The sequence below is a fragment of the Shewanella subflava genome, from assembly GCF_025971955.1.
In the GTDB taxonomy this organism is placed as follows: domain Bacteria; phylum Pseudomonadota; class Gammaproteobacteria; order Enterobacterales; family Shewanellaceae; genus Shewanella; species Shewanella subflava.
Map to the genome: position 1 here is coordinate 57,672 of NZ_JAPDMX010000033.1, position 230,686 is coordinate 288,357.

Genomic DNA, 230,686 nt, shown 5'->3' on the forward strand with positions numbered 1-230,686 from the left:
ATCCTTTGACTTAGCCTTTTTACAGGGACAAGTTGAAAGTTTGTTGACGCCCGTTGTGCTTGCCAATATGGAAGACATTAAAGGGTTAGACAAATCACCTCAAGGTCATGTTACAGCTGGAAAAGATATTATTTTTACCGTGCAGTTATCATAAAAAGATACCCCTTAATAACGTCATTGAGTCAATGCCTTAAAGCGGGAAAGCAGATTTTGAGTATCTGCTTTTTTCATTTTTGCAATAATCCCCCAACTCACAGTCAATAAGTTTTTAGAAATAGCCAAGCAAAAATGTATGGGAACAAGGCAAATTTTTATGCTAAGCCTTTAACCTGCAATCTAACAATTTAATAGTGTTATCGCGTATTTTCATAAGCTAGCAAGAGCCGTTATTTATGACGATCGCTATAATGGGTGAAATATCTTCAAATACACGCCTTTATCTTGTTCAAGTTTATTCACAATGCCACAATGTTGCATCACACCCCAACGGCTGTAAATCATAAAGGGAGTATACAGATTGAAGTTATATGGTATTAAAAATTGCGATACAGTTCGTAAGGCACGAAAATGGTTAGAAGCACATCACATTGACCACGAATTTCATGATTTTCGTGAACAACCTCTGACCCAGGAAAGTGTTACTAAATGGTGCCAAACCTTGGGTTGGGAAAGCGTATTTAACAAGCGTAGCACTAGCTTTAGAGGCTTAGATGAAGCCCAAAAAACAGATCTAACCGAACAAAAAGCCATCGCTTTAATGCTGGAACACCCGACCCTCATCAAACGTCCCGTACTCGAAAATCAATCGAAGGTTATGGTTGGTTTCAAAGAATCTGACTATCAAGCGTGGTTTAAATAATGAGTAGTGTTATTGATTTAGCGAAAGATTTACTTTCTCGTGCCTCGGTGACCCCACTGGATGAAGGATGCCAACCTTTGATGGCTGAGCACCTGAGTAAAATCGGATTTAATATCGAATCTATGGTGTTTCACGACACAACTAACATGTGGGCTCGGCGCGGCACACAAGCACCCGTTTTTTGTTTTGCTGGCCATACCGACGTAGTCCCGACCGGCGATTTAAGTCGTTGGCATACTCCGCCTTTTGATCCAACGATTATTGATGGCTATTTGCATGGCCGCGGTGCTGCCGATATGAAGGGGTCTTTAGCCGCCATGATCGTTGCTACAGAACGCTTTGTCGCCAAGCATCCCGACCACAAAGGCTCAATCGCCTATTTGATCACCAGTGATGAAGAAGGCCCATTCATTAATGGCACGCCCAAAGTGATTGAAACCCTTGAGGCACGAAACGAGAAAATTACTTGGGCATTAGTAGGCGAACCCTCCTCAACCCACAAACTGGGAGATGTAGTTAAAAATGGTCGTCGGGGCAGCTTAACAGGCAACCTCACAGTGAAAGGAATTCAAGGCCACGTTGCCTACCCTCACTTAGCCGATAATCCGATTCATAAGGCTTCACCAGCATTAGCCGAATTGGCACAAATGCATTGGGATAATGGCAATGAGTTTTTCCCACCAACCAGTTTTCAAATCGCTAACATCAACGGTGGCACAGGCGCTTCTAATGTGATCCCTGGCGATCTCAAAGTGATGTTTAATTTCAGATACTCCACTGAAGTGACCGCTGAAGAACTGATCCAACGCGTACTGAGTATATTAGATGCACACGGATTAGATTACGATATTGACTGGGTATTTAATGGCCTGCCATTTTTGACTGGCGATGGGCCATTACTTGAAGCAACTAAACAAAGTATTCGTGAAGTCACCGGATATGATACCGACCCTCAAACTTCAGGCGGCACATCAGATGGACGCTTTATCGCCCCAACAGGTGCACAGGTTATTGAATTAGGCCCTGTTAATGCGACAATTCACAAAATAAATGAGTGTGTCAGTACCGCAGATCTTGAGCAACTGGCACTGTGTTATGAGCGTATTTTGGAAAAACTATTGTGCGACTAAGTACAATTAACGAGGCGACAAACTCGACCGTATTACAGCCAAATTTATATGGATTGGATGCTTCTGCATTAGTTGAGTTTGAATCTTTATTGCTACAACGCGATACTGCGAGCGCATTTGCGGCCATGCGAATGGCCGCAAAAAAAGATGGCATTGAGCTTGCCATCTGCTCTGCTTATCGCAGCTTTGAAAAACAATTATCAATTTGGAATGCTAAAGCAACAGGCAAACGTCAATTGCTCGATTTACAACATCAACCCATTGATTTTATATCTTTATCATCTGAAGAAATTATCAACGCAATTTTGCTTTGGTCAGCACTTCCTGGTGCTTCTCGACATCATTGGGGCACTGATATCGATGTGTATGATGCCTGTCATATCAACCGCGACAATTTACAATTAGTGGCCAAAGAATACCAAGCAGGTGGCCCCTGTCACAGCTTATATCTGTGGTTACAACAAAATGCAGCGCGATTTGGTTTTTACTTTCCTTTTCAACACGGCAAAAGTGGCGTCAGCACTGAAGAATGGCATTTAAGTTACTTTCCCATTTCGAAAGAGTACACTAATCAATTTTCAGGACAAGACCTAGCAAAAGTACTCCATCATGCCGAATTTGAGCTAAAGCAACCGGTATTGTCTCAATTGGATAAGCTGGTGAGTCATTACGTTAAATTTGTTGCAGCCCCACCCGTTTAAAAAGTGGCTGTACAGGGTTAATCGGTTTTAAAGCATGGGCTTTTAAGTAACACATGGCAAATTTGCTCGTCGATGACCAGATTGACAAACACCGTCAACGGACAGCTATTGCCCAATTTTTTGAGTATCTTTTTACTGGCAGCGAACAATTATCACCGCCATATTGAAAATTATTGAGTCTCATTATGTTATCTAATTCAAAACAAGGTTTAATCGAACAACAACCATTGCATTTCTTTGATGTCGGTCAAGGTGATGTGATTGTGTTGTTGCATGGTTTATTTGCTAACAAACACATTTGGCAGGCACAAGTACAGCATTTAAGTGGGCAGTATCGCTGTATTGCAATTGACTTGTGGGGCCACGGTGACAGTAAAACCATTCCAGAAAACACAACAAATTTAATTGATGTCGCAGGGCATATAACGCAGCTTTTAACTGATTTACAAATTGCTCAATATCACATCATTGGACACGGTTGTGGCGCTGCTATCGCGGCTGAAATGGTGTTACAGCAACCATCTAACGTAAAATCACTGGTCATGCTTAATGCGTTTATTGGTTTTGAACCAGAGGTGAATTGCCTCAAGTATCAACAATGGTTAGACGTAATGAACCAAACACAAAGCATCACTGAAAATCTTGCTGATACAATTAGTAGGTTAATGTTTGCTAAAGGAATGCAAGAAAACCAACTAATCAATCAATTCAGCCAAGAATTACGCAATATCGACAGTAAACAAGTCCCTGTGTTGAGCCGTTTTGCCCACATGGCTATTTACAAGCGTGACACTATGGAGTTAGTTGAACAATTGACTGTACCGACTCTGGTTATAGTCGGGGTAGAAAATCAACTTAGAACCGTATTAGAAAGTTATTTAATGAGTGATGATATTGATGGCGCAAGCTTATATCATCTTGCAGAAGCTGGCCATTTAGCCATGGTTGAACAACCTGCACAATTGAATAGCCTATTGCAACAATTTTATCAGCAGCAATAAGCCACTTTATCTGCCACCTTATTTGCAGTATGCATGCGGATAAGGTGGGTCCATTTTTACCTCATCACTGCATCTTACTGGTAAAACTGTGCAATACATTAAAGCGCAATCGGCCTATCCATAAAACCAGTAACACACGGCAATCGCCGCGATAATGCCACCTAAATCGGCCGCTAAGCCACAACCCAACGCATGTCGCCCATTTCGAATACCCACAGAGCCAAAATACACCGCTAATACATAGAAGGTTGTTTCTGTACTACCTTGAAATATTGCCGCTAATCGACCCGCAAATGAATCAACACCGTGATGTTCCATGGTTTCTAACATCATAGCTCGGGCGCCAGAACCACTGAAAGGCTTCATGATAGCCGTTGGCATGGCATCAATAAAGCGTGTGTCATAGCCCATCCAAGACACTAAACCCGCCAAACCTTGAAGTATATAATCGAGCGCGCCAGAGGCTCTGAGTAAACCAATGGCTAACAACATGGCCAATAAATAAGGTATGAGTTTAATTGCCTGCTCAAAACCGCCTTTAGCGCCTTCAATAAACTCATCATAGATTGCCACTTTTTTTATCCCCGCGACAATCACAAAACTGAGCACGAGCACTAATAAAACGCCATTGCCTAATACACTCGACACCTGACCTATCGCCTCGGCGCTTAAACTGAGTAAATAAAACATCGAGGCCATTAATAAAGACAGTAATAACGCGCCGTAACCTAAAATTACGATGTTGATTAGGGAAATACGTTGCACAATCGCAACAACCATTAAACCAACAAATGTTGATGCGCAGGTGGCCAGTAAAATAGGCAGAAAAATATCAGCAGGTGATGCCGCGCCCTGCTGAGCGCGATATAAGAACACCGTCACGGGCACCAGTGTCACAGAAGAAGTATTAAGTACCAAAAACAAAATTTGCGCATTAGTCGCAACTGTTTTTACAGGGTTCAAGCTTTGTAAGTCTTGCATCGCTTTTAACCCAAGCGGGGTGGCAGCATTATCTAACCCAAGCATGTTGGCGGTTAAATTCATACTCATACTGCCATAAGCAGCATGGCCGCGTGGCACTTCTGGCATCAATTTAGATAATAACGGTTCAAAAAGCTTGGCAAACAATCCCACAACACCCGCTTTCTCGCCAACTTGCATCAATCCCATCCATAACGCTAACACGCCAATCAAACCCAGGGATATTTCAGCCGCCAGTTTTGCACTATTAAATAATGCATTAACCGCATCGTTTAATACTGTGAGATTACCTGAAATCAGCTGCAATATGATGGCAATCGCCGCAGTGATAAAAAAGCCTAACCAAACTCGATTCAGCACACACTTTCCTTTTTATTATGATTTGGGTTTGTCATTCCAATACCCCCCTGCGGTCACATTCCGTGATATGATCCTGTTAATTATGCCACGAGAGTGAACAATGTCTGCATTATGGTTCAATTAAATCCAAATTTTATCAAACACATCGCTAACGAATTACCCGAACACCTTTGTCTAGATGAGTTTATCGCTATTTGCGATAAACCACTTCGAAAATCTATTAGGGTCAATACCTTAAAAATCAGCAGTGCTGAATTTATACAGCTAATGGAACCTAAAGGCTGGCACTTTGAATCAATTCCTTGGTGCAAAGATGGATTTTGGGTCAGTCATGATGAAGCGCTTCAACCTGGTAATCTTATCGAACATATTCAGGGGCTGTTTTATATTCAAGAAGCCAGCTCAATGTTACCGCCTACGGCATTATTTGATGACGTATCAAATACTGCCATGATTTTAGACGTGGCTTCAGCTCCTGGTTCAAAAACCACCCAAATAGCGGCTTTAATGCAAAACCAAGGTTTATTAGTTGCCAATGAGTATTCAGCAAGCAGAGTGAAAGTATTGCATGCCAATGTGCTTCGCATGGGCGCCAGTAATGTTGCCCTGACCCACTTCGACGGCCGCGTTTTTGGCGAATATTTATATGAAACCTTTGATGCCATTTTATTAGACGCCCCCTGCGGCGGCGAAGGCACAGTCAGAAAAGATCCTAATGCGCTAAAGCATTGGGATATAAGTGATGTGACGGCGATTGCTGATACCCAAAAGGATTTAATTGAATCTGCTTTTTTAGCATTAAAAACTGGTGGAACTTTAGTATATTCAACCTGCACATTAAGCCAATTAGAAAATCAGCAAATTTGTTATCACCTGCAGAAAACCTATCCAGATGCGCTAGTGTTTATGCCGTTAAACGATTTATTTCCAAATTCGCAAGCGGCTTGCACCCCTGAAGGTTTTTTACACGTTTGGCCACAAATTTATGATAGTGAAGGTTTCTTTGTTGCTAAAATCAAAAAAACAGCATCGGTTGAGCGACTCAAAAAGCCGCCTAAATTGCAAAAAAACTTCCCTTTTACACCCGCAACAGAGAAACAAATACTGGCGCTCACACAATATTTAAGAGAGTGTTTTGCGATAACATTACCAACAGACAGTCATGTCATGCAACGTGATGATGAGTTTTGGTTGTTTCCGAATAGTTTCAATCCACTTATCGGTAAAATGCGTTTTCAACGTATTGGTCTAAAACTGGCAGATGCGATGAAAAAGGGTTTTAAAGTCAAACATGAAGCGGTACAGGCGTTAATTGGAACAACTGAATCTAACCCACATTGTATAGAACTGTCTAGCCAGCAAGCACAGCAATTTCTGATGGGGCGCGACATTGAAACAACCACGTTTAGCATTGAAGATCAGCAATGGTTATCACAACATAATCAGGGCGAAATGTTAGTCAGTCATCATCATAGTGTATTAGGTGTGGTAAAGCATTTAGGCCATCGACTAAAAAACAATCTTCCACGTGAATTAGTCAAAGATAACGTCACCTTCATTGAATAAAACACATTGAATCGATTTTTAATTGACTGATTTGTCACCGCCCGCTATTCAATGCAATAGATACCAATGAATACACTCAAAAAGCCTGATCACTTTCAGGCTTTATTTTTAGCAAGTAATACCAGTCAACAAAAAAATGTGATCAATCCTACTGGTTAAAATCGCTTATAACTTCGTTAGAAATTTTGAGGGTAGAACAACTTGCCAGCTGCAATTTGTGCCTTGTTCTGAGCGATTTTTTCTGCGCAATCTCTGTTCACTCTTTTATCCCAATGGGTATAAATCAAATTGCGATGCTGATTATTATTCAGAATTGCAGTTAATAACCTGATATACAATGATTTTGTGACAGCAAGGTTTAATGAATAAAAATATGCAAAAAAATAACACTAATTTATTAGGCAAAGCTAAAGGATGCTGACTATAATTTAAACAGTTATCCCTCCACTCTAGCGCACGGCTCTGCAAAGAGCCATTTCCCTAGGCTCAAAACAACTGGATCGTTTTGAGTCTTTTTTTGCCTTAAATTTAGCAACATAACATTGAGGTTAATCAATCTATTGTTTTGTGCATATTGATAACAACAGATTGATTTATATTTTGAAAGTGAATCATCGCCCAACTAATTTTGCAGCATCTTTAAACAAAGTGAAAAAGTTTTCTGATGTGTAATCGGCTAAATCTTGATATTTTTCTCCGCGTAGTTCAGCCACGAACTCAGCAACGTCTTTAACATAAGCCGGTTGGTTTTCTTGTCCTCGATGGGGGACGGGTGCAAGATAGGGGGAATCAGTTTCTACTAACAGCCTGTCTTTAGGCACTTTACGAATAACGCTACGTAAATCGCCAGCATTTTTAAAGGTCACTATCCCAGACACTGAAATATAAAAACCGAGATCGATAGCTGCTTTTGCCATCTCCCATGTTTCAGTAAAACAATGTAGCACCCCCGCCACTTTTTCGGCTTGGCCATTTTTTAACATGGCAATGGTGTCTTCTCTAGCATCACGGGTATGGACAATTAACGGTTTGTTCACTTCGACAGCTAACGCGATCTGTTGCTCAAAACATTGCTGCTGCAATAACTTAGTTTCATCGGCATAGAAATAATCTAAACCCGTTTCACCAATGGCAACCACTTTAGGATCCGTTGCAAAGCGTTTTATTTGTGCAACATCCAAACCTTCTTTAACATCTAAGGGATGAACACCTGATGATAAAAAGACATTATCAAACTGTGCTACTTTAGCACGCATTTGCTCAAAACCCTGCTGTCGAACATTTACACATAATAAATAATCAACGCCTTGAGCCTTAGCATTATTCATTATCGTTTGCATAGTAGCATGATCAGGAGCCGCTTTTAAGCGGTCAAGGTGACAGTGTGAGTCAATTAGCATAGTAAAAGATGATTTAAGCAAATGGGATGCAGAGGATACCTAGCTACATAGTGCAGGTCAAATCTCCGGATGATAATTCTTGTGCTAATAGCTTTTCGATATGATGTTTATGGCTTTCTGGATCGGTTTTAATTTTAATCCCGATACCTGCTGGGCGCCCACCTGAAGCCCCTATAGGATTTATCCACACAACAGAGCCTTTAAATTCATTTACTTGGCTTGTATTAGGTAAACGGTAGGCAATGGTGAGTTCTTGGCCTAAAAAGTGACTTTCTGTGGTTGCCACAAATAACCCCGCCGGCTTTATAAACGGCATATAGGCACGATATAGCTGATGCAATGTATCGTAATTAACCACCAAGTCGACCATAATATCTTGTACTTCTCTTGTGTTAAGTGATTTTGAAACGAAATAAACTCAATAAGTATAATCGTTAAGTGAGTGCGAGCACATGCTTGAATTGTAAAACATAATTTTGGCACAAAGCCTGAGTATTTACATTAGCCATTGTAGTTAATTTATGGCACATCTGCATCACATCACCTGCCAATCCAATCACTCTAGCTTGAATGAGTGGATTTAACTTATTACTTTTTAACACATATTGTCTCAAGTACAAATATAAAACCTTCAAGGCATCAATAATTTGTTGTTCTGACAATTTTAATAGACTGTTTTGTAGATGTCCTGACTGTAAACTGGACATCCAATCCTGACGATAATCAAGTAACTGTTGGTAATGTTTCGATGCCAAACTCTCTGCCAATTTAATTGGGCCCCCTACAACACCTAAACACCAGGTAACGTCATGACGTTTACCCTGCGCATCAGCTTTTGGCAGTAAATTTTGCTGTGCGAGCCAGTCAATAATGTCATTTCGAGTTGGCGATAAAAACGCTATTTTTTGGCATCTGCTAGTGATTGTGGGTAGCAGGTTTGCCGGTGTATCGGTTTGCAATAGCAATAATGTATTATTACCTGGCTCTTCTAATGTCTTAAGCAACGCGTTTGCTGCGGCAATGTTCATCCGCTCACTGTGTTCAATAACCGCAACTCTCGCACCAGACTGCTGTGCGGTATGGATTAAAGATTGGCAAAGCTCTCGGATTTGGTCGACCTTAATTTGGCTGCCATCACTGCGGATCCAATGTAAATCGGGATGGTTACCCGCTTTAAACAATAAACAAGCCTTACACTGACCACAGGCACCAATGGGGGTTCTATCTATACACAATGCCATTTGCGCCATATCATGCGCCAATTGAATCCCACCTAATGCCATATCGACGGGAATTAACTGAGCATGGCTGTGTTGGTTGCGATAACACAACTGAGCAAAACGTTCAAATGGGGCTAAAAGCCATGGTAATTGTGTCAGTGTGTAATCGGTCATTATGTTCCCTGTGGATAGCAAGATGCATGACACTTATTTAGAGACTAATGAGAGTCTTTTAGTTAATTCGGTACGAATATCTTGATGCACCTTTTCCATAGTTTGACTGGCATCAATCACAATGATTGAACTATCTTGTGCTGCAAATTGAAGAAATGTTTCACGAGCACGTTCAAAAAACGCGATATGCTGCTTCTCAATTCTGTCCAGTGCACCGCGCTGTGAGGCACGCTGTAAACCTAAGCTGGGTTCTATATCAAGATACAAGGTAAGATCGGGTTTAAAACCATGCAAGCTGGCATCACTAATGGCTTTGACTAAAGGCATGAGTCCTCTGCCACCGCCTTGATAGGCAAGCGACGATAAATTATGGCGATCACCCAATACCCATTGCCCTTTCGCCAACGCAGGTTTAATCACGTTCGCAATTAACTGAGTACGCGCCGCATAAAAGAGTAAACATTCGGCTTCATCACATAAGGGATCATTAGGTTCTGCGATTTTAACCAAGTCTCTTATTTTTTCTGCTAAGGGGGTGCCACCGGGTTCTCGAGTGCAAACCGGCTCATGGCCTACTTCGGAGGTAATGATGCTATGGACTAACTCGATAGCGCTGGACTTACCTGCACCCTCTAATCCTTCAATGACAATAAACTGTCCAATTTGACTCATTTTCTGTTTCTCTGGTATTCATTAACAGCACGGTTATGCTCTTTATAAGTCGATGAAAAAATATGACTACCATCATTTTTTGACACAAAGTATAAATAGTTCACTTTAGCTGGGTTAGCTGCCGCATACAAAGACGCTTTGCTGGGGGCTGCTATAGGTGTCGGTGGTAAGCCATCGATTCGATAGGTATTAAAGGCGGTTTTTTCCAAAATATCGTTTTTAGTGATATTGCCTTTATATCTGTCACCCATGCCATAGATAATGGTTGGATCAGTTTGTAAACGCATGCCTTTTTTTAATCGATTATTAAACACCGCACTTACCCAGTTTCGTTCAGATTCCTGTGCGGTCTCTTTTTCAATAATTGAAGCAATAATCAATAATTCATATGGCGAGTTTAATTTAAGGTCAGGATCGCGTTGCGCCCATGCTTGTGCAAGATGAGTTTGCATCATCTGATAACTGCGTTGCAACATCGAAAATAAATCATCATCGACACGATAATGGTAGGTTTCAGGAAAAAACTTACCTTCAGGCAAACCAGAAGTGTCACCATTTGCAGCCAAAACACGATTAAATACGTCGTCTTCAAATGGCATATGCTCAAGGTTTTGCAATACTGGTAACCATTCTTTGATGGTTTTACCTTCAATTAAGGTCACAGAAAACGCCATTTCTTGACCTAGTCTGACTCTGTTCAAAAAATCAACTAGTTTGTCGCCAGGGGTCATTTGATACAAACCCGTTTTAATTTGGCCAAATTGAGGTTCAAGTTTAACTAGAAATCGCGTTTTCCAACTCTCAGCGACAATCCCCTGCTGCTCTAATTCTTGGGTCAACTTCAGTAATGAGGTGCCTGGCGTAACAGTAATTTGCGTTGCCTCAGTAATGGCCAACGGTTGATTTTTATATGCTAAAATATCTTTTGCAAACCAATATCCCACCAAACAAATGACGGTAAAAAGTGGGATCAAACTGGCTAATAATCGTGTTTTTATTGTATTCATAGACATCTAATTAGGTGGATGATGATGGTTGATTGTCTCAAAGCGTTTTAGCTTAATGTCGTTTGTAACTTTTGTGCAACAGCAATTGTATGCACCCAAGGTTGATAGCTGGTTTTATCGACTTTTATAACATCAATAATCCCAAATAAACTATTACTCATCATGATTGAATCTGCATCGACAATATCACGTTGGCTTAAACGCTGAATGCGAACATCTATGCCAATGCTTAATAGTACCTCAATTACCGCCTCACGCATTACCCCGCTGATCCCCGCCTGATTGATGGCTGGAGTGAATACTTGTCGTGATTTCACGACAAAGATATTGGCCATTGAGGCTTCAATAACATTGGCTTGAGTATCGTAAACTAGCCAGTCGTTATAACCATCTGGAAGCGGTTGGGATTTTATCAGAACCTGCTCAAGCCGATTTAAATGCTTAATCCCCGCCAATAAAGGTTGTTGAGCTAATGTAATACTTGAGGTTGCTAATGCGACCCCTTGATTTTGCCAGGTTTGATAGTGAATAGGGATTTCATGTACTGAAGTGATTTCTGTGACATGGGCATTCTCTGGTGCCTGATAGCCCCGCCCACCAACACCTCGGGTGAGTAATAATTTAATACAGCTGTTTGGGTACTGCTCTGCAAGTTCAGATAAATGAGCCAGTAATGTTACTGAGGCAGCCCATTTGATATCTAATCTCTCACAGCCCTGTGCTAATCTAGCTAAGTGTAAATCCAAAAACATAATGCCAGATTGCTGTGCTGATTTAGGATAAGTGCGCATGGTCGCAAATAAGCCATCACCATAAGCTAAACCACGATCAAACGGGCTGACGGTTTGGCTGGGTTGCTGGTTAATCCATACCTGTGTCATTTTTCATCCTGACTAATACGGCTAGCCACTGCATCTTGCTGATCTTTGTATTTAGCAGTTTTTCTTTGATTATATGGCCGTGCAACCGGGCCACTTAGGCGTTCAAAATTTAACGCACCGATGGTCATTCCAGGTCGTAATGCAAGTGGCAGTTTACCGCTGTTAAAAAACTCTAACACAATTTTACCCTGCCAGCCGGGATCAATTCGATGCGCAGTCACATGCACCATTAAACCTAAACGCGCTAATGATGATCGCCCATCCAACCAGCCCACAATATTGGCTGGCAATGTCACGGTTTCAAGGGTAACAGCAAGTGCCAATTCCCCAGGGTGAAGAAAAAATGCCTCACCTTCGGCAATATGAATTTTATCACTCATTACGCGATCTAATGCCGCCTGCATTTCTACACTTGGCCCACTTAAATCAATATATGGCGCGGTATGATCCTGAAACACTCGAAACTGATTGCCAAGGCGAACATCAACACTGACACCCGAAATAGCATCTGCAGGTGGTCTAGGATAAATAACGATTAGCCCTTCATCTAAACTTTGTTCGATTTCGATATCAGTTAGACGCATTGATGCAGCCTCTTTGTGTTTCGTTTAACATCAACGATTATCTTGCTAACAAATGTTGAATTCGCGCTTTTAGAATATCGGTCGCAATTCGGTTTTTACCACCACGTGGCACTATGATATCGGCATACTGTTTAGACGGCTCAATAAACTGTAAAAACATCGGTCTAACCGTCTTTTTATACTGAGAAATCACCGACTCCATTGTACGACCTCGTTCCGCTACATCACGGGTTAAACGGCGTAAAAAACAGATGTCCAACGGTGTATCCATAAACACACTGGCATCCATTAAATCACGCAGCTTAGGATCAGTTAACAATAAAATGCCTTCTAGAATAATCACTTTTTTAGGCAGCATCTCAACGGTTTCAGACATACGAGTATGTTCCGTGTAACTGTAACGGGGAATATCCACCGCTTGCCCTTGTTTAAGCTGCTCAAGATGACTAGCAAGTAGTTTATGATCCAGCGCTTTTGGATGGTCATAATTGGTTTGAACTCGCTCTTCCATGGTCAAATGAGATTGATCACGGTAATAGGCATCTTCGTTGATCACGCCGATTTGATTAGTGCCCAAGTCACGGCAAAGTTCTTGAAAAATGGTATTGGCTATTAAACTTTTACCCGACGCAGATGCGCCGGCGATACCAATAATGACACACTGTTGAGAATTCATATAAGCTTACTCGTCGTCCGATATACTGATTGAAACCGTTGATTTAATTTGTTGTAACGCCAGTTGTGCACCTAATTGACGGGCAATTTCACGATAGATACCCGAAACTTCCGACTCTGGCTCTTTAACAACGCTTGGCGCACCATTGTCCATGGACTCACGAATATTAATGTTAAGCGGTAATGCCCCTAATAAAGGCACATTATAACGCTCAGCAATTTTACTGCCCCCATGAGTACCAAATGGGTGTTCTTTATGGCCACATTCAGGACATAAATGAAAACTCATGTTCTCAACAATTCCTAACACAGGAATTTGCACTTTATTGAACATGGTGATGCCTTTTTGGGCATCGGCTAACGCGATATCTTGCGGCGTGGTCACAATCACAGCGCCGCTCACGGGAAACTTTTGTGACAACGTAAGCTGAATATCACCGGTTCCTGGAGGCATATCAATGATCAAATAGTCTAATTCAGGCCATTGTGTCTCATTAAGTAATTGAACCAGTGCACCTGCCGCCATAGGACCACGCCACACTGCGGCTTCGCCATCACCCAGCATAAAACCGATTGATTGTGCCGATATGCCATGAGCTGAGGCGGCAGTCATCATCTTACCATCGGGAGATTGCGGTCTAAAATGGGGGATCCCTAGCATCAAGGGAATTGAAGGGCCATAAATGTCAGCATCTAAGATCCCCACTTCAGCGCCTTCAGCTTTAAGCGCTAACGCTAAATTTACCGCCGTCGTTGATTTACCCACACCACCTTTACCAGAAGCAATAGCGATAACTTGCTTAACATTGGCAATAGGCGCAACTGAGGTAATAGCAGAGTATACTCGGGGTTGAAAATCGATTTCACATTCGACCTCATCAATAGCATCTAACACTGCAAGCTTGTTGGTAATCGCCATAACAGTATCGCGGTATTGAGTCATACAGGGATAGGGATAAACCAAACCGAGTAAAAGTCTTTTGCCTTCAATGGCTAATTTAACCACACAACCGGCAGCAACTAAGCCTTGCTTTAAATAGGGATCTTGATGGGCATCTAAAATAGCTAACACTGGGGTTAATAATTGAGCATCAAGTTGATAATCAGGATAGGAAATAGACAAAAGCATGACTCCCGTTGACAAATTTCTGCAAGTGTATCAGAACTTCGCAAAAATTTAGTGACTAATTGGGATATTTTCATGCATGTTTGGGTGAAAATATTGCTTTTTTCAGTTAGTATCTGGGCAATATTTTTAGCGAAATTCGATGTTGAGAGAAAATGACCCAATCACAGCGTAAAATACTGGTAACCAGTGCCCTTCCTTATGCCAATGGTCCTATCCATTTAGGCCACATGCTTGAATACATTCAAACTGATATCTGGTCTCGCTATCAAAAGTTGCGCGGTCACGAATGTTACTATATTTGTGCCGATGACGCCCACGGCACGCCAATCATGTTAAAAGCACAGCAGTTGGGTATTGCCCCTGAAGAAATGATTGCTCAAGTTCAAAAAGAACATGAACAAGATTTTGCTGACTTTAATATTCAATTTGATAATTTTCACAGCACACACAGCCCAGAAAACCGGGAGCTAGCAAGCGACATTTACCTAAAATTGCGCGAAGGTGGCTATATTAAGTCGAAAACGATTTCGCAGTTATTTGACCCTGAAAAGTCCATGTTCTTACCAGACAGATTTGTCAAAGGCACTTGCCCTAAATGTAAGTCTGAAGAGCAGTATGGCGACAACTGTGATAGCTGCGGCGCCACCTACAGCCCAACGGATTTAATTAATCCTAAGTCAGCGGTATCAGGTGCCACACCAATTATGAAAGACAGTGAGCACTTTTTCTTCGACTTACCGGCATTTGAGAGCATGCTACATGAGTGGATTAACTCTGGGTCGCTCCAACAAGAAATGGCAAACAAGCTCAGTGAATGGTTTGAACAAGGCTTGCAACAGTGGGATATTTCACGCGATGCACCATATTTTGGTTTCGAAATTCCCGATGCACCCGGCAAATATTTTTACGTTTGGTTAGATGCACCTATTGGTTATATGGGGTCATTCAAAAACTTCTGCGATAAAAATCCTAATGTCAGTTTTGATGAGTTTTGGGCAAAAGATTCTACTGCTGAGGTTTATCACTTCATTGGTAAAGACATTGTTTATTTCCACAGCTTATTCTGGCCAGCAATGTTACACGGCGCCAATTACCGTAAACCAACCAGTGTATATGCACATGGCTATGTCACCGTTAACGGCGCAAAAATGTCTAAATCAAAAGGCACTTTTATCAAGGCGCGCACTTATTTAGATAACCTAGACCCTGAATTTTTACGTTACTACTACGCAGCAAAACTCAGTAGCCGTATTGACGATTTAGATTTAAATCTTGAAGATTTTGCCCAACGTGTCAACTCTGATCTCGTCGGCAAGTTAGTTAATTTGGCCTCTCGTACGGCGGGCTTTATTAGCAAACGTTTTGATGGCAAGTTAGCAAAAATTGCCGACAACAGTCTGACAGATGCATTTTTAGCAAAACAGGAACAGATTGCAGAGTTTTACGAGACCCGTGAATACGGTAAAGCTATGCGTGAAATTATGGCGCTTGCTGATATCGCTAACGGTTTTGTTGCGGATCAAGCCCCTTGGCAACTAATCAAGCAAGAAGATCAACAAGAACAAGCACATCAAGTGTGTTCTATTGCGTTAAACCTATTCCGTATACTGGTCACTTATTTGAAGCCAGTTCTCCCGCGTTTAAGTCAGGATGTTGAAGCATTCTTGCAAATAGAGCTGACCTGGAACACCCTAAACATGGATATGACTGGTCATGAGATTGTGCCATTTAAAGCCATGATGCAGCGCGTAGATTTAGATAAAGTGACGTCTATGGTTGATGCCTCTAAAAACAACTTGCAAGTCACTCAAACGCCAGTTGACACCAACAGCAAGAAAGCAGATAAAGCGGAAGTTAAAACCGCTAGTGGCAATCCGTTACAAGATGATCCGATCAGTGACACGATTGAGTTTGACGACTTTGCAAAGTTAGATCTTCGTATTGCGCGTATCGCGAAGGCTGAGCATGTGCCTGAAGCTAACAAACTATTAAAATTAGAGTTAGACCTTGGCGGTGAAACTAAACAAGTCTTTGCAGGTATCAAATCAGCCTACTCGCCCGAAGATTTAGTGGGTAAGTTAACGGTAATGGTTGCCAATCTTGCACCTCGTAAAATGCGCTTTGGTATGTCGGAAGGCATGGTATTAGCCGCAGGTCCTGGTGGTAAAGATCTTTGGATCCTTGAGCCACATGAAGGTGCTCAACCGGGTATGCGAGTGAAATAACCCACACCGAAAATAGCTAAAAACAAAAAGGCTGTAATCGAATGATTACAGCCTTTTTATCTTCATCTTCAACCGATACAAAGTGATCAAATAGACCATTTAAACAGTCGCCGCAAAACGGTTTTACTCAAAATTATTCTACAGTTGATAATGGGATTGCACGATTCTCAAGTAACACTGGAATGCCATCATTGATGGGATAAGCAATTTTATCAAACTTACAAATCAACTGCTGGCCTTCCTTGTCAAACTCCAGTTTACCTTTACAGACTGGGCACGCGACAATATCAAGTAACTTTTTATCAAAAGCCATTTAAATTTCCTTCTTAAGTTGGATAAGTTGAGTCATTCGACTCATAAACTGGGTATCAAATTCTGTACTTAGCTTCGCATTTACTGGTAAATACCACCAGTTCGGTGATGCAAAATCGCGACATTTAACCGCATCTTTTTCTGTCATTAGCAAAGGGGTTTGCTCGGATAGAGCAATTAATTGCTGCTGGTCGTATGCCTGATGATCGGCAAAAGCGACTACGTGTTCAAGTTGATAGCCCTGCTCTGTTAAACTATCAAAAAATCGTTGTGGATTACCAATGCCCGCCATTGCCGTTATCGGTGCTTGTTTCAAAGTGAATTGCGGATCGATTTCTGTTGACTGTAAAGGATTATTTAAGGACTGCACCTGACAAACACTCGCAGGCATCAGCTGCATGAGGTGTTCTTTTACGTTGTTTGTATGGGTGGCAACCACTGGGCCGCCATTATTGATGATCCAGTCTATCGATTTTAATCGCCATAGTCCTTCTCTTAAAGGCCCTGCAGGTAATAAACACGCATTTCCGTAACGGCGTCCACCATCCACTAACGCAATTTCTATGTCTCGAGCCAGCGCATAATGCTGTAAGCCGTCATCACATATGATCACATCGACATCAAAATCGGCTAACAGTTTTTTGGCCGCTAACACCCGTTGACTGCCAACCACCATAGGTACGTGGGTGCGACTGACAATCATTAACGGCTCGTCGCCAACATCGACAGCTAAACTTAACGGCGTGACACTGACTACACCATCAATCTTGCCACCATAACCACGACTAACAACCCCAGGTTTCAAACCATTAGCCCGTAATAGGTTAATCAAATAAATTACCGTTGGGGTTTTACCACTGCCACCTGCGGTTATATTACCCACAACCACCACAGGCACTGGCAACACATGAGTAGACTTGATCCCGAGCCTAAATAAAATGCGCCGAATACTACTTATTAGCCAAAAAAGTCCTGACAAAGGTAATAAAATCCATTTTGCCCAGTGCCCTTGATACCAAACTTGGTTAATCCAGTTTTGCATTAGCTACCAAACTGCATCTGATACAAGTTAGCGTATACGCCATCTTGAGTAATTAAGTCTTTATGCACACCACGCTCAATCACCTTACCTTGATCTATGACTAAGATTTCATCGGCAGATTCAATCGTTGATAGACGATGAGCTATCACAACAGAAGTCCGATTGTGACGTAAATTATCTAAGCCTTTTTGAATCGCTTTTTCTGATTCGGTATCTAATGCTGAAGTGGCTTCATCTAAAATGAGTACGGGCGCATCACGTAACATCGCACGCGCAATAGCAATACGCTGACGTTGTCCACCTGATAGTAACACGCCATTTTCGCCCACTTGTGTGTCAAGCCCGTCAGGCAGCGTGTTGATAAACTCCATTGCATAGGCGAGTTCGGCAGCATTGATAATTTGGTCTCGAGTCACCTCACCTGGGTAGGCGTAGGCAATATTATTAGCAATAGTATCGTTAAATAACGTCACCTGCTGAGACACTAATGCCACCTGATTACGGAGATTTTTTAACTGATAATCATAAATACTAGTACCATCAAGTAAAATATCACCGTTTGATAACCCTCCGTAAAAACGCGTAATTAAATTAGCAATAGTCGATTTACCAGAACCTGAGCGTCCAACTAATGCAACGGTTTTACCGGGCTTAACATCAAACTCAATTAAGTTTAAGGCTTGCTTTTCCTGTTCAGGATAACTAAAACTCACGCCGTTAAATTGTAAATGACCTTGCACACGATCGACGGCATGGGTACCTGTATCAGATTCAGTTGGCGTGTCGAGCAACTCAAACACTGTTGTACAAGCCGCAATGCCGCGTTGGAATTCAGCATTCACACGGGTTAAATTTTTAATCGGTTGTAACATCGCCATCATGGCACCCAAAATAGCGGTAAAGGTACCTGCTGTTAGATCAGTTTGCATGCTCTCCCAACTCGCGGCGTACAATACAAAAGCAAGGGCGAATGAACCAATAATCATAATCACCGGCTGGCTAACCGATTGCGCTACGGCGAGTTTCATATTTTGATGACGGTTTTTATCATTCACCTCAAAAAAACGTGCCATTTCCGTTTTTTGGCCGCCAAAAGACAATACATTTTTATGGCCTTTAATCATTTGTTCAGTGGTCGCCGTCACCCCACCCATCGCTGATTGAATTTGCTTTGATACTTTACGAAAGCGTTTGCTGACAATACTGATGACGATGCCCATCAAAGGGCCAATCACTAAAATACACAGTGATAATTTCCATGAGTAGAAAAACATGATCGCCAACATGCCTACCACCGTCATAGAATCACGCACGATTGAAATTAATGCACTGCCTGACGCTCTGGCAATTTGCTCGGTATCAAAGGTCACACGAGAAATTAAATTCCCGCTGTTTTCGCGATCAATATAGCTAACGGGTAAACGTAAATAATGTTCAAACACCTGCTGACGCATATCCATAATAAGCTGTGCGCTCATATAAGAAACACAGTAAGTAGACACAAAGTTGGCAATACCTCTAAGGGTGAACATGCCTACCACGACAAAAGGCGCCATCATCATAATGTCTGTATTGGCATTAAAGCCGCCATGTGTCGGCAATTCAACACCCGCTACACTTGGGGCGGCACCAAAACCTTGATCGATAAAAGGCTTAATAAACGCGATAAACGCGGCGTCGACTGCGCCATAGGTAAGTAAACCCAATACGGCCATAATAAACATAGCTTTCATGGGTAAAACATAAATCATTAAGCGTTTAAAAACGCTCCACATTTCATTATCTGAGTGCGACGACATCAATATCATTCTTTGCTGATAAACATGGACAACATTCTACTCTGCTTTAACTATCTGGCCAAATCTAAACAATCGGTTATACCAAAAAGGGGCTAAATCGTGTCGATAACTGCTTACTTGGTAACCAGTTGATGTAAAATTAATGCTTATTTGACCTTGTTCACCGCTGACTAAAGTGGCAATCTCGCGATCTAAATAGCGGGAGATAACATCTTGCTTGGGGAAACCATATTGATTATTAAAGCCTGCATTAAAGATGGCTAACTTAGGCGACACGGCATCGATAAATGCCGGGGAAGAAGAAGTACGACTGCCATGGTGGGGAACAAATAAAATGTCGGCTGCAAGCTGTTGCTGGGAATCCAATAAACTTTGCTCTCTTAACGCTTCAATATCACCAGTGAGTAACACCTTTAATATCTCAGTATGACTATTTTGCTGATTTAAATGAGCTGCCGGATCAATGGCTAACATCATCACACACGAGCGATTATTGTCTTTATTGGATTGCAAATGATCTGCCAATGTCGTGATACTGATACTTCCCCATTGCCTAACACCAGCCTGACAATCACTAACCTTTACCCTTTGATTGTCGAAATTTCCCTTAAGTAATAAGTGTGCGCTATCGGCAATGACTTCAGCATCTGGATAGGCGGTGATTAATGTATTTAAACCGCCACTATGATCGTTATCGTGATGACTGATAACGATATAATCAACTTGGCTGATCCCCCTTGTTTTTAAAAAAGGTAATATAGCACGCTCAGCATAACTAAAATCACCATATGCAGCCCCGCTATCGTAAATCAACGCCCTACTGCCTTGCTGCAACACAATTGCTGTCCCCTGTGCCACATCTAAAGTGTGTAAACTGATGTCATCATTTGCGCCAACAGTGAATGATCCACCAGTGACGAGCTTTGTATTTTGAGTCAAATCATCCCTATCCGTTGTGATGAATGAATTAATCACCAGTTGCAGAAGCGGAATATTCATCACTAAGGTTAATAGGCAAATAATAAAGCCATTTTGACTCAGTCCGTCCTGACGCTTTCTGATACTTTGACTCACACGGTAGCCATAATTAAAAATTGACCAGCGAAATGTCAGTAATAAACCAAAACCCATTAAGCTACATAAACTTGCTGCAATCCAAGCCTCATTAACATCAAGCAGACTACTGGGAAAATAATCAGATTGTTCAAGTAATGCTGTAAATGGTGCTAATAACTGATCAACCAATGCAAAAATCCAACTATTAACAGGCAATTCAGTCCCGAAGGTTGTACCAAATAAATCACTTAACACTTGCCACACTGACCAAACAACAAAGCATAGCATGGCTACAGGTATCACTAACAAACTGAACCAAGGCACCACCAGCAAGTTTATCCAAACACTGTGAATGGAGACGGTGCCAAATAGTAATGCTTGCAATACACCGAGCCCTATCGCTAATCGCCATTGAATTGACCACAGCGCCTGGCAATAACTCAGCACTTTTTGTATTTTATTAGCCCCTGATGTCGTAACTGATTGCGACATTGGCTGCTGATCAAGAAAGCGTAAAATAATCCCTAAAGCAACAAATGACAGCCAAAAACCTGCACTCAACATTGAAAATGGATCAAACAGTAAGACACCTGCCAATGCATACATTAATCGCTGCCACAACGAATGGTGCTGTTTCAGTAAACTCAGTAATACCAATAAAACCAGCATAATTAATGCTCGTTGCGTTGATACAGAATAACCCGCCAAATAGGCATAAACCCATGCCATTGTTGTGGCAAGGGTGAGTGAGGCATACAAAGGAAATAACCCGTACTGGCAATGTATTTTCGCTAATAAAAGCTGCCCAAATCGAAAACGTGTTAGTAAACCAAAACAACAAATAAAAACTAAGCCAAACACCACGGATAAATGCAAACCTGATATCGCGATTAAATGGCCAGTTCCGGTTTGCCGTAAATGCTGCCAGCGCACCTCAGATATTTGACTTTTGTCGCCAAACAATAGTGCCAATAATAAGTCACCATTTTTCAATTTAGGGGTCACTTTCGCAAATGACGATAACCACTGTTGCCGTATTGATGGGGTAAAAGACACTAATGTCGCTTGTTTTACCTGCCCCTTGCCCACAATATGACGATGTATATAATATCGCTGCTGATTAAAGCCACCTTGGTTGGCAATACTGGTGATTGGCTTCAACCGCGTATTTTCAAATTGCCAAACTTGGCCTACAGTAATCAAAGGAGGTTTCTGCCAAGTGAGTCGATAAAATCTGTCTATAGGGATGCCTTTTACCCCCTCTGATAGATTAATATTGGTTAATTTGGACTCAATTACACGTACATCTAAACTTATCCAGTCGCGGTCACCATTAACTAGTGATACTATCTCACCGGTAAATGTAACTTTGTTTTGAAGTGTGAAACTTGGTTGAAAGTCTAACGAATAGAAATAGATGCTTATCCAAAACACGGCAAAAGCAGCACCACTAAACAGCGGTGCTTTAATCAGGCAAACGAAAGCCAAAAGCAGAATGAGGGCTAAACTCCACACAGGAGGCATAACGGGCCACAGTAATGCGCTAAGGCTACTGATGCAAAAGCCGAAAACAAATCGATTCATAAGATATTAGTAAAGACAGTAATCAACTAAGATGCCAAAAAAATTCATACAAAAATTTATGCCTGATCCTAAAACACTGCAAAAGCATAAATATTTGCGTGTATTTGGAAAACTTTTGGATAAACCTAATCTTTGGGTATTGAACCGAAAATCAGCACCTGGGGCGTTTGCTGTCGGCCTATTTGTGGCTTGGTTACCGATCCCCTTTCAAATGGTCGTTGCGGCAGGTTTAGCTATCATTTTCAATGTTAATATTCCGGTTGCCGTTGCCTTAGTGTGGATCACCAACCCTTTTACCATGCCTTTTTTGTTTTACATTGCCTATATGTGTGGGGCTAAAATCCTTGGGGTTGAAAGTCAGCATTTTGAGTTTGAAGCTAGCTGGCAATGGCTAGAATCGTCTTTATCGACGATAGGTCCCCCCTTCTTATTAGGCTGTGTTGTATTAGGCCTGGTGTCTGCCGCAATAGGTTATTTGGTTATAAATAGCTTTTGGAAATATTCAATATTATTTAAATGGAAAAAAAGAAAATAACTAGGGCATGTTTATCTTTGGTTATTTTTTATGTAGCGAGATTAAATGACTTTAGGCAAGGCGAATAATTGTGGGCATAGTTGCCCGACGGCAAGATTATTCAACGCAGTATAGCCGCAACTCGAAAACAGTGGCTTTTTTAGAGGCATTTTGCCCGCAAATTTACTTATTAAGCGGGCTAAACGGCATTGATTGGTGACAGCCTGGTAGAAAAATAACCAACCGCATAATTTATCAATAAAGATAAACACGCCCTAACCACTGTTCAAAAATCATCTCAACTTTCATTTTCAACATTAACCCGTAAGTTTTTGATGTAGCCGAATGCTTATTTATGCCGATGGTTTACTGTTTTTTATTCGGTAATACCACCAGAACAGCAAATGCACAAACAACAAGCCGCTAAAAGCCACACAGAAAAAAAGTACCCCAATTGATTCAACGGTTTTAGGTTGTTCAGCGAAAAACCACCACCATAGTGGCCAGCCTATCAAGGATAAAAGGCTAAGTTGCGCCATGCAGCGATAGCAACGACCAAGCTTTTGAATAAAAATAGACTCATCACATTGATGGCAGGACATGAAGTGCTCTAGTTAGGTTTTCTGGACAGCTTAAAATCACTGGCTAGCATTGCGTATTGGTATTCATCACACCACTGTCCCTTAAACATTGTGTGTTGAATAAAGTGTCCTTCACGGCGAAATCCGATTTTTTCTAGCACACCAATACTGGCAATATTTAAACAATCGGTAATGGCAATCACTCTATGCCGCTCGAGCACATCAAATAAGTAATGAAGCACACAGATTAGGGCTTCAGATGCAACCGCTTTACCTTGCTGCAAGGGAGCTACGGTATACCCCACCTCGACTTGATTATCATCAACAAAATGTAATGCTATATCGCCAATAATGGCATCTGTGTTTTTATCGCAAATGGCCATTTGATACCATTTACCCACAAGGGCAAATTGTCGGTAATCCGTTTGCTGAAACAGCTGCTGCGCATCAACAAGGGGGTAGTCAGTCCAACTTTGGTATTTGGCCACATTAGGATCATTTCGATAAGTTGCAAAAGCCATTAAATCGTCTTCTTTAAAAGCTCGAATGATAAAGCGATTGGAATACAACACAGGTGACGATAATTGCGCACGAGTAGACATCAAAGTAAATCCTAAGCTATGTATTACTATTTATCGACCGGCTAGGGCTGTAGCAGGTGCAATTTTAGTTGCCTTCCAAGCAGGATAAATGGTTGCGATTAAACTCATCACCAAGCCTAGTATAATTACAAAAGCCACATCGTGCATTTGTAATTGTGATGGAAGAAAATCAATAAAATAAATATCAGAATCTAGTAACTGAATCCCCAAAAGCGATTCAATAGCTTTAGCAATACTGCTTAATTCAAGGGCAACGACAACCCCAATTGCGCCACCTAAACTGCAACCTAACAAACCATTTAATCCGCCCTGCATAACAAATATAGTCATGATGGCTGAGCGCTTTAATCCCATTGTCATTAAAATCGCAATTTCAGAAGCTTTATCGCGTACCGCCATCACCAAGGTAGAGACAATATTAAAACATGCAACAGCGATCACTAACGCCAATACTAAATACATCACCATTCTAACAAGTTGAATATCCTGATATAAATGTCCTTGGGATCGTGTCCAATCATTTAGGTAAAGGTATTGCTCTTGGGCATAGCCTAAATCACGGGTAACACGGGGCGCATTAAACACATTATCCACTTGCAGACGAACCCCACTCACCCCCGTGCCGAGCTGGAGTAAATCGCTTAAATATTTAAGTGGAACATAGGCTTGAGACGCTTCGATTTCACCGCCTAAATCATACACACCACTGACGGTAAATCGATGGCTTTTAGCGGCACTTAAACGGTTGTTGTTAGCATCGGGTGTGTACATTGCCAGAGTATCGCCCACCTTCAATTGCAGTTTATTTAATAAACTTCGCCCCAAAACGATATGGTTGTCATTACCTTGCAAAGACTGCCAAGCACTGTCATCCATATACTGCGCAATATGCGACACTTGCTGTTCATAATCGGTGTCGATACCGTTAACCACAATACCTTGAAAACCACCGGGTTTCTGCACCAAGCCTTGCAAGCGAACAAAGGGAGCAACACCGGTAATTTGAGGGATGTGTTTGGCGGTTTCAGCAATCGCCATCCAATCATCAATGGGCTCATTTACGCCGACTAATTCACCATGAGAAATCACCCCAAGTAAACGATTTTGCAGTTCTTTTTCAAAGCCATTCATTGCCGATAACACGATAATGAGCACAGCAACACCCAACGCGATCCCCGCTGTCGATGCGAATGAAATAAAGCCAATAAAGCCGTTATTTTGTCTCGCGCGGTAAAAACGCCAACCGATTAAAAATGGTAACCATTTACTCATTAACGTTACCTACTGCTACCTGTAACACACCGTCTTTCATGGTTAATTGTCGGTCCATTTTGGCTGCTAGTTTGTGATCATGGGTTACCACAACAAAAGCGGTTCCAAACTGCAGGGCTAATTCACGGATCAATTGATAAACCGTTTCACCGCTTGTGGCATCTAAGTTACCCGTAGGTTCATCCGCCAACACCAATTTTGGTTGATTGATTAAGGCTCTGGCGATGGCAACGCGTTGTCTTTCACCGCCCGATAATTGCGCAGGAATATGTTGCAGTCTGTGCCCGAGACCTACGCGCTCTAACAACACTTTTGCGTTAGCTAATGATTGCTGCTTGTCTTTTCCTTGAATAAAAGCCGGCATCGCCACATTTTCAATTGCACTGAACTCAGGCAAAAGATGGTGGAATTGATAAATAAAACCTAAGTCTTCATTTCGCAATTTAGCTTGTTTAGCCGCAGATAATTGGTAAATGTCAGCACCATCGAGTAACACTTGTCCGTCACTTGGGGTATCTAAGGTGCCCATTAAATGCAGCAAAGTACTTTTACCTGAACCCGAGCTGCCCACAATGGCTAACTGCTCCCCTTTAAATACCTCAAGATTGACGTCTTTAAGTACCTGCGTGGTCACTTCGCCGTCATGATAATGTTTACTGACATGATTAACTTGCAGTAATACTTGTTTGGTCTGTGTCATTATTCGTATCTCAATGCAGTAGCGGGTTGAACCTTAGCGGCGCGCAACGCTGGATAAATAGTGGCGATCAGGGTAATGAATAAGGTGCCCATCACAATCACTGTCAATTGTGCCAGTGATAATTGCACAGGCAGGTTTTGACCTGCGCCAAGAATAGATATACCTAATGTAGATAAAATTTCATTTAAATTAAGCGTCAGCACAATGCCGGTTAAAGTCCCTATCACTAGGCCTAGAACGGCATTCAGTGACCCTTGAACAATAAAAATGTTCATCACGGCTGCAGTCGAAAGGCCTTGGGTTTTTAATACCGCAACATCAGTGGTTTTATCGACAACCATCATCACAAGAGCTGACACAATATTAAATGCCGCAACCGCAACAATTAAACTCAGCATCAGGGACATCATATTTTTTTCCATTTTGACGGCAGCAAATAGATGGCCAAAGTCGGCGCGCCAATCACGGCTAGTCACTTCCACACCTCGCTGGTTTAAGGTATCTGTGATTAACGGCGTAATGCTGGCTACATTAAAAGGATCGTTTAGATAAACCCGTAATTCAGAAATCACCTCTGGGTTTTGGCGCATCAAGCGACGCGCATCTTGATAATGCACATAAGCCACCGAGGCATCGACCTGTGCGCCCATTTCAAACACGCCAGCCACCTTAAATTTGCGTTGACTCGGCACAGGTCCCAGTGGGGAATAAACCACGCCATCACCACTTAAAATACGAATTTCATCATCAGGTTTAACGCCTAGCTTTCTCGCCAGCTCGCTGCCTAATACAATGGCATAGCTTCCTGGCGTCAGGGCATCGAACGCACTTGAGTAAGTGTGAGAAATAATACTGGATAACCCCTGCTCCAGTTCAGGGTATACCCCTAATACTTGAGCCGCAGCAATGTTTGAACTGGATTGCAACATCCCCTGAGTGGTTGCGCTAGGGACAATTCCCAAAATGTCATGTTGTAACCGCGTGTCTTGTTTGACGGATAAAACACTGGCTTGCCAGTCGTCAAAACCAGCGTCATTAATAAGAGTAAGTTGTGGCACAGCCCCTAATATACGGTTTTTAAGTTGGCCTTCAAGACCATTCATGACTGAACTGACAACAATCAACGCCGCCACACCTAAAAAAATGCCCGACACGGCAAACAAAGTAATAAATGAAGCAAAGGCATTGGCTTTACGTGCGCGCCAATAGCGATACCCCACAAAAAAAGAAAATCCAAAATTCATATACAATTTGTCATCCACTGCCGTATTTCGGGCGTATATTGGTTATATCTGAGTCAAAAACTATGCTAAAACTGGCCTTAAAAGCTTATGACTTGCTAAACCATCAAGTTGGGCACGATAATAGGGGTATTAGTTTGATAAATAAAGAGGCAAACCTTGATAAACGATAGCAATTCTTATTTTAGCGTGCCTCACCAATTCAATGTTTATCTTAATGCTTGGGATAAACAACGCCCGATCCCTGACGATAACCAATTACGGCAAATGCAATCGACGGGGTTAAAGCTTTTATCCGAGGTGAAAGCACTAGAGGCTAACTGCTTAATGCAATTACGCCAACTAGACAGCGAAACCAAATCCATTGTCGAATTTTTGAAACTGCAATCGCGTAAAGTGGATTTAGTGTTACAGCACGTGTTAGAAAAAGAGACCCAAACGGGTCAACAATATCAAGGGCTTCAATTTGGTGGCAGTGGTTTAAGTATTCAGTCGACTACCCCAATAGAAGTGGGATCTATTTTTAGCTGTCATATGTATCTTCACGCAGAGGTTGTTGCGGTATTGTGCATCTGTGAAGTCACTGGCGCTAAGCAAGTCGAAGCACAAGCGCTTGACCTGACACCAGCCTCACCTTTATGGCATATCGAACTCACATATATTCAAATTTTAGACGAAGATATCGAGCAATTAGTGAAAGCCAGCTTAAATGTGCAACAAAAAATGCTTAAACTGCGTAAGCAGCAACGTAATGACAATCTGTAAGTTTTCTTAATACAAGTTAATCAATTTCATGAAGCAATTTAGTGTAACTGCCCCGCCAAGTGTCAAAAAAGGCCAACATCAGCAAATTCTATCTACGCTAGGCGGTGTTTCGCAAGCGCTGACAGTGGCAAACTTAATTAACCAACATTCAGGCACTAGTCTGGTCGTTACCCACGACACGCCAAGTGCGCTGGCATTAGAAGCCGAATTAAGTTATTTACTGGCTAATTCAACGGTCAATGTCTGTTTATTTCCCGATCGTGAAACTTTGCCGTATGACAGTTTTTCCCCGCATCAGGATCTGATTTCGCAGCGTCTTGAATCGTTAGCACAAATCAGCCAAAGCAGCCATAACGTGGTCATTGTGCCGGTTAACACCTTGATGGTGCGCTTGCCACCCAAGTCTTTTTTAACCGCCAACGTTATGATTTTGAAAAAAGGCGATATTTATAGTCTTGATCAAGTACGTCAACACCTTACCGACACTGGCTACCATATTGTTGATCAAGTGTACGAGCATGGCGAGTTCGCCATCCGTGGTTCAATTATTGATATTTTCCCAACAGGATCAAAAGAACCGTTACGAATTGAGTTATTCGATGACGAGGTTGAATCAATTCGCTTTTTCGATGTAGATACCCAGCGCTCAGGCATGGCGCTTGAACATATTCGCATGTTGCCAGCCAAAGAATTTCCAACAGACAGCGCCGCAATTGAAGGGTTTAGATTACGCTATCGTCGCCGTTTTGAAGTGATATCAAAAGAAGCTGAGTCAGTCTATCAACTGGTTAGCCGTAATCTAATGCCTGCCGGTATTGAAAATTATTTGCCGTTATTTTTTGATGACAGTGCATCACTATTTGATTATTTACCACAGCAAAGCCAGCTCATTACACTCGGTGATATTGATAAGGCCTGCGAACAACACTTAAACGAAGTGCATAGTCGCTATGAAGATCGCCGTGTTGACCCCCTCAGGCCGTTACTTGAGCCAAAAGAGCTGTATTTATTAACTGAGCAATTATTTGCCGCATTTAAGCCTATGCCGCGCAGTCAATTTATTCAGGCAACCGTCACGGCTGATGGACAACTAGATGCAGAATTGCTCCCTAAAACGGCACAAATGGTGAAAGCTAAACCAATTGGTGATATCAATGCCAACCATAAGCTTAAACAACCCATGCAGGCATTACAGGACTACAGCCAAAAGCAGCCGCAAATGCTCTTTGTCGCAGAGTCTGAAGGTCGGCGCGAAGCACTGGTAGAATTACTGGCCAAAATAGGCATTAAACCCAAATTATTCAAGCATATTGATGATTATATTAGTGCCAAAGACTTTGTGGGGTTAATTGTATCGCCATTATCACGAGGTTGTGAGCTTGAACTTGGCGCTAAAGGTAAAGTCAGTATTATTTGTGAAACTGAACTCTTCGGTCACCGTATTTCACAGCAACGCCGCCGTGAAAAACAAAAACAGGTTAGTTCAGATGTTTTAGTCAAAAACTTAGCCGAATTAAAAGTAGGTCAACCTATAGTTCACTTAGAGCACGGCATTGCACTTTATCAGGGTTTAGAAACCCTTGATACCGGTGGTTTAGTGGCTGAGTATTTAAAGTTAGAGTATGCCGGCGGCGATAAATTATATGTCCCAGTATCGTCATTACACCTTATCAGCCGCTACAGTGTTGGTAATGATGACAATACCCAACTGAATAAATTGGGCAATGAAACGTGGGCCAAAGCGAAGAAAAAAGCTATCGAGCGTATTCGTGATGTCGCCGCTGAGTTATTAGATGTTTATGCCCGTCGCCAATCCAGACCCGGTGAAGCATTGTCGTTAGATGAAGATGAATACGCCGTTTTTGCCCAAGGTTTTCCGTTTGAAGAAACTGTCGATCAAGAAAGTGCCATTCATGCTGTATTAGCGGATTTACAAGCGCCGATGGCAATGGATAGATTAGTGTGTGGTGATGTTGGCTTTGGTAAAACCGAAGTTGCCATGCGCGCTGCGTTTGTGGCCGTCAATGCAGGAAAACAGGTGGTGGTACTTGTGCCAACCACCCTGCTGGCGCAACAACATTATGAAAACTTTAAAGACCGCTTTGCGGATTGGCCGATTGTGATAGAAGTGATGTCACGCTTCAAAAGCGCCAAGGAACAAAGCCAAGTTGTCGAAGACTTGGGCAAAGGTAAAGTGGATATTGTGATTGGTACCCACAAACTCCTCACCGCAGAGGCCAACTTCGATAATCTTGGCTTATTGATTATTGATGAAGAACATCGATTTGGTGTGCGCCAAAAAGAAAAAATCAAAGCCCTGCGTGCCAATGTTGATATTTTAACCTTAACTGCAACACCTATTCCTCGTACTTTGAATATGGCCATGTCTGGCATGCGTGACTTATCCATTATTGCCACGCCACCCGCCAAACGTTTAGCGGTTAAAACCTTCGTGCGTGAGTACGACATTGCCACAGTAAGAGAAGCAATATTGCGCGAAATTTTACGTGGTGGTCAGGTGTATTACTTGCACAATAACGTTGAAACCATTGAAAAAGCCGCTCAGGAAATTCGTGACATTATTCCTGAAGCGCGTGTTGTCACTGCACATGGACAAATGCGCGAACGTGACTTAGAAAAGGTCATGTCTGATTTTTACCATCAAAGGTTTAACGTGCTGGTGTGTACAACCATCATTGAAACAGGCATTGATGTGCCCAGCGCCAACACCATTTTAATCCACCGCGCCGATATGTTTGGTCTGGCCCAGTTACATCAATTACGCGGTCGTGTGGGACGTTCCCATCATCAGGCATATGCGTACATGATGACGCCGCATCCTAAACGCATGACAGCCGATGCGCGTAAGCGGCTAGAAGCCATTGATGCACTAGAAGATTTGGGCGCAGGCTTTTTACTGGCCACTCAAGATCTTGAAATACGCGGTGCTGGCGAATTACTCGGTGATGAGCAAAGCGGCCATATCAGCAAAATCGGTTTTAGCCTCTATATGGAAATGCTAGAGTCCGCCGTTAAAGCGTTAAAAGAAGGTAAAGAGCCCTCATTGGCTTATATGATGAACGCCATATGCGATATCGATTTACGCATCGCCGCCCTGCTACCTGAAGATTATGTCAGTGATGTGAATATGCGATTATCATTGTACAAGCGAATTGCTAATTGTGACTCCGAACGCATGATTGATGAACTTAAAGTCGAGTTTATCGACCGTTTCGGTATGTTGCCCGATCCTACTCGCAATTTAATGGATATTACCTTATACAAGCATCAAGCGACAGAGCTCGGATTACAGCGAATTGAGATGCATGCCAAAGGAGGTAGCATCGAATTTGGGCCACAACATAAAATCGATCCCATGTTTATCATCGATTTGTTGCAAAAGCAGCCACAAATCTATCGAATGGATGGGCCAAATAAGTTAAAGTTCACCATTCCAGCTGAAACAAGTAAAGAGCGCCTGGGATTGTTAAAAACCTTACTTGAACAGCTTGCTAAACATCAAACTGGAGAGCAATAGTGCTTCGTAAAATAGTGATAGCAATGGCAACGCTCGGTGCGTTGTCTATATCAGCTCAAACCAAGGCGGATACTTGGTTTGAAGTGGAAGTGTTTATATTTGAGCGAGACAGCCAATCATTAGAGCAATGGATCAACACTCCAGCGCTGCAAATTAATGAACAAGCAGTCGACTTTATCACGCCATTAATTAGCACCGACATCACTGGTGTGGCAGCAAGCTTAAGCGGCTGTACCTCCAATGATTGGTCCACTGACATAACCTCAGACTGTAATACGCCGTTAACCAGTAGCACAGTCCGCAGCCATCCTAGTCAGGTTCCCGTTGAAATTGCAGCGTCTAGTCCGCAACAGGCCTACTTGAACCAAGGTCCGCTGCTATTAGCACAAAGCCAAAGTCGATTTAAAGATATTATCAGAACGGTTAGTCGCGAACGCAACGTAAAACCGATAGTGCATTTAACTTGGCAGCAAAATATGCAGTCAAAACGTTACGCCAAAGCGGTACGTATTTTGGGTGGTAAAGATTATTCTAAGCAATTTGACTACCACGGCCAGCAAGTCAGTAACCAAAGCAATAGTGCCCCAACTTATCAATTATCAATGAGTGATTATTCAACGCTAGGTAATATGATGCAAACCGAACAAGTTAAACCCGTATGGGAGCTTGATGGCACAATCAACATTTATTTAAGTCATTATTTATATATTGAAAATAACTTGGCATTGCGTAAGCCAACACAAAAACTTGTCGAGTCAAATCGCAGTGAGTTTAATCAATTTGATGCGGTGAATATGCAAGTCGAAAAGACCATGCAGCCGTTTTTGCAGACTATTCCTTTGACTCAAAATCGTCGTGTCCGTAGCGGTGAAATCCATTATTTTGATCACCCGCAAATGGGTATTGTGATGCAAATCAGAAAAATGGCTCAACCCACCATGGTCAAACCGATTGATTTAGGTGAGCCAACACAGCAAATTCAGCCACAACCAGAGCAATCTCAAACCTTTCAATCAGGTGTGATCCAACCCTATTCTCAATAAATGAAGTGAGTTAATACGCATTAAACCGAAGTCTTCTTCGGTTTTTTTATTTTCAGCCCTAAACCACCGATTTCAGTGGGGATTATCATCAATTTGGTTCTGCCTGAAGTAGGTTCAATGGTATTGAGGTATAACTCAAGTGATACGTGAACTTTGCTAATGTTGGTACAAGTTTCTAAATCAAGAACGATTTAGTAGGGCCTCGGCGTCTTGTGAACGCACGGTAGGAAAGCTCCCTTTTAGGGAGTGATATCAAAGCCACCTTCTTCAGAAGGTAGTTCTTTTACAAGCAAAATACAATTAGTGTGACGGAACAATCATGTGCAAAACCACATTCTTATTTGGCATTTTATTGAGGTAATAAAAAAGCGGCTACCAAAGATAGCCGCCTGCAAAAATTGCATAAAACAGTAAAATATGACATTGAAGATAACATAAGAATCGCATTTCAAACGCTATCTGTATCAATTTGTATCATAGGTGTGTGTTTTTTGCCATATATTGTCTTTATTCGCTTATCAAGTGCTGCAAAAACAAACTAAATTCGCCACTTTTATGCTGATTTCTCTTTCAAAGTATTTTTACCTGCATATAAAGAACAGATAAAAACTAAGCGCTACTTTAAGCTATTCTGGACAATTAAGATTCTTCGCAAACACCTAACGACCAGCAATAAACCGAGTAAAAGTTAAACGGACTGATGAATAAACTTGGCCGTTTCAATCGCCTTTAGCCAACGAGCTTCTTGCTCTAGGGCATTGACAACGTTTAATGGCTGAGGCTTTAAACTGATGGCATTGGCCACTGGCGGCGAGGTTGGCCATACAAATTTTGTCAATAATGCCGCTACACCAACGGGATCATTGCAGACTAATATCATATCGCAGCCAGCATCTAATGCCGCTTGGGCGCGACCTAAATAGTCGCCAGCAAAACTTGCACCTTTCATCCCTAAATCATCTGAAAAAATAACCCCTTTAAATCCTAACCGCTGACGCAAAACATCTTGCAACCAGTATGGAGAAAATCCTGCAGGATTAGGATCGACTTTGTCGTAGATTACATGGGCAGGCATAACACCATGTAAATGCCCTTTTGCTATCAAATTAACAAACGGCTGCATATCAAAGGCTTCAATTTCAGTTTGAGTGCGGCAGTCAATTGGCATAGCAATATGTGAATCAGCCGCCACACTGCCATGTCCTGGAAAATGCTTCCCTACTGCCGCCATTCCAGCGTCTTCCATACCACGAATAAATGCCGCTGCTAAAGTGGTAACCTCGTCAGGATTAGGGCTAAAACTACGTTTGCCAATCACTTCGCTAATCCCGTTAACATCTAAAACTGGTGCGAAGCTTAAATCAATATCACAAGCCAGCAACTCAAGGGCCATCAAAAATCCACATTCTTTAGCCCACTGCTCTGCTAATGCTATATCACCATTTGCCACAGGTAAAATATCGCCCATAGCCGGAATATGTGTGAAGCCATCTTTAAACCTTTGTACTCGCCCACCTTCGTGATCCACAGCAATCAGAAGCTCTGGCCTGATGGCTCGCACCTGTTTAACGAGATCAACCAATTGTCCTTTATTAGAAAAATTACGGCTAAAAAGGATTATCCCTCCAACTTGAGGATGCTTAAGTTGTAAAGCTTCATCTGCAGATACTGTTAATCCCGCTAGATCCATCATTAAATAGCTCAATCGACTACCCCTCATTATTTAGCCTGAATCCATTGATGTATAAGTCAGACTAATCTGAAAAAAATGCATAAAAAAAACTAATGAACAGTACAATTAAAAACTGTGGGATACTCTTTATATAATGGAGTATTTCATCACAAAGCAGCTCATTGTTTTACGTTTGTGAGATGTAAAACAAATCAGTTCACGATCGTCTATAGTGAAGAAACTCTGCGACCGTGAATCGATACATTTAAGTGTGCGATGATAATACTCTCAAATAACTAAAACAATAAACGACCTAACAAAGGCTACATATAATGATCAGTGTTTTTGACATGTTCAAAATTGGCATAGGCCCATCAAGTTCCCACACCGTCGGCCCGATGAAGGCAGGCAAAATCTTCATGGATAAATTAGCAGAGCAAAATCTGCTAAACATTACTGATGAGCTTCAATCCGAATTATTTGGTTCTTTAGGGCAAACAGGTAAAGGCCATGGTACGGGTAAAGCCGTTATTTTAGGTCTAATGGGTGAAGACCCTGAAACCGTAGATACCGATACCATTGATGCCATTTTAGAATCAGCCTCTAAGGATCAACGCTTAAAATTAGCCGATGGCCGCTATGTAAAATTTACCCGTGAAGACGGTGTTACCTATCATCGCCGTAAAACGTTACCAGCTCATGCCAATGCCATGACACTGTATGCATTGGCCAAAGGCGAAATCATTTATCAACGCACCTATTACTCCGTCGGTGGTGGATTTATTCTTGATGAAGATGAAATCACTCAGCGTAATGCCTCCCCTGCAACACCAATTAAACAAGCGCCTTTTGACTTTCATAGCGCTGCACAACTGCTAGAACTTTGTTGCGAAAATGGCTTAAGCATTTCTTCGCTCATGATGGCAAATGAACTGAGCATAGCCACTGAAGATGACGTTAAACAAGGTCTATGGAAAATTTGGCAAACCATGAAAACCTGTGTTGAACGTGGTTATCAAAAAGAAGGTATTCTTCCTGGCGGACTAAAACTTCGCCGCCGCGCGCCCTCTTTATATCGCCGTTTAAAAGCAGAGGGGCGCAATAACACCGATCCACTGACAGCGATGGACTGGGTTGATTTATTTGCCCTATCGGTAAATGAACAAAACGCCGCAGGCGATCGCGTTGTTACCGCCCCAACCAATGGTGCTGCGGGTATTATTCCTGCCGTTTTATGCTATTACGATATGTTCGTTCAAGAAGTGGATATTGATGTATGTAGCCGCTATTTACTGACTGCTGCCGCTATTGGCATTTTATATAAGAAAAATGCTTCAATTTCAGGTGCTGAGGTGGGTTGTCAGGGTGAAGTTGGCGTAGCCTGTTCTATGGCTGCAGGCGCTCTTACTGAAATTATGGGCGGCACCGTGGAGCATGTTGAAAATGCCGCTGAAATTGGTATGGAGCATAATTTAGGTTTAACCTGCGATCCTGTAGGTGGTTTAGTGCAAGTGCCTTGTATTGAGCGTAACGCCATGGGTGCGGTCAAAGCCATTAATGCTTCGCGTATGGCATTGCGCGGAGACGGCAATCATAAGGTGTCGCTGGATAAAGTGATCAAAACCATGATGGATACAGGTAAAGATATGCGCAGTAAGTACAAAGAAACCGCCAAAGGGGGACTTGCTGTTAATATTGTCGAGTGTTAACACTTGTTGCATGATTTAAAATAAATACCGCCAACCATCACAGGTTGGCTTTTTTGTTTTAAGTTCGTGATATTCTCTGGGTAACTTTTTCAACATACCATTGAATTTTGTTTATAAACCACTCTTCTGGCACACTTCATCCATAGCAATGATATAAACTAAGCCAAGCTAATGACTAAAGGACAATACAGCAGCATGAAAAATATTATCTGTGATATCGATGGCGTTTTACTGCACGATAATAAACTGATCCCAGGCAGTGATAAGTTTATTCATCGTATCCTTGAACAAGGCAACCCACTGGTTATCTTAACCAATTACCCAGTACAAACGGGTAAAGATTTACAAAATCGTCTTGGTGCGGCAGGGATCAATGTCCCTGAAACCTGTTTTTACACTTCTGCTATGGCAACAGCAGATTTTTTAAAGCATCAAAAAGGAACAAAAGCTTTTGTTATTGGAGAAGGTGCCCTCACTCACGAGCTTTATAATGCTGGTTTTACTATCACAGACATCAATCCTGACTTTGTGATTGTTGGTGAAACCCGTTCGTACAATTGGGACATGATCCATAAAGCCGCCCGATTTGTGGCAGGCGGAGCACGTTTTATTGCCACCAACCCTGATACTAATGGTCCAGGATTCAGTCCAGCCTGCGGTGCATTATGTGCACCAATTGAACGTATCACCGGAAAAATGCCGTTTTATGTGGGTAAGCCGTCAAGTTGGATCATTCGGTCTGCGTTAAATCACATTCAAGGACATTCAGAAAACACCGTTATCATTGGCGATAATATGCGTACCGATATATTGGCAGGATTCCAAGCTGGTTTAGAGACCATTTTAGTCACAAGTGGTGTAAGTCAGATGGCCGACATAGATAAAGAACCCTTTAGACCAAATCATGTTTTTGCCTGTGCTGGTGATATTGATGTCGTTTAACCTATTCAATTCATTGCTCCGGTAACAACACCCAAAACCATGTATTTAACCCGAGTAGAGGTTATTTAATGTTAACGACTTCATTTAACAGATTAGCGGCAAATATTATATTTGCACTGACACTCATGCAAATCATGCGGTTATTGTAAAATTTGTTGTTTCAACAATAACGTCATTCGCGAAACAAAGACCGTTTAATATGCTTTGAGTCTTATGAACTGGGATTATTTACATTAGGTAACACATTTTCAAGCCAGCACACTTGTTATGAGGTGCTGGCTTGCTTCATTATGCTCAGCCAACAGTAACATACAACAAACAATAACAATTGGAATACTGATGAAGCATTTATTTCCATTTTGCGCAATTGCTCTTATGGTGAGTGCCTGTAACGGCCAAAACACGGTGCAAGCTCCCCAGATTGAAAAAAAACAACAAACAACCGAGGTAAACCAAGCTGCTATTAATGTTAATTTTGATGAAGCACGTTTTAGGGCAGATATAAAAACATTGTCATCGGACGAATTTGAAGGCCGCGCCCCTACCACCCATGGTGAGAAACTCACATTAGATTATTTAACTAAACAGTTCACCGATATGGGTTTAATTGGTGCAAACCAAGGCAGTTTTTTACAAGCCGTGCCTATGGTGACCTACACACCAAGTGAGCAACAAAACATTACTTTAGCGGGTTTACCGCTGCAATATCGTCACGATATAGTGTTGAGCAGTCGTCACGCCAATGAGCAAATTAACATTGAAAATGCACCACTTGTCTTCGTCGGTTACGGGATTAACGCCCCTGAATATCAATGGAATGATTACTCTGATTTAGATATGCAAGGTAAAATTGCCGTCATCTTGATCAATGATCCCGGTTTCGCACATCCAGAAGGCTCGCAGTTTAATGGTTTAGCAATGACCTATTACGGCCGCTGGAGTTACAAGTTTGAAGAAGCCAGTCGTCAAGGTGCATTAGGCGCAATCATCATTCATGATACTAAACCCGCTTCTTACCCTTGGTCTGTAGTTGAAAACAGTTGGACCGGCCCACAACAGGATTTAGTGTTAAACACTGATGAAGCAAAAAATCGAATTCAAGTTGAAGGCTGGATGACATTAACTGCAGCAACCCAGTTGTTCACTAAAGCGGGATTCTCATTACCAACCTTAATGGAACGTGCGGCAGATCAAGCTGTTAATGTTGATTTAGCTCAAACGGCCAGCATTCAATTCACCAATAAAGCACAATATGCGGATAGTTATAATGTGGTCGCCACATTGAAAGGCTCGACCCAAGCCGATGAGCAGTTATTATTTACCGCCCATTGGGACCACATAGGTAAAGATGACACCAAAGAAGGGGATCAAATTTATAACGGCGCCTTAGACAATGCTTCAGGTACGGCGGGCATTATGGAAATTGCCCGTCAATTTGCAGCACAAGCACAACAAGGTAATGGCTTAAAACGCTCAGTCACCTTTATCGCAACAACGGGTGAAGAGCAAGGTCTACTCGGTTCACGTTATTATGCCGCCAATCCGATCTATCCTTTAGACAAAACGGTCGCGGTGTTTAACTTAGATAGCACCAATATTTACGGTAAAACTAAAGATTATACTATCGTTGGAAAAGGTCAGTCTGAATTAGAAAACTACCTAGCTGATGCAGCAAAACAGCAAAACCGTGAAGTTAAATCAGAACGTAATCCAGCTTCGGGCGGATTTTTCCGCTCAGATCATTTCAGTTTTGCTAAGTACGGCGTACCCGCAGTATTTGCAGGTGGCGGCAGTGAGCCACTAGATGATGCTACAGCGGCTTATAAAACTGAAATGGAAAAAACCATGAAAGGCTGCTATCACAATGTCTGCGATCATTACCATGAATCATGGGATTTATCCGGCGCACTACAGGACTTGGGAGTTTATTACCAAGCAGCTAAGACACTTGGCAATAACCAAGATTGGCCTGGATACCTTGTCGGCTCAGAGTTTCATCACTTGCGTCCAGCCAAGTAACCTATTTATCTTCCCCCCAAATAAGATATAAAGCCAAAGACCAGAAGCCATGCTTCTGGTCTTTTTATTTTCTACAAAACTTACCTCATTACTGACAAGTAATACCAATCACGATAAGTAAGTGATCAAAAATAGCGTAGGAAAAACGCTTGAGAACAAGGCAGACTTTTCGATAAGTAGTTATTCTACAATCAAAAAATCTAACACTGTTATCGAGTGTTTTAACAAGCTACGGTGATCAGTTATTTATTACGATTGGTATAACCGTAAAGCAACATATTTTTGTGTAAAAAACCAGCAAACAAACCTACAGGCTGCTTTATGTATCTTCAACGGAACTATTAACAATTCTTCAATAATAGTCCATCCTCAGCAAGATAAATGCAGATAATTCAACTTTTAACGGCTTTGGATAAACTATCCTCATAAATAACAATGTCAAATAATATTATTATCGCTAAAAACGCACTTTAAATGAGGTTTAATCAAAAATAATACTTGGCGAGTAAAGAAAATGCTGGCAAAGTACAAAACAGATAAAGATTAAATAATGTTGTTGGAGCGGTATTATGTGTTCAATATTTTCAATTTTAGATATCAAATCAGATGCAAGTGAACTTCGCCAAGTGGCACTTGAAATGTCAAAACTGTTACGTCACCGCGGTCCAGATTGGTCTGGTATTTATGCTGACGATAAGGCCATTCTTGCCCATGAGCGTTTAGCGATTGTTGACGTTGACCACGGTGCACAGCCGCTTATTAGCCAAGATGGCAACCTTGTGTTAGCCGTAAACGGTGAAATTTATAACCATAAACAACTTAAAGCTGATTTAGGTGATAAATACCAATACCAAACCAACTCTGACTGTGAAGTGATTTTATCTTTATACCAAGAATATGGTTGTGGCTTTTTAGATAAACTGAACGGGATTTTTGCTTTTGTACTGTATGACAAAGCTAAAAACACCTATTTAGTGGGTCGTGATCATATGGGGATTATTCCTCTGTATTCAGGTCATGATAGTGCGGGTAACTTCTATATTGCCTCTGAAATGAAAGCGCTTATGCCAGTTTGTAAAACCGTCGCAGAATTTTTACCTGGGCAATATTTATATTCGGCAGATGGCAAACCAACCCAATACTATGTCCGTGATTGGATGGAGTTTGATACAGTAAAAGACAACCCAGCGAGTGTTGAAGAATTACGCGATGCATTAGAAGCGGCAGTTAAACGCCAGTTAATGTCAGATGTACCTTATGGCGTCTTGTTATCAGGTGGCCTAGACTCATCTATTGTGTCAGCAATAACCCAAACCTATGCAAAACATCGTATTGAAAACGATGGTGAGACTGGTGCATGGTGGCCACAATTACACTCTTTTGCTGTAGGTTTAGCTGAATCACCGGATTTAGTTGCGGCGCAAAAAGTCGCTGACGCCATTGGCACCATTCATCACCCAATTATCTATACTTTCCAAGAAGGGTTAGATGCCATTAAAGAAGTGATTTACCATTTAGAAACCTATGATGTCACAACCATTCGTGCTGCAACCCCTATGTATTTAATGGCCCGAAAAATTAAAGCCATGGGTATCAAAATGGTGTTATCAGGCGAAGGCGCCGATGAACTGTTTGGCGGTTACTTATACTTTCATAAAGCCCCAAATGCACAGGCATTTCATGAAGAATTAGTCCGTAAATTAGACAAGTTACATTTATTCGATTGTCTACGAGCCAATAAAGCCATGGCCGCATGGGGATTAGAAGCACGCGTGCCCTTCTTAGATAAAGAGTTTATGGATGTGGCAATGCGCATTAACCCAGAAGCGAAAATGTCCAAAGATGGCAGAATTGAGAAACACATACTTCGTCAGGCATTTGAGCATAAATTGCCTAAAGAAGTGACATGGCGTCAAAAAGAGCAGTTCAGTGATGGTGTAGGCTATTCATGGATTGATGGATTAAAAGAGCATGCTGCTAAGCACGTCGATGATATGCAATTAGCGAATGCCAAATTCCGTTTCCCTTACAACACACCAGAAACGAAAGAAGCTTACTTCTATCGCTGTTTCTTTGAAGAGTTTTTCCCTTTAGCAAGTGCTGCAGAAACGGTACCTGGTGGCAAGTCAGTAGCCTGCTCTACTCCTGAAGCACTGGCTTGGGACGAAAGCTTGCAAGGCATTATCGATCCATCTGGACGCGCGGTACGCAACGTACACACTAGCAGCTACCAGTAATTTTTAACCTAAATTCTAGATTAATTAATCTAGAATTTAATGGTGAACGCCTCAACGCCCGCGACATTTGTTGTGGGCGTTTTTTTATACTGAGCACCCAACATTAAGCTGAAGTTATCTTCGGTAAAACAGTTATACCCCTAATTAAGTAGTCATAATCACTATCCCGCTATGCTACAAAAAATGTCGATGAGTTAAGCTGTTAGGCAAAGCGCTTTATATGATCAATTATCCGCATCAATGCGTATTTGTTATTAAATCAATTGAATCATATAAGGTTAGTTATGGTTATCCCACTGTTTCCTTTATCGATGTGCCTGTTGCCCCATGGCTTCAGTCAATTGCGCATATTCGAACCTAGATACAAACGTTTAGTGACTGAATCGCTTAAAACAAACAGCGGCTTTGGTTTGTGCATGTTAAGCGACGATAAAAAACAAATGTTGCCAATTGGTACGCTATGTAAAATTATCGACTTTCAAACTCTAGATGATGGACTTCTTGGCATCACTATCAAGGGGGAGAGAAAATTCCATTTAAAAGATTTTATCGTCGAACCTGACGGATTAAAGCGTGGCACAATTGAATTAATAGATGATTGGCCAAAATCGCTGATCAACTTAACTGAATCTCAAAAAATGAGTCAAATCCAAGCAACTGCAAAAATGTTAAGTGATACCTTGCGGGATATTTTACATCAATACCCCGAGCATTTGGCCCAATACCAAAATGAACATTTTGCCGATATCTCATGGGTATGCCAGCGATGGTTAGAGATCATTCCATTAAGTGCAGCTGAAAAATACCATTGCATAAATAATCATGACCATAAAATGGCGCAGAGTTATTTAAGTAATATCATTAAGTAACTGCATTTCCAAGTGATGTAAAAATATAGATGATGTACAAAAAATAACTCACAAAAGATGATCTAATTATAATTTATCGACGTATAGACAATTACAATCGGCAAATAACACGACGCGAGTGAAGATAATGGAAAATTTTCAATCACAAACTGCGGAAAATCGTTATGATAAAGCAAGTCTTGCTAAAAATAACGGTGCTACACAATTGTCTAACACAAACGAACTCGATGCAGAACAATTAGCAGAGTTAATGCTCAAGGTAGCCAACTTACGCTGTAAAGTCTCATTCGCCAAACTATTCAAGCATTTCGGCCCTAAGATAAGCGCATTCGGTAATCAAAGATTGCATCAACAGGGTCTTGCGATGGATTTAGTCCAAGAAACCATGACGCGTGTTTGGACCAAAGCACATTTGTACAGTGAAGATAAAGCTGCTGTAAGCACTTGGGTATTCACGGTGATGCGAAATCAGTGCTTTGATATGCTGCGTAAAGTACAGCACAACAAAGAAGACTCTTTTGGTGACGACATTTGGCCTCTTTTCGAATCAGACGATGCCGAAAGTAATGAAGATGATTTTAAATTGTCCGGCACGCTTCTTCGTCATGTGGATGAATTACCTCCACTACAAAGACAAATTGTGCAGGGTATTTACATGCAGGAAATGACCCAACAAGAATTAGCGGACAAACTCGGTATCCCCATAGGCACAGTCAAATCTAGATTAAGATTAGGCTTAGAAAAGTTAAAGGGATTTATGGAGAAACATTATGATTAAGTACCATCCACAACATGAACTATTGTCTCTCCACATTAAAGGTGAGCTTCCGTTATCTATGTCTTTGGCAATCTCCGCTCACGCAGAGCTTTGTGACATATGTCAGCAAAAACTGAACCGTCTAACAGAATGTGAAACTGCTGCGACATTCGATAATAATACCGAGTCAAACATCAGTGTTGATTTAGATTCTGAAATGTCTTCTTTGTTGGCTCACATGATGCAGGACACTTTAGATGAGCTAGATGCTAATCCAGCTCAACCCTATAATGAAGGGGTGACTGAAGTCACCGTTAAAGACCAATCATACCCTTTACCCCGCGCATTTAGACATCAAATAAATGCACAATGGCAAGGTATCGGAAAAGTCAGTCGATTACGTCTCAATACGGGTGAGGAACAATCAAGAGCAAGCTTGTTACACATAGCACCTCAAGGCGAGATCCCTGAACACACTCACAAAGGTTCAGAACTGACCCTTCTGTTGGCGGGTGAATTTAGTGATGAATATAATACATATCGACCCGGTGATTTTATGCTGCTAGATGAGAATCATCAGCATTCACCAAAAACAATGACTGGATGTCTATGTTACACAATAGTTGATGCACCATTATATTTTACTAAAGGATTCAGTAAGTTATTAAACCCTATCGGTGAATTGCTTTACTGACGAATGCTGTTGAACGGGGTTGTGTGAGTATTAGCTTTAAACAACAAAGCGTTGGCAATAAATAATTTAAAATATTTGTTGCCAACCTTCCTAACTATGTATATGCTTGCGGAAGTTTAATTACCTTGTTTATTTTGTTTACCTATCGTGAGTCTGCTCAACTTCCTTTCGTAAACCATCACAAGCTACAAAATTACCTGTCGATATAAATATTAATCATAAAAATATATGGTATCGATTGATGTTATTTTTGTCATTCGCTTGTCATAAACCTATGGTCAACTAGTGCAATCAAGCAGTTAACCTTTTTAATAAATGTTAACTATTTGAGCAAATGATGAATTTTATTTAATCTAAAATTATGATTAAACCCTCACATTGCTCATATAAACACTTGATTAGTGTAGGATTGATAGGGTAACTTAACTAAGCTAACTTAAATCTTTCGCAACACGAAAAATGTTAAGGAATTTTATTGTTAAAACTAACATCACCTAAGGGTGAGCAAATTATAACAGAAGGAGTATGATAATGTCATACCAATTTAACGGACACGAAATTACAGTTAACTTTCCAGTTAATTCAATTTCATCAAATAAAAACTCAATTGCTTTTACTGATTCACTTGGTAAAAATAAGACTACCTTTTCAAAACGCATCGAAGCGTTAAATTTTATGAAATGGTTAATCAGTTCTAACAAGTAAACCTCCACGCTTTGCGTACATCATTTGCTCTGTGATTTAATAAACTCGGCTAACGGTATTCTCCTCTCATTTACCGTACGTTTATTATAAACAGAGCAAACTGATCAATATCTCGAACCCAATACTTTATTCCATTCGAATCATAACACTAAAGCATTTATCTTTATTGGCCATGATTAGTTTACCTCAACTCAGGTTACAGCTTTCATTCCAACCAAGGTCTACCTCCCCTACTTTTATTGCAGGCGTATTACCATTCAATACAGCACTCGATGCAAAAGGCATTTGATGAACATTTATCATTCATATTAGAGGTGTGTTAAGGCCTGCTTTCTCAGATATCTGGGCAACATTGTGGCATTACCTAACAAGCCCCCTTGATGAATATACAGTATTTCACGGTCGTTGCTCATCCCAGACTCTATAGTGTGTTTCAATACATTTAATCCAATGGGATCATAAAGTAAATCAAACTCAATTCCAGTTGAATTCAATACCTGTTGCCATAGTTGAAATAATGAAAGATAAAGCTTACCGAAATGGTATTTGTTACCATCATTTACAATTTGGGGATGATATGAAGTATTAGAAGATAGCTCATAAAATTGCTTTATTAAGTAACTGTCACCGCCAACTGTGCTACAGGTTAACACTTCAATATCAAAAGAGGTTTTCTGAGTTTGTGTTACAAAGTACTCTTGCAAATATAATGCTGTAGTACCTGTTCCTGATGGCAAAAATATTGATAGCTTATTAATACTTTTGGCAACGGCCCAATTCAATATTTCTTTACCTAGAATATAGATACCCGTTCTCGCATATTCACAACGCCCCCCTTCAGGAATAAATAAGGTTTCGTGAACATTATCTTTTCTTAGATAATCTTGTTTCAAAACATTCATGGCATCATCTAAATGTTGACAGGCATTAAACAAATTTGAAGCCCAATCAATTTCAATGACATTGGCACCATTTTTAATTGCCTGAGAATAATTCGATTTGTTCCCAGAGGGTGAGTTCGCCTGTTGCTTTACATAACCGGCAATATGACTTACATAGTAATCTAATTGCCACCCCTTTATTTTTGCCAACACCGATAAAGAATATAATGAATTTGCCTGCGCAGAACCGGATCCGACGATATGAGAAACACCTGGAAAGTCATTAATTAAAAAATGATAAAATTTACGGGCTTTATTGCCGCTAAAATCTGCGTGTAACAAATCATCTCGTTTAATATGTATTTGTCTGCCTGCAAAGTACATCATTTCTGTGGGGCTATTCGTTAGCATCTATCTCAATCATAAAGTCATCAATAACGGCATTGTAGCTAATTTTAGTGAAAAGCCGCTATATTTAGTCTAATTACTCATTTTATTGGCCAAACTATTTTAAAAAATAGCAGTAACTGAATAAAATCAGCATTTTAAATTTTGGCATATTAAATGCTATACCCAATATGACTGATTTAAAATTGTTAAAAGGATCTCAAATGGCTATTTTTAGGCTGATTTTTAATATTGCATGGTTTGTACTAGGTGGTTTTGTAATGGGACTGGCTTGGTGGTTGGCTGGCTTATTGTGTTTTATCAGTATCATTGGCATTCCATTTGGCCGCGCTTGTTTCGTGATAGGTGAAATGGCATTTTGGCCATTTGGCCAGCAAACGGTTAATCGTAGACAATTGACTGGTGAGCATGATTTAGGCACTGGTACCATGGGAATGGTGGGTAACATAATTTGGTTCTTATTGTTCGGTATTTGGTTAGCAATAGGTCATCTAACCCATGCATTGGCTTGTTTTATAACCATTATTGGTATCCCATTTGGTATACAACACTTGAAGCTTGCCTTGTTGAGCTTAACCCCCATTGGTCAAACGGTTGTACCAAAAGAGCAATATTAATGGTTATGATGCTTATTTGATTCTAACAAGTAAGCATCCATCTTTTGTTGTGCATCGAATCTAGATAACCCACTATTGATAATATTCAGCCATTTACGACCTTGTTCATTATTATTAAAGGCTATATGCAAACTTTTTAACTCTAATGGTTGGATATTCATTTGTAATAAATGGGAAATTTCAGCAATCTTGGGTTCATGCAGAAGATACTCATAAACATTGAAATCAATAACGATTGCGTCGATCCTCCCCGCAGCTAGCTTTAAAATATTCTGCCGTTCATCATTCGCTGTCTCAAAACGCTGACGCCCATCGTTAATCATATTGTCTATTTCGACAGTATTAACATATCCCTTAACGACACCAAGGGTATAGTTATTTAAATCTGTAATGACTTTCCATTTGATTGGGTATTTTTTACGCTCTAATAAACCGATAGGGCTACTTCCAAGTGAGTTGGAAAATATAAAATCATCTGTGACATTCAGATACTCTGGAAAATAACCGTGGTTTGCACCTGTTTTTGCAACTCGGATAGCACGGTTCCAGGGCAACACCGCCACCTTCAAATCATGCCCTTCATAACTAAGTGCTTGTTGAACTATCTGAGTAGTTACCCCTTTATCAACTAAATGTACACCTGTAAATGGCGGCCATTCTAATGTTGAAAGCTCAAGAGTATCTGCAGTTAGCTGAACAGAAAACAGCATTACAAGAACACTTACTTTAAAAGCAAGCTTTTGACAGGCCAGAATATAAACCATTTATTTCCCTTAATTACCTTTAAAGTTCAGTGGTATAATGGTTTGAAAATGTAGAAAACTGCCGCAGTCGACAGCAAAACATGGCAACTGAAAGCGGTTAAAATAAGTACAATTATTTAATAATAGTACAGACTCACTTTTTGGTGCAATTTATGAATTATTGGTTGATGAAGTCAGAGCCTGATGAATTTAGTATTGATGATTTACAATTAAGTCATCATCAAAAAACACCATGGCAAGGAATTCGTAACTATCAAGCGAGAAATTTTTTACGAGATAGTGTAAAGCAAAATGATCGCGTGTTTTTTTACCATTCCAGCTGTAAAGTGCCTGCTATTGTTGGGTTAGTAGAAGTAAGCCAAGCGGCGACTGTAGACACCAGCGCTTTTGATGTTACCTCGGTATATTTTGATAAAAAGTCCGATATTGCTAATCCCAAATGGATTCAAGTTGAATTACATTTTATAGAAAAATTTAACCAGCCTATTACGTTAAAGCAGCTCAAAGCCGACCCACAGTTAACCAATATGGTGTTAGTTGCTAAAGGGGCAAGGTTGAGTGTACAGCCAGTCACGGCAGAAGAGTTTGAGCATATTATGTCTTTAAGTCGATGATTTGTAGAACAATCGCGCTTTGAATCAGCGCTTTACATCATAGATACGATGAATCGATAAAATAGGCTGACTCATATAACCAATTGTCCATCACTTAAGTGGTATACGAGTCACTATTTATCAAGATTTTCTAGGTTGTGTTTCTCTTTGTTGATAAATTTTACGGTAAGCTATTTTTCTGTCAGACAATCACAAATTAACGCCGCTTAGCGCCGATAAACATTTGAATTTACGGGAACAATAGCTAGAAAACAACCTCGATTTTCGGGGTGAGGCTAAAATGACTTTATACTGCATGGATAATATTGACATAGGGTAACGATTCCCGCAATTATCCGCCTAGCCTAAAGTCATTTTATCTCTTAGCATAAAAAACAACCAAAGATAAACTCGCCCTAACAACAGTGATGAACGCAGATTATTGTTCGCCCTGGGCAATACCGCCTTTTGCTGGAGCATGGGCGATAATGCGGTCGGCCATTCTTGAGAAAGGTAATGACTGCAACCATACCGTTCCGTGACCTTGTAACGTGGCTAAAAACAACCCTTCGCCACCAAAGACCATAGATTTTAATGAGCCAGCACGTTGAATGTCGTAATCAATTCCGGGAGAAAAGCCCACTAAACAGCCCGTATCAACCCGCAATACTTCCCCTTTTAATTCTTTTTTAATTAAGGTGCCACCAGCATGAATAAACACCATACCGTCGCCCTTTAAACTTTGCAGTATAAACCCTTCTCCGCCAAAAAATCCTGCGCCTAATCGGCGATTAAATTTCATTGTGACATTAGTGCCTAAAGCGGCCGCTAAAAAACTGTCCTTTTGACATATAATTTCGCCTTGGTGTTTTGACAAATCGACGGCTAAAACACTTCCCGGATAAGGGGCTGCGAATGCAACTTTGCGTTTACTATGACCATCATTTGTGAAATGAGTCATAAATATACTTTCACCGGTGAGTGCTCGTTTGCCAGCGCCGAGTAATTTGCCGAAAAAACCTGATTCAGGTTGAGAGCCATCACCCATTTTTGCTTCGAAGACAATATCCTGTTCCATATAATTCATGGCACCAGCTTCAGCAATTACGGTTTCTTTCGGGTCGAGTTCAATCTCAACTAGTTGCATACTCGAGCCAATGATTTCAAAATCCACTTCATGGCACTGTTTACTCATTAGTCTCTCCTTTAACATGTTATCTCTATAGATTATGTCACCAACATAATTACATGGACATAATATGTCAACTATATACTGCTCACTCAGCACAAGTCATCTTAGTCGATAAGATTAAACCGCCAATACAGCAAGCCGGCTAAGACTTTCAATATCTCATCCATTGTAACGGCCATACGGCACAACCTAATGTACTTGCGAGTACGATCTTTTTTATCCGTCACTTGAATGGTGCAAAACCGTTTAACTTAACTCTCTCATGTAAAAATTAAGTTGAAAAGGCGATTTGCTGGTGAACAAAACTTTATTTTTCCGTCAACTTAACATCACTGATATCAAGGTAAATATATACCTAGTAAGTGCCCTAACAAAAAGAACAAGCCAACTGTTACAATACAAACTACGATATAATTTCTTTAAAACAGAAGCTTAGGTTAGCCGCTAGAAATAGGAAATCATCCTAACCCAGTTGAACTAAGCTCTTTAGACCCCTGTAATTCGAAGCGGGTGAACTCATCAAGGATCAATTCAGTCAATAATTGCCCAGCTCGCCCAAGTGGCCGTTCAAGTGTCGACACCAACTGAGGAGTAAAACTAAATCGATGTCCTCCAAGGAAGTCGACTGTCTTTAACTCACCAGACTGCAATTCCTCTTGAATTAAAAATTCCGGCATCCAACCAAAACCCAGTCCTTTTAATAGGGCATTTTTTTTCATGATAAATCCTGACAAATAAAACACTTTATCGCCACCGAATTGCATTTCATCACGAATTAATCTTTGCGGAGAAGAATCTTGAATCGTCAACTCAACGTGTTGTTGTAACTCGGTCAAACTGACATTGTTAACAGTCACAAGCGGGTGTTGTCGGCTAGCCACCAAAATGCTTGTAATAGTTGGTAGCGCTTTGGGATGGTAATTAGGGCCTGCTAGATAGTCTTTTACCAGCATTAAATCAGCATTGTCTCGCTCAAATCTATGTTGCACACCGCCCAAAAACTCCATATTCAATTGTATTTTAGTCGGCACTTTGTGCTCTGCCATGCGCTTCAATGCCGTCATGATAGGTTCCATAGGTAACGCACCATCAATGACCAACTCTAGCTTTGGCTCCCAGCCCTCGCTAAATCGACTGGCAAGATGCTCGATATTAGCCAAATGTTGAAGCAAGCGCTGCCCTTCAGCCAGAATAACTCTTCCTTCAGGAGTTAATTCAGCTCGATACTGATCACGATTAAAAAGGCTGACACCTAGATGTTGCTCCAACTTTTTAACCTGATAACTCACCGCAGATTGTGCTTTATGCAGCTTTTCAGACGCTTTAGCAAAACTTCCTTCTTCGACTAATACCTGTAAAACCTTAAATGCATCGACATCTATGCGCATAAACCGTCCTTTTTCGGTGAAAATTCACTTTTTGTATCGAATAGCTGCCACAGCTGTATCAATTTCAATACGTTCTAAAAAATTGATTGAGTCTAGCTATTTATTATTCTTTTTTTTGTTCATCCAAGCAACTAAATTGAATGAATCTATGCAAAATAGATCACATTATTTTCGCGAAGCATGCGTTAGATGAGATTGAAATGTAGTACAAACGGATTAAGGAAGCTGTTATGCCATTTTATGTAAAACAAGGCGAGATCCCCACAAAGCGCCATATCGCATTCGAAAAAGATAATGGCGAGCTTTACCGTGAAGAACTATTCTCAACCCATGGTTTCTCAAACATTTATTCCAATAAATATCATCACAACATGCCAACTAAGGCGATTAACGTTGTGCCCTATGCTGTAGACCATGGTCAAGAATGGCAAGATTCACTCATTCAAAATTATAAGTTAGATTCGCGTATTGCTGACTGTGAAGGCAACTTTTTTAGTAGCCGCAACAAAATATTCTATAACAGTGATGTAGCGCTCTACACCGCAAAAGTTACCGATAGCACCCACGAGTTTTACCGGAATGCTTATGCAGACGAAGTGGTATTTGTACATGAAGGTGAAGGCCAGTTACTCAGCGAATATGGCGTGATTGAGGTAAAAAAATGGGATTACTTGGTGATCCCTCGCGGTACAACTTATCAACTAAAATTCAATGATTACAGTAATGTACGCTTGTTTGTTATTGAGTCATTTTCAATGGTAGAAGTGCCTAAACATTTTCGCAATGAATATGGTCAATTACTTGAATCTGCTCCGTATTGTGAGCGTGATATTCGCGTCCCTGAATTAGCCAATGCCATTGTCGAAAAAGGTGAGTTTCCTTTGGTGTGTAAGTTTGGCGATAAATATCAGCAAATGACGTTGGAATGGCATCCATTTGATCTTGTTGGTTGGGATGGCTGTGTTTATCCATGGGCATTTAATATCGAAGAATATGCACCAAAAGTTGGCAAAATCCATTTGCCGCCCTCAGATCATCTCGTGTTTACGGCACATAATTTTGTGGTGTGTAATTTTGTACCGCGCCCATATGACTTCCACCCGAAGTCAATTCCAGCCCCTTATTACCACAATAATATCGACAGCGATGAAGTCTTATATTATGTCGATGGCGATTTTATGAGCCGAACTGGTATTGAAGCGGGCTTTATGACCTTACATCAAAAAGGTGTGCCACATGGACCACAACCGGGCCGAACTGAAGCTTCTATTGGCAAGAAAGACACATACGAATATGCAGTGATGGTCGATACATTCGCCCCACTAAATCTTACTTCCCATGTAAAAAATTGCATGAGTGAAGACTACAACCGCTCTTGGTTAGAAAACTGAATAAACTGCATAAGTGCGAGTTGAAAATATAACGAGGAATAACAACATGGCAAGCGAACAAAACCCATTGGGACTTTTAGGTATCGAATTTACTGAATTTGCGAGTCCAGATACCGATTTTATGCATAAAGTATTCATTGATTTTGGTTTTTCAATGCTAAAAAAAGCCAAAGATCACGACATCACTTACTACAAACAAAACGACATCAACTTTTTATTAAATAAAAGTCGTGCGGGATTCTCAGCTGAATTTGCTAAATCACATGGCCCGGCAATTTGTTCGATGGGCTGGCGAGTCGAAGATGCGCAATTAGCTTTTAAACTGGCTGTTGAGCGTGGTGCCAAACCTGCTACAGAATCTGAAAAAGACATGGCCTACCCTGCTATTTATGGTATTGGCGACAGCCTGATCTATTTTATCGACACCTTTGGGGCTGATAATAATATTTATGCTAAAGATTTTGTTGATCTAGAAGACCCTATTATCACGCCTGAAAAAGGCTTTATGGAAGTCGACCATTTAACCAACAATGTCTATAAAGGCACTATGGAAAAATGGGCTAACTTCTATAAAGATATTTTTGGATTTACAGAAGTACGTTACTTTGATATCAGCGGTGCACAAACAGCACTAGTATCCTATGCACTTCGTTCACCAGATGGCAGTTTCTGTATTCCAATCAATGAAGGTAAAGGCAACAACAATAACCAAATTGATGAATACTTAGGTGAATATAATGGCCCAGGTGTACAGCATTTAGCCTTCAGAAGCCGCGACATTGTGGCATCTTTAGACGCGATGGAAGGCACTGCCATTAAAACTTTAGATATCATTCCTGAATATTACGACACGATTTTCGATAAGTTGCCTCAAGTAACCGAAGACCGTGAACGTATCAAACATCACCAAATATTGGTTGATGGTGATGATGACGGCTATTTATTGCAGATATTCACTAAAAACCTATTTGGACCGATTTTTATCGAAATTATTCAGCGTAAGAATAACCTTGGCTTTGGCGAAGGTAACTTTAAAGCCTTATTTGAATCAATTGAACGCGATCAAGTTCGTCGTGGTGTGCTATAAGCCCATCAAAGCAAAGCTTCGTTTTACAAAAGCCAGCCAAGTGCTGGTTTTTGTTTATATAGCAGATTACACTCATCGCTCATTTGATAACTTAGACTCTATTTATGCCTGATTTCGCTTTACTTGCGGTATTTATTCCGACTTTCTTTTTCGTCTCTATTACCCCTGGGATGTGTATGACACTAGCAATGACGCTAGGCATGAGTATTGGGGTACGCCGTACCATGTGGATGATGATAGGTGAATTAGTCGGGGTGGCGATAGTAGCCATAGCTGCAGTATTAGGCGTTGCCAGTATTATGCTTAACTATCCTCAAATTTTTGATATTTTGAAGTGGATTGGTGGCGCATACCTTTGTTATATCGGCATTAATATGTGGCGCGCCAGAGGCAAAATGGCCGTTATAGACGGTCAGCAAGTGAATACGCGCAGGCTGAGTTTAATCAGTCAAGGCTTCATTACAGCCATCGCTAATCCAAAAGGTTGGGCCTTCATGATTTCTCTATTACCGCCATTCATCAGTGTTGATAAACCAGTAGCACCACAGTTGTTGGTGTTACTCAGCATTATTATGGTGACGGAATCCTTATCTATGCTCGCCTATGCTAGCGGGGGCAAAAGTTTACGTCTGTTTTTATCCCGAGGTAATAATATCCGCTGGATGAATCGTATCGCAGGCAGCTTAATGATACTGGTTGGAGTTTGGTTAGCATTGGGGTAGTAGTAAATGCCCCCATGATTAAACAATAAATAAGATGTTAAATAGCCACCTTTATATGAATTTCCCCATTTTTATGGCAATACTTACAGGTTATGGCTTATCTTTAAAAGGCAATTGCTGGCTAATTTGTGCCATGTATAACGTCATATTCTGTTGTTCTTGCAGACAATAATGACTTATTGCCTCTTTAAATTCTGAATGAGCAATTAAATGTTTTGAGTACGTTGCTATAGGCTCGAATCCTCTTGCGATTTTATGTTCGCCTTGCGCCCCAGCATCAAATACTGACAAGTTATTTTTAATGGCGTAATCAATACCCTGATAATAACAAGTCTCAAAATGTAAACCATCAATCTCAATCAAGGTGCCCCAATAACGGCCATATAAATGGCTTTTAGATACAAAAAACAACGCCGCTGCTATCATTTGTTGATGACAATCTGTCACAATCAATAATCGAATAACCTCGCCCATCGATTGACGTAAGCCTAAAAAGAAAGCCTCGTTTAAGTATCCTTGATGCCCTGAACGTTTTTGATATGTTAACTGATAACATTTTATAAAGTGATGCCACTGTGCCAAGCTTGCATCTTCGCCTGAGACAAACGTAAAATTTAAGTTTTGTGAAGCTAACAATTGACGTTCTTTATTGATATTTTTACGTTTTCTCGATGTCATCGTTTCCAAAAAATGTTCAAAATCACTGTACCCTTTGTTATGCCAATGAAACTGCGTGCCCTTTCGGGTGATACCCATATTTTGCGGCCATAACGCTAGCTGCTCTTCACTGATAAATAAGCCATGCCAAGATGAATGATGGTAGTTAAGCATTTTTTGCTCGAGGTATTCACAAATAGCAATCAATATTGCTTTTCGAGCCGATGGTGCCACATCGATATGGAAGCCAAATCGATGCCCTGTTGCGGGAATAAACGGTACGCTGGTGACTAATTTAGGGTAATAATTGAGTTGATTTCGCTCATACGCTTCAGCCCATGCCCAATCAAAGACATATTCCCCCCACGAATGGGTTTTCTCATACATTGGCATAATCGCGCAAATTTTACCCGTGGTTTCATCTTTGATGACAAGATGACTCGCTTGCCATCCCGAAGCACCGCCAACACAACCAGCCCTTTCAAGCCCTTGAAGAAAATCAAATTTAATAAAAGGGTTATCATCATTAAAACATTGTTTCCATTGGAGACGCCCAATCTCATCAATATTATTTACTTCAGTAATGAGAAATGCTTGCTGCAATGTTTTACCCTTATTATTTAACCAATTTATCACTACAGCATACCAATTTTCTTGCAGCTATGGCACAGTCGAATAATTCAAGGAACGACTTAAGGATTACCCGTGTTTTCAAGCATCAAATTTACCCCATTATTACTCTCAACTGTAATCAGTTTCAGTATGACTGCGGCCAGTTTTTACCCTTCAAAGGTTGCTGCCAGTGAGGATTCAATCTTCAGTGAAATGGCAACAGCCCAGCCTATTTTTGCTAAAAATGGCATGGTAGTCAGTCAGGAAGCCATGGCCAGTCAAATTGGTGTTGATATCCTTAAGCGAGGTGGTAATGCTATTGATGCTGCTGTGGCTGTAGGGTTTGCACTTGCGGTGACCCTGCCACGCGCAGGCAACATTGGCGGCGGTGGCTTTATGCTTGTTCACATAGCAAAAGATAACAAAACCATTGCCATTGATTACCGCGAAACCGCTCCAGCTAAAGCCCACAAAGATATTTTCCTCGATGAAAAAGGCAATGCTGTTGATAAATTAAGTCGAGAGCATGGCTTAGCTGTCGGGGTGCCAGGTACCGTGATGGGCATGGAAATGGCACTCAAACAATATGGCACTATGTCATTACAACAAGTGCTTGCTCCAGCCATTGTACTGGCGAAAGAAGGCATTGAGGTAACATCAGATCTTGCTAATTCATTGGCCGGTACTAAAAATAGAATTTCACAATGGCCAAGTTCTAGAGCTATTTTCTATCGCCCCGACGGCAGCAATTTTGAGGTCGGCGATACATTAATCCAACCCGAACTCGCCCATTCGTTATCACTCATTTCCAAACTTGGTAGTAAAGGCTTTTACCAAGGTGAGACTGCTGAAAAAATGGTTACCTCGATTCAGCAAGCCGGTGGGGTAATGACATTATCTGATCTTGCAAATTATAAGGTCGTTGAACGTGAACCCATTCGCGGTACCTATCGAGGCTATGAAGTCGTCTCTATGCCTCCACCGTCATCAGGCGGAGTTCACATTATTGAAATGCTGAATGTATTAGAACAATTTCCAATTGATCAATTTGGCCATAATACCGCTCAAACATTGCATGTTATGGCCGAATCAATGAAATATGCCTATGCCGATCGCAGTGAGTTTTTGGGTGATCCTGACTTTGTCGATGTGCCCATTAACAATCTGATCAGTAAAGACTATGCCCACCAAATCGCAAACAAAATCGCCTTGAATAAAACCACCCCAAGTAGCGAAATTAAACCCGGAAATATAGAGGGATATGAAAGTCCACAAACCACTCATTACTCTGTGGTCGATAAATGGGGAAATGCGGTTTCAAACACTTACACCCTTAACTTCAGCTACGGTTCTGGACTTGTTGCCACAGGTACTGGCATTTTATTAAATAATGAAATGGACGACTTCTCGGTTAAACCCGGGGTCCCTAATGGTTACGGCCTAATTGGCGGAGAAGCAAATTCAGTTAAGGGGAATAAACGCCCACTGAGTTCAATGAGCCCAACCATTGTAATGAAAGACGGTAAACCTTTTTTAGTGACCGGCAGCCCAGGTGGTTCAAGAATAATTAATATCACACTCCAAATTATTATGAATGTCATTGATCATCAACTGAATATTGCCGAAGCCAGCGCCGCAGCAAGGGTACATCATCAATGGCTTCCTGATTTTCTATGGGTTGAACGTAATTTGAATCAAGACACCATTTCATTACTTGAGGCCAAAGGCCATAAAGTGAAAGTGCAACAATCGATTGGCAGCACGCAATCCATTATGGTGACTGAACAAGGTAAATATGGCTCATCCGATCCTCGTAGAGCTGGATCAGCTGCTGTAGGTTACTAAGCCATTTTGCCCCCTGTGCCAGAGAGTGTGAAAGCCTACACTCTCTGACTTTATGCCTAATAAGCATGGTTTCAGTTCAAGTGTAAAATCCAAATATCATTCCAATTCCACAATGATTAATTTAAGTGAAAAATACCACTGTTCAAAATTGTGAATTTATGTTGCCAACTTCCACTCACTTTGAATTTAAGTTAACTTTGTTAAAAACAATTAAAGTAAATACACTAACTCGCCGATATTTATGCTTATTAGCTTCTTATTGAGTGTTGTTAGATTAACGCTGCTCTGTGATACGGAACATCTGAGTTAAAAAAGAAAAGACTATTGATTAAAAACATATTTCGATATTTTTAATGTGATTTGTGGTTGCTCTAGAAAACGAGTAACACATTGAGTTGCTTCTTGGAGTGGCCTTAAACAATTTTAAGCCATAATTATCAATATAATTTTCGATAACTGCCTTATTAATTGGTGATTTATCAAAAAATTAGCTATATCAATATAGCTAAACATAAAAATAAGCCCTTTGGGCATAATGAGTGATGATAAAGGAGTACCCCTATGCACTTTAACGTGAAAGCGCTTCCGTTAGCGATTTCTATTGCATTAGCACCAGCAGCGTTTGCTGATGAAGCCACAGATGCAAAAATTGCACAACTAGAACAGCAAGTTCAGGTTTTACAAGCACAGCAAACCAAAAGTCTTACCGAAAAATTCAACTTTAACGGCTTTATTAGCGGCGGATATATCACTTCTGATAACGATGCCGGTTATAACAATGCCACTACAAGTGCCGACTTCAGCCAAGATACCAAGTTAGGCTTTCAAGGCACATTTAACATGAGCAACCAAACTCAGGCTGTTTTACAGCTGATGATGAAAGGTGAACATGATTGGGAAGTAGAAGCGGAATGGGCTTATTTATCTCATCGTTTCGATAATGGCGTAAAACTTCGTGGCGGTAAGCTGCGCGTACCCTTATTCATGTATTCTGATTACCTAGATGTGGGTTACGCCCAGCCATTCGCTAGACCACCTTCTGAAGTCTATGGAACCATTCCGTTCTCATCATACACAGGTGCAGGTATCTCATACGATGTTGAATTTGATGACTCAACATTAACCTTGCAAGGTTTTGGTGGCGAGTCTGATGTGAGAGATTCTGCTGTAGAAATAAGCAATTTAATGGGTGCTAACGTCAGCTGGACCGATGAAGTATGGACCCTTCGTGGTGTATATGCTCAGGCAAAGCTTGATGGACCAATTACCACAACTGTCAATGTGCCTTTAGCACCAGGTGTTGAAACAAGTGCTGAGTTTACTGTGCTTGATTTAAATGATGAAACCGGCTCATTCATTGGGTTGGGGGCAAGTTATGATAACGGCTCATTCTTAGCAGTAACCGAATGGACCCGTTCAGAGATTGATAATGCCTATCCAGATACTGATTCAGGTTATTTGACACTCGGTTATCGTATTGCAGAATTTACCCCATATGTCACTGTGGCATATTTGAAAACCCAAGATAATGATGAACGTTTACCTGTCTCTCAGCCTGATGTGATTAGAATGATTGCTTTTAATGCTGAGCGTATGGCATATAGTGCAGGCCTGCGTTGGGACGTGATTGACAATGTCGCGATCAAATTCGACGTCACTTATGCTGACGAGTTTGGTGACACTTCTGGTGGCTTAGATGGTAATACACTCGATGATACAACGGGTAAGTTTGTTTACGATGATACTGTGATTTACACCGTTAAATTCGATGCTGTATTTTAAAAGGGAGCGATGATATGAAAAAGTTATTATCTGTATTCGCGCTCAGTTTAGGTGTTGCATTTACGGCCTCTGCTGGTGTTGTTGTCATTGGTAACAATGCTGCGGGTGATATGTCGATGTCTGATGCTAAAAAAGCATTCTTAGGCAAAGGCGACAACAGTTTAGTTGTGTATGAATTAGATGAGGGTAACCCGACTCGATCAGAGTTTCACAGCACAGTAACTGGAAAATCTGATGCACAATTAAAAGCATTTTGGTCTAAGCAAGTGTTTACTGGAAAAGGTAACCCACCAGCAACAGTCGCCTCTGCCGCGGCAATGAAAGCCGCTGTTGCATCAAACCCAAATGCGATTGGTTATATTGATGAAGCAGATGTCGATGGCACTGTAAAGATCATTTTGAAACCTTAATATTGATCACTTAAGGTTTTATTTTTACGACCTTATTTTTAAACGATGTAATACCTTTGTGTATTACATCGTTTTTTTTGTTACAAACTAAAGCTCAAAAAAATGCTAAAACCTTTAAAATAATCCCTGAAAATTACACTCTAATTAAAAAAGGGAATAATAATGAAGGGATTAACCCTCAAACCAATTGTCACAGCGGTTTCTTTGGCTATCGCGTTAAGTGCCTGTTCAAGCAACGACGCTAACTTGGCGTTACATTCAGCTCAATCGAATACCGAGATTGAAAACGCCACCGAATCTCAACATGCTAATAATCCTTTTTTCAAACCGTATGATACTTTTTTTGGTATCCCAGATTTTGATAAAATCCAGCCTGAACATTACTTACCCGCATTTGAAGCTGGCATTGCTGAGCAAAAGCTGCAAATTGCAAATATAGCTCAAAACCCTCAACCCGCTACGTTTGCCAATACTATCGAAGCTATGGAGTTTTCAGGAGATCTGCTTACCAAGGTTATCAGAGTGTTTTATAACCTCACTAGTGCGCATACTAATCCTGAATTACAAGAGATCTCGAAAACTGTTTCGCCAATGTTATCTTCTGCCAGCGACGATATTTTTTTAAATGATCGATTATTTCAACGTGTAAAAACCGTCTATTTACAAAAAGACACATTAAATTTAAATGTAGCAGAAGCTAAGCTTTTGGAAGATACCTACAAATCATTTACCCGTGGAGGCGCAAACTTATCGGTTGAAGACAAGCAAAAACTGCGTGATTTAAACGAACAAATTGGTAAATTAAACTTGGTATTTGGCGATAATGTACTGGCAGAGAACAATGCCTTTCAATTAATTATCGACAATAAACAAGATTTAGCAGGCTTGCCCGATGATGCGATTAACACCGCCGCCCAAAAAGCCATTAAACTCGGTCATGAAGGCAAATGGGTGTTCACGATTCATCGGCCGTCAATTACTCCTTTTTTAACCTACGCCGATAATCGTCAGTTGCGCGAAAAAATATACAAAGCCTACATATCACAAGCCAATCATGATAATGCTAATGACAACAAATCAACCTTAGCTCAAATTGCAGCTTTACGCGCTGAGCGTGCAAAATTAATGGGTTACCAAACACATGCCCATTTTGTACTTGAAAAACGAACAGCTAAAACCCCTGAAAATGTCTACAACCTGTTAAATAAAGTATGGCCTGCCGCTTTAGAACAAGCGAAAACTGAAGCGGCCGATTTACAACAAGTCATTGACAGTGAAAATGGCGGTTTCAAGCTTGAAGCGTGGGACTGGTGGTATTATTCAGATAAAATTCGTGTTGCCAGATATGACTTTAATGAACAGCAAACAAAGCCTTACTTTTCGTTAGAAAGCACGCTTGATGGCGTTTTCCATACCGCTAACCGTCTATTTGGTATTACGGTTAAAGAGCGCACAGATTTGCCCAAATATCACCCAGATGTTCGCACTTGGGAAGTTTATGATAAAGATGGCAGTTTGATAGGGATCTTTATGGGAGATTACTTTGTCCGCGGTTCAAAACGTGGCGGAGCTTGGATGAATGCTTATCGGCAGCAATACAAGATGAATGGCGTGGATTCAAAGCCTATTATTGTAAACGTATTGAACTATCCTCGTCCGGCCGCGGGCGAACCTGCCTTATTAACCTTTGATGAGGCAAGTACCCTATTCCATGAGTTCGGACATGCCTTACATGGGTTATTATCGAATATTAAGTATCGTTCTCAATCGGGTACTAACGTGCCAAGAGACTACGTAGAATTTCCTTCTCAAGTGATGGAAAACTGGATGACTCAACCAGAAGTACTGGCCCAGTTTGCCAAACACTATCAAACAGGCGAAGTGATCCCACAAACCTTAGTTGAGAAGATTCAAGCAGCAAGTCAATTCAATCAGGGATTTTCAACCGTGGAGTATATGGCGGCAACATATCTTGATTTAGATTGGCATACCTTGAAAAACAATGACATTCATAATGCGGCAGAATTTGAAGAAAATTCGTTAACTAAAATGGGCTTAATTCCACAAATTGCTCCTCGTTACCGCAGTACTTATTTCTCACATATTTTTGCCGGAGGCTATTCCGCTGGCTACTACAGCTATTTATGGTCAGATATTTTAGGCGCCGATGCGTTTGAAGCATTTAAAGAAAATGGTATTTTTGATAAGCACACCGCAGATAAGTTCCGTCAATATATCTTATCCACCGGTGGTAGTGCTGATCCTATGATGCTTTACAAACAATTTCGCGGAAAAGAAGCAGGTATTGAACCGTTACTTCGCTCAAGAGGCTTGTTAGACAAACACTAAAATTTACTCATTGGTTTAAAAAGCATCACATCATTTGTGATGCTTTTTTTTAACTGTTTACAAATGCATCAGTAACAAATTGATACAGCAAAAAACAAGCTCTCGTCACATTTACTTCATTGAAATTCGATATAATTTGCCCGCTTTAATAATAAAAAACCAACACATAATCATAGGTTTGTTATTCAAGCAAGGGCAAAGTCGCCCTGGGGTCGAACAGGAAATATCTCAATGCATAACAAAAAAATACTTGCGATGATTATCGCTAGCTCACTTGGTTTATCCGCATGCGGTAATAACGATGATGAATCCATCGGTGTCATTGAAGTGGATTTACGCGTAATGGAAACCACTGATCTTCACACCAATATCATGGACTTTAACTATTATTCAGGCAAAGACGATCCTACTATTGGTTTAGCTCGTACCGCCAGTTTGATTAATGCCGCAAGAGCGGAAGTCACCAACTCTGTGTTAGTTGATAATGGCGATTTATTGCAAGGCAGCCCTATGGGCGATTACATGGCTAGCGTAGGTGTAGATGATACTCACCCTGCTTACAAGGCAATGAACACACTTGACTATGATGTGGCCAATATAGGTAACCATGAGTTTAACTATGGTTTAGACTTCCTCGAAAAATCACTAGAGGGAGCAGATTTCCCTTACATAAGCGCTAACGTAATTTGTGCCAATAAAGCGGGGTGTTGGAATGATATACAATTCTCAGAGCCGATGTTCAGCCCTTATCTCATAAAAGAAAAAGTCGTAGTCGATACCCGAGGGAATGAGCATACAATTAATATAGGTTATATCGGTTTTGTTCCACCGCAAATTATGATTTGGGATAAAGCCAACCTTGAAGGTGAAGTTGAAACCATAGGAATTACCCAAGCGGCGAACAAATATGTACCTGAAATGAAAGCCAAAGGCGCCGATGTGATCATTGCTATTCCCCATTCAGGCATTGGTTCACCAGAAAACCCTGGCGATGCATGGGCTGAAAATGCAACATTCGCATTGACCGATGTAGATGGCATTGATGCAATTATGTTTGGCCACAGTCATTCCATATTCCCACATGCAAATTATGCCACTTTACCAAATACTGACGTAGAAAAAGGTTTATTAAATGGCGTACCTGCGGTGATGCCAGGTCGCTGGGGTGATAATTTAGGGATTGTTGATTTAAAACTGCGTAAAAAAGACAGCCAATGGGTAGTAATACACAGTGAGTCACAAACAGAAGCGCGTCCAATTTATGATAATGCTAACAAAACGCCATTAGTGACCGGTGAAGACAGCATTCGTGATGCTGTTGCTTTAGAGCATCAAGGTACACTTGACTATGTAAACAAACCAATAGGTAAATCTACCGGCGACATGTATAGCTTCCTATCGTTGGTACAAGACGATCCTACGGTACAAATTGTATCGGATGCACAGATTGCTAATGTAAAAGCAAAATTACCACCAGAATTAAAAGATTTCCCAATCTTGTCAGCCTCGGCACCATTCAAAGCAGGTGGAAGATACTCTGAAGGTGATGCAGCTCAATATGTTATGGTTGAAAAAGGCGATCTAACCTATAAAAATGCTGCTGATTTGTATTTATACCCAAATACTATGGTTGCAGTTAAAGCAAATGGCGCCGAGCTTAAAGATTGGTTAGAGTGTAGCGCAAATCAGTTTAATCAAATTGATCCAAATATTACTGCCCCACAAAACTTAATCAACCGTACAGGACACCCAACATATAATTTTGACACTATTGATGGCGTGACCTACAAAATTGATGTCACACAACCGGCTAAATTCGATCGCAATTGTAAAGTGGTTAATCCAGATGCTAACCGTATTGTCGAGTTAACCTACACAAACACTGAAGGTCAGCAAATAACAGGCAATGAACTAGACGCAATGGAGTTTATTATTGCTTCAAATAACTACCGCGCATTTGGCGGTGCATTTGCTGGAACCGGACCGGAACATGTCATTTTAGAACTTCCAGATGAAAACCGTGCAGCATTAGCAACCTACATCACTGAGCAATCACAGCCTGATGGCAGCGGTGGTTATCATTCTGCGGTAAACCCGACCGCAGACTACAACTGGGACTTCAAAACCATCAATACATCAATTCAATTAGATGTACGTTTTGAAACCCAAGACAGTGAATTAGCTGACACATTTATTCAAGCTAATCAGCAACGTAAAATGGTCAAAAAACAAGTTGAAGGAACGATAGCTGGGTTTGCGATTTATAGTATCGATTTACAAAACGACCCAATAAGATAATTTCACGTGTTATAAAATGCCATGCCCTACATTTGTAGGGCATTATTTTTTTCAGCCCATAAACCACCTACTTCATTAGGGGGTTATCATCAATTAGGCTTTGCCTGCAGTATGTTCAATAGCTGATTAACTCAAGTGATAGGTAAGCTTTGCTAATGGTGCGGTACAAGCTTCTAAATCAGGGATGATTTAGTAAAGCCTATAGGGATATATTTACGGCGTCTTGTTAACGCACGTATAGGATAGCGCCCTTTTAGGGAGTGATATCAAAGCCACCTTCTTTAGAAGGTGGATTCTTTACATTGGCTTTACCAGTGCTATGATGAAATACATCTTCGTTATTCGGATATATGCACATGATTCCTCATCAAAAATTCACTTATTTTTTTATATTTGGCTTTTTTTGCCTTAGCCTGTTAAGCATGAGTAGCATGGCACAAGTCATTAGCCCATCACATAGCACACCAACGCTAAAAAGTGACGATGATAGCGCTCAAAAATGGACTTTTATTTTGGTTCGTCACGGTGAAAAACAAGCTGGCAGCGACCCCGAATTAAATGAACAAGGCACACTCAGAGCCCAACGACTTGCAGATATGCTGCAGCATATTCCGCTAAATAAAGTGTACTCAACCGATTATCGCCGTACGCAGTTAACAGCAGAACCTACTGCTAAAAGTCAGAGCTTGCCAGTAACGTCATATGATCCTAGCGATCTTGAAGGGTTTAGCCAAACATTAATGCAACAACCTGGGCGTTATTTAATTGTCGGCCACGGCAATACGATGATTGTATTAGCTAAAAAGTTAAGCCTGCAAGCCGATTTTGCCAAAATGGATTACACCGAAGATTATGATCGTATGTATTTTATTGAAGTGAATATTATTGATGGTAAAAGAACAAATTCAGTATATCGGTTCAGTTATTAATCCTCGCAAAGCTTTTTAGCATGAGATTTTAACAATAATGACATTACAATGAAAACGTCATTTCATATCTCACCTTGTTTTCACGATTTTGTCTTCGTTCAGTAACTGTGTTTCTGTTGATTGAAATGACCAAGGCCAAAACATTTTTGAATTGCAGAACGTGGGCAACACAATGACATTAAGCAGCTATTGATTTAATGTAGTTAATGTCATTTATTCACTATGGAAGTATGTATGTCTAAAATGCTTGCCTGCCATCTTCACGATTATATTGAGCTGATATGCTTACATCGATACACAGTATTGCTAACACTAAACAATGGTCAATACATTACTGGCGTATTTCATAACACAGGCTTTAGCGATACCCCGATAAAACAAGAGGTGATTTACGGTAAGCTGAAAAACGGCCATGAGATAGAGGTGATACTGACCGACATAAAATCAATTGAGGTGTTAAACGAAAATGCACAATTTAGTATTGTGCATTTTTAGTTTTTAACAACTTAGGTTATTCAAAGGATTATTATTCAAGATCAAGGGTCGTTTTTTGCTCATTTTGTTGAGGCCAAGCATTAATCACTGCTTTGACTAAAGAGGCTAAAGGAATAGCAAAAAATACCCCCCATACTCCCCATAAACCACCAAATACCAATACCGCGGCAATAATCATTACTGGGTGCAAATCGACCGCATCACTGAATAAAATCGGCACCAAAACATTGCCATCCAATGCCTGGATAATACCGTAGCCTAACATTAAATAACCAAACTCAGGTCCAATTCCCCACTGGACAAACGCCACTAATGCGATGGGTAAAGTAACTAACGTTGCACCAACATAAGGGATCAAGACTGATAAACCAGTTAGCACGCCTAAAAGCGCAGAATAACGTAAGCCCATTACGGCAAAAAATACGTAGCTCACCACCCCAACAATAATAATTTCCATCACTTTACCGCGAATGTAATTAAATATCTGTTGATCCATTTCAAACCACACTTTACTGGCTAAGCCTCGATTGGCAGGGAAAAAACGCTTACTTCCCTGAATCAATTCATGCTTATCTTTTAAAAAGAAAAACACTAATAGTGGTACTAAAATGGCGTATACCATCAGCACAAGCAATGAAGCAGAAAAGCCCAATATTTGCTTACCAAAATCTAACAGATGTTGTGTATCGAGTAGTTTTTTAAGCTCGTTAAATGAAGCATCGATTTGTTCGACACTGATAAACTTTGGGTAATCACGGCTCAAATCACGAATAACGAGCATGCCTTTATCTAACATACTGGGAATATCTGTCACTAAACTGACACCTTGTCGCCAAATACTCGGCATTAAAACAAGAATAATTAACAGCATTAAGCCAAGAAAAGCGACCAATACTATCGAAGCGCCAGCGGTGCGGTTAATGCCTAATTTAGACATTTGTGCCACGGGCCACTCTAATAAAAAAGCTAGCACTAATGCCACCAGTAATGGTGCTAACAAACCTGCACCAAAATAAAGCGTTAAGGTTATACCGACAAGAATAAACACTAATGTAATTGCTTGTGGATCACTAAAACGGGTTTTGTACCATTCTTTTAAAAACTCTAACATTGCAAAACCTTGTATAAATGAAGAAAAATTAACCTAACATAGGCCTATTTAGTGATATTAATTGCCATAGTGCTTTTATCTTGCTGCAATAGGCTGACATGAAAACCATTTTTTTCAGCCCATGCGGGAACATCTTTGCAAGAACCAGGGTCTGACAATAAAATTTTCAATGTTTCGCCTTGTGGCAATTGTTTTAATAACAGTTTGACCTGTACTAAAGGATATGGACAACGATACGTTGTTAAATCTATCAGTTTCATAATAATTTACGTTAAATAAACTGATGCTATTATCCTTAGTTGGATGGCAAACCACAAGCTAACAGAGTAAACTCTTGTGCGGTTTTCTCTACATAATAATCAGCGTTAAGGGTGTCGTTTGAGTAAATTATCTTTCACCACTAAATCATTCCGAAAAATGAGTAAAACCTTTATTGCCAGTGCGGTTTCAGTTTTATTTGCGGCCAATATTGCCAGCAGTTTTGCCAATAGCGACCTACCCGATCTGGGAACGGCTGCGGTGAATACATTTAGCCTTGAAAAAGAAATGGTTTACGGTGATGCATACATGCGGGTTATCCGCTCATCAGCGCCCGTATTAAACGATCCCGTGTTAAATCAATATTTATCTGAACTGGGCAATAAACTTGTTGCCCATGCGACTGGGGTTAAAACCCCTTTTTACTTTTTTTTACTCAGAAACGATGAAATTAATGCTTTTGCCTTTTTTGGCGGCCATGTGGGGGTTCACACAGGATTATTTCTCAATGCGGACTCAGAAAGTGAGCTCGCATCCGTATTAGCACATGAAATCACCCACGTTACCCAGCGTCATCTCGCCCGTTCTTTAGAGGCGCAACAAAAAAGTTCCACTGCAACCATTGCAGGCTTACTAGGGGCGATATTATTAACTATCGCCGCACCACAGGCTGGTATGGCTGCATTAGCTACGACTCAAGCATTAGCCACACAATCAAAAATAAACTATACCCGTTTACATGAAAAAGAAGCTGACCGTATCGGCATGCAAATTTTAGTCGAAGCAGGATTTGATCCTAATGGCGCTGCTGATTTTTTTGCCGAGTTAGCAACGCGTTACCGTTTTACCACTACGCCACCACAAATGCTGCTCACTCACCCATTACCTGAATCGCGTATTACTGATGCCCGTAATCGAGCGGCACAATATCCAAGCCGTTATATTCCTGATAACTTAAATTATCAACTTGCGAAATCCCGTATTCAGGTCCGTTTTTCTAGCTTTAATGATGAAGCGGCGCTTTCATTATTTGAAACCCAAATTAAAAAGAACACTTACACATTTAAAGAAGCGGCATTATACGGCAAAGCATTAGCGTTATTTCGTCTTAAAAAATTTGACGAATCTGAAGCGATTATCGATACATTAATCAAACAAGATGCCAATAACCTATTCTATATCGATACGAAAACGGACTTACTTGCCCAACGTAAAGCGTTCGATGATGCGATTGTATTACTCGAAGCACAACGCAAACTTAAGCCGACGTCTCAAGTCGTTAATGCCAATTTAGCTAACATTTACGTTGAGTCAGGCTCACCTAAAAAAGCCATTCCAATGCTAGAAGAACTGATATTTTTAGATAAACAGAATATACTCCCTTACCAAATAATGACCGACGCTTACCGCAAAATGGGCAATAAAGCCTTAGAATATTATGCTAATGCTGAAGCAATGGCGCTGGCGGCTGATTATAAAGGTGCGATAGACCAGCTAAATTATGCTTATCGCCACTCTGAAGGCCAGCAGCTACAAATTGCGCGTATTGAAGCGCGTATAAGACAATTTCGTGAAGCTGACAGACAGTTAGAAGCGCTTAAATAAATCGTGTTCAAGTCCAAAAATGAAAGTTGATACTATGACAAAAATTACTATTTTACATAATCCTCGTTGTTCTAAAAGTCGTGAAACCCTAGCCTTAGTGCAAGGTAAATCAGATGATATTAACGTGGTTGAATATTTAAAAAATACCCCTTCGGTAGATGAAATCACCCATATCCTGAGTTTACTCGGATTAACCGCCCGTCAATTAATGCGAACAAAAGAAATCGAATATAAAGAATTAGGTTTACAGGATGAAACATTGACTGAAGTGCAACTTATTCAAGCAATGGTGAATACCCCTAAACTGATTGAACGCCCTATTGTGCTAACTAATGGCAAAGCTGCGATTGGCCGTCCTCCTGAAAGTGTTTTAGCGATTATTGAGTAACCATAGATGACAACCCAAAGCTTATTCCAGCTATGCCGAACAGGCTATATTGCTTTAGTATTATTGTTAACCGGATGGTTTATTCAGCAAGGTCTTGAGGGTAGCTACTCTTTAGCATTTAATCTTATGTGGATTTTACCCTTATTAATGCCTCTGAAAGGTGTGATTCAAGGCAACCCATATACCTATGCATGGGCCAGCTTTATTCTTTGCCTTTATCTACTTCATGGGCTGACTTTGGTATATGTCACTGAAGAAGCATTAGCGTTTGCCGTGATTGAATCTGTGCTTATTTCTGCACTGTTGGTAGGTTTTCCATTTTATGCCCGTAAAAGAGGCAGAGAATTAGGTTTAGGCCTTAAGAAAAAATCACAAAAAACAGATTAACTAACTGATATAACATCAAGTTAGATATGAGAAAGCGCCATTACGGCGCTTTTTTAATCTTGTCGTAATGAAAAATGCCATGCTATAGTCAATTCATAATAACGATAGGAATCACCCCATGGCAATGAGTCGCAATATTATCTCACTTCTTGTATCAGCCTGTTTCCTCACAGCTTGTGGTGGAAGCTCAGATCCTGCGCCTTCGCCGACTCCGCCACCCGATCCTAACTTGCCGATATCCCAGTGTGATAACCCTGTCGAATGGTCAGTTGTCGAGACCACCGACAATATTGAATTTTTAACTGAATTAGCCTATCAAACAGATCAACCTGCAGTGATTATTGCCAAACTGACAGATAAAAACTCATCAGGGATGCGTTTTCAATGGCAACAAATATCAGGAGAACCGCTAACATTGATCAGTGATAAGTCACCGGTATTGAATTTTACACCTGCTAATAGTGGAGATTATCAATTCAAACTGACTGTTAGTGGAACCGGGCAAAATATCACTCAATTCGTGACGATAAACGTTAATAATGCTCAACAATCTAGCCTTGCTGTTAACAGCGATCACCAAGTGGTTGAAGGCAATAATGTCAGCATAAGATTGGCCAGCATTAATGGCCAAATGCCAACCAATATTGATTGGTGCATCTATTCTGGTACAGATGTCAATTTGGATTTATCCAACCCTGCGCGCCCGCTATTTGTCGCCCCCAATGTGGCTCAAGATAGGGTGATTTCAATCAGGGCGTCTGCCGACTTTAACGGTCAAACATTAACTGATGACGTTCATATTCTTGTTACAAATGAAGCCAATATTAGCTCTCCCTATTTCGATAGCCCATTAGCACGCACTTATGCTTATAAAACCAATTCAGCTTACAGTAACCGTTTAACTCAATGTACTTATTCCAATACCCTCAATAGCAGTTGCACCATTTCACAACTGCCACTGATAGGTCAACAAACCACAAATCCTAGCATAAGTAATATTATGGACCGAGTGGTGGTGTCACATGATTGGATGGGGCGTAATTTCGAACAGTTTTTGCAACAGCAAGATCCACACGGTGACTTCATCACCCTGTTACAATCTGTCAGTGCAATTGTCATCAGTTATGACATTCGTCCTTCGTTCTATTGGGTCGTCACCGGCGCCATTTATCTTGACCCAGATAATTTATGGCTCACATCAGCTGAGCGTGACAGTATTAATGAAGCTCCCGACTATCGAAGTGATTTTGGTAATGATCTGCAGTTTTTAATGCCCTGGCGACACGTCAAAAATAATCAATATGCTTATTCATCGTATCCATATGAAAACCGAACTAATCGCACGATTAAAGACTTAACACCTAGATTAGCGTCATTGCTATATCATGAATTAGCCCATGCTAATGATTTTTTTCCACGTAGCGTGCATGCTGATCTTCAAGGACCAACATTATTAGATGATTTTTATAAACGCACAAATAACAGCGCATTGATATCTGATCAACTCAGTAATTTTTCACCTCTGCAAAGCAGTGAAATGTATGGTCTAGCCAATGTCAGTTTTAAAGGTGAAACAGCCAATGCAACCCAAAAATCCTATGTAGCGAGTGATGTAACCAGCTTCTTCAAACCCGATCATGCCTCGGACTATTATGCCTATTCTTCAACACGCGAAGACGTTGCCATGTTATTTGAAGAGGCATTAATGAGTCACCGATATGCGATATTACGTGACGTTGCAGTGACTGATGCACCTGAGAATGCATCAGGCTCGACGATTACCGTTAATTGGGGACAAAGAGGGCGAATTGGAGAAGCGACCATCAAACCTCGTGCAGAATTTGTTATCTCAGAAATATTACCCGAAGTGGGAAGCACAACCTTAGTCGACAATTTACCTGAACCGTTACCAATGGTTGCAGGTAAATCATGGCTAGAAAACTTAACCTTAATATCAAATGATGGCTTTGTCCCACAAAAAGTTAACCAGGTTGAACAACGCTCAAACACACAAGAAAGACCGTTAGAGCTAAGCGGCAGCCAGCATAAGATAAGACAAAAGGAAGATGATACTGTTGAATAGCCTAACCCGCTAAAATCGATTGATCTTTCGAGGTTATTTCGCAGCAAACTGTTGTCGATTAATGCGACGCTGAGTCTGTGAGGTAGCGTTATTGTTTATTAACTGATGATGCAGAAGCACCGACCAATATCAATAACGGTTCATTCTAGCTTGCTATAAGATTCAATGACGGCGTTAGATTTTTCGATGTAAGAATAACAACTTATCGTAAAGTCGGCCTTGTTACCATGCATCTTTCTGCGCTATTTTGGTCGCTGATTTATTGATATTGTTATAAAAAGCACAATAAACTCAGCCCAAAGGATTGAGTTATTACAATCGGAGCATTTCTTTAATAAAAGGAATCGTTAATTTACGTTGATGTACCATGGATGCTTTATCTAATTTATCCAGTACGTCAAATAGCGTTCGCAGGTCCCGCGCCATTCGTGTCAGTAAGAATCGACCCACATCATCGGATAACTGTAATCCACGCATTGCAGCACGGCGCTGCAATGCAACTAGTTTTTCATCATCCGCCATAGGCTGCAAATGGTAAATTAACCCCCATTGCATACGCGAGACTAAATCAGGTAAAGCAAAACAGGCTTCAATAGGTGATGCACTCGCACTGACAATTAAACGGCAGTCCTGCTGCTCTGCTATGCGATTATACAAATGAAATAGCGCCTCTTCCCAAACAGGATGACCTGCTACCGCATCAACATCGTCAATACAGATTAAGTTTAATGCTTCGACACCTTCAAATAATGCAGGTGAAATACTAGCATGAATGCCTAATGGCACATATAGAGAACGGCGGTCTAATTCATTGGCATGGGCACAAGCTGCATGCATCAAATGTGTTCGACCAGATTTTTGCGGGCCGGATAAATATAAAGACGAGCTCAGATTCCCCTCAGCACATGCTTGGAGCTTTTGGATCAGCTCATCATTACCTGATGCAGGATAATAACTATTAAAAGTTTCATCATCAGGTAAATAAACGGGCAAAGATAATTGACGTGGGGAGGATTGGGTCACTCAAAATTCTCAAAAATAAACACAGCGGGAGCAATCATAACATAAGTGCTCCCGAGGTAAAAATACTAGCGACTATTGACTTTTCCATTCATAGATTAGCGATGTATCATTGTTTGTTTGCGGCGTTAAATATGAATTTGCATCACCCATGGTATCTATTTTAGATAAGCGTGCATCAATACTCAGTAAACGCTGTAAATCTTCAACACTACTAAATAAACCGAGTTTGTAGGTGATGGTGTCTTTACTGAGTTTGCTAACGGCAACCTCTTTTACTGCGCTGAGTTGTTTGAGATATTTTTCAATTTCAACAACCTGCTTCATGCTAGATACGCCAGTAAAACTTACTGAGGTTTCAAGATTGTTTCCCGAAGAGGCTATCGCATATTGGCTAATATAATAATTGGCAAGTAACGTCACAATGCGTTTAGTTGCAGATGTCACATCTACAGCTTCGCCTTGCTGCATGATAATCGGTTGTAATAACGCCCCAGTATGCGCTTTATTATATAAAGCAAGTTGAAACCTCAATTTGCCCTGTGACTCGTCAATGTCAACCATCGCAAAATAATCGGCTTGATAACGGCTAGAGGCGATATTAACAGGATTGATAAACATTCCTTTTACATCGGTTGGTGTTACCGCCATTAAATCATCTAAATCCATCAAGGGCAGAAGTACGGGTATCCCTTTATTACTCGATTCAGTGGCAAAGTCCATTCGTAAAGGGTTTTGGCTTGAATCAGATAAGATCACAGTTTCGTTATTTTCAGCCATAGTCACCCATAATAACGTCAACGGACGCTGGGCTCCCCACACAGGCAGGTTAGCCTGGCGCAGAATATTAATTACCCCTTGATGGTCAAAACTGGCCTTAAATATTAAGTCTTCATTTACCTGACTGTAACCGTATTGAATCAGCAAGGCTTCAGGGTTTTCGATTTGTGCTTTAACCATCGGGTTCATTACCACACTAGGGCTACCCGAGTTTTTAAGAAACACACTTGCCAATGCCTCTTTTAAAGCACTTGAACGGGCACTGTCAGCACGAGAGGTGACAACAATATCAGCTTCATCCAGTTTTTGTACCTCTGCAGCAAATACCTGTGCATGAGAAAAAGACAAAGTCATAAATATAAAAGTAAGTAATTTTTTTAGCATTAGGTGACGTAAACGCAATCAAAATAAGTGGTGAAAGTGTAACATAATAAAAATCTAACGAGTAAGGTCTTTAGTCACTCTTTTTATCTGATTCTATTAGCATAAAAATTATACGACAGGACAACTCGAAAGACATAATAAATATAATGGAGTTTACCCTATGAATCGCTTGTCAATCCCACTGCAAGGTGCACAAATGCTATTTGTGGCCTTTGGTGCTCTTGTCCTCATGCCCTTACTTACCGGATTAGATACCCGTGTAGCCCTATTTACCGCAGGTATTGGTACCCTACTCTTTCAACTCGTTACAAAACGCCAAGTTCCCATATTTCTCGCCTCTTCTTTTGCGTTTATCGCCCCCATTTTATACGGGGTTCAAACGTGGGGGATCCCTGCAACAATGGGCGGCCTAATGGTTGCTGGATTTGTTTATGTATTATTAGGCTTAACAGTAAAAATCAGAGGCATTGGTTTTATCAATAAATTACTGCCTCCTGTGGTCGTTGGCCCTGTGATCATGATAATCGGTTTAGGTTTAGCCCCTATGGCCGTTAACATGGCACTAGGTAAGACAGGAGATGGCGCAATTGAATTAATTCCCTCAAATACAGCGTTAATTATTTCATTGACGTCTTTATCGGCTACCATTTTAGTAGCAACTTTTGCCAAAGGTCTTGCCAAACTCATGCCCATTTTGGCCGGTATCACTGTAGGTTACTCGTTGAGTTTAATGTTCGGTGTGGTTGATTTTACACCTGTTCATCAAGCCGCTTGGTTATCGATACCGGATTTTGTAGCCCCTGAATTTCACTGGCAAGCGATTTTATTTATGATACCGGTTGCCATCGCACCTGCAGTTGAACATATTGGTGATATTCTTGCGATATCCAATGTCACTGGTAAAGATTACATGAAAAAGCCAGGCTTACATCGTACTTTAACTGGTGATGGTATTGCGACTATGGCGGCATCGGCATTTGGTGGCCCACCGAATACCACATACTCTGAAGTGACTGGCGCAGTCACCTTAACTAAAAGTTTTGACCCCCGCATTATGACCTGGACAGCAATAACCGCAATTATTTTAGCGTTTGTGGGTAAATTAGGTGCGTTGTTACAAACCATCCCTGTGCCTGTTATGGGTGGGATTATGTGTTTGCTATTTGGCTCTATTGCTGCCGTTGGCCTAAACACTCTAATTCGTAATCAGGTTGATTTATCAGAACCAAGAAACCTCAGTATTGTTGCAGTAACATTGGTATTTGGAATTGGTGGTATGGCGTTTGGGATTGGTTCATTCAGTTTAACGGGTATCAGTTTATGCGGCATCATAGCGATTATCATGAACTTAGTGCTACCTAAAACGCATAAGGATCATCAATCAGCACATTAATTTGTATCATAGCTATCTAATGATGGCTATGTTCCAATTAATACTCAAGCCATTAAAACTTAAAGGGGCGTTTACGACTTAACGCCCTAAGCAGCAACTCGTTTAGAAGTGAAGATTTTTGTTCATTTGTCATGGTATGCCAAGCTAGAATTTCATCCAATGTGCGATGACATCCCAAGCAAATGTCTTGCTCATCTAAACTGCAGTGACGTATACACGGCGAAACAATATCGTGCGGGTCAGTCATAGGAATTATTCTGACCAGACTGCATATTCATTGCCATTGGTATCTAAAAACTGAAACCGCCTTCCACCTGGAAAAGTAAATATGGCTTTGCTTATCTGTCCACCATATTCAGTCACTCGACTTTGTGTTTGCTCAAGTGATGAACTGTATAAAACAATTAAAGGCGCCCCATTTTCAGTTGTAAACACCGTGTCTGACTCAAAAAAGCCACCACTGATACCGACGTCTAAAAAGCAGCTATATTGAGAACCATAGTCCTGAAATTGCCAACCAAAAACCTGCTTGAAAAATGTTTTCGTTTTGGCAACGTTTTTAACCGGAATTTCTAGATAATTAATGTGATGATGTGGCATGGTAATATCTTTCAATAACAAAGGTTATCCACAGTATAGCGAATAACCTTTTATTGCCCAATTAACTTAAGTTGGACTAGCGAAAAGAATAATAAGCAAGGATATCTGATCGATTCGCGCTACAACCATAAGATTGATTAACTGATTAACGCAGCAAATGCGCCTATCAACCCACCAAATACTCCGCCCCAAACCACTAACCAACCTAGATGTTGTTTAATCATTTCTTGAATAATTTGTTTAACTAATTCGGGGGTTAACTCATTTAACCTTTGGTCAACAATATTAGCGACTTTCGCTTGAATGTCGGCAATCACATCTGGCTGCTCTAATTCATTTAAGAGAATTTGATTAAACTGCTCGCTTTCTGATAACTCAATTAATGATTGCTTCATTTTCTCAATAAAAGGCGCTTTTAATGGCAGTAGCGCTTCAGAACCACCAAACATTGCCAGCATAGCACCTAATGATGATTTCTCTACAGTAGACACTAATGCATCGAAAGATGGTGCTAAATCCACTTTATCAATCACTGGAGCTAAGTTAATTGCTTTGCTGTCACTCACGGTGAGAAATCTATCGATGTTTTCTTCAGTAAAAAATTGCGCCATCATAAGGTGTTTGATCCCCGCTTTGAACTCTTCAAAACGGTTAGGCACGACACCTGAACCATATAACCCAGGCACCTTTTCAAATAACATGTACACAGCCAACCAATTAGTGACTGCACCAGAAAGTGCAAATAAACCAACCGTTAATATTAATGGTTGTGCAATAAAGTAACCCACCACAACGAATGAGGCAGCAATTACGTTAGTTAACAAACTCTTATTCAACCTATCATCTCCAGATGCTAAAAACCCCAGTATTTTAACAGTAAAATACTGGGGTCATAAACTATTCGTTTAACCTTAAAACTAAACTCGTAAACTTTGCTCGCGATGACCATCGACTAATTTTACCTGAGCACTTGTTGCTAATATATTGGCTCGGGCAATCATTTGGCTTGCAATACCTTGATTACGATATTTCGGCATAACGTACGCATCTTCAAAATACCATACAGGCTGTAACATTAATGACGAAAAAGACGGGTAAAGTTGAATAAAACCGAGAATATTTTCGCTTTCAGATGCGACAAAAATAATTGAATCATTTTCAGACAATCGTTGACTTAAAAAAGTGTAACATCCATTAATGTCACTAGGGTGATCGCAGGATTGACGGTAATGATCAAAAAGATGACTTAGAGGCTGTAAATCAGTATCGGCAGCAAGACGTATGTGCATATTTCATCCTTGAATTACGAATTAATTGGCTATTTGTAAAAGCTATACTCACAGCTCAAAAAGACAAGCAGATTAAAACCATGAATTACAAAAGTTTACATGTAAATAGTACAAATGTCTATTTGTTGTCTATTTGAAAAAAGCAAAGAAAAACCTCTCAATCATGCTCAACATTGGTTAAAATAGTGCTATCTTCTTTTGTGTCAAAGAGCACCGTATGGCTTCCTTATATTCTCACTTTTCACAACGCCCCCTTTATCAAAAGAGCCTATTTATTGCGTTATGTTGCTATGCATTATTGTGTCTGATGCTAGGTGTTCTCGCCCCTTATCTTGCACTTAAATATGTCCCTGATCTCATCACCAAGCAAACGGGTCGTAATACTCAAATTGAAAATATTAGCTTCAATCCCTTTACCTTTGAGCTAATAGTTGACCGCCTATTAATGGCAGAAAAAACGCCTCAAGACACCTTTGTTGGATTTGAGAAACTCCTTGTTAATCTATCTCCATGGCAATCTTTGGTTAACTTAGATGTCAGTATGCAAACAATTGCCATTAGCAAACCCACAATCAACCTAGCACGAATCACTGAACAGGAATTTAACTTTTCCGATATTCTTGCATTTATCGAAAAAAATACTGCGCCAGAGACCAACACACCTCAGACTCAAGAAACCGAACTGCCATTTGGGATCCGTATTGATAAAATAACCATAGAACAAGGTGCAATTTCACTTAGCGACGCAGTGAGTGATAGCCACGTTGTTTATCCCACTATTAATTTAGAATTCAATCAATTTGATAGTTTAGCCAAAGTGGTTAAGTCAAACGATGACCCACTTGAAAAGCGAAACAACTATAAAATAATTCTTAATGACGAACACAATAGCCAGCTCACTTTAGCGGGTCAGTTTCAACTTTTCCCATTTACATTAGATATTGATCTTGCACTGGCCGATTTCAATCTTGAAAAGTATTGGCAATTTATTGATGAGCACTTTGACATTCAACTCAATCAAGGAAAATTAAATATTGTTAGCCATATTGCATTAACAATCGATCCTGCAATTGAACCCCCGCTACAATTCAATTTATCCAAGACAAACATCGATTTGACGGGCATTGTCGCTTCGCACGCAAATGAACGCAAAATTGCCATTGACAAAATTAAGCTCAACAATTTAGACATCAATAGCGTGAGCAAACAAATTAACATTGAAAGTTTTGAAACTCACCAAGGTGAAATAGCAATGAAGGTTTCGCCGACTGGTGCTGATTTAATGACCTTATTAATGCCCAAAAACCTTACTGATTTAGAAACCGACACAACAGATGACAATCTTGAAGAGTCATCTGGCGAAGCCGAGTCTCCTTGGCTTATTAGTTTAAATAAAATTAACATGACTGAATATGCAATACACCTGGGTGAATCGGTTGCCAGTGAAAATGTCATTTTATGGCAAATGGATAATATCAACATCGAAACAGGCGTTATCAAATCCGACTTATCGGTCCCATTAACTTATCAAATGTCAGCTCAAATAAATCAAAGCAGTCTGCTAGATTCATCGGGAACATTTGATTTAGAGAATCAATCACTGGATGCTGACTTTAGCTACCAAAATGTGTACTTGCCTAAATTACAGCCTTACATTGAACCCTTTGTAAATATCACCATTGAAGATGGCGTTTTCAATACTAAAGGTAAACTGAAAATAGATAGTGCCAAGAACTTAATTTACCAAGGTGAAGCTTGGTTAGATTCATTAAACATCAAAGATAATTTACTTAAACAACCGCTATTGAGCTGGAAGCATATGGCAATCAATTCATTAGAATTTGATCGTCAAAAAAGCCAAATTAATATTGATGAAATGTTATTTGATGAGCTGTTTTCTAGAATTATCATCTTAGAAGATCGCACCACTAATATCTCACATTTATTAAAGCCTGCTGTCACTCCTGCGCCAACGGATAACAACTCACAATCCAATGCTGAACTCACGGCAAAACAGCAACAAAAAACTGAAAACGTCAACCTAGACGATGCGAATGCTAACACCGAAAATGTCAGTCCGAGTATTGAAATTAAGCGTATATCCTTCAAGAATAGTTCAGCATTTTTTGCAGATAATTCATTAACACCTAACTTTTCTTCTGGAATTGAATTACTTAACGGTCACATTAGTCAGCTATCAACAAATCCTGAAACAATCGCTAAGGTTGATTTAGCGGGTAAGATTGATAAATACGCTCCGGTTACATTAAAAGGAGAGATAAATCCTTTATTAGCTCAGCCCTATTTAGATTTAAATCTGATCTTTAAAAACGTCGAGTTGACGTCTGTTAACCCTTATTCAGGAACTTATGCTGGTTATTACATAGACAAAGGTCAAATATCATTAAACCTCACCTATAAGTTAAAAAATAATGCTTTAGTCGGTTCAAACCACGTAGTCATAGATCAATTACAGCTTGGTAAACCCAGTAACAGTGATTTAGCAACCAGTTTACCTGTGACATTAGCCGTTGCATTATTACAAGACCGACATGGCGTTATTGATTTAGGCGTTGATGTCGAGGGCGATTTAAACTCACCCAGTTTTAGTTTTGGTAGCATTATTTGGGGGGCTCTAGGTAATATCATAACAAAAGCCATTACCGCACCATTTAGTTTGCTTGCAAATCTAATTGGATCTGACGAACCTATGAATAACGTCAGCTTTGAATACGGTGACAGCTCAATTAGCGATAGCCAAGGAAAGCATTTATTAGCATTAACCGAAGCTTTAATCGATCGCCCATTACTTATCGTCAATGTTAAGGGTGATATAGACGCCATCAATGATAGCCAAGCACTTGCTGAACAAGCCTTAAAAGTTAAATTGGCCAAAGCCGCTGCAATCGAAATTGGTGAATTACCAGCAAATTTAACCGCCAGTCAATTCCCAACATCGGGTCCATTAAGCGATGCGCTTTATCAACTGTACAGTACTGAAATGGGTGCAAATCCAGAAGATGTCAAAGAGAGCATCATGGCAGAAAGCCAAGCAAAGTTACCACAAGAAGAATTAACTGATAATGAAATGACAATCCGTTGGCACATTGCTTTGTACAACTTACTTAAAAATTCACAAGTTGTTGATTCTGCAGACTTAGGTATTCTGGCTCAAAAAAGAGCCAAAGCAGTTAAATCATTCTTAGTTGACCAAGGTAAGATAGAAAGTCAAAGAATATTCGTGATGGAAAGCCGTATTAATGCCAAACAACAAGCAGCAGAGGTACAACTAGAACTTCAAGCTAACTAGGGCGTGTCGATCTTTGTTGAAAAATTATGCAGTAGCCAATGTCCCCTCAGGCAATAACAAATGAACGTCGTTTAGTCTGCTAAATAACTGAATTTTGGGCACAATGGCTGAAGAGCCACTGCCCTTCGGGTTAGGGCTTAAATTAGCCATTGCACCGAGTTTAGTTAACGAAAAGGGTTTATGAATGGCATTAATGATACAGGGATTATTCACCAGTACCTTTTATCTGAATCAGCAATAAAGTAAAATTACATTTAATTGATATACCAACACTATTTTTACACACCAACGAGGTTTTTATGTTTGTAGTACGCTGGATTTTGGGTCGAATTATTCTTTTACTCAATTTTGTTTTTGCCCCGAAGAAGCGCCAACGCTCAGCAGATGACCAACAACAAGTTGATCTTAAAGCTCAATCATTAAGTCTTTACCAGTACAATGCCTGTCCTTTTTGCGTCAAAGTGCGCCGTGAGATGCGTCGCCAAAATGTAAATATTAATTTAGTTGATGCCAAGCAAGATAGTAATAAGCAGGAATTAGTCAACGAAGGTGGCAAGCTGCAAGTACCTTGTTTGAAAATTAATAATAATGGCAAAGTTGAATGGTTGTATGAATCAAAGGCCATTATGAATTACCTCAATACTGAGTTTGCCTAAATTCATCAATGTGTTAAAAGAAGATTCATTATTTTAACCTGTCGTTAAGTTGATATTCACTTTAGCCCCCCCCAACACCAATGGTATTTGTATCGTTGAACTAGAAGGTCATTTCAGTGCTTAAAATTGTTATCTCAACATCAATACTCCTTTTACTCACAGCTTGCAGTGCAAAAACCATCGATCCGATGGAGTTTGCTGGTCAATTCAAAGATAAATTTAGCACTGAAATCAAAGGTGATGGCATAAAATTGTTTGTTTATAGTGCAAAATTAGCAACAGCGGCTGACCGCAACATCAATGATGCAACAAATCGACCACCGATTGATAGACGCAAACAAGATGCACGCAGTTATGCACAAGAAATGCGTGACAAGCAAGAGTTTCTCGAATTGTGGACACAGCAGGTACAAATTGGATTAGAAAAAACAATCGCGATGACAGGCTATTGTAAGCAAGGCTTTATCGAATTAAGCCGCTATATTGAACCTGAACGCGGTGAAATTCGTGGTGAATGTAATGATGGAGCAACGGATGAAGATATCAATACATTTGGACGCTAGGGGTTTTAGTCAACATAGGCTAAAATGGCCGCAAGAATTGTTGCGATCGCTTAACGCCGTCGTATATCAGCCATTGAAGATGTATTATGAATAAAAAACAGCAGATGATAAAAAAATTGGCCAAGCGTGCCAAAGCGAGACAGAATAAAGTTGTTCCAGACAACCCTAGCAGCAAGCCAAAAGAACGCTATATCTCCAAAGCTGAGCGAGCAAAATTAGCATTAGAGCAAGAATTACCAGCTGAAACCGTTATCGAATCCGAAACTCCTTCAGCAAAAGAGTGATAAATCGCTTAACACGCATAATAAAAAACGCCAATCAAATGATTGGCGTTTTTTATTATTCAAGCACTCTACTGAAAACAAGACTGTTGGCGTAAAAAAATGTCGCAGGAACTAGATTTTTTCACCACAATGACGTTTAACTATTGTCATGCGCAATTTCTGCTGGCATATCATCACGTAATTTCTGCCACATTTTACCACTTTCAATACCGTTTAATCGCATCAATGCTGGTACGGCTTGGTAATTTTTATCGCTAGCAAGCTTTTCTAATTCAACATAAAAATTAAATGCTAATTTTCGTGCATCTTTGCTTGAAAAATAATAACGCCCTACTCGACTATAAAGGCCTTTAAATCCGTTCAAAATCAAAACATATAATGGATTTCCTGAGGCGAAAGCTAACGTATGATGAAGACGATAATCAAAATCAGCATACGCTTCTGCATCATCCGATAATAGATGAACAGTTGATAGAATCTCTTGCGCTTTTTCAGGGTTATGGCGAAATGATGCTCTAAAATAGATGGTACTAACATTGGCACGAGCAGACATCAACTGGTCAACCAATAAAGGAAAGCCTTCTGGATTTAAATCTGCAATCGTTTCTAGAATGTTTAATCCTGAGGTTTCCCAAAAATTATTGACCTGTGTTGGCTTGCCATGCTGAATTTTCAACCAACCATCACGTGCTAATCGCTGTAACACTTCACGAAGCGTTGTACGGGTAACACCGATAAGTTCTGAAAGCTCACGTTCCGCAGGCAATATTGAACCTGGTGGAAATTTGTTGTCCCAAATAGAACGAACAATGTACTTCTCTGCAAAACTTGCAGGACCTTTGGCATTGATAATCATCAGCCTAAATTTCCTATACTTAACTTGGCGGTTGTAGCTGACAAGCTACTTGAATTAAAACTGATCATACCAGAGAAGTAGAAAATAAAAACATTTGTTTAATCACAACACATTCGATGGCTATTTTGTAACCAGCAAGTAATAAAATAGTCACGAACATTCAACCGTTTTTATGATTTAGCTCAAGCTTTTGAATTACAATTAAGCTTTAATTAAGCTAAACTAGCCCAAAATTACAGAACCGAATCAAGAATTAATGCCTTACTCGTTACGATAAAGGTATTTAAATCAGTTCATTATGATTTGATTAACCTGACTTGGTCACAGCAGATCTCAGTCAAATTAATACCTGTTAATTTAGTGTATTAAGATGTTTAACTGTAGAAAAATAACATTGCGCTGTTGTCAGCTTTACGTTAATCAAAACCTTAATGATGCTTTATTTGGGCAAAAATTCATAACATAACAATATCGGAGTGGCGAATATGCCAGCAACCCAAGCTCAAGCGATGTTTAGTAACTTTCTAGGTAACTCGCCTAAATGGTACAAACTAGCCATTGTGGCATTTCTTGTAATCAACCCATTATTATTTTTTTATGTCAGCCCTTTTATCGCAGGCTGGGTATTAGTCGTCGAATTTATTTTCACCTTAGCCATGGCTTTAAAATGTTATCCACTGCAACCGGGGGGATTACTTGCTATTCAAGCCGTGATGATTGGCATGACCTCGCCCACCCAAGTGTTACATGAAATTGAAGCCAACCTTGAAGTCTTGTTACTGCTAATTTTTATGGTCGCTGGCATTTATTTCATGAAGCAATTATTACTCTTTGCTTTCACTAAAATGATCACTAAGATCCGCTCCAAAATTGTAGTTTCTTTAATGTTTTGCGCAGCATCGGCATTTCTATCCGCTTTTTTAGATGCGTTAACGGTGATTGCCGTCATCATTGCTGTCGCTGTTGGTTTTTATTCTATTTACCATAAAGTGGCTTCTGGAAAAGATTTTAGTTCTAATCACGATCACACTATCGAAGAAAGTAGCCCTCAATTAAACCATGATGAACTTGAAGATTTCCGTGCATTTTTACGTAATCTCCTGATGCATTCTGGAGTAGGTACAGCACTAGGTGGTGTTTGTACTATGGTGGGTGAACCTCAAAACTTGATCATTGCGGCTCAAGCTCATTGGAACTTTGGTGAGTTCTTTATTCGTATGGCTCCTGTGACAATGCCAGTGCTGTTCGCTGGCATATTTACCTGTTTCTTGGTTGAAAAATTTAAATTGTTTGGTTACGGCGCTCAGCTGCCAGAGGCTGTTCATCGCATTCTGACCGATTATGCTAATTATGAAGACGAGCATCGCACAAAGCAGGATAAAGCACGATTGATTATTCAAGCGATTGTCGGAGTTTGGTTAATCGCAGGTTTAGCATTACACCTTGCTTCTGTCGGCTTAATCGGTCTTTCTGTGATTATTTTAACCACAGCGTTTAATGGTATAACAGATGAACATCAAATCGGTAAAGCATTTGAGGAAGCATTACCATTTACCGCATTGCTCGCAGTGTTTTTTGCGATTGTAGCCGTCATTATCGATCAGCATTTATTCGCCCCCGTCATTCAATGGGCTCTCAGTTACCAAGGCAATACCCAATTGGTTATTTTCTATATCGCGAACGGTTTATTATCTATGGTCAGTGATAACGTGTTTGTTGGAACCGTTTATATTAATGAGGTTAAAGCCGCGTTAATTTCAGGGCAAATTACCCGTGATCAGTTTGATTTATTAGCTGTGGCGATCAACACTGGCACAAACTTACCATCTGTTGCCACACCAAATGGACAGGCTGCATTCCTGTTCTTGCTCACTTCTGCATTGGCTCCGCTTATTCGCTTATCCTATGGACGTATGGTTTGGATGGCTCTGCCATACACCATAGTGTTATCTATCGTTGGTGTTACCATGATTGAATCAGGATTTTTAGCCGATATGACCACCTACTTCTATGATAATGCTTGGTTGATACATCACTCAGCTAAAGATATTGGCGGTGCTGTTTCAGGCCATTAATATCCGTTAATGGCAATATCTTAGGATAGACAATAATCTAGAAATATTTTATGGTCTGAGCATAGTTGAAACACCCTCTTTATGAGGGTGTTTTTTATCTCTCTTTTTGCAGGATAATATTTTGACCGCATTACAACATTTTTGTCATCAGCGTACATCTTGGGCAATATTATTTGCCTCTGGTTTAGCGCTTGAGTTAGCTGCACTGTATTTTCAATACGTATTGAAGTTTGATCCCTGTGTGATGTGTATCTACATTCGGGTTGCTGTACTTGGGATAATGTTATCGGCTTTAGTCGGGTTGATAATGCCAAAACTTTGGCTGGTTCGTTTGTTGGCGATGATAGGTTGGCTTGTATCTTCTGTATGGGGCGTCAGGTTGGCTATTGAGCTTAATGAGATGCAAGTAAATCCTTCTCCTTTTTCAACCTGCTCATTTTTCCCGGAGTTTCCTGATTTCATGCCATTAGATCAGTGGCTGCCACAGGTGTTCTCGCCAACGGGAATGTGTGGTGAATCGGTATGGTCATTTATGTCGATTAGCATGGTGCAATGGATGATAATCGGATTTGTTGTGTACTGTTTAATCTGGCTTGTCATGGTTTTACCTGCATTGACACCAAAACGCTAACGCTTGCTACCTTATGCCCAAAATACAAAAACAGACCAATTGGTCTGTTTTTGTATTTGATAAAACCGCTAGTTAATCAATATCTTGAAGGGGCCATAACACAATATTATCTTCAAGATACCTGACTTTCATTTCATTAACTGTTTTAGCCTTAACTGACATACCCGCAAGATGCATAGCCTCTTTTGAACCGGTAATTAATGGGTGCCAACTAGGTAAATCTCTACCTACAAATAAACGTCGATAGGCACAGCTATCTGGCAGCCAATGCAATTCAGGCAGGTTTTCTAAACTGATTACAGTGCATTCTGGAACGTATTTAAATCGCTCTGGATAGCGCCGACATTGGCAACTTTCATCGTCAAGCAGATGACAAGCGGCATTGGTGTAATACAGTTCCTCTGTTTCATCATCAATTATTTTATTTAAGCAGCACTTACCACATCCATCACATAGGGACTCCCATTGTTCAGATGTCATATCTTTTAAAGCTGTTGTTTCCCAAAAACGCATGGCACATTCGTCTCTTAATACCTATCAATAAGTCAGTTGTTTACTATTTACAACTTACTTTCGAAATTGATACTGGCTTTATGTTGTTCGAGTAAGTTTTCATTTGGGGGAGGAAGTTGTAAATAATACCCCTTGGCTTTTAATTCACTTTTCACTTTTTCGATATCAGCTAATGCTAAAGAGTCCCTTTTGGTTAAAGGCACTAACATCACTAATTTTGGCGTACCAAACATGTCCATTAATGGTTGAGGTACGTCATTAAAAACATCACGTTTTTCAACAAAAAGGTAAGTATCTGCCTTGCGACTACTTTTATATACTGCACAAATCATTTTAGTGTAAATTTCCGCTGGTTGAAACTTGATAGTCCACTACGCACACTATAACATGGTGACCCAATAAAATAATTGTAAATCAGATTACAAGCATAAAAATTTGGAGAATAACGACGAGATGGCGAAACAAAATCTCGAGTTGAAAGCCACATCTTTTACTCTATCAGTACTTTATATCAATAATGCTGATCTTGACATTATTGCCGCAGAACTTGATAAAAAGCTGGCTCAAGCTCCGCATTTTTTTCTTGGCGCACCATTAATATTAAATTTAAGCGCTTTAGACGATACGCCGGTTGATTTAGCGTCATTAAGATCATTACTTATTGAACGCCAATTAGTCATTGTTGGTATTACCGAAGCTTCTATCCCTTTTTCTGTTCAGGCAAAAGATTTAGGATTGGCAGTGGTAAAATCAGGTAAGCAGGCTGCCACTGCTAAGATACCCCCGCGTGGAACAAAAATTGTTAAACAAAATATCCGCTCGGGACAACAAATTTATGCTAAAGACGCCGATTTAATTGTTTTTGGTGCTGTAGGTAATGGCGCAGAGGTGATTGCTGATGGTAGCATTCATGTATATGGGGCATTGCGGGGTAAAGCCATGGCTGGCGCTGGCGGTGACACACAGAGTGTGATTATTGCAAGCTCACTAGAAGCTGAGCTAGTTTCCGTTGCTGGACAATATTGGCTTGCAGAAAACCTGCAACAACATTGCCAAGCTCAAAGAGGTTGTGTCCGTCTTGAAGGCGAGTCTCTCACAGTTGAACTATTGCCATAAATTAGGCAAATTTTAAGGATAATTATCATCATGGCACAAATTATTGTTGTCACTTCGGGAAAAGGCGGCGTGGGTAAGACAACCTCAAGTGCTGCTATCGCTACAGGTCTGGCGTTAAAAGGTAAAAAAACGGTTGTTATCGATTTTGATATCGGATTACGTAACCTGGATTTAATCATGGGTTGTGAACGCCGTGTTGTTTATGATTTTGTTAACGTGATTAACGGCGAAGCAAACTTAAACCAAGCCATGATCAAAGATAAGCGCTGCGATAAGTTATTTGTTTTACCCGCCTCGCAAACCCGAGACAAAGATGCACTGACGAAAGAAGGCGTTGGCAAAGTTTTAGAAGATTTAGCCAAAGAATTTGATTTCATTGTATGTGACTCACCAGCAGGTATTGAACAAGGTGCAATGATGGCACTTTATTTTGCTGATATTGCAATTGTCACCACTAACCCTGAAGTGAGTTCAGTACGTGACTCTGACCGTATTTTAGGTATGTTGCAAAGCCGCTCACGCCGTGCTGAACAAAACCTTGAGCCGATTAAAGAATATTTATTATTAACGCGCTACTCTCCTTCGCGTGTTAAAACTGGCGAAATGCTAAGTGTTGAAGATGTGAAAGAAATTCTGGCCATTGATCTCTTGGGCGTCATTCCTGAATCTCAAGCAGTGTTGAAAGCATCTAACTCTGGTGTGCCAGTGATTATTGACCAAGAAAGCGATGCAGGCTTGGCATACAGTGACACTGTTGATCGTTTACTGGGTGAAGATGTCCCAGTACGTTTTATCACCGAAGAAAAGAAAGGGTTCCTAAAAAGGATATTTGGTAGCTAATTATGTCCATACTTGATTATTTCAGAAGTACTAAAAAAACCAACACCGCCTCTTTAGCTAAAGAGCGCTTACAAATCATTGTTGCCCATCAACGTGGAGAACGAGATGCCCCTGATTACTTGCCAAGAATGAAGCAAGAAATTATCGAAGTTATCCGTAAATATGTGCAAATTTCCGATGAACAGGTCAGTGTTCAACTTGAACAGAACGATGATAATTTATCTGTATTGGAATTAAATGTGACCTTGCCTGAAGGTAAGTAACCTCAACTCTGGATAATAAACGCTCACAAAACAGCTCTTTGTCTTGCAAACTGCGTTTCATTAACGTGCAATAGGTCAGCTATTTATGTGTTAATACGCCTTGTTTTCAAAACAAATGACAAGTTTACTAAAAGATAAGCTCAATCTGTTGAATTGTGCTTATTGAGCCCATCTCTTAACCCGAGTTGAGCTTAAGTAATCTTGGCCATTAAAGGTAACCAATAAAAAAGGATATGATTAATCATATCCTTTTTTATTTTTAAGGGGATGAAGGCCTGTTGAGATTATTTAACCGCGAAGATCGACATGCTCTCTTGCCAAGAGAACCTATTCGCCTTTAAAAACGATATCATCCAATGTACTGCCAACTAATTCACCACGCCAGCCTTGAAGCACAAGAGGTCTCTCCCCTTGTTTATCATTAAATAACCACAATAAAAATTGATGAATTAATCTTTTAGACCCAATAAACTCTAAAGGCACAATTTTATCTTCGCTTATATCGGTCAAACGAGTTTTAATTGTTTTAAATGCTGATTTGTAGCCAGATTTAAGTGCAATGACATCCACTTCTTCAGGGGGATTATCAAAATCCGCAGTTGCCATCACTTTCAATAAATCTTTACCATGAAAACGTTTTTCTTGCTCCGTTAAATCATTCATTTGATTTAGTTCTGCTAAGGTTTTGGGCGCTTTTTTGGCTAAAGCAATCAATGCATGATCTTTTATTACAAAACCTAATGCTAAATTTCTCGCGACCGCTTTTTCAAGTCGCCATGCAGCCATAACTTTTAAGCTTGCCAATTGAGAGCGAGTTAATTGAAAAGCATTCTTCACCTTTAAATAGGCTTCGGCAGGGTCCGCCCCAGTTAAGCGACCGTCTGTGATCCGCTCCCCTTCTTCGTATAGCCAATCTAAACGATTTTGTTCAGTCAGTTTTTGTAAAATTTGCGGGTAAAGTTGATAAAGATAAGACACATCATTGGCCGCATATTGAAGTTGGGCTTCAGTTAAAGGACGCTTCATCCAATCGGTACGGGATTCACCTTTATCCAGTTCAATACTCAAACATTGCTCTACTAACTTAGCATAACCTAAACCATGACCCATTCCAGCTAAACTGGCTGCTATTTGACTATCAAATAATGGCGTAGGTTGGCATTCCCCATAATGCGCAAAAACCTCAAGATCTTCACTACAAGAATGCAGTAACTTAATGATTTTTTGATTGGTGAGTAATGCCCAAAATGACGATAAATCTTTAATCGCCACAGGATCAATTAACGCTAATGTTTTACCATCATATGCTTGAATTAAGCCTAACTTTGCGTAATAAGTACGGGTACGAACAAACTCGGTGTCTAACACCAATAATGGAGCTTGCTCATATTGCGCCACTAACAAGGCTAATGCACTCTCATTACTTATATACTCAAACGCTAACACAGCTTACTCCGTCTATTTGGGGGATAAAAAAACCGGCTAATGCCGGTTTTCAATATTACGCCTTTTTAGCTTCGTCTCGAAGCTGACGGCGTAAAATTTTACCCACATTGGTCTTTGGTAATTCGTCTCGGAATTCTACCAGTTTTGGCACTTTATATCCCGTTAAATGATGACGACAGTGATCAATCAGATCTTTTTCAGTCAAAGACTTGTCTTTTGCAACTACAAATATTTTAACTAATTCACCACTGGCCTCATTAGGCACACCAACGGCAGCAACCTCAATCACCTTAGGGTGCTGTGCAACCACATCTTCAACTTCATTGGGGAACACATTAAAACCTGATACCAGAATCATATCTTTCTTACGATCAACGATGAAGAAAAAGCCCTTTTCATCCATATAACCAATATCGCCAGTGGCTAACCAACCTTCTTTATCAATTACTTTGGCCGTTTCTTCAGGACGTTGCCAGTAACCTAACATAACTTGTGGGCCTTTGGCGTAAAGTTCACCGGTTTCACCTTGGGATAATACCTTGCCATCATCATCTCGTACTTGGATGGCCGTTGATGGTGCAGGAAAACCAATAGAACCATTGTAGCCATCTAAATTATAAGGGCAGCATGTCACTAGTGGTGAGGCTTCCGTTAAACCGTAACCTTCTAACAAACGCGTTTTGGTGATCGATTGCCATTTGTCAGCAACCGCTTTTTGCACAGCCATTCCGCCACCAATCGATAGCTTTAATCGACTAAAATCAAGCGCTTTAAAATCTTCATTATTAACTAAAGCATTAAATAAGGTATTGACGCCAGTCAGTGCAGTAAACGGATAACGTTTCAGTTCACCTACAAAAGCAGGGATGTCTCTTGGATTAGTGATTAACAGGTTTTTGCTGCCTTTATGTAAAAACAGCAGACAATTCACCGTTAATGCAAAAATATGATATAGCGGCAAAGCGGTAACCACAAACTCTGTCCCATCATCGAGTGCTGGCGAATACGCGCCATTGGCTTGCAGTACATTGGAGACAACATTACGATGAGTCAACATCGCGCCTTTAGAAACCCCCGTCGTCCCACCCGTGTATTGCAAGAAAGCAAGATCATCACCGGTGACTTCAGGTTTGACATACTGTAAGCGCCTACCTTTAGATAAGGTGTCTCTAAAAGAACGTGCATGGGGTAGGTCGTACTTAGGAACCATTTTCTTGATGTACTTCACCACGAAGTTGACTAACGTGCGTTTTGGCGCACTTAATTGATCGCCCAAGCGCGTAATAATGACCGCTTTAACTGGAGTTTGATCAACCACTTCTTCTAAGGTATTTGCAAAATTAGACACCACAACAATGGCTTTTGAACCAGAATCAATCAACTGATGTTTTAATTCTCTTGGAGTGTAAAGTGGATTAACATTCACAACCACCATGCCTGCACGAAGCACACCAAATAAGGCAATAGGATATTGCAATAAGTTAGGCATCATCAATGCGACTCGGTCGCCTTTTTCTAACTTCAGATCATTTTGTAAATATGCGGCAAAAGCACGGCTTCTTTCTTCCAGCTTTCGATAGGTCATTGTTGCGCCCATGTTGATAAAAGCAGGTTGATCAGCGTATTTCGCCACTGCATTTTCAAACATCGCCAATAAAGAAGGAAATTGATTAGGGTCTATTTCTGCCGGTACATTGGCTGGTAGGTTATTAATCCAAGGCTGGTCCACAGGTGTCTCCTATAATGGCCGCTGTGCTAAGACGTGCATTCCCCGTCAGCGGCTAAAACGTGTCACTATTATTTACTCTTGTTATGATTTGGCAATAATCAGTGTACGTGTTGTTATTGTTATTGCCTGTGATGAAAATCATACAAGCGTTTTAATTTTGAACATAATCACATAATTGAACGTAAAATAATAGCGCTTTAAGCGATACAGAGCTTATTTTAGAATAAATACTCGGATCAAGTTAATTAATCCTTCAGCATTACTCATATGCAAGTGGTGATCACCTTCGATTTCTTCCCATTGTAATCGTTTAAACCATACGTTCGCCTGTTGTTTAGCTAATTTTAACTGCTGAAAACCAGCATGACCTAATACTAATAACGTCGGAGTATCGCTTTGGCTCATTAATGCATCGACTTGTTCAAAGGTCATTCGATATGCCGAGTCTAATTTCAACCTAGGATCGCTCCGCCAGTAATACAAACCATCAATAAACTGAAGGTTTCTAACTGAAATTAATCGGCACCATTGCTCATCCATCCCTGTTAATAGCTGTCTAGCCTTTACCACCACATCAACAGAGGCATATCCTCTTGGTTTATTAGATTCAATGCCCGATGTTGTTTAACACTTCTATTAAGCCTCGATGCATTGCGATTTGCATCTTCAAATAATGGGGATAAGGCTTCAATGAGAATAAGCTTAGCTATGCGTTGTGGAAAACTGGCATTGTAAGCACTGGCGACTATGCCACCAAGTGAGTGGCCAAGTAATAGTATTTTCTGATTAGGATCTGAAATTAAATAATTAACGATAGAATCTAAATCATATACATAATCAACCCAATGTAACGGATAACTGCCTGGGCGATGCGACGATAATCCATGCCCTGGCCAATCAAAAGTAATCAATTGAAAATCTGTGGCTAACTCTGATCGTAAAAAGGCATCTGCGAGTGGTATAAAACTGTTCAGATTATCGAGCCAACCATGGCATGCCAGAATAATTGGCTTATCATCTTGTCCATAGCGTGTCGCGGATAGCGATAAATGAGCCAAAGAGATTGTCAAAGACTCGCCTTCAAAAGCGAGAGATGAATGCTGCTTTGGCTCATTGACTGGCATAGGTTATTTCGCTTTTTTGATAAACTTCAAAGTCATGCGATCACTTTCGCCAATATCTAAATACTTTTGCTTATCCTGATCACCCATCGCTAGGCGCGGCGGTAAGGTCCAGACACCTTTGGGATAATCTTTAGTGTCTTTGGGATTAGCATTCACTTCTGAGCTAGCAAGCAATTCAAAACCGATTTTCTTAGCTAATTCTACCATTTGGTTTTGTTCCATATAGCCACTTTCTGCAGCCATACCAATATTGGCACGGTGCTCAACTACACCGAATGAACCACCGTCTTTTAATACTGCATAAGCTGCATTAAATACACCTTCTAGCTGGCCTTTCATCGCCCAGTTATGCAAGTTTCTGAACGTTAATACATGATCTGCAGAATTATCTTCACCCAGCTTGAGTTTTTCTGGTGGACTTAACGTCACAAACTGCACATTACCAACGGTCGCTTTATTATCTTCAACCCATTTTTCAAACTTTAACCCTGCAGATTTATAATACGCAGTTTGACGAGTATCTTCTGCCGGTTTTGTTTCAAAATTAGCCGCTACATATTGGCCATTTTTAGCTAAATACGGTGCTAAAATTTCTGCATACCAACCACCACCGGGCCAAAGCTCAATAACCGTTTGATCAGCTTTTACATCAAAAAAGGCTAAAGTTTGTGCAGGATTTCGGTATATATCTCTTAACTTATTTGAATCGCTACGAAAATCACTGGCGACTGCAGCCGCCAGTGCATCATTGACTTTAACCTCTTCGGCTTGCACAGCCATCGGGGCAGAATACAGGCCCACTGTTGTAAAACTCACCATAATTGCGAACGCTAAATTACATTTCATTTAATACTCCCTTTTGTTGAATCGACTTTTTGCCAACAGAGCCATAACATGCCACAACTGACCGCCAACCAAATCACCACCCAACACCAAGCCGGAATCCAGGTGATTTGTGCTAACGCAACGGCATCGCCTTGCCCATTTAAACCAAACAACACCATAGGGCTAGCCATAGCGTTGAGTATTATCATCAAGCCTAATATACGCAGTAAACTGTTTAAAGGACGACTATTTTTTAATTTAAGTGGTAACAAAATAAGTCCACTTAAGCAAAGTAAAATAGCAATAGTGAGCAGATCTCTTGCCCATAAAATGACCGAGACTAGAATGGTTAAAGCCAAAATCGACAAAGTAATACGTATGCCATCACGCCATGTGGCGAGTAAAAAAATCAAATATCCCCAAATTGCAGCCCCCAAATACCCCGAAAATGCAATCATCACGGCATTGCCTCCTTGGCTGTAACAAAGTCCAGCTCCATTTGGGAATAATTGAATATGGCTAACGATCCCCCCAGTAATTAGCGTGGCGATTCCGTGAGATAATTCATGAAAGTAGCTTTCAAACCATTTAAAAGGCACATTGATATAAGGTAAACGAGTTATTAGAAACGCAGCGATGAGCTCTAAAAAAAATCGTCCTCGACTGGGAGTACCAGAAGAAAAAATCGACTGATGACTTGGGTTAACATTTGCCATTACAGTTACAAGTAACCTACCAAAATGATTAATATGCTTAGTTAATCAGAATTAAGTCGATGAGGGAATGGCTACTAAACATTAAGATACAAACTTTTTATCTTCTGAATAACCACGATAACAATCAATAAGTGATCAGAAATAGCCAAGCAAAAAATGTTTGATAACAAGGCAGATTTTTATGATAAGTCGTTTTACTACAATCGACAAAAATTCACTATTATCTTGTATTTCCATAATCTAGCAAGAAAAGTTAGATATTACGTTTGGTATCAATACTACCCAAAATGTGAATGGCAAGAATAGGTTTCACATCAGACTTAGCGCGTTTCGGTGATTAAAAAGTAACAAAATTGATTATGGTTTGAAGGGAATATAAAGTAGATTAGGAAAATCAGCTCAACACATTGGCTCAACCACAAAGCAACAATTTATCGATTAATGGCGAGAGTTACACGTAGAGATCAATACCGACCATTTGTTGTATCTCATCACGCCTATCTGCATGCTGTGTCATCATATACATCCGTATGGCGCCACGATTCATCTCAAGTTCAGTATCATATTGTAATTTTGCACTTTCATGATCTGCAGTATTGGTGACGATATCGAATTGTGGAATTTTTCCCGAAAACTCAAATAAACCAGATTCAGCAACGGTTTGCTCTATTTCATTTTGACTTAAAAGATTTTTTTCAATGTCTTGCTCAAACGATTGAGCGGAGGACGAGGTATGGTGGTTAACAATAGTGGTTACAGATGGATTTATCGGGTTAATTTCACCAATAGCCCCTAACGGACGATTGCCCGCAACAGCATGACTCAACGGGGTTTTCACCATGGGTTGAGTGACTGTTTTCTGAATCAATGTTGAACCAATTTGCATTGATGTTTATCTCACAAGACCATAAAAATCATAAATGTAAATGCGTTATTGTGCTGTATTTATACCATCGATGAAAAATAACGCACAACATAATTGAATATTATTCACGTCCAGGTAATTTTTTCCACGTTACCGTATCACGTAAATATACTGGCGCTAAATCATCCACCGATGTTTGCAAGCCTTGGCTTACGCCAAATTCAGCAAGTGCTATCATGGCTTTAGCATCAGGATATTTTATCGCTTCAACTTCCTCTATCATACAAGATAAGGCTGTTAAGCTAGGGTAAGCATCAAATCCCGTACCACAGGCTTTTATCGATTTTGATGAATCTAAGTGTAGTTCAACATCTGCTGGTAAGCAGACCTGTTCAGTACCTATTAGTGTGGCTATGCCATTTTTTGCAATAAATTGACCAACATAAACTTCATTCATCCTTGCATCAATGGCACAAAATACTTGTTCAGCGCCGTGCTCTGTTATTGCCATTTGCGCCATGGCTGCCAAAGTAGAAATACCGATAACAGGCAAATCACAGCCTAATGCTAACCCTTGCGTCATGCTAGTACAAATACGTATGCCGGTAAAACTACCCGGTCCTCGTCCGTATGCAATCACATCGATATCAGCAAGCGAAATGTTAGCTTCTTGAAGCACTTCATCAACCATAGGTAATAAGCGTTGGCTGTGTTCACGGGGAGCATCGGCAATACGAGTAAATAAATTACCGTCAACAGAAAGCGCAGCAGAACAAGACTCTGTGCAAGTATCAAGTGCAAGTACACGTAATGGCGAATGAAATGTCATGTTTACAACCCGTTTTGGAACAAAATTAAGGCGCTATGATAACTTAAGGAATTTGTTTTAAAAAGTGTAACGCACTATCTAAATCGCGTGTTCGATGCATTGGTGGTAAAGAATTGATAAATGCTTGTCCATAGGCACGATTGACAATGCGATTGTCACATAGGATGAGTACCCCGCGATCTTTTTCATCACGGATCAACCGCCCTACCCCTTGTTTTAATGCAATAACCGCTTGAGGCAACGAAATCGCGACAAATGGATCGCCACCTTGACGTTCAATATTCATCGCCCTTGCACGGTATAAAGCGTCATCTGGCGATATAAAAGGCAGTTTATCGATAATCACACAGCTCAATAGTTTGCCTCTTACATCAACACCTTCCCAAAAACTACCTGTGCCCAGCAAAACGGCATTGCCCAATTGCCGAAACTTTTTAAGTAAACTTTGTTTGCTTGCTTGTCCTTGAACGAGTAACGGATAACTTACTTGGCTGCGCAATAAACTGGCGACCTGTTCCAACATGCTATGGCTAGTGAATAGAATAAATGTGCGCCCCTGTGCCGCGTTAATAGCTTTCACACACACATCGACAAGTTGTTTAGCACTAAATGGTGTTTGACCCACTTTACCTAAATGTCTAGGGACACAAAACATGGCTTGATTTGGGTAATCAAATGGACTGTCTAAAATAACTTGTGTCGCACGTTGTAGGCCTAATTCGTTAGCAAAATGACTCAGTTGGCGATTAACTTGTAAAGTAGCCGAGGTAAAAATCCAACTGGTTTCGGGATTGAATAATTGTTCACATTGCTTGGCAACATTGATTGGTGAAGCGCGTAGCGTAATAAATCTAGGCCCATACTCAACACTGTAGGCTGCATGCGGATCTTGGCATTCAAAAAATATTTTTAGCCTGTCTTTTAAACTATTAAGTTGCTCAAACGCCGTGTCTAGTTCGTCATCGCGCCCTAAGTGATGCGTCACTAGCTCACTTAATTCAACTAAAGATTGATGTAACGCCCATGAATCAATGATTAAAGATTTCGTTGCCAGAACTTGACGCCAATCAGTCTGAGCGCAGTCAAACATGGCATTATGCCAATGGGTTAATACGATGATGGCACGATTAGCTAAATGCTCTATTTGAATGCTGTCACGAATGTTGTTTTTATGAATAGAAATAAGCTGGTTAAGTAGTTTATCTATTTCTCGACTGCCAAGATGACTGCCAAAATAGCTGATGCAAATATCCGTAACCAAATGAGCTTCATCAAACACAACTACATCAGGATCTGGCAGCAGCTCCGCAAACCCAGTGTCCTTTAATAGTCTATCAGCAAAAAATAAATGATGGTTTACCACAACAAGCTTTGCTTCCATCGCTTTTAAGCGGGCTTTTCGTGTAAAACATACATCGTAAAACGCACATTTTTTACCCGTACAGCTTTCTTTAGTACTCACCACGCTAGGAATTACTGTCGAGTGTTCTGACACTGAGGTTAAATTACCGATATCGCCATCTTTACTGAGTGTTGCCCATTGATTGATTTTTAATAAATCATCTAAAGCTTGCTCACGGTATTGGCTTGCATACTGCATTTGCTTGTCTAAACGAAGTTGGCATAAATAATTACTTCGACCTTTTAACAAAGCGATACGTGGTTTTATCTCCAGCATCGAAAGTAATGCAGGTAAATCTTTTAAAAACAATTGTTCTTGTAAGTTTTTACTCCCAGTACTCACCACAACTTGCTTACCACTTAATAATGCGGGAAGCAGATAAGCAAAGGTTTTGCCCACACCAGTACCCGCCTCTAATATTAAGTTTTTCTTTTTAACGATAGCTTCACTGACAGCGACAGCCATATCCGTTTGCACCTGGCGGCTACGATATTGGTGAACATGTCTTGATAAAGACCCACCTTCAGCAAACTCAGCAATCACAAGTGAAGTGAGGCTAGATAATTTGGCAGATATTTTGGGTTCAGTACTTAACAAGGGGTTTGTGAATGCTCTTATAGATGGGTAAAAATGAAAATGACGGCATGAATCAATGCAGACCAACTTAATATTAATGATACTCTAATTTAAATGCTAATTAACCTCAATTATGTTTTAGAAATGACTAATCGAAATTTAAATTGCCATCCAATATCTTAGGGCGTGTTTATGTTTGTTGATAAATGATGCAGTAGGCTATTTTTCTATTACACAATCACAAACCTATTACCCCAATCACCACAAATAAGTTATCAGAAATCGCCAACGAAAATGCATGATAATAAGACTGGTTTTTATGATAAATCATTATTCTACAATCGAAAAATCTAAAGCAGTGTTCACATATTTTATGAAACTAGCACGAACAGTATTTTATACGATGGGTATTTCATGAAATGGTTAACTTAGAGCCATAAAAAAAGGAACCCGAAGGTTCCTCTTTTCAAAGCCGACTAACTAATTACTTAGTTAAAGCTTCTTTTGCTTTTTCAACTAACGTTGCAAATACAACTTTGTCGAATACAGCGATGTCAGCCAAAATCTTACGATCGATTTCGATAGACGCCTTTTTCAAACCGTTGATGAAACGGCTGTAAGACAGACCATTTTGACGAGAAGCCGCATTGATACGTGCAATCCATAATTGACGGAATTGACGTTTCTTTTGACGACGGTCACGGTAAGCATATTGACCAGCTTTAGTTACTGCTTGAACAGCAACACGGAAAGTACGGCTACGAGCGCCATAATAACCTTTAGCTAATTTAAGTACTTTTTTGTGACGAGCACGAGCGGTTACACCACGCTTAACTCTAGGCATTGTTCATTGCTCCTTTTATTAAGCGTATGGTAGTTGACGTGCAATTGCTGGCACATCAGACTTAGCTACTAAACATTTAGCACGTAAGTGACGTTTACGCTTAGTGCTCTTCTTGGTCAAAATGTGACGTAAGTGTGCTTGTTTACGCTTGAAACCATTAGCGGTTTTTCTGAAGCGCTTTTGTACACCCTTGTCTGTTTTCATTTTAGGCATTTCTAAAACTCCGCATTGGGACGTTAATAAAACGTAAGGCGAGCGAAGTCCTCAAAAGAGTCTTCGCTACTTTTTAATTGGTTGCCCTACTATTTCTTTTTAGGTGCTAGCACCATAATTGCTTGTCGGCCTTCCATTTTCGGGAAAGATTCAACAACCGCATATACTTCCAAATCAGCCTTGATACGGTTCAAAAGATCCATACCTAGGTTTTGGTGTGCCATTTCGCGACCACGGAAACGCAGCGTAATTTTCGCTTTGTCCCCATCTTCCAGAAAACGAATCAGGTTGCGTAGTTTTACCTGATAGTCGTTTTCATCAGTGCCAGGACGGAATTTAATTTCCTTAACCTGAACCTGTTTTTGCTTTTTCTTTTGTTCTTTTTGGGCCTTAGCCTTATCAAAAAGGAACTTACCGTAGTCCATTATGCGACAAACTGGAGGCTCAGCATTAGGGCTGATTTCTACAAGGTCAACCCCTGCTTCATCTGCTATACTCTGGGCTTCTTTAATGCTAACGATACCAATTGGCTCACCATCTAAACCCGATAAACGGACTTCAGGAACACCGGTGATTTCATCATTGATTCTATTAGGCGCTGGTTGTCGCCCTGCTGCTCTCTTGATCTTTATGACCTATTCCTCCAACAATTTTAGACTACGGAGCGAAATCTGTTGACGTATCTTGGTAGCAAAATCTTCTAGTTTTAGCTTACCTAAATCGATACCGTCACGGGTACGCACCGCAACTTCCTTATTTTCCATTTCTTGATCACCTACGACCAATAAATAAGGCACACGTCTTAAGGTGTGTTCGCGTATTTTAAAGCCTATTTTCTCATTCCTCAAGTCAAAAGATGCACGAATGCCCTGTTCTTTGAAGAATTTAACGATTTCTTCAACGTATTCAGACTGTTTGTCAGTAATATTCATTACAACAACTTGCATTGGTGCAAGCCATGTTGGGAATTTACCAGCATATTCTTCAATCAAAATACCGAGGAAACGTTCTAACGAGCCTAAAATAGCACGATGGATCATTACCGGTGTTTGGCGACTATTGTCTTCAGCAACATAAGTTGCCCCTAAACGAGACGGTAACGCGTAATCTAATTGTACAGTACCACACTGCCAAGCGCGATCTAAACAATCATGTAATGTGAACTCAATCTTAGGTCCGTAGAAAGCACCTTCACCAGGTAATATTTCAAATTCAATATTATTGGCTTTAAGCGCTTGCTTTAATGCTTCCTCTGCACGGTCCCACATATCGTCATCACCAATACGCTTTTCTGGGCGTGTAGATAATTTCACAACAATGTTTTCAAAACCAAAGGTGGCATAAGTGTCATATACCATTTGGATACATGCACTCACTTCTTTTTGAACTTGATCGTCGGTACAGAAAATGTGTGCATCATCTTGAGTGAACCCCCGCACGCGCATCAAACCATGCAGTGAACCTGATGGCTCGTTACGATGACAACAACCAAATTCAGCCATACGTAATGGTAAGTCACGGTATGATTTAAGCCCTTGGTTAAATATTTGCACGTGACCAGGACAGTTCATTGGTTTAACGGCATATTCACGGTTTTCGCTTTTAGTGGTGAACATGGCTTCTGAGTATTTATCCCAGTGACCACTTCGCTCCCACAACACACGGTCCATCATTAATGGGCCTTTCACTTCTTGATAAGTGTATTGACCTAATTTTTGACGAATAAACTTTTCTAACTCTAAGAATAAGCTCCAACCATCGTTATGCCAGAATACCATTCCAGGTGCTTCTTCTTGCATATGGTACAAATCTAATTGTTTACCAATTTTACGATGATCACGTTTTGCCGCTTCTTCTAAACGGGTTAAATGTGTTTTAAGGGCTTTTTTGTCTGCCCATGCAGTACCATAAACACGTTGCAGCATTTTATTGTCAGAGTTACCACGCCAATATGCACCGGCAACACTCATTAATTTAAAATGTTGGCAAAAACGCATGTTAGGTACGTGTGGACCACGACACATGTCGGTATATTCTTCGTGATGATATAATGCTGGAGTCGCATCTTTGCTGATGTTTTCATCTAAAATGGCAATTTTGTATTCTTCACCACGCTCGCTAAATACGTCACGGGCTTCTTGCCAAGATACAACACGCTTAACCACATCATAATTAGTTTTGGCTAAGTCCATCATACGTTTTTCTAACGCATCGATGTCTTCTTGAGTCAGTTTATGCTCTAAATCGATATCATAATAAAAGCCGTTATCGATAACAGGACCAATAGCCATTTTGGTTTGAGGCCATAATTGCTTAATAGCATGACCTAATAAATGCGCACAAGAATGGCGAAGGATTTCAACACCCTCTTCATCTTTAGCCGTGATGATAGATAAATCCGCATCGGTAGAAATAATGTCACAAGCGTCTTTTAATTCACCATTAACGCGACCAGCAATACAGGCTTTGGCTAAGCCTGGGCCGATATCTGCTGCAACATCGAGAGTCGATACAGGATTGGCAAACTCACGTTTGCTGCCATCAGGCAATGTAATAATAGGCATGAAAATTCCTTGTCCAGTGGTGACCCACACGTAGGGCCACTTGGTGTAATGTAAAATGAGTGATAAACATTAATGAAATAAAGACAGTACAAGAGTCTTAATTACCCAAAAATGTAGCCGCCAATTGTATGTGACAACCTCAAGGCGGATCAACCTTTAACATTCGTAAAAATCAACTCAGCACGTTTAATTTAATTCCTTGCACTGAATGCATATTATAAATTGACGACTATATTTATAAATGGCAGTCAACCACATGAGATAATGGGTTGTGTTACCCATGCACCAAAGCGTTGAGGAGAAAAGGGATGAAGTTGTTATCTAAAGCAATCAGTTGCCCCCATTGTGGTCATCATCAGCATGTGACGATTGATGCAAGTTCTGGCGATCAAGAGTATTATGATGATTGTCGAATCTGTTGCAATCCAATCCATATAAAAATGCATTTAGATGACAACAGACGAACCATACAATTGTTTATTGATTCTGATGATGAACAAATATACTAATCAAATTGCACTTAAGATATTCAGCAACGACCATTTAAGGCCGCTGCCTGTATTGAACTCACCCGCAATACCCGCTCAAAATCAGGGCAAAACAATTTTTGTAACCTAAACCGATACAAGGTATTGACGAAAAAGTTCGCTTTGCTACCAGCGCAAATTAGAACCTTAAGCGTTAGCATCTGATTATTTTAATTCACCATGTTATCCAATTAACGTGAATCATTGTTAAATATAAGGACGTGGCATTACCCTAATTGCTTTCTCGCCATAATTCGTTCAACGGTGTCAACAATAACTTGAGTTTGGCTATCTATCTCGATGTTCATTGTGTCGCCAACGGCTTGCAAACCAAGATTAGTTAAGCGCAATGTTTCTGGAATTAAGTGAAGTTTAAAACCGCGATCTGTTAATTGCCCAACAGTTAAACTACAGCCATTAACGGCAACAAAACCTTTATAAAAAATATAGTCTTTCCACTTAGCATCGACGGCAAGCTCTATATCGTAATGCTCAGGTGTATCACTAATCGAAACAATGATAGCTTGGGTATGAATATGCCCTGATAAAATATGTCCACCGATTTCACTTCCAAAGGTGAGTGAGCGCTCAATGTTAACTTGATCACCTTGTTGAACATTATCTAAGTTAGTCAGGCTTAATGTTTCTTCCATTACATCAAAGAAAACCTTATCATTCGATATCTTAGTAACCGTTAAACAAACGCCATTGGTGGCAACACTTGCCCCAATTTGCAAACGGTCAAGCAATTCAGGCTTTAGCGCAATTTCAAAACGTTTCAATCCAGCTTGCTGTTGAACCGAAACCACTTCACATGTGGCTTGTACAATTCCTGTAAACATAACATAACTCTCGTTTAATGATGGGCTAAATATGAACAACACCGGCTTTCAGGCCCAGCGATTAATACAACTTGCCTTACCCATTTTAATTGCACAAGTCACCCAAACAATGATGGGGTTTATTGATACCGTAATGGCTGGACGCGTCAGTGCTGTCGATATGGCTGCAGTCGCTGTAGGCACCAGTTTATGGTTGCCAGCAATATTATTTGTGCAAGGCTTATTAATGGCATTCACGCCTGTATTTTCGCAGCATCACGGCGCGAATAATCAAAGGGTGATCCCCAATTTACTGTTTCAAGCTGGCTATATTGCCATAATTGGTTCTTTAGGTGTGATGTTCTTTTTAGCCTCTTCCAGTTATATTTTGGATTTTATGGATTTAGAACCAGAATTGTACCGCCTCACCGTTGGCTATATTGATGGTATTTTATGGGGCGCCCCCGCTTTTGCTTTATATCAGGTACTCAGAGGATGTAGTGAGGGTATTTCTTACACTATGCCAACCATGATCATTGGCTTTGTTGGTTTAGCGGTGAATATTCCTGCCAATTACATTTTCATTTATGGTGAATTTGGTGTACCTGCTATGGGAGGTGCGGGTTGTGGTGTGGCAACTGCAATGGTGTTTTGGGCCATGTTTATCTCAATGGCCATTTACATGTTAGTCGATAAAAAATTTATTGAAATTGCTCCCTTCAAACATTTTTTTGCCCCTAAGTGGTCAACAATGAAGTCCATGATCAAATTAGGGTTTCCTATTGCTATGGCGCTATTTTTTGAAGTCAGTTTGTTTGCCGTCATAGCACTTTTTTTAGCGCCATTAGGCGCAAACGTTGTCGCAAGCCATCAAATTGCCCTTAACTTTTCATCCATGGTTTTCATGTTGCCATTATCCATTGGTATTGCCGCATCCATTCGAATTGGATATTACCTCGGACGTGAGCGCACGGATATCGCCAAATTGGTCACCTATGTTGCCCTAGCATTATCATTATCACTAGCGATGATAACAGCAATATTAACCGTAATATTCAGACAAGAAATAGCCCTGCTTTACAATGATAACCCTGAAGTGGTTACTTTAGCAGGTAGCTTGATGTTAATGGCGGCACTGTATCAAATATCCGATTCGATTCAGGTTGTTGCCGCTGGCGCATTAAGGGGCTATAAAGACACCCGTAGTGCGTTTTATATTACCCTCTTTTCATATTGGTTTGTGGGTATGACATTAGGATATGTGCTTGCTTACACAGATATCATTGTACCTGCTATGGGGGCACATGGTTTCTGGGCAGGCTTAATCGCGGGTTTAACTTCAGCAGCATTTTTATTTGGCGCAAGGCTGGTCTACATTCAGCGCAAAGGGATTGTGTTTGTTGAGTTAGACTAGGCCTTGGTTTAACACCAACTGTTGAATTTCATTAAAGTTAACAACTAAAAAAATCAAGTCAATGGTTTGCTGTCTCGGTAGGCTAAGCATTAACAAACGAGGCTCGTCGCAACGCTTGTTAATGCTTCAATTTTTTGGGACTTGTTTTTTTGTTTGATGTATAAGTCCTTTTGGGTTTGTAAGGTTTACCCTTTCCTTTTAAACCAGCAAAAGTCACCGCTTTTACCTCATAAATTAACTCGTCTATGCTTTGGGTGATCGGATCCATGAAATGTGCGTACTTGATTTTTTTTTGACTGATCGCTTCCAATTGTGACTCCCAATGGGCTGTCATATCAGGAATGGTCATTCGCACCGGTAATGAACAAATCAACTGGGTGCCAATTTCAGTTGCTCGTATATCTTTGCCTTTTCGGGTCAGAAATTGACGCTTAAATAGCAATTCAATGATCCCTGCTCTGGTTGCTTCTGTGCCTAATCCATCGGTATCGCGCAACACTTTTTTAATCGAAGCATCAGTAACATAACGTGCGATACCTGTCATTGCTGATAATAATGTAGCATCGGTAAAATATTTAGGCGGCGTTGTTTGCTTTTCTTTAAGCTCTGCTTGCTGACAATTAACCACATCACCTTTAGCAACCAGTGGTAAGCTGACCACAGAAAACTCACTATCACTGGACGAGCTCGACTTGACAGGAAATAACGCTTTCCAACCTAAAGCCACAACATCCTTTTGTTTCGCAATAAACAATCCACCAGCTACTTCTGTATCGATTTGCTTATCAACATATTCACATGGCGGATAAAACTGGACCAAATACTGCCGAGCAATAAGCTCATAAATGTTGTTTTCAGCTGCAGAAAGGCGGCTCATATCTGTTGATTTCGATGTGGGGATAATCGCGTGATGAGCACTGACTTTTGCATCATTCCATGCTTTACTCTGCAAACTGGCATTCGCGTTATTCACAGCATCATTTAACGCTGAACACGAATGACGGATGGCCGCAAAAACCTGGGGAACGTCATTTAAATGCTCTTTAGGCAGATAACGGCAATCTGAACGTGGGTAAGTGATTAATTTATGACGTTCATATAATTGCTGACACGTATCAAGTACTGCTTGAGCACTAATGCCAAACCGTTTAGCCGCATCAATTTGCAGCGCAGATAAGCTATAAGGCAGTGGTGCAGGCGTAGACTTTTTATCTTGCGAGACCTTAACTATCTTGCCTAGTTGTCCTTCAACTCTGGACATCACATTCAAAGCTAACGCTTTAGACAATACGCGATTGTCCTCATCCATATAGGGTTCGCAGGCTTTACTTGGCTGCCACTTGGCTTGATAACATTCACCAGACAACGTTTGAAAATGACCCACAACTTCATAAAAAGGTTTAGAGATAAAATTGGCAATTTCAATATCTCGGTGCACTACAAGCCCGAGCACTGGCGTTTGTACTCGGCCGATAGACAATACACCACTATAGCCTGATTGACGGCCTTGAAGCGTACATAAACGAGTCATATTGATACCATACAACCAATCCGCTCTGGCTCGAGCTAAAGCTGATGTGGCAAGCGGGATAAAGTCGGTATTTTTACGCAAATTATGTAAAGCTTTGGTTACCGCGGCGGGATTTAAGTCGCTGATCAAACATCGCAACACTTGTGCTTTTTGGATTTTAGACACGCCACAATGATTAATCACTTCATCAATTAAAATTTGCCCTACACGGTCTGGGTCGCCCATATTAACAAGAACATCTGCTTGTTTAATCAGCTTTTTAACCACAGTGAATTGCTTTTTGGTGTTAGCCTTAACAACCAGTTTCCACTCAGTCGGCACGATGGGCAGATGCTCTACCGCCCATTTTTTATAATCAGGGTTATAGGCTTCAGGCTCTGCCTGCTCGAGCAAATGACCGATACACCAGGTGACCACATCACCATTCGCGGCTTTGATAAAACCATCGCATTTTTGATGTGGTTTAGGTAATACATCCACTAATGCCCTGCCAAGACTCGGTTTTTCTGCAATAAATAATCTCACACTGATTTACCTACCATCATCGGATTAGCTTTATACCATAGCCGCTATAAAACTCATGTTAATGCAAATCGTTTTTTTGATTATCAAAAATACATTACTGAATTTCACAAATCTTAATACAGCCAAAATACTGTATATAATAACAGTAAAATAGCGAAGCCACTTAGTTTTGGCAAGCGCGGATAATTAAAAGCCGAAAAAATGCAGGTTAGATGGTTATCGAATTACCAATTGAGGATAGCGAATTAGCCATTTTTTTTGCGCGACTCTTTGCTCAAAAACAGCGAATAAACGTTTGGGGTTGTGCGATATCGTCCAATTAAATAAATCTTCAATATCAAAAGCAAAAATAAACATTAATTTGCACGAGGGCGGAAGTGAATGCGCGTTGAATGTTTGCACACAATTCTGTTGTTCAATAACGGAATTATCTACCAGTTTAACCGCTACTGCCGTTTGTTTTTCAGGCCAATAGGTCATCGCATCAAGGCAACAAAGATAAGGCGCATCACCATTGCGAGTATGCATTCTTGCCTGATTTTTTACCGACCAATTCAACGCTACAATCTCGTTCAATGTTTGTTGAATAAGTCGTTCTGTATCCTCGCTCAAATCACAAGCACAGAAGTAAATGACATCGATATCATTTAAGGCACTGGTAGTAAAACCGTGTAATTTATCCCAAAAAAAATTTCTGACAAATCCGGCGGCAATTGCCCAATCAGCAATGTTTAAGCGCTTAAACACCTCAGCGCAGGCAGCTAATGCTTGCATGCGCATATCATCTTGTTCAAACCAAGTCGTTAACAAAGCTAACTGGGTTTGGGACGATGGATATTTGGGGCGTTGTGCTTTGTCAGTCGTTATCATCAATACAAACTAACTCGCATCAGCTTGCTGTTCTGGCGCGGCTTGAATAAAGGCATCCAATTGATGGCAGTTTTCCCAAATACGTACAATATTCGGATAGGCATCTAAAGGAACATTGAAGCGTTTGGCATTATAAACTTGAGGGATTAAACAGATATCGGCCAGTGTCACTTTATTACCAAAACAATACTCACCCGCATAGCGCTCAAGTTGGGTTTCCAAAGCACTAAAGCCTAAATGGATCCAATGGGCATACCACTTCATTTTTTGGCTTTCATCTACAGCCATTTCTTTAACCAAATATTGAAGAACACGCAGGTTATCCAATGGATGAATTTCACAGGCAATCGCTTGTGCCATGCCTCTTACCACGGCTTTATCTTCAAGGTTTGTGGGCAATACATTAGCTTGCGGGTACTTCTCTTCTAAATACTCAATGATGGCTAATGATTGATTTAAACTGAACTCACCCTGCTCATTGTTATCGACTAAGGTTGGCACCAAATGTTGAGGATTCAGTTGTTGGTATGTTTCACTGTGCTGCTCACCGCCATTGTTAACTAAATGCACTGAAATATGCTCGGCAGATAATTTTTTTAAATTAAGCACAATCCTTACACGATAAGCGGCACTTGAACGCCAATAGCCATATAGTTTCATAATATTTTCCCTATAAAAAAGGCAATAACACCGCTGTTATTGCCCTAATTCTCCGTTATTGACGCAGGTATTACCCTTTATACTCAACAACTTTCTGATCGATTGAACCGAAAATACTGACATTATTCTCATCAAACATTTCAATACGAACAGTATCACCAAAACGCATAAAAGGTGTACTCGCCTTGCCATCAGCAATGATTTCAAGCATACGTTTTTCAGCTAAGCAGCTAGAACCCGCACTACGGTCATAGTTTGAAATCGTACCTGAACCAATAATCGCACCGGCGCCTAATGGGCGTGTTTTGGCGACATGAGACACTAATTGACTAAAATCAAAAGTCATATCAACCCCAGCATTAGGGCGCCCAAATAATTCACCGTTTAGGTGTGTTACTAAGGGTAAATGCACTTTGCTGTCTTGCCATTTATCTCCAAGTTCATCGGGAGTAATCGCAATAGGAGAAAAAGCGCTGGATGGTTTAGATTGGAAAAAGCCAAAACCTTTAGCAAGCTCACCTGGAATAAGATTACGCAAAGACACGTCATTCACTAGCATTAACAATTTAATGTGTTTAGCTGCATTTTCGCAGCTGATCCCCATAGCGACATCATCAGTGATCACTGCTATTTCAGACTCAAAGTCGATACCGTATTCTTCACTGGCCATTTCGATATCGGCTTTAGGAGCGATGAAGCTGTCGGAACCACCTTGATAAACCAATGGATCGGTCCAAAAGGTTTCAGGCATTTCTGCACCACGTGCTTTACGCACTAATTCAACGTGATTAACATAGGCACTGCCATCAGCCCACTGATATGCACGCGGTAATGGCGACAAACATTTAGACTCATCAAATGCGATTGCATTGTCCATTTGACCGGCATTTAATGCTTCGTACAATTCTTGCAATTGTGGATTTAATAAATCCCATGCATCAAGAAGCTGCTGCATAGTATGAGCAATTGCAGGTACAGCAACAGCTTGAGTTAAATCTTTGCTTACCAACATCAGTTGGCCATCACGACGACCATTGTTATAACTTGCAAGTTTCATTATTGCTCCTAAATTCAAAATATCTGTTAGCCGTAATAAGAAGGCGGGCTAAATCAGACCATGACAGCTTGATTAATGATAGAAATAACCGATATCTCGCACAATAAATAGCTTGTGCGCTGAATCACATTTTTCGTCTTTAACCCATATTTTGTAAATATTTATATACACTTAAAATTAAGGCCTGAAAATGATGATTTTCAAGCCTTGCTTTGTTCAAATTGCCAGCAAAATATTGGCATTAAAACGTTACACCCTTTTATGCCACCCTGTTTAGCGCTTTTTTGAAATACTGTAATCTCGCAGCTTATTGGCAATTGCAGTATGTGAAACCCCAAGCTTTTTGGCTAACTGCCTGGTACTGGGATAAGCAGGGTACAAACGACGCAACAAGTTTGCTTCATACTCTTTCATGGCTTCATCTAAGGTGCCTTCAAACTCTTCATCAAAATAGCCAAAACCTTCCGCATAAGAAGGAAGCTTAAGCTGCTCTACGGTTAGCTCAGCAGAACCATCCCACATAGATACCGCGCGGAAAATGGCATTTTTTAACTGGCGTACATTTCCTGGCCACGCGTAGGTGAACAAATAGTCACGACATGAGGCTGAAATACGCCGTAAAGGGCTAGAAAGCTGCTGACTATAATGCTCTAGAAACATTTCAGTTAATGGAATGACATCCACTTTACGCTCACGTAATGATGGCATGTGATAGCTAAGCACGTGAATTCGATAGTATAAATCCTCTCTAAACTCACCGGCTTGGCAAAGCTCGGCAAGATTTTTTTGAGTCGAACAAATAATTCTCACATCAGCGCGCACTTCTTCATCGCCACCCATTCGCCTAAAGGCACCATCTTGCAATAAACGTAATAGTTTAACCTGAGCGGCCTTAGACATTTCAGCTATTTCATCTAAAAATACAGTGCCGCCTTTGGCTTCTTCAAAAAAGCCACGTTTAACAATTTGGCCATTGCTGACAAACCCAAATAACTCTTCTTCTGCAACGCTATCAGGTAACGCGGCACAGTTTATCGCAATAAAAGGATGCTCTCGTCGCATACTGGCATCATGGCTGGCACGGGCCATTAACTCTTTACCTGTACCGGTTTCACCAGTTATTAATAACGGTGCATCGAGCTGAGCCATACGTTTTGCTTGTTTAAGCACGTCTTTCATCTTGTCACTGACCGCTAATACATTGTCAAAACCCGTTGTTTGATTTTGTAATGCATTGAACTGCTTACCAACTCTGGCGGGAGATTTAAGCGACACTACAGCACCGGCAAGAATGGTCTTATCATTATCATCAGGCAAATAAATGGGTAGCATTTCAGCCAGGTACTCATTGGAATTGATGGTTACCCGTGCGGCTACGGCAGGGACTTGGGGGTCACTTAACCAACGAGAAAAATTGAAACCTTGTACCCAATGATTAAGCGACTCATCAAGGACTTCATGTTCAGCCATATTCAAGGTTAACAATGCGGATTCATTAACAATCCGAATTCGCCCTTTTGAATTAAGCGAAAATACTGAATCAGGTAGCGTTTTAAGTAGGGTTTTTAACGCGTAATGCTCTTGCTCTGATGGCATAAATGACACAGTGCGCACATCATGCACACTTTCCACTTTACGAATAAGTGGCATCAACTCTCGCAGCATTTCAAAACTGATTTCGGCAAATTGTAAATACAAAAAACCTTTATTACTGGCATCAATAGCAATCAAATTAATGCCATACTTTTCAAGTACAACGAGAATATCTTTCGCGAGGCCGACGCGATCGTTACAGCTCACTTCCAAACGCATAATACTGTGATTCCCTAATTTATTAGTGTTTTCTTTGGAAACTGAGCATACGGTAGTGTGTTATGTGGGTGGTGGCAAGTGAAGTTTACAGCAGAATTGTAACAGAGAAAGAATTCAGCGGATTACGTTAACGTAACACGCTGAATTAAAATGTCTTGTTGTTAATCTAATAACTGGTCGGTCTTGGCTGCCATAATGAAATCATTCTTGTGCAATCCTTTAATAGAATGCGACCACCAGGTCACAGTAACCTTACCCCATTCGGTAAAAATACCTGGATGATGGAACTCCTCTTCGGCTAAATCGGCTAACTTATTACTGAATGCCATTGCTAATTTAAAGTTTTTAAACTTATAAACTCGTTCTAATTGCATCACGCCATCACGCACTTGCACAGCCCAATCAGGGATCATTCTAACCAGTTCAGCAAGCTCAGCATCAGTGACTTTTGGGGCATCAGCTTGACAAGCTTCGCATTTCATTTCGGATAGTGCGGTCATTGGAACTCCTAAATACATCTTATTTACTGTTTATTTAAAAAATAGGGACTCATCATCAAGCTGATAAATTAACTTGCTACAACTTTTACCTTGGGAGCAAATGTGGGTTCGAACATACCTAACTCGCGGGCTTTGTTAACATAGGACATAATATCCATTTTGGCTATTTCGTCTAAGTAATCAATATGTTCAATCACATAATATATTGGCTGCATAATATCGATGCGATATGGGGTGCGCAGCACATCTAATAAATCAAACGGACGACGCTCAGGTTTATCACCCAAGGCATATAAGGTCTCGCCGGGTGAACTTAAAATGCCACCACCATAAATTTTCAATGGACCATCTTTAGCTTGCATTAGACCAAATTCAACGGTGAACCAATATAAGCGCGCCAGAAATACGCGATCTTCTTTTGATGCCGCTAACCCCAATTGTCCATACATGTGCGAAAAATTGGCAAATGCAGGATTAGTCAGCAACGGGCAATGACCAAATACCTCATGAAAAACATCTGGCTCTTGTAAGTAGTCAAACTCTTCCTTAGTACGAATGAAAGTCGCGACAGGAAATTGCTTACTTGCCAATAATTCAAAAAACTTACCAAAAGAAATCAATGCCGGAACTGCGGCTGTTTTCCAGCCCGTTGTATTAGTTAATACACGATCTAAATCGGGTAATTGCGGGATTTTATCCACTGACATATTAAGCGCATCAATTCCTTGTAAATAGGCATCACACGCACGGCCTGGCAAGTTAGTAATTTGGCGCTGATACAACTGCTGCCAAAGGTCATGTTCTTGCTCAGAATAATTAATATATCCTTGGCTATCAGGTTGGTGAGAAATATACTTTGCTGCGTTACTCATAATTCCACTTTACGTCAACTTCACTGCATTCATATTGTGTCATCCAATCAGTTTTGTTAACTACCTCACAGTTTATAGTCCATGCAGCATGATGCTCATTTTGTAAACAAATAAATACATCTTAACCATAAATTTATGAATAGCCTTTAAAATCAATAACCTAATTTGGATAAGTATTTTGCCATTTGGTGTTCACATCCCTCTAAAATCAATTAAATTTCACTTAAATACTGGGTTTTTATAGTAATTCTAGTCAGCTGATTTACAATAAGTGTATTAGACCATCTTAACGCTCGATACTTTTTAGGAATTAAACATGGCAATTTTAGTGACTGGCGGTGCAGGCTATATTGGTACTCATACCGTGGTGGAATTATTAGCTATAGGACAGGATGTCATCGTTGTAGACAATCTTTCAAACTCGAGTATCGAAGCCCTCAAACGTGCTGAAAAAATCAGTCATAAACCAGTTACCTTTTATCAAGGTGATGTGCTAAATAAAGCCTTATTACAAAAAATATTTGCAGACCACGTGATTGATTCGGTCATACACTTCGCGGGCCTAAAAGCGGTTGGCGAATCGGTAGCCAAACCCCTTAAATATTATGAAAACAATGTCACAGGTACCATAGTGTTGTGTCAGGTAATGGCTGAATATCGTGTTAAAAATCTTGTCTTTAGCTCTTCTGCAACGGTTTATGGTGAGCCGGCTAGTTTGCCCATTAAAGAGGACTTCCCGACTGGGGCAACCAGTCCTTATGGCCAATCTAAATTAATGGTTGAACATATTTTGGCAGATCTTTATCGCTCAGATAAAGAATGGAACATTGCCTGTTTACGCTACTTTAACCCCGTTGGTGCCCATGAAAGTGGTTTAATTGGTGAAGATCCAAACGACATCCCTAATAATCTGATGCCGTTTATCTCACAAGTTGCCGTAGGAAAACGTGACAAACTAAGTGTGTTTGGTGGTGATTATGCCACCCATGATGGCACAGGGGTACGAGATTATATACATGTAGTCGACTTAGCCATCGGTCACTTAAAAGCACTTGATAAGCTAGATACGCAGCCTGGGCTAGTAACGTATAACCTAGGAACGGGTATAGGTTACAGTGTATTAGATATGGTCAAAGCATTTGAAAAAGCCTGCGGTAAGCCAATCGCATATGAGATCACTGACCGCAGAGCTGGCGATATTGCAGAATATTATGCAGACCCTAAGTTTGCGGCAACTGAATTAGGTTGGACAGCTAAACATTCTGTTGAGGACATGGCCAGCAGTACCTGGAAATGGCAATCAAATAATCCCAATGGTTATAAAACCAATTAATTCACGGTTAATTGCCTGTCGTTTTTGCAAGGAGAGAAAATGAGTCAAACTATCGACCAAGGTCGTCGACGTTTATTTAATCGACGTAAAAGTTCCGCTTTACGACCGCCTTGGGTAAAAACAGATATTGAATTTACCGATATTTGCACTCGTTGTGATAATTGTATTAACGCATGTGAGACCCACATCATTAAACGTGGTGATGGCGGCTTTCCTGAGGTTGATTTTAGTATTGATGAATGCACGTTTTGTCAAAAGTGTGTCACGGCTTGCAAAGAACCCATTTTTGATATTGAACAAACTGTACCATGGTCTATTACCGCCTCGATTAAGGACTCCTGCTTAACCAACACTGGCGTATGGTGCCAAAGTTGTAAAGATGCCTGCGACCCTAGAGCCATCAGTTTCGTTATGGCCGTTGGTCAAGTGCCTAAACCTGTGATTGATGTGAGTGCTTGCACAGGTTGTGGTGCCTGTGTATCACCTTGCCCTTCTGATGCAATCACCTTGGCGAACACCTAACAATACCCATGTTCAAGGCTGCTTGGGTTGAATTTATGATTTACATGTCAGTCAAAATGATGATACTAAATCAATAATATCAAATTTAATAACACGCTATTAATAAGAGCTTTCTACTATGTTCACTCAAAAAAAAGACAGTCCACAGCTGAGTTTTATTGCCCAAGGCTGCGAATTAACAGGTGATTTTCATTTTAATGGTGATGTAATGATCAGCGGTAAATTACTCGGAGATATATCAACACAAGGCAATGTGGTGGTAGAAGCTGGCGGCGAAGTCAACGGAGATATTCAATGCCAGGATATTAACATTACCGGTTTAGTCAAAGGTACCGTGCAATGCCAAAAGTTATATATCTCTTCAACTGGATTGTTTGAAGGCGATGCCTACAGTGAAAAGTTAGAGGTGATTGATGGTGGACAGTTTTTAGGTCAACGTCATCGTGATGCTAAATTAACTATTGCGTAAGCTTGATGATTTAAGTTGGCTAACGTTTAATTATGATCTTGATTGAGGATAGCGCTGGCAGTTATCCTCAAGCGTTAACCAACTGACTTGATGATCAGTGTAGATATGATAATTAGGTGTCACTAAATTGGGATTATCGAGAGTAGCAATAGAGAGCGTCAGATAATCAGGATAATCCAGATGACGGTAACTGATACTGCAGCCACATTGCTGACAAAAGCCCCGGCGGATTTTTTCTGATGAAGCAAACTCAGTAACATTACCATTTAGCCATGTCACCTGATGACGCTTAAAATCCATCCACACCATCATCACCGCCCCCGATGACAATTGGCATTGACGGCAATGACAGTAATCCGCATCAAATGGTGTACCGTCTATTTGATAACGAAGGGCGCCGCATAAACATCCGCCTTGCAATATTTCAGTTACTTTCATCATTGCCTCTTTAACTAACCTCAGCTAGCGATAATACACGATTACCAAACAACTTTTTGTCTGGCTAACTGTGTTTCATTAACGTGCAATAGGCCAGTTATTGACGTGTTAATGCGCTTTGTTTTCAAAACAAATGATAAGTTTGCTAAAAATAAGCTCAATCTGTTAAATGCAGCTGATTGAGTTCATCTTTTAACCCAAGTAACCCAAGTTGAAGTTAACTCAGTCCCAAATAGCCAGCTCATAAAAGAAAGTCCATGGCTATTTAACCATTTTTAAGCAAGCAAAATCTTAAGTGTTATTGAGCATTGCTTGCTGTTGCCACTTGCGAAGTAAACTGACCATTTCCTTAGGATCACGGTCAAGAGCATCGTGCGAAATGTACAAATGGTAGCCCAGATTTTCCGCTAAGGTTTCACTGCGACGTCCAAACATGGCCAAAACCCCGCGATAACGCTCGCCATGACTAACAAAAGGATTAAACTCAGCACCAATGTAACGTTCTAAACTTTGCAAGTCTTCATCCTGTGTTGCAGCTGTCATCAACAAGGGGCGTTGTTCGGTTAATAAGCCTGTGGCAAGTCGAGGAGAAATAGAATCTAATACAGGATTCATTTTTTTCACCTTAACCCCTAAATAAGGTAATTCAATTAATTCCATGTTTTGGGTAACACGTGCATTGTCAACTCGTAGAATATTATCCCAGCCTATCGTGAATTGACCTCGACGGTGAAAATAAGTCAATCCCGTCGGTGTCAATTCAAGACTCACAGCGGGCTCATTTAACTTGGCAATACCTAACAAAAGACTGACAATCGACAAGCCAAAAATGATCAAAGAAACTGCGAATAAATGGCTGAGTTTTATAAATAGGATCAAGCTCAGTAATAAACCCAAAGCCCCAGTAACAGCCAAAGTGAGGCCATTACGTTTAGTGTGTGGATGAATCCTTAACATATCACTCATTGATATTCGCCTTAGGCAGGGTAACTTGATTCACCATTTGATCTGCTGAAACCCCTTTCAACTTAATCCACAGCATACCGAGGTATTCATGAATACTTTTTTGTGAATTCAACAAAGTATCCGCATCAAGTCGCCACCATAAGCCTTTATTCGCAATAAAATCGCCTGGGGCGGCTTCTGGTTTCATACCAAACGAGTTAAAAATCATCATTGATCGCGGCATATGCGTGGCAGATGTGACTAATCTAAAAGGGTGTTGACCTACAAGCGGATATAAAAACATAGCTTCTTCAATGGTATCTTTAGCATCTGGGAAAGTGATTATTTTATCAGGGTTAACCCCTAGTTCAATGGCAGCCTGCTTCATGACATCCGCATGGGCGTTTTGCATATAGCCACCGTTCCAGCCACTGACCACCAGTTGGCAATCTTGTCCTAGTGACAGTTGACGTATCCCTTCAATTAAACGACCGAGTGCCACGGAGGATAATTGCTGCACTGCAGTCAAATTATCTTTATCACTATGGCCTGAACCCAACACCATAACCCAACAGGCGGAGTCAGGCACAAAAGGCTCTGAGTTAACCTTATATTGAGATTCTAACGAGTTTGTTAATAAATAGCTGATGTTGGTTTGACTTAAGCCACCCAGTAAAATAATCCCACCGCCAATGCACAACCCTGCAAACGATTTCAGTTTTAATGATGAAAAACGCCAAAGTGTAGCTGCGATGATCATCAATAATATCGTTAGCGGAATGGGCATGAACAATTGTGATACGATTTTTTTAACCCAGAACATCAAACTTATCCTATTGACAATAATCACAATAGTGTAACGATTTGGTCTGCATTTAGCGAAACCATTTTGATATAAACAAAAATGCCATTGATAATATCAATGGCATCTTGACGAATAATGAGCGCTATTTACTCCACAGCCACGCTGCGCCACGCACACCAGATGATGCACCAAATAGATTTTTAACCACGGGTGTGCGGCACTCTCGACCTACCACATATTGGGGTAACACTTTGGGCAACTCAGTATAAATGGCATCGATGTTAGAAACACCGCCACCCAACACAATGATATCTGGGTCCATCATATTAATAACGTGCGCCAAAGATCTTGCTAAACGGTCAATGAAACGATCAAAAGCTTGTTTAGCAAACTCGTCACCATCGGCCATCATTTGGGCAATTTGAATTCCGCTATTGGCTTCTCCGCCTGCTGCGCGAAAATCACGCACAAAGCCGGTACCTGAAATAAAGGTTTCGATACAATCTTTATTACCACAGAAGCACTCGGTAGAATTATGCTCTTGCGCTGTCATCCATGGCAATGGGTTATGCCCCCATTCGCCACCAATGCCATTACCGCCTTGGTGTACACGACCATTAATAGCAATTCCTGCACCACAACCAGTACCGATAATGCCACCAAACACTACACCTTTGCCTGCTGCGGCACCATCAACAGCTTCAGACACCGCAAAACAGTTGGCATCATTAGCTACGCGTACTTCACGGTTTAAACGTGAACCTAAATCTTTATCTAATGGATGACCGTTAATCCAAGTTGAGTTGGAGTTTTTCACTAATCCAGTAAAAGGGGATATCACCCCTGGGATCCCAACCCCCACTGAGCCGGTCTCACCTAAATAAGTTTCAGCCTCGTTTACCAGACCAATAATGGCATCAAGCGTCTCTGGATAATTTCGTGGGGTAGGAATACGTTTACGAAAGAGTTCATCACCGTTATCGGCCAATGCCACTAGTTCAATTTTAGTCCCACCAAGATCGACGCCCATACGCATCATAACTTGTCTCTCCATTTGATTATTATTAATGAGATCCCATATTGGTCAAGGCAAGCAACGAGGCTATTTATGCTCAAACCATGCTGCAGAAGCTGCAATAAAATACGGGTTTAAAATGTTTTCTTTTTGGTTGTACTGCAATGGCGTTAATGCTGGATACTCCAGCACCAAACCACCTGCAGCCTCTAACACGGCTTGAGCTGCAGCAGTATCCCATTCGCTGGTTAAGCCCAGTCTTGGGTATACATCTGCCAGACCTTCTGCCACCATACAAAACTTTAATGAACTGCCGACACTAAGCATTTGATGCTCACCGACAGAGTGTAAATATTCAGCCACATCGGGACTGATGTGCGAACGGCTTCCCACCACCACAGGAGTAGCTTGAATGCTACGCTGAGTAATATCTAAATTCGTGACTTGCCCTTGATGTACAAGCCAAGCGCCCTGCCCCAAAACACCGTAATAACATTTATCTAAAACGGGCGCGTGCACTACGCCAGCTATGGCTCTGCCTTGATGAATCAAGGCAATATTGACGGTAAATTCACCATTGCGTTTTATAAACTCTTTAGTGCCATCTAATGGATCAATTAGCCAATAGGTTTGCCAGTTTTTTCGTGTTGCCCAATCAATATTGGCATCTTCTTCGCTCATAATAGCAATATTTGAAAAGTCTCTGGTTAAGCCTTTAACAATCACATTATGACTAGCGATATCTGCAGCTGTTACCGGACTGTCGTCCTGTTTCACCTCTACTTGCAAATCTGCCTGTGCATAAACGGCCATAATGGCATCACCAGCTTGTCTGGCGATAGTGACTATTTGCTGCAATTCAGCTTGAGAAAATTCAAAAATAGACAAATTAAATCCTTAGCAAAAACATCGATAAAATTGGAAATCGTAATCAATATTATGCCACTGTTGATGCTATTGATTTATAACTATTTGATTGCACTTCAATCAAAAACAACTAGAACCTATGTTTATGCTGTATTTCTTCAAATGAATACATTCGATTAACATCCTTAAAAGAGATACTAAGCTAACCATTCAAACTGACAAAGAAAACAGTGCATCTTGCATTCGTATTCAACGTAAATAAGCGATAGGACGCACTGAATTTAATGCTTAACAAGTCATTATTGCTTCTGATTAATGTGCTCAATTTGCAATACAAACCCTTGCTGTTCGCATCATTTGGGATACTGGCTTATCTTGTCTATGGTTAATCAACGTTTAGCGAGTATGATTTGGCGACATAATGGCGCATAAACTGATGAACATCGTGCATTTACAAATAAAAAATCACCAAAAAATGTGATTCATCAACAGTTTTCCTCAGTAGATATTTTATTGCGTTTAGCTAAGCTTTCCTTTTTATAAGAATAGCTTAGCCCAAGGTAAACACTTATTGATATTGCCTTAATGACGCTATGTATTTGCTAATACATTAATCACATTGCACAGTATCTTGTTGCTGATGAGCTTGAATCACCACATCGCTGAAACTCAGTTGCACTTTTGCTGTGGTTGCGAGGTAAAATGGCGACACGATTTTACTAAAATCCATAGTGTCTTGCTTAAAACAATTTAATGACACACTGAGATTTTGCCACTCACCGGGTTTAACCAATCCCGCAATGTCGTACTGCGGTCGACATTCACCTTCACAGGCCATACCCAGCCACAGAGGGTGTGTTAAGGGATTATCCACTTTGATACTTAATGACAGTGCAGTCTTCGTGTCACTAAAAGCACGAAAATCTCTTGGGAAATTACTGAGTAAGCCAACGGTGCCAAGCTCTGTGCCATTGAATTTTACTAACCGCGCATCTTCTTGAACCACTCGATCCATAGTGCGGATGGTTAAGGCACTGTTGCTTGCCACACTGCTAGATAACCCCTCTCGTTGAGTCGCCGTGGCAATGAACATTGACCAAGGCGATTTGACCGCACGTTCAAATAAAGCTAAATCTTCCAGTGTTTGCGTCGCCGACAAATTGTCTTCAGATAAGCCCTCTAAGCGAATATGCTCAGATAAATTTGATTGGTAATCTAAACCGTAACCATAAGGCAATAAAGGAGAATAAGCTTTAGCGGCAACATCACTGCTATTATCTAAAGGACGATTGACTGTTGTTTGCTGTGGAGTGGCAGGCCAAGAGAAAGACAGTTTACCTTTAAAATCATATTGCACCTTACCCTCGGGATTGGTAAATAATACATCCGCGACACCATTACCTTCAGAACCAGGCAACCACGCAGCAACAAATGCATCGGATTGATTAAATTCAGCATTGACCCACATAGGGCGGCCACTGATAAACACTGACACCACAGGAATACCTTGCGAGGCTAGCTTTTTCAGTAACGCTAGGTCACGTTTATCACCTCGTTGGTATTCTAAATTATCAATATCGCCATTCCCCTCGGCATAAGGCTCTTCCCCAAACACCACAATAGCCACATCAGGTTTGTTTGCAGCATCAACCTCGCCATTAACACTCAAGGTCGCACTGCCGCCTGCATTTTCTACCGTGTTTTTAATACCAGCAAATATTGAACTTGCGCCCGGAAAATCACTATTCTGATTATCAGTACCTTGCCATGTGATGGTCCAACCGCCTGACTGTTTGCCGATATTATCAGCTGCGTCACCGGCCACTAATACATTTAATTTTGGTGATAATGGCAACAAATTTTGTTTATTTTTTAGTAAGACTAACGACTCTCTTACGGCTTGTCTTGCAACGTCACGATGACTTTGTTGACCAATAAGTTCAGTCTTACCAGATAGAGGACGGTTAGCTGGGCTGGGTTTATCAAATAATCCTGCCCGAAACTTAACCCGTAAAATACGACTAACGGCATCATCGATTCTTGATAAAGCAATCTCGCCGCGGTTAACTTGGTCTATGGTATTGTGATACAAAGGCTTCCAGGCCGCTGTCGGCACCATGAATATATCTAACCCTGCATTAACCGCTTGGGCACATGATTCATTAGTACAACCATCAACTTGTCCGTGGCCATTCCAATCACCTACCACAAAACCGTCAAAACCAAAGCGTCCTTTTAGTACATCGGTAAGAAGATATTTATTCCCATGAATTTTCTCACCATTCCAGCTATTAAATGACGCCATAACAGATTGCGCGCCGGCCGATAAGCCTCCAACATACCCCTGAGCATGAATAGCATAGAGATCCTGTTCGCTGGCGATGTTATCGCCTTGATCTATTCCCTTTTCCGTACCACCGTCACCTAGAAAATGCTTCACGGTTGATAACACATGCTGATCGGTTAAAAAGTCACCCGTTACGGCACCTTGTAAGCCTTCTACAATCGCAAAAGAATAGTCTCTTACGATACGCGGATCTTCAGAATAGCCTTCATAGGTACGACCCCAACGGTCATCGCGCACAACAGCAACAGTGGGGGCAAAGACCCAGTCAATACCGGTCACCATCACTTCTTTTGCCGTAATGGCAGCAATTTGTTCAATCAATTGCGGATTATTAGCCGCACCTAAGCCAATATTATGGGGAAATAACGTCGCGCCAATCACATTGTTATGACCATGCACCGCATCTGTACCCCACATTGTGGGTATCGAACTGCCATCAAGCGAATCATCAATAGATGCTTGATAAAATTGCTCGGCCAAGGCTATCCAATCAGCAGGAGTGGCATGTTTATCATTATTGGGATAAGCACCGCCGCCATTGAGGTATGAGCCAAAACCGTATTTACGCATATCTTCAACCGTGATATCACGAATTTCAGGTTGGATCATCTGCGCCACTTTTTGCTCTAAGGTCATAGTCGCCAGTAACGTAGCAATTTTGTGTTCTAGCTCAGGATTAACATTAATCGCCGGGGCTTGTTGCGGCCAAATATTGATATCTTTGATCGCTTTTGCAGAAGCAATTTCATTGACCTTAATTGCCACAGAAGGCTCTATGTTTGCTTGATCATCCAGCATGACTGAGGGACTGTCCTTCTGTTGACCACACGCTGACAAACCTAAAACTAAAGCGGCAGAAACCATGAGTGCCACTCGGGTTGCCGGTATTAGGTTAGATATAACATGACCTAAATCGGCAAAGTTTGGTGTTATTTCTGTTCGCATTTGATGTCCCTATTAAACTGATGTGTTTGGACGTTTAGCATCACAGCCAATCAATCCGTAGTAACAAATAAAACCATAACAAATTAGCGGTAGTACGAAGGCTAATTGGATCCCTAATGAGTCAGCAAGCATCCCCTGTAATAATGGCACTACCGCGCCACCTACAATCGCCAAACACAAAATACCAGAGCCTTGGCTGGTATGTTGTTTCAGATCCTGCAACGCTAAGCTGAAAATCGTCGGAAACATAATTGAGTTACACAATCCAACTAATAGCAATGCCCACATTGCGGTTGTCCCAGCCGAAAACATCGCCGTTGCAACAAGCAAACAAGCGCATATAGCATTAAATGCTAATACCTTACCGGCTTTAATTTTCTGCATCACTAATGCACCAATAAAGCGACCGACCATAGCACCACCAAAATAATACGCGATGTAATTTGCCGCTTGAGACTCGGTTAACCCACCAATTTCATCTTGGGTTAAAAAGTTAATTAAAAAGCTTCCAATACCGACTTCTGCGCCAACGTACACAAAAATGCCAACCGCCCCCAAAGTAAGATGCGGAAAACGCCAAGCACTGCCCGATATCGGTTGTTGGTTCAGCGGAGTATCTTTTTTGCCAAGAAGAGGCAATTTTAAGAATAAAAACAGAATCGCTAACAAGAATAGGGCCGCAGCCAAAATCAAATAAGGCACTTGAACTGTGCTTGCCTGCTCTACCGCTGATAATGAGCTAATCGCTTGATCTAACTCAGTGACAGAATCAGGATGTTCGATTGTTGATAATATTAACCAACTGCCAAAAAATGGCGCTACGGTAGTGCCAAGCGAGTTAAAGGCTTGAGTCATTGTTAGACGAGATGAAGCTGTTTCAGCAGGCCCTAATGCACTTACATAAGGATTTGCTGAAACCTGTAATATGGTGATACCCGATGCTAATACAAAAAAGGCAAATAAAAACATATTGTAAGATGCAAAGCTAGCTGAAGGATAAAACAATAAACATCCAAGACAGGCAATCACAAGCCCAGTGATAATCCCTTTTTGATAACCAATTTTGCCAACTAGGTTACCCGCGGGAATAGACACAATAAAATAAGCGCCAAAGAAGCAAAATTGCACCAACATCGCCTGGGTGTAATTCAACTCGAACATATTTTTAAGGTAAGGAATTAAAATATCATTCAAACATGTTAAAAAACCCCACATAAAAAATAGTGAGGTTAATGCGATTAACGCAAAACGATAATTGCCACCTTGGTGTGAAGTGTCATTTATCGCATCTACATCAATTGTTGCATCAGTTGTTGGCCCGGCCATATGTTTCACCCATTTTATAGTTATCTGTTTATTGCGAATTCTTAACGCAATTAAGGCATCGCGCTTTGGCGTCTAAAACTTGTGTTGACCTTTTATCAATTAATCACTAGTCTCAATGTAAGCGCTTTCATTTTTAACATAACGATAACTGATGTCAACGACTTTTGACGGCAACAAAACAATTTTCAACGCGCTTACTGGACCGAAAAGATAAACAATAGAGTGAATTTGAACTGGGTTTTAAATACGTTAGCATCAAAATGATCTCAATATTACCTTGGGCACTTTATAAAAAATTAAGTGAAAATAAATATGAAAATAACCTTACCCCCCGAATCTCCAATGTTATCAAAAGACTTTACCTTTGGCGTTGCAACCGCGTCTTTCCAAATAGAAGGGGCTGCCGATACCCGCCTACCTTGTATTTGGGATACCTTTTGTGCGCAAGCAGGTAACATTCGGGATGGTTCTGATGGCAAGCAAGCCTGTGAGCACGTTAAGTTATGGCAACAAGACGTTGAACTTATCGAATCGCTTAATGTAGATGCTTATCGATTTTCTATTTCATGGCCTAGGGTGATAAAACAAGACGGAAGTCTTAATCAAGACGGCGTTGATTTTTACATCCATCTATTAGACAGGCTCAATGCTAAAGGCATTAAGCCTTACGTGACGTTATATCACTGGGATTTACCGCAACATATTGAAGATGAAGGCGGCTGGCTTAACCGTAAAACGGCATATTTATTTCAAGCCTATGTAGAGAAAATCGTTACCGCGCTAGGTGACAGAGTTTACTCGTACGCCACATTTAATGAACCTTTCTGTAGTGCATTTTTAGGGTATGAAATTGGCATTCACGCGCCAGGAAAAGCTAAGGTTGCCTATGGGCGTCAAGCTGCTCATCATATATTGCTTGCCCATGGATTAGGCATGCAAATATTGCAACAACTTAGCCCCAATACAGAAAACGGTATAGTGCTGAACTTTACCCCATGCTACCCACACACAGATGCTCCCGCTGACATTACCGCTGCCAGAAAAGCAGACGAATATATGAACCAATGGTATATCAAACCGCTATTTGATAAATGTTATCCCGATATCATTAATGATTTAGCATCAACAGACCGTCCTATTATTGAGGCTGGCGACTTTGATATCATTGCCCAAAAAATTGATTTTCTCGGGATTAACTTTTACACCAGAGCGGTATATAAAGCACATCCAGATACCCTGTACACCCAAATTGATATGGTTAACGCTCCGAAAACAGATATCGGCTGGGAAATATACCCACAGGCCTTTACCGACTTATTAGTCTCTCTGAACCAAGCATATACTCTGCCCCCTATTTTTATTACCGAAAATGGCGCAGCAATGGCAGATAAGTTAATCAATGGTAAGGTGATGGATACAGATCGCATCGACTATTACCAATCCCACCTGAACGCGGTTAATGACGCTATTTCTAAAGGAGTTAATGTAAAAGGTTATTTTGCATGGAGCTTAATGGATAACTTTGAATGGGCTGAAGGCTACTTAAAGCGGTTCGGGATTGTTTATGTTGATTATCAAACCCAACAACGTACCATAAAAGCCAGCGGTCTTGCTTACCGTGACTTAATTGGTTCTCGTTAACGGCTCACGATGACATAGTCAAAAATTCAGAATAATAAGAGGCTAAGATGGTCAGCATAAAAGAAAAGATCGCCTATGGACTGGGTGACACAGCCAGTAATATTGTATTTCAAACAGTGATGTTGTTTCTCACTTTTTTCTACACCGACATTTTTGGGATCTCTCCTGCATTTGTGGGTACCATGTTTTTAGCTGTTAGACTAATTGACGCGATAACCGATCCTTTGATGGGCGCGCTTGCAGATAGAACCAACACCCAATGGGGAAAATTTCGTCCCTATTTGCTTTGGTTTGCCGTTCCCTTTGGCATTATCAGTGTATTAGCCTTTACCACCCCTGATTTAGGTGAAGAAGGCAAAATGGTATATGCCTTTGTCACCTATACCGCACTAATGATGGTCTATACCGCAATTAACATTCCATACTGTGCCTTGGGAGGGGTATTAACCGCCGATCCTAAAGAGCGCGTATCGATTCAATCCTATCGCTTTGTGTTTGCGATGTTAGGGGGATTACTGGTGTCGGGTTTGACCTTGCCTTTGGTCGACTTTTTAGGCCAAGGTGATAAAGCTAAAGGTTACCAACTGACCATAGCAGCCATGAGTATCCTTGGCGTCGCGATGTTTTTAACCTGCTTTTGGGGAACCAAAGAGCGCTTACATCCTCCCATTGACCAACAATCTAGCTTCAAGCAAGACTTAGGTTTTTTACTCAAAAACGACCAATGGCGCATTCTTTCTATCGCAGCTGTGTGTTTACTTTCGGGTATGGTATTAAGAACCAGTCTGGCCATCTATTACGTCAAATATTTTTTGAAAATGCCTGATTCAATTACTTTATTTATTACTTTAGGAATGTTGGGTAATATTTTTGGCTGTATGCTAGCGCAACCCTTAGCCAAAAGAGTGTGTAAAGTAAAAGCCTACATTACCTTACAACTCATTGCTGCTGCCTTGTGTGTTGTTAGCTACTTTGTGGCAGCAGAACAAACTGTGTTAGCTTTTGCCATGTTTATCCTTTGGGGATTTGCCTTCAATATGGCCACACCTCTGCTGTGGGCAAAGATGGCTGATGCGGTTGACTACGGCCAATTTAAAACAGGCGTACGCATAACCGGTATGATTTATTCATCGATTATTTTCTTTATAAAGCTTGGTGTTGCGATTGGTGGCGCTGCCGCGGGTTGGTTGCTTTCAGGCTATGGCTATCAAGCAGACACAACGCAAACCTCTGAAGCATTAAATGGCATTTTACTGTCATTCACTCTTTATCCTGCAGTGGGTTCGATACTGGTTGCTATCGTCATGCGCTGGTATATTTTAGATTCAAACAAAGTAGATGAAATACATTTAGCGCTGAATAAACAACATTAAGTTAACACTATTGTTGACGTAAAAATGACACAAGCTAAGGTTTAAGTCACTGATATAAAACTCAATAGACATAAGCCTTAGTCGTTATGTGACTAAGTTATCATGCGATTTTAAGACTAAGGTTCCTAATTAAAGATAAATCATGCTAATCTTCTGCCGATTTTAACAAATACAAGAATCAAGCAATTATGGCTACAATTTACGATGTCTCTGTGTTGGCTGGTGTGTCTCTCGCAACCGTGTCGCGAGTAATGAATAACAACACTAAAGTCAGCGACAAAACACGCCAAAAAGTATTAGATGCGATGGCCTCATTAGGTTATCGCCCGAATACCATTGCCCAATCGCTTGCTTCAAACTGCTCTAACAGTATTGGTGTACTTGTCTCACAATTAGATGGTCCTTTTTATGGGCCTATGATGACAGAGATAGAAACCGCGCTTCGCAGTGCCAACAAGCATGTGATCATTGCTGCAGGTCACGCCGATGAAGAACAAGAAAAAGACGGGGTAGATTTTTTAATGAGTCGCGGCTGCGATGCATTAATCTTAGATGTAGAGGCCGTATCTGATGAGTTTTTGCTGCAACTGCATAATGGCAATACCCCTATTGTATTGATAAACCGCTATATTGAATCGATGAAAGAAAATTGTATCTTTCTTGAAAACGAACGCGGTGGTTACATGGCAACAGATTATATTTTGTCTCTTGGTCATAAAGATATTGCCTATATTTCTGGGCCTATGTACAAACGCGATGCCAGAGATCGCTTGCAAGGTCATCAAAGAGCGCTGTCTGAACATGGAATTATGTTTGATCCCGCGTTGTGGTTTGAAGGTAACTTCCGCGAATTTGGCGGAAGTGATGCCATGAATCACCTACTTTCATTAAACAAAAAATTTACCGCTGTGGTGTGCGCCAGTGATCAAATGGCCTCTGGTGCAATTGCGGTGTGTTTGGAACAAGGCATAAAGGTGCCTGAAGATATCTCTTTTATCGGTTACGATAACATCCCGTTTCCCCAGTACATTTCTCCCAAACTGACAACTGTCAGTAACCCCATTAATGAAATGGGAAAAATGGCCGCTTTGTGGGTTTTACAGCATGTGTATAAAGATAAAAAAGTGAATGTGAACTGCTCGTTTTCACCTGAATTGTTTGTCCGAGACTCAGCCAAAAGCATCATCTAACGCCAGTTGTATGTTATTGGGGCGCATCATGTTGCGCAAAAACCAATCAGTGATACTCCCTCTAATGCCCGTCAGTGTCGGTTTACCTTAAGTATCGGTTTATTGGTAAATAACCTCATTGGGTGATGATGAATGTTTATGATACCAGTCGCACCATTCAGCGTTTATGACAGTGAAGTAACGCACTACACCGAGGAGGATGAGAAGTTGGAACCCAAACCAAGACCCACTATGCACGCGTAACTTCCCCTTGTGAACAGCGAAAAGTTCAAGCTTGATAGTCTGACAATAAACATACAAGTTTTAGCTAATATTCACCTCTTAAGCTAAATGAAGGTTGAATAGCGGTATTTTTGTAAAAGTTTAACCGCCAACTATCCCCCCCTTCAGAAAATTAAAATCTTCTTAATAAACAGCTTTACTACAGAAAGCGCTTACATATTTAACAACTATTGTTACAATTACTTTTTCATATAATACAGCAAATTACCATTTACCCATGATTTTGCAACACAAACAAGTTAACAATATGTTGTTATTTTTGGTCATTTTAATTGACTCAAGTCACAAATTACACTAGGTTTATGTAAGCGCTTACATAAACCAACCAAACTCAATGTTTCGCTTTTGTAAAATAATAAATCGGTTTGCGTATTTCTTCGTAAACTATTAGAACAAATAGAATCTAGTCAATGGGGATTTCCTAGATGAAAACAAGAACATTTACCAAAACTAAGCTAGCGACAAGCTTATCGCTTGTACTCGGTTTAGGTTCAATGATGCCTGCTCATGCTGCAGAAGAAGCTGGTGATGAAAATATTGAAGTGATTCAAGTTACGGGTATCCGTGGCAGTTTAGTCAAATCAATGGATGTCAAACGCAGTTCAAATGGTATCGTTGATGCAATCAATGCGGAAGATATTGGTAAGTTTCCAGATACTAATTTAGCGGAGTCTTTACAACGTATTTCAGGCGTATCAATTGACCGTCAAAATGGTGAAGGCAGTAAAGTGACTGTGCGTGGTTTCGGTCCAGACCGTAACTTAGTCATGTTGAACAACCGCCAAATGCCAACGACGACGGGTTCACGCTCATTTGATTTTGCTAACGTCGCCTCTGAAGCGATCAGTGCTGTTGAAGTAGAAAAAACCAGCCAAGCGAAAAACTCTACAGGTGGTATCGGCGCTACAATTAACGTACTAACCCAGCGTCCGCTAAACAACCCTGGTCAAAAAGCCTCCTTTGGTGTTAAAGCTGTTGATGATACTTCAACAGATAAAGGTAACATTACTCCAGAGTTATCAGCCTTATATTCAAATACTTTTGCTGATGATAAGTTTGGTATATCTATTTCTGCCAGCTATCAAGATCGCGAAAGTGGTAACCAGCAAGCTCAGGTAGGAACTGGCTGGCGTAGTTTTCCTGGCAGTGTCGATCAAGATTGGAGCGGTTCTCCAGGCGCTAACCCAGAATGGGGTGGCGTGCCAAAAGATGCCAATCAAATTAATCGTCCGGGCGATAACGATGTCTATTCTGTTCCTCAAACCACCATTTACCGTTTTGAAGAACAACAACGTAAACGTACCAATGGTCAATTAGTGCTGCAATATGAACCTGTTGAGAATGTACGTACTACGCTTGACTATACCTATATGCAAAATGATGTAGATACTCAGTCACATGACGTATCGGCATGGTTTAACTTTGTGCCCACTCAAGAAAGCACTTGGTCTGACGGCCCAGTGTCTTCACCGTTAGTTTATTCAGAAACCTATCCTGGTGGTGGTGCAGACTTATCTATGGCTGCGGGTGATTTTGGTACTCGTGATGAAGGCGGCTCTTTGGGCTTCAACGTAGAATGGGATGCCAGTGATGCACTGTTTTTAGAGCTTGATTACCATAATTCCTATGCTGAGCGTTCACCAAACAGCCCTAACGGCAGTAACAGCAACTTAAGTACTGCAGCGTTTATCCGTACCAGTGCCGCCACTGACTTTACCGGTGATGTGCCTGTTCTGGCTGTGGGGAACGGTAACAATGTCCGTCCTGAAGATATGCGTATTACAGGGTCAGTATTTGGCAATGCGGTCAACCGTTCTGAAATAGAACAATTACAAATTTCAGGTACCTATGATTTTGAAGAAGCTGGCAGCATCGATTTTGGTATTGCGGCTACGGATGTTAATAATCATTCTCAATCAGTTAACGTACAACGTAACGACTGGGGTGGCGTTGGCGCTGCGGGTGATTTAGATGCAGCATGGTTCCCTGCAGATACCGTTCAAGATAAGTTTGACGGTTCAAAAGGTAACTTTGGCAGTTATGAAGGTAGTGCATCAACCGATCCTTTAAACACCATTTTCCTTTGGGACTTCGAAGCCGTTCGTGCTCGTGCTGCTGAATTATATGACTCAAGTGCGGTAGGTGATTGTGGAAATGGTTTCTGTCCATCTACCGATTACGCTAGCGATACCGACCGTTTTACTGAAGAAAAATCTAAATCTGCGTATATACAATATAACTATTTTGGTGAAATCGGCGACATGCCATTCGATGTTCACTTAGGTCTTCGTTACGAAAAAACCGATGTAGAATCAACCTCTGCAGTATCAGAGTACGGTAGTGCAACGTGGATAGCGGAAACAGAAATTGCAGTTAACCCAACAGGTGAGCGAATTTTCTTAACTGAAACGGGTGATTACGATTACTACCTACCCAATGTAAACTTCAATATTGAAGTTGTAGACGATGTTTATCTACGTGCTGCATACAGTGAAACCATTGGCCGCCCTGATTACACCTCTATTCAAGGCGGTACAGTGGTAGGCACATTAGCTAACCGTGGTGGTGGTAGTGGTACTAAGGGTAACCCTGGTTTATTACCGCTAGAATCGACTAACTACGATGTCTCTGCGGAATGGTATTTTGCTGAAGGTAGCTACGCTTCTGTAGGCTACTTCCGTAAAGATGTGACCAACTTCATCGACAATGGTGTCGTTGAATCAAACATTTATAACATTCCAGATCCATCACACAGTAAGTATGTCGATGAAGCAATCGCTGCGGGTCAAACAACGGCTATTGCTCAACGTCAGTGGATTTATGATAACTACGGCGCAACAGATCCAAACGTGACCATTAACCCTGCTAACGGCAACATCGAAATTACCGGTAATCCAGGTGATGATGATTTACTGTTCTTAATCAATCAACCTACCAACGACAGCGAAAGCTCAGTGATTGATGGTTGGGAATTTGCAGTGCAGCATTTCTTCGGTGAATCAGGTTTCGGTATGCAAGCTAACTACACCTTAGTGAATGCCGGTGACAGTTATGACAATGCAAACTTAAATCGCCCAGGTGATTTACCACAAAATGTTGAAGTTGGTATCAGTGATACTGCAAACATTGTGGCCATGTACGAAAACTACGGTGTTACCGCGCGTGTTGCATGGAACTGGCGTGATGAGTTCTTAAATGCAACGGGTAACAATACGGGTGCTAACCCTCAATATACCGAAGCATACTCGCAAGTTGACTTCAGCATTGGTTATGACATTCCTCAAGTTGAAGGCTTAACTGTGTTCATTGAAGGGTTGAACATTACCAATGAAACAACTCGCGTGCATGGTCGTGCAAATGAGCAAGTCCTTAACTACACCCAAACAGGTGCTCGTTATGGCTTAGGTGCGCGTTACACCTTCTAACAAATAGCTCATTCAATTCTGTCCAATTGAATGAGCCGCTTTTCCCTTTAGGTCGTTTGGGGTGGCCACAACCACCTCTTTTTTTACATGGATAATAAAACTCGGCAATAGGGATATTGCCTATTTTTTTAAATCAAAAACAATCAAATTAACACTTGAAAGTGCTTACATTTTAATGAATTCTAAACTAACCCATGTTTTATCGTGCTTAGTGAGTACATTAACCTGTGAGTATTACAGCACTATGCTGATGCCAACATAAGCACCAAAACAACATAACAAAGCAGTAACAGTAGGCAGAGTCGATGCAAAAAGCAGTAACCAAAATAGTCATAGTCGGTGGCGGCACCGCAGGTTGGATCACTGCCGGATTAATAGCAGCCGAACACAATGCTGATAATGGTCGTCTCTCCCCTTCACCTAAATTAGATATCACCTTGATAGAATCTCCCGATGTACCCACTATTGGGGTTGGTGAAGGTACTTGGCCATCGATGCGCTCTACCCTACAAAAAATAGGCATCGATGAAACCACGTTTTTATTGCAATGTGATGCTAGCTTCAAACAAGGTTCTCGTTTCATAGACTGGCAAGAAACCTCTAAACCGTCTACTACAAACAATATGCCTAATGGACAACACAGTTACCTCCACCCTTTTAGCCTGCCTATTGGTGAACCTCAATTTGCTATCGCCCCTTTTTGGCTGCCACACAAAGCCCAGATAAGTTTTGCTGATGCTGTTTGCCAGCAAAATCAAGTCAGTCAACATGCATTGGCACCGAAACAAATTTCCACCTCAGAATACAGCTTTATCAACAATTACGGCTATCATTTGAACGCTGGTAAATTTAGTCAATTATTACAACAACATTGCACTAAAAATTTAGCGGTAAAGCATATTATCGACCACGTCACTGATATTGTTCTGGTGGATGAAACAACACAAACTGACTTACCAAAGGGTGATATTAGCCATGTGCTAACCCAACAACAGGGTCAAATCCATGCCGATTTATTTATTGATTGCACGGGCGTCAAATCTTTACTGCTGGGTGAAAAATTAGCCGTGCCTTTTATTAACCAAAAACATGTATTGTTTAATGACTCTGCACTGGCAATACAAGTCCCCTACGCCGAGGATAATAGCCCGATTGCCTCTTGTACCCATTCAACGGCACAAACACACGGTTGGATTTGGGATATTGGCTTACCTAGCCGTCGTGGTGTTGGCCATGTTTATTCATCATCACACACAAATGATGAGCAAGCTTTGCAACAACTTATGGCCTATCTTAAACCTGACTTAGGCGAAAAAGCGGCTGACATTTCGCCACGAAAATTGAATATAGCCCCAGGACATCATCAGATTTGTTGGAAAAACAATTGTGTTGCTGTCGGAATGGCTGCAGGGTTTATTGAACCGCTTGAAGCTTCAGCTCTTGCACTTGTCGAATGGACAGCAAAAGCCGTTGCCACCCAATTACCGCCCACTCGTGGCACGATGGACACCATTGCCAAACGGGTTAATCAGCAATTTCAACACCATTGGCAGCAAATTATTGAGTTTTTAAAGCTGCACTATGTGATAAGCAATAGAAGCGACAGTGACTATTGGCATGACCATAGAGCAGCGACTTCGATACCAGATGCCTTGACAGAGCAACTAGCACTATGGCGACACCAAGCGCCCAGTCAGCATGATTTTATTTACCGCGAGATGCTATTTCCGGCGGCCAGTTATCAATTTGTACTGTACGGAATGCAATTTGAAACCCAACCTCAGGCGCAGCTTAAACCGTCGATGAAACAACAAGCACAACAATTATTTACCGAAAACATCCAAAGAATCTCTCGTTTAAGGCAGGTATTGCCCACCAATAGGGCGTTGTTAAACCAACTAAAATTAAACGGTTTTTCAAAAATATAGTACTTAGGGCTTTAATGAATTAGAACAATAATCAAGCCTCAAATAACAATAAACATAAATAGGACAACAACATGACCCAACATGTATTACTGAATAGTGTGGAACACAAAGACCTCAAAGTGATCACTGAACGCTCAGCAAAATACGGTGACAATTTATGGTATACGGTCACATTTCCACTTGAATTTCGTAGTGTGCAGGCTCACTACCCGATCTTTTTCCACAAAGATGCAGCTACGGGTCAATTTTATGCTGTCGCATTATTCGGTTTTAGCAATGAAGATAACCTGTTTTTAACTGACAAGGGCTGGGATGCCTCCTATGTGCCACTGACAATACGCCGCCAACCATTTCTAATCGGTAAACAAGTGGTGCGTGAAGATGGCATCGAGCAAGAACAGCATGTCATTCATATCGATATCGACCATCCTAGAGTCAATAAAGAGCAAGGTGAAGCTGTCTTTCACCCCTTCGGCGGCAATACCGATTATTTAGATGAAGTGGGTGATATGTTAGCTGCGATTCACCAAGGCTTGAATGATAGCAAGGTGTTTATTGATATATTGCTTGAACATGATCTATTGGAATCGTTTACCCTCGATATTGAATTAGACAATGGTGAAAAACATCAAATGATCGGTTTTTACACCATCAATGAAGAAAAACTCAATATGCTTGAAGGCGCTGTGCTGGCCAAACTTCATCAACAAGGCTATTTGCAGGCCATTTATATGTCGATGGCGTCTCAATCTAATGTGCGCGGGTTACTTGATCGTAAAAACGCACAGCACAAAAATAGATAAGCATAATGGCTACCCCGTTGCATAACCACACGCCCCCATTCGCTAACTCAGCGGTACAAAATTGCGTGCCTGAATATACTGATTGCACGCTTGATGAATTGTATCAACGAATAGAAAGTGCCGATACACCTATGATTTTCAAAGGTCTTTGTCGTCACTTCCCACTGGTTCAAGCAGGACTTGAATCAACCAAAACCGCAATGGATTATTTGTTACAACATTACACGGGGCAACCTGTAACAGCCTATTATTTGCCACCAGAACAACAAGGCCGAGTATTTTACAACCAACAAATTGACGGTTTTAATTATCAAGCAGGCCGGCTCGACTTAGCGCAAATATTTGAGCGTTTACAAGCTGAATCACTACACCAGACTCCTGCAAGTGTGTATATGGGCTCGACCAATATACAACAATACTTCCCTAGCCTGTTTGCCGACAATTGCTTGCAGTTTTCACAGGTTAATCCAATGGCAAACATATGGTTAGGCAATCAAACTCGCGTGGCCGCACATTTCGATTTTCCGCACAATTTGGCCTGTAACATGGTCGGTAAACGCACATTTACCTTATTTCCACCAGAACAAATTGCCAATTTATATATTGGCCCGATGGTATTTGCGCCTGGCGGCCAAGAAATCAGCATGGTTAATTTTGACCAACCCGATTATGACAAATTCCCTAAATTCAAAGATGCCTTAGCGGCCTCTTTTACCGCAGCACTTGAACCCGGTGACGTGTTATTTATCCCAAGCATGTGGTGGCACCATGTACGGGGCGTTGAAGATTTTAATGTGCTCATTACCCATTGGTGGCGTGATACACCGGCATTTTTGGGACGCCCCAATAATGCCCTATTGCACAGTATGCTTAGCCTTAGATCATTACCCAAAGCGCAGCGCAAAGCCTGGAAAGCGTTATTTGACTATTACATTTTTGAGCACGATGACATTGATGAGAGCCATATCCCTGATAATGCCAAAGGCATGCTCACCAAACCGATTGATGAGTTAAACGCGCGCAAATTACGAGCTGATTTAACCAATAAATTAAAACGCTAACCGAATAAGAATAAATATACCCAAGAGGTAAACCGAATGAAGACAGCAATCAAAAAAGTGGTTATTGCCGGTGGCGGCACTGCAGGTTGGATGGCCGCTGCTGCGTTAACAAAGTTGATGGGCAAACACATTGACGTGGTATTAGTCGAATCTGATGATATTGGCACTGTTGGCGTAGGGGAAGCCACCATTCCAACATTGCATATTTTTCACCGTCTATTAGGTTTAAAAGAACAAGACGTAATGGCAGCAACTAACGCCACCTTTAAGCTAGGCATTAATTTTGAAAACTGGCATGACGTAGGCAAGGATTACCTACACTCATTTGGCTTTTTAGGTAAAGACTGCTGGGCTTGTGGCTTTCAACACTTTTGGCTTAAAGGCAAGCAACAGGGTATGGTCAGCGAAATAGGCGACTACTGCACCGAACATCTCGCCGCTCGCCAAGGCCGGTTTGCCATATTACCCAATCAGGATTACAACCATGCATATCATATGGATGCCAGTCTCTATGCGAAGTTTTTACGTAAAATGGCTGAAGCGAATGGCCTGACTCGCATTGAAGGTAAAATTACTGATGTCCAGTTGCATGACCATAATGGCTATATCAAAGCGCTGCAACTTGATAATGGCGAATTAATTGAGGGTGATTTATTCATTGATTGCACCGGATTTAGAGCCTTGCTGATAGAACAAACCTTAAATACAGGTTTTGATGATTGGAGCCATTACTTACCTTGCGATAGCGCAATTGCCGTACAAACAAAATCAGTCAATACCCCACTGGCTTATACCCGTTCAATTGCCCGTGAGTCGGGTTGGCAATGGCGAATTCCATTACAAAGCCGTACCGGTAACGGTTTTGTATTTTGCAGTAAATATATGACAGATCAAGAAGCCATCGACACCTTAATGGCCAACATTGAAGGCGAGCCCCTAAATAAACCAAGAGTGATTAAATTCAAAACAGGAACACGTCGTCAACACTGGAATAAAAACTGTATTGCTGTAGGTTTATCATCAGGCTTTTTAGAACCGTTAGAATCCACCAGCATTCATCTTATTCAACGCAGTATCGTGCGCTTAATGCAGCAGTTCCCTTCTCAGGGAATTGATCAAACGGATATCAACGAATTTAACCAACAAATCAAGTTAGAAATGGATAATATTCGCGACTTCATTATTTTACATTACAAAGTCACCGACCGCGAAGACAGCCGTTTTTGGCGTTACTGTAAGAACATGCCTATACCAGCATCACTGCAACACCGCATCGATATGTTCAGCCAATCGGGTAAAGTGTACAAATACGGTAATGAATTATTTGGTGAAAGCTCTTGGATCCAAGTAATGATGGGCCAAGGGATCATGCCAAAAGAGTATCATCCGATTGTCGATATGATGGAAACTGAAGAGTTAGCCAGTTTTTTAAATAACATTAAATCGACAGCAAAACGTAAAGTAGAGACCTTGCCACCCCATTTCGATTTTATTAATCATTACTGTAAAGCAAACATAGTGTAAACAGCGTTGACTGAACAATATGAAGTTAACCATAACTAACAAGGATAGAGACCATGTCGTCCCAAACGACTCACTCGAATCATGTTAATCCTGTGCAAAATTCCACTGACAGTATTATCACTGTCAGTGGTTTCAAGCCGCAGGTTTGCTATATAGGGCAAGAGCAAACCCCCGTAATTATTATCGACAACTTTGCAGATGAACTATCCACTTTACTGGGTATTGCTCGTCAACAGGCGGTATTTACAAAAGATGATGGTTCCTACTATCCTGGTGTGAGGGCCCCACTGCCTCAGCGCTATGCCATTGAAGTGATAAATCAGGTATTTCAGTTAATTTACGATGTCTATACGGTGCCACACCACTTGCGAATAAAACCGAAAATATTGTCATTTTCATTAATCAGCCAAGCCCCCGAAAGTTTAATGCCTTTGCAGCGTTTGCCACATTTTGACACACCAGAGCCCTACTACTTTGCCATATTGCACTACCTCAACGAGGCTCCCCATGGCAATACGGCCTTTTTTAGACACAAAAATACGGGTTTTGAACGGGTGAATGAAGCCAGAATGGAGCATTACTTCACTTCAGCAAACGCATTTTTAACTGAAAATGCTAAAAACACGCCAGAGTATTTTGTTCAAAGCGATCAACATTACGACATTTATCATCAAATTGAATACCAACCCAATCGCCTGGTGATTTACCCAGGCAACTTGCTGCATTCAACCTTAGTGAATTTACACACAGATATTGATGATGATCCTAATACTGGTCGTCTCACTGCCAACATCTTTATTAATTTCAAATAACATAAGGAACACGTTATGGATATGCCTTGGTGCGTTATAACGCCTAGCAACAAAAAGAAAGCGCTTACAGTCTGCATCGCTACTATTTTATGTGCAGGTACGGCGGATACCGCATCGGCGGCTCACCCAAGTATTACACCACAAACCATACACAGCTTAACTGTATTACCTGACAGTGAAAAACAGCGTATTGGTGATCGTATTGCCAAAGTGGAAGATGAAATCAACCGCTTATTGCCATTACTGACTTTAGAGGAAAAAGTGTCGCTAGTGCATGCTGCGGGTAAATTTCATATTCCGGCAATTGAACGTTTAGGGATCCACGAAATGTGGATGTCTGATGGTCCCCACGGTGTCCGCTACGAAATTGACCGTGATTCATGGGCTCCGGCGGGATGGACCAATGACTACTCCACATACCTGCCCCCTCTTACTGCCGTTGCCGCCAGCTGGGATGAAAACATGGCTAAGCTGCATGGTAATGTTTTAGGTGCTGAAGCTCGACACCGTAACAAAGATCTTATTCTGGGACCTGGGGTGAACCTTGCCCGTCTGCCACTCTACGGCCGTAATTTTGAGTATATGGGTGAAGATCCTTTTTTAGCCGCAAGACTTGTGGTGCCAACCGTAAAAGCGATTCAGGCTAATGATGTGGGCGCGACCGTCAAACACTATGCGTTAAATACCCAAGAACTTAACCGAACTGGTGTTAACGCCACCCCCGACGAGCGAACCTTACGTGAAGTATATTTACCGGCGTTTGAAGCTGCAGTAAAGCAAGCTAACGTGCATGCGATTATGGGGGCTTATAATGAATTTAGAGGCACAAATGCTAACCAAAGCGAACACTTAGTCAAAACCATTTTAAAAGGTGAATGGGGTTATCAAGGGGTGCTGTTGACGGACTGGAATGTTGACATTAATACCTACGATGCTGCGATGAATGGTCTTGATATTGAAATGGGCACTGATGTTGCCAGCTTTGATGAATATTTTATGGCAAAACCGCTATTAGCGATGATCAAAGAAGGTAAAATTCCTGAGTCAATCTTAGACGATAAAGTCGCACGTATTTTACGAGTGCAATTAAGTATCGGCATGATGGATAAACAACGTTTATCCGGCGAACGAAATACCGATAGTCACCGCCAGGATGCCAGAACCATTGCGACCAATGGTGTGGTGTTACTGAAAAATGATAGCCAAGTTTTACCGTTACACGCCGCTAAAATAAACAATATTTTGGTACTTGGCCCCAATGCAGATAAACGTCATGGATTTGGTGGCGGCTCTTCTGAGGTAAAAGCATTATATGAAATTACCCCACTTGATGGCTTAAAAGCCAAACTGGGCGACAAAGTCAACATCACATTAATGCGTCCTGCCAGCAGCCAATTTATGCCCATTTCCAATGACTATCTCACCACTCGTCACTGGACAGGCACGCCATCGTGGCAAATTAATTATTATCAAGATACCGCTATGACCCAGATAGCAAGCGAATCTTGGATAGCCGATCCACAATTTGATGCAAAAGGACAAACTCAGTCGATTGAGATTAAAGCCAATATTAAACCTATGGAATCAGGTAACCACAGTTTCAACATCAAAGCCGATGGTCAGGTTGCACTGCTTATAAACGACAAGCCGTTAATTCCGCAATCAAAGGCACAAGCCAATAAGATAGTATCTGCATCCATGCCATTGGAGGCAGGAGAAACCTATACAGTCAGTTTCCGTTACCAAGGCGATAAGCAAGCAACCTTAGGCTGGGAAACACCGAATAGTTTATATCACAGTGAAAGTGAATATCTCGCGGCAGTAAAAAAAGCTGATGCGGTAATTTACTTTGGTGGGCTTAGTCATGCTGACGATAGAGAGTCCATCGACAGACCTGATATGGTATTACCAGGCCAGCAAGATGAAGTGATATCCAAATTGCTCAGCGCAAACCCCAATACCATAGTGATGATGATTGGGGGGTCTGCGGTGGAAATGCCCTGGGCCAATAAAGCTAAGGCATTACTTTGGGGCTGGTACGGCGGTATGGAAGCTGGCCATGCTTATGCAGATATTTTATTTGGTGACGCTAATCCAAGTGGAAAAATGCCCATTACACTCCCTAAAAAACTGACTGATACCGCTCCAATAGCACTAAATGATTACAACGCTGACACCTCGCTATATAGTGAAGGCGTTTTCATTGGTTATCGCTGGTTCGAACAACAACATATCGCGCCTGAGTTCCCATTTGGTCACGGCTTGTCATACAGCCAATTTAATTATACTGATATGACATTATCTAGCCCCAGCATAAGTGGTGACAACACCTTAACCGTGTCAGTAAACATCACCAACACAAGTAAAGTAGATGGCGCTGAAGTGGTGCAGTTGTACTTACGAGATGTCGATTCAAGCGTGCCTCGCCCAATCAAAGAACTAAAAGGCTTTGACAAGGTCTGGCTAAAAGCTGGTGAAACTCAAACAGCCCAGTTCACCTTAACTCAACGGGACTTGTCGTTTTGGGATGTTAAAAGCCATGATTGGTTAGCCGAATCAGGAGAATTTGAAATTATGCTTGGAGCTTCGGTTACCGACATCAGACTCAGTAAAAAATTCCACTACAAAACAGCAAAATAAACACTTAATAGAAATGACACAGTGATAACCACCGACTGAAGTCGCTGGTTTAGGGTTGATAATTAAAAAAGCCGGCTTATATGCCGGCTGCTTTTTGAGGTTATCTTGCGCGATTACGGCTAAAATTCATTTAATACTTTCTGCTCAGCCTCAGCAATCATGGCACTGAGCTTACCCGTTTTAGCTAATGACTTAATGGCATTATCGATAATTGGAACAAGTTCTTGACGATTGGGGTGGATATACACATACACAGGTTGCGTTTTTATGGTAGCAGGTTGCACCATCAATCCTGCCTCATATCGTTTGTTAATTGTCGCCATACCATCCATATAACTGGCAATAACAACATCAACTCTTTTCTTATTGAGCAGGTCCATCATCTTTTCTGTGGTCGCTGAATAAAACACCTTTTGCGGATTAAGGCCCAAATTTTGAGTATGTTTAACGCCCGTTAACACGCCGACATTTAATTCAGTAATATCCGCGACAGAACTGATGTTAAGAGGCGTATTTTTGCGGGTAAAAAATGCCGTTTTAATTTCATAATAAGACGTGGGGACTCTGATGAAATCAGGGTTATCTTCGCCATAACGCCATACTCGCATGATTTCACCATTTACCTGACCATCGCGCATACTGCGCTCTGCTCTTGGTGCAGGTAACATCTCAATGTCACACTGTAATTTTTGGGTGAAACAAATTTCTTGTATGATGATTTTGCCAATATTTTGAATCGATGAGTCGGCGACCCCCACAAAGTGCGTAGCACGATCATCACTCAAGGCTTGGGGAACAGTGCCCAGCAAACAGACGAATAACACCGCTTTTAATTGATACTTGCAACATCGATACGATTGAAATGACTTAAATAATATGACCAATGAATCTTTCATCGGGAGATCTCTTTTTGTTTCGCGACGTCATTACTTTTAGTGGTTGAAATACCTGCAGTCAAATTAAACCGCATCGCATCTTCAAACGACCAATCGACATTGATAAGTTCATCACGTTTTACTAAGGTTGTGATACCTGCAACCTGGTAGCTAAGTTGAAATAATACTGGCACCCAATCCCCTTCAGGCAATGCATCGGTTAACGGCTGAGGCGTATGATCGCTCATAATAAAACCAACAACATACCCGCCACTTGCCTGTTTAACAAGCACTGTTTTTTGTGTTTTTGGCTTGCCATCGCGATTCATTAAACCCGCTATGTCGCGAATACTGCCATACACAGATTTAAACAGCGGAAACTTCATTAGCTGGCGCTCTAACCAAGCATACAGCCACACTATCGGGCTAACTGAAAATAATAAACCAGCAAGAAACACAATAACAGCAACCAACATAAATCCTGCCCCCACAAACATAAAGGGAGCGCCAAGGGTGTTGAGTAGCAGTTGACCCAGGCCATCGAGTGAAATAAACAGTGACCAAAATAACCAAATAGATAGCACCATAGGTAATAAATTGGTTAGGCCACGCGCTAAAGTATTTTTCATAAAATGTCAGTTTCTTGATTGAAGTAAAAATGCCCCGACATTAAAGCAAATAAAAACGCCTTAAGCGATAACTTAAGGCGTTTTCAATCTGATTACAGAACAAAATTTGTCATTGTCTCGAACTTACTGATGTAAATCCTTTTCCATATCTTCATATGAAGTATGACGAACATCTTTACCCTTAACGTAATAAATAATGTATTCACAAATATTTTTACAACGGTCACCAACACGCTCCACAGCACGGGCGGCCCATAACACATCAAGTACACCCGGAATAGAGCGAGGATCTTCCATCATATAGGTCATTAACTGACGAATAATACCTTCATATTCTTTATCTAACTTAGCATCTTCTTTATGCAATTCAAACGCTTGCTCAGCATCCATCCGGGCTAATGCATCTAAAGTAGCATGTAATGTACGTGTAGCATGACGCCCCATACTTTCAATACTGACTAACAGCGGTTCTTGGCTTTTAGCACGTTTATCAACAGCCGCTTTTGCAATACGCACACACGCATCACCGATACGTTCTAAATCGGTAATGGTTTTTGAAATCGCTAAAATTAACCGTAAGTCACTTGCCGCAGGTTGACGTTTAGCGATGATGCGAGTGCATTCTTCATCAATTGCCACTTCCATGCCATTTACTTTATGGTCACCATCGATGACGGTTTTTGCCAGCTCGGCATCTAAGCCTGCTAATGCATCAAGCGCTTGTTCTAATTGACGCTCTACTAATCCACCCATCGCCAATACGCGGTTGCGAATATCATCCAGTTCAGCGTTGAATTGACCAGAGATATGTTTATTTAAATTCATTTTTTCCATGTTATTAACCTTAAGCTAAAAATACTGAGTCCCGTTTATGAGCTGATTTTACGTGAAGATCGATTCGAAAATTAACCATAACGCCCAGTAATATAATCTTCGGTTTTACGCTTTTTAGGCGTGGTAAATATGGTGTTGGTATCGGCATATTCAACCAATTCACCCATGTACATAAATGCAGTTTGATCTGATACACGTGCCGCTTGTTGCATGTTGTGTGTCACAATGACTACGGTATACTTTTGTTTCAACTCAGTAATTAACTCTTCAATCGTTAAGGTTGAAATAGGGTCAAGTGCTGATGTTGGCTCATCGAGTAATAATACTTCAGGTTCAATAGCTATTGCTCGGGCAATAACTAACCGTTGTTGCTGACCGCCTGATAAACCAAAGGCATTATCGTGTAAACGATCTTTCACTTCGTCCCAAATAGCCGCGCCACGTAATGAGCGCTCTGCCGCCTCATCCAAATCACGACGGTTATTCAAACCTTGTAAACGTAAGCCATAAACCACATTTTCATAAATGGATTTAGGAAACGGGTTCGGGCGCTGAAACACCATACCGACGTTACGACGTAAGGCTGCCACATCGACTTTTTTATCATAAATATTTTGACCATGAAGTAATATTTCACCGTCAATTTTACAGGTGTCAACTAAGTCATTCATCCGGTTTATGCAGCGTAACAAGGTTGATTTACCACAACCACTAGGACCAATAAATGCCGTCACCTGCTTTTTAGGGATCTTCATCGACACATCAAATAACGCCTGCTTTTCACCGTAACGTAAATCAAGGTTACGGATTTCTAAAGCAGTATCCTGTGAAGGTAAATTAGCTAAATCTACAGTGTCTGTTTGCATGTTTGAACGATCAATCGAAATCATTTTTTCTTTCCTCAGGATATCGCTATTAGTGTTCTAGCGAACGGAATTTTTCACGTAAATGGTTACGCACGCTAATTGCAGTTAAGTTTAATGCCACAATTACCGAAACTAATAAAAATGAGGTGGCGTAAACTAATGGACGCGCTGCCTCAACGTTAGGACTTTGAAAGCCGACGTCATAAATATGGAAGCCTAAATGCATAAACTTTCTTTCTAAATGTACAAATGGAAAGTTCATATCTATTGGTAAGGTAGGAGCGAGTTTCACCACACCAACCAACATCAAGGGCGCAACTTCACCGGCAGCACGCGCTACCGCAAGAATTAACCCCGTCATAATAGCTGGGCTGGCCATTGGGATAACAATGCGCCATAAGGTTTCAGCTTTGGTTGCGCCCAGCGCAAGGCTGCCTTGACGAACCGCACTAGGAATACGACTTAAGCCTTCTTCGGTGGATACGATGACCACCGGCAAGGTTAAAATCGCTAATGTCAACGCTGACCAAATCACCCCTGGCGAGCCAAAGGTTGGCGCGGGTAATGCTTCTGGGTAAAACAACTGGTCGAGTGAACCACCAAGCATATAGACGAAGAAGCCCAAACCAAAAACACCGTAAACAATTGACGGAACACCGGCTAAGTTAATCACCGCAATGCGGATCATTTTTGTAATTGGCCCTTTTTTAGCATACTCATGTAAGTAAATCGCCGCCACAACACCAAATGGCGTCACTATCACAGCCATCAACATCACCATGAATACGGTACCAAAAATGGCGGGGAATACGCCACCCTCGGTATTCGCTTCACGTGGGTCGTGGCTAACAAATCGACCTAGACCGGTAAACCAGTGACCAATTTTGCCAATAAACGACATGTGATTAACGTAGTTGACATCTAATATAGTGTCTAACTTCAAGGTCACTTCTTCGCCGCGCATATCGCGAATAATCACCGAGTCACGAGCCGCTTTATCACGTAAAGCAAATAGCGATTTTTCAAGTACTAAATAGTCTTGATTGAGCTTGGCAATACCCGCAGCAATTTCGGCTTTACGCTCAGCAGTTAAGCTATTTTCTAATTCGTACTTGCGCTCTTTCAAGCGTAAACGTTCGATTTCATAGTTAATCGAACCAATATCACTTTTTTGTAATGCTAACGCTTCATTACTGATCTCCACGGCACGATTAATATGATCAATCAGTGAAGTTTCAAGTGCTCCGCCCTCTAATGCTAAGCGTTGACCATCTTCAATGACAGCAATAGGAAAACCATAAAAGTTGCCGTTTTTGGTACGTTCAAATTTAGCCACATCCTCTGGTGTGCTACGACTGACAATATCAGTCGCAAGGATCCAACGAAAGTCTAAGCCTACAAACTCACGGTTACCGGTTTTCACTAAGTAACGCGTCACAAACTCTCCAGGGTGCTGATTGAATTTATGGCCCGCTGAAATCAAGCGCTCTGTTGGCACTTCTTCACGGTCATAAATCTCACCAATCAAGGTGCTTTTATTTCCCTGTTGGTCCTGTAACTCCCACTGATAAACATCGGCTGGCCAAAAATAACTTAGACCACGCCATGCAATCAGTAACAGTAAACCCAGCACGGCAATTAAGCTGATACTCACCGCGCCGCCAGTCATCCATATCCAGGGTGAACCTGATTTAAACCACTTACCCATTGCATAAACCTCTTAAGACGACTGCTGAAATTGTATTGATAAATATCATCATCATTCCTTAAAGTGAGCTGTATCGATCACGTAAACGTTGACGCACAACTTCTGCAATCGTGTTGAACACAAACGTGAAGATGAACAGTACGAATGCAGCCAAGAACAACACACGATAATGCGATGAACCGATAGCTGATTCTGGCATTTCAACAGCAATGTTCGCTGCCAGCGTTCTCATCCCTTCAAACACACTCCATTCCAAAATAGCCGTGTTACCTGTTGCCATCAGTACAATCATGGTTTCACCAACAGCGCGACCTAATCCCATCATAATTGCCGAGAAAATACCTGGGCTGGCGGTTAATAACACCACACGAGTCAATGTTTGCCAGTTCGTTGCACCTAGCGCCAAACTACCGTTAGACAAGTGGCGAGGCACCGAGAAAATAGCGTCTTCTGCGATAGAGAAAATTGTCGGAATAACCGCAAAACCCATCGCAATACCGACGACTAAAGCATTACGTTGATCGAAAGTGATACCGAGATCATTGGTAATAAATTGGCGGGTATTACCATCAAAAAACATCACTTCAATGGTTGGGCTAATGGCAAACGAGAACCATCCAACAAAAACAATTACCGGAATTAACATTAATTCTTGATAGATTTCTGGTAAGCGTTGTTTCCAAGTCTGCGGTAATTTGCTCCAACTAAACGCACTGACAAGAATCGCTGTTGGCAGCAAAAACAGCAGTAATAAAATACCTGGCAAATGATCTTCAATCAGCGGGGCTAACCATAAACCGGCAAGAAAACCTAAAATAACCGTCGGTAAGGCTTCCATAATTTCAATGGTAGGTTTAACCACATTACGCACTTTAGGTGTCATAAAATAAGCGGTATAAATTGCGCCTGCTATTGCCAATGGAACAGCAAAAAGCATCGCATAAAATGCTGCTTTCATGGTACCAAACGCTAAAGGCATCAAGCTGAGTTTTGCTTCAAAATCATCTGAGCCAGAAGTTGACTGCCATACATATTGTGGCTCTGGGTAGCCCTCGTACCACACTTTTTGCCACATTGCGCTCCAAGATACTTCTGGGTGGCTGTTTTCAACGGCAAACAAATGTAGTTTTTTGTCTGCTTCAACAATTAATGCATTTGAGCGTGGGCTAAACGACATCAACCCTGGATTTGGCAAGTCAAACTTCTCGTCAAATAACTCACGCTGACTGGTGGTATAAAGCAGTGTGAGTTCTCCTTCTGGGCTTAGTACCGCGAAGCTTTTACGGTAAAACTCAACCGCCATTGTGCCAATAGGCGCTAAATTATCAAATTCACGAATTTGCTGGTACAAACGGCCATTCTCACTGTTTACTTGAAAGAATTGGCTAACCACACCCGTGTCGTAACTCACAAGAATAGAACTGGCACCGGCCAGTAAATTGACCTTATTAACATTAGACCCACCGCGGGTAACGTCAATAACCTGCAATAACTCAACGGATTCTGCATCACGAATGTCATAGACATACAGCTTATTCGCGGCAGGTAAAATCAATTGACGATGATCGGGTGTCATTAAAGGCGTTAATGATTTTGATGGCGCTTCTTCAATAACAGAATGATAAGCGGTCCATTCCACTTCTTCTGTCATCATATTTTCTTCGCCATCTTGGCGATTGATATTCCACAAACCATTTTGGTCTTGGAACACGAAACTCATGCGGCTATCGGAATAATCAAAAGCTAAGTGGTATATGGCGCCATTAGGATTAATTAATAAGGGCTCATCGTTTAAATATTGCACTTTAGGCGTAATTAAACGTTGGTTGTCAGGATAAGTCACATTAAAGTCAATGCCGACCACGATAACTTCACCGCTGCTTAAACCTAAAGCAACACGTTGCTCGTTTGGACTCGACTTCACACTACTAGTCACGGTAGTGCCTTGGGGAATGCTAATCGTATGAGATGAAATAAGCTGATTCGTGACAGAAGAGTAAAAGTCAATTTGACCATTATTCGACACACGAAATAACACTTCATTTTGCTCATCACTCCCAACCATCAATGTGGGAGAATCAGTATGCTGCAGCTCAACTTTTGTAACGTGTTGAATATCAGCACCATCAAAAATAGGTTTGATAACATAAAGCAGATAGAAAAAAATCAACAATAACGCGACAAACACCATAGTGCCGCCAACAGTTACGCCAATTTGTGCTGCCTTATCCTTAAATGCCCTACGAGTTGCATAGCGATCTACGAGTAGATTTTTAGCCGCAGAACCAGGCTGACTTACCTGACTTTCCATTAAGAACCTCTATATTTAATCATTCACTAGTATTAGTGCTTTGATTGTGTAAATTACTGTGTTAACAATAAATAATTCATAACATCAAATCATTTTTCATTAACCCAATGATAAGTGGCTGCGATTATATTACGTAAAGATGACAGTAGTGTTACAGTCAAAAGTTTAATTTTTTGTAGGAGAAAAAATTTATGATGCGATATTTAGTTACTCTGCAAGCCCCTGATAGAAAAGGTTTAGTTGAACAGATTGCTAATGCGGTTAGCCGTAATAATGGTAATTGGTTAGATTCAGAAATGCGCCATATCGACGGTATTTTTGCCGCAATATTACAATTAGAACTGCCCGTTGAAAAATGGGATGAATTGGTCGATGCGCTTGAATGCATTGATGGCTTATCGCTAACTTACTCTCAAGCTAGTCAAGTCGTTCAGCCGATAAAGCATGTCAGTTACCAATTAGTCGCCTATGACCGCCCAGGCTTAGTATTGCAAATTTCTAATAGCCTCAATGCATTAGGAGTAAATATTGAGCAATTTAGTAGTCAATATGAAACCGCTGGCCATACTGGTGTCGCCTTGTTTAGGGCCAATATGCGCCTAGGGCTAACCGAACTCAACCAAGAAGAGCAAATTATCGAACAACTCTATAAGATGGGCGATGATGTGGTGCTTGATAAGGTCAGTAAAGCCACGGTGTAGGTTCTCTATTGCAGTAACATTGAACAAAATCACTATTTCCCTCAAAAATAAGCACTTTGCTGAATAAAATAGCTATTTTTGAGGGTTAACCATTAGCTAGTTAGCGGTTAGCGGTTAGCGGTTAGCGGTTGGCATATTAAACTAAGAGTAAGCCCAAATTAGGTTTTTACGCTGTAAAGCGCAACATTTACAGAGTAATAATTCAGATGCATTTATCATGAATTTAGTCAGACCGAAAATAAGTCCAATCACTATACAAAACATATATTTATGATAACCTTCATAGACAAACAGAAAGGACTCTTAGTTTGAGGATGACATGGATAAACACATCGCCCAAGTGCTCATTACAGCCATTGCCAGTGCATTTTGGTGCAATTTTACTCAGGCCAATGATGTATTAGTCGAGTTAAACAACTACACCAACACACACACCGCAGAACAAAGCATTGCACACCTTAACCAATTCGATTTGGATAACAGTGGTTTCTCAGCTGAAGAGAAAGCTAAATTCTATTTTCAATACGGGCAGTTATTTGAACAAACACGCCAACTCGATTTATCAATAGCAAGCTATGATAAAGGCATTGCTTATGTTGAATCGCTGCCTGTCACTGACATTCTCATCGACAGTTACCTAGAGCGCTCTTTTGCCAACTACTTAAAAACGAACGATCCTGCGGTATATTGTATCGACAGGATAAAAGCACTTGATTATGCAAGACAGCACAACAATATGGAGCTGCTTACCAAAACTCTAACCCAAAATGCATTTTGTTATGAAGATGCTAGCAATTTTCATATTGGTATTGCGCTGCTCGATGAAGCATTAGACATTGTTGATAAAAGCGAGCAGCTAAACGCTAACCGTAAAGCCATGATTTATAATGCAACTGGTAGCCTATATCGTAATATTGGTATGCACCAGCAAGCTTATGAGCAGTTTGAAAAAGCCTATCAAACCTGGCAAACCATAGACGATAAGCAAGACATGTTTAACATGCTACATAACATGTTCAGCCAAAGCGTTAAATTGGGTAATTGGCAACAAGCACAAGCCAATGTCGACCAACAGTTTCAATTAGCCCATGATGCGCCACAATTCAAAGATTTATATTTTTTTGCCAATTTAAATGCCGGACGATTAGGATTAAGAACCTACGATTTTCAACAGGCTATTTTTCACTTAAACAAAGCTATCGCGCTTAAACATACCACTCAAGAACACTACTTTGTTAGCAGCAGTTATTTATTCCTTGCATTAGCCTATATGCGCAACGGTCAAGCAGTGCAAGCCGCCGAAATGGCCCATGTTTTTAAACAAGATGAATCGTTTAGATCTGACAAAAGTGAGATGATTTTAAAAGCCGATGCCATTATAGCCTTCGGCAATAAAGATTATTTAACCGCGACCAACTTGTTATTTAAATTGATAGATGAAGAGCGTGAGAAAAATCAAACCATGTTAAATAATGAAGTCATTAACTCTGCACTCAAGCATCAAAATAATGTCACAGAATTTGAAAAAGAATTATTAGTGAATAAACTGGCGATAAATGAACTCCAATTAGCGGCCATTCGAGATAAAGAACACATCAACGATTTAACCCTGACTATCATTGCCCTGCTAGTATCCACTTTGGGTATTTTGCTGATTTTTGCGCTCAACACATACAAAAAACGCTCGCAAACTGATTTTCTCACCAAAATAGCTAACAGAGGCTACACCTATAACAAAGGTGAACAGTTAATCAAACGCTGCATTAAGTTAAATAAACCAGCATCGGTGATTATTTTTGATATTGATAACTTTAAAGAGATCAATGATAAATATGGTCATCACATTGGTGACTTAGCCATAAAGTCGTTAGCCCACAGAGCCAAAAGCTGTATCAAAAAGCATGATTTAGTCGGCCGTATCGGTGGAGAGGAATTCTTAATCGTATTACCGAATACCAGCGAAGCTGAAGCGGTAGCGATATCGGAGCGTCTAAGACACAGCATTGCCGAAAAAACTTTTATTTTCGGTGATATAAAAATTAACTTTACGATCAGTTTAGGTGTGTCTGAAATTGAGCCGACGTCATCTGCATTGCAAGATCTGGTTATGCAAGCAGACAAGGCATTATATCAAGCCAAGTTTTTCGGTAAAAACAAAGTGTATTTAGCCAGACAATGCGCCTAACTGTTGGTGAAATAATCCACTAAGATCATGACAAGGTGCCTTTATAGACCAATATTGGTCATAAATAACTGGGTAACTTCTGTTAAACTAGACCGCAAAGTTGATTATTGGAACGCGAATGTTAGGTACTCTTTCAAAACTTAAAGCCACTCTTAATGATGTCAATGAAGTGCAATATCAATTACCTGTGGGAGAAGCGCTTATTCCTCTCAACCCATTAATAGGTAAATCACTGACGTTAACTCATACGGGTAATATTTTCTGTTGTCATTGCGGTAAAAAAACCAAAAAAAGTTATTCCCAAGGTCACTGCTTTGTCTGTATGCAAAAGCTTGCTAGCTGCGATATGTGCATAATGAAACCAGAAACCTGTCACTTTGATCAGGGTACTTGCCGTGAACCGCAATGGGCACAAAGTCACTGTTTTGTTCCGCATTATGTATATTTATCGAATACATCAGGGATCAAAGTGGGTATTACCCGCCACAGCCAAATTCCGACTCGCTGGATTGACCAAGGTGCCACCCAAGGTTTGCCCATATTCAAAGTGGCTACGCGTAAATTATCTGGATTAATCGAAATTGAGTTAGCGAAATTCATTAATGATAAAACACACTGGCAAGCCATGCTTAAAAGTCATAACGATGATGTGGATTTAGTGTCACAAGCAGCCGCACTTATTCCTTTAATTGAGCAAAAGCTACAACAGCTTGCAGCGCAGTATGATGATGTTGTCATCGAGCGTTTAGATTCAAATATCCAAGCTATTCAATATCCTATTGAGCAATTCCCTGTCAAAGTTAAATCGCATAATTTTGATAAAGAGGCTGAGGTTAGCGGTATTTTGCAGGGAATTAAAGGCCAATATTTACTGTTTGATACTGGCGTGATTAATATTCGCAAGTTTGGATCCTATGAAGTAGAAGTAAGTCACGACAGCCTTTAATTTTGCAGGCTGTAAAATCTGTAAACGTGCATAAAGGTTTGCCCTTTTTCAGCGCAAATGCCAATCAGTATAATGAATATATGATTATACTGATTGGTGATATTCAAAGACTAACTTGACGGGATGGCGCTTAACATCATTTTTGATAAAGCATCAAAACCTGCGGCTCTTTTATCGACACTTTTATTATGTTCTGTGAATCCTTGAGCTAATACCCGCCAATATGGCTCTTTAACTAAAGGGTTGAAAAAAGCTATCAGCACAGAGCCTTTCTCAAGTTTTTTATCAACGCCATGGGTTGATAATCCAGGCACAAGTCCTGCTTTGGCTAATATCTCTGTATCACTCATTTCTGACTCTAATGCCATACCAAATCCGATCAGCATTTGCGGAGAATCAGTGTAAGCCACTTGTTGATAGCCTTTGGCTGCCATTACTTTATTCACTGATTGGCGTAAAAGCTCACGTAATGGCTCTTCATCTTGTGTATTTTTAGTATGAACTGAAAACATAGTTTGATGCCAAGCATAGGTTTTTGATACTAAAGAAACATCACCACTGGTCACCATGGTAATACGGTTTGCAAGAGTCGGCTCAAGGTCATTAGTTGTACAGGCAGACACGATAACAAGGCAAATACTTAAGATGAGCCGATTTACATTTTTTAACATCAATAACAATCCTTTCTAGTGACATTTTTACGAAAGCGAACATACCATTATGGAACGTGCCGATGCTGTCTAATTAGCCCTTTTAGATACCGGTATACTTAAAATATCGTCCCATAAATATTACCCCCAGCAATCTACAGCCTATTCGGACAATAATCGGTAAACCAAGCAACAAAAACCTTGTAAGTTAACCGTTCCAATCAATAAGCTAACCCGTTCAATGTGAGATAACAACTTTTAATTCAATCCGTAAAATCATCACACATTTTATTAGATTGTCATTAAGTAACCCGCTAGAATGCCAGCCTACGTAAATGATTATTTGAGTAAGCTTGCCGCACCATGGAACTGATATTTGCCATCGCTTTATTTGCTTTTTCATCAGGTATCACCCCTGGTCCAAACAACATCATGCTAATGACGTCTGGTGTTAACTTCGGTATCAAGCAAAGCGTGCCTCATCTTCTAGGCATTAGCCTAGGCTTTCCAGCCATGATCCTTGCGGTAGGTTTAGGCATGAGCACAGTGTTTCAAGCTTATCCTATTTTGCATACTGTGATTAAAGTGCTGGGAATTTGTTATTTACTGTATCTTTCATGGTTAATTGCCAACAGCAGCAGTAAAATGGAAGGTAAAAAAGTCAGTAAACCTTTTAGCTTCATTCAAGCGGCTGCATTTCAATGGGTTAATCCAAAGGGCTGGATTATGGCTGTCGGCGCGATAGCCACTTTTACCTCGGTTAATCAGGAACTGACACCACAAGTCATTACTATTGCTTGCGTGTTTTTATGTGTCGCATTTCCCTGTGCGATTGTTTGGTTAAGTTTTGGGGTTGCTTTAAAACGTATTTTAAAAAATGCACGCCAACAACGAATATTTAACATCAGCATGGCGGTATTACTGGTCGCATCGATTATTCCAATGGTTATTCCAAATCACTAATTATTTAGGTTAATTTATGTCTGATTTACACCCTTGTATCGCTGAGTCTGAAAATTGGGTCAAGCGGGTAATCATGAAATATAACATTTGCCCATTTGCACGGCGGGAAGTCGAGCGTGGTAGTATTCGTTATCATGCCTGTGAAGACACCAAAGTCAAAGCAGTGTTACAGGCATTTATTGGTGAATGCCGATATCTTGAAACAACGCCAGACATTGAAACGACTTTATTCATTTTACCGCGAGGATTTGAAGGATTTTACCCATATCTTGATCTTGTAGATGCTGCCAATGACATTCTGGTTGAACAGGGTTTTGAAGGTGTTTTTCAAATTGCCAGTTTTCATCCCGATTATTGTTTTGAGGATGAATCACAGGATAGCCCAGCTAATTACACTAATCGCTCCCCTTACCCCACATTGCATATAATAAGAGAAGCCAGCATGGAAAAAGCCTTAGCAAACTTCTCGGATCCAGAATCAATCCCAAAGCGGAATATCGAATTTGCAGAGCGTAAAGGCAGTGAGTTTTTTATAAAGCTGCTGAAAGAGTGTCAGCAATAAATATCCATAGTGCGGTAAGCGTTTTCTTTACTTTGTTTGCGGCACGATATTTAACTTCCATAAAAATCAAATCAGGCTCAAATATTAACGCATAACCCTGTCAAATGCGTTAAGCCAAAATAGCTGTTACCTGACACCGTTTGCCAGTCGACTTTGATAATTTATCAAATGAAATTTTTAATTTTCGTAACGAAGAAACAACCGCAAGTGATAAATTGACATTTTCGATGACAAAGCAGCGAGCTGATTCACACCTTTTATCAAAACGGATATGTTCATCTCCGTGAGCGCCAATGCCATAGCTATCAATGACAATAAAAAGTGGCGATTTTAAAAGAATATAATCCAAAACGTCACTGTGTAAACTTGTTGCCATCGCCCCATATTCAGGGGTTCCATAACCATTATTGTCAACATTGCCAGTAAAAAGCACTAGCGCTTTACCTGCAATATCCACAGAGTCGACATCATTGATTAAAGGCATATGATCTGTACAGTTAATCGTGACGGCATCGACCTCATAATCGGTTAATTCTGGTTCGCAATCATAACAGTCAATATGAGTTCCAATATGTCCAAAAGCGCTAACGGCATCTGATTGACGTTTTGCCCATTCATAGGCTGGGTGCCCTTCTTCCACAATTAGGCTAAGATTTATTTCATTCATAAATGTCTCTTCAAGTCAGTTGAGTTCATGCTTAACATCGGCTTAGGGAGTACAACTGGCAACATTCAAACTACCTGTACCTCATTTGACATACCTAAGAAGAAAATAGCAATTAATGAGTCTTCAGAGGCAAAGGCAAAAAACTAATACCTTTTTAATGACGGGTAAATTTATTTTTAAACCAGTTAATGGTGGCAATTTGTTTGGTTTGTGACAAACCAAAATAAATACATATCCACGGTGAAATCATTAAAAACCACGGTAAACCTGCGGTTGAGCGCCCACTAAATAGAAGATATAAAAAGCCGCCGTACATGACGATAACGCCGAGTATACCTACCACCAGCATAACCTTTTTTATCCACAACTCTAACGTTGAAATATTCACTTGTCGCCCTTATTACATGTTTCAAAGTACACAGTAAAAAGCCGAGCTAAGCTCGGCTTTATTAAACGATAATACCACGCTTAAGACTACAAGCGAATACCACCATCAATTTCAAAAACACGACCGTTTACATAATCATTTTCAATGATAAAACGTACGGTTGAAGCAATTTCGTGAGCTTCACCTAAACGTCCTACAGGCACCATTTTCTCTAAACGCTCTAACGCTTCAGGTTTCATGGCTGCGGTCATTTCGGTAGCGATCACACCGGGCGCAACGGCTGCTGCACGAATATTGTAACGGGCTAACTCTTTAGCCCAACCCACTGCCATTGCTGCTACGCCAGCTTTTGAAGCTGAATAGTTAGATTGTCCCATATTACCGGCTTTGGCTAAGCTTGAAATGTTGATAATCACTCCTGGTTGAGCTGTTTCAATCATTACCGCGGCGGCTTCGCGGCCACATAAAAATGTGCCGGTTAAATTAACGTTGATCACCGACTGGAATTTTTCATAAGACATACGGTCAATCACTTTACCGTCTTTAGCCTTAACCATTAAGCCATCGCGTAAAATACCCGCGTTATTGATTAACACATTAATATGGCCAAAGTCTTCACGAATAAAATTAAAACCCGCCACCACATCTTCTTCGTCGGTAATGTCAAACGCATAACCTTGTACTTCAGTCGTTGCACCTATATCTGCACACGCTTGCTCAAGTTTTTGTTGGTCTACATCGATAAGCGCCAATTTTGCACCTTGGGCTGCTAAATCATGCGCCATGGCAAGACCCAGTCCACCCGCGCCGCCAGTGATGACGACAACCTTATCTTTTAACTCCATTACCGGATCCTTTTACTTTTTAGTTTGATTAGCAAACTGTTCAAAAATGCTTGAAAAATCGAGACGACCATGGCCTTGACGTGCATGGTTAACATACAAACTACGTGCTAATGCGCCCATTGGGGTACTTGAGTTTGAACCTAACGCAGCCTGTTGTGATAAGCCTAAGTCTTTCACCATTAAGTCAACCATGAAGCCACCCTGATACCCTTTTGATGACGGCACATTGTCCATCACATTTGGGCAAGGGTTGTATTTTTCCAGCGTCCAGTTTCCACCACTGCTGACTTTCATGATATCAGACAATACTTTTGGATCTAAACCGTTATCTATGCCTAATTGCAAAGATTCACTGGTGCCAACCATCAACACAGAAAGCAGCATGTTATTACAAATTTTAGCAATTTGCCCAGCACCAACCTGACCTGCATGGAAAATGTTCGCCCCCATGACAGTAAGTACCTTTTGTGCCTTTGCATAGGCCACATCACTGCCACCACAAATAAAGGTTAATGTACCTGCTGCCGCGCCTGCTGTACCACCTGATACAGGGGCATCCATAAATTCAATCCCTTTTTCAGCGGCTTTAGCACCAACCACTTGTGCTGTTTGTGCATCAATGGTTGAGCAATCAATTAATAAGGTGCCTTTACCTACAACATTCAATAAGCCTTTATTATTGTCATCACCCAGATAGATACTTTGAACGTGTTTGCCTGCGGGTAACATACTAATCACATAGTCGGCTGACGCCGCTGCGCCGCATGCGGTTTTTGCGCTCAATGCGCCTTGATTGGTTAATGCTGCTACGGCCTGTGGATTTAAGTCAAACACAGTGACCGTCATGCCAGCTTTAATCAAATTGGCCGCCATTGGGCCGCCCATGTTACCTAGTCCAATAAATGCTACTGTTGCCATGTTCAATTCCTTTTTAAAAATCTTTTAATGGATGATGTTCAGCTTGCCATGGGGAGGTTAATAATGCTGCGAGTGCATCATCGCTCACTTGTGAAACATTATTAAATCGCCATTGTGGATTGCGGTCTTTATCAATTAACAGCGCCCGTACGCCCTCACAAAAATCGCCATGGGAGCAGCAATTCACGCTGATCCCTAGCTCCCATCTAAAACAGTCGGCTAAACTTAACTCTGTGCCTAACTGCGCTTGGGCAAACACCAAATGCCAGCTTAATGGGCTACCAGCTAAGGCGCTTTTTTGTGCACGCCTTAACCAGTCTAATTCTGTTTGTAAGCTGGATAATTGATAATGCACATCCTCAATATCACCAGACATTAATAAATCGATTTGTTGTTGGAAAGTCGCAAGAGGGCTGTCACCGATTTCAACACTGACATTATCTTGCATCACTTTTAATAGCTGAGTCAGCGCCTGGTGGTTGACCTCGGTGCTATCATTCCAATGAACATCGGCTAAGGCATCAAATAAAGGCTCTTTATCATCGCTGGCTAAAAAATGATTACCGACATTGACATAAAGCGCATCTGCAGCATTCATGTTGTAGGCTGTTAACCCTAAAAACAGGCCGATTTTACCTGGCATACGATTTAAAAAATAACTGCCACCCACATCGGGATATAAGCCGATAGTAATTTCTGGCATGGCAATGCGGCTACGTTCAGTCAATACACGATGACTGCCACCTGCCATTAAGCCTAAACCGCCGCCCATAACAATACCATCGCCCCAAACCAACACAGGCTTACCAAACTGATGCAGTAAATAATCGAGTTGATATTCTTGGGTGAAAAATTCACAGGCTTCGTCAGTCATTTTATTTGGATTAGCCATTGAGGCATGGTAAATCGCCCGCACATCACCACCGGCACAAAATGCCTTATCACCGCTACCATCGAGCACAACCAAGGCGATATTAGCGTCAGTTTGCCATTGTTTTAGCTGCTTGGTCATGGCTTGCACCATGCCAATATTCAGCGCATTCAAGGCTTTTTCTATGTTTAAGGTCACAACCCCAATTGACTTGCCCGATAATGTGCCCAGGGTTTGAAAAATTACATCTTGAGTCATTAGGCATTCTTCCAATTTGGTTTACGTTTTTCAAGGAAGGCATTTACGCCCTCAGCTTGATCTTGGGTATCAAACAAACTAACAAATAATTCTCGCTCTAGCGGCAATGCTTGCTTGCGTCCCATACTTCGCCCAGCTTGAATAAGGGTTTTACACACTGCCACACTACTCGGTGATTGCTTAGCGACTTTCGCGGCTAATGCCAGTGCCGCATCGAGTGCCAGCCCCTGCTCAACGACTTCTTCAACCAAACCGATTTTTTCAGCTTTAGCCGCGTCGATGCGCTCGCCACACAGGATCATCCGCTTTGCCCAACCCTCGCCAACTAAGGCGGTTAAGTTTTGCGTCCCGCCCGCACAAGGTAATAACCCGACAGTGGCTTCAGGTAACGCCAATTGAGCTTGCGCTTCTGCAATACGGATATCGCAAGCAAGGGCGACTTCTAAACCACCACCCATGGCATAGCCATTAATGGCGGCAATCGATACTCCTCTAAATGCGCTAAGGGTTTCAAATGCTTCACCAAAGTGTTTGGCCATGGTCGCCGCATTGCCTTTATCGCCATCGGCAAATACATTTAAATCTGCACCGGCGGAAAAAAACTTCTCGCCTTGTCCAGTGATCACTAAGGCGTAGATATCGTTATTGTCATTCAGTTCAAGTACTTTAGCTTTCAGCGCTTGTAAGCTGGCAGCGGTCCATGTATTGGCTGGTGGGTTGTTCATTTTTATAATGGCAGTGTTGCCATCAATACGTACCCAAATGGCATCGGTTGCTGTGGAATTAGTCGTCATAATATAGTCTTATCTTCCATTGAAATTATCTAGTCTGCGCTAATTAGCCCCTATTAATAAGTAGATTGGGCTATCGAATAGGATGGGCATTTTCATCCAGCAGACGACGGGCAATAATCAACCGCATAATTTCGTTGGTTCCCTCAAGAATTTGATGCACGCGCACATCACGGAAATGTCGTTCAAGTGGGTATTCTCGAATGTATCCATAACCGCCATGAATTTGCAGTGCCGCATCGCATACCTGAAATCCCACATCAGTGGCAAAGCGTTTTGCCATCGCACAATATGCACTTGACTCAGGGTCTTGAGTATCCAGCTTAAATGCCGCTAGGCGAACCATTTGGCGCGCGGCAACTAAGTCGGTAGCCATGTCAGCTAATTTAAATTGTAATGCTTGAAACGCGGCTAACGGCTTACCAAACTGCTTGCGCTCATTCATGTATTGGGTCGCGCGATCAAGTGCTGATTGCGCAGTTCCGATTGAGCAAGTGGCGATATTAATCCGTCCACCATCTAAGCCTTTCATGGCAAACGTAAAACCTTGGCCTTCCTCACCTAACAAATTAGCAACGGGAACGCGCACGTTTTCAAAGCTGATTAGCCGAGTAGGCTGGGCATTCCAGCCCATTTTATCTTCGGCTTTACCGTAGCTGACGCCTGTAGTATTTGCGGGAATTGCAATCGCTGAAATCCCTTTAGGCCCCGCTTCGCCCGTTCGGCACATCACTACTAGTAGCTCGGTTTCACCGGCGCCTGAAATAAACATTTTTGAGCCGTTAATGAGGTAATCATCACCGTCACGCACGGCTTTGGTTTGCAATGACGCCGCATCACTGCCAGCGCCAGGCTCAGTTAAACAATATGAGGCCAATAATTGGCCAGTTGTTAAGCCTTCAGACCATTCACTGCGCAGGGTATCGGTTCCCCAGGTGGTCACCATCCAAGTGGCCATATTATGAATGGTTAACATGGCTGTGGTGGCCGTGCAGCCGTAGGATAATTCTTCAAAAATGATCGATGCATCTAAACGAGACAACCCCATGCCGCCTTCTGACTCTGGTGAGTACAATGAACAAAAACCTAACTCGCCAGCTTTTTGGATAACATCTTTAGGAAAATGGTGTTCTTCATCCCATTTAGCGGCAAACGGGGTTAATTCATCAGTGGCAAATTGACGGGCAAGATCGGCAAATTGGCGTTGATCTTCATTTAAATTAAAATCCATTGAGGGACTCCTACTTTGTTCTGTCTGATGACTCTTGGGTCATTTATTGGCAGGCGAACATAAGTGTAGCCTGCCATAAGGTCTTGTTTTTTTGAATTTGAAAACTACTTGAGATTGATACTCATGTTGGGACCACTGACCGCGTCAGTTTCAAACCAACGTGAGGTAATAGTTTTAGTCTCAGTGTAAAAACGTACAGCTTGCTTACCATACGCATGTTGGTCGCCATAGAAACTGCCTTTCCAACCCGTAAATGAGAAGAAAGGTAAAGGCACAGGAATGGGCACGTTAATGCCCACTTGACCGACTTCAATTTCATGTTGATATTTACGTGCTGCACCGCCAGATGCGGTAAAGATTGAAGTACCGTTGCCATAAGGGCTGTTATTCACAAGCGAAATGGCATCGTCTAAGTTATCAACTTCCATGCAGCACAGCACTGGACCAAAGATTTCTTCTTTATAGATGCTCATGTCTGTTGTGACTTTGGTAAACATGGTTGGGCCAACCCAGTTACCCGATTCATATCCTGCAACGGTGAAGTCGCTGCCATCAAGTAGACATTCGGCGCCTTCTTGCTTGCCTTGCTCAATCAAGCTTAATACCCGCGTTTTAGCCGCAGGGCTAATAACAGGTCCATATGCCGCTTCAGGGTCATTCCACAAACCTGGGCGTACTTTTGCCAGCGCTTCTTTTAACTCAGGGATCCACTCTTTTGCTTTACCCACAAATACCGCTACGGAAATCGCCATACAACGCTGGCCTGCCGCGCCCACCGATGCACCGACTAAATTATTGATCACTTGTTGTTTGCTTGCATCAGGCATGATCACGCAGTGATTTTTTGCCCCCGCAAATGCTTGTACCCGTTTAAGATTATCGGTACCCGTTTTGTAAATATATTGGCCAACACCCACAGATCCCACAAATGAAATGGCTTTAATCGCTGGATCTTGCAGTAAAATATCCACCGCCACTTTGTCACCGTGGATCAGCTGTAATACGCCTTTGGGTGCACCGGCTTCGACAAACAATTCGACCAAACGTTGCGGCGTCATTGGATCTTGTTCTGAAGGCTTTAAAATAAACGTGTTACCGCAGGCAATCGCTAATGGGAACATCCATAGGGGGATCATCGCAGGAAAGTTAAATGGCGTAATACCTGCACAGACGCCAAGCGGTTGGGTGTAACTGTAGGTATCAATGCTACGAGCGACGTTTTCAACGGTTTCGCCCATCATTAATGAGGCAATGTTACAAGCATGCTCAGCCACTTCGATACCGCGCCACACATCGCCTTTGGCATCTTCGAACGTTTTACCGGTTTCTTGCGCCAATATCGTCGCAATTTGATCATGGTTTTCTTTCAACAAATGTTGATAGCGCAACATCACTCTAGCTCGCTCAGATACGGGCACTTCTTTCCACGTTTTGAACGCTTCTTTTGCACTGTGAATGGCTTGCTCAACTTCAGCGGGCGTTGCGGCATTGATTTTTGCAATGACGCCATTGTTGATTGGGTTAGTGACGTCAATATTGTGAGTGCCTGTTCCCACTGTGAACTCACCATCAATATAATGTTTTACTTGTGTGGTCATATTATTTCCCTTTAAACCAGGTCAAATCGGGTAAGCATGAATGGCGATGATGTTATATTTATCCCAATCACTTGCTATCGGGTTATTGCTCATTAATGCTCGTCTTGTTGAATATTTATTTGTCGCCTTACACTTCTATTGCCATTGCAACTGCTTCACCGCCGCCAATACATAATGACGCAACACCACGATGTAATCCGCGGGCTTTTAATGCATGAATTAAGGTCACTAACAAGCGGGCACCAGAACAACCTATTGGGTGTCCTAACGCACATGCTCCGCCATTGACATTGACTTTGTTTGCATCTAGTCCAAGTTCAGAAATGGCTAACATCGTCACCATGGCAAAGGCTTCGTTGATTTCAAATAGATCAACATCATCTTTATTCCAATCCACTTTACCAAGGAGTTTGGTCATCGCGCCTACTGGTGCGGTAGTAAACATTGCAGGCTCTTGAGAGTGGGTAGTATGCCCTTTGATAGTGGCTAAAACGTCTAAACCTAAATTAGCGGCATTTTCACGCGTCATCATTAACAACACGGCTGCACCGTCAGAAATAGAGCTAGAGTTTGCCGCCGTGATCGAACCGTCTTTGGTAAAAGCAGGTCGTAAACTCGGAATTTTTTCAGGGCGGGCATTACCTGGTTGCTCATCAGTATCAATCACAATATCGCCACGGCGATCACTGACCGTTACAGGGGTGATTTCAGCGTTAAAGGCACCGGAATTAATCGCATTGTTGGCTTTTTCAAGTGAACTCAGTGCAAAGGCATCCATTTGCTCACGGGTTAAACCATAATCATCAGCGGTTTTTTGGGCAAATGTGCCCATAGCACCACCGGTATAGGCATCTTCAAGACCATCTAAAAACATGTGATCCAGTACTTTGCCATGCCCCATCCGCATACCGCTTCGCGCTTTATCTAAAAGATATGGGGCCTGGCTCATGCTTTCCATGCCGCCCGCAATAACGATATCGCTGCTACCGGCTTTAATTAAATCATGGGCTAGCATGACGGTTTTCATTCCTGAGCCACAGACTTTATTGACGGTAGTCGCGCCAACTGAAAGCGGTAAACCTGCGCCTAATGTCGCCTGACGAGCCGGCGCTTGTCCTAAACCCGCGGGTAACACACACCCCATTAGCACTTCATCAATACTAGAAGAAGCAATGCCACATTCGGTTATCAATCCTTGAATTGCCGCGGCCGCCAAGGCTGGGGCTTTCACTGATGACAATGCACCTTGAAAGCCCCCCATTGGGGTACGCTTGGCTGCAACAATGACGATATCTTGAGGTTGATTGGCTAATCCGGCTTGCTGTGAACTCATAACTACTCCAATAAAAACTAATTATCACAAAACATGGTATCACTTTGACGTTTACGCGAACGTAAAGCAAGTAATAATTAGTCTAAGAAGTCGAGGATTTTCAGTCCATGTGTCAGTGAAGATTTACACCTAAAAATAGGCTCTTATGTTGAAGTAAATAAAGTTGGCTTTATCGCGGCGAAATTAAAGGGGGGGTTAAATAAATTCAACTTGGGTTCAGAGATGGGCTCAATCAGCACAATTAAAAAGATTAAGCTTATTTTGTAGCAAACTTGTCATGTATTGTTAAAACAAGGCGCATTAACACGTCAATAGCTGGCACATTGGACGTTAATGAAAGCAGCTAGCAAGACAAAATGCTGTTTTGTAATCATTTTTATCCCGAGCTAAGGTTAAACACATTCAACGTAGAGTTGTACTTGATTGCGGCCTTGGTTTTTAGCCCGGTACATTGCAAGGTCTGCTTTATTAGCTAGATCACTGAACCATTGCTCATTGATTTGGGCGTCTATATCGATATCAGCAGCCACATCGAGTACCGCTACACCTAAGCTTATCGTAAAAGCAACGGTAATCTCACCAAAATGAAAGGCTTGATCTGCAACAGCCCTTCTCATTCTTTCAGCAATTTGCATTGCTTCTGCCTGACTTGTATTGGGGAATACACATAAAAACTCTTCCCCGCCAACTCGACCAATAATATCGCTACGCTTGATGTAACTTTGACAGCGCCCTACTGCAGCAACAATCGCCTTATCGCCGATATCATGGCCGAATTGGTCATTAATTTTCTTGAAATGATCAATATCAAATAAAACTAAGGTAAATGGCTGTTGATGCTCATAACAAGCAGCTAAACGTTTTCGACCTTCGATAAAAGTATGGCGACGATTTGCTATGCCGGTTAAAAAATCGGTTTGCGAACGCCGTATAAATTGTTTTCTCGAGTAAATTAAAAATAGCACCACTGCGCCTAAGCTAATGGCAATGACAATAAAAGTTATCATGGATAATTTAGTGATGTTTTGCTTGGCTATTTGATTACTTAAATTGAGCTTGTTGATGGCGAGTGCTTTCTCAAGTATTTCATTTTCATAATTGGCCATTTTGACATTGTGGTTTAACGAGTTCATTACCACGTCATTGGCGACCGCCTCTTCTGTATGTTGCTTTTCAATTTCAATTGCAGCAAATAAATACTGTTGAGCACTAAAGTGGTCGCCTTCAGAAGAGGAATAAACCGCCCTAACCTGTTCAATTAGCGATGCTGATTGACTATTAATATTAGCCGAATTTAAAAACGACTCGGCAACCGAACCTGCAGATACGATATCCTGATAGTGAAATAAGCTCAGCGACAAAAAACCTAGGTTTTGAGTCACAAAAAATGCTTCCTCTGTCGAAGCCGCATGCTCTTGTGCAATTTCAAACGCTGAAATGGCTGCATCAAAATTGTGTTGCTCGAAATAATAACGGCCTAAATTAAAGTAATAAAAAAACGCAAACTCTTTATATTCTGGCGCGTTAGTTTGTAATGTTTTCATTTGTTCAAGATATTTGGCAGCGTTATCCCACTTTGCCAACATGATGGTTTCGCCAACTAGATTATGCAGCGTGGTGAATATATTTTGAATATGATTGCTTTGTTTCCAATGCTCAAATACTTGTAAAAAGTAGGATTCAGCTTGTTTATGTAAATGGTTATCACGGTAAATAGCGGCACTAGCCTCTAAAATTGAAGCTAAAATATCCGCATCAAGTTGTTGTGTTTTCGCAATATCTAAGGCTTGTTCGAGATGCATCAAACCAATATCAAAATTACTGGCTTGATTAAAGCAATATGCAACCAATGTTAATGCTGATGCTAATACCATTTGATCAGGCTGTTTACGCGCAAGTTCAGCTGCGGTAATTCTGTCAGGGCAATACTGTTTATCATCATTGGATTGCAGATAAGTTACAGATGATCTATCCAAATAACTTTGAATTAATAATGTCGATGTTGAGGTGTTTGACAATATATCGATGATTGTCGAGTAGTTTTGGTATGCTAACTCAAAATCTTTATTGGCCTGCTGGGCTGAAGCAAGGTGATGAAGCAATTGTGCTTTATCTAGCCTTGACCAGTCGTTACTACTGGTCAGTTGTCGGCTAATATAGTCGATTCTATTGCTAGGCTCAGTAATCTGCGTTAATTGTTGTTCAATCATTAACAGATCTGGCGTTTTAGCCGCAAAAGTGGCCGTCCCATACACTAGGTAAGAGAATAGGATTATCGCTTGAAAAAATGAATTGCTACACGCAAATTTTTTAATAGCCGTCGTCCCAAGTGTAATGACTAAACGTATCTAAAATGCTTCATGTACTCGCTATAGAATAGCGTTAATTCAGATTTATTGACACGAAAGCAACAATATTAGTCATCAATGTTTACTTAGCTTGCTTACTTTCCCAAGGCGTCATCTTACTCATATCCGATAAATCATACGGTGTTAACTGATAAACATAATAATTAAGCCAGTTACTTACAAGTAAACTGCCATGACTGTGCCAGCGAGCGATTTGATCTTGGTTTGGATCATCATTACGATAATAGTTTAACGGAATATTTGGCTGTAAACCTTGTGCCAAATCACGTTGATACTCATCATTTAAAGTGCCTTTTTGATATTCAGGGTGCCCCATTACAAATAGGTTTCGACTATCACGGCTAAGGACGATGTAAGCGCCCGCTTCAGCAGATTCAGCTAAAATTTCAACGTCCTTATGGCGTCGAAGATCTTCAATGTTAATTTCAGCAAAGCGCGAATGCGGCGCATAAAACTCATCATCGAACCCACGCAGTAATGGATGCGGTTCACTGGCTCGCACGTGGTTGAACACCCCAGAGCGTTTTTGTGCTAGCAAACCACGATTGATACCATACAGATGGAATAACCCAGCATGTGCCGCCCAGCAAAGAAACAAAACCGAAGTGACATGTTTTTGAGACCAATCGATAATTTCTTTAATATGCTCCCAATAAACAACATCTTCAAAATCAATTTGCCCTAAAGGCGCTCCGGTAATAATCAGGCCATCATAATTATTATGCCTAACGTCTTCAAAGTCGCGATAAAAGGTATTCATGTGGTCAACAGAGGTATGTTTGGACTCTTTATCATGAATACGCAGTAAATCGACACCAACTTGAAGCGGCGTATTACCTAATAAACGCAACAATTGAGTTTCTGTTTCGATTTTATTCGGCATCAAATTCAAGATTAGCACCCGCATTGGGCGAATATCTTGATTCGCCGCGCGGGTTTCAGACATCACAAAGATATTCTCTGACTCTAAAATACCTGCGGCGGGTAAATTATCTGGAATTCGAACCGGCATACAACATCCCTTACCTAATTATTAATCGACAAATATGGTTGAAATTATCGTTTGATCATATCCACAATCACAGTTAACGGTTGTGGATTAGTGATATTTACGGGATACGATTGCGTATTAATAAACCACAATTCATCATCAACAGTGATCCGTGCACTGATGGCATAACGATGGCCTGTTTTAAAAACCTCTGTTGGTATGACAAACTCAAAAGGCGTCACACCAGTCACTGGGCTAATTTCATATTCAGCTAAAATTTCAGCTTTAACATCTTGCAGTGACACATCTTGTAACTGGATTTGGATCACAGAATCAGCAGGTAATGCAATCCGTTGTTTATACAGCACTTGACCGACTATCTGAGTATTTTTAGGCGAGGTTTGGCATCCTGATAGACTCGCAACCATCGCTATCACACACAAAATCTGTTTAATCATGATTCACCTACTTTCATTGAGTGACGTCGCATTATAATACATTAAGACGTCTAGAAGTCTACACTTCCAATATTGAAAAATTTTCGTGCTTGTTATCCGCAAGCGATATTCCTATCATAACCATTCTATTTCAAATAATGAGTGTCAAACCTCCTCATGACGACTATTGCTACCGCTATGATTATTGGTGCCAGCTCACAGTTAAGTAAAGAACTGGCGCGTCAACTTGCGGCTCAAAACGTAAAATTACTGCTGTTTGTTCAAGATCCAGACACATTAGCCGAGTTTGCCCACTCGCTACCCGTTCCTGCAGTCGTTCTTCCACTGGCGATTTCTGAACCCCAAAAATTGAACGAACAAATTAGTCAGGCTTGGCGAAGTGAAAATGGTGCCCACTTAGTCATAGTTAATACCGGCTTGAATGGTTACGATGCATCGCTGCCTTGGCAATTAGAAGAAAATATTATCGAAGTGAATGTCAAAGGCTTTGCGGCTATATGCAACTGTGTGTTCAAATTGATGGTACAACAAGGATACGGTCAATTAGCGGCAATTAACTCTATTGCTGGCCAACGGGGCGGCCCAAGTATCGCTTATCACGCATCCAAAGCCTTCGCTGAAAATTATTTTCAAGGTTTGAGTATGCACGCGCAGCGTTTAAAGGTACCTATAACGATTAGTGATATCCAATTAGGCTTACTCGATAAAGCCGCAATGCAACAAAATCGATTTTTATTGTCACCTTTAGAGAAAGTCGCTAAGCAGATATTAACCGCACTGAAGCAAGGAAAGCGGCGTGTTTACGTCACCAGACGTTGGCGCATTGTAGCCTGGATAAATCGGATATTACCTGAATTTATTTATAATACTCGCCACTGGAAAACCAAATCCAAAAAGAATTAGCCATTTAAATGCTAGAAAATTACACATTGAGCTGATTTATGATGTTTGAATTGGCTCGGCTATACGAAACGCTATTTTTAAAACCTATTGATTAAAATTTTTCAGAAGTTTACCTTCACACAAAGCTAATATTGAGATCAGTGACTGCATGCATGATCACGGACTCGGGGTAGTTTACCAAAATCTAAATATCTGAAAATAAGCTGTAAGTAAAGAATCCACCTGCTGAAGAAAGTGGCTTTGATATCACGCCCTAAAAGGGCGCTTTCCTAGCCTGCGTGACAAGACGCCGTAAATATATCCCTATAGGCTCTACTCAATCATCCCTGATTTAGAAGCTTGTATCGGACCATTAGCAAAGCTCACGTATTACATGAGTTAATCAGCTATTGAACGTACTTCAGGCAGAGCCTAATTAATGATAGCCCCCTACTGAAGTTGTAGGTTTAGGCCTGAAAACAAAATAGGAGCCATCGGCTCCTATTTATTAACGGGTTTAATTACGAGTGATTAGAACTTGTAACCAACACTGACCATGTAAACCCATGGGTTGATATCGGTATCAATCGATACAGCATCTTGACCAAGTGTAAAATTAACATCTGTTGAAATGTCTGCATACCAAACTGATGCGTTCACTAACCAATCTTTATTGATGTTGTAATCTAGACCCACTTGCGCAGCAAAGCCCCATGATGTTGATAAACTTAGGTTATCAAGACCAGCAGCTTTGGCTTCTGGAGTAAAATCATTGTCAAAAAAGTTAGTAAAGTTAACCCCAACACCCACATATGGACGCAGTTTAGACTGTGCATCACCAAAATAGTATTGTGCAACCAATGTAGGGGGTAAGTGCTTAGTTTCAGCAATTTTACCTAAGTCACCTAAAGAAACATCATGACTAAATGGCGTAGCTGCAAGTAGTTCAACCCCCCAATTATCGGTAATCATATAACCAAAGTTTAAACCTAACTGAGTGTTGTCATCTACACCAAATTCAGCAATATTAGCTACAACTGGGCTAGATTCGTCAGGCGAAACCATCACCGCACCCGCTCTAAAAATGATATCACCAGCTTGGTGAGCGACAGCAACTGAAGACACACCAGCAGATAATAAACCTGCAGCAACTAAACCTAGGGTTAATTTTTTATTCATTTTCATACTCCATGAGGGCAACAACTGGATGCTTTTCTGTTACATCCTTAACAATTGACGCCACTCTGCCTGAAAAGTTAATTAACAACATTGATCTAGATCAAGCTAACTAACTACATATTTAGAGGTACTTGATTAGACTGCTTTTCCTTGATTTAGATCACGTATTTATGGGGCAAATAATCAAAATTCCACCGATGAACAATTTTGAATAATGTAATAAATTGATAACCTTATCGGCACAACAATGACAGCCGACAACATACCAATTCGAAGGTGTCATACTATTCATAGTTAGGGCGAGTTTATCTTTGTTGATAAATTATGCAGTAGGCTATTTTTCTGTCGGACAATCACAAATGAACACCGTTTAGCCCGCTTAAGAAATGAATTTGCAAGCGACATGGCTGGAAAAGGCATGATAGAAAGGCCAATTTTTACAGCACGTAGTTATTCGACAATCAAACATTTAACACCATTATCGAGTATTTTCACCCACTACAATGAGCAGGGGTTTATTACGGTTGGTATCAACCACTATAACCACAAGCGCCCATTCAGATTTACCATTGCTCTTGCGACACAATCAACATCTAAAAATGTTAAATGCCACAAAAGCGCAATATTCATCACCGCAGTAAAGAATCGACCTTCTGAAGAAGGTGGCTTTGATATCACTCCCTAAAAGGGCGCTTTCGAACGTTCGTTAACAAGACGCCGTAAATATATCCCTATAGGCTCTAATTATCCCTGATTTCGAAGCTTGTACCGCATCATTAGCAAAGCTCACGTATCAGTTGAGTTAATCAGCTATTGAACGTACTTCTGGCAGAGCCTAATTGTGATAACCACCTACTGACGTAGGTGGTTTAGAGCTGAAAACAAAATGCCCATTAAATCATCCTATTTAGGTGGCATCAATGGGCGGATGAATCACGGCTAAAGCTTAACCTTGTAATAAATAGTCTTCAGCTTTTTCAATACTGCGCGGTTTGCCAACTAACATAAGAATATCATTGCGGCGCAATACCCAATCGTCGGGTGCGGGTTCTATTTCAGCACCTTTTCTGCGCACTGCTCGAAGCTCGACATCCAATTGCGACCATGGAATATCAGCCACTTTCTTACCGACACTGCTCGCGCTAGTGCTCAGTGACACGGCATGGAGTAAATCTAAAGTAAAATCGGTTTCAGTGCCGGAGAAAAACCCGTGCAGATACTGGTAGTGATTGCGTCGTTCAGATTCAAGCCGTTTAATTATGCGGGGTAAAGGCACACCACACTTATAAAGCACTTGCGACACTAACATCAAGCTGCCTTCCAGTGATTCGGGGATGACCTGAGTTGCCCCAGCTTCTTTTAACTCAGTTAAATTTGAATCATCTCGTGTGCGCACTAAAATTTTTGCATCTGGCGCTAATTTTCGACTCAGCGCTAAAGCTTCTTCAGTTTGTCGCTCTTCGGCAAAAGTCACCACCACCATGCTAGCTTGACGAATTCCCACACGCTTTAAAATGCCCATTTTGCAGGCATCACCAAAATAAACGGGCTCCCCTGCCGCACGTGATTCTGTTACTCGGGTAGGATCGAGATCTAACACAATATAATTAATAGCTTCGGTTTTTAAAAAACGGGCAATCGTTTGACCCACGCGACCATAACCTAAAATAACCACAAAATCATCGTCTTCACTTGTAGGTAATACAACGGTTTGCTCTGCCATTTCTTGGGACGGTTTACCGCCTTTAAATCTTTTCGCAATATCAACACTATGGCGTATTAACCACGGAGAAAAAGACATTGAAATAACCGCGACAGCCACCAGTATAGTGCTGACTTCTTTATCTAATAATTGATAGTTAACCGCTAATGCTAGCAGCACGAAACTGAACTCACCAACCTGACCTAGACTAATTGCGGTACTTAATGCGACTCTTGCATGTTCACCAGCAAGTTGAAGAAGACCATAAACAATCACTATTTTTAGGACAACCACAGCAATGAGGGTCAGCAATATTTGCCACCAATATAACAGCACTAAATTGAAGTCGAGCAACATGCCAATGGAGATAAAGAATAACCCCATTAACAAGTCTCTAAATGGACGAATATCCGCTTCTAGCTGCCTACGATATTGACTTTCTCCTAATAACATCCCCGCTATAAACGCACCTAATGCCATAGAGAGCCCAAGCCATTGGGTAAATGCGCCAGTCACTAAAGCCACCACTAAAGTCGACAGTACAAAAAGTTCATTGGAGCGAGAGCGAGCCACTTCATCAAAAATACGTGGCAATACCCATTTGCCAAAAGACATTAACCCTATAAATGCCAGTATCCCTGTCAGTAGGCCATAAAGAATGCCATTTAAGCTCATTGGGGTTCCATCACTTGCCAATAAGGGTAATAGGATAAGCATGGGTACAACGGCTAAATCTTGAAATAACAACACACTGATGGACAGTTCACCATGACGGCGTCTTAACCAGCCTTGTTCATTCATTAATTTAAGTACAATTGCGGTTGATGACAGCGCAATGGCAGATCCTATAACCACGGCAGCAACAAAGTTTTGGCCTAAAAGATATGCTATTCCACCTGCGATAAATGTCGTCACAATGACTTGTGCACTGCCCAATCCAAATACTGTTCTTCGCATTGACCATAAGCGCGGCACTGAAAACTCTAATCCTAGGGTAAACATCAATAATACGACGCCAAGCTCTGCCACAAAGTGAACTTGCTGCTGAGTAAACCAATGCAAACCGCTAGGACCACTGATCACCCCAGTAAGCAAGTACGCCAAAATAGCAGGTAACCCTAAACGGCCTAGCAACGCTATCGAAACGATGGCGATGACCAACATAAACAAAATATGAATAAACATATTGTGTTCCATAGGCAAAACTCCTTGTCAAAAAATCGTCACGACACCAGTACATCTTATTATCAAAACGGCACAAAAGTAACAAACACCTAAAAAATATGATAAAAACTTTCTAGGCACGCAAATTGCTTCACAGGTGTATCGAGCTGTAACGTTTTGGAGTAACCCTATGGACTTTGCTATTGCCACCGAACTTTTTCCTGAAGATTATTGGTATCGTTCTAATGCCCATCTGCATATGGAGCCAGAACTTGATCTTGTCCAAGTGATCCAACAGCTACACGCAAGTTTAGATCCGCGGACAGTTTTTGCCTGTTATGGCAAAGTCATCGGACAGCATTTGCCGATCAAGGCATTACAACTATTTGTCGGTGAACACAAGTTTAGCTGGGGTCGCCACCATGGCATTGAGCTCACCCGCAGTATTAAAACTGAATCTGAAACATTACGTTTGCATTACTATCTTGCTATGCCGCTTAGCCCGATTCAAATGAAACAGCTTAACCATATTGAAGCCTTAGTATTACAACCGTTTCAGAATGCAATGAAGTACCAGCAAATGTCTAACCAAGCAATGTTTGATGCGTTAACAGGTTTAGGTAATCGCTATTATTTTCGAAAAGTTATCCATAAAAGTATTGCTAGAGCAGAACGCAGACAATCTCATATCTCATTGATTGTTATCGATCTAGATAAATTTAAACAATTAAACGACCAGTTTGGCCACACTGTGGGTGATAACGTGCTCAACAGTTTTGCCTCATTAATTAATGAATCAATTCGCGACACAGACCAAGCATTTAGAATTGGTGGTGACGAATTTGTGATTATTACAGAAGGCAATGCTGAGGCAGCAAGTATTGTTTGCCAACGCATCATTGAAAGCTTGCCATTACACTCACATCTTACCGATTATGGCGTTAAGTGTAGTTTAGGTATTGCACAATCGCGTCCAAAAGAAGTGTTTACCACTTTGTATGAACGTGCAGATAAGGCCATGTATCAAGCAAAAGCCGCTGGTAGAAATTGTTTTAAAGTGTGTGCTGATAAATAATCTCAGATAGGATTAAATTAAACATGGCCACAGTACATATTTAGCTGTGGCCATTTTATTTGTTAAGCTCAACTCGAATTAACAATAAACAGCTATTTATTATTCCGAGATAAGATCACTTACAAACCTCTTAACTGAATACGTCTTAAAAATTCAGTCATTATTCGATCATAAACCAAGTCACCTAAAAATAAGTCTTCAACACCGTGATCAATACTGGGGTTGTCATTGACTTCAATCACGTAAGCTTTCCCTTCTATTTCTTTAAGGTCTACACCATATAGTCCCGCACCAATTAAGTTAGCGGCCTTCGTGGCGGCATCTAGTACCTGTTGCGGCACCATTTTTAAATCCATACAATCAAAATCACCGCTACTGACACGGCCACTTTGATGGTGTTGATAAATTTGCCAATGTCCACGGCTCATAAAATAACGGCAAGCATAAATAGGTTGACGATTTAACATGCCAATACGCCAATCATAATCCGTTGGCATAAAGGCTTGGGCTAAAATTAACGCACTGTGTTCGAAAATTTTATTAGCCTGTTCAATTAGGGTTTGCCGATCTTTTACTTTTAATACCCCAAGGGAAAACGCCCCATCGGGTACTTTTAATACCGCAGGTAAACCTATGGTATTAATGACATTGTCGACCCAATTTTCATCTGACTTTTTAAAGATTAAACTTTTTGGCACAGGTACTTTATGGCGATTCAATAACTCGGTTAAAAATACTTTATTGGTACACTTCATGATTGATTCAGGATCATCCATGACAACTAAACCTAACTGCTCAGCCGCTTTAGCAAATCGATAGGTAAAATTACTAATATTAGTAGTTGAACGAATAAATAAACCGTCAAATTCACTTAAGCGCGCTAAATCGTGAGAGCCTATTTGAACCAAATCCATACCAATGCGATTTGCCGATTTTGCAAACAATTTTAATGCAGCCTTATCTGAAGGAGGCATTTTTTCATGTTCATCCACTAGCATGGCAATTTCGTAGCGATAGCGCTTGGTCGCTTTGGGCAACTTCCACACTTTTTGCGAAAAAACCTCTAAATATTTGGCGAATAAGTCTTGCTCTGGATCGGTTAAATCCTGAAATGCAGAAGGTTCAATGGCGTCAACTTGCCACTTACCCACTTGCTTTGACAAACGCACAGTTAATACAGGCACGGTAAATCGTTCAAATATTTTTCGAGCCATTTTTTCTAATGGTGGATTGTCACAATAGCCAAAATAAATTTTCATCGCGATATCGTTAACGTTATCAGGTAATTTATCTAAGCCTGCTTGTGGTAAGCTGAAAAAACGATCCTGCGATAAATCATTAATTGTCATCACCCGAGGGATCACTCGGTGCCCTCTTGCTTCAGCCATTAACGAACAATAATAACCCGTACTTAAATAATCATAACTACGACACAAATTGATCACCTGCATCGCACTTTTATCAGCATAGGCTCCCATGTCTAAGTAGTCATGGACTGTAACCATATTGTCACTAGGAAGGTAAGGACGCCAATCACTTGCGTCATCAGTAACGATTAAAAACTGAGCCATAAAATTCTATTGCCTCTTTGAGTGCTTTACGCGTAAATTAAACATCCAGTTTGCCACTTCGAGCCGATACATGTTATTTCGACAAGCCACGCTTAACGATTTACCTCAACTCAATCAAATAGAACAAGACGCCTTTAGTGGCGATAAAATCAGTGCTCGACAAATGAAACGCTTTGTCAATTCTGAACTTGATCATCTTATCGTAGCAGATGAATGTGGAACACTAGCAGGTTATGCATTGGTTTTGTTCCATAGAGGAACCCGTTTAGCTCGCTTATATTCAATCGCAGTTTCCCCTGCATTCAGGGGGCGTAATATTGCATTTGAATTGGTCAGTCAATGCGAGAAAACTGCCGTTGAACATGGCTTCATTACATTACGCTTAGAAGTAAGAAACGACAATACTGCTGCAAAAAATCTTTATCTTAAAATGGGTTATAAAGTGTTAAAAACCCTAGTGCATTATTACGACGACCTTGCCGATGGCGTGAGAATGCACAAACGTTTAGACCCACCAGGGCCTAGCGTGACCCTGAATTTGCCTTTGTATATTCAAACCACCGAATTTACTTGCGGCCCTTCATGCTTATTGATGAGTTTTAATGCTTTTGAACCCGTAGCGCATAATCGGATCACCGAGTTAAATATTTGGCGCGAGGCAACAACCATATTTATGACCAGTGGACATGGGGGGTGCAGTGCAAGAGGACTGGCTATAGCAGCCATAAACCGAGGGTTTAAAGTCGCGCTTCACAGTCAAGATGAGCCTGCCCCTTTTATTAGCACGGTAAGGGATCCTAATAAAAAAGCCATTATAGAAATGGTGCATCAGGATTTTAAGCAACAACTCACCAACAAGGGCGTTAGCATTGAGCAACAAAATCCCAGTGCAGAGCAAATTTGTGATTGGATCAGTGCAGGATTTCCAGTGTTAATTATGGTCAGCACCTATCGCTTAGATGGCAAAAAAGGCCCGCATTGGATTGTACTGACAGGCTTTAATGAGCAATATTTTTTCTTTCACGACCCTTATGTCGAACAGATCGAAAATAGTATTAACGCAGCTTACGTCCCCATCAATAAAGTACAGTTAATTCAAATGGCCCGATACGGCAAACAAAAACAGATATACTGCCTAGTGATTAAGGGAAAAAACAAAGATGCTAACTGACCTTCACGCGGGTAAATCACTCTACTGGCGCAAGTAAAACCGCCCTGCTGACTGTATTGAATAACATACGCTCCCAAGAAAGGGAAAGCTATCGCGGCATTTGCAGCAAAGCAACACGCGCTAGTAATGGTCACTTCAACATGTTGTTGGAACAAAGTACAAGTTTGACTGTAACCAATTGAAAATGTGTTATTTAGCACTCGTCTTTTGTTTTAGCTACCCGAGTGCTTTACCCATCCGAGTGCTCTACCGAGCCGAGTTGAGATTAAGTAAATCGATTTTCAGCCCTGGCGCATTATCGTCAGCAAGATAGCGCTTATCTATCCAAAATCCTAATGCAGCAACCAGTTTATCACCATAAAAAAGTAGCGGAATAAGATCACGGCGCCAAGGCGCGATGGCTAACTCTTGCCAAAGTTTTTTTAATTCTCGCGGTTTTTGTCGAAACTGCTCAGCAAATTGTGGTTGGCATTTAGTACTGCCCGACGCAGAAAAACCAATAGAGACTTGATGAATATTATCGGGTAGTTTTAGCCTGAGCCCCTGATGTGCTTTTGCCAGACTGATTTGCCAGTTAAATGGCGTAACAGCATGTTGATCGCCGCGCATGGCCCGCAACTGATGCCTTAACGTTAAGGCAATACTGTGATTAACCTCGGCATCCGTGGCATTAAGCCAATGTTGTATTTCAGTGGTCAACCTTGGTGATATATCATCAGCCATTGTTAAATATTCACTGGGTATTGCATAGAGATAATGTCCAAATCGTTTAACGACAATACCTGAATAATGAATGTTAATATTGGCATCTTCTTTAGCCTTTAGCGCCTGGCTAAGGATTTGATGTAACTGCACCTGCGATGGCAGGGATAAACCAAGGTGTGATAAATAGCCTCGAAGAAGTAAAGCTTGCCAAGCTACTGGCGCCTTAGCAAGTAAGCTTAATGATAACCCTGTGCCATTGTATGCCATCGATGAACCTTGCGACACCGTTAGCATGGCAGGTAAACGCGAACTGATTTCATGCTCGATAAGTTGCTGTTGCTCGTTGATTAACTCCGCACTTCGGCTTGCCGTAACAGCAATTCTGGGCCAGCGGGTTTTAAGCAGCGGAATAATGTTTAGACGTAAAAAGTTTCTATCGTAACTGTCGTCTTGATTACTCTCATCTTCAATGTGCGTCAACGCATGCTGAGTAGCAAATTGCTCAATCTCATCACGAGAGACCTGCAACAGCGGTCTCAGTTTATAGTATGGAGAGGTCGTTGAGCCTGCTAATTGAGACTCGCCCATCGCCGCTAGACCTTTTGGCCCTTGACCACGCTTGAGGGCTAATAACAAGGTTTCTAATTGATCGTCCTGATGATGCGCCGTTAATAACATATCGCCGCTATCAAGATGCTGTTCTATCGCTTGATAACGTGCGTCTCTGGCAACGGCTTCAAGGCTTTGGCGAGGTTTTAAATCAAGTTTAACCCGTTCAATAATAATAGGAAGATTATAGCTTGCCGCCTTTTGCTGACAATGGGCGGCCCATTTGTCGGCATTATTGCTTAATCCGTGATGCACGTGCACCAGTAAGCAACCGTCATACCCATAGGCTTTAGCAAACTCACTTAATCCGTAAGCTAACACCTCTGAGTCCACGCCTCCACTATAAGCTAAGACAATCTTAGGCTGACGTGTCGCAGTCGTTGTATTTGGGTTTAAAGCTTTATGCTGTAAACACAAGCGGCGAATCTGACCGACAAGCTGTGATTTATCCATGGCAACGGCTATTCATGGTTAGTTAAATACAATTTTGACATTACTTGACCCTAATTGAGTTTCTAACGCCAACATCAAATCATCGGATGGATTCACACGCCATTCATCGCCCAAGGTTAATCGTCCCGCTGCACCTTCTTTGGTGTAATTGATCACAACTGGCACTGCACCGCTTTTCCAGGGTTGTAAGGTTTCTTGAAACTGGTTGAGCCATTCAGGTGATAACATCTCGGTACGAATATTCAACTCAACGGCTTTGGCAAAATGGCTTCTTGCTTCGCCAATTTCAATAATATTTCGCCCATTCATACGATTACCGCCAGCAAAGTCATCAAAACTGACATCACCTTCACAAATTAAAATACGGTCTTTTTCCAATAAATGACCAAACTTTTCAAATGGCTCAGTAAAAAGCATGACTTCTAAACGGGCACTTTTATCATCTAATGTCACTAAGCCCATTTTTGAGCCACGCTTAGTCATCATCACCCGAGTGGCCACCACTAAACCAGCGGCTTTGACCGTTTTACCCCGCTCGGTTGGATGAATGTCTTTTAACCGTCCCGAAGTGTACTGCTTCAGCTCTGCCAAATATTGATTAATTGGATGCCCTGTTAGGTATAAGCCTAAGGTATCACGCTCACCTTCTAACCAAATTTTATCCGGCCAAGGAGTGCATTCAACAAACTGCTGCTTGTTATCATCGGGCTCATCATTGAGTAAACCGAACATGTCATGTTGGCCTATCTCTTGGGCTTTAGCATGTTGAGCCGCGGCTCTGATGGCCTCTGGCAAGGTTGCCATCATCGATGCCCTATGCGGGCCAAGATTATCCAACGCCCCTGCACAAATGAGTTTTTCAATCACGCGTTTATTAAGCTTCTTTAAATCGATTCGGGCGCAGAAATCAAATAAATCAACAAAAGGCCCATCTTTGCGCGCTTCAAGAATAGAATCAACCGGGCCTTCACCTACCCCTTTGATTGCACCTATGCCATACACAATATTAAGGTCATCATCGACGGTAAACTTAAATAATCCCTTATTTACATCTGGCGGAATTAACGGTATTCCCATGCGTTCACATTCGTCAACCAAGGTCACAATCTTATCAGTGTTATCCATATCAGCAGACATTACCGCCGCCATAAACTGCGCTGGATAATGAGTTTTAAGCCACAAGGTTTGATAAGAAACTAATGCGTATGCTGCGGAATGAGATTTGTTGAAACCATAACCCGCAAACTTTTCAACCAAATCGAAGATTTTCATCGACAGTTCACCGTCGATACCGTTTTTAATTGCACCTTCTTTGAAAATACTTCGTTGCTTAGCCATTTCTTCAGGTTTCTTTTTACCCATAGCACGACGCAGCATATCTGCGCCGCCTAAGGTATAACCTGATAATACCTGAGCAATCTGCATCACCTGCTCTTGATACAAAATGATGCCATAGGTGGGTGATAATAACTCTTTTAATGACTCATGCTGATATTGTGCATCAGGGTATGACACTTCTTCACGGCCATGTTTACGCTCAATAAAGTTATCAACCATGCCAGATTGCAATGGGCCAGGACGGAAAAGCGCCACCAAAGCAATCATATCTTCAAAGCAGTCTGGTTGTAGACGCTTAATCAGATCTTTCATACCGCGGGATTCAAGCTGGAAAACGGCGGTCGTTTCGTAGCGTTGCAGTAATCTAAAGCACGCAGGATCATCTAGCTTAATCGCTTCGATACGAACAGGCTCTTTGCCCTGTTTGAGCAGACGCGGATTGATCATCTGCAACGCCCAATCAATGATGGTAAGCGTACGTAAGCCTAAGAAGTCAAATTTAACTAACCCTGCGGTTTCAACATCATTTTTATCAAACTGTGTAACTGGGTTTAGACCCTCTGCGTCACAATATAATGGTGAAAAATCTGTAATACGTGTTGGCGCAATAACCACACCACCAGCATGTTTACCGGCATTTCGAGTGACGCCTTCTAAGCGTCGACACATATCGATAAGCTCTTTGACATCTTCATCTGCGGCGTAAGCTTCTGGTAATGCAGGCTCTACCTCAAAAGCTTTTGCAAGGGTCATTCCGGGTTCTGCTGGGATCATCTTTGTCAGGCGTTCTACAAAACCATAGGGATGGCCTAATACCCTGCCAACGTCACGAACAACTGCTTTGGCGGCCATGGTACCAAAGGTGATAATTTGCGATACGGCTTCACGGCCATACAAATCTGCCACATGGTCAATTACCTCATCACGTCGGTCCATACAAAAATCGACGTCAAAATCGGGCATTGAAACACGTTCTGGGTTCAAAAAACGCTCAAACAGTAAATCATATTCTAGTGGGTCAAGATCGGTAATCTTTAACGCATACGCCACTAACGAACCAGCTCCTGAACCACGACCGGGGCCAACCGGAATACCATGGTCTTTCCCCCATTGAATAAACTCCATTACAATTAAGAAGTATCCAGGAAATCCCATTTGGTTAATGACTTTTAGTTCAATAGCTAAGCGCTCGTCGTATTCAGCTCTTCTCGCCAATCGTATTGCCGGATCTGGAAATAAAAATGCTAAACGTTCCTCAAGGCCTTTTTCGGATACCTCAACCAAAAAGTCTTCAATCGACAAATCGCCAGTAGGAAAATTAGGTAAAAAGTATTCATGTAAGCGAATCGTCACGTTACAGCGTTTAGCAATTTCCACCGTGTTGCTAAGTGCTGAGGGGATATCTTTAAACAGTTCACACATTTCATCTTCACTACGAAGATACTGCTCTGCACTGTAGGTTTTAGGACGACGGGGATCTGCAAGGGTAAAGCCATCATGAATGGCCACACGTATTTCATGTGATTCAAAATCATCTGGCTTTAAAAACACAACCTGATTTGTTGCTACAACGGGAATTGCGTTTTTTGATGCCAGTTCAACCGCCATGTGTAAATAACGTTCTTCATCAGGACGGTTGGTGCGGATAAGTTCTAGAAAATAGCGATCATTGAAATGCGTTTGGTAGAAAGCAACTAACTCATCGACCTGACCTTGGTTACCTTTTAATAAAGCTTTACCAATATCGCCTTCTTTAGCGCCCGATAAAATCAAAATGCCTTTGTTATAGGTAACAAGCCAGGATTGGTCGATAACCACTCGGCCATTAACTTGACCACGAAGGTAAGCTTCACTGATAAGCTGGGTTAAATTTTGATAGCCATCATTATCCATAGCGATAATGGTTAAAGCACAAAGCTCTTTATCAAAACCAGGCACTTGCATCCAAAAGTCTGCACCGATAATAGGTTTAATGCCGACGCCGTGAGCACCACCATAAAACTTAACCAGACCACAAAAATTGTTTTGGTCTGTTAAAGCTAAGGCCGCCATCCCCTGTGCTTCCGCCGCCGCTAAGATAGGTTTAACCTTAGCAACACCATCACTCATGGAAAAATCACTGTGGACGCGTAAATGCACAAAACGAGGATCGGACATAGATAAATTTCTTATTTTTCGATGGTAAAATAGATGCAAAAATGCAATAGAAAATACCGACAAGACTAGCAAACATTCACATCAGTGCCAATGATTTAGCGATGACTATACAGATATGACTCAACAGGACAATTGCTCACTGAACGTGTTAAAAACACAAAGATGAAGCTTTTTCCAACAATTATGGTTGATTTAAACGATCTGCAACAGGTTTAAAACTTTTTCGATGCTCATCGAGGACACCAAATTGAGTCAGCGCGTCAAAATGCGCTTTAGTTGGATAGCCTTTGTGCTTAGCAAAACCATACTGCGGGTGTTTAGCATCAAGTTCAAGCATTTCTTGATCTCTCACGACTTTGGCAATAATGGATGCTGCGCTGATGGCACTGACTAGTCCATCCCCTTTGATAATTGCATGAGATTGTATGCCAAAATCGGGAACACGGTTTCCATCAACAAGCACTCTTTGAGGCGTTATTGCTAATCCTGCTACAGCACGCTGCATGGCTAACAGGGTGGCGTGCAAAATATTCAGCTGGTCGATTTCCTCTGGGCTAGCACGCCCGACACTCACCGCAAGGGCATTGTCATATATTGTTTGATATAGCGCATTTCGGCGCTTTTCAGATAACTTTTTAGAGTCATTTAAGCCATCGATGGGGCGGCTGGGATCTAATATCACCGCGGCAGTCACTACATCGCCGACTAATGGCCCACGGCCGACCTCATCAACGCCGGCAACACAGCCTTGCGATAACAAAGACACCTGTTCTGGAGTGATATTTTTAATCACTGTCGGCAAAGCAAGGTTGTTCATAGCAGTCTCGTTAACTTAATCAAGCATTAATTAAAGCGACAACGGCATCGGCTGCGCGCTCACTTGCATTGCATCTAAGTAATTCATGCAATTGCTCAAAGCGAGTTTTAAGGGGGCTAAAGTCTTTATCCAACTGGTTAATTACGGCATCTGCAATTAACTGAGGATGACAATCGGCTTGAATTAACTCGGGCACAATGGTTTCATTAGCTAATAAATTAGGTAACGAATAGTTGGAAATTTGCATCATGCGCACTGCTATTGCGTAAGTGATGGGGCTGACACGGTAAGAGACAACCATAGGACGCTTTACTAACATCGCTTCTAAGGTTGCGGTGCCAGATGCTAATAAAATGCAGTCAGCAGCGGCCATGACCTCACGGGATTGACCATCAATAATATCAATGGCTAAATCCGGAGCAAATTTTTCTAACGCTTCAGTAAACTGTTTACGCCGCGCCTCGTTAACAACGGGGGTCACAAACTTAATATCGGGATAGACATCTTTAACCAATCTAGCCGCTTTGATAAATGGCTCTGCAAGTTGTGCTAACTCCCCACCGCGTGAACCAGGTAACACAGCTAAGTACTCAGCTTCAATATTTAACCCCAATTGCTCGCGGGCGGCTAACTTATCACTTTGCATTGGGATATCATCAGCCAAAGTATGGCCGACAAATGTGCATGGCACGTTATGTTTATCGTAGAAAGCTTTTTCAAATGGCAATAATGACAATACCATATTGGTTGCTTTGGCTATTTTAAAAATACGTTTAGGTCGCCATGCCCACACGGACGGGCTGACATAATGAACCGTTTTAAAACCTTTATTTTTTAGTTTAAGTTCAAGGCCAATATTAAAGTCGGGGGCATCAATACCAATAAAACAATCGGGTTTAATCGCACAAATCTGCTCAATTAAACTTGCACGCACTTTTAATAAACGCGGCAAGCGAGACAACACTTCGACTATCCCCATCACTGCCAGTTCTTCCATTGAGAACCAAGATTGAAAGCCTAAAGCTTGCATACGAGGACCACCAATGCCAACGAATGTTGCATCGGGATAACGTAATTTAAGCGATTTAATTAATCCGGCACCTAGAATATCGCCGGAGATTTCTCCGGCGACCATGGCAAATATTGGGGAAGTTGATTTGCTCATTGCGTAACTATCGAATGATCCCACGTGAAGATGTAGTGATAAAATCGACCATTGATTGTACATATTGATCATTTTCGGCATCAATAGCTATTTCAGCTAATGCTTCATCAATGGTTAAGTTTTTGCGGTATAAGGCTTTGTAGGCTCTACGAATAGCATGCTGAGTTTCTTTACTAAACCCACGACGCTTTAACCCTTCAACATTCAAACCACGGGGAATAGCTGGAGTGCCTGCGGCCATCACAAATGGAGGCACATCTTGGAAAATTGTCGATGAGCCCGCAGTAAACGCATGGGCACCAATATGGACAAACTGATGTACACCCGTCATGCCACCAAGAATAACATGATCACCAACATGAACATGGCCTGCTATAGAGGCATTATTGGCCATGATGACGTTATTGCCAACAACGCAGTCGTGGGCAATGTGAACATACGCCATGAACAAATTATTCGAACCTATACGTGTTTCACTATTGTCTTGAACAGTACCACGATGAATGGTGACGGATTCGCGAATGATATTGTTATCACCCATGATTAAACGAGTCGGTTCACCAGCGTATTTTTTATCTTGGCACTCTTCACCGACAGAGGCGAATTGAAAAATTCGATTGCCCTTACCTATCACTGTAGGGCCTTTAACCACGACATGGGAACTGATCCAGGTATCATCACCAATTTCAACGTCGGCGCCAATGTAACTCCAAGGACCAATGGTGACATTGTTACCGATTTTGGCATCAGGGTGAACAAACGCTAGTTTATCAATCACTTTTGAATCTCTCTTCGAGCACACATAATTTCAGCGGAACACACAACTTCGCCATCGACACGTGCTTCACCAACGAAAACACCAATACCGCGGCGCTCTTTAATCATTTTGACGTGAAAATGAATTTGGTCTCCGGGTTCAACGACTCGTTTAAAACGCGCTTTATCAATGCCAGCAAAATAATACAATACATCCGGTGAAGGCTCTGCGCTCATGGTTTTGAAAGCAAGTAAACCTGTGGCTTGCGCCATGGCTTCTAGAATCAACACACCAGGCATAACCGGCGCGACAGGAAAATGCCCTTGAAAGAAAGGTTCGTTAATTGTCACGTTTTTTATCGCGTGAAGTTGTTCACCAACGGTGTAATCTAGTACGCGATCTATCAGTAAAAATGGATATCTATGTGGCAGATATTTTAAGATTTCTTTAATATCCATGGTGTTTAATGGGTTCGACACTCTCGATTCCTTAACTCAAGTTAATGAGCTTTATAGCTAACAGTTATTCAGATTCTGATGATTTTTCAAGTTTTTTAACTCGATTGAATAGATCATCTAAATGGCGGAACCTGACTGTGTTTCGACGCCATAACTTATTTTCCATTGCCACAGTGGCTGAAGAATAAACGCCTTTCTCTCTAATTACACTCGTCACGTTAGTGGCACCGCTGATATGGGTACCGTCTGCAATAGATAAATGTCCTGAAATAGCGCAATGGCCACCTAAAATACAATATTTACCAATAACAACACTGCCCGCTAAAGTCGTATTACCCGCAATGGCTGTGTTTTGTCCAATAATCACATTATGGGCAATTTGAACTTGATTATCGATGATCACACCGTCATGAATTTCAGTGTCAGACAACGCACCGCGGTCAATGCTAGTGCAAGCACCTATTTCAACATTATTGCCAATCTTCACGCCGCCAGTTTGGGGGATTTTAATCCAATTACCGCGCTCATTGGCATAACCAAACCCATCGGAACCAATAACGGTTGATGAATGTATAATACAATCCGAACCAATGTGCACATTATGGTAAACAGTAACATTAGCCCATAAACGCGTGTTTTGACCAATTATGCTGTATTCACCCACCACAGAACCTGCACCAATTTGCACGTTATCACTGAGTATTGCGTTAGCACAAATCACCGCATTTGCACCAATTGACACATTTTCACCAAGCTTAGCGCTAGAATCAATTTGTGCGCTAGGATGAATACCATACGCTGCGTTCGGGGTAGTATCAAGGTGCTGGGCAATTCGGGCAAATGCCACATAAGGATCAGCAACTATAACCGCAATACCTTGATAAAATTCAGCTTCTTTCTCACTCAATAATACCGCGCTGGCTTGAGTTGCCTCAAGCTGAGCGCGGTATTTACTATTGGCTAGAAAAGAAATTTGACCTTCTACCGCATCTTCAAGTGTGGCTACGCTTTGAATGATAACCGAATCATCCCCACGAATAGTTGCATTTAGCAGCTGGCCAATTTCTTTTAAAGTCATTTGTTGCATAGTATCTTTGCCTTAAACGTTCTGGCTTATTTACCTTTACTTAATGCTTCAACCACTTTACCGCTGATATCAGCATCTGGCTTAACAAAAATTACCGCACCACGTTGCAATACCATGTCATATTTTTCTTTTTCAGCAATGGTATTAATCACTTTTTGTACTTGTACTAGTAGTTTATTTTGCTCTTCACCTTGACGACGACGCATATCTTCATCAAGTGCTTTGCCTTTTAGTTGAAACTCAGACTTTAATGATTCCATTTTACGAACCATGTCAGTTTTTTGAGTATCACTCATCAACGCACCATCACGTTGCTGTTTTTCAACCATAGAACGCATTTCTTCCTGCATCTTCTGGACTTCAGCAACACGATCACCAAATTCAGCTTTTAATGATTTAGAAATTTGTTCACGTTGTGGTAGTTGTTCAAATACTTCGCCCATATCCACTACTGCAATTTTTTCAGCATGCGCCATCATAGGTGCAGCCAAAAAAGCTAATGTTACTAATGTGCGATTGACCATCTTTTTCAAAGTAGACTCCTTGTTAATAGACACTTGTTCAGCAAAACTTGCCGAGTGTATTCGTTTTAGAACGTTTTGCCAATATTGAACGAGAAAATCTCTGTTTCATCGTCTTCGTATTCTTTAAGCGGCCAAGCCAAACTGAACACCATTGGCCCCATAGGTGAAAGCCACTGCACACTCATGCCCCAAGAAGCACGAATTCGACTCGGATCACTAAAGTCTTCAAGTTTATTAAATTCATCAGCTGGGAGGTTTCGGTATGAATCGTAGTCAAATTCTGTATCCCATACGTTACCAGCATCAACAAAGAAGCTGGTACGTACTGAATTGGTATACGCTTCATCTAAGAATGGCGTAGGTACAATTAGCTCAAGACTCGCGGTTGCAATAGCGTTACCACCAATTGAACGGCCTTGGTTGATATAAATTTGATTTGGATCCCCAGGTAAACTACAACCATCACCCGATGGGTCTGGAGCACAGGGCTCACTACCACGCATTAAATAGAATGAACGTGGTCCAACTGAGTTTGATTTAAATCCGCGTAATGAGCTGCTACCACCTGAGTAATAGTTTTCCCAAAACGGTAGAATTTGATCATTATCGTTAAACTTTCCATAGCCATTGGCATAGCCTAAACGTGCTCGAGTCAATACCACAAAGCTATGTTTACGTGTTAACGGGAAATAGAAGTTAGTATCAAAATCAGTTTTAAAATATTTTAAATCTGAGCCTGGCACAGTCATTTTTCCACTTAAACGCTGTGATGAACCATCCGTTGGGAATGTACCACGGTTTAATGTGCTTCTATACCAACCAGTATTGACTTCAAAGTTATCAAAACTCAAATCAGCATTAGGATCTTCACTGTCACGATATACGTCGTAAAAGCGTAATGCTTGTTCATAGGCTGAAATTTCAGAAATCGCGTTATGACGATAACCGATACCACCATTTAAACGGTTATATTCGTTAATTGGGAAGCCTGAGTTTACCGCAACACCATAAGATTTATTTTTGTAGCGTTCTAAGTTGGCTTCATTGGCATCAAACTCGTTCCAATAAATACTGCCACCTAAACTCACACCGTCTTTAGTAAAATAAGGATCGGTGTACGAAAGGTTAGCACTCTTCGAATACTTGTTAGTATTGATGCTAATGCCCGCTTGGTTACCTGTACCTAGAAAGTTATTTTGCTCTACACCAAACTGTAAGCTGATGCCTGATTCAGTACCGTAACCAACACCAGCATTAAATGAACCAGAAGGTTGTTCTTTAACGCTAACAGCAACATCCACTAAATCATCACTACCTGGCACCTGAATCGTTTCTGTATCAACGGTTTCAAAATATCCCAAACGATTTAAACGTGCTTTAGATTGTTCAATTTGTGCAGAGTTTAACCACGCCCCTTCCATCTGGCGAAGCTCTCGGCGCATCACTTCATCTTTAGTTACCGCGTTGCCCGTAAAGTTAATACTGCGTACATAAACGCGCTTACCTGGTTTAATATTGATGTTAAGTACAACTTCTTTATTCTCATCATCAATTTCAGGGTAGGTTTTCACTTCAGGATAAGCATAACCAAAACGGCCAAGATATTTACTGTACATTTCTTCGGTGAAAGTCACATCTGCACCGTTGTACATATTACCCGCTTTAATAGGCAAAATTGCACGCATTAACTCTTCACGACCCATTAAGTCGCCGGTAAGGTTAATGTCTTTAACTTTGTATTTTTCGCCTTCATCAACGTTAATCGTAATATAGAGACCTTTACGATCAGGTGTCATTGCAACTTGAGTTGAAGTGACTTCAAAACGAATATAACCCTGATTATGGTAATAGGTTTTGATGGTTTCTAAGTCTGCTTGAAGTTTTTGCTTTTGGTAGCGTCGCTCACCAAATATATCCCACCATGCAACAAAGTCTTTCAACTCAAGCATGCTGATTAATTCAGAATCACTGAAGACAGTGTTTCCGACAACGTTAATTTGACGAATTTCAGCAGCTAGGCCTTCGGTAAAGTTAAATTTTAACTCCACCCGATTACGCGGCAAATTGATAACTTGAGCTTGTACCTTAGCGCCATATTTACCAACACCGTAGTAAAAGTCTTGTAAGCCTTTCTCGATACCTGTCAGCATGGTGCGGTCTAAAGACTCACCAATTTTAACGCCTGAGCCATCAAGACTTTCTTGAAGCTGCTCATCTTTAATATCTTTGTTACCCTCAAACGTCACTGCACTGATCGTAGGACGTTCTTTAACGGTAACATACAGCACACCCGCCTCATGGCTTACGCTAATGGTTTCAAAGTTTGTTGAACCATATAAGCTTTTTATTGCCTGCTGTAATTTAACTTGATCAACTGTGTCACCGACTTTCACCGGCAAGTTTAACAATGCAGCTCCTAATGCTACACGTTGTAGACCTTCAACTTGAATGTCTGTGACTTCAAATGGCTGGAATGTATTTGCCCAACCGTTCCCTGCAAAAGACGCGCCGACGAATAACATCGATGCAAATAGTTTATTCAATCTCATAGAGCACTTCTAATTATTAGTCTGTCCTTGCTCAGAGTCGGGCAAAATCGTTGAAAAGCGCTACACTCATCAACATTAGCAGCAAAGCTGCGCCAAACCTGAATCCAATTTCCTGAACCTTTTCAGGTACAGGCTTACCCGTAATCACTTCAATAAAGTAATACAGCAAGTGTCCACCATCTAGCACGGGTAAAGGCATTAAATTAATAATACCTAGGTTCACGCTAATTAGTGCGATAAATCCAAGAAAATACACCAAACCATAATTTGCACTCGCACCTGCTCCTTGCGCAATCGATATGGGGCCACTTAGATTTTTCACCGACACATCGCCGGTAAATAATTTACCTATCATTTTGAAACTAACCACCACAAGCTGCCATGTTTTATCGACTGCGGCGGAAACGGAATCTATCATGCCATATTCTAAATCAAAGCGCATACTTTCAGGCCATTGCGCTGCGGTTGGGCTGATACCAATAATCCCGATGGTGTCACCATTGTCATTGGTTTGAGCTTGTGGCACAACCTCAAATTGCAACTGCTCACCTGCTCGCTCAATATCTACGCTAAGGGGTTTATTTGCAGACGTTTGTACCACATCAACAAAGCTATTCCAATCTTTGTAAGGTTGTTGATTTATCGATAATATTGTATCGCCTATCATTAAGCCTGCTATTTGTGCTGCACTATTTTCTGATATTGCGGCAATGACAGGCGTGATGCCTGGCCTGAATATCCCTAATCCTAAGGCGCTTATTGGCGATTCTTTTTCGGGATCAAATTTCCAATCTCGAGTATCTAGCTGGTAGGTTTTACCACTGACCTCAATACCTTCAATTCTTGACAGCGGTGCCAAAGTTATCTCGACACTTTCATTACCAATATGTCCAACTAAAGCTAAATTCACCTCTTCCCAATTGCGAACCGTTTGACCCGAAATAGCAATGATTTGCTGCGGTTCAGATATCTGGATGATCGCTGCAGGTGAATTCACCTTGGTTGAATCAATAACGGGTTTTATCGAAGGAACACCGATTAAATACATGGCATATAAAGCGAAAACTGCAAAAATAAAATTAGCTAATGGCCCTGCTGCAACAATTGAAATACGCTGCCAAACTGTTTTACGGTTAAATGCTTGATCAACCATATCGGCAGGAACATCATCAACACGCTCATCAAGCATCTTGACAAAGCCCCCTAAAGGGATCAAGGCTACGACATATTCGGTGCCATCTTGACCGACTTTACGCCAAATAGCTTTTCCAAAACCAATTGAAAATTTTTCTACTTTTACACCGCACTTTCGTGCAACCCAAAAATGGCCATATTCATGAACGGTTATTAAAATACCCAAAGCAATAATGAATGAGCCTAAATTCCACAAAAAATCGAACATTGTACTCCTAGTTACACTAACGCTTTAATTTTAGATAAAGCCAGTTGGCGAGCTTGACCGTCTAAAGCAATAATATCTTCTATCGTGTTTAATGCTGATGAATTAACCGATGTTAGACACTGTTCATTAACCACGGCAATATCGGTAAATTTGATCCTATTCTGTAAAAACGCGTCAACGGCAATTTCATTAGCTGCGTTTAATACCGTGGTTGCCTCTTGCCCCTGTTGGCAGGCATCTATAGCGAGTTTTAAGCACGGAAAACGATTAAAGTCAGGCTCTAAAAAGCTTAACTGTCCGACTTTGAAAAAGTCTAAAGGTTCAACGCCAGCTAAAATTCTTTGCGGATAGCTCATACAATGAGCAATGGGTGTACGCATATCAGGATTACCCATCTGCGCCAGTACTGAGCCATCTTTATATTGCACCATTGAATGAATCACACTTTGTGGATGAATAACCACTTTAAGCTGTTCAGGTGTCGTATTAAATAACCAACGCGCTTCGATATACTCTAAGCCTTTGTTCATCATTGATGCTGAATCAACAGATATTTTTCTGCCCATTGACCAATTGGGATGATTACAAGCTTGATCGGGCGATACATTCGGTAAAGTTGATAGATCGGTTGTTAAAAATGGCCCGCCTGACCCCGTCAACAGGATATGTGAAATCCCCTCGCAAGCCATATCACAAAAACCTAAGTTATTTTGAACGGTTTGGGGCATACATTGAAAAATCGCATTATGCTCACTATCAACGGGGAGGATCGTCGCACCCGATGTCCTTGCCGTTTGCATAAATAGCTCGCCAGACATCACTAAGGCTTCTTTGTTAGCCAACAACACTCTTTTCCCAGCTTTGACGGCCGCAAACGTTGGCACTAGCCCAGCGGCACCAACAATGGCAGCCATAACGGTATCAACGTCAGTATGCGTCACTAAAGCCGTTAATTCTTCAGGTGTTGAGGTCACAATGGTTTTACAAGATGAAGGTAATGCAAGCTTAAGCTGTGTGGCGGCGTGTTCATCGACCATATGAGCATAAATGGGCTGATGCGCCAAACATAAGCTGAGCATTTTATCTACACTAGCATTTGCCACAAGTGCAAAAACAGCATATTTATCTTGGTTTTGAGTGATTACACTCAAGGTACTTGCGCCGATTGATCCTGTAGCGCCTAGGATGACCATGTTTTGCATTGGCATCACATCCACATGGCAATATAGATTAACGTAAACACTGGAAACGCAGCAGTTAAACTGTCGATCCTGTCAAGAATACCACCGTGCCCAGGTAAAATGGTGCCGGAGTCCTTAATGACAGCCACACGTTTAAACATGCTTTCAGATAAATCACCAAATGCAGAAGCCAGAGCAGTAATTAATGTCACGACCACTAACAAGCCTAATTCTTGCTGCGGCGAAATATACATTACCCCGATAACTATTAACATGGTCGTCAACAGCCCGCCCGCTAATCCTTCTAAGGTTTTAGCTGGGCTAACATTAGGCATCAATTTATGTTTGCCAAGCGTTCTGCCTGCAAAATAAGCGCCTGTATCAGTAGCCCAAACAATCAACATCACAATGAATACCAACAGCCCACCAAAATAGGGATCGGCTTCGCTGCTTAATGATTTAAGGGTTATGAGAGAAACGAAACAAGGGATCAAGGTTAACTGACCGAACATCGATTTTAGCATATGACTATTACGCCATATTGCGGCACTTTTAGGAAAACTAACCACCAGTAATGAGCTAACAATCCACCATACAACACCAATGCTAATTATGGCTAAAAACATAGGCTGTAGATGCCCTTTAAACCATAAACTGTCGGCGGGAAATAACACATTTATCGCAATCAACAACACTGTCACTGTGATGGTAAACGACCATTGAGTGATATTGCACTCTTTATCAATAAAGCATCCCCATTCTTTTGCTGCAATGGCAAAAATAGGCACCAAACACCATGCAAAATACACAGAAGGAACCCAAAAAATACCGACTAAGACAAGTGGGATTAAACAAAGTGCTGTTATTATTCGTTGTTTTAGCAAAAAAATAATCCTCTTAAGATTAAAGCGAGCGTATTTCTTCTATTTGACTCCCAGTCAAACCGAAACGTCGCTGACGGCTGGCAAACGTTGCCAGTGCATGATGAAAAGCATTCTCATCAAAATCAGGCCAAAGTGTTTCTGTGAACACTAACTCTGCATAGGCGGCCTGCCATAAAATAAAGTTACTAATGCGGTAATCACCGCCTGTTCTTATCATTAAATCAACTTCGCTTTGATTTTGCATGCACAAATGTTGATTTAATGCCTCTTCGGTCATCTGACTGCTGTTGATTTCGCCACTTTCGACTTTTTCAGCGAGTTTTTGAGCAGCCTGAACGATATCCCAACGTCCGCCATAGTTAGCTGCAACGTTCAAAATTAACCCAGTGTTGTCTTTAGTCTTGTCTTGAGCCTGAAAAATTTGGGCTTGTAATCTGGCAGAGAATCGGCTTACATCACCAATAATATTCAGCTTAACTTGATTTTTATCTAAACGCTTTATTTCACGTTGTAACACACTGAAAAAAAGCTCCATCAACAAATTAACTTCTTTATCAGGTCTGCGCCAATTTTCACTTGAAAATGCAAACAGTGTTAATGATGCGATACCTAATTGGCTTGCTGCACTGACTATTCGCCTGACGGCTTTAACACCCGCTTTATGACCTACCACTCGAGGCATACTTTTATTTTGCGCCCAACGACCATTGCCATCCATAATGATAGCCACATGCTTGGGCAAAGACTGCCTAACGATATCCGATAATTGTCCTGGTAAGACTTCAGACGTCACTAACTCAGAAGAAGTTGCAACACCTGGTCCATAATCATTTGTAGATGACATCAACAACGACCCTATAAAAAACAAACGCCGTGCAGTATACCCTTACACGGCGTATTAACTCTAGCGTTGAACGCTGAAGTTTAGACTTCCATTAACTCTTTTTCTTTTGCCGCTAGTAACTGGTCAACATTTTTAATTGCTGCATCAGTAAATTTTTGCACGCTATCTTCACTGCGACGCACATCATCTTCAGTACACTCTTTCGCTTTTTCAAGCTTTTTAACTTCACTGATAGCATCACGGCGCACATTACGAATTGCAATACGACCATTTTCAGCTTCGTTACGCACAACTTTAATAAAGTCTTTACGACGTTCTTCGGTTAATGCTGGTAACGGAATACGCATTGAAGTACCCGCTGTCATTGGGTTTAACCCAAGATCCGACGACATAATCGCTTTCTCAACAGCTTGAACTAACGTTTGATCAAATACCGTTACGTTCAATGTACGAGAATCTTCAATACCAATGTTGGCCACTTGCTTAAGCGGAGTCATTGCACCGTAGTAAGATACTTGAATCGAATCTAATAGGCTTGGGTGAGCGCGACCGGTACGCACTTTTGCCATTTGGTTTTTAGTCGCATCTACACATTTTCCCATGCGCTCTTGCGCATCTAACATAATTGTTTCAATCACAATAATTTCCTTTTTAATCAATAATCATTAACTTTAAGCCGATAGATAAAGAATCGTACAGACAATGGATCAGCTCAAATAATATTTGCAGTTTATTTTACGCCACAGTGATACTCATGTGATAGCGGAATTATTTTTGACTGCTAATAATTGTACCTTCACTTTCGCCCATAATAACACGGCGTAAAGCACCTGGCTTATTCATGTTGAATACTAAAATGGGGATGTTATGATCACGGGCCATTGTAAAGGCGGCAAGATCCATCACTTTTAATTCAGACTCTAAGACTTCATTAAAGGTAAGCGTGTCATATTTAACCGCTTCAGGGTTTTTCATTGGATCAGCAGAGTAAACACCATCAACTTTAGTGCCTTTTAAAACCACTTCGGCTTCAATTTCAATGCCACGCAAACAAGCTGCAGAGTCAGTGGTACAAAATGGGTTACCTGTACCTGCGGCAAAAATAACGACTCGACCAGATTTTAGTAAGCTAATCGCTTCAGCCCAATTATAATCGTCGCACACCCCTTTTAATGGGATAGCCGACATCAGGCGCGCATTAACATAGGCACGGTGTAACGCATCTCTCATGGCTAGGCCATTCATGACAGTTGCTAGCATACCCATGTGATCGCCCACCACACGGTTCATGCCAGCTTGCGCAAGGCCTTCACCACGAAATAGATTACCACCACCAATTACCACACCAACTTGAATCCCCAGCTCAACAAGTTCTTTCACTTCTTGAGCCATACGATCAAGTACTTTAGGGTCGATGCCGAAGCCTTCTTCGCCCATTAATGCTTCACCGCTTAATTTAAGCAGAATACGTCTAAATGCAGGTTTTGGATTGGTGCTCATAATTTTTATCCTGATTATAACAAGACCGCAGCGATTGCTGCGGTCTTAGGGTATATAGAGAAAAAGCGATTACGCCTTTTTAGTAGCAGCGATTTGAGCTGCAACTTCAGCAGCAAAATCTTCTTCTTTCTTCTCGATACCTTCACCCACTTCTAAACGAATGAAGTTAGTTACTGTGGCTTTTTTCTCTTTCAGAATTTCACCAACAGTTTTCTTTGGTTCCATGATGAACGCTTGACCAGTAAGAGAGATCTCACCAGTAAACTTCTTCATACGACCAACAACCATTTTCTCAGCGATTTCAGCAGGCTTGCCTTCGTTCATCGCGATTTCGATTTGAAGTGCTTGCTCTCTTTCTACAAGTTCTGCAGGAACATCTTCTGGGTTAACAAACTCAGGCTTAGAAGCAGCAACATGCATAGCAATGTGCTTTAATGTTTCTTCGTCAGCGTCACCCGTTACAACCACACCGATACGCTCGCCGTGACGGTAAGAAGCTAAGTTAGCACCATCGATATACTCAACGCGACGAACGTTGATGTTTTCACCGATTTTAGCTACTAACGCTACACGAGTTTCTTCAAACTGTGCTTTTAGGTCTTCGATAGTCACTTTAGATGCTGCAGCAACATCTAATACCGCGTTAGCAAAGCCTAGGAAGTTAGAATCTTTAGCAACGAAGTCAGTTTGACAGTTAACTTCTAATAGTGCAGCGAAACCATCACCGTTCTTGATTAGAATTGTACCGTCAGCAGCGATGTTACCGGCTTTCTTAGCCGCTTTAGCCGCGCCGCTTTTACGCATGTTATCAATCGCTAGCTCGATGTCACCGTTAGTTTCAGTCAGTGCATTCTTACAGTCCATCATGCCAGCGCCAGTGCGGTCACGAAGTTCTTTAACTTGGGCAGCAGTAATTGCCATTGTTAAATCCTCTATTAAATTCGTCTAATATTGCATTTGTAAAACAGGGGCCAAAAGGCCCCTGTTTACCAATTATCTTATTGGCAAATAAGGGGGGATGATAAACATCACGCCTTATTAAACAGCTTCTACGAAACCGTCTTGTTCAGCTTGAACAGCTAAATCTTGACCACGACCTGAGTTGGCAGCAGCAGCAACAGATGAAGTGTACAAACGAATTGCACGCATTGCATCGTCGTTACCAGGAACGATGTAGTTAACACCGTCTGGAGCAGAGTTAGTATCAACAACTGCAACAACTGGGATACCTAGGTTGTTAGCTTCTTTAATTGCGATATGCTCATGGTCAGCACCGATAACGAATAAAACGTCAGGTAAACCGCCCATGTTTTTGATTCCGCCTAAAGACTTTTCTAACTTGTCTAATTCGCGTGAACGCATTAACGCTTCTTTCTTAGTCAGTTTGTCGAAAGTACCGTCAACAGACTGGCTTTCTAGCTCTTTAAGACGCTTGATTGACTGACGAACAGTTTTCCAGTTTGTTAACATACCGCCTAACCAGCGGTGATCAACATAGTACTGGTCACAAGAAATTGCAGCTTCTTTGATAGCTTCGCCAGCAGCGCGCTTTGTACCAACAAATAATACTTTACCTTTCTTAGAAGCAACATTGCTAATGAAAGCTAAAGCTTCGTTGAACATTGGTACAGTGTGCTCAAGGTTGATGATGTGTACACCGTTGCGAGCACCGAAGATGAAAGGCTTCATCTTTGGGTTCCAGTAACGTGTTTGGTGACCGAAGTGAACACCAGCTTGTAGCATGTCGCGCATTGAAACAGTAGTCATTGTATTTACCTTAATGTAAGGGGTTAGACCTCCACGTATCCCATGTTTCGACTCTTTTTTGCCTTTGATAGCGAGTTAAGAGCACCCCGAAAAATGTGTCGATACGTGTGTGATTTAGTATTTAAGTTAATTGCCATGTATAATAGCCGCAAATTCTGACCGTTTGTTAAAACACCGAACAATTAAAGCACGTAAAGTGATTATTTTTTCAGTAAAATAAAACAAACATAGAAACACGAACTCACACACAACGGCGCGCTTTATACCATAAATAGCGATCAAACACAACTTTTTGCGTGTAATTGATTGCGTTAAACGGGCCCATTTTGAACGTTAAAAACCAAGAGAAGATTCATGAGTATTGTCATTAAAAATGCCGACGAAATTGAAAAAATGCGCGCAGCAGGAAAACTCGCTGCACAAGTACTGGAAATGATTGCTCCGCATGTTGTTGCCGGTGTCACTACAAATCAATTAAATGCCATTTGTGCGCAATATACTGAAGAGCAAGGAGCGATATCTGCCCCGCTGAATTACCATGGTTTTCCAAAATCAATTTGCACCTCGGTCAATGATACTATTTGTCACGGTATCCCTTCTGATTACATCCTCAAAGAGGGTGATATTTTGAACATTGATATTACTGTGATTAAAGATGGCTATCATGGTGACACTTCGAAAATGTTCCTTATCGGCGAAGTGAGCCCTAAAGACAAACGTTTATGTCGCATTGCTCAGGAAAGTCTGTACTTGGCTATTAGAAAGGTACGCCCTGGTGCAAAATTAGGCGAAATAGGCACAAGTATCGAAAAATTCATCAAAGCAAGTAAAACAGGGCTTGATAAGTATTCTATCGTGCAAGATTATTGTGGTCATGGTATCGGTGCTGGTTTCCACGAGGAGCCTCAAGTTGTCCATTATAAAAATAATGACAAAACCGTGATTAAGCCCGGTATGTGTTTTACTATCGAACCAATGATTAATGCCGGCCGTCATACCACAGTATTAGACAAAAACGACAACTGGACAGTCACAACCTCTGATGGCAAAAATTCTGCCCAGTGGGAACACACTTTATTAGTCACTGAAACGGGTGTTGAAGTACTCACACTGCGTGAGGAAGAAAACTTCCCAAGAATTATTAACTTTTAATCTTTAAAACATTCAAGGATATCGATGAATACCGCGCTGGCAGCCAAAAATACCTTACTTGAACTTAACCAGCGCTTAGTTGAGCAATATAAAGCGAAACACCCCATCGCAGATATTGTTAAGCAACGTAGCGCATTCATCGATAATTTACTGCAAAATGCATGGAAAAAATGTCACTTAGACCTTTACCCTATGTCATTAATTGCTGTAGGCGGCTATGGGCGTGGCGAACTTCTTCCCTACTCCGATGTCGATTTACTGTTTTTAATTGAACAGGATGAGGTTTGTCAAAACACCCAAGCAAAATTGAGTGAATTAATCACTTACCTTTGGGATGCTGGACTTGAAATTGGTCACAGTGTTCGCACGGTGTCGCAAACTATCGAGCAAGGAAAAGCTGACATCACTATTGCCACCAATTTAATTGAAGCTCGTTTTTTATGCGGCAATACACCACTATTTGAAGAATTATATCAACGCATTCGCCAAGATGACTTCTGGCCTTCAGCCGATTTTTACAATGCAAAAAAAGAAGAACAAACCCTTCGACATTCAAAAGCCAGTGCTTTCGATCTTGAACCGAACATTAAAACCTGCCCCGGTGGTTTAAGAGATATTCAGACTATTGCCTGGGTAGCAATGCGTCATTTTGATGCTGCGAATCTCACAGAATTGGTTGAGCATGATTTTCTTGAACCTTCTGAATTAGAAGAATTATTGGAATGCCAAAACTACCTGTGGGAAATTCGCTTTGCACTGCACATTAGTGCAAACCGCAATGAAAACCGCTTACTGTTCGACCTGCAACGTCAAGTGGCCAGCTTATTAGGTTATGAAGATGCAACTCAACTTGCAGTTGAGCAAATGATGAAACGCTATTATCGCACGGTAAGACGTATAATGGAGTTGAATCAAATGTTGTTGCAGCTATTTAAGCGCGCAACATTGGGGCATTTTAAAGCGTTAGAAATTCAACCTATCAATGAGCAATATCAACGTCGCGGCTATTATATTGAAGTACTAGATAATGATTTGTTCAGTAAGCATCCTGAAGAAATATTAAGGCTTTTTTTATATGCCGTTAAAAACTCTAATATTCAGTATATTTATGCTCCAACGTTAAGGTTGCTTCGTAAAGCGCGACGTAGCTTAACGACGCCGTTACAAGACAACCCTGATTGCCGCAAAGTGTTTATGGACATTTTAAAACACCCTCGCGGTATTGTAGCCTTATCTATGATGCATAAACATGGCATTTTATCATCCTACTTACCGGCTTGGCGCCGCATTGAAGGTCAAATGCAGTTTGACTTGTTTCATGCTTACACCGTTGATGAGCACACTCACAGATTATTGCTCAATATTGAAAGATTCGCTCAAGCCGAACAAAAAGATGAGTTTCCATTAGGCGCTGTGCTAATTAATCAATTGCCCAAAAAAGGGCTGTTGGTCTTAGGCGCAATATTTCATGATATAGCAAAAGGCCGTGGGGGCGATCACAGTAAACTAGGTGCAACCGATGCGATTGATTTTTGCAAATTACATGGTCTAAATGATCATGATGGTCGCCTTGTTGCTTGGCTTGTCGAAAACCATTTAGTCATGTCAGTCACGGCACAAAGACGGGATATTTCAGACCCCGATGTGGTCGCTGAGTTTGCAGACAAAGTGCACGACGCTATTCATCTCAGCTACTTATATTGTTTGACAGTGGCTGATATTTGCGCAACAAATGAAAAAACCTGGAATAACTGGAAAGGCTCATTACTGAGAGATTTGTATTTTTCTACCCAACGCGTACTTGCACGCGGTAAAGAAAAGCCCATTGATGAACAGGCTCGCGTTGAAGAAGTTCAAGCAAAAGCACAAAAAGAATTATTGCGCCGAGGTATCAAAGATAAAGATATGCAATCTTTATGGTGTCGATTTAAGCCTGAATATTTTTTACGTCATCAGCCTAATCAGGTTGCTTGGCATACTGAGGCGATAATCAAACATGATCAGAATGAGCCCTTAGTCTTAATGTCGAAACATACCACACGCGGCGGCACAGAATTATTTGTCTACAGCCAAGATAGACCCAAGCTGTTCGCCACTGTAATGACGGTTTTAGACAACAAAAATATTAACGTACATGATGCCAATATCATGACGTCAATTGATAATTATGCACTAGACACATTTGTCATTTTAGAACAAGATGGCGAGCCTATCGTGCAACTGTCACGAATACAAAGTATTAAAAAGGCACTAGAAAAAGCCTTGGCCAGTGAAAATCCTAAATTGCCGAAGTTCAGAAAACTTGCGCGAATTATGAAACCGTTTAACGTGCCAACACAGGTGAGTTTTTTACCAAGTATTCGCCAGCACACTAGCATGATGGAGCTAATTGCACTTGATTCACCGGGTCTTTTAGCAAAAGTGGGTGATATTCTCTATCGCTGTGAAATAACCTTATTGGCAGCCAAAATCACCACCATCGGCGAGCGCGCGGAGGACTTTTTCATCTTGCAAACGCATGATGGCCGCGCCCTCACAGATGCACAACAGCAGCATTTATCTTCATCGCTGCATTTAGCGTTGAATCAAACTTGTTAATTAATAAATATTGGGAGAGTTCCATGGAGGCATTACGCCAACGCATTGAGGCGGCATTTGAAGCACGTCAAACAATCACCCCTAGCACAGTTGAGCCAAGTTTACGTGCTGACGTAGAAACAGTGATCAGTATGCTTGATAAAGGTCAAGCACGTGTTGCTGAAAAAATTGATGGCGAGTGGCATGTCCACCAGTGGCTCAAAAAGGCCGTGTTGCTGTCTTTTCGCATTTTCGACAACGGTGTTATTGAAGGCGGTGACACCAAGTATTTTGATAAAGTACCTCAAAAGTTCGCTGATTATGACGAAGCACGTTTTAAAGAAGAAGCGATCCGTGTAGTACCACCAGCAACGGTTCGTAAAGGCTCATTTATCGGGAAAAATACCGTACTAATGCCATCATATGTCAACCTAGGAGCCTATGTTGACGAAGGCACTATGGTTGATACTTGGGCAACGGTTGGATCATGTGCACAAATTGGTAAAAATGTGCATTTATCTGGTGGCGTCGGTATTGGTGGTGTTTTAGAACCTCTTCAAGCTGGCCCAACAATTATTGAAGATAACTGTTTCATTGGTGCTCGCAGTGAAATCGTTGAAGGTGTGGTTGTTGAAGAAGGTAGCGTGATTTCGATGGGCGTTTACATTGGACAAAGCACCCGCATATTTGACCGAGAAACCGGTGAAGTACATTACGGCCGCGTACCAGCAGGCTCTGTAGTGGTGTCTGGCAACTTGCCATCAAAATGTGGTACTTACAGCTTGTACGCTGCCATCATCGTTAAAAAGGTTGATGCCAAAACACGTGGTAAAGTTGGTATTAACGAATTATTACGTATCGTTGATTAATTCTGATTAAATTTCCTTTAAAAGGCTCTTCGGAGCCTTTTTCTTACCCAATACTCAATGGGAATATATGATAAGTATTCAGAGTTAGCGTAGAAAAATACGTGATAACAAGTAAGTTTACGATAAATCATTATTAAATAACAAAAAACATTAAAGCCGACTTAGAATGTTTTCACAAATTAAAACGAGCAGTTATGGTTACATTTGGTATTAAGCGAGCCAATTTAATAAATCCCCCCCCAATTAACGGTCAATACAGGTAATTTTATACATGATTAGCTTTGCATCGAGCGTTCTTCATCTAGCTCTTTCATCAATGCATTTGCTAAAATTTTCCAAGTAACGATTCCAATCACCTGATTATCGAGATTTTGTACCACAAGATAATCAATTGCCTGTTTTTCCATCAGAATTTTAGCATCTTTCAAAATCGTATTTTCAGCAATAAGATTAATCTTATGATCCATTATCTGATGAGCACGTTTATTGAGTAAACTCCTATCTGCAGCGCGTTCTGCTGCCGTATCTATAAATGGGCTATGCCAGAACGCCAGAATGTGTTTATCGATAACGCCTATTGGGGAACGATTAATCTCAGATAACACCACTGCCACATTCATTTTAGCTTTTAACAGCATAGACTCTACATGTTCAAGTGTATGATATTCTTCAATTATCACGGCTGGATCTAAGTTCAGGCTTCCTACGTATTCTGCTGTTTTAAGGTCATGGATAGCCAAAATATCTAAACAGGCATCTACAACATTCTCATCAAAAACTTTACCGCGGCCATCCATTAATACATCATTTAATGCTTCCATCCCCATTGAAGGGCGATAAGGTCTATGACTTAAAATCGAATCAGCAACATCCGCAACTGCAATGATTTTTGCTTCAATAATAATATCTTTACCTTTTAATCCATCGGGATAGCCAGAACCATCCAAACGCTCATGATGTTGTAAGATCATCTGCTTAATCGGCCAAGGAAACTCTACTTCATCAACAATTAATGCACCTTGTAATGGATGCTGCTTGACTAATTCGTATTCTGTCGGCGTAAGTTTTGATGGTTTAGCTAAAATTTGACTTGGAATAGCAAGCTTACCAATATCATGGATCAGTGCGCCAAGCTTCAAGCCCTCTAACTGATCCGTCGGCAAGCCCAATTTCTCCCCCATTAAATAGCTTAATTGCGCCACTGACTTTTGATGGCCTGCTGTGTAAGCATCTTTTAATTCTAATGCTTCAGAAATAGCACCAATTAATTGCACCAAAATATGGGTCATTTTTTCTTTTTGATCTCTGATAATGACCGACTGTTTCATTAAGGTGTTCATGGTGCGAGGCAATTCGACACAATGCCATAAAATTGTGGCGTATATGCTCAAGGATTTTGCATCAACGTTGGTAAATGGCTTGTCACGGTTACCAACACCAATGATGCCAACCAGTCTTTTACGGTAGCGAATGGGCACACATAAATGATTTTTAAATGCAAAATAACCGTCTTTTTGCAGCTTGACTGAATTGTCTAACGGATCATTATGAATTGTGGCTTGCTTTGTTTGAACCGTCTCAGCCCAAATACCCGATTCAGCCAAATAGGTTTGATTATCTGGAATGGCAAAGTGTTGCTTAACCTTATCCGTCCAAGCAGTGCGAAGGATCTTATTATGCTTTTCATCATAGATATGAAGATAGCCCACTTGACTATGGGTTAGCGCAAGCCCTTGCTGTAAAGCCGTTTTGAATATCGCATCAGGTTTAGCCGTCATGACAGCTTCTATTTGTTGCAACCAATCATCACTAGATTGAATAGCTAAGTTATAATCAGGGTGTAACTCCATCAGCCACTGTTCATCTAAACTTAAGTGGGTAAAAACGATACACCACTGATCATCCGTACCATCAATAGCTGCAATAGATGCTTGTAAGGCCTGACCTCGACCATCAACAAAGTGCAGTATTTGTTCTGATTCCCTATTATGTAAATCAATACGATTGACGTCCATATTTGGAAACGTCGCGATCATCGGCTGTTTTACGATTGCAGCGATAGGTTTTTTGACATGCGAATATAATGATTCACTTAAGCGAATAATTTCTAGTCGATCATTAAATATTGCCCAGGCTAACCCAAACCCCTTTGGCAGTTCACCATGCTTCAAAAAGAAATCTTGCTTTTGGCGCATTAAATCACATTCCTTGTCTTTATCAATGTATATTAATATTAGTACAAATAAATGATTTTGCTAGTAAATAAATGTGAAATGGTAGTTACACTTCAATTAACTCGGTGACATCAACTGAATTAAAACACCACGGTTTTATTACCATAAACCACAACCTGCTCATTTAATACCAGTTGCAGTGCTTTACTTAACACACTCTTTTCGACATCACGTCCCTGATGAGCCAGTTCTTCTGCGCTATAGCTGTGATCTACAGAAATGACATCTTGTTTAATAATGGGGCCCTCATCTAAACAGTTATTCACAAAGTGAGCTGTTGCACCAATAATTTTTACGCCTCTATCCCATGCTTGTTTATAGGGTGAAGCACCAATAAAAGCGGGTAAAAATGAGTGATGAATATTAATAATACGATCGGGAAACTGGGCAACAAATTCTGGCGTTAATACACGCATATATTTAGCAAGTACCAAATAATCAGCATTATAGGGTTTGATGACATCCAGCATAGCAAGTTCATGTTCTTCACGATTTAAACCATCATGACTAATATAATGAAATGGTATGTCGAACTTTTCTGTTAGATTTTGTAACACATCGTAATTGCCAACCACTGCGGCTATGTCAACATCCAAGCCACCATAATAAGATTTCATCAATAAATCGCCCAAACAATGCGCTTCTTTCGTGACCATAATCACCACACGTTTTTTACCTGCATCGACCAATTTAAAGTGATGCTTACTGGGTAACACCCCTTGTAATGCATTAATAAACGCCGTTTCGTTAATATCACCATCCAATACCGTGCGCATAAAGAATCGACCTTGAGCATGATCGACAAACTCATTATTTTTAATCACATTCAGATGATGTTCAAAACACACACCGGATATTTTGGCAATAAGCCCTTGTTCATCTGCACAATCAATGATCAGGATCCTTCTTGATACCTTGGTTTTAAGAGATTTTTCAGCAATAGAAGATGATAATGGCACCATGGTTAAGCTCCTAAATTATTTCGTTAATTGAGTCTGCCACTAACCAGACGGATTTGGTGATTTTTATTCTAAAACTGAATTAAATTTCAGAACTAACATCAATCAACTCATGATTTAACATTAAAAGTGACTAAAAATTATTAAAATGATATTTAACAACGAAAAGCCCTATACTGCTATAAAAATGTTGTTTAGTTTTTTTGTTCCATAGGCAACTTGAACATCCTCCCTTTGCCACCCAAAGTCATGTTAAGCAAGCCATTAATTTTAAAGTGTTATTGCGGCTTCGTAGTAAAAATAAATGGGCCAAAAGGTGAAAAGAAAATTATTGAGGAGTTCTGCTATAAAGGGCAGTGAATGTGCTTTTAGGCTTAACATGACGCTAGATGCGGGTAATGGCGATAAGGAGCAACGCAAAGTGGTTTAATCGCGGTACGAACTTAAACCACTGATGATAAACATTAAGCAGAAAATGACCTAAACTTTGTTTACCACCGCCGCATGCCAAGTTGTCAGCCATTTGGTGGCTTCAAGTTCTGGTTCCATCGTCTCAGTTGCATCAATTTCAAGTCTTGGCGTCAATGCTTGTGCCCCCAACTCACTCAATAACGCATCAAATTGTTTTGCAGCACCACAGAAAGTGTCGTAACTAGAATCACCCAACCCTACAATACTATACTTCAATTTAGGTAAATAAGGCGCAGTGGTTTTCAGATGGGCGAACCAAGGATATATATCTTCTGTTACTTCTCCCTGCCCGGTTGTTGAACACACAACAATAAGATGTTCAGACTCTTTTGGAATAAAATCCGCTAATTCATTAGGCTTCATTAATGTTGCATTAAAGCCTAAGGCGGTTATTTCTTTGGCTAGGGTTTCAGCTGTAAATTGGGCACTGCCATATACCGTGCCATAGACTAAGTTAACATTGACCAAAATACTTTCCTTTATGCGTCTTTTAAACACTAAGCTATTTACTTAAAATACTGTATAAAATTGTTTTAATGCAAGTTTTCTTTCACTAATTTAGATCAAGATGGCAGGTTCGCTATCTATTTCATCCCAACCTAGCAGATCAAAAACGTCTAGCCACTCTGACTCTAACTCTGTCTCAATATGCATCAACTTTGCCGTTACTGGGTGGAAAAACGATAGGCTTTTAGCAATCAGCCATAAACGGTTCACACCAAAGTGCTCACGAGCAAATTTATTTTGTTTACCATCGCCATGGGTTGTATCACCGATAATAGGATGACGTAAATGCGCCATATGACGACGCAATTGATGTTTGCGACCCGTTTTGGGCGTTAATTTTACTAATCCAAATCGACTGGTTGGATATCGACCTGAGCTGTAGGGAATTTCACTATTCAATAACGGTTGATAGAGTGTGACCGCATCTTGAGCAGGTTTATCCGTTGCCGCATATTTATCTGCGACATCATCAAGCTCTACTTTTAACGCATAGTCTAACTCTCCGGCTTCATGTATGTTCCCTCTGACCAAAGCTAAATACTGCTTAGTGACACTATGTTGCTCAAATTGTTCGCATAAAATATGCGCACTTTCGCTATTTTTTGCAAATAACAACACGCCTGAGGTCGGGCGATCTAAACGATGGACAGGAAAAACATGGCAGCCAACAAGATCTCGAGTTAGTTGCATGGCAAAAAAACGTTCTTTTCGCGCCAAATAACTTCTGTGTACTAATAAGCCAGCAGGCTTATGGATAGCAACAATATGTTCGTCCTCAAATAAAATCTCTAAATGTGGAGGAGACTCTTGCTGAGTTTCGGACTGCATATTGCTATCAAGTGATTCAATGCTTTTATCTGCATCAAAGGATTTATGATTATCATTCATGGTGTTGTACCGTGCGATGGGGATTTGCAAGAAGGTGGTCAAATTTAACCAATAGGTTGATAATTAAGTGCTTGTCTGGTTGGTTTTGCCAAACTTGTTCAGCCATTGGAGCGATAGCCATTTCGGTTGGTAAAGGACTATGGGTGATAATTAACTGGCGCATTTTAGGCATAAGAATAAATTGCAGCCATTGCTCAAAGGATAATGTATCGCATGCGAATGGTGCTGTGCTGGCCATTGCTGAAGCTGACGGCTGACTTGTGGACCATAATGAGCTAGCTTTAAGTTGCAGCTCTAATTCAGCTAAAAACGTCAAACTCATTTCATAAACCATAAAAATAACAACTCTAATGCAATGCTAAAGGTTGAATATGATAGCATTAGCCACCATTAATACCCATAGATAGCCACGTGTCGTATAGCGAGTTACCATGACAGAAATCACCACCCTAAGCCAATTTCTGGCCACAGCGAACACTCAGTTCCAGGTTTATGATCTTGGAAGAAGAGTCCAACACATCGATATGATGGCTTTTCATCAAATTGAATCTTTGGTTTCACCTTACCCTTATCCGATCCAAGGCCATGCATTATTTGCTATTGTTTTCTGGCAAGAAAGTCAGCAACCATTTATCTGGTTTATCAAACTGCCTTTAGATGAACAAGGGTTATTATCGCCAGCACCAAGACAACAATTTATAAAAATGATACTTGAGGCTCTTGGTAGAGATCCTACTCAGGCTTTAACAGATGAACAGCAACAACAATTAGCACACCATCCATTTAGTTTTAAGCCAAACCAACAAAAACTGGCTTTATTTAATGCCTTGGTCAGAAAACAACTTGGCCAGCAAGCTTCAAGTCAATATGAATCAGCCGCTCAATATCTTGCAGGTCAAATTCACGCAGACCAATGGCAGCATATAGGATTTCAAGGCCTGGCCGATGTTTGCGTCAGAATGGCATCATTTGATCACCAACAAGAAATCATTAACATCCTGCCTATCGCCCCTATTGAGGTTCAAGCAGCTCTTTGCGAATGCTTAGAACATCTGACATTAACACAACCTCTGGCTGATTCGGTGTTCGCACTCTTCAAACAAGCACCTATAGAGTATAAAGGGTTATTTTTAAAGGCATTAGCTTCGCACATACCATTCAGTCAAGAGGCGATAGCCGACCTAGATGAACATCATCAACTTGATGATGCTATGTTAATTACAATCGCAGCACGAAATTGGCTCGCCTTAAAAGATGACACTACTCGCAAAACCTTCTTAGAGGCGCTGGCCAAACAATCACAATCCTTTTTCAATCAGGTTTTTGCTGATATTGTTGCTATACCTAGCCTTCGCAATGCGTTATTAAAGGATTTACGTGATCCAGAACGTAGCGATCAACTTTCACTCGCCATTGGCGGTTTATTTAAGGCTGCAAGCCTATGATGTCTGATTTTTTATTGATAGTCGCTTTGGTGGTTATAGCTGCTTTTTTCTGGCAGTTGCGCAATATGGCTGAAGTCAGCCGAGTTATTGCTGAACAAGCCTGTGGAAAACAAAATGTGCAACTCTTAGCCATTGCAATGGTATCTGCTCGTCCAAGCTTAGGCGGACACACGGGTTTGTGTTGGCGGGCTAAGTTTATGTTTGAATTCAGTACCGATGGTATGAATCAATATCGCGGTCATATCAACATGCACGGAAAAAAAGTCAGTAAGATAGATTGGCCTATTTTTCCTGAACCTGAGTGGCTTGATGCGCCAATGGCAAAAGGCAAGTTTGGTGGTTGTGGATCGAGTAATAGTTGTAATTCAGGTAAGTGCCATTAATCGAATTGTTCAGTTCGCCATTATAGCAATGCTAGCGGAACAGCCTTCAACAGTTATATCTTAACTGGTTAGTCGTTTGAATTAACCAGGTTAAGAGAGTAAAAGAAAGGCCGTGACATTAAGTCACGGCCTTCTGTTCTCTTGTTAAGCTTTCCCGCTATTTTGGTTGCTCCCTGCACCATCCATGCGTATCAGTTGCTCCTGCACCTATCCTTGCGCTTTCCCTGGGGATCCTTGTACTTGCGTACTGTCCTTCTTACTCGATTATCCTTTGACCGAGCCTGCTCTGTCCTGAGCGTGTCCTTAAATCGTCCTTGAAATCCCTTTTAATGTTTCCCACCATCCTAGTGGTCAGTCATTCTAAGTATCAATCCTAGATACTTACCTCGCCTTATCCATAAAACGAGTTATTGTCCTTTTTGATAAACTATCATAGTCCTTTACTACACATCCAATATGTTTCAGCATCCTGCTTACACCACATCCTGTGTTTCGCTATCCTTTGCTTAAGTTAATATTAATCTAGGTACAACTTTTAAAATAGACACCAAACAACTGCGCAACAAAACAACAACAACCTAAAATTAGTATAATATAATAAATTCACCTTAAAAACAATAGTTTATAATAAAATCCAAAAGTACAACTCATTAACAAAGCCTATTTGGCCTACAGCCTTTGTAAGAGATGTCTCACAAACGCTAGAGCAAAATACGAAACAAGCTTATTGTTCGCCAAATAAAAAAGGCACAACCTGAATTCAGATTGTGCCTATTTTAATTCTTACGTTAGCAACCTTGCTAAATTAATGCTTCCTGCCCATCCTTGCGTCTAGCCATCCTGGCTTTCCTTTAATCCTTTATATCTCAACAATCCTTTACTGACGTAAGTTGAGTTCAATCCTTTGTTCAGCCATCCTTGAACTGAAAATTCAAATCCTTTGAATTGTCCTTTAGCATCCTGCTATCCAATCCCTGATCCCTTGTGTCAGCTTTCGCGTTCACCCATCCTTGTTTTGGCGATCCATTTGCCAAACTCATGCTCTATTTCCTTGAGCGTGTCCTTATTTCATCCATGATATTCAAAGTGTTAATTCAGTATTATTGCTCTTCCTGAGCAAACCTACTTAATTCTTTCACTTGATGTAATCATTGTATAGGAGCCATATTCAAATAAAACACAAAGAACTGTTCATTAAAAAAAACCATCTATCGCAAAATTAAACAAACAATTAATCATCTGATTTTAATCAATAATTAATTTTAAAACTGGCTATCTAGCAAACTAATAACCATTAACACCTACAAGCGTGTAAGAGATTGCTCACACCTGAGTGAGCACTTATAACTTTTTTATTTAACTCCTTGGTGACAATGGCTCTTTTGTCACAACAAAAAGCAACCAGAGGATATCCTCCCTGATTGATAATCTTTTTATTCAGATCTTTGGTTAAAAGATTTACTCAGAAATTAATACATTTTCTCATTGTTCAGTCGGAAATTTTTAGGGTGTGTTGTTCTTTAGTGATGATTGTTTGAGCAGCATGATAATGCGTTATTATTTTTCGCCAAAAATATACGGTAACGCCATACCATACCTAAATTAACGCATTATATGCGCCATGGCTTTGGCTCCGTTAACACTAGAGCCAATTTCTGTGCAATTATTGACTATGGTTGGAATGTAAACCTTAGATGAAAATATCCTAATAATGCATCCGTACAAAATACCAAGTACAAAAAAGCCCAAGTGATAAACTTGGGCTTTAATGATTCTTCGATTTTGCTCCCCTAGCGTTTAGCAAGGTTGGATAGGGAGAAAAAAGAATGGAAATGTTAAAACGGCATTTTCATCCCAGGAGGGAGTTGCATACCGCCAGTAACTTCTGCCATTTTCGTTTTTTGGTTTTCTTCTACACGACGCGCCGCATCATTACAGGCTGCTGCAATTAAATCTTCCAGCATTTCTTTGTCATCTTCCATCAAGCTTGGGTCAATTTCCACACGACGGACATTGTGTGTGCCAGTCATAGTCACTTTCACTAAGCCGGCTCCTGATTCGCCAGTTATTTCCATACGAGCGATTTCTTCTTGCACTTTAGCCATTTTGTCTTGCATCATTTGGGCTTGCTTCATCAAGTTGCCCATGCCGCCTTTTCCAAACATAATCGATTCTCTTTCTCTATTAAAATAATGGGTTTTAGCAAGTTACCAAATTGGCCTAATCTTACTGAAATTATATTGATTAGCAAACCCGTAAATGTAAATTTGCGAAGCTGCTAACCTATTGAAGCCATTTAGGCTAATACTATCACCGCCGATGTAACTCAACATCAACGAAATTATTAATCCAATAATTCAGGAATAAGCTCAGCCACATTCGTCAGTTGCTCTTGTGGGTAAACAACTGAATCATCATCTAATTGTGCAGCAAGTTGACTTATCATCCATTGGACATGATCGTCTGCCAATATTGACTGTTTGGCCTGTTGCACCAGTTCTTGATGAAAGCGTTTGCGCAATTCAAGTGGGGTTTCACGATTAGCATCTTGGCCAATCTCGACAATAACCTGAATATCCTGTTCTAAAAAAGCGGATAAACCTGCTTGAAGCTGTTCAATGGCGATATCTGCACATAAATGCTTTTGATCTGGCTTTAATGTTAGCTGTATGGGATTCGACACGGATTGGCACAAAGAGTTCATGCCGAGTTGACGAACTCGTCCACCCACTTTAACTTTCGCCATAATTTGATACCAATTCAGATCAACTTCATTACCCGTAATAGCATGACCAATGGCACGATGATCAATGACACTAGGCTCAGTCATTTTAACCTCTGAATGAGTCACTAAGCTTGTTTGGTTATCATCTTGCACAAGTAACTCTGCAGGTTCAGTTAGTCCACCTTGATCACTCATGGTAGGTGCAATTTCAGTGTCACTTTCTAAAGCTGTCTGTGCAATGCCTGCATCAACAACCGCGGTCTGCTGAGTGAACGCTAGCTCTTCTGCCGATGGTGCTTCCCAAGGAGGTCGGTCATATGAGTCAGGATGCACTTTTTCTGTTGAAACATTATTTTGCTCGCTTATCGAGCGCGAATACTGCAACGTATCATCAACCATCGAAGGTTGAAGCGGATGACTGTTTTCATCCGATTTTATATCGACGGTATTCACTCCACCCAGTTTGGCCTGCGATGCGGGAATTTTTGCTTGCTGTTTATCTGCAACCTTTTTGTGAGAGGCATCGGCTTCATCTTGCGCTTTGTGCGCACTGACCTCCGCTAATAATGAATCTCTGCTGGCGAGTACTAAATCTAAAATATCATCTAATGGGTCAGGCTCAGCTTCATTAACGGGCGCAATTGTCGAGGCTACCCCCTGTGATGCAACCTGAGGTGTATTTCGCTTTGGCTCTTCTGTTACCACCGATTTTACTTGTAATTCGGTTTCAGACTGCTGATTAAAAGCAAGATAGTCTTCATAATCATTATGACTATCATCATCTTCAAATTGAGCATAATCGGCACCAATATATAGGTCATCTTTTGTAATAAAAGGTGAAGCAACCTCTATTGACGATTGATTTATAGCCTCTTGCGGGGGGGGGATTTGAGAGGCTTGAGACTGCGTATCATCTGCCGCTTGTTGCTTTTTGTGATCATCAACGCCCTCCGTTGAAGGCGCAATGGCTGTTTGCAGTTCATCAATATTGTATGCTTTTTGCGTATTCCCCCCCGATAACGGCTGACTATCATTTTGCATGCTAACAGCGTTAACAAACCCCATACTTTCAGCTTGGTTAAGCAACATAGCTTGTTGTGCTATTAACTGTTCAGTGTCATCGTCGCAATCAACATCTGCATCCGCATCGACCTCAGTTATTGCTTGAGATACTCCTGTTGCAGGCATAGATTTCGAATCAGATTTAACGGTAATCAAGGTAGAATCACGTGTAGCGAGGCCCAATGTCTCACTATTTGCTTGTTGAGACATGGCATTACCACAAGCATCAACACTCAGAGAATTAACGCCATAATCAGTTTCAGGCTTTGGGCAAGTCTCTGTGACCTCTTGATTCTGGGGGGGTAAAGGCGGTAACTCAAGGTTAACGGAACTGTCTGTAACCCAGCGTTTAGTTTGCTTTTCTGGCACAAAAGCAACCGCTCTTAACAGTGCCATTTCTAAACCCGATTTAGGATCTGGTGCAAAAGGTAAATCTTTGCGCCCAGCTAACAGCATCTGATAATAAAGCTGAATTTGTTCAGCAGAAATTTGCTGAGCAAAAGCCAATATTTGCTCACTGTATAGTGATGATTGCGCTGCCGCTGGAGCAAACTGAGTCAAGGTGATTTGATGCAGTAATTCTAATAAACTGCGTAACACTTCCTGCGCATCGGCCCCAAACGCTAATACCTTAGCAACTGTGGTCATCAAAGGCTCAATATCGGCATCACAAAGGGCTTTTAGTAGTGCGATAACTTGCTGCTGATCAATACTGCCAAGCATTGATTGCACTTGCTGGTACATCACTTGGCCAGAACCAAAAGCAATCGCTTGATCGGTTAAACTTAATGCATCACGCATACTGCCGTTGGCGGCTTTGGCTAACAGGGAAAGTGCCTGATTTTCAAATGGCAGTTGCTCTTGAGTTAATACAAATTCAAGTTGTTTAGCAATTTCATCTTGTGACAAACTTTTTAAATTAAATTGTAAACACCGAGACAATACCGTCACCGGTAATTTTTGAGGGTCAGTTGTCGCTAATAGAAATTTTACGTGTTCAGGCGGTTCCTCTAGCGTTTTTAATAGTGCATTAAAACTACTGCGAGACAGCATGTGCACTTCATCAATAAGATACACTTTATAGCGACCACGTGAAGGACGATATTGCACGTTATCTAATAATTCACGAGTGTCATCCACTTTGGTGCGCGAAGCCGCATCTACTTCAATTAAATCGACAAATCGACCTTGAGCGATTTCTTCACAACTTGAACAAACTCCACAAGGATTTGCTGTCACGCCTTGTTCGCAATTTAATCCTTTGGCAAACAAACGCGCTAAACTGGTTTTACCCACGCCGCGAGTACCAGTGAATAAATAGGCATGATGCAAACGTTGTTGGCTTAATGCGTTAGTTAACGCCAGTAACACATGCGCTTGACCAACCATTTGCTCAAATTTGGCAGGGCGCCATTTACGGGCTAACACCTGATAAGACATGCAATTCCCCAAGCTAAACAGTGTGGGAAGAACTCCCATTAATTACGCCAAACAATAACACGCAAAACGACTACAGGCTATTGTTTGGCTGCTATTAGCTGGCTTTATCAACAATTATGAATGGATAAATAATCGATTTACTCGCCTTCAAATTCGCACAGACTCAACACTTCTATGCCCATGGCTTTTAATCTGGCTTCACCGCCAATTTCTGGTAATGAAATCACAAATGCAGCATGTTCCACTTCGCCACCGAGTTGACGAATAAGTTTTACCGTAGCTTCAATTGTGCCACCCGTTGCAAGTAGATCATCAATCACTAACACTTTGTCGTCAGCTTTGATGGCATCGGTGTGAATTTCTAATGTGTCTTTGCCATATTCAAGCTCATAGGTTTGGCTTATGGTGGCTCGAGGTAATTTACCTGGCTTACGAACGGGAACAAAACCAATACCAAGCTCAAGTGCTAACGGAGCACCAAACAAGAAGCCACGTGCTTCAGTGCCAACCACTTTAGTAAACCCCTTAGATTGATAATGCGCGACTAATAAAGCAATTGTCGCTTTGTAAGCTTCTGCACTTTCTAAAAGACTGGTGACATCACGGAACATAATGCCTGCTTTTGGGTAGTCTGGTATGGTTTTAATGCTTTGCTTAATCAGCGCTAAACTGTCTTTGTTCATCATAATGAAAACTCTTTCAATGGGGTTTCAATAAAAAAGTCCCTTTGGGACTCGTTTACAACTAAAAATTAACAGGATCTTAAGCCTGTTGTGGATGGTGTTCAACCATTACACAATTAATCTGTTAACTCTGGGATCTGCCACAAATAAATCAGCAGACCACATAACATAACCAACAACATAATCTTGACCCAAACTAACGGCACTACGCTAATGCTAATGCCAAAGCTCAGTGTGGTCATTATCATAGCGCGACGTTTTAAGGTTTTATTTAATGCACGTTTAGTTTGCCAATTGTTTAATGCTTCAGAAAACCATGGGTGGGTCATTAACCACTGATGTAATCGTTCACTTGAGCGGGCAAAACAAAATGCCGCCAGTAAAATAAATGGCACGGTCGGCAATAAAGGCACAACAATACCTATCACACCAAGTAATAAACTCAGCAGACCGACAACAAGATATAAGCCTCGCTTAATCACCATAGTTCTTGAACATCCTCAAAACAAAAAACCACTCGTTAATGAGTGGTTTGTAACACTAAGCTTATTGTAGCCTAAATTAATGCTTAGATTAAGCCTGCAAATTTTAACCAAGATAATGATGCTGGCAGAGTGGGGATCAGTAACACAAGAATAAAACCAATCAAATAAAAGGCATTGAATGGATCTTTAAACGGCTCGTTCATGAAATGTCCTTGGGCAAAAATACAGGGTATTGTTTAATTTGTGTACGAGTTAACATAAAGCCGCTGTGCGCGCGGATAAAACGTGAACTTCATCACAACGCGCGCATTCTACTGCGATTAATTACGAATAAAAACCATAAATATTTTAAGGCTTATTTAACTCGATGTAACAACAATTCCCTTTTCAACCATTTGCTTTAGCATGTGAGCACAACCGTTTGTCATAGTATCAACCTGCATATTCGGGTAAAACGCCATTAACTGATGAATGACCTCATCGAAGCTGATACTCATTTGTTGTTGTGTATGTTGTTCAATTAACGCTAAAACGTGCGCAGTGAGCGGGTTTAATTGCAAAAATGATACTTCATCTTCTCTATTTCTATACACACAAAAATACTGTGGCTGTGAAGGTGGTTCAATCGGTTGGTAATCAACACTTATATGCTGAACATCATATTGATATTGAGCAACTTTGGCACAAACAGATAATTGCAAAGGTTTTAAGAGTATTAAATCAGCAGCGAACACTTGTTGCTGTTCGCTCGATTGTTGAGTCGCGACCACTAACTCGAGCCATTCATAATGCGCTAATTCCAGCAAAAAATGAGGATCGGAGTCTTTCATTTTATATTGTTGTAAAAATGCCAAAAACTCCCCTGCTATTTCAACAAATATAGGTGTATGGCAGTGATGTTCAGCAAAAAACTGCTGCACTAATGTTAACCAATCCTGTTCATCGTAGAGGCTTTTAAGTACCGGAAAAGCACTGGACACAAAACCATTGACATTATTAAAAAATAACTCGCGGTAAATCAGCATTCGTCTTGGCTCAATACCATGAGGTAAGGGATGATTAGGATCACGGATATAATCCATAAAGCTCTGCTGAATGTCAGTAAACTTCATTAGGCTTTCCTTACTTTTAAAGCATCTTTAGCTTGTTGCTGATAGGTGTGAATTTGATTAATTTCCGCCAAGAGGATTTCAGTGGGTGGGATATTAAAATCACGCTCTAATAGGGTGGGATGAACCCCATGGATCTCATAGCAGCTTTGCAACAACGTCCAGACCGGGTCAATAATATCAGCACCATGGGTATCCACCATTAAGTCAATATCTTCCTGGTAATGCCCTGCAATATGTAAATAAGCGATACGTTCTGTTGGCATGGATGCCAAAAATTGCTGTGCATCATATTGATGGTTAATAGAATTCACATAAATGTTGTTTACATCCAGTAACAGCTTGCAGTCAGCTTCAGCAAGCACCGCGTTCACAAATGCCTCTTCAGTCATTTGCGCACCTGGAGCAGCATAAAATGAGACGTTTTCTAAAATAAACGGCCGCTCTAATATATCTTCAACTTGCTTGATGCGTTTTGCGGTATGGATGACAGCCTCATCTGTAAAGGGAATAGGCATGAGGTCGTACATATGCCCTTCCCCTGAACAATAACTTAAATGCTCCGAATATACCTTTATTTGGTGTGAGTCTAGAAAGCGTTTAATGTTTTGTACAAAGTGGGTATCAAGCGGGGCTGGACTGCCTATAGACAAAGATAAACCATGACAAAAAAAAGGGTGCTGTTCAGTCAGTTGTTTGAATTGACGACCATATTTACCACCCAAGGTCATCCAGTTTTCTGGAGCCACTTCAAAAAACTCAATTTGTGGCGGTGTTAACTGACAAAATTCAGTTAGCATTTCTCGTCTTAGACCCAAGCCAACCATTGCAGTTGATGGCACATTTTCTTTGATGGACATAAAAGACCCTTACAGCGGAGAGTTATGTATCGATATTAATAGAAATAGTTAAATTTCAGCAGAGTATAAATAAGATAAGGCCTGAAAACAGGCCTTATTTAGAACGCAATTAACGCATTAAAAGATGATTATCTTTTACCGCCACATTGACCTTCTTGAGATTTTTCCATGTTGGCTTTGGCTTCTTTACCTTGCTCAGTGGCTTTTTTCATGTCGGCACCACACTTACCTTCGCCGCATTTACCTTCTTTGGCTTTTTCAGCAGACTTTTTCATGTCGCCACCGCACTTACCTTCGCCACATTTGCCTTCACCACACTTGCCTTCTTTGGCTTTTTCAGCAGATTTTTTCATGTCTGCTCCACATTTACCTTCTCCGCACTTACCTTCACCACCATCTAATTGGTAACCTTGGGTAAGTTGCTCAAAACCAAATGGGTTGGCTTGTGCTTCTGTTGCTATGCCAGCACTCATGACTACTGCACCTAATGCAACTGCGAGGGTAGTTTGCTTAACTGAGTTCATATTTTGATTCCTTTTAAAAAATTGAATGATGACCAACATCATTGCTGGCTTATACATATAGACCTAACAAGCATAAAATAAATTTCAAAAAAGTAATATTTATTTTATCTAGGTTCACATTAAGGTGTGTTTATCTTTGTTTAACTTTGTTTATTTTTCATGTTCAGAGATAAAATGACTTTAGGCAAAGCGGATAATGTCGAGCATCCTGCATCCTGCCCTTGGTCAAGATTATCCAACGCAATGTAGTGTCATTTTAGCCTCAACGCAATTAGCAGTTGCCCAGCTATTCTGCCCGCAAATTCACTTATTTAGCAGGCTAAACGGCGCTCATTTGTGATTGCCTGACAAAAAATAGCCTACTGCATTATTTATCAACAAAGATAAACACACTCTTATCACTTCCAAGTGTGCTAGGAAATAATCACCAGAGTTAATCATAGAATATATCTTGATGGTTTCAATACGTTTTTAGTTTTTAAATTGTAGGAAGTAAAACTAACACTGGCATAGTGTGATTTTAAGGTTAAAATAGCGCCCTTTATTCAAGCTGAGAGAATGCTGTGCGACTTGTATTAGCGCCTATGGAAGGCGTAGTTGATGATTTAATGCGTGATATTTTATCCACTATTAACCCGTTTGATTTAGTCGTCACCGAGTTTGTTCGTGTGGTAGATCAGCTACTGCCTGAAAAGGTCTATTACAAACTCTGCCCTGAATTACATCATGATGGTTTAACCCCAAATGGCACCCCCGTTAGAGTCCAATTACTTGGTCAAGAGCCTAATTGGATGGCCGAAAATGCATATAGAGCGGTTGCAATGGGTTCCCGAGGGGTGGACGCTAATTTTGGTTGTCCAGCCAAAATTGTCAACAGAAGTAAAGGCGGCGCAGTTTTATTGCAGTACCCCGACAACATACATAACATTGTGAAAGCGATGCGCCAGGCTGTGCCTGAAGATCAACCCGTCACAGCCAAGATCCGTTTAGGTTATGAAGACAAATCACTCTTTATGGAGAATGCACTGGCGATTTATGAAGCAGGTGCAACAGAAATAGCCATTCATGCCCGCAGCAAAGTCGATGGCTATAAGCCTCCTGCTTATTGGGAATACATAACTGAAGTCAAAAAGCGTTTACCCATTCCGGTGATTGCCAATGGTGAAATTTGGAGCGAGGCGGATGCTAAGCGATGTATGGAGGTCACTGGATGCGACAACATTATGATTGGCCGCGGGGCGATTTCATTACCTAACTTAGGCGCATGCATTAAGCATGGCAATAAGCCATACACATGGGAAGAAACCTTAAATTTATTATTAAGTTACACCCAAAAGCAGGTTGATAATAAAAAGTCTGACTACCTGCCTGGGCGTATTAAACAATGGTTCACTTATTTAAATAGGCAATATCCCGAAGCCGATGCATTGTTTCGCGAGTTAAGAGTTTTTAAAACAGCGGATGAAATTGTATCTGTGCTGAATAATGCTCAACAAAGTGCCCATTAATACCAATCGTAATAAATAACTGATTACCCTTGCTTGTTAAAACACTCGACAACAGCGTTAGATTTTTTTGCTTGTAGAATAACTGCTTATCGAAAATCTGCCTTATTCTCAAGCGTTTTCCTACGCTATTTTTGATCTCTTACTTATCGTGATTGGTATATCCCCCACCTCTTACCTAGCAATCCTTGTTAATATTGTCAGTCGTTATATATGTGGATTAACAAAATTTAATCCACATCGACTATTTGAAGGTTACAATCTGACCCAGAATTGATCTTTATCATAACTGACTTTTTTTAAGCTCGTAAAATAACAAGCTATATTGATCATCTCTAATAAAGGTTATCTGGTGAAAAATCAGGATATTCGAGCGCAATTGTCTCAAATAGAAGCACAGCTAAGAGCTAACATTAAGCTTGAGCTTTTACAGCATCATATCGACAATCAACAACTCAATACGATTCAACAAATGGACTTATCTAACCTTATCGATTATTTGAGTGAAATCAAAATGTCCGATACAGGCCTATTCGAACATTTAATGCGATTAGATGCAGCAATATGCCAACTTGATTTAGGCTTGTATGGACTATGCTCTGATTGCGAGTCCGAAATAGAAGCATCACGTTTACAAGGTGATCCAACAGAACAGCGATGCAGTGTTTGTGCTTCTCGTTATCGGCAAGAACATCGCCATGAGTTACGTTTAAATCACTAAGGCTAACGCAGCCTGGTGAGGATTATAAATTTGAATAATGCTCAATAAAAAACCTCCGTAAGCGGAGGTTTTTGGTTACGATGAATAGCTAACTAACTTAGAACTTAACGTTTGCACGTACAAAGAAGTAGCGCCCTAATACATCATAAGTATATGGATCGGTATTTGAATCATTGTTACCTGTGTAATATGGTGGTTCTTCATCAAATACGTTATTCACGCCAGCAGAAACTCTAACCGTATTTGTTAAATCATAAGAGCCTGATAAATCATGATAAACAATACTATCAACAGAAGGCGCATAACACTTAGTGGTATCGGCTTTACAAGCAAATGAATCCATGCCATCGATATAACGCGCTTCGTATGTAGCACTCCAGTCATCAGCAGATGCGGTTAAGTTAAAGTTAGACTTGAACTTAGCGTAAGCACCAACACCACCAGTAATATAACCGCGGTAGTCAACAGCTACACCATCAGGATCAAACTCTTCATATGAAGAAAGGATGGATGTATCTAAGCCCGCTTTCCAACTTAAGTTAAATGCATCAAATACATATGCTACGTTAATGTCGTAACCTGAGGTATTCGTTGCACCAATGTTTTGCAAACCGTTATCAAACTTAATACGACCAGTATTATCAATAGAAATGTTGGACGCTTGGCACAATGCAGTACCAGTGTTGATTAACGAACCATCAGCACCTAAACATTGGTTAGCCACATAGTTAGAGTCAACTGCGGTAATAGTATTAGTAATACCAATATCATAATAATCAACAGTAAATGATAAACCTTCTACAAAGCTTGGTGAGTACACTAAACCAACTGTAGTGATATCTGCTTCTTCTGGAGTCAATAAAGGATTACCACCAACCGTCACTTCAGCTTGAGTTTGAGTCGTTGCAGGATGCACAATTTGATCAAATGAGGGTGATTTACCACCAAACAGTTCACTTACAGTAGGTGCACGGAAGGCGGTTGAGCGACCACCACGGATCATGAGATCGTCATATAAACGCCATGTTAAACCCAGTTTCCACGTAGTATCTTCACCAAAGGTGCTGTAGTTGAAATAACGCATTGCTGCGCTCATATCAACTTGTTGAGCTAAAGGTAAATCAGCTAATAAAGGAATCGCTAATTCAGCGTAAACTTCATCAACGCTGAACTCACCAGCAGTAGGCTCAACTCGAGGGTCGTTCGCAAGCCCTTGAGAGGTCAATGAGTCAGGAGTGTAATAAGCAGATTCTTTACGGTGCTCATAACCTGCAGCAAAACCTAATTCACCTGCGGGTAAATCAACAATGCCACCCGATAACGTACCAGCAATAATATCTAACTCACTTCCACCGCTGTTAAGCTCGGTGTAGATAAATGGAGCGATACTATCACCCTGCCATGATTCTTGTAGGAATGGGTCAAATTTGCCTTCTAACACAGCATCGTTGATTGAGCCTAAGTTATGTAGATTCGCTAAAGTATCAACAGAGTCGTTCTTACCTTTGTTGTAAGAAGCATCCCACGTCCAACCATTATCAAACTCACCTTCAAGGCCTAATACGATACGGATGGTATCAACAGTTTGACTAAAGTCACGAGAACCAGACTCTACCATACGACGACCATAACTGATTTCTTCACCCGCTTCTATCCAAGGTAATAAATCATCGGTCATCCAACCGCCGGCTACTTTAGGTTGATATATCCAAGGATCACTATTCCAAATGGGTTGAGGTGCCATTTGTTGATCAGACCAACGCTTAGTGTACATAGCTTCAGAGAAGAACATTGTTGAGTCAGACAGTTCGTAAGTACCTGCGAAGCTTAAGTTTAAGCGCTCCATTGGCGTAGATAAAAAACTGTCCTTTGAATAGTTAAAACGATCTGCATCAGTAAACTCGTGGTACTCGCCACCACGACCACTTAAGTTTGCCCCATTCTCACCCCAAATATGACCACCTTCTGAATAAGCACTACCAGCACAATAAGTCGTTCTGTTTCCAGCTGGGCCTTTTTCTGCGATTGGACACTCAGAGAAGCCACGGTCAGCTTGACTGGCTTCACCACGTTTGGTGTATTGAGCATTGATAACCACGTTACCTTTGTCGAACGTATTACCTAAAGTGAAATCAAGACTTGTTTCATCAGCATCTCCTTGGCCAGAAATACCGGTTTGTGCGTTTAATTCGAGACCGTCAAAATCGCGCTTAAGAATAACGTTAACCACGCCTGCGATAGCATCGGTTCCATAAACTGCTGAAGCACCGTCTTTTAATACTTCAACACGTTGGATCATTGAAACAGGAATGGTGTTTAAATCAACAGTGGATGCTGCACCAGTTCCCGATGCGATCATACGACGGCCGTTAACTAAAACAAGCGTGCGGTTAGAACCTAAGCCACGTAAGTTGACTCGTGCATTACCACCTGAACCATTGTTGACAGCGGCGTTAGTCATTGCACCGCCTGAAGATGTCATTTTTTGTAAAACATCATCAATTGACGTTGCGCCAGATGCAATAATTGAAGAAGCATCAATCACACTTACTGGGCTGGCTGTTTCCATATCGGTACGCTTGATACGTGAACCAGTTACGGCTATACGCTCAACTTTTTGAACTTGTTCTTCTGCTGCCATAACAGATGTAGATATAAAGCCTGAACTCGCAACTGTTGTTGCTGCCGCGGCGAGTAGACCTCGACGAATAGCTTTGGCAGTTAATGATACTGAACGCATACTTTTCTCCCTTAGACGTTAACTTATATAACGAAATGTTTTTTATTGTTCTAACAGTTAACCCACAGTTAACCGCTTGACTCGATACTGTTAAATAAATGCAACATCCTCAACAGAGAAAACAATATAAATGCTAATAAAAAACATATTGATACAGCCTAATTAAAAGAAGTATGAAAAAGCTCAACAACAGTGAGCTTTTGATAGGTAACACACTTGTAACGCGACACCAAACAAAACAACCACCAACCCTGATACACTTTGAAAAAAATGAAGCGCAAAGGTTGCATCCTGACAAGAGTAAGATTTTTACATAAAAAAACCGGCCAAATGGCCGGTTTTGAGTTAACGCTCTAGTTATTAAAAATTAGAACTTAACGTTAGCACGAACGAAGAAGTAACGACCTAACACGTCATAGGTGTACGGATCGGTATTTGAATCGTTGTTACCAGTGAAGTATGGTGGCTCTTCATCAAAAATGTTGTTGATACCCGCTGACATACGAACAGTGCTTGTCACATCATAAGAACCAGATAAATCATGATAGATAATGCTATCTACAGATGGCGCATAACACTTAGTCGTATCGGCTTTACAAGCAAATGAATCCATACCATCAATATAACGCGCTTCGTATGTAGCACTCCAGTCATCAGCAGATGCGGTTAAGTTAAAGTTAGACTTAAACTTAGCATAGGCACCTACACCACCAGTGATGTAACCACGGTAATTTACTGCGTTTCCATCAGGATCGTATTCTTCATATGAAGAAAGAATAGATGTATCTAAGCCCGCTTTCCAGCTTAAGCTTAACGCATCAAACACATAAGCAACGTTAATGTCATAACCTGATGTGTTGGTCTCACCAATGTTCTGTAAACCGTTGTCAAACTTGATACGGCCAGTGTTGTCCATTGAAATATTTGAAGACTGACATAATGCTGTACCAGTGTTGATTAACGAACCATCAGCACCTAAACATTGGTTAGCCACATAGTTTGCATCAACAGCAGTAATAGTATTAGTAATACCGATATCGAAGTAATCAACGGTGAAAGATAAACCTTCAACATAGCTTGGCGAATACACTAAACCAATGGTAGTGATATCTGCTTCTTCTGGAGTCAACAATTGGTTACCACCAACCGTCACTTCAGCTTGAGTTTGAGTCGTTGCTGGGTGAACAATTTGGTTAAATGATGGCGATTTACCACCAAATAGCTCACTTACAGTAGGCGCACGGAAAGCTGTAGAGCGACCACCACGTACCATTAGGTCGTCATATAAACGCCAAGTTAAACCCAGTTTCCACGTAGTATCTTCACCAAAGGTGCTGTAGTTGAAGTAACGCATTGCCGCGCTCATATCAACTTGCTGTGCTAAAGGTAAGTCAACTAATAAAGGAATAGCTAATTCTGCATATACTTCATCAACGCGGAACTCACCTGCAGTGCCTTCAACACGTGGATCGTTTGCTAAACCTTGAGCAGTTAACGAGTCAGGTGTGTAGTGTGCAGACTCTTTACGGTGCTCATAACCTGCAGCAAAACCTAATTCGCCAGCTGGTAAATCAACAATGCCACCAGATAAAGTACCAGCAATAATATCCAACTCGCTACCACCACTGTTTAATTCAGTGTAGATATATGGTGCGATATTATCACCTTGCCAAGATTCCTGTAGGAATGGATCAAATTTGCCTTCTAAAACAGCATCATTGATTGAGCCTAAGTTATGTAGATTCGCTAAAGTATCAACAGAGTCATTCTTACCTTTGTTGTAAGAAGCATCCCATGTCCAACCGTTATCGAATTCGCCTTCAAGACCTAATACAACACGGATAGTATCAACAGTTTGGCTAAATTGACGTGTGCCAGATTCAACCATACGGCGACCGTAACTTACACCTTCACCTGCAGCAACCCAAGGAAGTAATGCATCTGTCATCCAACCGCCAGCCGCTTTTGGTTGATAAATCCAAGGATCATTATTCCAAATTGGTTGAGGTGCCATTTGTTGATCAGACCAACGCTTGGTGTACATGGCTTCAGAGAAGAACATTGTTGAATCAGTCAGTTCGTAAGTACCCGCGAAGCTTAAGTTTAAGCGCTCCATTGGCGTAGATAAGAAACTGTCTTTTGAATAGTTAAAACGGTCTGCATCAGTAAACTCGTGGTATTCGCCACCACGGCCACTTAAGTTAGCACCGTCATCACCCCAAATGTGACCACCTTCAGAATAAGCACTACCAGCACAATAAGTCGTTCGGCTACCCGCTGGACCTTTTTCTGCGATTGGACACTCAGAGAAACCACGGTCAGCTTGGCTAGCTTCACCACGTTTGGTGTATTGAGCATTGATAACTACGTTACCTTTATCAAACGTGTTACCTAAAGTGAAGTCGACGCTTGTTTCATCGGCATCACCTTGGCCAGAGATACCCGTTTGGGCGTTTAACTCTAAACCATCAAAATCACGCTTTAAAATAATGTTAACAACACCCGCGATAGCATCTGTACCATAAACAGCAGATGCGCCGTCTTTTAATACTTCAACACGTTGGATCATTGAAACAGGAATGGTGTTTAAGTCAACAGTTGAAGCTGCACCAGTACCCGATGCAATCATACGACGGCCGTTAACCAATACTAAAGTACGGTTTGAACCTAAGCCGCGTAAGTTCATTGTCGCGTTACCGCCAGAACCGTTGTTAACTGCAGCGTTGGTCATTGCACCGCCTGAAGATGTCATTTTTTGTAAAACATCATCAATTGACGTTGCGCCAGATGCGATAATTGAAGAAGCATCAATCACACTTACAGGGCTGGCTGTTTCCATATCGGTACGCTTAATACGTGAACCGGTAACCGCAATACGCTCAACTTTTTGAACTTGTTCTTCCGCTGCTACAGCAGAAGTAGAAAATAGACTGACAGAGGCAACACTTGTTGCTGCAACTGCTAATAAACTGCTACGAATTGCTTTCGCAGTTAATGAAACTGAACTCATAATAAAACTCCCTGCAACTTAGTTTTAAAAACATCAAGTTGTTATATTTCTTATAATGTAATTAGCCATATGCTAAATACGGAGAGCATTATTAATGAATAAAAAACGATTAGTCAACAAAGGCAACATTTAATAAACAATATATGCATTAGTTTTCATGGGGCATATTAATAAAAACGTAACATACTGTTTATAATGATTTTAATTTTAAATTAATTTATATTAAACACCATAAAAAAGAACGCATAAACATAAATACACAAATAAGATAACAATATAAACACAACTTAAACCATAATTATTAACAAACACTTCAATAAACAAACAAAATAAACATGAAAGACTTAAATCAATCGCTCACAAAACAACCAAAATTAATGAAATAATTTTCAAAAGTTGCATTTTGTAACTGAAATATAAAATGTGGATGTAAATAATAAACGCACGGTGGTTTTATTGATGGAGCTAGGATTCACTCTCTAGCTTAGAATTTAATCACTGAAGCAGAAAAAGTTACCATTATCCCGGTTAAGATCCCGTCATTTTTTTACCACTCAACCAAGCTATCGGCCTTAAGCTTAATATTGCTTCACAACTGAAACAAAATCGTTAAAAGGATAAATGAAAGGACATTTTGAGTGCTTAACATAAAGTCGATAAGGCAACACAATAAGCGATTCAATCTGCCAAGGGTAAATGAGCCTTGTTTACTAAGCCGAACAGCATTTACATGACTTTTATTTGATAAAATGATTGATAGTTGGACTAGACGCTGTTGATCTTCGCAAGGTGAATTGTGTTCGAGTTAACACATTTTACCCCAGGCAAAGGGATTAATGCCCAGCCCCCTAAGTAACTTTAACTTCAGATAACAAAGGCATATCAAACCCCTTTCGTATCACTTAAAATTTGCAATATTGACTGAGTTAGACTGTTTATAGCAAAGCATTATTAAAGATAAACCTATTAGGGTGCTCGCCCGCCTAATGAATTTAAAGCAAGGTTTAACGATGCGCTAGAACTGAATACAATGTTTAAATATTTCTACTGTCGCTTTAAAAAACTCATTCAAATTTACGATCTGTTTGGCCACCTAGGTATAAGGTCATAATTTTAAGCCTATAGGTTGGAATATTTAATCATCAAAAAAGCGTTAAAAAAATTTTCCCAATAAAAAAGGCGCCTAAGCGCCTTTAATTCATTAGAGCAGAGATTAACGAGTGCGTGGGCACACTTCATCAGCGCTAAAGAAATAAGCAATTTCACGTTCTGCAGAAGCTAAAGCATCTGAACCGTGAACAGCATTTTCATCAATGCTAGCGGCGTAGTCTGCACGTAAAGTGCCACGAGCTGCATCAGCTGGGTTAGTTGCACCCATGATTTCGCGATTAGCTAAAACTGCGTTTTCACCTTCTAAACACTGAACCATGATTGGGCCAGATGTCATGAAAGAAACTAAAGCACCAAAGAAAGGACGTGCGCTGTGTTCAGCGTAGAAGCCTTCAGCTTGTTCTTTAGTTAGGTGAACCATTTTTGAAGCAATGATCTTAAGACCTGCAGATTCAAAACGGTTGTAGATAGCACCAATGTGGTTTTTTGCAACTGCATCAGGCTTGATAATAGAAAAAGTGCGTTCGATCGCCATAACGAGCTTCCTTAATGTGAGCTAGTTTATAAAATTCGCGCGGATTATACGTAATTTCGAAGCGAATGCATAGCATGTAAAAGCTTTTGTGACCAAATAAGTGACAGAGTAAAACAATACCTCAACGACAGCTCTATTCATGATACCAAGTTAACCTATTTATTCACCATTTGATTCAGAACCTTCCTGGTCATTAAGTGAATAAGGCTTAAATTTATCTGTCAGATTCGATTAACAGGACTCAATCTAATCTAACAGTTAGCAACGTGCCAAAGTGGGCATTCGGCTCCAACTCGCTTTTGTCGGATAGACGACACTTGTTACCAAGTGCCGCCCTCCTAAGAACCCAGCGTGCAACTTTCACTGCACTAGGCTCAAGCCTCCACAAAGGTATCGTTTGATACCCAGCAACTTATAAAGCAGTGAGAGCAGGTTCATTCCAAGCGTTACGAGCTTGCCTTTTCGATTTTCTCCTAGCCAAGTATTCTTGGTATTGAGGATCGAATGGTATAGCCGCACTTCGAATTTTCACATGCCTCTCAATAGGCACTTTGGCTATTTGGAATAGATTGAATTGGCAATCCATATCCTTGACCTTCTGCCAACCGTGAAATTGCCATTGGCCTTTTCGGTTGATGAAGTATTTAAGGGCTACCCAAGTCTTAGACTTTGTTGGGTGACGCCTTACTGCCCAGTGCCATAACGAATAGAATAGTTTGTGCCCAACATACCCGAATACTTGTTTAGCAACGCAATGACGATAATAATTCGCCCAACCCCTTAGTTTTGGATTTATCAGTTTGATAAGATCGTTAACAGGGATAGTAGCGTGCTTTTTGATGAGTTCGCGCAGGTTACTCAAGAACAACAAGGTATTGGACTTGCTCGGTTTGATGAGCAATTTTCCTTTGTACTTCCTATGATTGAACCCTAAGAAGTCAAAACCCTTGTTGATGTGGGTAATATGCGTTTTCTCTTCGGAGAGTGTTAAGCCTCTTTCCGCTAAGAAATCAGCTATCAACGGTTTGATATCGTTCTCGAGCACTTCCTTTGAGGCGCAGGTGACGACGAAATCGTCGGCGTATCCAATAAAGTTGGCTCTGGCACCCTTTTTGAGTGCTGTAGACTTTATGCGCTGCTCAAGTCCAGCAAGAGTCATTAGCATCAAGGTGGGGGATATAACCCCTCCTTGTGGCGTGCCCTCATCAGTACGATAAAACAGCCCTTTGTCCATAAAACCAGACTTTAACCATTGTTCCAACATTCGTTTATCTATGGCGATGTTATCAATTAGCCATTGATGCCCGATTTTGTCGAAGCAGGATTTGATGTCCCCCTCAAGAACCCATTGTGCTGATTTCTTTAGAGCCAAACATTTGAAGCACTGATCGACTGCGTCAGCAGTGCTACGATTTGGTCTAAATCCATAGCTGTTAGGGTCGGCAAGCGTCTCCGATATAGGCTCTAATGCAAGAAGGTGGAGCGCTTGTTGTGCTCTGTCTATCATGCATGGGATACCAAGAGGTCTGAGTTTGCCATTCTTTTTGGGGATATAGATACGCTTGAGTGGTTTGGCTTGATATGCCTTCCTGCTCAATTGATTTACTGCTTTCATGCGGCGGGTATCTGTATTCCAGATAACACCGTCTATTCCAGGCGTTTTACTGCCTTTATTTTGTGATACACGCTTAACAGCAAGAAGTTTTGCTGAACGCGAGTGAGTCAGTATCCACTGCAACGCTTTCGCTTTACCGTGTTTCCCTTCTCGTGTTGCCTTTGCAATACGCATCTGAAGCTTTAATACATGCGGTTCAACAGATTTCCAGTCTATGGACTGCCATTGTTCGCTGTCAGGAGAGGCACTAATCTCTGTTGAAATCATCATTTGCGTTTCTCCTTGAATAAAGTTCTTCACATTATCTTGCAACGGGAGACCAGTCGGAAGTGGGCTCACTTTCGTGACCAGACACAAGTCTGTATCTGCATCGTTACAATGCAGCCTTTGCTTTTTCCAACCTCCTATACCTACATCACTATCGGCCAAATCAGCTTTCCCAAAGGGAGCGATATAGGCTTACCGTGTTCCGTATGTCGCGCAATGTCAGGTTAGATGCCCGCTATAGTGCGGAGAGCGTATTGATCACGAAAGAGCATGGGGCAATCTCTTTCCAACTCTCATGCCTTTTGGCTACAGCGTATTAACCACTTCCGCTGTTTCATCACATAACGCACCTTGCGCGGATTCACTTATGTTCATCATACTGACTACCTAGCACTCACCCAATTTGTGGTTATCAGGAGGATCGTCCTCTCACGATTTAGATCCCAATTAGTCCATGACCAATCTTCGTTACATTGTCAGGCTCGCTACTTTATTCAGAGCCCTAGGTTCATCTGGTGATACAGATGGTTCACTCAAAAGCGGTGAACAGCGCTTCATACGACCTCACGTCGCACGCCCCAAAATGTGTTAGGTAGTGCCCCTCCAAATATAAATCTACCTTAAGTTTGTGAACACCTTAAGGTAGATTTTTTTAAGTGCTGCTTAAGACGATTTGCTCATACTCTGCACGAAGTTGAGCATAAGGTTTATGTATCAGTAGGCGGTTGTTGTCCAAAATCGAGTTTGTAAGCCCCTCAGTTCCTAGCGAATAACTTTCTTTCCAACAAAATCCAACCCTATTCATCGAAACAGTAAGATCCGCTATGAACTACAACAAATAAAGCGTATTTTTATCTCTGCTGGTTCTCTTATTTGGTAGGTTTTAATAGCATTTTAGACTTAGAAAAAATGACCACACATAAACCCGATATAAAAAAAGAGTAACAACATTTGTTATTACTCTTTTTATTCATTCAGTGCTGGCACTTAATTAGCTTATTAGCCTTCACTTACCATGTTAACCGTGTATTTTGGTATTTCAATAACCAAATCACAATCAACCACTTTAGCTTGGCATGATAAACGGCTTTCAGGTTCTAAGCCCCAAGCTTTATCAAGCATGTCATCTTCTAACTCATCACTTTCTTCAAGCTCGTCAAAGCCTTCACGAACAATACAGTGACAAGTAGTACACGCACAAGACTTTTCACAAGCATGCTCAATATGAATGCCATTACGTAAAGCAACGTTTAAAATTGTTTCACCCACTTCGGCTTCAAGCACCGCCCCATCTGGACATAATTCTTCATGGGGTAAAAATACTAATTGTGGCATGTTGTCACCTATATATTGTCAACAGAACGGCCCTTTAATGCCGCCTTAATTGAGTTGTCCATACGTCTTGCCGCAAAATCTTGGGTTTGGGCATCTAAATCGCTGATTGCTTTTTCAATTGCATCAACATCATCTTTTTCGGCAGTTGCAGCTAATTTTTCAATCGCTGTTTGTAACTGAGCGTGCTCATCCGCTGCAAGTAATCCACTATCTTTTTGTAAAGCTGCATTTAATGACTCAATCACCCTGGCCGCTTCTACTTTCTGTTCCGCTAGCATTCGGCGAGTAATATCTTCTTTTGCATGCTTCATTGAATCTTTTAGCATGGTCGCGATTTCAGTATCTGACAAACCAAAAGATGGCTTAACCTGGATAGTGGTTTGCACCTCGGTAGATTTCTCCATTGCGGTGACACTCAATAATCCATCAGCATCAACCTGAAATGTAACACGAATATGTGCGGCACCAGCGGCTAATGCAGGGATACCTTGTAGCGTAAAACGGGCAAGTGAACGACAATCATCCACTAACTCACGCTCACCTTGCACAACATGAAAAGCCATCGCGGTTTGACCATCTTTAAAGGTGGTAAATTCCTGTGCGCGAGCTACCGGGATAGTGGTGTTACGGGTAACCACTTTCTCCACTAAGCCGCCCATGGTCTCAATCCCCAATGATAATGGGATAACATCCAGCAGTAACAAATCAGACTCTGGCTTATTGCCCACTAGAATATCAGCTTGAATTGCCGCACCTATGGCAACGACACGATCTGGGTCGATTGAGGTTAATGGGGTCTTTTGAAAGAAAGCTTCAACTTGCTCACGAACGAAAGGCACACGAGTTGAACCGCCTACCATAACGGTTTCGATAACATCATCAATGGTAACACCCGCATCGCGTAAAGTTCGACGGCAACTGCTGATGGTTTTTTTCACTAATGAAGCAATAAGCCCATCAAAATCAGATTTTGTCACATCAGCAGTAAGTTGCTTATCTTGAAAGGTTAAACAAGCATTAACCGTGCTGTGGGTTGTGAGCAATTCTTTTACCCGACGCGCTTCAATTTGCAGGCGACGGGCTTCTTGTGCTGAAAGCTCAGTTAATTGCCAAGTTTGCTTAAGATGATCCATTAATATTTGGTCGAAATCATCGCCACCTAAAGCAGAATCACCGCCAGTCGCCAATACTTCAAAAACACCGCGATTTAATCGCAAAATCGAAATGTCAAATGTACCACCACCTAAATCATAGATAGCAATAACGCCTTCTTGTTTTGTGTCAAGGCCATAGGCAATCGCTGCTGCGGTTGGCTCGTTAAGTAGGCGCAATACTTTTACACCTAACAACTCTGCGGCATCTTTTGTACCTTGACGTTGGGCATCGTCAAAATAAGCAGGTACGGTGATCACCACACCTTGCAATTCACCACCTAAGGTTTTTTCAGCGCGCGCTACCAGAGGCTTTAAAATTTCAGCAGAAACTTGTACTGGATTCACTTTACCCTGTTGGGTCACAAAAACGGGTAAACCATTTTCGCTTGCTTCAAATTGGTAAGCTAACTGTGTATCGCGAGCTTGAATATCGCTTAAACTGCGCCCCATGAAACGTTTTACAGATACAATGGTATTTTGTGGGTCAATTGCAGATTGAGCTTGAGCGCTATCACCCACAAAAATTGATTCTTTAGCATAATGCACCACAGAAGGCAGAGAATGTTGGCCATTCTCATCTGCGAGTGTTGTTGCCTCGCCACTTCTTACTGCCGCAACAAGTGAATTTGTGGTTCCTAAATCAATACCCACAGCTAAACGGTGCTGATGAGGTGCGGCGCTTTGGCCAGGTTCTGCAATTTGCAACAGTGCCATAGTGTTCCAACTTTGTTGAAGATAAGCCTAAAGGCTTATCAAAAAAATACGGAGACGAAGTCGATGAATCGTGACTTAGTGCTAAGGCAGAATTCTACCTTAGATTAATCAAGTCGTGCATCTTCGATACGAGCAAGTTCATCGTTTAATTTTGCCATAAACTTTAACTTACGAATTTGATCTGCCGCTTGCTTATTGTCATCTTCTGCAGCTGTGCTGAGCAATTGACTCAAAAGGGTAAATAATGATTTTTCGTAACGCGCAAAGGAGTCATAAAGTGTATCTATGGCATCTTGTGGTTCGACAGCATCATGGATATCTTCTAACATTTCCCGCCATTCCATTTGCTGCATCAAAAAACCGCTATCTTTAATCGTGGTGGTTTCATGGCTAAGATCAATACCGCGCAATGACAGCATGTGCTCCGCGCGTCGCAATGGACTTTTTAGGGTTTGATAACCATCGTTAACTTGAGCTGTACGTTGTACAGATAATAATTTTTGCTGCTCTGAAGCATGAGCAAATTTATCGGGGTGCACCGCCCGTTGCAGATCGCGATAGCGCTCTGCAAGGTTGGCGGTGTCAATATCGAAGGCTGGAACGAGGTCAAACAATTCGAAGTAATTCATTCAATAACATTCATACTTGCATGTTTTAAACACAGTGATAGGTTACTTAAACGGTAAAACTTTCACCGCAACCACACTCACCTTTGGCGTTAGGGTTATTAAATTGAAAACCTTCATTTAGGCCTTCTTTAATAAAATCTAACTCGATACCTTGTAGATAAATAAAACTTTTTGCGTCGATGATAATATTCACGCCATCAATGGTGTATAGCTCATCATCGTCATTCAATTCATCTACAAACTCAAGCACGTAAGCCATTCCTGAACAGCCAGATGTTCTCAACCCAAGGCGTAAACCAAGCCCTTTTCCACGATTTGCGAGAAAAGATCTGACTCTATCAGCCGCTGCTGGGGTCATTGAAATTGCCATCTTTAACTCCAGGGATTACTTAGATTGTTTGGTCTTGTACTCTTCAATTGCCGCTTTAATAGCATCTTCAGCTAAAATAGAGCAATGGATTTTTACTGGTGGCAATGCAAGTTCTTCAGCAATATCAGCATTTTTAATGCTCGCCGCTTCATCAACTGTTTTGCCTTTAACCCATTCAGTAACCAATGAGCTAGACGCAATGGCACTACCACAACCATAGGTTTTGAATTTAGCATCTTCAATAATGCCGTTTGCACCAATTTTAAGTTGCAGCTTCATTACGTCGCCACATGCTGGTGCCCCAACCATACCAGTCACTACTGACGGGTCATTTTTATCGAAAGATCCCACGTTACGTGGATTTTCATAATGATCGATTACTTTTTCGCTATAAGCCATGATACTGCTCCAAAATCTCTGTCTGTTAACAAATAGGTGTTAATGGGCTATTGCCCATTAATGATGTGCCCATTGAACTTGGTTCAAATCGATACCATCTTTGAACATTTCCCAAAGTGGCGACATTTCACGTAATTTGTCGATTGATTCAGTGATTACTTTAATTGCATGCTCAATTTCTTCATCGGTAGTAAAACGACCAATTGAAAAGCGGATTGAACTGTGTGCCATTTCATCGTTTAAGCCTAATGCACGAAGCACATAGCTAGGCTCTAAACTGGCAGAGGTACAAGCTGAACCTGATGATACGGCTAAATCTTTTAGGGCCATCATTAACGATTCACCTTCAACAAAGTTGAAGCTGACGTTAAAAATTCCACAGTAACCTTGCGCAACATCACCATTAATATAGGTTTCTTCAATGTGCTTGATACCCGCCCAAAGTTTGTCGCGTAGACGGCGGATACGAGCACCATCTTCTTGCATATCTTGCTTAGCGATAGCTGCAGCTTCACCTAAACCAACAATCTGATGCGTCGCTAATGTACCACTGCGCATGCCACGCTCATGACCACCACCATGCATTTGAGATTCTAGTCGGATGCGTGGCTTACGGCGCACATACAAAGCACCGATACCTTTAGGTCCATACATTTTATGAGCAGAAATTGAAATCAAATCTACTTTGGTTTCTTGAACGTCTAAAGGCAATTTACCAGCACTTTGTGCTGCATCCATGTGGAAGAAAATGCCTTTAGCACGGCATAACTCGCCTATGGTATTGATATCTTGTACCACGCCAATTTCATTATTCACGTGCATAATGCTGACAAGAATGGTGTCGTCACGCATTGCGGCTTCAAG

General features: G+C 41.0%; 199 protein-coding genes and 1 pseudogene (2 of these 200 only partly in view). 75 read left to right on the plus strand and 125 right to left on the minus strand.

Annotation, left to right across the window (positions count from 1 at the left end):
• The 5 genes from crr to OHT75_RS16045 all read left to right on the plus strand — a co-directional run.
• A protein-coding gene (gene crr / locus OHT75_RS16025) for a PTS glucose transporter subunit IIA (RefSeq protein WP_264728422.1) crosses the window boundary here: on the plus strand, nt 1–154 show its 3' end. Its footprint begins 362 nt before the window's first position; 154 of the gene's 516 nt are visible here — the last part of the coding sequence; its start codon lies off the left edge, out of view; its stop codon occupies nt 152–154.
• A 363-nt stretch (nt 155–517) separates the two neighbouring features.
• Nucleotides 518–859, plus strand: a complete 342-nt coding sequence (locus OHT75_RS16030; RefSeq protein ID WP_264728425.1) for an ArsC family reductase — start codon at nt 518–520, stop codon at nt 857–859.
• Entirely contained in the window at nt 859–1,989 is a 1,131-nt protein-coding gene (dapE, locus tag OHT75_RS16035) for a succinyl-diaminopimelate desuccinylase (protein ID WP_264728427.1), read from the plus strand. The genes OHT75_RS16030 and dapE overlap by 1 nt, the downstream gene beginning before the upstream one ends.
• The gene (locus OHT75_RS16040; protein WP_264728429.1) at nt 1,980–2,690 is read left to right on the plus strand and encodes a M15 family metallopeptidase; all 711 of its coding nucleotides are present in this window, start codon (nt 1,980–1,982) and stop codon (nt 2,688–2,690) included. Before dapE ends, OHT75_RS16040 begins: the two co-directional genes overlap by 10 nt.
• A gap of 185 nt (nt 2,691–2,875) precedes the next feature.
• A complete protein-coding gene (locus OHT75_RS16045; protein ID WP_264728432.1) occupies nt 2,876–3,691 on the plus strand; it encodes an alpha/beta fold hydrolase in 816 nt (271 codons plus the stop codon).
• A 114-nt stretch (nt 3,692–3,805) separates the two neighbouring features.
• Here OHT75_RS16045 and OHT75_RS16050 read toward each other — a convergent pair whose 3' ends face one another.
• Nucleotides 3,806–5,032, minus strand: a complete 1,227-nt coding sequence (locus tag OHT75_RS16050) for a nucleoside recognition domain-containing protein (protein ID WP_264728434.1) — start codon at nt 5,030–5,032, stop codon at nt 3,806–3,808.
• 111 nt (nt 5,033–5,143) lie between these two features.
• Between OHT75_RS16050 and rsmF the strand changes: the two genes are divergently transcribed.
• Complete coding sequence (gene rsmF / locus OHT75_RS16055; RefSeq protein ID WP_264728436.1) at nt 5,144–6,598, plus strand: 16S rRNA (cytosine(1407)-C(5))-methyltransferase RsmF; 1,455 nt, start codon at nt 5,144–5,146, stop codon at nt 6,596–6,598.
• A gap of 611 nt (nt 6,599–7,209) precedes the next feature.
• Here rsmF and OHT75_RS16060 read toward each other — a convergent pair.
• The 9 genes from OHT75_RS16060 to apbC all read right to left on the minus strand — a co-directional run bounded on the left by OHT75_RS16060 (nt 7,210) and on the right by apbC (nt 14,340).
• Nucleotides 7,210–7,998 (minus strand): TatD family hydrolase, encoded by a 789-nt coding sequence (locus OHT75_RS16060; protein ID WP_264728438.1) that lies wholly within the window; start codon nt 7,996–7,998, stop codon nt 7,210–7,212.
• 43 nt (nt 7,999–8,041) lie between these two features.
• Complete coding sequence (locus tag OHT75_RS16065) at nt 8,042–8,368, minus strand: PilZ domain-containing protein (protein ID WP_188839587.1); 327 nt, start codon at nt 8,366–8,368, stop codon at nt 8,042–8,044.
• 64 nt (nt 8,369–8,432) lie between these two features.
• Nucleotides 8,433–9,392 carry a DNA polymerase III subunit delta' gene (gene holB / locus OHT75_RS16070; protein ID WP_264728440.1) on the minus strand — a complete coding sequence of 320 codons (960 nt, stop codon included), beginning with the start codon at nt 9,390–9,392 and terminating at the stop codon, nt 8,433–8,435.
• Nucleotides 9,393–9,425: 33 nt separating this feature from the next.
• A complete protein-coding gene (tmk, locus tag OHT75_RS16075; RefSeq protein ID WP_264728442.1) occupies nt 9,426–10,064 on the minus strand; it encodes a dTMP kinase in 639 nt (212 codons plus the stop codon).
• Nucleotides 10,061–11,071, minus strand: a complete 1,011-nt coding sequence (mltG, locus tag OHT75_RS16080) for an endolytic transglycosylase MltG (RefSeq protein WP_264728444.1) — start codon at nt 11,069–11,071, stop codon at nt 10,061–10,063. Before mltG ends, tmk begins: the two co-directional genes overlap by 4 nt.
• A 47-nt stretch (nt 11,072–11,118) precedes the next feature.
• Nucleotides 11,119–11,952, minus strand: a complete 834-nt coding sequence (gene pabC / locus OHT75_RS16085; protein WP_264728446.1) for an aminodeoxychorismate lyase — start codon at nt 11,950–11,952, stop codon at nt 11,119–11,121.
• Entirely contained in the window at nt 11,949–12,536 is a 588-nt protein-coding gene (dcd, locus tag OHT75_RS16090; RefSeq protein WP_264728448.1) for a dCTP deaminase, read from the minus strand. Before dcd ends, pabC begins: the two co-directional genes overlap by 4 nt.
• 37 nt (nt 12,537–12,573) lie before the next feature.
• Nucleotides 12,574–13,212 carry a uridine kinase gene (udk, locus tag OHT75_RS16095; RefSeq protein WP_264728450.1) on the minus strand — a complete coding sequence of 213 codons (639 nt, stop codon included), beginning with the start codon at nt 13,210–13,212 and terminating at the stop codon, nt 12,574–12,576.
• Between the two features lie 6 nt (nt 13,213–13,218).
• Complete coding sequence (gene apbC / locus OHT75_RS16100; RefSeq protein WP_406682043.1) at nt 13,219–14,340, minus strand: iron-sulfur cluster carrier protein ApbC; 1,122 nt, start codon at nt 14,338–14,340, stop codon at nt 13,219–13,221.
• A 152-nt stretch (nt 14,341–14,492) separates the two neighbouring features.
• On the opposite strand from apbC, the gene metG reads away from it, so the two are divergent.
• Nucleotides 14,493–16,565 carry a methionine--tRNA ligase gene (gene metG / locus OHT75_RS16105; RefSeq protein WP_264728454.1) on the plus strand — a complete coding sequence of 691 codons (2,073 nt, stop codon included), beginning with the start codon at nt 14,493–14,495 and terminating at the stop codon, nt 16,563–16,565.
• Between the two features lie 133 nt (nt 16,566–16,698).
• Here the strand turns inward: metG and OHT75_RS16110 are convergent, their stop codons facing one another.
• Genes OHT75_RS16110 through OHT75_RS16125 form a run of 4 tightly spaced genes read right to left on the minus strand, consistent with a single transcriptional unit; the run spans nt 16,699 to nt 22,298 of the window.
• Entirely contained in the window at nt 16,699–16,878 is a 180-nt protein-coding gene (locus OHT75_RS16110; protein ID WP_264728456.1) for a Trm112 family protein, read from the minus strand.
• The gene (gene lpxK, locus OHT75_RS16115) at nt 16,879–17,919 is read right to left on the minus strand and encodes a tetraacyldisaccharide 4'-kinase (RefSeq protein WP_264728458.1); all 1,041 of its coding nucleotides are present in this window, start codon (nt 17,917–17,919) and stop codon (nt 16,879–16,881) included.
• A complete protein-coding gene (msbA, locus tag OHT75_RS16120) occupies nt 17,919–19,718 on the minus strand; it encodes a lipid A export permease/ATP-binding protein MsbA (protein WP_264728460.1) in 1,800 nt (599 codons plus the stop codon). The genes lpxK and msbA overlap by 1 nt, the downstream gene beginning before the upstream one ends.
• A gap of 36 nt (nt 19,719–19,754) precedes the next feature.
• Nucleotides 19,755–22,298, minus strand: coding sequence for a ComEC/Rec2 family competence protein (locus OHT75_RS16125; protein WP_264728462.1), 2,544 nt, complete (start codon nt 22,296–22,298; stop codon nt 19,755–19,757).
• A 91-nt stretch (nt 22,299–22,389) separates the two neighbouring features.
• Between OHT75_RS16125 and OHT75_RS16130 the strand changes: the two genes are divergently transcribed.
• Nucleotides 22,390–22,893: a DUF2062 domain-containing protein gene (locus tag OHT75_RS16130; RefSeq protein WP_264728464.1), complete on the plus strand. Its 504-nt coding sequence runs from the start codon at nt 22,390–22,392 to the stop codon at nt 22,891–22,893.
• Between the two features lie 332 nt (nt 22,894–23,225).
• Here OHT75_RS16130 and OHT75_RS16135 read toward each other — a convergent pair whose 3' ends face one another.
• The 5 genes from OHT75_RS16135 to OHT75_RS16155 are packed head-to-tail and all read right to left on the minus strand — an operon-like array spanning nt 23,226 to nt 27,271.
• Entirely contained in the window at nt 23,226–23,474 is a 249-nt protein-coding gene (locus tag OHT75_RS16135) for a DUF3624 domain-containing protein (protein WP_264728466.1), read from the minus strand.
• 8 nt (nt 23,475–23,482) lie between these two features.
• Complete coding sequence (locus tag OHT75_RS16140) at nt 23,483–24,055, minus strand: GNAT family N-acetyltransferase (protein WP_264728468.1); 573 nt, start codon at nt 24,053–24,055, stop codon at nt 23,483–23,485.
• Nucleotides 24,056–24,085: 30 nt separating this feature from the next.
• Nucleotides 24,086–25,327 (minus strand): lipoprotein-releasing ABC transporter permease subunit LolE, encoded by a 1,242-nt coding sequence (gene lolE, locus OHT75_RS16145; RefSeq protein WP_264728470.1) that lies wholly within the window; start codon nt 25,325–25,327, stop codon nt 24,086–24,088.
• Entirely contained in the window at nt 25,320–26,027 is a 708-nt protein-coding gene (lolD, locus tag OHT75_RS16150) for a lipoprotein-releasing ABC transporter ATP-binding protein LolD (protein ID WP_264728472.1), read from the minus strand. The genes lolE and lolD overlap by 8 nt, the downstream gene beginning before the upstream one ends.
• Nucleotides 26,027–27,271: a lipoprotein-releasing ABC transporter permease subunit gene (locus OHT75_RS16155; protein ID WP_264728474.1), complete on the minus strand. Its 1,245-nt coding sequence runs from the start codon at nt 27,269–27,271 to the stop codon at nt 26,027–26,029. The genes lolD and OHT75_RS16155 overlap by 1 nt, the downstream gene beginning before the upstream one ends.
• A 156-nt stretch (nt 27,272–27,427) precedes the next feature.
• On the opposite strand from OHT75_RS16155, the gene OHT75_RS16160 reads away from it, so the two are divergent.
• Genes OHT75_RS16160 through OHT75_RS16170 form a run of 3 tightly spaced genes read left to right on the plus strand, consistent with a single transcriptional unit; the run spans nt 27,428 to nt 32,614 of the window.
• The gene (locus OHT75_RS16160; RefSeq protein ID WP_264728476.1) at nt 27,428–28,033 is read left to right on the plus strand and encodes a hypothetical protein; all 606 of its coding nucleotides are present in this window, start codon (nt 27,428–27,430) and stop codon (nt 28,031–28,033) included.
• 28 nt (nt 28,034–28,061) lie between these two features.
• Entirely contained in the window at nt 28,062–31,571 is a 3,510-nt protein-coding gene (gene mfd, locus OHT75_RS16165) for a transcription-repair coupling factor (RefSeq protein WP_264728478.1), read from the plus strand.
• Complete coding sequence (locus tag OHT75_RS16170) at nt 31,571–32,614, plus strand: peptidoglycan binding protein CsiV (RefSeq protein ID WP_264728480.1); 1,044 nt, start codon at nt 31,571–31,573, stop codon at nt 32,612–32,614. The genes mfd and OHT75_RS16170 overlap by 1 nt, the downstream gene beginning before the upstream one ends.
• 688 nt (nt 32,615–33,302) lie before the next feature.
• Here OHT75_RS16170 and nagZ read toward each other — a convergent pair.
• Entirely contained in the window at nt 33,303–34,319 is a 1,017-nt protein-coding gene (nagZ, locus tag OHT75_RS16175; RefSeq protein ID WP_264728482.1) for a beta-N-acetylhexosaminidase, read from the minus strand.
• A 299-nt stretch (nt 34,320–34,618) separates the two neighbouring features.
• Here nagZ and OHT75_RS16180 point away from each other — a divergent pair, with 299 nt between their 5' ends.
• The 7 genes from OHT75_RS16180 to OHT75_RS16210 all read left to right on the plus strand — a co-directional run bounded on the left by OHT75_RS16180 (nt 34,619) and on the right by OHT75_RS16210 (nt 43,513).
• Complete coding sequence (locus tag OHT75_RS16180) at nt 34,619–35,995, plus strand: L-serine ammonia-lyase (RefSeq protein WP_264728483.1); 1,377 nt, start codon at nt 34,619–34,621, stop codon at nt 35,993–35,995.
• A 195-nt stretch (nt 35,996–36,190) separates the two neighbouring features.
• The gene (locus tag OHT75_RS16185) at nt 36,191–36,937 is read left to right on the plus strand and encodes an HAD-IIA family hydrolase (protein WP_264728485.1); all 747 of its coding nucleotides are present in this window, start codon (nt 36,191–36,193) and stop codon (nt 36,935–36,937) included.
• A gap of 339 nt (nt 36,938–37,276) precedes the next feature.
• Nucleotides 37,277–38,956 carry a M28 family metallopeptidase gene (locus tag OHT75_RS16190; protein ID WP_264728487.1) on the plus strand — a complete coding sequence of 560 codons (1,680 nt, stop codon included), beginning with the start codon at nt 37,277–37,279 and terminating at the stop codon, nt 38,954–38,956.
• A 569-nt stretch (nt 38,957–39,525) separates the two neighbouring features.
• Complete coding sequence (gene asnB / locus OHT75_RS16195) at nt 39,526–41,193, plus strand: asparagine synthase B (protein ID WP_264728488.1); 1,668 nt, start codon at nt 39,526–39,528, stop codon at nt 41,191–41,193.
• Nucleotides 41,194–41,477: 284 nt separating this feature from the next.
• Nucleotides 41,478–42,062 carry an LON peptidase substrate-binding domain-containing protein gene (locus tag OHT75_RS16200; protein ID WP_264728490.1) on the plus strand — a complete coding sequence of 195 codons (585 nt, stop codon included), beginning with the start codon at nt 41,478–41,480 and terminating at the stop codon, nt 42,060–42,062.
• Nucleotides 42,063–42,189: 127 nt separating this feature from the next.
• The gene (locus tag OHT75_RS16205) at nt 42,190–42,840 is read left to right on the plus strand and encodes a sigma-70 family RNA polymerase sigma factor (protein ID WP_264728492.1); all 651 of its coding nucleotides are present in this window, start codon (nt 42,190–42,192) and stop codon (nt 42,838–42,840) included.
• Nucleotides 42,833–43,513, plus strand: a complete 681-nt coding sequence (locus tag OHT75_RS16210) for a ChrR family anti-sigma-E factor (protein ID WP_264728494.1) — start codon at nt 42,833–42,835, stop codon at nt 43,511–43,513. The genes OHT75_RS16205 and OHT75_RS16210 overlap by 8 nt, the downstream gene beginning before the upstream one ends.
• 1,013 nt (nt 43,514–44,526) lie before the next feature.
• Here OHT75_RS16210 and OHT75_RS16215 read toward each other — a convergent pair.
• Nucleotides 44,527–45,510 (minus strand): 1-aminocyclopropane-1-carboxylate deaminase/D-cysteine desulfhydrase, encoded by a 984-nt coding sequence (locus OHT75_RS16215; protein ID WP_264728496.1) that lies wholly within the window; start codon nt 45,508–45,510, stop codon nt 44,527–44,529.
• 200 nt (nt 45,511–45,710) lie between these two features.
• On the opposite strand from OHT75_RS16215, the gene OHT75_RS16220 reads away from it, so the two are divergent.
• Nucleotides 45,711–46,124 (plus strand): YccF domain-containing protein, encoded by a 414-nt coding sequence (locus tag OHT75_RS16220; protein WP_264728498.1) that lies wholly within the window; start codon nt 45,711–45,713, stop codon nt 46,122–46,124.
• Here OHT75_RS16220 and OHT75_RS16225 read toward each other — a convergent pair.
• Entirely contained in the window at nt 46,121–46,888 is a 768-nt protein-coding gene (locus OHT75_RS16225) for a substrate-binding periplasmic protein (RefSeq protein ID WP_264728500.1), read from the minus strand. The two genes, OHT75_RS16220 and OHT75_RS16225, sit on opposite strands and share 4 nt — an antisense overlap.
• A gap of 152 nt (nt 46,889–47,040) precedes the next feature.
• Between OHT75_RS16225 and OHT75_RS16230 the strand changes: the two genes are divergently transcribed.
• Entirely contained in the window at nt 47,041–47,502 is a 462-nt protein-coding gene (locus OHT75_RS16230; RefSeq protein ID WP_264728502.1) for an EVE domain-containing protein, read from the plus strand.
• Nucleotides 47,503–47,920: 418 nt separating this feature from the next.
• Here OHT75_RS16230 and OHT75_RS16235 read toward each other — a convergent pair whose 3' ends face one another.
• On the minus strand, nt 47,921–48,676 hold the full coding sequence (locus tag OHT75_RS16235; RefSeq protein ID WP_264728504.1) for a TIGR00266 family protein: 756 nt from the start codon (nt 48,674–48,676) through the stop codon (nt 47,921–47,923).
• A 455-nt stretch (nt 48,677–49,131) separates the two neighbouring features.
• A complete protein-coding gene (locus OHT75_RS16240; RefSeq protein ID WP_264728506.1) occupies nt 49,132–50,061 on the minus strand; it encodes a LysR family transcriptional regulator in 930 nt (309 codons plus the stop codon).
• 230 nt (nt 50,062–50,291) lie between these two features.
• Here OHT75_RS16240 and OHT75_RS16245 point away from each other — a divergent pair, with 230 nt between their 5' ends.
• The 3 genes from OHT75_RS16245 (at nt 50,292) to OHT75_RS16255 (ending at nt 53,261) form a co-directional block, all read left to right on the plus strand.
• Nucleotides 50,292–51,452, plus strand: coding sequence for a homogentisate 1,2-dioxygenase (locus OHT75_RS16245; RefSeq protein WP_264728507.1), 1,161 nt, complete (start codon nt 50,292–50,294; stop codon nt 51,450–51,452).
• A 46-nt stretch (nt 51,453–51,498) separates the two neighbouring features.
• The gene (gene hppD, locus OHT75_RS16250; protein WP_264728509.1) at nt 51,499–52,539 is read left to right on the plus strand and encodes a 4-hydroxyphenylpyruvate dioxygenase; all 1,041 of its coding nucleotides are present in this window, start codon (nt 51,499–51,501) and stop codon (nt 52,537–52,539) included.
• Between the two features lie 104 nt (nt 52,540–52,643).
• Complete coding sequence (locus OHT75_RS16255; protein WP_264728511.1) at nt 52,644–53,261, plus strand: LysE family translocator; 618 nt, start codon at nt 52,644–52,646, stop codon at nt 53,259–53,261.
• A gap of 90 nt (nt 53,262–53,351) precedes the next feature.
• Here OHT75_RS16255 and OHT75_RS16260 read toward each other — a convergent pair whose 3' ends face one another.
• Nucleotides 53,352–54,554: a GNAT family N-acetyltransferase gene (locus OHT75_RS16260; protein ID WP_264728513.1), complete on the minus strand. Its 1,203-nt coding sequence runs from the start codon at nt 54,552–54,554 to the stop codon at nt 53,352–53,354.
• A 126-nt stretch (nt 54,555–54,680) separates the two neighbouring features.
• Here OHT75_RS16260 and ggt point away from each other — a divergent pair, with 126 nt between their 5' ends.
• From ggt to OHT75_RS16295, 7 genes are all read left to right on the plus strand, one after another.
• On the plus strand, nt 54,681–56,375 hold the full coding sequence (gene ggt, locus OHT75_RS16265; protein WP_264729050.1) for a gamma-glutamyltransferase: 1,695 nt from the start codon (nt 54,681–54,683) through the stop codon (nt 56,373–56,375).
• 561 nt (nt 56,376–56,936) lie between these two features.
• On the plus strand, nt 56,937–58,157 hold the full coding sequence (locus OHT75_RS16270) for a porin family protein (RefSeq protein WP_264728515.1): 1,221 nt from the start codon (nt 56,937–56,939) through the stop codon (nt 58,155–58,157).
• 14 nt (nt 58,158–58,171) lie between these two features.
• Nucleotides 58,172–58,567 (plus strand): phosphate ABC transporter substrate-binding protein, encoded by a 396-nt coding sequence (locus OHT75_RS16275; RefSeq protein WP_264728516.1) that lies wholly within the window; start codon nt 58,172–58,174, stop codon nt 58,565–58,567.
• Nucleotides 58,568–58,729: 162 nt separating this feature from the next.
• On the plus strand, nt 58,730–60,916 hold the full coding sequence (locus OHT75_RS16280; RefSeq protein ID WP_264728518.1) for a M3 family metallopeptidase: 2,187 nt from the start codon (nt 58,730–58,732) through the stop codon (nt 60,914–60,916).
• A gap of 231 nt (nt 60,917–61,147) precedes the next feature.
• Nucleotides 61,148–63,214 carry a bifunctional 2',3'-cyclic-nucleotide 2'-phosphodiesterase/3'-nucleotidase gene (locus tag OHT75_RS16285; RefSeq protein ID WP_264728520.1) on the plus strand — a complete coding sequence of 689 codons (2,067 nt, stop codon included), beginning with the start codon at nt 61,148–61,150 and terminating at the stop codon, nt 63,212–63,214.
• Between the two features lie 431 nt (nt 63,215–63,645).
• Complete coding sequence (locus tag OHT75_RS16290; protein WP_264728522.1) at nt 63,646–64,143, plus strand: histidine phosphatase family protein; 498 nt, start codon at nt 63,646–63,648, stop codon at nt 64,141–64,143.
• A gap of 234 nt (nt 64,144–64,377) precedes the next feature.
• Nucleotides 64,378–64,638, plus strand: a complete 261-nt coding sequence (locus OHT75_RS16295) for a Rho-binding antiterminator (protein ID WP_264728524.1) — start codon at nt 64,378–64,380, stop codon at nt 64,636–64,638.
• 31 nt (nt 64,639–64,669) lie between these two features.
• On the opposite strand, the gene OHT75_RS16300 is transcribed toward OHT75_RS16295, so the two are convergent.
• Nucleotides 64,670–65,749, minus strand: a complete 1,080-nt coding sequence (locus OHT75_RS16300) for an AI-2E family transporter (RefSeq protein ID WP_264728526.1) — start codon at nt 65,747–65,749, stop codon at nt 64,670–64,672.
• A gap of 44 nt (nt 65,750–65,793) precedes the next feature.
• On the minus strand, nt 65,794–66,009 hold the full coding sequence (locus tag OHT75_RS16305) for a sulfurtransferase TusA family protein (protein ID WP_264728528.1): 216 nt from the start codon (nt 66,007–66,009) through the stop codon (nt 65,794–65,796).
• 157 nt (nt 66,010–66,166) lie between these two features.
• On the opposite strand from OHT75_RS16305, the gene bepA reads away from it, so the two are divergent.
• The 4 genes from bepA (at nt 66,167) to OHT75_RS16325 (ending at nt 70,470) form a co-directional block, all read left to right on the plus strand.
• On the plus strand, nt 66,167–67,612 hold the full coding sequence (gene bepA, locus OHT75_RS16310) for a beta-barrel assembly-enhancing protease (RefSeq protein ID WP_264729051.1): 1,446 nt from the start codon (nt 66,167–66,169) through the stop codon (nt 67,610–67,612).
• A 34-nt stretch (nt 67,613–67,646) separates the two neighbouring features.
• Complete coding sequence (gene arsC / locus OHT75_RS16315) at nt 67,647–68,000, plus strand: arsenate reductase (glutaredoxin) (protein WP_264728531.1); 354 nt, start codon at nt 67,647–67,649, stop codon at nt 67,998–68,000.
• A 6-nt stretch (nt 68,001–68,006) separates the two neighbouring features.
• Nucleotides 68,007–68,387: a DUF2069 domain-containing protein gene (locus OHT75_RS16320; protein WP_264728533.1), complete on the plus strand. Its 381-nt coding sequence runs from the start codon at nt 68,007–68,009 to the stop codon at nt 68,385–68,387.
• Nucleotides 68,388–68,505: 118 nt separating this feature from the next.
• Nucleotides 68,506–70,470 carry a PKD domain-containing protein gene (locus tag OHT75_RS16325; RefSeq protein WP_264728535.1) on the plus strand — a complete coding sequence of 655 codons (1,965 nt, stop codon included), beginning with the start codon at nt 68,506–68,508 and terminating at the stop codon, nt 70,468–70,470.
• A 312-nt stretch (nt 70,471–70,782) separates the two neighbouring features.
• Here the strand turns inward: OHT75_RS16325 and hda are convergent, their stop codons facing one another.
• Nucleotides 70,783–71,493 carry a DnaA inactivator Hda gene (hda, locus tag OHT75_RS16330; RefSeq protein ID WP_264728537.1) on the minus strand — a complete coding sequence of 237 codons (711 nt, stop codon included), beginning with the start codon at nt 71,491–71,493 and terminating at the stop codon, nt 70,783–70,785.
• 72 nt (nt 71,494–71,565) lie between these two features.
• Entirely contained in the window at nt 71,566–72,654 is a 1,089-nt protein-coding gene (locus OHT75_RS16335; RefSeq protein ID WP_264728539.1) for a DUF2066 domain-containing protein, read from the minus strand.
• Nucleotides 72,655–72,814: 160 nt separating this feature from the next.
• Between OHT75_RS16335 and OHT75_RS16340 the strand changes: the two genes are divergently transcribed.
• Complete coding sequence (locus OHT75_RS16340; protein ID WP_264728540.1) at nt 72,815–74,047, plus strand: uracil-xanthine permease family protein; 1,233 nt, start codon at nt 72,815–72,817, stop codon at nt 74,045–74,047.
• Between the two features lie 52 nt (nt 74,048–74,099).
• Here OHT75_RS16340 and OHT75_RS16345 read toward each other — a convergent pair whose 3' ends face one another.
• The 4 genes from OHT75_RS16345 to OHT75_RS16360 all read right to left on the minus strand — a co-directional run bounded on the left by OHT75_RS16345 (nt 74,100) and on the right by OHT75_RS16360 (nt 75,936).
• Entirely contained in the window at nt 74,100–74,294 is a 195-nt protein-coding gene (locus OHT75_RS16345; RefSeq protein WP_264728542.1) for a DUF1289 domain-containing protein, read from the minus strand.
• A gap of 5 nt (nt 74,295–74,299) precedes the next feature.
• On the minus strand, nt 74,300–74,647 hold the full coding sequence (locus OHT75_RS16350; RefSeq protein WP_264728544.1) for a VOC family protein: 348 nt from the start codon (nt 74,645–74,647) through the stop codon (nt 74,300–74,302).
• A 137-nt stretch (nt 74,648–74,784) separates the two neighbouring features.
• Entirely contained in the window at nt 74,785–75,483 is a 699-nt protein-coding gene (locus OHT75_RS16355; protein ID WP_264728546.1) for a DUF445 domain-containing protein, read from the minus strand.
• An 81-nt stretch (nt 75,484–75,564) separates the two neighbouring features.
• Nucleotides 75,565–75,936 carry a GNAT family N-acetyltransferase gene (locus tag OHT75_RS16360; RefSeq protein WP_264728548.1) on the minus strand — a complete coding sequence of 124 codons (372 nt, stop codon included), beginning with the start codon at nt 75,934–75,936 and terminating at the stop codon, nt 75,565–75,567.
• A 217-nt stretch (nt 75,937–76,153) separates the two neighbouring features.
• Between OHT75_RS16360 and OHT75_RS16365 the strand changes: the two genes are divergently transcribed.
• A complete protein-coding gene (locus OHT75_RS16365) occupies nt 76,154–79,246 on the plus strand; it encodes a DUF748 domain-containing protein (protein WP_264728550.1) in 3,093 nt (1,030 codons plus the stop codon).
• A gap of 24 nt (nt 79,247–79,270) precedes the next feature.
• Here the strand turns inward: OHT75_RS16365 and OHT75_RS16370 are convergent, their stop codons facing one another.
• On the minus strand, nt 79,271–79,459 hold the full coding sequence (locus tag OHT75_RS16370; protein ID WP_264728552.1) for a hypothetical protein: 189 nt from the start codon (nt 79,457–79,459) through the stop codon (nt 79,271–79,273).
• A gap of 86 nt (nt 79,460–79,545) precedes the next feature.
• Here OHT75_RS16370 and OHT75_RS16375 point away from each other — a divergent pair, with 86 nt between their 5' ends.
• The 3 genes from OHT75_RS16375 to OHT75_RS16385 all read left to right on the plus strand — a co-directional run bounded on the left by OHT75_RS16375 (nt 79,546) and on the right by OHT75_RS16385 (nt 80,749).
• Entirely contained in the window at nt 79,546–79,902 is a 357-nt protein-coding gene (locus OHT75_RS16375) for a glutaredoxin family protein (protein WP_264728554.1), read from the plus strand.
• Nucleotides 79,903–80,018: 116 nt separating this feature from the next.
• On the plus strand, nt 80,019–80,465 hold the full coding sequence (locus OHT75_RS16380) for a hypothetical protein (RefSeq protein WP_264728556.1): 447 nt from the start codon (nt 80,019–80,021) through the stop codon (nt 80,463–80,465).
• An 86-nt stretch (nt 80,466–80,551) separates the two neighbouring features.
• Nucleotides 80,552–80,749: a DUF2986 domain-containing protein gene (locus OHT75_RS16385; RefSeq protein WP_264728558.1), complete on the plus strand. Its 198-nt coding sequence runs from the start codon at nt 80,552–80,554 to the stop codon at nt 80,747–80,749.
• 136 nt (nt 80,750–80,885) lie between these two features.
• On the opposite strand, the gene fadR is transcribed toward OHT75_RS16385, so the two are convergent.
• The gene (gene fadR / locus OHT75_RS16390) at nt 80,886–81,605 is read right to left on the minus strand and encodes a fatty acid metabolism transcriptional regulator FadR (protein WP_264728560.1); all 720 of its coding nucleotides are present in this window, start codon (nt 81,603–81,605) and stop codon (nt 80,886–80,888) included.
• A gap of 485 nt (nt 81,606–82,090) precedes the next feature.
• Between fadR and nhaB the strand changes: the two genes are divergently transcribed.
• Nucleotides 82,091–83,680, plus strand: coding sequence for a sodium/proton antiporter NhaB (nhaB, locus tag OHT75_RS16395; RefSeq protein ID WP_264728562.1), 1,590 nt, complete (start codon nt 82,091–82,093; stop codon nt 83,678–83,680).
• Between the two features lie 121 nt (nt 83,681–83,801).
• Complete coding sequence (gene dsbB / locus OHT75_RS16400) at nt 83,802–84,311, plus strand: disulfide bond formation protein DsbB (RefSeq protein ID WP_264728564.1); 510 nt, start codon at nt 83,802–83,804, stop codon at nt 84,309–84,311.
• Nucleotides 84,312–84,383: 72 nt separating this feature from the next.
• On the opposite strand, the gene OHT75_RS16405 is transcribed toward dsbB, so the two are convergent.
• Both OHT75_RS16405 and OHT75_RS16410 read right to left on the minus strand, forming a co-directional pair.
• Nucleotides 84,384–84,824, minus strand: coding sequence for a YcgN family cysteine cluster protein (locus OHT75_RS16405; RefSeq protein WP_264728566.1), 441 nt, complete (start codon nt 84,822–84,824; stop codon nt 84,384–84,386).
• A 47-nt stretch (nt 84,825–84,871) separates the two neighbouring features.
• A complete protein-coding gene (locus OHT75_RS16410; protein WP_264728568.1) occupies nt 84,872–85,156 on the minus strand; it encodes a YcgL domain-containing protein in 285 nt (94 codons plus the stop codon).
• A gap of 121 nt (nt 85,157–85,277) precedes the next feature.
• Between OHT75_RS16410 and minC the strand changes: the two genes are divergently transcribed.
• The 3 genes from minC to minE are packed head-to-tail and all read left to right on the plus strand — an operon-like array spanning nt 85,278 to nt 87,043.
• Nucleotides 85,278–85,940 carry a septum site-determining protein MinC gene (minC, locus tag OHT75_RS16415; RefSeq protein WP_264728570.1) on the plus strand — a complete coding sequence of 221 codons (663 nt, stop codon included), beginning with the start codon at nt 85,278–85,280 and terminating at the stop codon, nt 85,938–85,940.
• Nucleotides 85,941–85,970: 30 nt separating this feature from the next.
• Nucleotides 85,971–86,780 carry a septum site-determining protein MinD gene (gene minD / locus OHT75_RS16420; RefSeq protein ID WP_264728572.1) on the plus strand — a complete coding sequence of 270 codons (810 nt, stop codon included), beginning with the start codon at nt 85,971–85,973 and terminating at the stop codon, nt 86,778–86,780.
• A 2-nt stretch (nt 86,781–86,782) separates the two neighbouring features.
• A complete protein-coding gene (minE, locus tag OHT75_RS16425) occupies nt 86,783–87,043 on the plus strand; it encodes a cell division topological specificity factor MinE (protein ID WP_261296756.1) in 261 nt (86 codons plus the stop codon).
• A gap of 327 nt (nt 87,044–87,370) precedes the next feature.
• On the opposite strand, the gene rnd is transcribed toward minE, so the two are convergent.
• The 12 genes and pseudogenes from rnd to thrS all read right to left on the minus strand — a co-directional run bounded on the left by rnd (nt 87,371) and on the right by thrS (nt 100,176).
• Nucleotides 87,371–88,489, minus strand: a complete 1,119-nt coding sequence (gene rnd, locus OHT75_RS16430) for a ribonuclease D (RefSeq protein ID WP_264728577.1) — start codon at nt 88,487–88,489, stop codon at nt 87,371–87,373.
• 55 nt (nt 88,490–88,544) lie between these two features.
• Nucleotides 88,545–90,218 (minus strand): long-chain-fatty-acid--CoA ligase FadD, encoded by a 1,674-nt coding sequence (fadD, locus tag OHT75_RS16435; RefSeq protein ID WP_264728579.1) that lies wholly within the window; start codon nt 90,216–90,218, stop codon nt 88,545–88,547.
• A 213-nt stretch (nt 90,219–90,431) separates the two neighbouring features.
• Nucleotides 90,432–91,342, minus strand: a pseudogene (locus tag OHT75_RS16440) (alpha/beta hydrolase).
• Nucleotides 91,343–91,345: 3 nt separating this feature from the next.
• Nucleotides 91,346–92,122 carry a class I SAM-dependent methyltransferase gene (locus tag OHT75_RS16445; RefSeq protein ID WP_264729053.1) on the minus strand — a complete coding sequence of 259 codons (777 nt, stop codon included), beginning with the start codon at nt 92,120–92,122 and terminating at the stop codon, nt 91,346–91,348.
• Between the two features lie 62 nt (nt 92,123–92,184).
• A complete protein-coding gene (locus tag OHT75_RS16450; protein WP_264728580.1) occupies nt 92,185–92,883 on the minus strand; it encodes a M50 family metallopeptidase in 699 nt (232 codons plus the stop codon).
• A gap of 451 nt (nt 92,884–93,334) precedes the next feature.
• Entirely contained in the window at nt 93,335–93,769 is a 435-nt protein-coding gene (locus OHT75_RS16455; RefSeq protein ID WP_264728582.1) for a hypothetical protein, read from the minus strand.
• Nucleotides 93,770–93,869: 100 nt separating this feature from the next.
• Nucleotides 93,870–94,577 carry a tRNA (adenosine(37)-N6)-threonylcarbamoyltransferase complex dimerization subunit type 1 TsaB gene (tsaB, locus tag OHT75_RS16460; protein ID WP_264728584.1) on the minus strand — a complete coding sequence of 236 codons (708 nt, stop codon included), beginning with the start codon at nt 94,575–94,577 and terminating at the stop codon, nt 93,870–93,872.
• A 43-nt stretch (nt 94,578–94,620) separates the two neighbouring features.
• A complete protein-coding gene (locus OHT75_RS16465; protein WP_406682044.1) occupies nt 94,621–96,576 on the minus strand; it encodes an ATP-dependent DNA helicase in 1,956 nt (651 codons plus the stop codon).
• Nucleotides 96,577–97,039: 463 nt separating this feature from the next.
• Nucleotides 97,040–97,399 (minus strand): 50S ribosomal protein L20, encoded by a 360-nt coding sequence (rplT, locus tag OHT75_RS16470; RefSeq protein ID WP_188839453.1) that lies wholly within the window; start codon nt 97,397–97,399, stop codon nt 97,040–97,042.
• 18 nt (nt 97,400–97,417) lie between these two features.
• Complete coding sequence (gene rpmI, locus OHT75_RS16475; RefSeq protein ID WP_055023949.1) at nt 97,418–97,612, minus strand: 50S ribosomal protein L35; 195 nt, start codon at nt 97,610–97,612, stop codon at nt 97,418–97,420.
• 89 nt (nt 97,613–97,701) lie between these two features.
• The gene (infC, locus tag OHT75_RS16480) at nt 97,702–98,244 is read right to left on the minus strand and encodes a translation initiation factor IF-3 (protein ID WP_264729056.1); all 543 of its coding nucleotides are present in this window, start codon (nt 98,242–98,244) and stop codon (nt 97,702–97,704) included.
• Nucleotides 98,245–98,247: 3 nt separating this feature from the next.
• On the minus strand, nt 98,248–100,176 hold the full coding sequence (thrS, locus tag OHT75_RS16485) for a threonine--tRNA ligase (protein ID WP_264728590.1): 1,929 nt from the start codon (nt 100,174–100,176) through the stop codon (nt 98,248–98,250).
• A 308-nt stretch (nt 100,177–100,484) separates the two neighbouring features.
• Here thrS and OHT75_RS16490 point away from each other — a divergent pair, with 308 nt between their 5' ends.
• Nucleotides 100,485–100,685 (plus strand): CPXCG motif-containing cysteine-rich protein, encoded by a 201-nt coding sequence (locus OHT75_RS16490; protein WP_264728592.1) that lies wholly within the window; start codon nt 100,485–100,487, stop codon nt 100,683–100,685.
• A 245-nt stretch (nt 100,686–100,930) separates the two neighbouring features.
• Here OHT75_RS16490 and OHT75_RS16495 read toward each other — a convergent pair whose 3' ends face one another.
• Nucleotides 100,931–101,545 carry a riboflavin synthase subunit alpha gene (locus OHT75_RS16495; RefSeq protein ID WP_264728594.1) on the minus strand — a complete coding sequence of 205 codons (615 nt, stop codon included), beginning with the start codon at nt 101,543–101,545 and terminating at the stop codon, nt 100,931–100,933.
• 31 nt (nt 101,546–101,576) lie between these two features.
• Between OHT75_RS16495 and OHT75_RS16500 the strand changes: the two genes are divergently transcribed.
• Complete coding sequence (locus OHT75_RS16500; protein WP_264728596.1) at nt 101,577–102,938, plus strand: MATE family efflux transporter; 1,362 nt, start codon at nt 101,577–101,579, stop codon at nt 102,936–102,938.
• Nucleotides 102,939–103,056: 118 nt separating this feature from the next.
• On the opposite strand, the gene OHT75_RS16505 is transcribed toward OHT75_RS16500, so the two are convergent.
• The 7 genes from OHT75_RS16505 to phhA all read right to left on the minus strand — a co-directional run bounded on the left by OHT75_RS16505 (nt 103,057) and on the right by phhA (nt 110,765).
• Nucleotides 103,057–104,994 carry a DNA topoisomerase III gene (locus OHT75_RS16505; protein ID WP_264728598.1) on the minus strand — a complete coding sequence of 646 codons (1,938 nt, stop codon included), beginning with the start codon at nt 104,992–104,994 and terminating at the stop codon, nt 103,057–103,059.
• 216 nt (nt 104,995–105,210) lie between these two features.
• Complete coding sequence (locus tag OHT75_RS16510; RefSeq protein ID WP_264728600.1) at nt 105,211–105,864, minus strand: nucleotidyltransferase family protein; 654 nt, start codon at nt 105,862–105,864, stop codon at nt 105,211–105,213.
• A 9-nt stretch (nt 105,865–105,873) separates the two neighbouring features.
• Entirely contained in the window at nt 105,874–106,524 is a 651-nt protein-coding gene (gene maiA / locus OHT75_RS16515) for a maleylacetoacetate isomerase (RefSeq protein WP_264728601.1), read from the minus strand.
• 70 nt (nt 106,525–106,594) lie between these two features.
• Nucleotides 106,595–107,581 carry a fumarylacetoacetate hydrolase family protein gene (locus OHT75_RS16520; protein WP_264728603.1) on the minus strand — a complete coding sequence of 329 codons (987 nt, stop codon included), beginning with the start codon at nt 107,579–107,581 and terminating at the stop codon, nt 106,595–106,597.
• A gap of 273 nt (nt 107,582–107,854) precedes the next feature.
• Entirely contained in the window at nt 107,855–109,393 is a 1,539-nt protein-coding gene (gene tyrR, locus OHT75_RS16525; protein WP_264728606.1) for a transcriptional regulator TyrR, read from the minus strand.
• 161 nt (nt 109,394–109,554) lie between these two features.
• Nucleotides 109,555–109,893 carry a 4a-hydroxytetrahydrobiopterin dehydratase gene (locus OHT75_RS16530; RefSeq protein WP_188839443.1) on the minus strand — a complete coding sequence of 113 codons (339 nt, stop codon included), beginning with the start codon at nt 109,891–109,893 and terminating at the stop codon, nt 109,555–109,557.
• Between the two features lie 68 nt (nt 109,894–109,961).
• Nucleotides 109,962–110,765 (minus strand): phenylalanine 4-monooxygenase, encoded by an 804-nt coding sequence (phhA, locus tag OHT75_RS16535; RefSeq protein ID WP_264728609.1) that lies wholly within the window; start codon nt 110,763–110,765, stop codon nt 109,962–109,964.
• Nucleotides 110,766–111,081: 316 nt separating this feature from the next.
• Between phhA and galE the strand changes: the two genes are divergently transcribed.
• The 3 genes from galE (at nt 111,082) to OHT75_RS16550 (ending at nt 113,089) form a co-directional block, all read left to right on the plus strand.
• Nucleotides 111,082–112,098: a UDP-glucose 4-epimerase GalE gene (gene galE / locus OHT75_RS16540; RefSeq protein ID WP_264728611.1), complete on the plus strand. Its 1,017-nt coding sequence runs from the start codon at nt 111,082–111,084 to the stop codon at nt 112,096–112,098.
• 39 nt (nt 112,099–112,137) lie between these two features.
• Nucleotides 112,138–112,620, plus strand: a complete 483-nt coding sequence (napF, locus tag OHT75_RS16545) for a ferredoxin-type protein NapF (protein ID WP_264728613.1) — start codon at nt 112,138–112,140, stop codon at nt 112,618–112,620.
• Between the two features lie 118 nt (nt 112,621–112,738).
• Complete coding sequence (locus OHT75_RS16550) at nt 112,739–113,089, plus strand: bactofilin family protein (protein WP_264728614.1); 351 nt, start codon at nt 112,739–112,741, stop codon at nt 113,087–113,089.
• Between the two features lie 30 nt (nt 113,090–113,119).
• On the opposite strand, the gene OHT75_RS16555 is transcribed toward OHT75_RS16550, so the two are convergent.
• The 7 genes from OHT75_RS16555 to fucP form a co-directional block, all read right to left on the minus strand.
• Nucleotides 113,120–113,527: a GFA family protein gene (locus OHT75_RS16555; RefSeq protein WP_264729058.1), complete on the minus strand. Its 408-nt coding sequence runs from the start codon at nt 113,525–113,527 to the stop codon at nt 113,120–113,122.
• A 291-nt stretch (nt 113,528–113,818) separates the two neighbouring features.
• A complete protein-coding gene (locus OHT75_RS16560) occupies nt 113,819–114,493 on the minus strand; it encodes a DUF2982 domain-containing protein (protein ID WP_264728616.1) in 675 nt (224 codons plus the stop codon).
• A complete protein-coding gene (locus OHT75_RS16565; RefSeq protein ID WP_264728618.1) occupies nt 114,486–115,295 on the minus strand; it encodes a YdcF family protein in 810 nt (269 codons plus the stop codon). The genes OHT75_RS16560 and OHT75_RS16565 overlap by 8 nt, the downstream gene beginning before the upstream one ends.
• 124 nt (nt 115,296–115,419) lie before the next feature.
• Nucleotides 115,420–116,316, minus strand: a complete 897-nt coding sequence (gene mak, locus OHT75_RS16570) for a fructokinase (protein ID WP_264728620.1) — start codon at nt 116,314–116,316, stop codon at nt 115,420–115,422.
• 63 nt (nt 116,317–116,379) lie between these two features.
• Nucleotides 116,380–117,180 (minus strand): 3'(2'),5'-bisphosphate nucleotidase CysQ, encoded by an 801-nt coding sequence (gene cysQ / locus OHT75_RS16575; protein WP_264728622.1) that lies wholly within the window; start codon nt 117,178–117,180, stop codon nt 116,380–116,382.
• A 589-nt stretch (nt 117,181–117,769) separates the two neighbouring features.
• Nucleotides 117,770–120,451, minus strand: coding sequence for a glycoside hydrolase family 3 protein (locus OHT75_RS16580; protein ID WP_264728624.1), 2,682 nt, complete (start codon nt 120,449–120,451; stop codon nt 117,770–117,772).
• Between the two features lie 12 nt (nt 120,452–120,463).
• Complete coding sequence (gene fucP, locus OHT75_RS16585; protein WP_264728626.1) at nt 120,464–121,777, minus strand: L-fucose:H+ symporter permease; 1,314 nt, start codon at nt 121,775–121,777, stop codon at nt 120,464–120,466.
• Between the two features lie 312 nt (nt 121,778–122,089).
• Between fucP and OHT75_RS16590 the strand changes: the two genes are divergently transcribed.
• The 10 genes from OHT75_RS16590 to OHT75_RS16635 all read left to right on the plus strand — a co-directional run bounded on the left by OHT75_RS16590 (nt 122,090) and on the right by OHT75_RS16635 (nt 138,456).
• Nucleotides 122,090–123,418: a GH1 family beta-glucosidase gene (locus tag OHT75_RS16590; protein ID WP_264728628.1), complete on the plus strand. Its 1,329-nt coding sequence runs from the start codon at nt 122,090–122,092 to the stop codon at nt 123,416–123,418.
• A 47-nt stretch (nt 123,419–123,465) separates the two neighbouring features.
• Nucleotides 123,466–124,791 carry a glycoside-pentoside-hexuronide (GPH):cation symporter gene (locus tag OHT75_RS16595; RefSeq protein WP_264728629.1) on the plus strand — a complete coding sequence of 442 codons (1,326 nt, stop codon included), beginning with the start codon at nt 123,466–123,468 and terminating at the stop codon, nt 124,789–124,791.
• 188 nt (nt 124,792–124,979) lie between these two features.
• The gene (locus OHT75_RS16600; RefSeq protein ID WP_264728632.1) at nt 124,980–125,981 is read left to right on the plus strand and encodes a LacI family DNA-binding transcriptional regulator; all 1,002 of its coding nucleotides are present in this window, start codon (nt 124,980–124,982) and stop codon (nt 125,979–125,981) included.
• 707 nt (nt 125,982–126,688) lie between these two features.
• On the plus strand, nt 126,689–129,688 hold the full coding sequence (locus tag OHT75_RS16605; protein WP_264728633.1) for a TonB-dependent receptor: 3,000 nt from the start codon (nt 126,689–126,691) through the stop codon (nt 129,686–129,688).
• 305 nt (nt 129,689–129,993) lie between these two features.
• Nucleotides 129,994–131,616 (plus strand): tryptophan halogenase family protein, encoded by a 1,623-nt coding sequence (locus tag OHT75_RS16610; RefSeq protein WP_264728635.1) that lies wholly within the window; start codon nt 129,994–129,996, stop codon nt 131,614–131,616.
• A gap of 71 nt (nt 131,617–131,687) precedes the next feature.
• Nucleotides 131,688–132,419: a SapC family protein gene (locus OHT75_RS16615; RefSeq protein WP_264728637.1), complete on the plus strand. Its 732-nt coding sequence runs from the start codon at nt 131,688–131,690 to the stop codon at nt 132,417–132,419.
• Nucleotides 132,420–132,424: 5 nt separating this feature from the next.
• Nucleotides 132,425–133,480: a cupin-like domain-containing protein gene (locus tag OHT75_RS16620; RefSeq protein WP_264728639.1), complete on the plus strand. Its 1,056-nt coding sequence runs from the start codon at nt 132,425–132,427 to the stop codon at nt 133,478–133,480.
• Nucleotides 133,481–133,516: 36 nt separating this feature from the next.
• A complete protein-coding gene (locus OHT75_RS16625) occupies nt 133,517–135,004 on the plus strand; it encodes a tryptophan halogenase family protein (protein WP_264728641.1) in 1,488 nt (495 codons plus the stop codon).
• Between the two features lie 53 nt (nt 135,005–135,057).
• The gene (locus tag OHT75_RS16630; RefSeq protein WP_264728643.1) at nt 135,058–135,816 is read left to right on the plus strand and encodes a DUF6445 family protein; all 759 of its coding nucleotides are present in this window, start codon (nt 135,058–135,060) and stop codon (nt 135,814–135,816) included.
• A gap of 15 nt (nt 135,817–135,831) precedes the next feature.
• Nucleotides 135,832–138,456, plus strand: a complete 2,625-nt coding sequence (locus tag OHT75_RS16635; RefSeq protein ID WP_264728645.1) for a glycoside hydrolase family 3 C-terminal domain-containing protein — start codon at nt 135,832–135,834, stop codon at nt 138,454–138,456.
• Between the two features lie 119 nt (nt 138,457–138,575).
• On the opposite strand, the gene OHT75_RS16640 is transcribed toward OHT75_RS16635, so the two are convergent.
• The 6 genes from OHT75_RS16640 to OHT75_RS16665 all read right to left on the minus strand — a co-directional run bounded on the left by OHT75_RS16640 (nt 138,576) and on the right by OHT75_RS16665 (nt 145,679).
• Nucleotides 138,576–139,352 (minus strand): substrate-binding periplasmic protein, encoded by a 777-nt coding sequence (locus tag OHT75_RS16640; RefSeq protein WP_264728647.1) that lies wholly within the window; start codon nt 139,350–139,352, stop codon nt 138,576–138,578.
• The gene (locus OHT75_RS16645; RefSeq protein WP_264728650.1) at nt 139,349–139,960 is read right to left on the minus strand and encodes a DUF502 domain-containing protein; all 612 of its coding nucleotides are present in this window, start codon (nt 139,958–139,960) and stop codon (nt 139,349–139,351) included. The genes OHT75_RS16640 and OHT75_RS16645 overlap by 4 nt, the downstream gene beginning before the upstream one ends.
• Before the next feature lie 123 nt (nt 139,961–140,083).
• Complete coding sequence (phoU, locus tag OHT75_RS16650) at nt 140,084–140,794, minus strand: phosphate signaling complex protein PhoU (protein ID WP_261296795.1); 711 nt, start codon at nt 140,792–140,794, stop codon at nt 140,084–140,086.
• Between the two features lie 71 nt (nt 140,795–140,865).
• Complete coding sequence (pstB, locus tag OHT75_RS16655; protein ID WP_264728653.1) at nt 140,866–141,684, minus strand: phosphate ABC transporter ATP-binding protein PstB; 819 nt, start codon at nt 141,682–141,684, stop codon at nt 140,866–140,868.
• 25 nt (nt 141,685–141,709) lie between these two features.
• Nucleotides 141,710–143,368 carry a phosphate ABC transporter permease PstA gene (pstA, locus tag OHT75_RS16660; protein ID WP_264728655.1) on the minus strand — a complete coding sequence of 553 codons (1,659 nt, stop codon included), beginning with the start codon at nt 143,366–143,368 and terminating at the stop codon, nt 141,710–141,712.
• Between the two features lie 58 nt (nt 143,369–143,426).
• Complete coding sequence (locus tag OHT75_RS16665; RefSeq protein WP_264728657.1) at nt 143,427–145,679, minus strand: ABC transporter permease subunit; 2,253 nt, start codon at nt 145,677–145,679, stop codon at nt 143,427–143,429.
• Between the two features lie 191 nt (nt 145,680–145,870).
• Here OHT75_RS16665 and OHT75_RS16670 point away from each other — a divergent pair, with 191 nt between their 5' ends.
• The 3 genes from OHT75_RS16670 to OHT75_RS16680 all read left to right on the plus strand — a co-directional run bounded on the left by OHT75_RS16670 (nt 145,871) and on the right by OHT75_RS16680 (nt 149,511).
• Complete coding sequence (locus tag OHT75_RS16670; protein ID WP_264728659.1) at nt 145,871–146,380, plus strand: glycine cleavage system protein R; 510 nt, start codon at nt 145,871–145,873, stop codon at nt 146,378–146,380.
• A 319-nt stretch (nt 146,381–146,699) separates the two neighbouring features.
• Nucleotides 146,700–148,565 (plus strand): tetratricopeptide repeat-containing diguanylate cyclase, encoded by a 1,866-nt coding sequence (locus OHT75_RS16675; protein WP_264728660.1) that lies wholly within the window; start codon nt 146,700–146,702, stop codon nt 148,563–148,565.
• A gap of 118 nt (nt 148,566–148,683) precedes the next feature.
• A complete protein-coding gene (locus OHT75_RS16680; RefSeq protein ID WP_264728662.1) occupies nt 148,684–149,511 on the plus strand; it encodes a DUF2797 domain-containing protein in 828 nt (275 codons plus the stop codon).
• A 110-nt stretch (nt 149,512–149,621) separates the two neighbouring features.
• On the opposite strand, the gene OHT75_RS16685 is transcribed toward OHT75_RS16680, so the two are convergent.
• Nucleotides 149,622–150,182, minus strand: a complete 561-nt coding sequence (locus OHT75_RS16685; protein WP_264728664.1) for a DUF4136 domain-containing protein — start codon at nt 150,180–150,182, stop codon at nt 149,622–149,624.
• Nucleotides 150,183–150,524: 342 nt separating this feature from the next.
• On the opposite strand from OHT75_RS16685, the gene OHT75_RS16690 reads away from it, so the two are divergent.
• Together OHT75_RS16690 and OHT75_RS16695 are read left to right on the plus strand one after the other, a co-directional pair.
• Nucleotides 150,525–151,124 (plus strand): LysE family translocator, encoded by a 600-nt coding sequence (locus OHT75_RS16690; protein WP_264728666.1) that lies wholly within the window; start codon nt 150,525–150,527, stop codon nt 151,122–151,124.
• Between the two features lie 16 nt (nt 151,125–151,140).
• Nucleotides 151,141–151,686 (plus strand): DUF1415 domain-containing protein, encoded by a 546-nt coding sequence (locus tag OHT75_RS16695; RefSeq protein WP_264728668.1) that lies wholly within the window; start codon nt 151,141–151,143, stop codon nt 151,684–151,686.
• Between the two features lie 109 nt (nt 151,687–151,795).
• Here OHT75_RS16695 and OHT75_RS16700 read toward each other — a convergent pair whose 3' ends face one another.
• The 12 genes from OHT75_RS16700 to OHT75_RS16755 all read right to left on the minus strand — a co-directional run bounded on the left by OHT75_RS16700 (nt 151,796) and on the right by OHT75_RS16755 (nt 164,404).
• Nucleotides 151,796–152,353 carry a hypothetical protein gene (locus OHT75_RS16700; protein ID WP_264728670.1) on the minus strand — a complete coding sequence of 186 codons (558 nt, stop codon included), beginning with the start codon at nt 152,351–152,353 and terminating at the stop codon, nt 151,796–151,798.
• A gap of 154 nt (nt 152,354–152,507) precedes the next feature.
• Complete coding sequence (locus OHT75_RS16705; RefSeq protein ID WP_264729060.1) at nt 152,508–152,702, minus strand: hypothetical protein; 195 nt, start codon at nt 152,700–152,702, stop codon at nt 152,508–152,510.
• 125 nt (nt 152,703–152,827) lie between these two features.
• Entirely contained in the window at nt 152,828–153,586 is a 759-nt protein-coding gene (locus OHT75_RS16710; protein ID WP_264728672.1) for an SDR family oxidoreductase, read from the minus strand.
• A 12-nt stretch (nt 153,587–153,598) separates the two neighbouring features.
• Nucleotides 153,599–154,510 (minus strand): 3-hydroxyisobutyrate dehydrogenase, encoded by a 912-nt coding sequence (gene mmsB / locus OHT75_RS16715; RefSeq protein ID WP_406682045.1) that lies wholly within the window; start codon nt 154,508–154,510, stop codon nt 153,599–153,601.
• Nucleotides 154,511–154,517: 7 nt separating this feature from the next.
• Nucleotides 154,518–155,633, minus strand: coding sequence for an enoyl-CoA hydratase/isomerase family protein (locus tag OHT75_RS16720; protein ID WP_264728676.1), 1,116 nt, complete (start codon nt 155,631–155,633; stop codon nt 154,518–154,520).
• Nucleotides 155,633–156,427 (minus strand): enoyl-CoA hydratase, encoded by a 795-nt coding sequence (locus OHT75_RS16725; RefSeq protein WP_264728678.1) that lies wholly within the window; start codon nt 156,425–156,427, stop codon nt 155,633–155,635. Before OHT75_RS16725 ends, OHT75_RS16720 begins: the two co-directional genes overlap by 1 nt.
• A gap of 70 nt (nt 156,428–156,497) precedes the next feature.
• Nucleotides 156,498–157,655, minus strand: a complete 1,158-nt coding sequence (locus tag OHT75_RS16730) for an acyl-CoA dehydrogenase family protein (RefSeq protein ID WP_264728680.1) — start codon at nt 157,653–157,655, stop codon at nt 156,498–156,500.
• A gap of 104 nt (nt 157,656–157,759) precedes the next feature.
• Nucleotides 157,760–159,253, minus strand: coding sequence for a CoA-acylating methylmalonate-semialdehyde dehydrogenase (locus tag OHT75_RS16735; RefSeq protein ID WP_264728682.1), 1,494 nt, complete (start codon nt 159,251–159,253; stop codon nt 157,760–157,762).
• Nucleotides 159,254–159,380: 127 nt separating this feature from the next.
• Nucleotides 159,381–160,586 (minus strand): acetyl-CoA C-acyltransferase, encoded by a 1,206-nt coding sequence (locus OHT75_RS16740; protein ID WP_264728684.1) that lies wholly within the window; start codon nt 160,584–160,586, stop codon nt 159,381–159,383.
• Between the two features lie 392 nt (nt 160,587–160,978).
• On the minus strand, nt 160,979–162,796 hold the full coding sequence (locus OHT75_RS16745; RefSeq protein ID WP_264728686.1) for a tetratricopeptide repeat-containing diguanylate cyclase: 1,818 nt from the start codon (nt 162,794–162,796) through the stop codon (nt 160,979–160,981).
• A 220-nt stretch (nt 162,797–163,016) separates the two neighbouring features.
• Nucleotides 163,017–163,967 carry a homoserine O-acetyltransferase MetA gene (gene metA, locus OHT75_RS16750; RefSeq protein ID WP_264728688.1) on the minus strand — a complete coding sequence of 317 codons (951 nt, stop codon included), beginning with the start codon at nt 163,965–163,967 and terminating at the stop codon, nt 163,017–163,019.
• A gap of 44 nt (nt 163,968–164,011) precedes the next feature.
• The gene (locus OHT75_RS16755) at nt 164,012–164,404 is read right to left on the minus strand and encodes a YbaY family lipoprotein (protein ID WP_264728689.1); all 393 of its coding nucleotides are present in this window, start codon (nt 164,402–164,404) and stop codon (nt 164,012–164,014) included.
• A gap of 156 nt (nt 164,405–164,560) precedes the next feature.
• Between OHT75_RS16755 and OHT75_RS16760 the strand changes: the two genes are divergently transcribed.
• Nucleotides 164,561–165,307: an SDR family NAD(P)-dependent oxidoreductase gene (locus tag OHT75_RS16760; RefSeq protein ID WP_264728692.1), complete on the plus strand. Its 747-nt coding sequence runs from the start codon at nt 164,561–164,563 to the stop codon at nt 165,305–165,307.
• 510 nt (nt 165,308–165,817) lie between these two features.
• Here the strand turns inward: OHT75_RS16760 and ompW are convergent.
• A complete protein-coding gene (ompW, locus tag OHT75_RS16765; protein WP_264728694.1) occupies nt 165,818–166,465 on the minus strand; it encodes an outer membrane protein OmpW in 648 nt (215 codons plus the stop codon).
• A gap of 418 nt (nt 166,466–166,883) precedes the next feature.
• On the opposite strand from ompW, the gene OHT75_RS16770 reads away from it, so the two are divergent.
• Complete coding sequence (locus OHT75_RS16770) at nt 166,884–167,150, plus strand: hypothetical protein (protein WP_264728696.1); 267 nt, start codon at nt 166,884–166,886, stop codon at nt 167,148–167,150.
• Nucleotides 167,151–167,411: 261 nt separating this feature from the next.
• Here OHT75_RS16770 and OHT75_RS16775 read toward each other — a convergent pair whose 3' ends face one another.
• Entirely contained in the window at nt 167,412–169,364 is a 1,953-nt protein-coding gene (locus OHT75_RS16775) for a monovalent cation:proton antiporter-2 (CPA2) family protein (RefSeq protein WP_264728698.1), read from the minus strand.
• A 157-nt stretch (nt 169,365–169,521) separates the two neighbouring features.
• Between OHT75_RS16775 and dgcS the strand changes: the two genes are divergently transcribed.
• Nucleotides 169,522–170,406, plus strand: coding sequence for a diguanylate cyclase DgcS (gene dgcS / locus OHT75_RS16780; protein ID WP_264728699.1), 885 nt, complete (start codon nt 169,522–169,524; stop codon nt 170,404–170,406).
• Nucleotides 170,407–170,525: 119 nt separating this feature from the next.
• Here dgcS and OHT75_RS16785 read toward each other — a convergent pair whose 3' ends face one another.
• Complete coding sequence (locus tag OHT75_RS16785) at nt 170,526–171,977, minus strand: RimK family protein (protein WP_264728701.1); 1,452 nt, start codon at nt 171,975–171,977, stop codon at nt 170,526–170,528.
• Nucleotides 171,978–172,047: 70 nt separating this feature from the next.
• Between OHT75_RS16785 and OHT75_RS16790 the strand changes: the two genes are divergently transcribed.
• Complete coding sequence (locus tag OHT75_RS16790) at nt 172,048–173,148, plus strand: GNAT family N-acetyltransferase/peptidase C39 family protein (protein ID WP_264728703.1); 1,101 nt, start codon at nt 172,048–172,050, stop codon at nt 173,146–173,148.
• A 246-nt stretch (nt 173,149–173,394) separates the two neighbouring features.
• On the opposite strand, the gene tilS is transcribed toward OHT75_RS16790, so the two are convergent.
• The 17 genes from tilS to rpsB form a co-directional block, all read right to left on the minus strand.
• The gene (gene tilS / locus OHT75_RS16795) at nt 173,395–174,915 is read right to left on the minus strand and encodes a tRNA lysidine(34) synthetase TilS (protein ID WP_264728705.1); all 1,521 of its coding nucleotides are present in this window, start codon (nt 174,913–174,915) and stop codon (nt 173,395–173,397) included.
• Nucleotides 174,916–174,933: 18 nt separating this feature from the next.
• On the minus strand, nt 174,934–178,410 hold the full coding sequence (dnaE, locus tag OHT75_RS16800; protein ID WP_264728706.1) for a DNA polymerase III subunit alpha: 3,477 nt from the start codon (nt 178,408–178,410) through the stop codon (nt 174,934–174,936).
• A gap of 181 nt (nt 178,411–178,591) precedes the next feature.
• Nucleotides 178,592–179,227 (minus strand): ribonuclease HII, encoded by a 636-nt coding sequence (rnhB, locus tag OHT75_RS16805; RefSeq protein WP_264728708.1) that lies wholly within the window; start codon nt 179,225–179,227, stop codon nt 178,592–178,594.
• 19 nt (nt 179,228–179,246) lie between these two features.
• On the minus strand, nt 179,247–180,392 hold the full coding sequence (gene lpxB / locus OHT75_RS16810) for a lipid-A-disaccharide synthase (protein ID WP_264728710.1): 1,146 nt from the start codon (nt 180,390–180,392) through the stop codon (nt 179,247–179,249).
• Nucleotides 180,393–180,399: 7 nt separating this feature from the next.
• Nucleotides 180,400–181,170 (minus strand): acyl-ACP--UDP-N-acetylglucosamine O-acyltransferase, encoded by a 771-nt coding sequence (gene lpxA / locus OHT75_RS16815; RefSeq protein WP_264728712.1) that lies wholly within the window; start codon nt 181,168–181,170, stop codon nt 180,400–180,402.
• A complete protein-coding gene (gene fabZ / locus OHT75_RS16820) occupies nt 181,167–181,628 on the minus strand; it encodes a 3-hydroxyacyl-ACP dehydratase FabZ (protein WP_264728713.1) in 462 nt (153 codons plus the stop codon). The genes lpxA and fabZ overlap by 4 nt, the downstream gene beginning before the upstream one ends.
• Nucleotides 181,629–181,671: 43 nt before the next feature.
• Nucleotides 181,672–182,694 carry a UDP-3-O-(3-hydroxymyristoyl)glucosamine N-acyltransferase gene (gene lpxD / locus OHT75_RS16825; RefSeq protein ID WP_264728714.1) on the minus strand — a complete coding sequence of 341 codons (1,023 nt, stop codon included), beginning with the start codon at nt 182,692–182,694 and terminating at the stop codon, nt 181,672–181,674.
• 26 nt (nt 182,695–182,720) lie between these two features.
• A complete protein-coding gene (locus OHT75_RS16830; protein WP_264729062.1) occupies nt 182,721–183,218 on the minus strand; it encodes an OmpH family outer membrane protein in 498 nt (165 codons plus the stop codon).
• A gap of 65 nt (nt 183,219–183,283) precedes the next feature.
• Nucleotides 183,284–185,767: an outer membrane protein assembly factor BamA gene (gene bamA, locus OHT75_RS16835; protein WP_264728716.1), complete on the minus strand. Its 2,484-nt coding sequence runs from the start codon at nt 185,765–185,767 to the stop codon at nt 183,284–183,286.
• Between the two features lie 31 nt (nt 185,768–185,798).
• Complete coding sequence (gene rseP / locus OHT75_RS16840; protein WP_264728718.1) at nt 185,799–187,169, minus strand: sigma E protease regulator RseP; 1,371 nt, start codon at nt 187,167–187,169, stop codon at nt 185,799–185,801.
• 11 nt (nt 187,170–187,180) lie between these two features.
• The gene (gene ispC / locus OHT75_RS16845) at nt 187,181–188,371 is read right to left on the minus strand and encodes a 1-deoxy-D-xylulose-5-phosphate reductoisomerase (RefSeq protein ID WP_264728720.1); all 1,191 of its coding nucleotides are present in this window, start codon (nt 188,369–188,371) and stop codon (nt 187,181–187,183) included.
• A 5-nt stretch (nt 188,372–188,376) separates the two neighbouring features.
• On the minus strand, nt 188,377–189,234 hold the full coding sequence (locus OHT75_RS16850; RefSeq protein WP_264728722.1) for a phosphatidate cytidylyltransferase: 858 nt from the start codon (nt 189,232–189,234) through the stop codon (nt 188,377–188,379).
• Between the two features lie 19 nt (nt 189,235–189,253).
• Nucleotides 189,254–190,078: an isoprenyl transferase gene (locus OHT75_RS16855; RefSeq protein WP_264728724.1), complete on the minus strand. Its 825-nt coding sequence runs from the start codon at nt 190,076–190,078 to the stop codon at nt 189,254–189,256.
• An 80-nt stretch (nt 190,079–190,158) separates the two neighbouring features.
• Nucleotides 190,159–190,701, minus strand: a complete 543-nt coding sequence (frr, locus tag OHT75_RS16860; protein ID WP_264729065.1) for a ribosome recycling factor — start codon at nt 190,699–190,701, stop codon at nt 190,159–190,161.
• A gap of 145 nt (nt 190,702–190,846) precedes the next feature.
• Entirely contained in the window at nt 190,847–191,578 is a 732-nt protein-coding gene (gene pyrH / locus OHT75_RS16865; RefSeq protein ID WP_264728726.1) for a UMP kinase, read from the minus strand.
• Between the two features lie 69 nt (nt 191,579–191,647).
• The gene (gene tsf, locus OHT75_RS16870) at nt 191,648–192,499 is read right to left on the minus strand and encodes a translation elongation factor Ts (protein ID WP_264728728.1); all 852 of its coding nucleotides are present in this window, start codon (nt 192,497–192,499) and stop codon (nt 191,648–191,650) included.
• Nucleotides 192,500–192,616: 117 nt separating this feature from the next.
• Nucleotides 192,617–193,345: a 30S ribosomal protein S2 gene (gene rpsB, locus OHT75_RS16875; protein WP_188839377.1), complete on the minus strand. Its 729-nt coding sequence runs from the start codon at nt 193,343–193,345 to the stop codon at nt 192,617–192,619.
• 354 nt (nt 193,346–193,699) lie between these two features.
• Here rpsB and map point away from each other — a divergent pair, with 354 nt between their 5' ends.
• Genes map through dapD form a run of 3 tightly spaced genes read left to right on the plus strand, consistent with a single transcriptional unit; the run spans nt 193,700 to nt 197,943 of the window.
• Nucleotides 193,700–194,497, plus strand: a complete 798-nt coding sequence (gene map / locus OHT75_RS16880; protein WP_264728730.1) for a type I methionyl aminopeptidase — start codon at nt 193,700–193,702, stop codon at nt 194,495–194,497.
• A 24-nt stretch (nt 194,498–194,521) separates the two neighbouring features.
• Nucleotides 194,522–197,095, plus strand: coding sequence for a bifunctional uridylyltransferase/uridylyl-removing protein GlnD (gene glnD, locus OHT75_RS16885; RefSeq protein WP_264728732.1), 2,574 nt, complete (start codon nt 194,522–194,524; stop codon nt 197,093–197,095).
• A gap of 23 nt (nt 197,096–197,118) precedes the next feature.
• The gene (gene dapD, locus OHT75_RS16890) at nt 197,119–197,943 is read left to right on the plus strand and encodes a 2,3,4,5-tetrahydropyridine-2,6-dicarboxylate N-succinyltransferase (RefSeq protein WP_264728734.1); all 825 of its coding nucleotides are present in this window, start codon (nt 197,119–197,121) and stop codon (nt 197,941–197,943) included.
• 275 nt (nt 197,944–198,218) lie between these two features.
• Here the strand turns inward: dapD and OHT75_RS16895 are convergent, their stop codons facing one another.
• From OHT75_RS16895 to OHT75_RS16915, 5 genes are all read right to left on the minus strand, one after another.
• Nucleotides 198,219–200,138 carry an HD domain-containing phosphohydrolase gene (locus OHT75_RS16895; protein WP_264728736.1) on the minus strand — a complete coding sequence of 640 codons (1,920 nt, stop codon included), beginning with the start codon at nt 200,136–200,138 and terminating at the stop codon, nt 198,219–198,221.
• A gap of 119 nt (nt 200,139–200,257) precedes the next feature.
• Nucleotides 200,258–201,139 (minus strand): formyltetrahydrofolate deformylase, encoded by an 882-nt coding sequence (gene purU / locus OHT75_RS16900; RefSeq protein WP_264728738.1) that lies wholly within the window; start codon nt 201,137–201,139, stop codon nt 200,258–200,260.
• A 477-nt stretch (nt 201,140–201,616) separates the two neighbouring features.
• Nucleotides 201,617–202,075 (minus strand): flavodoxin, encoded by a 459-nt coding sequence (locus OHT75_RS16905; protein ID WP_264728740.1) that lies wholly within the window; start codon nt 202,073–202,075, stop codon nt 201,617–201,619.
• Between the two features lie 90 nt (nt 202,076–202,165).
• Nucleotides 202,166–202,942, minus strand: coding sequence for a tRNA pseudouridine(65) synthase TruC (gene truC / locus OHT75_RS16910; RefSeq protein ID WP_264729068.1), 777 nt, complete (start codon nt 202,940–202,942; stop codon nt 202,166–202,168).
• 52 nt (nt 202,943–202,994) lie between these two features.
• The gene (locus tag OHT75_RS16915; protein WP_264728741.1) at nt 202,995–203,324 is read right to left on the minus strand and encodes a YqcC family protein; all 330 of its coding nucleotides are present in this window, start codon (nt 203,322–203,324) and stop codon (nt 202,995–202,997) included.
• 109 nt (nt 203,325–203,433) lie between these two features.
• Here OHT75_RS16915 and OHT75_RS16920 point away from each other — a divergent pair, with 109 nt between their 5' ends.
• Together OHT75_RS16920 and OHT75_RS16925 are read left to right on the plus strand one after the other, a co-directional pair.
• A complete protein-coding gene (locus OHT75_RS16920; RefSeq protein WP_264728743.1) occupies nt 203,434–204,447 on the plus strand; it encodes a DUF3549 family protein in 1,014 nt (337 codons plus the stop codon).
• Entirely contained in the window at nt 204,444–204,830 is a 387-nt protein-coding gene (locus OHT75_RS16925; protein WP_264728745.1) for a DUF3301 domain-containing protein, read from the plus strand. The genes OHT75_RS16920 and OHT75_RS16925 overlap by 4 nt, the downstream gene beginning before the upstream one ends.
• 1,835 nt (nt 204,831–206,665) lie before the next feature.
• Here OHT75_RS16925 and OHT75_RS16930 read toward each other — a convergent pair.
• The 7 genes from OHT75_RS16930 to OHT75_RS16960 form a co-directional block, all read right to left on the minus strand.
• Complete coding sequence (locus OHT75_RS16930; protein ID WP_264728747.1) at nt 206,666–206,995, minus strand: YbaB/EbfC family nucleoid-associated protein; 330 nt, start codon at nt 206,993–206,995, stop codon at nt 206,666–206,668.
• Between the two features lie 179 nt (nt 206,996–207,174).
• Nucleotides 207,175–210,057, minus strand: a complete 2,883-nt coding sequence (gene dnaX, locus OHT75_RS16935; RefSeq protein WP_264728749.1) for a DNA polymerase III subunit gamma/tau — start codon at nt 210,055–210,057, stop codon at nt 207,175–207,177.
• Between the two features lie 137 nt (nt 210,058–210,194).
• A complete protein-coding gene (gene apt, locus OHT75_RS16940; protein WP_264729069.1) occupies nt 210,195–210,746 on the minus strand; it encodes an adenine phosphoribosyltransferase in 552 nt (183 codons plus the stop codon).
• 110 nt (nt 210,747–210,856) lie between these two features.
• Nucleotides 210,857–211,225, minus strand: a complete 369-nt coding sequence (locus tag OHT75_RS16945; RefSeq protein WP_264728751.1) for a YbaN family protein — start codon at nt 211,223–211,225, stop codon at nt 210,857–210,859.
• Nucleotides 211,226–211,584: 359 nt separating this feature from the next.
• Complete coding sequence (locus tag OHT75_RS16950) at nt 211,585–212,337, minus strand: HvfC family RiPP maturation protein (RefSeq protein ID WP_264728752.1); 753 nt, start codon at nt 212,335–212,337, stop codon at nt 211,585–211,587.
• Nucleotides 212,337–213,176, minus strand: coding sequence for an HvfB family MNIO-type RiPP peptide maturase (locus OHT75_RS16955; protein ID WP_406682052.1), 840 nt, complete (start codon nt 213,174–213,176; stop codon nt 212,337–212,339). Before OHT75_RS16955 ends, OHT75_RS16950 begins: the two co-directional genes overlap by 1 nt.
• A 146-nt stretch (nt 213,177–213,322) precedes the next feature.
• On the minus strand, nt 213,323–213,718 hold the full coding sequence (locus tag OHT75_RS16960; protein WP_264728757.1) for an HvfA family oxazolone/thioamide-modified RiPP metallophore: 396 nt from the start codon (nt 213,716–213,718) through the stop codon (nt 213,323–213,325).
• Between the two features lie 563 nt (nt 213,719–214,281).
• Here OHT75_RS16960 and OHT75_RS16965 point away from each other — a divergent pair.
• Entirely contained in the window at nt 214,282–215,226 is a 945-nt protein-coding gene (locus OHT75_RS16965; RefSeq protein WP_264728760.1) for a tRNA-dihydrouridine synthase, read from the plus strand.
• Between the two features lie 349 nt (nt 215,227–215,575).
• Complete coding sequence (locus OHT75_RS16970; protein ID WP_406682046.1) at nt 215,576–215,944, plus strand: TraR/DksA C4-type zinc finger protein; 369 nt, start codon at nt 215,576–215,578, stop codon at nt 215,942–215,944.
• Between the two features lie 97 nt (nt 215,945–216,041).
• Here the strand turns inward: OHT75_RS16970 and OHT75_RS16975 are convergent, their stop codons facing one another.
• The 10 genes from OHT75_RS16975 to OHT75_RS17020 all read right to left on the minus strand — a co-directional run.
• Complete coding sequence (locus OHT75_RS16975; RefSeq protein WP_264728762.1) at nt 216,042–218,684, minus strand: TonB-dependent receptor; 2,643 nt, start codon at nt 218,682–218,684, stop codon at nt 216,042–216,044.
• Between the two features lie 367 nt (nt 218,685–219,051).
• A complete protein-coding gene (locus OHT75_RS16980; RefSeq protein ID WP_264728764.1) occupies nt 219,052–221,694 on the minus strand; it encodes a TonB-dependent receptor in 2,643 nt (880 codons plus the stop codon).
• A 1,213-nt stretch (nt 221,695–222,907) separates the two neighbouring features.
• Entirely contained in the window at nt 222,908–223,339 is a 432-nt protein-coding gene (gene ndk, locus OHT75_RS16985) for a nucleoside-diphosphate kinase (protein WP_188843114.1), read from the minus strand.
• A 412-nt stretch (nt 223,340–223,751) separates the two neighbouring features.
• Nucleotides 223,752–225,224: a group II intron reverse transcriptase/maturase gene (gene ltrA, locus OHT75_RS16990; protein ID WP_188739274.1), complete on the minus strand. Its 1,473-nt coding sequence runs from the start codon at nt 225,222–225,224 to the stop codon at nt 223,752–223,754.
• Between the two features lie 996 nt (nt 225,225–226,220).
• Complete coding sequence (gene fdx / locus OHT75_RS16995; RefSeq protein WP_167676845.1) at nt 226,221–226,556, minus strand: ISC system 2Fe-2S type ferredoxin; 336 nt, start codon at nt 226,554–226,556, stop codon at nt 226,221–226,223.
• A gap of 8 nt (nt 226,557–226,564) precedes the next feature.
• Nucleotides 226,565–228,424: a Fe-S protein assembly chaperone HscA gene (gene hscA, locus OHT75_RS17000; protein WP_264728770.1), complete on the minus strand. Its 1,860-nt coding sequence runs from the start codon at nt 228,422–228,424 to the stop codon at nt 226,565–226,567.
• A 104-nt stretch (nt 228,425–228,528) separates the two neighbouring features.
• Entirely contained in the window at nt 228,529–229,053 is a 525-nt protein-coding gene (gene hscB, locus OHT75_RS17005) for a co-chaperone HscB (protein WP_264728772.1), read from the minus strand.
• Between the two features lie 46 nt (nt 229,054–229,099).
• The gene (iscA, locus tag OHT75_RS17010; protein WP_264728774.1) at nt 229,100–229,423 is read right to left on the minus strand and encodes an iron-sulfur cluster assembly protein IscA; all 324 of its coding nucleotides are present in this window, start codon (nt 229,421–229,423) and stop codon (nt 229,100–229,102) included.
• Nucleotides 229,424–229,438: 15 nt separating this feature from the next.
• Nucleotides 229,439–229,822, minus strand: coding sequence for a Fe-S cluster assembly scaffold IscU (gene iscU / locus OHT75_RS17015; RefSeq protein ID WP_264728776.1), 384 nt, complete (start codon nt 229,820–229,822; stop codon nt 229,439–229,441).
• 57 nt (nt 229,823–229,879) lie between these two features.
• On the minus strand, nt 229,880–230,686 hold the 3' portion of the coding sequence (locus OHT75_RS17020) for an IscS subfamily cysteine desulfurase (protein ID WP_264728778.1). The gene runs 408 nt beyond the window's last position; the window shows 807 of its 1,215 coding nt (coding positions 409–1,215); the start codon falls outside the window, past its right edge; the stop codon is at nt 229,880–229,882.

Bases quoted from the DNA above. Each gene is read 5' to 3' on its own strand.
- dapE (WP_264728427.1), top strand. From the start codon at position 859: ATGAGTAGTGTTATTGATTTAGCGAAAGATTTACTTTCTCGTGCCTCG.
- OHT75_RS16045 (WP_264728432.1), top strand. From the start codon at position 2,876: ATGTTATCTAATTCAAAACAAGGTTTAATCGAACAACAACCATTGCAT.
- rsmF (WP_264728436.1), top strand. From the start codon at position 5,144: ATGGTTCAATTAAATCCAAATTTTATCAAACACATCGCTAACGAATTA.
- OHT75_RS16060 (WP_264728438.1), bottom strand. From the start codon at position 7,998: ATGCTAATTGACTCACACTGTCACCTTGACCGCTTAAAAGCGGCTCCT.
- OHT75_RS16065 (WP_188839587.1), bottom strand. From the start codon at position 8,368: ATGGTCGACTTGGTGGTTAATTACGATACATTGCATCAGCTATATCGT.
- holB (WP_264728440.1), bottom strand. From the start codon at position 9,392: ATGACCGATTACACACTGACACAATTACCATGGCTTTTAGCCCCATTT.
- tmk (WP_264728442.1), bottom strand. From the start codon at position 10,064: ATGAGTCAAATTGGACAGTTTATTGTCATTGAAGGATTAGAGGGTGCA.
- mltG (WP_264728444.1), bottom strand. From the start codon at position 11,071: ATGAATACAATAAAAACACGATTATTAGCCAGTTTGATCCCACTTTTT.
- pabC (WP_264728446.1), bottom strand. From the start codon at position 11,952: ATGACACAGGTATGGATTAACCAGCAACCCAGCCAAACCGTCAGCCCG.
- dcd (WP_264728448.1), bottom strand. From the start codon at position 12,536: ATGCGTCTAACTGATATCGAAATCGAACAAAGTTTAGATGAAGGGCTA.
- udk (WP_264728450.1), bottom strand. From the start codon at position 13,212: ATGAATTCTCAACAGTGTGTCATTATTGGTATCGCCGGCGCATCTGCG.
- apbC (WP_406682043.1), bottom strand. From the start codon at position 14,340: ATGCTTTTGTCTATTTCCTATCCTGATTATCAACTTGATGCTCAATTA.
- metG (WP_264728454.1), top strand. From the start codon at position 14,493: ATGACCCAATCACAGCGTAAAATACTGGTAACCAGTGCCCTTCCTTAT.
- OHT75_RS16110 (WP_264728456.1), bottom strand. From the start codon at position 16,878: ATGGCTTTTGATAAAAAGTTACTTGATATTGTCGCGTGCCCAGTCTGT.
- lpxK (WP_264728458.1), bottom strand. From the start codon at position 17,919: ATGCAAAACTGGATTAACCAAGTTTGGTATCAAGGGCACTGGGCAAAA.
- msbA (WP_264728460.1), bottom strand. From the start codon at position 19,718: ATGTCGTCGCACTCAGATAATGAAATGTGGAGCGTTTTTAAACGCTTA.
- OHT75_RS16125 (WP_264728462.1), bottom strand. From the start codon at position 22,298: ATGCCTCCTGTGTGGAGTTTAGCCCTCATTCTGCTTTTGGCTTTCGTT.
- OHT75_RS16130 (WP_264728464.1), top strand. From the start codon at position 22,390: ATGCCAAAAAAATTCATACAAAAATTTATGCCTGATCCTAAAACACTG.
- OHT75_RS16135 (WP_264728466.1), bottom strand. From the start codon at position 23,474: ATGTCCTGCCATCAATGTGATGAGTCTATTTTTATTCAAAAGCTTGGT.
- OHT75_RS16140 (WP_264728468.1), bottom strand. From the start codon at position 24,055: ATGTCTACTCGTGCGCAATTATCGTCACCTGTGTTGTATTCCAATCGC.
- lolE (WP_264728470.1), bottom strand. From the start codon at position 25,327: ATGAGTAAATGGTTACCATTTTTAATCGGTTGGCGTTTTTACCGCGCG.
- lolD (WP_264728472.1), bottom strand. From the start codon at position 26,027: ATGACACAGACCAAACAAGTATTACTGCAAGTTAATCATGTCAGTAAA.
- OHT75_RS16155 (WP_264728474.1), bottom strand. From the start codon at position 27,271: ATGAATTTTGGATTTTCTTTTTTTGTGGGGTATCGCTATTGGCGCGCA.
- mfd (WP_264728478.1), top strand. From the start codon at position 28,062: ATGAAGCAATTTAGTGTAACTGCCCCGCCAAGTGTCAAAAAAGGCCAA.
- OHT75_RS16180 (WP_264728483.1), top strand. From the start codon at position 34,619: ATGATCAGTGTTTTTGACATGTTCAAAATTGGCATAGGCCCATCAAGT.
- OHT75_RS16185 (WP_264728485.1), top strand. From the start codon at position 36,191: ATGAAAAATATTATCTGTGATATCGATGGCGTTTTACTGCACGATAAT.
- OHT75_RS16190 (WP_264728487.1), top strand. From the start codon at position 37,277: ATGAAGCATTTATTTCCATTTTGCGCAATTGCTCTTATGGTGAGTGCC.
- asnB (WP_264728488.1), top strand. From the start codon at position 39,526: ATGTGTTCAATATTTTCAATTTTAGATATCAAATCAGATGCAAGTGAA.
- OHT75_RS16200 (WP_264728490.1), top strand. From the start codon at position 41,478: ATGGTTATCCCACTGTTTCCTTTATCGATGTGCCTGTTGCCCCATGGC.
- OHT75_RS16205 (WP_264728492.1), top strand. From the start codon at position 42,190: ATGGAAAATTTTCAATCACAAACTGCGGAAAATCGTTATGATAAAGCA.
- OHT75_RS16210 (WP_264728494.1), top strand. From the start codon at position 42,833: ATGATTAAGTACCATCCACAACATGAACTATTGTCTCTCCACATTAAA.
- OHT75_RS16215 (WP_264728496.1), bottom strand. From the start codon at position 45,510: ATGCTAACGAATAGCCCCACAGAAATGATGTACTTTGCAGGCAGACAA.
- OHT75_RS16220 (WP_264728498.1), top strand. From the start codon at position 45,711: ATGGCTATTTTTAGGCTGATTTTTAATATTGCATGGTTTGTACTAGGT.
- OHT75_RS16225 (WP_264728500.1), bottom strand. From the start codon at position 46,888: ATGGTTTATATTCTGGCCTGTCAAAAGCTTGCTTTTAAAGTAAGTGTT.
- OHT75_RS16230 (WP_264728502.1), top strand. From the start codon at position 47,041: ATGAATTATTGGTTGATGAAGTCAGAGCCTGATGAATTTAGTATTGAT.
- OHT75_RS16235 (WP_264728504.1), bottom strand. From the start codon at position 48,676: ATGAGTAAACAGTGCCATGAAGTGGATTTTGAAATCATTGGCTCGAGT.
- OHT75_RS16240 (WP_264728506.1), bottom strand. From the start codon at position 50,061: ATGCGCATAGATGTCGATGCATTTAAGGTTTTACAGGTATTAGTCGAA.
- OHT75_RS16245 (WP_264728507.1), top strand. From the start codon at position 50,292: ATGCCATTTTATGTAAAACAAGGCGAGATCCCCACAAAGCGCCATATC.
- hppD (WP_264728509.1), top strand. From the start codon at position 51,499: ATGGCAAGCGAACAAAACCCATTGGGACTTTTAGGTATCGAATTTACT.
- OHT75_RS16255 (WP_264728511.1), top strand. From the start codon at position 52,644: ATGCCTGATTTCGCTTTACTTGCGGTATTTATTCCGACTTTCTTTTTC.
- ggt (WP_264729050.1), top strand. From the start codon at position 54,681: ATGACTGCGGCCAGTTTTTACCCTTCAAAGGTTGCTGCCAGTGAGGAT.
- OHT75_RS16270 (WP_264728515.1), top strand. From the start codon at position 56,937: ATGCACTTTAACGTGAAAGCGCTTCCGTTAGCGATTTCTATTGCATTA.
- OHT75_RS16275 (WP_264728516.1), top strand. From the start codon at position 58,172: ATGAAAAAGTTATTATCTGTATTCGCGCTCAGTTTAGGTGTTGCATTT.
- OHT75_RS16280 (WP_264728518.1), top strand. From the start codon at position 58,730: ATGAAGGGATTAACCCTCAAACCAATTGTCACAGCGGTTTCTTTGGCT.
- OHT75_RS16285 (WP_264728520.1), top strand. From the start codon at position 61,148: ATGCATAACAAAAAAATACTTGCGATGATTATCGCTAGCTCACTTGGT.
- OHT75_RS16290 (WP_264728522.1), top strand. From the start codon at position 63,646: ATGGCACAAGTCATTAGCCCATCACATAGCACACCAACGCTAAAAAGT.
- OHT75_RS16295 (WP_264728524.1), top strand. From the start codon at position 64,378: ATGTCTAAAATGCTTGCCTGCCATCTTCACGATTATATTGAGCTGATA.
- OHT75_RS16300 (WP_264728526.1), bottom strand. From the start codon at position 65,749: ATGTTAGAGTTTTTAAAAGAATGGTACAAAACCCGTTTTAGTGATCCA.
- OHT75_RS16305 (WP_264728528.1), bottom strand. From the start codon at position 66,009: ATGAAACTGATAGATTTAACAACGTATCGTTGTCCATATCCTTTAGTA.
- bepA (WP_264729051.1), top strand. From the start codon at position 66,167: ATGAGTAAAACCTTTATTGCCAGTGCGGTTTCAGTTTTATTTGCGGCC.
- arsC (WP_264728531.1), top strand. From the start codon at position 67,647: ATGACAAAAATTACTATTTTACATAATCCTCGTTGTTCTAAAAGTCGT.
- OHT75_RS16320 (WP_264728533.1), top strand. From the start codon at position 68,007: ATGACAACCCAAAGCTTATTCCAGCTATGCCGAACAGGCTATATTGCT.
- OHT75_RS16325 (WP_264728535.1), top strand. From the start codon at position 68,506: ATGGCAATGAGTCGCAATATTATCTCACTTCTTGTATCAGCCTGTTTC.
- OHT75_RS16335 (WP_264728539.1), bottom strand. From the start codon at position 72,654: ATGCTAAAAAAATTACTTACTTTTATATTTATGACTTTGTCTTTTTCT.
- OHT75_RS16340 (WP_264728540.1), top strand. From the start codon at position 72,815: ATGAATCGCTTGTCAATCCCACTGCAAGGTGCACAAATGCTATTTGTG.
- OHT75_RS16345 (WP_264728542.1), bottom strand. From the start codon at position 74,294: ATGACTGACCCGCACGATATTGTTTCGCCGTGTATACGTCACTGCAGT.
- OHT75_RS16350 (WP_264728544.1), bottom strand. From the start codon at position 74,647: ATGCCACATCATCACATTAATTATCTAGAAATTCCGGTTAAAAACGTT.
- OHT75_RS16360 (WP_264728548.1), bottom strand. From the start codon at position 75,936: ATGCACATACGTCTTGCTGCCGATACTGATTTACAGCCTCTAAGTCAT.
- OHT75_RS16365 (WP_264728550.1), top strand. From the start codon at position 76,154: ATGGCTTCCTTATATTCTCACTTTTCACAACGCCCCCTTTATCAAAAG.
- OHT75_RS16375 (WP_264728554.1), top strand. From the start codon at position 79,546: ATGTTTGTAGTACGCTGGATTTTGGGTCGAATTATTCTTTTACTCAAT.
- OHT75_RS16385 (WP_264728558.1), top strand. From the start codon at position 80,552: ATGAATAAAAAACAGCAGATGATAAAAAAATTGGCCAAGCGTGCCAAA.
- fadR (WP_264728560.1), bottom strand. From the start codon at position 81,605: ATGATTATCAATGCCAAAGGTCCTGCAAGTTTTGCAGAGAAGTACATT.
- nhaB (WP_264728562.1), top strand. From the start codon at position 82,091: ATGCCAGCAACCCAAGCTCAAGCGATGTTTAGTAACTTTCTAGGTAAC.
- OHT75_RS16405 (WP_264728566.1), bottom strand. From the start codon at position 84,824: ATGCGTTTTTGGGAAACAACAGCTTTAAAAGATATGACATCTGAACAA.
- OHT75_RS16410 (WP_264728568.1), bottom strand. From the start codon at position 85,156: ATGATTTGTGCAGTATATAAAAGTAGTCGCAAGGCAGATACTTACCTT.
- minC (WP_264728570.1), top strand. From the start codon at position 85,278: ATGGCGAAACAAAATCTCGAGTTGAAAGCCACATCTTTTACTCTATCA.
- minD (WP_264728572.1), top strand. From the start codon at position 85,971: ATGGCACAAATTATTGTTGTCACTTCGGGAAAAGGCGGCGTGGGTAAG.
- minE (WP_261296756.1), top strand. From the start codon at position 86,783: ATGTCCATACTTGATTATTTCAGAAGTACTAAAAAAACCAACACCGCC.
- OHT75_RS16445 (WP_264729053.1), bottom strand. From the start codon at position 92,122: ATGGCTGTGCAAGCCGAAGAGGTTAAAGTCAATGATGCACTGGCGGCT.
- OHT75_RS16450 (WP_264728580.1), bottom strand. From the start codon at position 92,883: ATGGCAAATGTTAACCCAAGTCATCAGTCGATTTTTTCTTCTGGTACT.
- OHT75_RS16455 (WP_264728582.1), bottom strand. From the start codon at position 93,769: ATGCAAATTGGTTCAACATTGATTCAGAAAACAGTCACTCAACCCATG.
- tsaB (WP_264728584.1), bottom strand. From the start codon at position 94,577: ATGACATTTCATTCGCCATTACGTGTACTTGCACTTGATACTTGCACA.
- rplT (WP_188839453.1), bottom strand. From the start codon at position 97,399: ATGCCTAGAGTTAAGCGTGGTGTAACCGCTCGTGCTCGTCACAAAAAA.
- rpmI (WP_055023949.1), bottom strand. From the start codon at position 97,612: ATGCCTAAAATGAAAACAGACAAGGGTGTACAAAAGCGCTTCAGAAAA.
- thrS (WP_264728590.1), bottom strand. From the start codon at position 100,176: ATGCCTATTATTACATTGCCTGATGGCAGCAAACGTGAGTTTGCCAAT.
- OHT75_RS16490 (WP_264728592.1), top strand. From the start codon at position 100,485: ATGAAGTTGTTATCTAAAGCAATCAGTTGCCCCCATTGTGGTCATCAT.
- OHT75_RS16495 (WP_264728594.1), bottom strand. From the start codon at position 101,545: ATGTTTACAGGAATTGTACAAGCCACATGTGAAGTGGTTTCGGTTCAA.
- OHT75_RS16500 (WP_264728596.1), top strand. From the start codon at position 101,577: ATGAACAACACCGGCTTTCAGGCCCAGCGATTAATACAACTTGCCTTA.
- OHT75_RS16510 (WP_264728600.1), bottom strand. From the start codon at position 105,864: ATGATAACGACTGACAAAGCACAACGCCCCAAATATCCATCGTCCCAA.
- maiA (WP_264728601.1), bottom strand. From the start codon at position 106,524: ATGAAACTATATGGCTATTGGCGTTCAAGTGCCGCTTATCGTGTAAGG.
- OHT75_RS16520 (WP_264728603.1), bottom strand. From the start codon at position 107,581: ATGAAACTTGCAAGTTATAACAATGGTCGTCGTGATGGCCAACTGATG.
- tyrR (WP_264728606.1), bottom strand. From the start codon at position 109,393: ATGCGTTTGGAAGTGAGCTGTAACGATCGCGTCGGCCTCGCGAAAGAT.
- OHT75_RS16530 (WP_188839443.1), bottom strand. From the start codon at position 109,893: ATGACCGCACTATCCGAAATGAAATGCGAAGCTTGTCAAGCTGATGCC.
- phhA (WP_264728609.1), bottom strand. From the start codon at position 110,765: ATGAGTAACGCAGCAAAGTATATTTCTCACCAACCTGATAGCCAAGGA.
- galE (WP_264728611.1), top strand. From the start codon at position 111,082: ATGGCAATTTTAGTGACTGGCGGTGCAGGCTATATTGGTACTCATACC.
- napF (WP_264728613.1), top strand. From the start codon at position 112,138: ATGAGTCAAACTATCGACCAAGGTCGTCGACGTTTATTTAATCGACGT.
- OHT75_RS16550 (WP_264728614.1), top strand. From the start codon at position 112,739: ATGTTCACTCAAAAAAAAGACAGTCCACAGCTGAGTTTTATTGCCCAA.
- OHT75_RS16555 (WP_264729058.1), bottom strand. From the start codon at position 113,527: ATGAAAGTAACTGAAATATTGCAAGGCGGATGTTTATGCGGCGCCCTT.
- OHT75_RS16560 (WP_264728616.1), bottom strand. From the start codon at position 114,493: ATGAGTGATATGTTAAGGATTCATCCACACACTAAACGTAATGGCCTC.
- OHT75_RS16565 (WP_264728618.1), bottom strand. From the start codon at position 115,295: ATGTTCTGGGTTAAAAAAATCGTATCACAATTGTTCATGCCCATTCCG.
- mak (WP_264728620.1), bottom strand. From the start codon at position 116,316: ATGATGCGTATGGGCGTCGATCTTGGTGGGACTAAAATTGAACTAGTG.
- OHT75_RS16580 (WP_264728624.1), bottom strand. From the start codon at position 120,451: ATGCGAACAGAAATAACACCAAACTTTGCCGATTTAGGTCATGTTATA.
- fucP (WP_264728626.1), bottom strand. From the start codon at position 121,777: ATGGCCGGGCCAACAACTGATGCAACAATTGATGTAGATGCGATAAAT.
- OHT75_RS16590 (WP_264728628.1), top strand. From the start codon at position 122,090: ATGAAAATAACCTTACCCCCCGAATCTCCAATGTTATCAAAAGACTTT.
- OHT75_RS16595 (WP_264728629.1), top strand. From the start codon at position 123,466: ATGGTCAGCATAAAAGAAAAGATCGCCTATGGACTGGGTGACACAGCC.
- OHT75_RS16600 (WP_264728632.1), top strand. From the start codon at position 124,980: ATGGCTACAATTTACGATGTCTCTGTGTTGGCTGGTGTGTCTCTCGCA.
- OHT75_RS16605 (WP_264728633.1), top strand. From the start codon at position 126,689: ATGAAAACAAGAACATTTACCAAAACTAAGCTAGCGACAAGCTTATCG.
- OHT75_RS16610 (WP_264728635.1), top strand. From the start codon at position 129,994: ATGCAAAAAGCAGTAACCAAAATAGTCATAGTCGGTGGCGGCACCGCA.
- OHT75_RS16615 (WP_264728637.1), top strand. From the start codon at position 131,688: ATGACCCAACATGTATTACTGAATAGTGTGGAACACAAAGACCTCAAA.
- OHT75_RS16620 (WP_264728639.1), top strand. From the start codon at position 132,425: ATGGCTACCCCGTTGCATAACCACACGCCCCCATTCGCTAACTCAGCG.
- OHT75_RS16625 (WP_264728641.1), top strand. From the start codon at position 133,517: ATGAAGACAGCAATCAAAAAAGTGGTTATTGCCGGTGGCGGCACTGCA.
- OHT75_RS16630 (WP_264728643.1), top strand. From the start codon at position 135,058: ATGTCGTCCCAAACGACTCACTCGAATCATGTTAATCCTGTGCAAAAT.
- OHT75_RS16635 (WP_264728645.1), top strand. From the start codon at position 135,832: ATGGATATGCCTTGGTGCGTTATAACGCCTAGCAACAAAAAGAAAGCG.
- OHT75_RS16640 (WP_264728647.1), bottom strand. From the start codon at position 139,352: ATGAAAGATTCATTGGTCATATTATTTAAGTCATTTCAATCGTATCGA.
- OHT75_RS16645 (WP_264728650.1), bottom strand. From the start codon at position 139,960: ATGAAAAATACTTTAGCGCGTGGCCTAACCAATTTATTACCTATGGTG.
- phoU (WP_261296795.1), bottom strand. From the start codon at position 140,794: ATGGAAAAAATGAATTTAAATAAACATATCTCTGGTCAATTCAACGCT.
- pstB (WP_264728653.1), bottom strand. From the start codon at position 141,684: ATGATTTCGATTGATCGTTCAAACATGCAAACAGACACTGTAGATTTA.
- pstA (WP_264728655.1), bottom strand. From the start codon at position 143,368: ATGGGTAAGTGGTTTAAATCAGGTTCACCCTGGATATGGATGACTGGC.
- OHT75_RS16665 (WP_264728657.1), bottom strand. From the start codon at position 145,679: ATGGAAAGTCAGGTAAGTCAGCCTGGTTCTGCGGCTAAAAATCTACTC.
- OHT75_RS16670 (WP_264728659.1), top strand. From the start codon at position 145,871: ATGATGCGATATTTAGTTACTCTGCAAGCCCCTGATAGAAAAGGTTTA.
- OHT75_RS16675 (WP_264728660.1), top strand. From the start codon at position 146,700: ATGGATAAACACATCGCCCAAGTGCTCATTACAGCCATTGCCAGTGCA.
- OHT75_RS16680 (WP_264728662.1), top strand. From the start codon at position 148,684: ATGTTAGGTACTCTTTCAAAACTTAAAGCCACTCTTAATGATGTCAAT.
- OHT75_RS16685 (WP_264728664.1), bottom strand. From the start codon at position 150,182: ATGTTAAAAAATGTAAATCGGCTCATCTTAAGTATTTGCCTTGTTATC.
- OHT75_RS16690 (WP_264728666.1), top strand. From the start codon at position 150,525: ATGGAACTGATATTTGCCATCGCTTTATTTGCTTTTTCATCAGGTATC.
- OHT75_RS16695 (WP_264728668.1), top strand. From the start codon at position 151,141: ATGTCTGATTTACACCCTTGTATCGCTGAGTCTGAAAATTGGGTCAAG.
- OHT75_RS16700 (WP_264728670.1), bottom strand. From the start codon at position 152,353: ATGAATGAAATAAATCTTAGCCTAATTGTGGAAGAAGGGCACCCAGCC.
- OHT75_RS16705 (WP_264729060.1), bottom strand. From the start codon at position 152,702: ATGCTGGTGGTAGGTATACTCGGCGTTATCGTCATGTACGGCGGCTTT.
- OHT75_RS16710 (WP_264728672.1), bottom strand. From the start codon at position 153,586: ATGGAGTTAAAAGATAAGGTTGTCGTCATCACTGGCGGCGCGGGTGGA.
- OHT75_RS16720 (WP_264728676.1), bottom strand. From the start codon at position 155,633: ATGACTCAAGATGTAATTTTTCAAACCCTGGGCACATTATCGGGCAAG.
- OHT75_RS16725 (WP_264728678.1), bottom strand. From the start codon at position 156,427: ATGACGACTAATTCCACAGCAACCGATGCCATTTGGGTACGTATTGAT.
- OHT75_RS16730 (WP_264728680.1), bottom strand. From the start codon at position 157,655: ATGGATTTTAATTTAAATGAAGATCAACGCCAATTTGCCGATCTTGCC.
- OHT75_RS16735 (WP_264728682.1), bottom strand. From the start codon at position 159,253: ATGACCACACAAGTAAAACATTATATTGATGGTGAGTTCACAGTGGGA.
- OHT75_RS16740 (WP_264728684.1), bottom strand. From the start codon at position 160,586: ATGAGTTCACAGCAAGCCGGATTAGCCAATCAACCTCAAGATATCGTC.
- OHT75_RS16745 (WP_264728686.1), bottom strand. From the start codon at position 162,796: ATGATTGAACAACAATTAACGCAGATTACTGAGCCTAGCAATAGAATC.
- metA (WP_264728688.1), bottom strand. From the start codon at position 163,967: ATGCCGGTTCGAATTCCAGATAATTTACCCGCCGCAGGTATTTTAGAG.
- OHT75_RS16755 (WP_264728689.1), bottom strand. From the start codon at position 164,404: ATGATTAAACAGATTTTGTGTGTGATAGCGATGGTTGCGAGTCTATCA.
- OHT75_RS16760 (WP_264728692.1), top strand. From the start codon at position 164,561: ATGACGACTATTGCTACCGCTATGATTATTGGTGCCAGCTCACAGTTA.
- ompW (WP_264728694.1), bottom strand. From the start codon at position 166,465: ATGAATAAAAAATTAACCCTAGGTTTAGTTGCTGCAGGTTTATTATCT.
- OHT75_RS16770 (WP_264728696.1), top strand. From the start codon at position 166,884: ATGATAGAAAGGCCAATTTTTACAGCACGTAGTTATTCGACAATCAAA.
- OHT75_RS16775 (WP_264728698.1), bottom strand. From the start codon at position 169,364: ATGGAACACAATATGTTTATTCATATTTTGTTTATGTTGGTCATCGCC.
- dgcS (WP_264728699.1), top strand. From the start codon at position 169,522: ATGGACTTTGCTATTGCCACCGAACTTTTTCCTGAAGATTATTGGTAT.
- OHT75_RS16785 (WP_264728701.1), bottom strand. From the start codon at position 171,977: ATGGCTCAGTTTTTAATCGTTACTGATGACGCAAGTGATTGGCGTCCT.
- OHT75_RS16790 (WP_264728703.1), top strand. From the start codon at position 172,048: ATGTTATTTCGACAAGCCACGCTTAACGATTTACCTCAACTCAATCAA.
- tilS (WP_264728705.1), bottom strand. From the start codon at position 174,915: ATGGATAAATCACAGCTTGTCGGTCAGATTCGCCGCTTGTGTTTACAG.
- dnaE (WP_264728706.1), bottom strand. From the start codon at position 178,410: ATGTCCGATCCTCGTTTTGTGCATTTACGCGTCCACAGTGATTTTTCC.
- rnhB (WP_264728708.1), bottom strand. From the start codon at position 179,227: ATGAACAACCTTGCTTTGCCGACAGTGATTAAAAATATCACTCCAGAA.
- lpxB (WP_264728710.1), bottom strand. From the start codon at position 180,392: ATGAGCAAATCAACTTCCCCAATATTTGCCATGGTCGCCGGAGAAATC.
- lpxD (WP_264728714.1), bottom strand. From the start codon at position 182,694: ATGCAACAAATGACTTTAAAAGAAATTGGCCAGCTGCTAAATGCAACT.
- OHT75_RS16830 (WP_264729062.1), bottom strand. From the start codon at position 183,218: ATGGTCAATCGCACATTAGTAACATTAGCTTTTTTGGCTGCACCTATG.
- bamA (WP_264728716.1), bottom strand. From the start codon at position 185,767: ATGAGATTGAATAAACTATTTGCATCGATGTTATTCGTCGGCGCGTCT.
- rseP (WP_264728718.1), bottom strand. From the start codon at position 187,169: ATGTTCGATTTTTTGTGGAATTTAGGCTCATTCATTATTGCTTTGGGT.
- ispC (WP_264728720.1), bottom strand. From the start codon at position 188,371: ATGCAAAACATGGTCATCCTAGGCGCTACAGGATCAATCGGCGCAAGT.
- OHT75_RS16855 (WP_264728724.1), bottom strand. From the start codon at position 190,078: ATGTCATCTACAAATGATTATGGACCAGGTGTTGCAACTTCTTCTGAG.
- frr (WP_264729065.1), bottom strand. From the start codon at position 190,701: ATGTTAGATGCGCAAGAGCGCATGGGAAAATGTGTAGATGCGACTAAA.
- pyrH (WP_264728726.1), bottom strand. From the start codon at position 191,578: ATGAGCACCAATCCAAAACCTGCATTTAGACGTATTCTGCTTAAATTA.
- tsf (WP_264728728.1), bottom strand. From the start codon at position 192,499: ATGGCAATTACTGCTGCCCAAGTTAAAGAACTTCGTGACCGCACTGGC.
- rpsB (WP_188839377.1), bottom strand. From the start codon at position 193,345: ATGACTACTGTTTCAATGCGCGACATGCTACAAGCTGGTGTTCACTTC.
- map (WP_264728730.1), top strand. From the start codon at position 193,700: ATGAGTATTGTCATTAAAAATGCCGACGAAATTGAAAAAATGCGCGCA.
- glnD (WP_264728732.1), top strand. From the start codon at position 194,522: ATGAATACCGCGCTGGCAGCCAAAAATACCTTACTTGAACTTAACCAG.
- dapD (WP_264728734.1), top strand. From the start codon at position 197,119: ATGGAGGCATTACGCCAACGCATTGAGGCGGCATTTGAAGCACGTCAA.
- OHT75_RS16895 (WP_264728736.1), bottom strand. From the start codon at position 200,138: ATGCGCCAAAAGCAAGATTTCTTTTTGAAGCATGGTGAACTGCCAAAG.
- purU (WP_264728738.1), bottom strand. From the start codon at position 201,139: ATGGTGCCATTATCATCTTCTATTGCTGAAAAATCTCTTAAAACCAAG.
- truC (WP_264729068.1), bottom strand. From the start codon at position 202,942: ATGCAGTCCGAAACTCAGCAAGAGTCTCCTCCACATTTAGAGATTTTA.
- OHT75_RS16915 (WP_264728741.1), bottom strand. From the start codon at position 203,324: ATGAGTTTGACGTTTTTAGCTGAATTAGAGCTGCAACTTAAAGCTAGC.
- OHT75_RS16920 (WP_264728743.1), top strand. From the start codon at position 203,434: ATGACAGAAATCACCACCCTAAGCCAATTTCTGGCCACAGCGAACACT.
- OHT75_RS16925 (WP_264728745.1), top strand. From the start codon at position 204,444: ATGATGTCTGATTTTTTATTGATAGTCGCTTTGGTGGTTATAGCTGCT.
- OHT75_RS16930 (WP_264728747.1), bottom strand. From the start codon at position 206,995: ATGTTTGGAAAAGGCGGCATGGGCAACTTGATGAAGCAAGCCCAAATG.
- dnaX (WP_264728749.1), bottom strand. From the start codon at position 210,057: ATGTCTTATCAGGTGTTAGCCCGTAAATGGCGCCCTGCCAAATTTGAG.
- OHT75_RS16945 (WP_264728751.1), bottom strand. From the start codon at position 211,225: ATGGTGATTAAGCGAGGCTTATATCTTGTTGTCGGTCTGCTGAGTTTA.
- OHT75_RS16950 (WP_264728752.1), bottom strand. From the start codon at position 212,337: ATGAAGTTTACTGACATTCAGCAGAGCTTTATGGATTATATCCGTGAT.
- OHT75_RS16960 (WP_264728757.1), bottom strand. From the start codon at position 213,718: ATGAACTCAGTTAAGCAAACTACCCTCGCAGTTGCATTAGGTGCAGTA.
- OHT75_RS16975 (WP_264728762.1), bottom strand. From the start codon at position 218,684: ATGCGTTCAGTATCATTAACTGCCAAAGCTATTCGTCGAGGTCTACTC.
- OHT75_RS16980 (WP_264728764.1), bottom strand. From the start codon at position 221,694: ATGAGTTCAGTTTCATTAACTGCGAAAGCAATTCGTAGCAGTTTATTA.
- ndk (WP_188843114.1), bottom strand. From the start codon at position 223,339: ATGGCGATCGAACGCACTTTTTCTATTATCAAGCCTGATGCAGTTGCA.
- ltrA (WP_188739274.1), bottom strand. From the start codon at position 225,224: ATGATGATTTCAACAGAGATTAGTGCCTCTCCTGACAGCGAACAATGG.
- fdx (WP_167676845.1), bottom strand. From the start codon at position 226,556: ATGCCACAATTAGTATTTTTACCCCATGAAGAATTATGTCCAGATGGG.
- hscA (WP_264728770.1), bottom strand. From the start codon at position 228,424: ATGGCACTGTTGCAAATTGCAGAACCTGGCCAAAGCGCCGCACCTCAT.
- hscB (WP_264728772.1), bottom strand. From the start codon at position 229,053: ATGAATTACTTCGAATTGTTTGACCTCGTTCCAGCCTTCGATATTGAC.
- iscA (WP_264728774.1), bottom strand. From the start codon at position 229,423: ATGGCAATTTCAATGACCCCAGCAGCGGCTGATAGAGTCAGATCTTTT.
- iscU (WP_264728776.1), bottom strand. From the start codon at position 229,822: ATGGCTTATAGCGAAAAAGTAATCGATCATTATGAAAATCCACGTAAC.